The organism is Burkholderia cepacia (genome assembly GCF_001039005.1).
Classification (GTDB): domain Bacteria; phylum Pseudomonadota; class Gammaproteobacteria; order Burkholderiales; family Burkholderiaceae; genus Burkholderia; species Burkholderia theae.
Genome location: NZ_LDWR01000050.1, coordinates 1 through 230686 on the forward strand (window position 1 = coordinate 1; position 230686 = coordinate 230686).

Annotated in this window: 189 protein-coding genes and 8 pseudogenes (1 of these 197 cut by a window edge); 129 read left to right on the forward strand and 68 right to left on the reverse strand. The window is 65.3% G+C overall.

The features are described 5' to 3' along the window. The 8 genes and pseudogenes from VL15_RS43265 to VL15_RS27660 all read left to right on the forward strand — a co-directional run. Positions 1–284, forward strand: a pseudogene (locus VL15_RS43265) (hypothetical protein); the annotation flags it as partial. Continuing rightward, on the forward strand, positions 281–1321 hold the full coding sequence (locus VL15_RS27630; RefSeq protein WP_048249850.1) for an LLM class flavin-dependent oxidoreductase: 1041 nt from the start codon (positions 281–283) through the stop codon (positions 1319–1321). The pseudogene VL15_RS43265 and the gene VL15_RS27630, both read left to right, overlap by 4 nt. A gap of 269 nt (positions 1322–1590) precedes the next feature. Next, positions 1591–2898, forward strand: coding sequence for an NtaA/DmoA family FMN-dependent monooxygenase (locus VL15_RS27635; RefSeq protein WP_048249851.1), 1308 nt, complete (start codon positions 1591–1593; stop codon positions 2896–2898). A 16-nt stretch (positions 2899–2914) separates the two neighbouring features. Beyond that, the gene (locus VL15_RS27640) at positions 2915–4423 is read left to right on the forward strand and encodes a sugar ABC transporter ATP-binding protein (protein WP_048249852.1); all 1509 of its coding nucleotides are present in this window, start codon (positions 2915–2917) and stop codon (positions 4421–4423) included. Positions 4424–4436: 13 nt separating this feature from the next. Further along, positions 4437–5495, forward strand: a complete 1059-nt coding sequence (locus VL15_RS27645) for an ABC transporter permease (RefSeq protein ID WP_048249853.1) — start codon at positions 4437–4439, stop codon at positions 5493–5495. Positions 5496–5729: 234 nt separating this feature from the next. Beyond that, entirely contained in the window at positions 5730–6806 is a 1077-nt protein-coding gene (locus tag VL15_RS27650; RefSeq protein WP_048249854.1) for a substrate-binding domain-containing protein, read from the forward strand. 76 nt (positions 6807–6882) lie between these two features. Further along, the gene (locus tag VL15_RS27655; protein WP_048249855.1) at positions 6883–7413 is read left to right on the forward strand and encodes an OsmC family protein; all 531 of its coding nucleotides are present in this window, start codon (positions 6883–6885) and stop codon (positions 7411–7413) included. Between the two features lie 157 nt (positions 7414–7570). Next, entirely contained in the window at positions 7571–8998 is a 1428-nt protein-coding gene (locus tag VL15_RS27660) for an MFS transporter (protein WP_048249856.1), read from the forward strand. Between the two features lie 117 nt (positions 8999–9115). Here the strand turns inward: VL15_RS27660 and VL15_RS27665 are convergent, their stop codons facing one another. Together VL15_RS27665 and VL15_RS27670 are read right to left on the reverse strand one after the other, a co-directional pair. Further along, a complete protein-coding gene (locus VL15_RS27665) occupies positions 9116–10516 on the reverse strand; it encodes an LLM class flavin-dependent oxidoreductase (protein WP_048249857.1) in 1401 nt (466 codons plus the stop codon). After that, a complete protein-coding gene (locus VL15_RS27670; protein WP_048249858.1) occupies positions 10513–11772 on the reverse strand; it encodes an acyl-CoA dehydrogenase family protein in 1260 nt (419 codons plus the stop codon). The genes VL15_RS27665 and VL15_RS27670 overlap by 4 nt, the downstream gene beginning before the upstream one ends. 292 nt (positions 11773–12064) lie before the next feature. Here VL15_RS27670 and VL15_RS27675 point away from each other — a divergent pair, with 292 nt between their 5' ends. After that, entirely contained in the window at positions 12065–13303 is a 1239-nt protein-coding gene (locus VL15_RS27675; protein ID WP_048249859.1) for an SfnB family sulfur acquisition oxidoreductase, read from the forward strand. Positions 13304–13464: 161 nt separating this feature from the next. Further along, positions 13465–14094, forward strand: coding sequence for a GNAT family N-acetyltransferase (locus tag VL15_RS27680; protein ID WP_230684531.1), 630 nt, complete (start codon positions 13465–13467; stop codon positions 14092–14094). 35 nt (positions 14095–14129) lie between these two features. On the opposite strand, the gene VL15_RS27685 is transcribed toward VL15_RS27680, so the two are convergent. Then, on the reverse strand, positions 14130–15008 hold the full coding sequence (locus VL15_RS27685) for a LysR substrate-binding domain-containing protein (RefSeq protein ID WP_048249863.1): 879 nt from the start codon (positions 15006–15008) through the stop codon (positions 14130–14132). 126 nt (positions 15009–15134) lie between these two features. Between VL15_RS27685 and argH the strand changes: the two genes are divergently transcribed. The 9 genes from argH (at position 15135) to VL15_RS27730 (ending at position 24792) form a co-directional block, all read left to right on the forward strand. Beyond that, entirely contained in the window at positions 15135–16568 is a 1434-nt protein-coding gene (gene argH / locus VL15_RS27690) for an argininosuccinate lyase (RefSeq protein ID WP_048249865.1), read from the forward strand. Next, a complete protein-coding gene (locus tag VL15_RS27695; protein ID WP_048250044.1) occupies positions 16562–17455 on the forward strand; it encodes an amino acid ABC transporter permease in 894 nt (297 codons plus the stop codon). The genes argH and VL15_RS27695 overlap by 7 nt, the downstream gene beginning before the upstream one ends. After that, entirely contained in the window at positions 17452–18255 is an 804-nt protein-coding gene (locus VL15_RS27700; protein WP_048249866.1) for an amino acid ABC transporter ATP-binding protein, read from the forward strand. Before VL15_RS27695 ends, VL15_RS27700 begins: the two co-directional genes overlap by 4 nt. A gap of 96 nt (positions 18256–18351) precedes the next feature. Then, on the forward strand, positions 18352–19185 hold the full coding sequence (locus VL15_RS27705; RefSeq protein ID WP_048249868.1) for an ABC transporter substrate-binding protein: 834 nt from the start codon (positions 18352–18354) through the stop codon (positions 19183–19185). A gap of 7 nt (positions 19186–19192) precedes the next feature. Beyond that, positions 19193–20065 carry a polysaccharide deacetylase family protein gene (locus VL15_RS27710; RefSeq protein WP_048249870.1) on the forward strand — a complete coding sequence of 291 codons (873 nt, stop codon included), beginning with the start codon at positions 19193–19195 and terminating at the stop codon, positions 20063–20065. After that, complete coding sequence (locus VL15_RS27715) at positions 20062–20970, forward strand: polysaccharide deacetylase family protein (protein ID WP_048249871.1); 909 nt, start codon at positions 20062–20064, stop codon at positions 20968–20970. Before VL15_RS27710 ends, VL15_RS27715 begins: the two co-directional genes overlap by 4 nt. Further along, positions 20967–22361 carry an MmgE/PrpD family protein gene (locus VL15_RS27720; protein ID WP_048249872.1) on the forward strand — a complete coding sequence of 465 codons (1395 nt, stop codon included), beginning with the start codon at positions 20967–20969 and terminating at the stop codon, positions 22359–22361. The genes VL15_RS27715 and VL15_RS27720 overlap by 4 nt, the downstream gene beginning before the upstream one ends. Positions 22362–22579: 218 nt before the next feature. Next, the gene (locus tag VL15_RS27725; protein ID WP_048249873.1) at positions 22580–23299 is read left to right on the forward strand and encodes a response regulator transcription factor; all 720 of its coding nucleotides are present in this window, start codon (positions 22580–22582) and stop codon (positions 23297–23299) included. Next, complete coding sequence (locus VL15_RS27730) at positions 23299–24792, forward strand: sensor histidine kinase (RefSeq protein WP_048249875.1); 1494 nt, start codon at positions 23299–23301, stop codon at positions 24790–24792. Before VL15_RS27725 ends, VL15_RS27730 begins: the two co-directional genes overlap by 1 nt. Before the next feature lie 33 nt (positions 24793–24825). Here the strand turns inward: VL15_RS27730 and VL15_RS27735 are convergent, their stop codons facing one another. The 3 genes and pseudogenes from VL15_RS27735 to VL15_RS27745 form a co-directional block, all read right to left on the reverse strand. Further along, positions 24826–25926 (reverse strand): AraC family transcriptional regulator, encoded by a 1101-nt coding sequence (locus VL15_RS27735; RefSeq protein ID WP_048249877.1) that lies wholly within the window; start codon positions 25924–25926, stop codon positions 24826–24828. Between the two features lie 151 nt (positions 25927–26077). After that, on the reverse strand, positions 26078–26533 hold the full coding sequence (locus tag VL15_RS27740; RefSeq protein ID WP_048249879.1) for a carboxymuconolactone decarboxylase family protein: 456 nt from the start codon (positions 26531–26533) through the stop codon (positions 26078–26080). Between the two features lie 329 nt (positions 26534–26862). Then, a pseudogene (locus VL15_RS27745) lies at positions 26863–27057 on the reverse strand (HAD family hydrolase); the annotation flags it as partial. A 199-nt stretch (positions 27058–27256) separates the two neighbouring features. Between VL15_RS27745 and VL15_RS27750 the strand changes: the two are divergent. From VL15_RS27750 to VL15_RS27825, 18 genes are all read left to right on the forward strand, one after another. Beyond that, positions 27257–28891 carry an AMP-binding protein gene (locus tag VL15_RS27750; protein WP_048249882.1) on the forward strand — a complete coding sequence of 545 codons (1635 nt, stop codon included), beginning with the start codon at positions 27257–27259 and terminating at the stop codon, positions 28889–28891. After that, positions 28891–30051, forward strand: coding sequence for an AraC family transcriptional regulator (locus VL15_RS27755; protein ID WP_048249884.1), 1161 nt, complete (start codon positions 28891–28893; stop codon positions 30049–30051). Before VL15_RS27750 ends, VL15_RS27755 begins: the two co-directional genes overlap by 1 nt. A gap of 373 nt (positions 30052–30424) precedes the next feature. Further along, positions 30425–32215 (forward strand): acyl-CoA dehydrogenase, encoded by a 1791-nt coding sequence (locus tag VL15_RS27760; RefSeq protein ID WP_048249885.1) that lies wholly within the window; start codon positions 30425–30427, stop codon positions 32213–32215. A gap of 81 nt (positions 32216–32296) precedes the next feature. Then, entirely contained in the window at positions 32297–33925 is a 1629-nt protein-coding gene (locus VL15_RS27765) for an electron transfer flavoprotein-ubiquinone oxidoreductase (protein WP_419188702.1), read from the forward strand. A gap of 42 nt (positions 33926–33967) precedes the next feature. Continuing rightward, positions 33968–35161 (forward strand): beta-ketothiolase BktB, encoded by a 1194-nt coding sequence (gene bktB, locus VL15_RS27770; protein ID WP_048249888.1) that lies wholly within the window; start codon positions 33968–33970, stop codon positions 35159–35161. A 38-nt stretch (positions 35162–35199) separates the two neighbouring features. Further along, a complete protein-coding gene (locus VL15_RS27775) occupies positions 35200–36051 on the forward strand; it encodes a 3-hydroxybutyryl-CoA dehydrogenase (RefSeq protein WP_048249889.1) in 852 nt (283 codons plus the stop codon). 283 nt (positions 36052–36334) lie between these two features. Next, entirely contained in the window at positions 36335–37249 is a 915-nt protein-coding gene (locus VL15_RS27780) for a LysR substrate-binding domain-containing protein (RefSeq protein WP_048249890.1), read from the forward strand. A gap of 178 nt (positions 37250–37427) precedes the next feature. Further along, entirely contained in the window at positions 37428–38702 is a 1275-nt protein-coding gene (locus tag VL15_RS27785) for a dicarboxylate/amino acid:cation symporter (protein WP_048250045.1), read from the forward strand. Next, positions 38699–40159: an aspartate/glutamate racemase family protein gene (locus tag VL15_RS27790; protein ID WP_048249892.1), complete on the forward strand. Its 1461-nt coding sequence runs from the start codon at positions 38699–38701 to the stop codon at positions 40157–40159. Before VL15_RS27785 ends, VL15_RS27790 begins: the two co-directional genes overlap by 4 nt. A 493-nt stretch (positions 40160–40652) precedes the next feature. After that, positions 40653–49049, forward strand: a complete 8397-nt coding sequence (locus tag VL15_RS27795; protein ID WP_230684532.1) for a filamentous hemagglutinin N-terminal domain-containing protein — start codon at positions 40653–40655, stop codon at positions 49047–49049. A gap of 5 nt (positions 49050–49054) precedes the next feature. Beyond that, positions 49055–49423 (forward strand): hypothetical protein, encoded by a 369-nt coding sequence (locus tag VL15_RS27800; RefSeq protein WP_048249894.1) that lies wholly within the window; start codon positions 49055–49057, stop codon positions 49421–49423. Positions 49424–49617: 194 nt separating this feature from the next. Further along, positions 49618–49989 (forward strand): hypothetical protein, encoded by a 372-nt coding sequence (locus tag VL15_RS43270; RefSeq protein ID WP_230684533.1) that lies wholly within the window; start codon positions 49618–49620, stop codon positions 49987–49989. Continuing rightward, positions 49982–50518 (forward strand): hypothetical protein, encoded by a 537-nt coding sequence (locus VL15_RS42170; RefSeq protein ID WP_155420304.1) that lies wholly within the window; start codon positions 49982–49984, stop codon positions 50516–50518. Before VL15_RS43270 ends, VL15_RS42170 begins: the two co-directional genes overlap by 8 nt. Positions 50519–50683: 165 nt before the next feature. Next, the gene (locus VL15_RS27805; protein WP_048249896.1) at positions 50684–52720 is read left to right on the forward strand and encodes a filamentous hemagglutinin N-terminal domain-containing protein; all 2037 of its coding nucleotides are present in this window, start codon (positions 50684–50686) and stop codon (positions 52718–52720) included. A gap of 3 nt (positions 52721–52723) precedes the next feature. Next, a complete protein-coding gene (locus VL15_RS43625; protein WP_268991228.1) occupies positions 52724–52858 on the forward strand; it encodes a hypothetical protein in 135 nt (44 codons plus the stop codon). A gap of 2 nt (positions 52859–52860) precedes the next feature. Next, the gene (locus VL15_RS27810) at positions 52861–54660 is read left to right on the forward strand and encodes a ShlB/FhaC/HecB family hemolysin secretion/activation protein (RefSeq protein ID WP_080970959.1); all 1800 of its coding nucleotides are present in this window, start codon (positions 52861–52863) and stop codon (positions 54658–54660) included. An 84-nt stretch (positions 54661–54744) separates the two neighbouring features. Then, entirely contained in the window at positions 54745–55587 is an 843-nt protein-coding gene (locus VL15_RS27815) for a peptidylprolyl isomerase (RefSeq protein ID WP_048249898.1), read from the forward strand. 1282 nt (positions 55588–56869) lie between these two features. After that, a complete protein-coding gene (locus tag VL15_RS27825) occupies positions 56870–59968 on the forward strand; it encodes a tetratricopeptide repeat protein (protein WP_230684534.1) in 3099 nt (1032 codons plus the stop codon). 163 nt (positions 59969–60131) lie between these two features. On the opposite strand, the gene VL15_RS27830 is transcribed toward VL15_RS27825, so the two are convergent. The 7 genes from VL15_RS27830 to VL15_RS27860 all read right to left on the reverse strand — a co-directional run bounded on the left by VL15_RS27830 (position 60132) and on the right by VL15_RS27860 (position 66777). Then, positions 60132–60431 (reverse strand): H-NS family nucleoid-associated regulatory protein, encoded by a 300-nt coding sequence (locus tag VL15_RS27830; protein ID WP_048249902.1) that lies wholly within the window; start codon positions 60429–60431, stop codon positions 60132–60134. Between the two features lie 211 nt (positions 60432–60642). Further along, the gene (locus tag VL15_RS27835) at positions 60643–61746 is read right to left on the reverse strand and encodes an ImpA family type VI secretion system protein (RefSeq protein WP_048249904.1); all 1104 of its coding nucleotides are present in this window, start codon (positions 61744–61746) and stop codon (positions 60643–60645) included. 2 nt (positions 61747–61748) lie between these two features. Further along, positions 61749–62816 (reverse strand): type VI secretion system baseplate subunit TssG, encoded by a 1068-nt coding sequence (tssG, locus tag VL15_RS27840; protein ID WP_048249905.1) that lies wholly within the window; start codon positions 62814–62816, stop codon positions 61749–61751. Beyond that, positions 62816–64705, reverse strand: a complete 1890-nt coding sequence (gene tssF, locus VL15_RS27845) for a type VI secretion system baseplate subunit TssF (RefSeq protein ID WP_048249907.1) — start codon at positions 64703–64705, stop codon at positions 62816–62818. The genes tssG and tssF overlap by 1 nt, the downstream gene beginning before the upstream one ends. Before the next feature lie 38 nt (positions 64706–64743). Then, positions 64744–65301 carry a type VI secretion system baseplate subunit TssE gene (gene tssE, locus VL15_RS27850; RefSeq protein WP_048249909.1) on the reverse strand — a complete coding sequence of 186 codons (558 nt, stop codon included), beginning with the start codon at positions 65299–65301 and terminating at the stop codon, positions 64744–64746. Further along, the gene (locus VL15_RS27855) at positions 65294–66142 is read right to left on the reverse strand and encodes a type VI secretion system accessory protein TagJ (protein WP_048249910.1); all 849 of its coding nucleotides are present in this window, start codon (positions 66140–66142) and stop codon (positions 65294–65296) included. Before VL15_RS27855 ends, tssE begins: the two co-directional genes overlap by 8 nt. Beyond that, the gene (locus VL15_RS27860; RefSeq protein ID WP_048249912.1) at positions 66139–66777 is read right to left on the reverse strand and encodes a TagK domain-containing protein; all 639 of its coding nucleotides are present in this window, start codon (positions 66775–66777) and stop codon (positions 66139–66141) included. The genes VL15_RS27855 and VL15_RS27860 overlap by 4 nt, the downstream gene beginning before the upstream one ends. A 545-nt stretch (positions 66778–67322) precedes the next feature. Between VL15_RS27860 and tssH the strand changes: the two genes are divergently transcribed. The 16 genes from tssH (at position 67323) to icmH (ending at position 88858) form a co-directional block, all read left to right on the forward strand. Beyond that, the gene (tssH, locus tag VL15_RS27865; RefSeq protein ID WP_048249914.1) at positions 67323–70004 is read left to right on the forward strand and encodes a type VI secretion system ATPase TssH; all 2682 of its coding nucleotides are present in this window, start codon (positions 67323–67325) and stop codon (positions 70002–70004) included. Between the two features lie 37 nt (positions 70005–70041). Then, entirely contained in the window at positions 70042–70584 is a 543-nt protein-coding gene (tssB, locus tag VL15_RS27870) for a type VI secretion system contractile sheath small subunit (RefSeq protein ID WP_048249916.1), read from the forward strand. Between the two features lie 27 nt (positions 70585–70611). After that, positions 70612–72105: a type VI secretion system contractile sheath large subunit gene (tssC, locus tag VL15_RS27875; RefSeq protein ID WP_048249918.1), complete on the forward strand. Its 1494-nt coding sequence runs from the start codon at positions 70612–70614 to the stop codon at positions 72103–72105. A gap of 88 nt (positions 72106–72193) precedes the next feature. Further along, the gene (locus VL15_RS27880; RefSeq protein ID WP_048249919.1) at positions 72194–72679 is read left to right on the forward strand and encodes an Hcp family type VI secretion system effector; all 486 of its coding nucleotides are present in this window, start codon (positions 72194–72196) and stop codon (positions 72677–72679) included. Between the two features lie 81 nt (positions 72680–72760). Continuing rightward, the gene (gene tssJ / locus VL15_RS27885; protein ID WP_048249920.1) at positions 72761–73264 is read left to right on the forward strand and encodes a type VI secretion system lipoprotein TssJ; all 504 of its coding nucleotides are present in this window, start codon (positions 72761–72763) and stop codon (positions 73262–73264) included. A 31-nt stretch (positions 73265–73295) separates the two neighbouring features. Next, positions 73296–74642, forward strand: coding sequence for a type VI secretion system baseplate subunit TssK (gene tssK, locus VL15_RS27890; RefSeq protein ID WP_048249921.1), 1347 nt, complete (start codon positions 73296–73298; stop codon positions 74640–74642). Between the two features lie 72 nt (positions 74643–74714). Beyond that, positions 74715–74885, forward strand: coding sequence for a hypothetical protein (locus tag VL15_RS43275; RefSeq protein WP_230684535.1), 171 nt, complete (start codon positions 74715–74717; stop codon positions 74883–74885). 30 nt (positions 74886–74915) lie between these two features. Next, a complete protein-coding gene (locus VL15_RS27895; RefSeq protein ID WP_230684536.1) occupies positions 74916–77237 on the forward strand; it encodes a type VI secretion system Vgr family protein in 2322 nt (773 codons plus the stop codon). Positions 77238–77342: 105 nt separating this feature from the next. Beyond that, positions 77343–77957, forward strand: a complete 615-nt coding sequence (locus tag VL15_RS40665; protein WP_080970960.1) for a DUF3304 domain-containing protein — start codon at positions 77343–77345, stop codon at positions 77955–77957. Positions 77958–78051: 94 nt separating this feature from the next. After that, positions 78052–78726: a DUF3304 domain-containing protein gene (locus VL15_RS40670; protein WP_230684537.1), complete on the forward strand. Its 675-nt coding sequence runs from the start codon at positions 78052–78054 to the stop codon at positions 78724–78726. Continuing rightward, the gene (locus tag VL15_RS27900; RefSeq protein WP_048249922.1) at positions 78723–80957 is read left to right on the forward strand and encodes a T6SS phospholipase effector Tle1-like catalytic domain-containing protein; all 2235 of its coding nucleotides are present in this window, start codon (positions 78723–78725) and stop codon (positions 80955–80957) included. Before VL15_RS40670 ends, VL15_RS27900 begins: the two co-directional genes overlap by 4 nt. Before the next feature lie 59 nt (positions 80958–81016). Beyond that, positions 81017–81901 (forward strand): DUF4123 domain-containing protein, encoded by an 885-nt coding sequence (locus VL15_RS27905; protein ID WP_080970962.1) that lies wholly within the window; start codon positions 81017–81019, stop codon positions 81899–81901. A gap of 16 nt (positions 81902–81917) precedes the next feature. Continuing rightward, positions 81918–82199 (forward strand): PAAR domain-containing protein, encoded by a 282-nt coding sequence (locus tag VL15_RS27910; protein ID WP_048249923.1) that lies wholly within the window; start codon positions 81918–81920, stop codon positions 82197–82199. Positions 82200–82202: 3 nt separating this feature from the next. Then, a complete protein-coding gene (gene tssL, locus VL15_RS27915) occupies positions 82203–83522 on the forward strand; it encodes a type VI secretion system protein TssL, long form (RefSeq protein ID WP_080970963.1) in 1320 nt (439 codons plus the stop codon). A 25-nt stretch (positions 83523–83547) separates the two neighbouring features. Continuing rightward, positions 83548–87618 (forward strand): type VI secretion system membrane subunit TssM, encoded by a 4071-nt coding sequence (tssM, locus tag VL15_RS27920; RefSeq protein WP_048249924.1) that lies wholly within the window; start codon positions 83548–83550, stop codon positions 87616–87618. 19 nt (positions 87619–87637) lie between these two features. Next, positions 87638–88858: a type IVB secretion system protein IcmH/DotU gene (icmH, locus tag VL15_RS27925; protein WP_048249925.1), complete on the forward strand. Its 1221-nt coding sequence runs from the start codon at positions 87638–87640 to the stop codon at positions 88856–88858. 138 nt (positions 88859–88996) lie between these two features. Here icmH and VL15_RS39270 read toward each other — a convergent pair whose 3' ends face one another. Next, a complete protein-coding gene (locus VL15_RS39270; protein WP_063778218.1) occupies positions 88997–92971 on the reverse strand; it encodes an FAD-dependent oxidoreductase in 3975 nt (1324 codons plus the stop codon). A gap of 1096 nt (positions 92972–94067) precedes the next feature. Here VL15_RS39270 and VL15_RS43280 point away from each other — a divergent pair. From VL15_RS43280 to VL15_RS27945, 3 genes are all read left to right on the forward strand, one after another. Further along, a complete protein-coding gene (locus VL15_RS43280; RefSeq protein WP_053077714.1) occupies positions 94068–94277 on the forward strand; it encodes a hypothetical protein in 210 nt (69 codons plus the stop codon). Then, a complete protein-coding gene (locus tag VL15_RS43285; RefSeq protein WP_230684538.1) occupies positions 94274–94450 on the forward strand; it encodes a hypothetical protein in 177 nt (58 codons plus the stop codon). Before VL15_RS43280 ends, VL15_RS43285 begins: the two co-directional genes overlap by 4 nt. A gap of 162 nt (positions 94451–94612) precedes the next feature. After that, entirely contained in the window at positions 94613–96541 is a 1929-nt protein-coding gene (locus VL15_RS27945) for a collagenase (protein ID WP_419188701.1), read from the forward strand. Positions 96542–96675: 134 nt separating this feature from the next. Here VL15_RS27945 and VL15_RS27950 read toward each other — a convergent pair whose 3' ends face one another. From VL15_RS27950 to VL15_RS27985, 8 genes are all read right to left on the reverse strand, one after another. Continuing rightward, complete coding sequence (locus VL15_RS27950; protein WP_048249927.1) at positions 96676–98808, reverse strand: hypothetical protein; 2133 nt, start codon at positions 98806–98808, stop codon at positions 96676–96678. Positions 98809–98819: 11 nt separating this feature from the next. Continuing rightward, the gene (locus VL15_RS27955; protein WP_048249928.1) at positions 98820–102635 is read right to left on the reverse strand and encodes an AMP-binding protein; all 3816 of its coding nucleotides are present in this window, start codon (positions 102633–102635) and stop codon (positions 98820–98822) included. A gap of 89 nt (positions 102636–102724) precedes the next feature. Further along, positions 102725–103621: an MBL fold metallo-hydrolase gene (locus VL15_RS27960; RefSeq protein WP_048249929.1), complete on the reverse strand. Its 897-nt coding sequence runs from the start codon at positions 103619–103621 to the stop codon at positions 102725–102727. A 5-nt stretch (positions 103622–103626) separates the two neighbouring features. Further along, positions 103627–104625 carry a ketoacyl-ACP synthase III gene (locus tag VL15_RS27965; RefSeq protein WP_048249930.1) on the reverse strand — a complete coding sequence of 333 codons (999 nt, stop codon included), beginning with the start codon at positions 104623–104625 and terminating at the stop codon, positions 103627–103629. Beyond that, positions 104622–105731 carry a 3-oxoacyl-ACP synthase III family protein gene (locus tag VL15_RS27970; RefSeq protein ID WP_048249931.1) on the reverse strand — a complete coding sequence of 370 codons (1110 nt, stop codon included), beginning with the start codon at positions 105729–105731 and terminating at the stop codon, positions 104622–104624. Before VL15_RS27970 ends, VL15_RS27965 begins: the two co-directional genes overlap by 4 nt. Further along, a complete protein-coding gene (locus tag VL15_RS27975) occupies positions 105731–106618 on the reverse strand; it encodes a hypothetical protein (RefSeq protein ID WP_048249932.1) in 888 nt (295 codons plus the stop codon). The genes VL15_RS27970 and VL15_RS27975 overlap by 1 nt, the downstream gene beginning before the upstream one ends. Continuing rightward, complete coding sequence (locus tag VL15_RS27980) at positions 106615–108270, reverse strand: AMP-binding protein (RefSeq protein WP_048250053.1); 1656 nt, start codon at positions 108268–108270, stop codon at positions 106615–106617. The genes VL15_RS27975 and VL15_RS27980 overlap by 4 nt, the downstream gene beginning before the upstream one ends. A gap of 722 nt (positions 108271–108992) precedes the next feature. Next, positions 108993–109661 (reverse strand): TetR/AcrR family transcriptional regulator, encoded by a 669-nt coding sequence (locus VL15_RS27985; protein WP_048249933.1) that lies wholly within the window; start codon positions 109659–109661, stop codon positions 108993–108995. A 94-nt stretch (positions 109662–109755) separates the two neighbouring features. On the opposite strand from VL15_RS27985, the gene VL15_RS27990 reads away from it, so the two are divergent. After that, entirely contained in the window at positions 109756–110580 is an 825-nt protein-coding gene (locus tag VL15_RS27990) for an NmrA family transcriptional regulator (protein ID WP_048249934.1), read from the forward strand. Positions 110581–110582: 2 nt separating this feature from the next. Then, a complete protein-coding gene (locus VL15_RS27995) occupies positions 110583–111068 on the forward strand; it encodes a DUF1772 domain-containing protein (RefSeq protein ID WP_048249935.1) in 486 nt (161 codons plus the stop codon). Between the two features lie 24 nt (positions 111069–111092). Here the strand turns inward: VL15_RS27995 and VL15_RS28000 are convergent, their stop codons facing one another. Then, the gene (locus VL15_RS28000) at positions 111093–111893 is read right to left on the reverse strand and encodes an AraC family transcriptional regulator (RefSeq protein WP_048249936.1); all 801 of its coding nucleotides are present in this window, start codon (positions 111891–111893) and stop codon (positions 111093–111095) included. Positions 111894–111983: 90 nt separating this feature from the next. On the opposite strand from VL15_RS28000, the gene VL15_RS28005 reads away from it, so the two are divergent. Together VL15_RS28005 and VL15_RS28010 are read left to right on the forward strand one after the other, a co-directional pair. Next, on the forward strand, positions 111984–112892 hold the full coding sequence (locus VL15_RS28005; protein ID WP_048249937.1) for a DMT family transporter: 909 nt from the start codon (positions 111984–111986) through the stop codon (positions 112890–112892). Further along, a complete protein-coding gene (locus VL15_RS28010; RefSeq protein ID WP_053077715.1) occupies positions 112889–113866 on the forward strand; it encodes an ATP-binding protein in 978 nt (325 codons plus the stop codon). The genes VL15_RS28005 and VL15_RS28010 overlap by 4 nt, the downstream gene beginning before the upstream one ends. A 90-nt stretch (positions 113867–113956) precedes the next feature. Here VL15_RS28010 and VL15_RS28015 read toward each other — a convergent pair whose 3' ends face one another. Together VL15_RS28015 and VL15_RS28020 are read right to left on the reverse strand one after the other, a co-directional pair. After that, positions 113957–114265, reverse strand: coding sequence for an ArsR/SmtB family transcription factor (locus VL15_RS28015; protein WP_048249938.1), 309 nt, complete (start codon positions 114263–114265; stop codon positions 113957–113959). 13 nt (positions 114266–114278) lie between these two features. After that, positions 114279–115490, reverse strand: a complete 1212-nt coding sequence (locus tag VL15_RS28020; protein WP_048249939.1) for an MFS transporter — start codon at positions 115488–115490, stop codon at positions 114279–114281. A 141-nt stretch (positions 115491–115631) separates the two neighbouring features. On the opposite strand from VL15_RS28020, the gene VL15_RS28025 reads away from it, so the two are divergent. Continuing rightward, positions 115632–116558, forward strand: a complete 927-nt coding sequence (locus tag VL15_RS28025; RefSeq protein WP_048249940.1) for a LysR family transcriptional regulator — start codon at positions 115632–115634, stop codon at positions 116556–116558. On the opposite strand, the gene VL15_RS28030 is transcribed toward VL15_RS28025, so the two are convergent. Then, the gene (locus VL15_RS28030) at positions 116555–118303 is read right to left on the reverse strand and encodes an ATP-binding protein (RefSeq protein WP_053077716.1); all 1749 of its coding nucleotides are present in this window, start codon (positions 118301–118303) and stop codon (positions 116555–116557) included. The genes VL15_RS28025 and VL15_RS28030 overlap by 4 nt on opposite strands. Positions 118304–118424: 121 nt before the next feature. After that, the gene (locus VL15_RS28035; protein WP_048249941.1) at positions 118425–119066 is read right to left on the reverse strand and encodes a response regulator; all 642 of its coding nucleotides are present in this window, start codon (positions 119064–119066) and stop codon (positions 118425–118427) included. 429 nt (positions 119067–119495) lie between these two features. On the opposite strand from VL15_RS28035, the gene VL15_RS28040 reads away from it, so the two are divergent. From VL15_RS28040 to VL15_RS28050, 3 genes are read left to right on the forward strand one after another with little or no spacing between them, the layout of a single operon-like run. Then, a complete protein-coding gene (locus VL15_RS28040) occupies positions 119496–119819 on the forward strand; it encodes a flagellar transcriptional regulator FlhD (protein WP_048249942.1) in 324 nt (107 codons plus the stop codon). After that, the gene (locus tag VL15_RS28045; protein ID WP_053077717.1) at positions 119816–120487 is read left to right on the forward strand and encodes a FlhC family transcriptional regulator; all 672 of its coding nucleotides are present in this window, start codon (positions 119816–119818) and stop codon (positions 120485–120487) included. Before VL15_RS28040 ends, VL15_RS28045 begins: the two co-directional genes overlap by 4 nt. An 18-nt stretch (positions 120488–120505) precedes the next feature. Continuing rightward, the gene (locus VL15_RS28050) at positions 120506–122491 is read left to right on the forward strand and encodes a sensor histidine kinase (protein WP_048249943.1); all 1986 of its coding nucleotides are present in this window, start codon (positions 120506–120508) and stop codon (positions 122489–122491) included. 75 nt (positions 122492–122566) lie between these two features. Here VL15_RS28050 and deoC read toward each other — a convergent pair whose 3' ends face one another. After that, entirely contained in the window at positions 122567–123247 is a 681-nt protein-coding gene (deoC, locus tag VL15_RS28055; RefSeq protein ID WP_048249944.1) for a deoxyribose-phosphate aldolase, read from the reverse strand. Between the two features lie 146 nt (positions 123248–123393). Between deoC and deoR the strand changes: the two genes are divergently transcribed. Further along, entirely contained in the window at positions 123394–124164 is a 771-nt protein-coding gene (gene deoR / locus VL15_RS28060) for a DNA-binding transcriptional repressor DeoR (RefSeq protein ID WP_048249945.1), read from the forward strand. Positions 124165–124302: 138 nt separating this feature from the next. On the opposite strand, the gene fucP is transcribed toward deoR, so the two are convergent. From fucP to VL15_RS28090, 6 genes are all read right to left on the reverse strand, one after another. After that, a complete protein-coding gene (gene fucP, locus VL15_RS28065) occupies positions 124303–125676 on the reverse strand; it encodes an L-fucose:H+ symporter permease (protein WP_048249946.1) in 1374 nt (457 codons plus the stop codon). Positions 125677–125718: 42 nt separating this feature from the next. After that, the gene (gene rbsK, locus VL15_RS28070) at positions 125719–126645 is read right to left on the reverse strand and encodes a ribokinase (protein ID WP_048249947.1); all 927 of its coding nucleotides are present in this window, start codon (positions 126643–126645) and stop codon (positions 125719–125721) included. Positions 126646–127226: 581 nt separating this feature from the next. Next, positions 127227–128636, reverse strand: coding sequence for a phospholipase D-like domain-containing protein (locus tag VL15_RS28075; RefSeq protein ID WP_048249948.1), 1410 nt, complete (start codon positions 128634–128636; stop codon positions 127227–127229). Positions 128637–128776: 140 nt separating this feature from the next. Then, positions 128777–129454 (reverse strand): hypothetical protein, encoded by a 678-nt coding sequence (locus VL15_RS28080; RefSeq protein ID WP_155420305.1) that lies wholly within the window; start codon positions 129452–129454, stop codon positions 128777–128779. Positions 129455–129517: 63 nt separating this feature from the next. Beyond that, entirely contained in the window at positions 129518–130378 is an 861-nt protein-coding gene (locus VL15_RS28085; RefSeq protein WP_048249950.1) for a PhzF family phenazine biosynthesis protein, read from the reverse strand. 87 nt (positions 130379–130465) lie between these two features. Continuing rightward, a complete protein-coding gene (locus VL15_RS28090; RefSeq protein ID WP_048249951.1) occupies positions 130466–131284 on the reverse strand; it encodes a TrmB family transcriptional regulator in 819 nt (272 codons plus the stop codon). Between the two features lie 133 nt (positions 131285–131417). Between VL15_RS28090 and VL15_RS28095 the strand changes: the two genes are divergently transcribed. From VL15_RS28095 to VL15_RS28105, 3 genes are all read left to right on the forward strand, one after another. Then, the gene (locus VL15_RS28095; RefSeq protein ID WP_048250056.1) at positions 131418–131783 is read left to right on the forward strand and encodes a RidA family protein; all 366 of its coding nucleotides are present in this window, start codon (positions 131418–131420) and stop codon (positions 131781–131783) included. Next, complete coding sequence (locus VL15_RS28100) at positions 131780–132988, forward strand: MFS transporter (protein WP_048249952.1); 1209 nt, start codon at positions 131780–131782, stop codon at positions 132986–132988. The genes VL15_RS28095 and VL15_RS28100 overlap by 4 nt, the downstream gene beginning before the upstream one ends. A 285-nt stretch (positions 132989–133273) precedes the next feature. After that, complete coding sequence (locus VL15_RS28105; RefSeq protein WP_053077718.1) at positions 133274–133942, forward strand: NUDIX hydrolase; 669 nt, start codon at positions 133274–133276, stop codon at positions 133940–133942. A gap of 39 nt (positions 133943–133981) precedes the next feature. Here the strand turns inward: VL15_RS28105 and VL15_RS28110 are convergent, their stop codons facing one another. Beyond that, positions 133982–134953 (reverse strand): AraC family transcriptional regulator, encoded by a 972-nt coding sequence (locus VL15_RS28110; RefSeq protein ID WP_048249953.1) that lies wholly within the window; start codon positions 134951–134953, stop codon positions 133982–133984. Between the two features lie 93 nt (positions 134954–135046). Between VL15_RS28110 and VL15_RS28115 the strand changes: the two genes are divergently transcribed. The 7 genes from VL15_RS28115 (at position 135047) to VL15_RS28140 (ending at position 145812) form a co-directional block, all read left to right on the forward strand. Next, on the forward strand, positions 135047–135880 hold the full coding sequence (locus tag VL15_RS28115; protein WP_048249954.1) for an oxidoreductase: 834 nt from the start codon (positions 135047–135049) through the stop codon (positions 135878–135880). A 291-nt stretch (positions 135881–136171) separates the two neighbouring features. After that, positions 136172–138955 (forward strand): type VI secretion system Vgr family protein, encoded by a 2784-nt coding sequence (locus tag VL15_RS28120; RefSeq protein WP_048249955.1) that lies wholly within the window; start codon positions 136172–136174, stop codon positions 138953–138955. A 19-nt stretch (positions 138956–138974) separates the two neighbouring features. Further along, positions 138975–141341 carry a hypothetical protein gene (locus VL15_RS28125; protein WP_230684539.1) on the forward strand — a complete coding sequence of 789 codons (2367 nt, stop codon included), beginning with the start codon at positions 138975–138977 and terminating at the stop codon, positions 141339–141341. Then, positions 141338–142804 carry a hypothetical protein gene (locus VL15_RS28130; RefSeq protein WP_048249957.1) on the forward strand — a complete coding sequence of 489 codons (1467 nt, stop codon included), beginning with the start codon at positions 141338–141340 and terminating at the stop codon, positions 142802–142804. The genes VL15_RS28125 and VL15_RS28130 overlap by 4 nt, the downstream gene beginning before the upstream one ends. A gap of 9 nt (positions 142805–142813) precedes the next feature. Next, complete coding sequence (locus tag VL15_RS40680; protein ID WP_080970964.1) at positions 142814–143071, forward strand: PAAR domain-containing protein; 258 nt, start codon at positions 142814–142816, stop codon at positions 143069–143071. A 220-nt stretch (positions 143072–143291) separates the two neighbouring features. Then, positions 143292–144629: a hypothetical protein gene (locus tag VL15_RS28135; protein ID WP_048249958.1), complete on the forward strand. Its 1338-nt coding sequence runs from the start codon at positions 143292–143294 to the stop codon at positions 144627–144629. 346 nt (positions 144630–144975) lie between these two features. Next, complete coding sequence (locus VL15_RS28140; RefSeq protein ID WP_048249959.1) at positions 144976–145812, forward strand: alpha/beta fold hydrolase; 837 nt, start codon at positions 144976–144978, stop codon at positions 145810–145812. A 79-nt stretch (positions 145813–145891) separates the two neighbouring features. Here the strand turns inward: VL15_RS28140 and VL15_RS43290 are convergent. The 3 genes and pseudogenes from VL15_RS43290 to VL15_RS28150 all read right to left on the reverse strand — a co-directional run. Further along, positions 145892–146461 (reverse strand): annotated as a pseudogene (locus VL15_RS43290) (IS3 family transposase); the annotation flags it as partial. Positions 146462–146628: 167 nt separating this feature from the next. After that, positions 146629–146901, reverse strand: coding sequence for a hypothetical protein (locus VL15_RS40690; protein ID WP_080970980.1), 273 nt, complete (start codon positions 146899–146901; stop codon positions 146629–146631). Positions 146902–147530: 629 nt separating this feature from the next. Then, positions 147531–148451, reverse strand: a complete 921-nt coding sequence (locus VL15_RS28150) for a LysR substrate-binding domain-containing protein (RefSeq protein ID WP_048249960.1) — start codon at positions 148449–148451, stop codon at positions 147531–147533. A 164-nt stretch (positions 148452–148615) separates the two neighbouring features. On the opposite strand from VL15_RS28150, the gene VL15_RS28155 reads away from it, so the two are divergent. Beyond that, positions 148616–149266, forward strand: a complete 651-nt coding sequence (locus VL15_RS28155; protein WP_048249961.1) for a LysE family translocator — start codon at positions 148616–148618, stop codon at positions 149264–149266. 56 nt (positions 149267–149322) lie between these two features. After that, positions 149323–149697 (forward strand): gamma-glutamylcyclotransferase family protein, encoded by a 375-nt coding sequence (locus tag VL15_RS28160; RefSeq protein ID WP_048249962.1) that lies wholly within the window; start codon positions 149323–149325, stop codon positions 149695–149697. A 43-nt stretch (positions 149698–149740) separates the two neighbouring features. Here VL15_RS28160 and VL15_RS42175 read toward each other — a convergent pair. Continuing rightward, a pseudogene (locus VL15_RS42175) lies at positions 149741–149863 on the reverse strand (DUF3142 domain-containing protein); the annotation flags it as partial. Positions 149864–150049: 186 nt separating this feature from the next. Here VL15_RS42175 and VL15_RS42180 point away from each other — a divergent pair. Then, positions 150050–150172 (forward strand): annotated as a pseudogene (locus VL15_RS42180) (alpha/beta hydrolase); the annotation flags it as partial. An 80-nt stretch (positions 150173–150252) separates the two neighbouring features. Here VL15_RS42180 and VL15_RS40700 read toward each other — a convergent pair. After that, positions 150253–150408, reverse strand: a pseudogene (locus VL15_RS40700) (helix-turn-helix domain-containing protein); the annotation flags it as partial. A gap of 513 nt (positions 150409–150921) precedes the next feature. Here VL15_RS40700 and VL15_RS28165 point away from each other — a divergent pair. After that, positions 150922–152073: a right-handed parallel beta-helix repeat-containing protein gene (locus tag VL15_RS28165; protein WP_230684541.1), complete on the forward strand. Its 1152-nt coding sequence runs from the start codon at positions 150922–150924 to the stop codon at positions 152071–152073. A gap of 273 nt (positions 152074–152346) precedes the next feature. On the opposite strand, the gene VL15_RS28170 is transcribed toward VL15_RS28165, so the two are convergent. After that, a complete protein-coding gene (locus VL15_RS28170) occupies positions 152347–152988 on the reverse strand; it encodes a response regulator (protein ID WP_048249963.1) in 642 nt (213 codons plus the stop codon). A gap of 373 nt (positions 152989–153361) precedes the next feature. Between VL15_RS28170 and VL15_RS43835 the strand changes: the two genes are divergently transcribed. Next, the gene (locus tag VL15_RS43835) at positions 153362–153598 is read left to right on the forward strand and encodes a flagellar transcriptional regulator FlhD (protein WP_080970970.1); all 237 of its coding nucleotides are present in this window, start codon (positions 153362–153364) and stop codon (positions 153596–153598) included. On the opposite strand, the gene VL15_RS28175 is transcribed toward VL15_RS43835, so the two are convergent. From VL15_RS28175 to VL15_RS28195, 6 genes and pseudogenes are all read right to left on the reverse strand, one after another. Next, positions 153530–155338 carry a hybrid sensor histidine kinase/response regulator gene (locus VL15_RS28175; protein WP_048249964.1) on the reverse strand — a complete coding sequence of 603 codons (1809 nt, stop codon included), beginning with the start codon at positions 155336–155338 and terminating at the stop codon, positions 153530–153532. The genes VL15_RS43835 and VL15_RS28175 overlap by 69 nt on opposite strands. Positions 155339–155460: 122 nt before the next feature. Continuing rightward, positions 155461–155592 (reverse strand): annotated as a pseudogene (locus tag VL15_RS43295) (IS481 family transposase); the annotation flags it as partial. A 183-nt stretch (positions 155593–155775) separates the two neighbouring features. After that, positions 155776–156483, reverse strand: a complete 708-nt coding sequence (locus VL15_RS28180) for a DUF3142 domain-containing protein (protein WP_048249965.1) — start codon at positions 156481–156483, stop codon at positions 155776–155778. A 7-nt stretch (positions 156484–156490) separates the two neighbouring features. Continuing rightward, a complete protein-coding gene (locus tag VL15_RS28185; protein ID WP_048249966.1) occupies positions 156491–158662 on the reverse strand; it encodes a hypothetical protein in 2172 nt (723 codons plus the stop codon). Between the two features lie 115 nt (positions 158663–158777). Then, positions 158778–160190: a hypothetical protein gene (locus VL15_RS28190; RefSeq protein ID WP_048249967.1), complete on the reverse strand. Its 1413-nt coding sequence runs from the start codon at positions 160188–160190 to the stop codon at positions 158778–158780. A 140-nt stretch (positions 160191–160330) separates the two neighbouring features. Further along, positions 160331–160885 carry a GNAT family N-acetyltransferase gene (locus VL15_RS28195; RefSeq protein ID WP_048249968.1) on the reverse strand — a complete coding sequence of 185 codons (555 nt, stop codon included), beginning with the start codon at positions 160883–160885 and terminating at the stop codon, positions 160331–160333. A 234-nt stretch (positions 160886–161119) separates the two neighbouring features. Here VL15_RS28195 and VL15_RS28200 point away from each other — a divergent pair, with 234 nt between their 5' ends. Beyond that, positions 161120–162037, forward strand: coding sequence for a DMT family transporter (locus tag VL15_RS28200; protein ID WP_048249969.1), 918 nt, complete (start codon positions 161120–161122; stop codon positions 162035–162037). A gap of 79 nt (positions 162038–162116) precedes the next feature. On the opposite strand, the gene VL15_RS28205 is transcribed toward VL15_RS28200, so the two are convergent. Continuing rightward, positions 162117–162878 (reverse strand): 2-keto-4-pentenoate hydratase, encoded by a 762-nt coding sequence (locus VL15_RS28205; protein ID WP_048249970.1) that lies wholly within the window; start codon positions 162876–162878, stop codon positions 162117–162119. Positions 162879–163206: 328 nt separating this feature from the next. Here VL15_RS28205 and VL15_RS28210 point away from each other — a divergent pair, with 328 nt between their 5' ends. The 7 genes from VL15_RS28210 (at position 163207) to VL15_RS28240 (ending at position 170302) form a co-directional block, all read left to right on the forward strand. Further along, positions 163207–164442 (forward strand): ABC transporter substrate-binding protein, encoded by a 1236-nt coding sequence (locus tag VL15_RS28210; RefSeq protein WP_080970972.1) that lies wholly within the window; start codon positions 163207–163209, stop codon positions 164440–164442. A gap of 70 nt (positions 164443–164512) precedes the next feature. Further along, a complete protein-coding gene (locus VL15_RS28215) occupies positions 164513–165382 on the forward strand; it encodes a carbohydrate ABC transporter permease (protein ID WP_011349624.1) in 870 nt (289 codons plus the stop codon). Beyond that, on the forward strand, positions 165379–166281 hold the full coding sequence (locus VL15_RS28220; RefSeq protein WP_048249971.1) for a carbohydrate ABC transporter permease: 903 nt from the start codon (positions 165379–165381) through the stop codon (positions 166279–166281). The genes VL15_RS28215 and VL15_RS28220 overlap by 4 nt, the downstream gene beginning before the upstream one ends. 4 nt (positions 166282–166285) lie before the next feature. Continuing rightward, positions 166286–167071, forward strand: a complete 786-nt coding sequence (locus tag VL15_RS28225) for an SDR family NAD(P)-dependent oxidoreductase (protein WP_048249972.1) — start codon at positions 166286–166288, stop codon at positions 167069–167071. After that, positions 167068–168213, forward strand: a complete 1146-nt coding sequence (dgoD, locus tag VL15_RS28230) for a galactonate dehydratase (RefSeq protein ID WP_048249973.1) — start codon at positions 167068–167070, stop codon at positions 168211–168213. Before VL15_RS28225 ends, dgoD begins: the two co-directional genes overlap by 4 nt. A 31-nt stretch (positions 168214–168244) precedes the next feature. Then, positions 168245–169324: an ABC transporter ATP-binding protein gene (locus VL15_RS28235; RefSeq protein ID WP_048249974.1), complete on the forward strand. Its 1080-nt coding sequence runs from the start codon at positions 168245–168247 to the stop codon at positions 169322–169324. A gap of 72 nt (positions 169325–169396) precedes the next feature. Continuing rightward, on the forward strand, positions 169397–170302 hold the full coding sequence (locus VL15_RS28240; RefSeq protein WP_048249975.1) for an SMP-30/gluconolactonase/LRE family protein: 906 nt from the start codon (positions 169397–169399) through the stop codon (positions 170300–170302). 15 nt (positions 170303–170317) lie between these two features. On the opposite strand, the gene VL15_RS28245 is transcribed toward VL15_RS28240, so the two are convergent. Continuing rightward, complete coding sequence (locus VL15_RS28245; RefSeq protein WP_230684542.1) at positions 170318–171313, reverse strand: LacI family DNA-binding transcriptional regulator; 996 nt, start codon at positions 171311–171313, stop codon at positions 170318–170320. A 318-nt stretch (positions 171314–171631) separates the two neighbouring features. On the opposite strand from VL15_RS28245, the gene VL15_RS28250 reads away from it, so the two are divergent. The 5 genes from VL15_RS28250 to VL15_RS28270 all read left to right on the forward strand — a co-directional run bounded on the left by VL15_RS28250 (position 171632) and on the right by VL15_RS28270 (position 176553). Further along, a complete protein-coding gene (locus tag VL15_RS28250) occupies positions 171632–172753 on the forward strand; it encodes a porin (protein ID WP_048250062.1) in 1122 nt (373 codons plus the stop codon). A 49-nt stretch (positions 172754–172802) separates the two neighbouring features. Beyond that, positions 172803–173930: a 2-dehydro-3-deoxygalactonokinase gene (locus VL15_RS28255; protein ID WP_080970973.1), complete on the forward strand. Its 1128-nt coding sequence runs from the start codon at positions 172803–172805 to the stop codon at positions 173928–173930. Between the two features lie 2 nt (positions 173931–173932). After that, complete coding sequence (locus VL15_RS28260; protein WP_155420307.1) at positions 173933–175720, forward strand: hypothetical protein; 1788 nt, start codon at positions 173933–173935, stop codon at positions 175718–175720. Between the two features lie 150 nt (positions 175721–175870). Beyond that, a complete protein-coding gene (locus VL15_RS28265) occupies positions 175871–176350 on the forward strand; it encodes a universal stress protein (protein ID WP_048249977.1) in 480 nt (159 codons plus the stop codon). Between the two features lie 11 nt (positions 176351–176361). After that, positions 176362–176553 carry a DUF2964 family protein gene (locus VL15_RS28270; protein WP_048249978.1) on the forward strand — a complete coding sequence of 64 codons (192 nt, stop codon included), beginning with the start codon at positions 176362–176364 and terminating at the stop codon, positions 176551–176553. 135 nt (positions 176554–176688) lie between these two features. Here the strand turns inward: VL15_RS28270 and VL15_RS28275 are convergent, their stop codons facing one another. Continuing rightward, positions 176689–177873, reverse strand: coding sequence for a tetratricopeptide repeat protein (locus tag VL15_RS28275; protein ID WP_048249979.1), 1185 nt, complete (start codon positions 177871–177873; stop codon positions 176689–176691). Between the two features lie 438 nt (positions 177874–178311). On the opposite strand from VL15_RS28275, the gene VL15_RS28280 reads away from it, so the two are divergent. The 9 genes from VL15_RS28280 to VL15_RS28320 all read left to right on the forward strand — a co-directional run bounded on the left by VL15_RS28280 (position 178312) and on the right by VL15_RS28320 (position 190552). Then, positions 178312–182070: a nitrate reductase subunit alpha gene (locus tag VL15_RS28280; protein ID WP_048249980.1), complete on the forward strand. Its 3759-nt coding sequence runs from the start codon at positions 178312–178314 to the stop codon at positions 182068–182070. Between the two features lie 51 nt (positions 182071–182121). Beyond that, a complete protein-coding gene (gene narH, locus VL15_RS28285; protein ID WP_048249981.1) occupies positions 182122–183651 on the forward strand; it encodes a nitrate reductase subunit beta in 1530 nt (509 codons plus the stop codon). Beyond that, a complete protein-coding gene (narJ, locus tag VL15_RS28290) occupies positions 183648–184340 on the forward strand; it encodes a nitrate reductase molybdenum cofactor assembly chaperone (RefSeq protein ID WP_048249982.1) in 693 nt (230 codons plus the stop codon). The genes narH and narJ overlap by 4 nt, the downstream gene beginning before the upstream one ends. Positions 184341–184364: 24 nt before the next feature. Beyond that, a complete protein-coding gene (gene narI / locus VL15_RS28295; protein ID WP_048249983.1) occupies positions 184365–185048 on the forward strand; it encodes a respiratory nitrate reductase subunit gamma in 684 nt (227 codons plus the stop codon). A gap of 9 nt (positions 185049–185057) precedes the next feature. Continuing rightward, a complete protein-coding gene (locus tag VL15_RS28300; RefSeq protein ID WP_048249984.1) occupies positions 185058–185843 on the forward strand; it encodes a peptidylprolyl isomerase in 786 nt (261 codons plus the stop codon). A gap of 15 nt (positions 185844–185858) precedes the next feature. Next, a complete protein-coding gene (locus VL15_RS28305) occupies positions 185859–187124 on the forward strand; it encodes an MFS transporter (protein ID WP_048249985.1) in 1266 nt (421 codons plus the stop codon). A 123-nt stretch (positions 187125–187247) separates the two neighbouring features. Beyond that, on the forward strand, positions 187248–188969 hold the full coding sequence (locus VL15_RS28310; RefSeq protein ID WP_048249986.1) for a site-specific integrase: 1722 nt from the start codon (positions 187248–187250) through the stop codon (positions 188967–188969). A gap of 237 nt (positions 188970–189206) precedes the next feature. Then, the gene (locus VL15_RS28315) at positions 189207–189530 is read left to right on the forward strand and encodes a TfoX/Sxy family protein (protein ID WP_048249987.1); all 324 of its coding nucleotides are present in this window, start codon (positions 189207–189209) and stop codon (positions 189528–189530) included. 101 nt (positions 189531–189631) lie between these two features. Then, positions 189632–190552 carry a hypothetical protein gene (locus VL15_RS28320; protein WP_048249988.1) on the forward strand — a complete coding sequence of 307 codons (921 nt, stop codon included), beginning with the start codon at positions 189632–189634 and terminating at the stop codon, positions 190550–190552. A gap of 25 nt (positions 190553–190577) precedes the next feature. Here the strand turns inward: VL15_RS28320 and VL15_RS28325 are convergent, their stop codons facing one another. Then, positions 190578–191729 carry a branched-chain amino acid ABC transporter substrate-binding protein gene (locus tag VL15_RS28325; RefSeq protein WP_048249989.1) on the reverse strand — a complete coding sequence of 384 codons (1152 nt, stop codon included), beginning with the start codon at positions 191727–191729 and terminating at the stop codon, positions 190578–190580. A gap of 40 nt (positions 191730–191769) precedes the next feature. Beyond that, on the reverse strand, positions 191770–192999 hold the full coding sequence (locus tag VL15_RS28330; protein ID WP_048249990.1) for an NAD(P)/FAD-dependent oxidoreductase: 1230 nt from the start codon (positions 192997–192999) through the stop codon (positions 191770–191772). Between the two features lie 231 nt (positions 193000–193230). On the opposite strand from VL15_RS28330, the gene VL15_RS28335 reads away from it, so the two are divergent. Continuing rightward, entirely contained in the window at positions 193231–194643 is a 1413-nt protein-coding gene (locus VL15_RS28335) for a PLP-dependent aminotransferase family protein (protein ID WP_048249991.1), read from the forward strand. Positions 194644–194652: 9 nt separating this feature from the next. Here VL15_RS28335 and VL15_RS28340 read toward each other — a convergent pair whose 3' ends face one another. Continuing rightward, positions 194653–196827 (reverse strand): DUF4132 domain-containing protein, encoded by a 2175-nt coding sequence (locus VL15_RS28340; RefSeq protein ID WP_048249992.1) that lies wholly within the window; start codon positions 196825–196827, stop codon positions 194653–194655. Then, a complete protein-coding gene (locus VL15_RS43630; protein ID WP_268991229.1) occupies positions 196820–196945 on the reverse strand; it encodes a hypothetical protein in 126 nt (41 codons plus the stop codon). The genes VL15_RS28340 and VL15_RS43630 overlap by 8 nt, the downstream gene beginning before the upstream one ends. A 401-nt stretch (positions 196946–197346) precedes the next feature. Between VL15_RS43630 and VL15_RS28345 the strand changes: the two genes are divergently transcribed. Beyond that, the gene (locus tag VL15_RS28345; protein WP_048249993.1) at positions 197347–198771 is read left to right on the forward strand and encodes a PLP-dependent aminotransferase family protein; all 1425 of its coding nucleotides are present in this window, start codon (positions 197347–197349) and stop codon (positions 198769–198771) included. Positions 198772–199031: 260 nt separating this feature from the next. Here VL15_RS28345 and VL15_RS28350 read toward each other — a convergent pair whose 3' ends face one another. Then, positions 199032–199955, reverse strand: coding sequence for a recombination-associated protein RdgC (locus VL15_RS28350; RefSeq protein WP_048249994.1), 924 nt, complete (start codon positions 199953–199955; stop codon positions 199032–199034). A 276-nt stretch (positions 199956–200231) separates the two neighbouring features. Continuing rightward, positions 200232–200456: pseudogene (locus tag VL15_RS28355) on the reverse strand (MerR family DNA-binding protein); the annotation flags it as partial. A 347-nt stretch (positions 200457–200803) separates the two neighbouring features. Between VL15_RS28355 and VL15_RS42810 the strand changes: the two are divergent. Continuing rightward, entirely contained in the window at positions 200804–201055 is a 252-nt protein-coding gene (locus tag VL15_RS42810) for a YkvA family protein (RefSeq protein WP_048249995.1), read from the forward strand. Positions 201056–201087: 32 nt separating this feature from the next. Next, positions 201088–201897: a hypothetical protein gene (locus tag VL15_RS42185; protein WP_155420308.1), complete on the forward strand. Its 810-nt coding sequence runs from the start codon at positions 201088–201090 to the stop codon at positions 201895–201897. A gap of 152 nt (positions 201898–202049) precedes the next feature. Here the strand turns inward: VL15_RS42185 and VL15_RS40715 are convergent, their stop codons facing one another. Beyond that, positions 202050–202337, reverse strand: coding sequence for a winged helix-turn-helix transcriptional regulator (locus tag VL15_RS40715; RefSeq protein WP_080970974.1), 288 nt, complete (start codon positions 202335–202337; stop codon positions 202050–202052). A 194-nt stretch (positions 202338–202531) separates the two neighbouring features. On the opposite strand from VL15_RS40715, the gene VL15_RS28365 reads away from it, so the two are divergent. The 3 genes from VL15_RS28365 to VL15_RS28375 all read left to right on the forward strand — a co-directional run bounded on the left by VL15_RS28365 (position 202532) and on the right by VL15_RS28375 (position 204152). Next, on the forward strand, positions 202532–203041 hold the full coding sequence (locus VL15_RS28365) for a DUF2867 domain-containing protein (RefSeq protein WP_048249996.1): 510 nt from the start codon (positions 202532–202534) through the stop codon (positions 203039–203041). 30 nt (positions 203042–203071) lie between these two features. Beyond that, the gene (locus VL15_RS28370; RefSeq protein ID WP_048249997.1) at positions 203072–203497 is read left to right on the forward strand and encodes a lipocalin-like domain-containing protein; all 426 of its coding nucleotides are present in this window, start codon (positions 203072–203074) and stop codon (positions 203495–203497) included. Positions 203498–203768: 271 nt separating this feature from the next. Further along, complete coding sequence (locus tag VL15_RS28375; RefSeq protein ID WP_048249998.1) at positions 203769–204152, forward strand: hypothetical protein; 384 nt, start codon at positions 203769–203771, stop codon at positions 204150–204152. Between the two features lie 116 nt (positions 204153–204268). On the opposite strand, the gene VL15_RS28380 is transcribed toward VL15_RS28375, so the two are convergent. Continuing rightward, positions 204269–205162: a LysR family transcriptional regulator gene (locus VL15_RS28380; RefSeq protein WP_048249999.1), complete on the reverse strand. Its 894-nt coding sequence runs from the start codon at positions 205160–205162 to the stop codon at positions 204269–204271. 117 nt (positions 205163–205279) lie between these two features. Between VL15_RS28380 and leuC the strand changes: the two genes are divergently transcribed. The 3 genes from leuC to VL15_RS28395 all read left to right on the forward strand — a co-directional run bounded on the left by leuC (position 205280) and on the right by VL15_RS28395 (position 208749). Then, complete coding sequence (gene leuC / locus VL15_RS28385; RefSeq protein WP_048250000.1) at positions 205280–206692, forward strand: 3-isopropylmalate dehydratase large subunit; 1413 nt, start codon at positions 205280–205282, stop codon at positions 206690–206692. Next, the gene (gene leuD, locus VL15_RS28390) at positions 206685–207323 is read left to right on the forward strand and encodes a 3-isopropylmalate dehydratase small subunit (protein ID WP_048250001.1); all 639 of its coding nucleotides are present in this window, start codon (positions 206685–206687) and stop codon (positions 207321–207323) included. The genes leuC and leuD overlap by 8 nt, the downstream gene beginning before the upstream one ends. A 103-nt stretch (positions 207324–207426) precedes the next feature. After that, positions 207427–208749: a 2-hydroxycarboxylate transporter family protein gene (locus VL15_RS28395; RefSeq protein WP_048250002.1), complete on the forward strand. Its 1323-nt coding sequence runs from the start codon at positions 207427–207429 to the stop codon at positions 208747–208749. A 20-nt stretch (positions 208750–208769) separates the two neighbouring features. Here the strand turns inward: VL15_RS28395 and VL15_RS28400 are convergent, their stop codons facing one another. Beyond that, the gene (locus VL15_RS28400; protein ID WP_048250003.1) at positions 208770–210320 is read right to left on the reverse strand and encodes an FAD-dependent monooxygenase; all 1551 of its coding nucleotides are present in this window, start codon (positions 210318–210320) and stop codon (positions 208770–208772) included. Positions 210321–210386: 66 nt separating this feature from the next. Here VL15_RS28400 and VL15_RS28405 point away from each other — a divergent pair, with 66 nt between their 5' ends. Further along, the gene (locus tag VL15_RS28405; RefSeq protein WP_048250004.1) at positions 210387–210998 is read left to right on the forward strand and encodes a TetR/AcrR family transcriptional regulator C-terminal domain-containing protein; all 612 of its coding nucleotides are present in this window, start codon (positions 210387–210389) and stop codon (positions 210996–210998) included. A gap of 33 nt (positions 210999–211031) precedes the next feature. On the opposite strand, the gene moaD is transcribed toward VL15_RS28405, so the two are convergent. The 5 genes from moaD to fdhD all read right to left on the reverse strand — a co-directional run bounded on the left by moaD (position 211032) and on the right by fdhD (position 215366). Beyond that, positions 211032–211289, reverse strand: coding sequence for a molybdopterin converting factor subunit 1 (moaD, locus tag VL15_RS28410; protein ID WP_048250005.1), 258 nt, complete (start codon positions 211287–211289; stop codon positions 211032–211034). Between the two features lie 58 nt (positions 211290–211347). After that, a complete protein-coding gene (locus VL15_RS28415) occupies positions 211348–211920 on the reverse strand; it encodes a molybdenum cofactor biosynthesis protein MoaE (protein WP_048250006.1) in 573 nt (190 codons plus the stop codon). 47 nt (positions 211921–211967) lie between these two features. After that, complete coding sequence (gene moaA, locus VL15_RS28420) at positions 211968–213092, reverse strand: GTP 3',8-cyclase MoaA (protein WP_048250007.1); 1125 nt, start codon at positions 213090–213092, stop codon at positions 211968–211970. Between the two features lie 199 nt (positions 213093–213291). Further along, the gene (locus VL15_RS28425) at positions 213292–214506 is read right to left on the reverse strand and encodes a molybdopterin molybdotransferase MoeA (protein WP_048250008.1); all 1215 of its coding nucleotides are present in this window, start codon (positions 214504–214506) and stop codon (positions 213292–213294) included. Beyond that, positions 214503–215366: a formate dehydrogenase accessory sulfurtransferase FdhD gene (gene fdhD, locus VL15_RS28430; protein ID WP_048250009.1), complete on the reverse strand. Its 864-nt coding sequence runs from the start codon at positions 215364–215366 to the stop codon at positions 214503–214505. The genes VL15_RS28425 and fdhD overlap by 4 nt, the downstream gene beginning before the upstream one ends. Positions 215367–215729: 363 nt before the next feature. Between fdhD and VL15_RS28435 the strand changes: the two genes are divergently transcribed. The 5 genes from VL15_RS28435 to VL15_RS28455 all read left to right on the forward strand — a co-directional run bounded on the left by VL15_RS28435 (position 215730) and on the right by VL15_RS28455 (position 220358). Continuing rightward, positions 215730–217130, forward strand: coding sequence for a cytochrome ubiquinol oxidase subunit I (locus VL15_RS28435; protein ID WP_048250010.1), 1401 nt, complete (start codon positions 215730–215732; stop codon positions 217128–217130). Positions 217131–217132: 2 nt separating this feature from the next. Further along, the gene (gene cydB, locus VL15_RS28440) at positions 217133–218140 is read left to right on the forward strand and encodes a cytochrome d ubiquinol oxidase subunit II (RefSeq protein WP_048250011.1); all 1008 of its coding nucleotides are present in this window, start codon (positions 217133–217135) and stop codon (positions 218138–218140) included. 150 nt (positions 218141–218290) lie between these two features. Continuing rightward, positions 218291–219211 (forward strand): bestrophin family protein, encoded by a 921-nt coding sequence (locus VL15_RS28445; RefSeq protein ID WP_048250012.1) that lies wholly within the window; start codon positions 218291–218293, stop codon positions 219209–219211. 79 nt (positions 219212–219290) lie between these two features. Then, entirely contained in the window at positions 219291–219884 is a 594-nt protein-coding gene (locus tag VL15_RS28450) for an SMI1/KNR4 family protein (protein WP_048250013.1), read from the forward strand. 87 nt (positions 219885–219971) lie between these two features. Then, complete coding sequence (locus tag VL15_RS28455; RefSeq protein WP_048250014.1) at positions 219972–220358, forward strand: VOC family protein; 387 nt, start codon at positions 219972–219974, stop codon at positions 220356–220358. Between the two features lie 17 nt (positions 220359–220375). Here VL15_RS28455 and VL15_RS28460 read toward each other — a convergent pair whose 3' ends face one another. Beyond that, positions 220376–220816 (reverse strand): nuclear transport factor 2 family protein, encoded by a 441-nt coding sequence (locus VL15_RS28460; protein WP_048250015.1) that lies wholly within the window; start codon positions 220814–220816, stop codon positions 220376–220378. 214 nt (positions 220817–221030) lie between these two features. On the opposite strand from VL15_RS28460, the gene VL15_RS28465 reads away from it, so the two are divergent. Then, the gene (locus tag VL15_RS28465; protein WP_048250016.1) at positions 221031–221450 is read left to right on the forward strand and encodes a VOC family protein; all 420 of its coding nucleotides are present in this window, start codon (positions 221031–221033) and stop codon (positions 221448–221450) included. Here the strand turns inward: VL15_RS28465 and trpS are convergent. Together trpS and VL15_RS42815 are read right to left on the reverse strand one after the other, a co-directional pair. Further along, positions 221434–222447, reverse strand: coding sequence for a tryptophan--tRNA ligase (gene trpS, locus VL15_RS28470; RefSeq protein WP_048250017.1), 1014 nt, complete (start codon positions 222445–222447; stop codon positions 221434–221436). The two genes, VL15_RS28465 and trpS, sit on opposite strands and share 17 nt — an antisense overlap. A gap of 216 nt (positions 222448–222663) precedes the next feature. Beyond that, positions 222664–222819 (reverse strand): hypothetical protein, encoded by a 156-nt coding sequence (locus tag VL15_RS42815; RefSeq protein ID WP_196319630.1) that lies wholly within the window; start codon positions 222817–222819, stop codon positions 222664–222666. 504 nt (positions 222820–223323) lie between these two features. Here VL15_RS42815 and VL15_RS28475 point away from each other — a divergent pair. The 4 genes from VL15_RS28475 (at position 223324) to VL15_RS28490 (ending at position 225469) form a co-directional block, all read left to right on the forward strand. Beyond that, positions 223324–223974, forward strand: coding sequence for a hypothetical protein (locus tag VL15_RS28475; RefSeq protein ID WP_048250018.1), 651 nt, complete (start codon positions 223324–223326; stop codon positions 223972–223974). A gap of 80 nt (positions 223975–224054) precedes the next feature. Further along, a complete protein-coding gene (locus VL15_RS28480) occupies positions 224055–224390 on the forward strand; it encodes a RebB family R body protein (RefSeq protein WP_048250019.1) in 336 nt (111 codons plus the stop codon). A gap of 190 nt (positions 224391–224580) precedes the next feature. Then, positions 224581–224949, forward strand: a complete 369-nt coding sequence (locus VL15_RS28485; protein WP_048250020.1) for a RebB family R body protein — start codon at positions 224581–224583, stop codon at positions 224947–224949. A gap of 196 nt (positions 224950–225145) precedes the next feature. Beyond that, positions 225146–225469 carry a RebB family R body protein gene (locus VL15_RS28490; protein ID WP_048250021.1) on the forward strand — a complete coding sequence of 108 codons (324 nt, stop codon included), beginning with the start codon at positions 225146–225148 and terminating at the stop codon, positions 225467–225469. Positions 225470–225550: 81 nt separating this feature from the next. Here VL15_RS28490 and VL15_RS28495 read toward each other — a convergent pair whose 3' ends face one another. Further along, complete coding sequence (locus VL15_RS28495; RefSeq protein ID WP_230684543.1) at positions 225551–226105, reverse strand: Crp/Fnr family transcriptional regulator; 555 nt, start codon at positions 226103–226105, stop codon at positions 225551–225553. A gap of 464 nt (positions 226106–226569) precedes the next feature. Here VL15_RS28495 and VL15_RS28500 point away from each other — a divergent pair, with 464 nt between their 5' ends. From VL15_RS28500 to VL15_RS28525, 6 genes are all read left to right on the forward strand, one after another. After that, positions 226570–227127, forward strand: a complete 558-nt coding sequence (locus VL15_RS28500) for an RNA polymerase sigma factor (RefSeq protein ID WP_048250023.1) — start codon at positions 226570–226572, stop codon at positions 227125–227127. Positions 227128–227240: 113 nt separating this feature from the next. Then, positions 227241–227534, forward strand: coding sequence for a RebB family R body protein (locus tag VL15_RS28505; protein WP_048250024.1), 294 nt, complete (start codon positions 227241–227243; stop codon positions 227532–227534). A gap of 35 nt (positions 227535–227569) precedes the next feature. Then, positions 227570–228193 carry a hypothetical protein gene (locus VL15_RS28510; protein ID WP_230684544.1) on the forward strand — a complete coding sequence of 208 codons (624 nt, stop codon included), beginning with the start codon at positions 227570–227572 and terminating at the stop codon, positions 228191–228193. A gap of 311 nt (positions 228194–228504) precedes the next feature. Continuing rightward, on the forward strand, positions 228505–228951 hold the full coding sequence (locus VL15_RS28515; protein ID WP_048250026.1) for a hypothetical protein: 447 nt from the start codon (positions 228505–228507) through the stop codon (positions 228949–228951). Positions 228952–229289: 338 nt separating this feature from the next. Beyond that, a complete protein-coding gene (locus tag VL15_RS28520) occupies positions 229290–230612 on the forward strand; it encodes a flavin-containing monooxygenase (protein ID WP_048250027.1) in 1323 nt (440 codons plus the stop codon). A gap of 68 nt (positions 230613–230680) precedes the next feature. Next, a protein-coding gene (locus tag VL15_RS28525) for a RidA family protein (protein WP_048250028.1) crosses the window boundary here: on the forward strand, positions 230681–230686 show its 5' portion. It continues 432 nt past the right edge of the window; only the first 6 of its 438 coding nucleotides appear in the window; the start codon lies at positions 230681–230683; its stop codon lies beyond the right edge, outside the window.

Below are 230686 nucleotides of genomic sequence, written 5' to 3' on the forward strand. Positions count from 1 at the left end.
CCGCAGCGAAGCATCGCAGCAATCGATATTTTGCACGCGGTCCCGGGTGGCTAAGATCGAATCCCCGGGCGGACGCCCGTCTCGTCAACCCGCCCGCCCGCCCCCGAATCATGGACAACCGCACGGATTTCCCTCCGCTCATATGGCTGCCGGAAAGCGAGCATCGCCGGCTCCCGGTGCGCGCGAAGGTGCTTGCGTTTGCCGATCCGGCGGCGTGCGCCGTGCTGCGCGACGCCGGCGCCGGGAAGGCCGCGCCCGTCTCCAGGTCGCCGCAGCAACGATGACACAAGCGGCCGAAGGCGTGTGCATCACGCGGATCAGCTTCCTGACGCCGGGCAACTATGCGGCGGACGATCCGTTGCCGGGCCTCGAGCAGACGCTCGACCTGTTCCGGATCGGCGAGGCGCTCGGCTACGACTGTGCATGGGTACGTCAACGCCATCTCGAGCGGGCCGTGTCGTCGGCGGCGACGTTTCTCGCGGCGGCGAGCCAGCACACGACCCGGATCGGGCTGGGCGCGGCCGTGATCCAGATGGGTTACGAGAATCCGTTCCGGCTGGCCGAGGATCTGGCGACCGTCGACATCCTCTCGCGCGGCCGCCTGAACGTCGGGCTCAGCGCGGGCGCGCCGCCGCATGGCGCACTGCTCGGCGACCGGTTGTTCGATGGCGCGCCGGAGCAGATCGACTTTTCGCACACACGCGTCGCACGGCTGCGCGCGAACCTGACGGGAGAGCTGCTCGGCGACGAACAGTGTTTCGTCGAATCGCCGGCCGGGCGCGAACGGCCGCGCGTGATGCCGTACGCGCCGGGACTGACACAGCGGCTCTGGTATGGCGGCGGCTCGCTGCGCTCGGCCGAATGGGCCGGTCGCAACGGCTTCAACCTGCTGATCGGCAATCTGAACGTCGGCGAGCGCACGGACGACTTCTTCGACACGCAGCGCAGCCACCTCGACGCGTTTCGTGCGAACTGGCGCGGCGCGCATCCACCGCGCATCGCGCTCGGGCGCGTGATCGTGCCGATCGACAGCGCGGATCAGGTCAGCCGCCGGCGTTATCGCGCGTTCGCCACGCAACGCGTCGAGCGCACGCGCGGCCCGCAAGGCCCGCGTCGCACGCTGTATGCGCAAGACCTGGTCGGCAGCGCCGCGGAAATCACCGAGCGCCTGCTCGCGGATCCGGTCGTACGGCAGATCGGCGAGTTACGCCTGGAGTTGCCGTACGATTTCGCGCCCGACGAGTACGAGCAGATCCTCACCGATTTCGTGCTGCATGTCGCGCCGCGTCTCGGCGGACAGACGAACAGGACCGCGGCGTAGCCGGGGCCCGGGAGCACGGAGAAGAATATGGAAAGCCGAAAATATTCGTTCCGGCCGACCAGGGGGACTGCGTTATGGTCACTGGCATGCGCGCCATGCGGCGCGTGCCTGCAGGCCATGCCGGACGACCCGACGCGAGCGCCGTCGGTTGCGCGATGCCGGCATGCGTCCTCCGGTCGAACCGAATCACGAGGAACGCGGATGAACGACAGAAGCGGACGAGGCGCGGCACGCGCCGCAAGCGACGATGGGTTGGCCGGAGTGGCGTCATGAGCCGCGGACGCAGACGCCTGAAAACGCTCGTCGGCGCGGCGAGCGTGCTGTACGCGCCCGGCGATCCGGACTCGGCCCAGGGCATGCGACGCGCGGCGTCGCTCGCACGCAAGGCGGAAGCCGAGAAGATCACCGGCCTCTTCACGGCCGACCTGCTGCAGGCCGATCCGGCCGGCCTCGCCGGCGCCACCGGCAGCCAGGAGCCGATCGTCGCGCTGGCGGCGCTGAGCCAGGCGACGTCGGCTATCGGGCTCGTCGCGACGGTGTCGACGACGTATCACCACCCGTACAACCTCGCGCGGCTGATCGGCACGCTCGATCACGTGAGCGGCGGGCGCGCCGCATGGAACGCGGTCACGTCGTCGGTCGGCGAGGAAAACTTCGGCAACGCCGCGTTGCCCGACCCGGAACAACGCTACGCGCGTGCGAGCGAATTCGTCGAGGTCGTCAACGCGCTGTTCGACGCGAACGATCCGGTCGCGACGCGGCGCACGCCGGCCGGCGGCATCTCGATCGACCCGCTCAAGCTCGGGGCGATCGACTACCGCGGCGCGTACTTCCAGGTGCAGGGGCCGCTGAACGTGCCGCCGTCGCCGCAACGGCGGCCCGTGCTGTTCCAGGCCGGGCAGTCGGCCAGCGGCGTGGCGCTCGGCGCGCGTTACGCGGAAGTCGTCTACACGTCGCAGCCGACGCTCGACGATGCGCGCGCGTTCGTCGCCGACCTGCACCGGCAGGCCACCGCGTTCGGTCGCGGCGACCGCTTGCCGTTCGTGATGAACTCGTTTCACGCGGTGATCGGCGAATCCGACGCCGACGTCGCGCGGCGGCTGCACGAGAAGCACGAACGCATCGATGACGAACAAGGCCGGCTGAAACTCGCCGACATGCTCGGCGGCGGCGTCGACCTGCGCGGCCTGCCGCTCGACCAGCCGCTGCCGGAAGCGCTGCTGCCGACGATCGACAGCGTGCATCGCCGGCGCGGCCGCGTGGCGATTTTCGTCAGCTACGCGCGGCAGCGGTTGACGCTGCGCGAGCTGATCATCCGCGCGCAGGAGACCGGTCACTGGTTCGCCGCCGGCACGCCGGAGCAACTCGCCGATGCGATCGAAACGCGCTATCGGGCGGGGCTCGTCGACGTGCTGTCGCTGCACGGGCTCGGCCAGCCGGACCAGGAAGATCTGCTGCTGAACGGGTTGCTGCCCGAGTTGCGCCGGCGCGATCTGCTCGATACCGATTACGTCGGCGGCGATTTCCGCGCGAATCTCGAACTGCCCGCGTGGCAGCGCGAGTTCGCGCCGGTGTGAACGGGCGGACGCAATCATGAGCGCAGTACGCGTACATCGAGCACATCGAGCGCCGTCGCAGCCCGTCCTGAGCGCCGCCGGCATCGCGAAACGGTTCGACGCAACTGTCGCGCTGGCGTCGCTCGACCTGTCGATCGCCGCCGGTGAAGTCGTCGCGCTGATGGGCGCGAACGGCGCGGGCAAATCGACCTTCGTGAAGATCCTGAGCGGTGTGATCCGGCCCGACGGCGGCACGCTGACGCTGCGCGGCGGACCCTATCGGCCGGCTTCGCCGCACGCGGCGAAGCGGCTCGGCGTCGCCACCGTGCACCAGTCGGTCGCCGACGCGGTCGTGCCGACGCTGTCGATCGCCGACAACCTGTTGCTCGACCGGCTGTGCGATCCGGCCTCGCCGTGGCGCGTGCCGCCGGCCGCGCGGCGCGCCGCGGCGCAACCGCTCGCCGGGCGCGTCGGGCTCGACGCCGACCTGTCGGCGCCGCTTGCGTCGCTGTCGTTGGCCGACCAGCAGCGCGTGACCCTGGCGCGCGCGCTCGCCGGGCAGCCCGGCCTGCTGATTCTCGACGAGCCGACCGCGAGCCTGTCCGCGCCGGAAGCGGAGCGGCTCTTCGCGCTGCTGGACGCGTTGCGCGACGACGGTGTCGCGATCCTGCTGGTGTCGCACCGGCTCGGCGACTTGCGCCGCATCGCCGATCGCGTCGCGATCGTCCGCGATGGCCGGATCGTCGCCGACCTGGCCGCGCCGGTCGATTTCGATGCCGCGGTGGAAACGATGATCGGGCGGCCGTTGCCGAAAGCGCGCGCGGCGGACGCGGGCCGCGCCGCGTCGTCGCCCGAAGCCGGCCTCGGCCTGCGGAACTTCAAGCTCATGCCGACCAGCGTCCCGTTCGACCTCGACGTCCGGCGCGGCGAGATCGTCGCGATCGCAGGCCCGGTCGGCGGCGGCAAGTCGCGCCTGGCCAGCGCGATCTTCGGCGCCGCGCGCCCGGCCGCCGGCGAGATGACGCTCGACGGCCGGCCGTGGCGGCCGCGCTCGCCGGCCGACGCCATTCGCGCCGGCGTGTTCCTGGCCGGCGAGGATCGCTGGCGCGCATCGCTGTTTCCCGACAGCGTGCCGTTCGCGTCGATCGCCGGCACGATCAGCTTTCCGTTCCTGTCGCGCTGGTTTGCGGGCGGCGCGGTGCGGCCGGCCCGTGAACGCGCGGCCGCCGCGGCCGCGATCGCTGCCTTCGGCATCCGCTGCACGGGCCCGGACGATCGGCTCGTGCGCCTGTCCGGCGGCAACCAGCAGAAAGTCGTGCTCGCGCGCTGGCACGCGGAGCGCGCAACGCTGCTGTTGCTCGACGAGCCGTTTCAGGGCATCGATGCCGGCGCGCGCGCCGATATCGTCGATACGCTGCGGCGCCACGCGCACGAGCGCGCGACGCTCGTGTTCGTCAGCGATCTCGAAGAGGCGGCCGACATCGCGGATCGCATCGTGCGGTTCGATCGCGCCACGCTCGACCGTCCGTTTTCGTCTTCCTCCTGAGTGACCGTGCCCCATGAAACCTGTTTCTTCTGCCCTGCCGCACGATGCGTTGCCTGGCCAACCGGCACGCCGCCCGGCGCCCGCCCGCATTCGCGCGGCGCTCGAACGCACGGGCATCCTGCTCGTGCTGGCCGTGCTCGTCGTCGTGTTCGCGCTCAGGGAGCCGGCGTTCCTGAACCTCGACAACCTGTTCAGCATTCTTCAGGCGGTGTCGATCGTCGCGCTGCTCGGCATCGGCGTGACGATCACGCTCGCGGCCGGCGGTTTCGACCTGTCGGTGGGCAGCGTGGCCGCGTCCGCGCAGATGGCCGCGAGCTACGTGCTGGTCGTCTGGCACGGCGGCACGCTTGCGGCGGTGGCCGCCTGCATCGCGCTCGGCGTGGCCGCCGGGCTGTTGAACGGCTTGCTGATTACGCGGCTGCGCGTGCCCGACCAGCTCGCGACGCTCGGCACGCTGTTCCTGCTGGCGGGCCTGCAACTGATCCCGACCGGCGGCCGGTCGCTCGCGACCGGTTCGGTGCTGCCCGACGGCACGGACGCAACGGGCGTGTTCCCCGCCGCGTTTCTCGCGCTCGGGCGCTTGCGCGTGTTCGACGTCGTGCCGTTGCCGGTGCTGCTGCTCGCGGCGGTGACGGTACTGGCCTGCGTCGCGATGGAAGCGACGCGCTGGGGCCGCGTGATTTACGCGATCGGCGGCAACGAAACGGCCGCGCGACTCGCCGGCGCGCCGGCCGCGCGTTACCGGGTCGCCGCGTATGTCGTGTCGGGCACGATCGCGTCGCTGGGCGGCGTGCTGATCGCCGCGCGGGTCGGACGCGGCGACGTGAGCGCCGGGCACTCGCTGCTGCTCGACGCGGTGGCCGCCGCGCTGGTGGGTTACGCGGTGTGGGGCGCCAAGCGGCCGAACGTGTTCGGCACGGTTGTGGGCGCGGTATTCGTGGGCGTGCTGCTCAACGGGCTCACGATGCTGAACGCGCCGTACTACATGCAGGACTTCATCAAGGGCGTGTTGCTGGTGCTCGCGCTGGCGTTCACGTTCGGCATCGGCCGCCGTGCCGACGCGCGTGGGTGAAGGGGCAGGGCGCACGGCGCGGCGTCTGCAGTCAATCCGGGGCGTCGTTCCGGACCATCGATTCCCGCGACGGTTATCACGCGTGCGCCCGATTGCGGGTTCCCGCATCGAAGCGCCGCCGCTGCAATCGGTTGGATATCCGAAGGAATATCCATTTCAGAATCGCTCGGTTTGAGCGTGCCGGTCGCGCTGATAGATTGTGCGGATATCGTCCCCCACGGAGACAGGCAGACCATGCGATCGTCGCTTCGCCGCAAGTCACGCATCGACCGGACGGTCGGCGCGCTCACGCTGTTTTTCGCCGCTGCATCGGCCGCGCTCGCACCCGCGGCGCACGCCGGCCCACTCACCGGCGCGCCCGCGCCGTTCGACAAGGGCGGCGTGAAGATCGCGCTCGTCAACTATCTGTCGACCGGCGACTTCTTCCAGGCCTACGAGGCCGGCGCGCAGAAGCAGGCGAAGGCGCTCGGCGTCGATCTGCGCATCTACGAGGGCCGGCAGGATGCGGCCGAGCAGCGCGAGCAGATCCAGCAGGCGATCAGCGTCGGCGTGTCCGCGATCATCGTCAATCACGGGTTGCCCGAATCGTTGAAGGACGTCGTCCAGCGCGCGCTGGACAAGGGGATCAAGGTCGTCGCATTCGACGTCGATCTCGGCAATCCGAAGGTGCCGCAAATCGAGCAGAGCGATCGTGACCTGGCCAACCTGTTGCTCGGCCAGGCGGTCAAGGACAACGGCGACGCATTCGCGGCCGGTTATGTGTATGTCGCCGGCTTTGCGCCGCTCGACCGGCGCGATGCCGCATGGCGCGACTTCAAGCGCGCGCACCCGAAGGTGCAGGAAAAGGCGCGCTGGGGCACCGTCGACAATCCGATCGCGCAATCGGTCGCGAATCAGGCGGCGGCGGTTTATCGCGCGAATCCCGACATCCGCGTCGTGTTCGCGCCTTACGACGAGTTCGCGCGCGGCGCGAAGCTCGCCGCGGACGAAGCGAAGCTGTCGTCGAGGATCCGCATCTACAGCGCGGATATCTCGACCTCCGACATCGAGGCCATTCGCGCGCCGAACAGCGCGTGGGTCGCGACGGCCGCGACCAATCCCGCGGTGGTCGGCGCCGTGTCGGTGCGGGCCGCCGCGCTGCTCGTCGCCGGCCAGGACCCGGGCGCGCGCATCGTCGTCAAGCCGACGCTGATCACGCGCGACGATCTCGTGAAAAACGATATCCGGACCGTGGCCGAACTCGGCGCGAAATTCCCGGCGTTCCGCGCGAGCGACGCGGCGAGCGCCGCATGGATTCCGAAGGCGGACTGAGCGCCGCCGACAGCGGGCGGCAGACGCCGCCCCGTACGAAGCACAACCGACAGACTGACGACCCGACGACCCGGCCATGACGACCCTGAACGACTATCTCGCCCAAAAACGCGCCGCCTGGCGCGCGAAGCAGGAAGCGGCGCGCAACGATCCCGATTTCAAGGCGACGCCGCTGAGGGCGACCGTGCGTGCGCTCGGCCGCAGCGGTGTGCGCGAGATCCGCATTCGCGACTTCCAGGTGATCAGCGACAGTCCGCCCGATTTCGCGGGCTACAACCTCGGGCCCGCGTCGCCGGAGTTGCAGCTCGGTGTGCTGGGCAGCTGCCTCACGCACATCACGCTGATCCAGGCCGCCGAGCGCGGCCTGAAGATCGATGCGATCGAGGTGGAGGTGACCGGCGATCAGCACCCGCTTGCGCAGCAGCCGGGTTTCGAGCATGTGCCGGTGTTTCCGCACAACCTGCGCTATACGCTCGATATCGTGTCGCCCGAGCCGCCCGACGCGATTCGCGCGCTGCATCAGGCGGTCGAAGCGGTCTGCCCGATCTTCAACCTGCTGAGGTTGCCGCAGACCATCGACGGCGAACTGCGACACACCCGTGTGTGACGTGCCGGGGCACACGCTCCGCAAGATGTGCCGGAACGCGGCGACAGCGCATGCCGGGGGTTGACCATCCGCGCTGCGCGGTGACGATGGCCGATGCGCGTGCCGCGTTCCGGGCTCCCTGGATATCGCCTGGCATTCTGCACAACGAAGGAATCCGATGAGTTCGATCGATCTGAACGCGGTTACGCCGGTATCGGCGCCCATCCGCTCCGCAAGCGACGTGGCGCGCCTGATCAATACGACGGACAGTTCCGTCAGCCATGCGCGGATGATCGTGTTGCTGGCGCTGGGCGGCGTGTTTCTCGATGCGTATGACCTGACGACGTTGTCCTACGGCATCGACGACGTAGCGCGTGAATTCGGCCTGACGCCCGCACTGACCGGGCTGGTCGGTTCGGCGATCATGATCGGCACGATCTTCGGCAGCCTGATCGGCGGATGGCTGACCGACAGGATCGGCCGTTACCAGGTGTTCATGGCCGACATGCTGTTTTTCGTGATCGCGGCGATCGCGGCCGGGCTTGCACCGAACGTGTGGGTGCTGATCGGCGCGCGCTTCGTGATGGGGCTCGGGGTCGGCATCGATCTGCCCGTCGCGATGGCGTTTCTCGCGGAATTCTCCCGGTTCGACGGCCGCGGCAACAAGGCGTCGCGGCTCGCCGCGTGGTGCCCGATGTGGTACGTGGCGTCGTCGGTCTGCTTCCTGCTGATCTTCGGCCTGTATTTCCTGCTGCCGGCCGAGCATGCGGGATGGCTGTGGCGTGCGTCGCTGATCTTCGGTGCCGTGCCCGCGCTCGTCATCATCCTGTTCCGGAATCGCTTCATGAACGAATCGCCGCTGTGGGCGGCGAACCAGGGCGACCTCGCCAATGCCGCGCGCATCCTTCGCGAGTCGTACGGCATTCACGCGCACGAAGCGGAGGATGCGCCGCGTGAACCGGGCCAGCCGCCCGTGCGGATAAGCATGCTGTTCCAGCGTCCGTATCTCGGGCGCACGATCGTCGCCAGCGTGATGAACCTGTGCATCCCGTTCGAATACACGGCGATTGCGTTCTTCCTGCCGTCGATCCTGTCGCAGTTTCTCGGCGCGGGCGTGTTCGAGACGATCGCGGCGTCGCTCGCGCTGAACGTCCTGTTCGCGTTGACCGGCGGCTTGCTGGGCATGCGCCTCGCGTATCGATATCCGTCGCGTCATGTGGCGATCGCGGGTTTCGCGCTGCAGTTCGTCGCGCTCGTCGCGCTTGCGCTGGCGGGGCATCCGCACGGCGCGCTCGCGATCGGCGTCGTGCTGCTGATGCTCGGCACCTGGCTGTTCGCCGAGGGTTTCGGACCGGGCGCGCAGATGATGATCTACCCCGCCTTGTCCTATCCGGCGGCGATCCGCGGCACCGGCGTCGGGTTCGGGCGTTCGCTGTGCGGCATCGGCCAGGCGCTTGCGCTGTTCGTGCTGCCGATCCTGCAGGCCCGTCTCGGCACGGACATGTTCTGGGTCGTCGCGATCAGCGCGGCCACGCCGATCGTGTTCCTGTTGATCGTGCGTTACGAGCCGACGGCGCGCGACGTCGACGACGAGGACGGTGCGTGAACGCGCGCGGGGGCGTCAATGCCCGCTGGAAAACGCAAACGGCTTCGTCGAACCGCACGAAGCCGTTTGTGCTGAAGCCGGTCGACCCGCCAAGGGCAGGCCGGCCTCGACATCTCGCTACGCGCTGACCGCCTCCCGCTCGACATCGCGCTTGACCTGCTCGATATCGCGAAACCGTGCGGCCGGATGTTCGTCCGGCAAGCGCGCCGCGCCGCCGAACAGCTTCTCGCGCAGCGTGCCCGGCGCATACTGCGTCGGATAGACGCCGCGGCGCTGCAGTTCGGGAACGAGGTGGCGCACGACGTCTTCGAACGTTTCGTGGGCCACCGCGTACGCGAGATTGAAACCGTCCACGTCGGTCTCGGCAACCCATTCCTGCAGGATGTCCGCCACGGTCGCCGCCGACCCGACGAACACCGGGCCCAGTCCGCCGATGCCGCCCCATGCCGCCAGCGCCTCGATCGTCCATGCGGTGTCGCCGCCCGACAGGTGCTCGACCGCCGAAACGATCGCGTTCGTTTCGACGCGCCTGACGGGATCGGTCGGCGCGTACTCGCCGAAGTCGATGCCGGTCCAGCCGGACATGAACACCAGCGAGCCGTCGTACGACACATAGCGGCGGTACTCGTCGAACTTGGCCTGCGCCTTCTCGTCGGTTTCGTCGACGATCACCGTGACGAGGTTGTAGATCAGCACCTTGCGCGGATCGCGTCCCGCGGCGGCGGCCTGCGCGCGCACGTCGGCCACGTAGCGCGCGAGCTGCTCGCGGGACGGCGCGGCGACGAACACGCATTCCGCGTGCTGCGCGGCGAACGTCTTGCCGGGGCCGGACGCGCCGGCCTGGAACAGCACCGGCGTGCGCTGCGGCGAGGGTTCGCACAGATGGTAGCCGGGGACGTCGAAGAAGCGGCCCTTGTGACCGATCTCGTGCACCTTCCCGGGATGCGTGAACACGCGGCCGTCACGATCGCGCACCACCGCGCCGTCTTCCCAGCTGCCTTCGAACAGCTTGTACAGTACCTCGACGTATTCGGCCGCGACCGCATAACGATCGTCGTGCGTGCGCAAACCGTGATCGCCGACGTTCTTCGCGCCGCTTTCCAGGTAGGACGTGACGATGTTCCAGGCGAGCCGGCCCTTGGTGTGATGGTCGGCGGTCGACAGCCGGCGCGCGAACGTGTACGGGTGCTCGAACGTCGTCGACGCGGTGATGCCGATGCCGAGATGCTCGGTCGCCATCGCGATCGGCGCGGCGAGCTGCAGCGGATCGTTGACCGGGATCTGCGCGGCCTGGTGCAGCGCGTGGTAGTTGCTGCCCTGGTAGACGTCGTAATAGCCGATCACGTCCGCGATGAAGATCGCGTCGAAGATTCCGCGCTCGAGCACGCGGGCGAGGTCGGTCCAGTAGTCGAGATCCTTGTACTGCCACGAACGGTCGCGCGGGTGCGCCCACAGGCCGGGCGACTGGTGGCCGACGCAGTTCATCTCGAACGCGTTGAAGCGGATGGCCTTGCTCATTGCGCGACTCCCGGTTCCGTGCTCGCGGGTGCGCCGCTGCCGACACGCCAGACGAACGGCGGCGTGCGGCCGTTGATGATCCAGTCGCCGACGATCCGGGCCTTGTAGACCAGCGGATTGTGCGACGACACGGTACGCGCGTTACGCCAATGCCGGTCGAGCGCGGTCGTGCTGCGCGTGGCGGACGCGCCGAGCGCATCGAACAGGCGCGTCGCGGCGCGCAGCACGAGTTCGGACACGACGAGCTGGCTCTGCGCGGATTCGATCTCGGCCGTGACGTTCGCGTCGTGCTCGGCCTGTTCGTCGCCGCCGAAGCGCGCTGCGTAGGCCAGCTGCAGCGGCTGTGCAGCGCGCAGCGCGAGCGCGTCGGCCGCATAGGCCCACGACGCGATCTCGCCGATCACCTGCTGCAGCTGCGCGTCGTCGCCCGCACGCGACGCGTTGCCGTGGCTGTACACGCGGGTGCGCGTGCGCACGAGTTCGCCCGCGTCGCGCACGATCGCGTGGCCGATGCCGGCCAGCGTCGCGACGTGGAACAGTTGGTAGAACGCGGTCTGGTACTTGAAGCGGCGTGAGAAATCGATCACGTTGTCGGCGTCGATCGCCGCATTCTCGAAGCGCGTCGTGCCGCTACCGGTGGTTGTCTGGCCGAAGCCGTCCCAGTCGTCCTTGCGGATCACGCCGGGTTGCGCGGTCGCGACGGCGACGATCACGTCGCTGCCGTCGTACGCGCGCTGCGCGAACACGTCGATCCAGTCGGCGAACAGGCTGCCGGTGCTGTAGAACTTCCGCCCGTTCAGCACAAGGCGGCCGTCTTGCTCCGACACCTTCGTGACGGTCTGGCCGAGCGGCACGTCGCCGGCTTCCGACCATGCGTTGCCGACGAGCTGGCCGCTTGCGAAGCGGTCGAACCAGATCGTGCGTTGCGGGCCGGACGGTGCGTTCAGCCAGTCCTCGACGAACGCGAAGTGCCCGCGCAGCGCCTGCGGCAGATTGGAATCGGCGGCGGCGAGCTCGATCAGCAACCGGAACAGCTGCGGCAGCGATGCGCCGGCGCCGCCGTCCCGTACCGGCAGCCGTACCGCGCCGAAGCCGGCTGCCTTCAGCCAGCTGATCGCTTCGTGCGGCAGTTCGCGGCGGCGTTCGCGTTCGGCGGTGCCTGCGGCGATGCGGTCGAATATCGGCCGGAACCGGCTCGCGAGTGCGTCGTAGTCGGTGCCGGTGGAAAGGTCGGGGTCTGCGTGCGACGAAGTCATGCGGTTTTCCTCGAAGGGCGGGGCCGTTTGCCGGGCAGGCCAGTATAGGAAGCGCGGCGCGGGCGTTCCAATAACCGATTCGCAGATCGTTATCGTCGATCGGCATTACGCGAGCAGGCCGGGGACGCATCGGCGCCCGGGCATCGATTGCGACGCCGAAGCGCGCTGTCGCCAGGCGGGAATCGCGATGTCATTTGTCATCCGAAGGAATATCGTTACGAGAATCGCTCGGTTTGCCGGCCCGCGACGCGCTGCTAGATTGAACGCTTTCGCCATTCGACAGGAGAGTTCGATGTCAGAGACGAGCACCACGATTCAGGCGCGGCCGGCCGATGCGAAACCGCAGGTGGCCCGGGTGATCGCCGACGACGCGCAGGCGATCGCCGCCGCGCATGCGCTTGCGCAGCGGCTCGCGGAGGGCGCGGCCGAGCGGGATCGGGAGCGCCGGTTGCCGCGCGACGAGATCGAATGGTTTTCGCAGTCGGGGCTCTGGGCGATCACGGTGCCGAAGGCATACGGCGGCGCGGGTGTATCGCATGTGACGCTCGTCGAGGTGATCAGGATCGTCGCGGCCGCCGATGCGTCGCTCGGGCAGCTGCCGCAGAATCATTTCGGGCTGGTCGACGTGATCGCGCTGACCGGCACCGACGCGCAGAAGCGCCATTTCTTCGCGGAAGTGCTGAGCGGCAAGCGGTTCGGCAACGGCTTCTCGGAGAAGGGCACGAAGCACGTGCTCGATCTGAAGACGTGCGTGCGCCGCGACGGCGGCGACTATGTCGTCGACGGCACGAAGTTCTACTCGACGGGCGCGCTGTTCGCGCATTACGTACCGGTGCTCGGCCTCGACGACGCGCGGCAGGCGTGGCTTGCCTACGTGCCGCAACCGACGCCGGGGCTGACCGTGATCGACGACTGGTCGGGGTTCGGCCAGCGCACGACCGCGAGCGGCACGGTGGTGCTCGACGGCGTGCGCGTGCCCGCATCGCACGTGTTGCCCGCGCAGCGCGTGTCGGACGAGCCGACGCTCAACGGCCCGCTGTCGCAGATCATCCAGGCGGCAATCGATGCCGGCATTGCCGAGGCGGCCATCGACGATACGCTGGCGTTCGTGCGTACCCGCACGCGGCCGTGGGTCGACAGCGGCGTCGAGCGGGCGGCCGACGATCCGCTGATCCTTCGCGAGATCGGCCGTCTGCACGTCCAGCTTCACGCGGCGCAAGCGCTGCTCGAACGGGCGGCGCGCACGCTCGACGAGATCGGCGCGCGCGGCACGGTGACCGAGGACGATGTTGCGCGCGCATCCGTCGCGGTCGGCGAAGCGAAGGTGCTGACGACCGAGATCGCACTGCTCGCGGGCGAAAAGCTGTTCGAGCTGGCCGGCACGCAATCGACGCTCGCCGAGCACAACCTCGACCGGCACTGGCGCAACGCGCGCACGCATACGCTGCACGATCCGGTGCGCTGGAAATATCACCTGGTCGGTAACTACTACCTGAACGGCGTGCGTCCGGCGCGCCATGCGTGGAATTGAGTCGCTCGCGATCCGGATGCTGACCGACGGGCGTGTCGCACCGTAGACGGTGGTCCTTCATCGAAGCGAGCGCCCGACCGGCGGCGGGTTCGTCGCCGCAAGAAAATCGTTCGGCTGCTCGTGTTTGTACCGGTCGATCCCGCTCGCCGGACGGGCCGGCGTTGGCCCGCGGGTCATTCGACATCGCTGGCCGGATCGCCGACAATCCGGCGTGTGCACCGCGCCCGCGCGTGCAAGGCCCGCCCGAGAGAGTCTCCCCCATGACCGGAATATCCATCAGGTCCGCCAACCTGGACGACGCGCAGGCGATCGCCGATTTTCACGTGAAGGTCTGGCGGCATACCTATCGGGATCTCGCACCCGCGCAAGCGCACGCCGTCCTCGACGAGGACTATCGCGGCAGGACATGGAAGGAAAAGCTGGCGTCGAACGACGGCAACCAGCTGGTGCTCATTGCTGAGTCCGACGGCAGGATCGTCGGAATCGGCGCGGCCGGCGCGCCGTCGGAACCGATCTTCGGCGGCCGGGGCGAGATCAAGTTCCTGTATGTCGATCCTGAATTCAAGCGTCGCGGCATCGGCCGCACGCTGCTTGCACAGCTCGCGACGCATTTGGGAAAGTTGCGGTATCAGGGCGCCGCGTTGAGTGTCGTCAAGGGAAACGCGTCTGCGATCGCCTTCTACGAGGCGCTGAATGGCCGGCTTGCAGGCGAGTACATCGATGCGGGGCCGATCTGGCGATCGCAGAACATCGTCATGGTGTGGGACGACCTGACGAATCTCATCGGCTGACCTCAACCCCGCCTGATCCCGCCCGACGACGTACATCACGCGAGGCAGGCACGCAGCCACGACGTGAACGCGGTCACGAGCGGCGTCTCGGTCAGCTCGTGACGCGTGACGAGATAGTACGCATGGCGTGACGGCACCGTTGCGCTGAACGGCCGCACGAGCGTGCCGTCGATCAGGTCGTCGCGCACCGACAGGCTGTCGCCGAGCGCGACGCCTTGCCCGTGCACCGCGGCTTCGACGCCGATGTGCGCGTTGCCGATTTCGAGGATGCGGATGCCCGGCAGCTTGTCGGCGTTCGCTTCCGCCAGCCAGCGCATCCACGAGCCCGCATGCTCGCAGAACAGCGTGCGTCCCGCGAGATCCTGCACCTTGCGGATCGCATCGGGCCCGTTCATCAACGCCGGGCTCACGACCGGGAACAGCGCCGGATGCTCGAGTAGCTCGACGCGCCGGTTGCGCCAGTTGCCTTCCCCATAGCGGATGCAGACGTCGACGTCCGACGAATAGATCTCGCGATCGTCGTTCGACGGAATCACCTTCAGATGAATGCCCGGATAACGCTCGAGAAAATCGCCGATGTGCCGGGCGAGCCAGCGCGATGTCAGCGACAGCGGCGTCGACACGACGAGATCGCCGACGGCGACCGGCGAATCGAGCCTGACGGTGGCGTTCGCGATCATGTCGAACGCGGCGCCGACCGGCTCCAGCAGCGCCTCGCCTTCGGGCGTGAGCTTCACGCGCGCCTTTGATCGGACGAATAGCGCGACGCCGAGCGTGCTTTCGAGAATGCGGATCTGGTGGCTGACCGCGCTCGCGGTCACGTGGAGTTCGTCGGCCGCCGCCGACACGGTGCCACGCCGGGCGGCGGCTTCGAATGCGCGAAGCGGGTTCAGCGGGGGCAGGCGGTTGCGCATCGGTGGGTGCGTCGGAGGCGACGGTGCTGAGAAAAATTCCATTTAAGCGGAGTCAATTTCTCGCTACAACAAAAAAAATTGAATGCCTACAGTGGGGGCAATCCAACCGAGTCGAGGTCGACCGCAATGAGCCTTACCGAACCGATCGAACGCCTGTGGGGCGGCCGCTTCCAGTCGCAACCGTCCGACGCGCTGCAGAACCTGTCCCGCTCCGATCCGAGTTTCTACCGACTCGTGCCGTACGACCTGGCGGGCTCCCGCGCACACGCACGCGAGTTGAACCGCGCCGGCATCGTGAACGACGACGAACTCGCGCAGTTGCTGGCCGCGATGGACGGCATGGCGCGCGACTATGCGGCCGGTGCGATCGCGCCGTCGCTCGCCGACGAGGACGTGCATACGTTCCTCGAGCGCGTGCTCACGCAGCGGCTGCCGGCGCTCGGCGGCAAGCTGCGTGCCGGACGCTCGCGCAACGACCAGGCGGCGAACGACCTGCGCCTGTACCTGCGCGACAAGGCGCGCCGGCTCGTGCGCGGCGTGCTCGACCTGCAGGAAGCGCTGATCGGCCAGGCGAGCCTGCACGTCGATACGGTGACCGCCGGCTTCACCCATCTGCAGCCCGCGCAGCCGATCGTGTTCGGCCATCAGTTGCTCGCGCATGCGCAGTCGCTGTATCGCGACGCCGACCGTCTGGTCGACTGGGACCGCCGCACCGCGCGTTCGCCGCTCGGCGCAGCCGCGCTGGCGGGCTCGGCGATCTGCGTGCGGCCTGACCTGTCCGCGCAGGAGCTCGGTTACGACGCGCCGTGCGAGAACTCGATCGACGCCGTGGCCGCACGCGATCACGTCGCCGAATTCACGTTCGTCGCGAGCATGCTGGCCGTGAACCTGTCCCGCCTGTCGGAAGAAGTGATCCTGTGGACGTCGCGACAATTCCGCTGGGTGGAACTCGACGACGGTTATGCGACGGGCAGTTCGATCATGCCGCAGAAGAAGAACCCGGATATCGCGGAACTGACGCGCGGCAAGGCGGGGCGCCTGATCGGCAACCTGACGGGCCTGCTCGCGACGCTGAAGTCGCTGCCGCTCGCGTACAACCGCGATCTCGCGGAAGACAAGATCGCCGCGTTCGATTCGATCGACACGCTCGAACTCGTGCTGCCGGCGATGGCGGGGATGATCCGCACGATGCGCGTGAACGTCGACGAGATGCGTCGCCAGGCACCGCTCGGCTTCACGCTCGCGACCGAGGTTGCGGACTGGCTTGCGCTGACGGGCGTGCCGTTCAGCGAAGCGCATGAAATCACCGGCGCGCTCGTGCGTGCATGCGAACGCGACGGCATCGAGCTCGCGGACGCGAGCGCGGAACAGTTGCAGGCCGTCGACCCGCGCCTTGCGCCGGCGGTGCGCGCGCATCTGACGCTCGACGCGGCCGTCGCCGCGCGCGGCGGTGCGGGCGGCACGTCGCCCGCGCGCGTGCGCGAGCAGATCGGCCGCCTGAGTCACGCGATCGAACGCCAGGCCGCATGGGCGGCCGACTACCGGGGGCCGTCATGCTGAGCGCATCCGATTCGCGCCGTCTCGACGGCGCACCAGGGCCGGCCGACGCCGCGGCAGACGACACCGTTGGCCTCGTGCGCGTGCGCCGGCGCTACTGGGGTCGTTATGTCGCGTCGATCGCGATCATTGCCGCGCTCGCCTACGTGGTCGCCGCGTTCGCGCGCGGACAGATCGAGTGGCGCGTCGTCGGCCAGTTCCTGACCGCGCGCTCGATCCTGACGGGGCTCGGCAACACGATCGTGATGACCGTCCTCGCGATGACGCTCGGGGTCGTGCTCGGCGTCGTCACCGCGGTGATGCGGCTGTCGTCGAACCCGGTGCTCGGTGCGATCGCGCAGGGCTACATCTGGCTGTTCCGCGGTACGCCGGTGATCCTGCAACTGCTGCTGTGGTTCAACCTCGCACTGGTGTTTCCGACGCTCGGCATCCCGGGTATCGCCGAGTTCCGGACCGTCGACGTGATGACGCCGTTCCTCGCGGCTGTGCTCGGGCTCGGCATCAACCAGGGTGCGTATACGTCGGAAGTCGTGCGCGCGGGGCTGCTGTCGGTCGACACCGGCCAGTACGAGGCCGCGAAATCGATCGGCATGCCGCGCCTGCAGGCGCTGCGCCGGATCATCCTGCCGCAGGCGATGCGCGTGATCGTGCCGCCGATCGGCAACGAGCTGATCGGCATGGTCAAGCTGACGTCGCTCGCGAGCGTCGTGCAGTACGCGGAGATGCTGCACAACGCGCAGAACATCTACTACGCGAACGCCCGCGTGATCGAGTTGCTGATCGTCGCGGGCATCTGGTATCTCGCTGTCGTCACCGTGCTGTCGCTCGCGCAGGCGCGCGTCGAACGGCGCTTCGCGCGCGGCGCGGGTCGCGCGGCGGGGCGCGCATGAACGGCACGACCCTCAACCATCGGGAGAACGTCATGACGAACGCGGTCGTTCGCGCAGTCGACGTGCGCAAGTCGTACGGCGATTTCCAGGCGCTGCACGGCATCACGCTCGACGTCGCGCAGGGCGAAGTGCTGTGCATCATCGGGCCGTCGGGCTCGGGCAAGAGCACGTTCCTGCGCTGCATCAACCAGCTCGAGACGATCAGCGCGGGCGCGCTGTGGGTCAACGGCGAACTGGCCGGCTACCGGCGCACCGGCAACCGGCTCCACGAGCTGTCGGAGCGCCAGGTCGCGCGCCAGCGGCTGGCGACGAGCATGGTGTTCCAGCGCTTCAACCTGTTCCCGCACAAGACCGCGCTCGAGAACGTGATCGAGGGCCCCGTGCAGGTGCTCAAGCGCCGCCGCGCGCAAGCGGAGGAGGAAGCGCGTGCGCTGCTCGCGCGCGTCGGGCTCGCGCACAAATGCGATGCGTTTCCGGTCGAGCTGTCGGGCGGCCAGCAGCAGCGCGTCGCGATCGCGCGGGCGCTCGCGATGCATCCGCAGTTGATCCTGTTCGACGAGCCGACGTCGGCGCTCGATCCGGAGCTCGTCGGCGAAGTGCTGGCCGTGATGCGCGATCTCGCGAAGAGCGGCATGACGATGATCGTCGTCACGCATGAGCTCGGATTCGCGCGCGAGGTGGCCGATCGCGTCGTGTTCATGGACGGCGGCCGGATCGTCGAGAGCGGGCCGCCCGACCAGGTGCTGTCCGCACCGACGCACGCGCGCACGCGCGATTTCATCTCGGCCGTGATTGCATGAACGGGCCGGGCGCCCCGTACCACCGCGCCCGATCGATCGAGCCGACAACGAGACCGGCGCAGCATCCCATTACATCACCATGACAAGGCGACACCCATGAAAGCATCCGTCCTGACCCGCACGCTGGCCGCCGTCGCATTCGGCGCGTTCGCGCTTCATGCTTCCTTCGCAGTCGCCCAGGCCGCGAGCGCGAAGCGCACGCTGAACGTCGCGATCGTGCCGAACTATCCGCCGTTCGAATACAAGGACCCGGCGACCGACAAGCTCGCGGGCTTCGACGTCGATCTCGGCGAAGCGCTCGCCGCGAAGATGGGCGCGAAAGCGAACTGGGTCGAGACGAGCTTCGACCAGATGATGAGCGCGGTCGCGACGCAACGCGTCGACATGATCCTGTCCGGCATGACCGACCTGCCGACGCGCCGCGACGCGGTGACGTTCGTCGACTACATCGAGACGGGGCCGCAGTTCTACACGCTGAAGACGCGCGCCGGCGAGTTCGCGCAGATGAGCGCGCTGTGCGGCAAGCGCGTCGGGTCGAGCCGGCGCACGTCGTTCCCGGACAACACGACCGCGTGGAGCGCGGAGAATTGCGTGAAGGCCGGCAAGCCGGCAATCGTCGTGGTCGGCACCGACGGTTCGTCAGACGCGCGCATGCAGTTGCGCCAGAACCGCATCGACGCAGCCGTGCAGGGCGGCGAGACGCTGCCCTACCAGAACAGCCTCGAGCAGAACGCATACGCGCCGGTCGGCAAGCCGTTCCTGTCGCAATACACGGGTATCGGCGTCGCGAAGAGCAACACCGCGTTGAGCAGCGCGCTGACCACGGCGCTCAACCAGATGATCGCGGACGGCTCGTACCACAAGCTGCTCGCGAAGTGGGGGCTGCAGGAACACGCGGTGGCGAAGGCGATGATCAACGGCACGCACTGAGCGCGCGATGACGGACCTGGCTCCCCGCTGGCCGGACGCGAAGCGCGCGTGCGTCGCGCTCGCGTTCGATCTCGACGGCCCGACCGGCGACGCGATGCTGAACGGGTCGATCTGGCGCAACCCCGCGTATTTCACGCTCGGCAGCTACGGGCCGTGGCGCGCGCTCGGCCGGTTGCTCGACATGCTCGCGGCGTTCGATCTGCCGGCGACGTTCTTCGTGCCTGCGTGGGTCGCGCGGACGTGGCCCGGGCAATGCGCGGCGATCGTCGAGCGCGGCCACGAGATCGGCTACCACGGCTATCGGCACGAAGCGTTCTGGACGCTCGAGCCCGAGCGGCAGCGCGAGATCATGGCGCAGTCGGCCGAGATCCTCGCACGTACGCTCGGCGTGCGGCCGGTCGGCTTCCGCACGCCGTCCGGCGACTGGAGCGCGGCGACGGTGGCCGTGCTGCGCGAAGCCGGCGTGCGCTATTCGAGCTCGATGCGCGGCGACGACCGGCCGTACCTGCTGCACGGCGAGGACGGCGGGCCGCCGCTCGTCGAGATACCCGGCCGCTGGGAGACCGACGACTACGCGTCGCTTGCGTATCACCGCAACCCCGATTACCCGGCCGGGCTCGACCGGATCGCGGGTTACGACGCGACGCTCGACAACTGGACACGCGAATTCGACGGCGTGGTGCGGGACGGGCTGTGCCTGACGACGCTGCTGCATCCTAAGGTCTGCGGCAAGCCCGGCCGCATCGCGCTGCTCGAGGCGTGGCTCGGCCACATGCGCGCGCAGGACGGCGTATGGTTCGCGCGCTGCCGCGAAGTGGCCGACTGGTGGCTTGCGCAGCACGCACGAGACACGCAACCCACGCAACGGAGCGGCCTGTGACGACACTTCCCTCATGGCCGGGCGGCGCGCGATGCGCGGTCGCGATCACGGTCGACTTCAACGACATTCACGGTATCCAGACCCGCGAGCCGCGCATCGTCGGCCGCGAGAAATCGCTGTCGGTCTGGCGTTACGGCGCGACGCGCGGCGTCGACCGGCTGCTCGCGGCATTCGACGCGTTCGGCGTCCCGGCGAGCTGGTTCGTCCCGGGCATCGTCGCCGAAACGCATGCGGAAGCGGTGCGCGCGATCGCCGCGGCCGGCCACGAGCTCGGCGTGAGCGGCTATCGCTGCGAAGACTTCGACGCGTTGCCGCTCGCCGCGCAGGTCGATGCGTGCCGCGCCGGGCGGGCGGCGCTCGCCGACACGATCGGACGCGACGTGGAAGGCTTCCGCTCGTTCACCGGCAACTGGGCCGACGGTTTCGCGGATTGCCTGGTCGCGGAAGGCTTCACGTGGTCGTCATCGTGGCGCGGCGACGATCTGCCCTATATTCATCCACGCGGCGACGGCGGCGCGGACGGTGCGCGGCTCGTCGAGCTGCCGCTGCACTACGAACTCGAAGACGCGCCGTACTTCGAGTTCAACCTGTCGCCGCCTGTGCCGGCCGGGCAACCGCGCATCGCGGCATACCGCGACGTGCTCGACAACTGGCGGCGCGACGTCGACGGGTTTCGGCGCTTCGGGCTGTGCTGCGTGCTGCGCCTGCATCCCGAGATCATCGGCACGGCAGGGCGGATCGATTTGCTGCACGCATTGCTCGCGCATTTGCGTGACGCCGGCGACGCATGGTTCGCGACGGGGCGCGACATCGCGCGCTGGTGGCGTGCACAGGCACCCGTCAATGCGCCGGGACATCCGGTCGACGTGTTCGCGCGTTGCGTGGCAGAGGAGTCGGCGCGATGACGACGGAGACGGAAACGCGCGCAACGCGGCTTGCGGCATTCGTCGCGCAGACGTCCGCCGATGCATTGCCGGACGACGTCGTCGCGAAGGCCAAGCGTCATGTACTCGATACGTTCGGTGCCGCGCTGGCGGGCGCGTCGGCGGTCGAGACGCGTAGCGCCCGTGCGCTGACCGGCGCCGTCGCGCAGGGCGGCGCATCGCTGTGGGGTACGCGCCGCGCCGCAGGTGCGCGCGATGCGGCGTTCGTCAACGGGATTGCCGCGCACGCGCTCGAACTCGACGATTCCGGCGGCTGCGATCATTCCGGCGCGGTGGTGCTGCCGGCCGTGCTCGCCGCGTTGTCGTGCGCGGGACGCCCGGTGACGGGCCGCGAATGCGTGGCGGCGATCGTGCTCGGTTACGACGTCGGCCGGCGCGTGCTCGAGGCAGCGGGCGGCTATTCGGTGCATAACGGCGCGGGCTGGCACTCGACGCTCAGTTGCGGCGTGTTCGGTGCGGCGGCCGCGAGCGCGCGCGTGCTCGGGCTCGACGCCGCGCGCACGCGCGACGCGCTCGGCCATGCGGCGAGTTTCGCGGGCGGCCTGTGGGGTTTCATCCACGACGGATCGCAGACGAAGCGGCTGCACGCCGGGCGGGCGGCGGAGGGCGGCGTGCTCGCGGCGCTGCTCGCGCGCGAAGGCGTGAGTGGCCCCGCGCACGTGTTCGACGACGTGTGGGGCGGTTTTTTCAACACCTTCGCCGCGCAATCGCATGCGCCTGACGCATTGACCGACGGCCTCGGTGAGCGCTGGAAGCTGATGCGCTGCTCGATCAAGCCGCATGCATCGTGCCGCAGCGCGCATGCGGCCGTCGACGCGGCGCTGCGGCTCGCGGACGGCCGCATGTTCACGGCAGGCGAGATCGAACGGGTGGTCGCGCGCGCGAGCGGGTTCGTTGCCCGCATGTGCGGCGGTCGCGACCTGTCGACGCTGTCGTCCGCGCAGATGAGCCTGCCATACGCGGTGGCGGCGGCGCTTGCATTCGGCGACACGGGGATCGGCGTGTATCGCGCGGACCGGCGCAACGATCCGCGCGTGACCGCGCTGCTCGCGCGCATCGCGGTCGACGTCGATCCGGCGCTCGGCGATCTCGACGAGCCGACGGTGATCCTGCATCGCCCGGATGGCGGACGGGAATCGTGCCATGTGCCGATCGCGCTCGGCGATCCTCGCAATCCGCTGTCGGACGCGGCGCTGCTGGCGAAATATCGCGCGCTGGCGGGGATGGCGCTCGACGGCGCGCGTGCCGATGCGCTGAGCGACGCGTGCCTGTCGCTGGACCGGCTGGCGGACGCGCGCGTGATGAATGACTGGCTGGCGGGTGATGCGGAGGCTGTCGACGCGATTGTTTGAAGCGGAAGGCCGTGTCAGCATTGGCTCGCGGCGCTCGGGTCGTCCAAAGTTAAACTAAATGTGATCACTCCCCGTCGCAAAATTTTGCACAATGGCGGCAGCGCGGCCTTTCGCCGCGATTTGACCCCGGCCACCGGCCGTCCGGACCGGGGGTGGCCCGAACCGATCACCGACCACCGACCATCATTACCAAGCCCAATCTGCCGCCACCCACCACCATGGACCACCCCAAACGCATCCTGATCGTCGAGGACGACGCCGACATCGCCGACGTGCTGAGCCTGCACCTGCGCGACGAGCGCTACGAGGTCGTGCACAGCGCGGACGGCACGGAAGGGCTGCGCCTGCTCGAGCAGGGCGGCTGGGACGCGCTGATTCTCGACCTGATGCTGCCGGGCGTCGACGGCCTGGAAATCTGCCGGCGCGCGCGCGCGATGACGCGCTACACGCCGATCATCATCACGAGCGCGCGATCGAGCGAGGTACACCGGATCCTCGGCCTCGAGCTCGGCGCCGACGACTATCTGGCGAAGCCGTTCTCGGTGCTCGAGCTCGTGGCGCGCGTGAAGGCGCTGCTGCGGCGCGTCGACGCGCTCGCGCGCGATTCGCGGATCGACGCGGGCACGCTCGACCTCGCCGGGCTGTCGATCGACCCGATCGCGCGCGAGGCGAGCGTCGACGGCGCGCGCATCGACCTCACGCCGCGCGAGTTCGACCTGCTGTATTTCTTCGCGCGGCACCCGGGCAAGGTGTTCTCGCGGATGGACCTGCTCAATGCCGTGTGGGGCTATCAGCACGAAGGCTACGAACACACGGTCAACACCCACATCAACCGGCTGCGCGCGAAGATCGAGGCCGATCCGGCCGAACCCGTGCGGATCCTCACCGTGTGGGGACGCGGCTACAAGCTCGCCGCACCGGGCCAGCGGGACGGATGATGAAACTCACGCTCACCCAGCGGCTGTCGCTTGTGTTCTCGATCCTGCTGCTCGCGTGCTCCGGCGCGTCCGCGTGGCTGCAGATCCGCGCGAACGACATGCGCGAGAAGGAAGTCGTGCAGGGGCTGTCGCGCGACCTGGCCGCCAACATCGCCAACAGCGCGCCGCTGATGGACGCGAACGGACTGCGCCCCGACGCCGTGCGCACGCTGTTCAGCCAGCTGATGGGCGTGAACCCGAGCGTCGAGGTGTACCTGCTCGACAACGCGGGGCGGATCAAGGGCGACGATGCGCCGCCCGGCCACGTGAAGCGCGACCGCGTCGATCTCGCGCCGGTGCAGCGCTTCATCGCGGGCCAGGCGCTGCCGATCCTCGGCGACGATCCGCGCAGCCCCGACGCGCGCAAGGTGTTCAGCGCCGCGCCGCTGCAGCGCGCGGGGCAGTCGCCGTCGGGCTATATCTACGTGGTGCTGCTCGGCGAGGCGCATGACCGGCTGGCCGCGCGCGTCGACGCCGGCAACGTGCTGCGCACGACGCTGTGGTCGATGGCGGTCGTCGCGCTGCTCGGCCTGCTCGCGGGTCTCACCGCGTTCAGCTTCATTACGCGCCCGCTGCGTCGGCTGACGGACGCGCTGCGCCGCTTCGACGCGAACGGCGCGCCCGACACGCAGCCGCCGATGCCGCGCTCGCTGCCGGGCCAGCGCGGCGACGACATCGCGGTGCTCGAATCCGCGTTCGCGCAGATGGCCGACCGGATCGGCGACCAGTGGCGCGCGCTGACGCGCCAGGACCAGCAGCGGCGCGAACTGATCACGAACATCTCGCACGACTTGCGTACGCCGCTCACGTCGCTGCACGGCTATCTGGAGACGCTGTCGCTGAAGTCCGACTCGCTCGCCGAGCCCGAACGCCGGCGCTACCTGTCGATCGCGCTCGCGCAGAGCGCGAAGGTCGGCCGGCTCGCGCAGGCGCTGTTCGAGCTCGCGCGGCTCGAATCGGGCGGCGTGCAGGCCGAGCGCGAGCCATTCTCGCTCGTCGATCTCGTGCAGGACGTGTTCCAGAAATTCGAGCTGACCGCGCAGGCGCGCGGCGTCGCGCTGCATGCGCGGATCCCGCCGCGCGTGCCGGTCGTGTGGGCCGATCTCGGGATGATCGAGCGCGTGCTGACCAACCTGCTCGACAATGCGCTGCGGCACACGCCTTCGCACGGCGAGGTCGAGGTCGCGCTGGAGCCGCAGGGCGACTGCGTGCTCGTGACCGTGTCGGATACCGGGGAAGGGATCCCGGCGGCGCGCCGCGAAGGGCTGTTCCAGCGGCCGCAGCGGCCGATGAGCGGCGGCGCGGCGACGAGCGGCGGGCTCGGCCTGCTGATCGTGCACCGGATGCTGGCGCTCAACGGCAGCGGCATCCGGCTCGTCGACCGGGCCGGGCGCGGCGCGGTATTCGAGTTTGCGCTGGCGGTCGCGGCGCCGGCGGCCGGCGACGCGCGCTGAAGCCGATCGGGTTGGCCACTCGCCGCCCTGCGTTTACCCGCCGCGCTTGCGCCGCACGTCGCTCGGCGTCGTGCCGGTCCAGCGTTTGAACGCGTGACGGAATCCGACCGCATCGCTGAAGCCGAGCGTCAGCGCGATGTCCTCGGTGCTGAGCGTGGTCGTGCTGAGGTAATCGATCGCGAGCGCCTTGCGCACGCTCGTCAGCAGTTCGCTGTACGACGTGCCTTCTGCTTCGAGCTTGCGGCGCAGCGTGCGCGACGTGATGCAAAGGATGTCCGCGATCGCGTCGATGTCCGGGAAGTGTCCCGGCGTGCGCGTGAGCTCCTGGTAGACGCGTCGCGTGATGCCCGGCTGGCTGCGCAGTTCGTCGAGCAATTGCGCGCAGTGCGACGACACCTGCGCGGCGGTGATCGGATTCGCGAGCTGCGGCGCGCGCGTGAGCCACGCGGCCGGGTAGCTGAGCACATGGTGCGGCTGGTCGAACGCGATCGGGCATTCGAGCGCGTCGGCCAGCGATCCCGCGTGTGCCGGCTGCGGCTGCGCGAACTGCGCGCGCGCCGGCACGCACCACGCACCCATCACGTCCTTGATGATCGTCACGTGCAGCGCGAACTGCATGTCGATCAGGAAACGGTACAGCGGCACGTCGAGATCGGGCAGTGCGACTTCGTGCCGGTCCGGAAACAGCCATGACGCGGTATCGCCCTGTACGACCCAGCGGATCGGGAGCATGCCGTTCGCGAGCCGGTGATATTTGACGGCCGAATCGAACGCGTGCGCGAGCGATGCCGAGCACAGCATCGCGTAACCGTACATCCCGTAGCTCGACGCGTGCAGCAGGCGGCCGACGCGCACGCCGAGATCGGAACCGTCGTACCGGCCGATCGCATTGCGCGCGGCCGTCAGGAACTGCAGCGGCGACGTGAGCGTAAACGGGTCCGCGACGGCGGCCGGCGTGAGGCCGGTGCCGTCGAGTACCGCGGCCGGGTCGAGGCCGGCTTGCGCCGCCACGTCGACCAGCACGGCCAGCTTGGCCGGCGAGAAACGCTGCTCGCGCAACGTGTGGATGGGCGTGGCGTCCGGCAGGCGGGCTGCGCGGGCGGCCGTCGGGTTCAAGAGCGCACTGCGCGGCATGGCTGGATCCTGCGTCCGAATCGATATCGTTTACGGCACGCAATTCTGATCGGGATCGGTCCCATGCGCCACAGGGTTCACCCTGATACGCGCGCCGGCGCCGCCCGGCGCGGCCGGCCCGACGGCCTGTCTCAACCGGCTTCGACCGGTTTCAACCGGCCTGGAATACGCCGGCCTGCCACGCGAACGGTTTCGCGAGCCGGTTCCACGTGTTGATCTGCGCGACGATCAACGTGAGCGTCGCGAGTTCGTCGCGATCGAAATGCGCACGCGTCGCGTCGACGAGTTCGTCGCCGATCGCGTTTTCGCTGATCAGCGTCAGCGCTTCGGCCCAGCGCAGCGCGGCCTGTTCCTTCGGGCTGTAGAGATCGGGCGTTTCGTGCCACACGGGCAGCAAGTGGTAGCGCAGCGGATCCTCGCCCGCGTGGATGCCTTCCTTGATATGACGGTCGAGACAGTACGCGCAGCCGTTCAGCTGCGAGACGCGTGCGCGTACCAGCTCGACGAGCGTGAAATCGTGGCCGGTGTTGTTCGCGTATTCCTCGACATTGAGCACGACGTCGAGCAGCCGGGCGGGAAGTTGTCCAAACGAGATGCGTTCTGGCATGGCGACTGACCTTTGTGAGAGCGGGATAGGATCGTTGGGTGGATGTGTGGCGCTGTTTGTTCCGGTTCGGCGTGCTGCCGCGATCGGCGGCATATAGGCAGTAATCCTGATTAATGGGTAGCGGGATCAACCGGTGTGTCCAGACAACGTTGCACACATGATCCGTTGTGCGGATGCGTGTGCGTCGGCTTCATCGCGGTGGTGCGCGGCAGGTTCGGCCGCGGCGAACCGGAAGCGAAGCGATCGTATCAGGCGCGACCGTCGGCAGGAATCGCCGGAATCCGTATGTTGTTCATGTTGATGGGCCGATAGTCGATACGCCGGGGCGTTCAGCCGCGATTGTCCGGATCGGTGCGCAGGATCGCGTCGGCGAACTCGACGAATCCACTGCCGCCCGGGCCCTGCGTGATCCATCGCGGCAGAGCAGGCAGTTGCGGCAGATACTCGACCACGGTGCTCACGCCGGCCGTGTGCGTGAAGTAGCTGAACATCGGCGCGTCGTTCGTCGAATCGCCGGAACAGGCGGTGCCGCGCCGCACGAAGTTGCCTAGACAAGCGCATGCGCGCGTGTCCGTTTCGATCATCTTTTCGGCCGCCCGGATCATTTTCAAAGTGCGTCGCGCGGGCGATAGTCGCCAGTCAGGCGACGGCCCGCGCCCTTCGGCGTGCAGGCCGCCGTGCGAACGGCGCGCTGCGCGCGCGCCGTCCCCCGAGGAGTGAGACATGACGAAGAGACACTGGACCGGGTCGTATGGATCGATCCCCGCCGAGATCGACGCCGATCTCTATCCTTCCATCAGCGCGCTGCTGGACGACGCGATGCGCCGCTTCGCCGATCGTCCGGCGTTCCATGCATTCGGCCGCACGCTCAGCTATGCCGACGTCGACCGCCTGTCGACCGCGCTGGCCGCGTATCTGCAGCAGGTCGTCGGCGTCCGCAAGGGCGATCGCGTGGCCGTGATGCTGCCCAACGTGCTCGCGTTTCCGGTCGTGTTCGTCGCCGTCGCGAAGATCGGTGCGATCCAGGTCAACGTGAACCCGCACTACACCGCGCGCGAGCTCGAGCATCAGCTCAACGACGCGGGCGTCGAGGTCGCCGTCGTGTGCGGCGGGTCGATGGGCACGTTCGCCGATGTAGTCGGCGGCACCGGCGTGCGTACCGTGCTGAGCGTGGGGCGCGGCGATCTCGGCGTCGTCGATGCACCGGCCGGCACATGCGACGCGCTGCCGCCCGGTTCGATCGCCCTCGCGGACGCCATTGCAGCAGGCGAATCGCTCGCGTGCGAGCCGGTCGCGCTGGGCGGCGCGGACCTGCTGCTGTTGCAATACACGGGCGGCACGACCGGCTTGTCGAAGGGCGCGGCGCTGTCGCACCGCAACCTCGTCGCGAACATCGAACAGTTCGCGGCGATCGTGCCGGCTGCACGGGAGCCGGGCGAAGAAGTCGTCGTCACGGCGATCCCGCTGTATCACATCTTCGCGCTGACGGTGAACTTCCTGTCCTACTTCGCGATCGGCGCGCAGAACTGGCTCGTCGCGAACCCGCGCGACATGGACGGGTTCATCGACGTGCTGAAGGCCGCGCGGCCGACGGTATTTGTCGGCGTGAACACGCTGTACGCGGGGCTCGCGGGGCATCCGCGCCTGAAGGAAGTCGACTGGTCGCGGCTGAAGCTGTCGGCCGGCGGCGGCGCGGCGGTGATCGACGTGATCTCGTCGCGCTGGAAGGCGGTGACGGGCAATTTCATCCGCGAGGGTTACGGGCTGTCGGAAACGTCGCCGGTCGTGTCGTTCAACCCGCAGTCGATCGATGCCTTCACGGGCACCACGGGTCTGCCGCTGCCGTCGACCGACGTGAAGCTGCTCGACGACCAGGATCGCGAGGCGGCAATTGGCGAGGCGGGCGAGATCTGCGTGAAGGGGCCGCAAGTGATGACCGGCTACTGGCAGAAGCCGGACGCGAACGCGGCCGCGTTCACGGCGGACGGTTATTTCCGCACCGGTGACGTCGGCGTGTTCGATGCAGCCGGCTTCCTGCGGATCGTCGACCGCAAGAAGGACATGATCATCGTGTCGGGCTTCAACGTGTACCCGAACGAGGTGGAAGCCGTCGCGACTGCGCTGCCGGGCGTGGCCGAATGCGCGTGCATCGGCGTGCCGGACGCGCGCACGGGCGAGGCCGTCAAGCTGTTCGTGGTGCTGGCGCAGGATGCCGACGTGACGGAGGAACAGCTCGTCTCGCATTGCCGCGCGAGCCTCGCGGCGTACAAGGTGCCGAAGATCGTTCGTTTCGTGGACCGGCTGCCGAAGTCGACGGTCGGCAAGATCCTGCGCCGGGAACTCAGCCGCACCGACTGATGGCGCCGACGCGCCGCGCGGCCGCGGCTGCGCGGCCCGGCGCGCCGAAGGCCCCGAAGGTTCCGCGAGGGCCGCTCAAGTACAATGCGAGCGGTTCGATCGACGGGGACGCGATGACCGGCTCAGATTCACTTTCCGCCCAGCCCGGGCGTGCGCTGCCGTCGCCGAGCGCGACGGTGCCGATCTCGCTCGTCAACGGTTTCCTCGCGAGCGCGGGCGCGCAGCGCGACGTGGTCGAGCGTTACCTGCGCGGGGCCGGCATCCCGCTCGAGCTGCTCGGCGAGCCGCATGCGCGCGTGACGGAGGAGCAGTTCTCGACGCTGTACCGCACGCTCGCAATCGACCTCGACGACGAGATGCCCGGCATCTTCTCGCGCCCGCTGCGCGGCGGCACGCTGAAGTACCTGTGCCTGAGCCTGCTCGATGCGCGCAACCTCGAAACGACGCTGCATCGTTTCGGGCAATTCTTCCATATCCTGCTCGACGATTTCTTCGTCGAATCGAAGCGCGACGGCCTCGTCGCGCAGGTGCTGCTGCGTCCGAACGATGCCATCGGCCCGATCGGCGCGCTCGGCCAGGAACTGATGCTCAAGCTCGTGCACGGCGTGTGTTCCTGGCTGATCGGGCAGAAAATCCCGCTGCTGCAGATCGAGTTCGCGTGCCCGCGGCCGCGCCATGCGGTCGACCATCTGTATTTCTTCACCGGCTCCGTGCAGTTCGACTGCGAGCGCACGCTGATGCGCTTCAGCGCCGACTACCTCGACGCGCCGATCCGGCAGAGCAAGCGCAACCTGCGCAAGTTTCTGGCGCGCGCGCCCGGCGACTGGATTTTCGAATCGTTCAGCGAACAGCTCGTGTGCCACCGCGTGCGGCAGTACCTGTCGGCGGCGCTGCCCGACCTGCCCGCGATCGACCAGGCGGCCGAACACCTGCACTGCTCGGTGCGCACGCTGAGCCGCCACCTGGCCGCTGAAGGGACGACGTTCCAGGTGCTCAAGGACGAACTGCGGCGCGACATCGCGATCCAGCGGCTGACCGATACGCCCGATACGATCGCGGCGATCGGCGCCGACATCGGCTTCGACGACCCGAGCGCGTTTCATCGTGCGTTCCGGCACTGGACGGGGAGTACGCCGGGGACGTATCGGCGGCGGGCGTAGCGCGTTTTTTTCAAACCGCTCCCATAACCGGCTCCTTTCGTTCGCTCCCATGGCCGGCTCCCATAGGCGATTCCCATAACCGGCTCCCGTAGCCGCCGCCGGCATGCCGCGCCGTTTCGGCCCCACCGGCCGGCACACCGATCGCTCGCTGTTTTCGTCGAAACCGGCTCCGGCCAAACCCTTATCCGGCCGGCCGTTTCCGGCAACACTCGCTCATCGCGTGGCCGATTTTGTCACTATGTGGGCCGGATATGACAACGGGAATCGACCGTCCCGGCATTACGATGGGCCACGTCGTCGCCTGGGTCGGACCGGTTTTGCCGCATCGATCCAGCAGCGCGCCCCATTCACCGCCTGATTTGGAACATCGACCATGAGCTATAACGCCCCCGTCAAGGACATGCTGTTCGTGCTGAAGGAACTCGCGGGCATCGACGCCGTTGCGCAGTTACCGGGCTTCGAGGATGCGGGTTACGACACGGCGCAGGCCGTGCTCGACGAGTCCGCGAAGTTCTGCGGCGAGGTGCTGGCGCCGCTGAACGTCGAAGGCGACCGCAACCCGAGCAGCTGGAAGGACGGTGTCGTGACCGCAACGCCGGGTTTCGCGGAAGCGTTCCGCCAGTTCGTCGAAGGCGGCTGGCAGGGGCTGCAGCACCCGGCCGAATACGACGGCCAGGGGCTGCCGAAGCTGATCGCGACGCCGTGCATCGAGATGCTGAACGCGTCGAACCTGTCGTTCGCGCTGTGTCCGCTGCTGACCGACGGCGCGATCGAAGCGCTGCTGACGGCCGGCACCGACGAGCAGAAGCAGCGCTACGTGCCGAAGCTGATCTCGGGCGAATGGACCGGCACGATGAACCTGACCGAGCCGCAGGCGGGCTCCGACCTGGCGCTGGTGCGCTCGCGCGCCGAGCCGCAGGGCGACGGCACGTACAAGGTATTCGGCACGAAGATCTTCATCACGTGGGGCGAGCACGACATGGCGGACAACATCGTCCACCTGGTGCTGGCCCGCACGCCGAACGCGCCGGAAGGCGTGAAGGGCATCTCGCTGTTCATCGTGCCGAAGTTCATGGTCAACGAGGACGGCTCGCTGGGTGCGCGCAACGACGTGCACTGCGTGTCGATCGAGCACAAGCTCGGAATCAAGGCGAGCCCGACGGCGGTGCTGCAATACGGCGACCACGGCGGCGCGATCGGCTACCTGATCGGCGAGGAGAACCGCGGCCTCGAATACATGTTCATCATGATGAACGCGGCGCGCTTCGGCGTCGGGATGCAGGGGATCGGCGTGGCCGACCGGGCGTACCAGAAGGCGGCGGAATTCGCGAAGGAACGCGTGCAGAGCCGCCCGGTGGACGGGTCGGCCAAGCAGTCGGTGACGATCATCCATCACCCGGACGTGCGCCGCATGCTCGGCACGATGCGCGCGCTGACCGAAGGTGCTCGGGCGCTGGCGTACGTGGCCGCCGCGCACAGCGACGTTGCCCACCGCCATTCGGACGAGGCGACGCGTGGCCGTCATCAGGCAATCTACGAGTATCTGGTGCCGGTCGTGAAGGGCTGGAGCACGGAGATGGTGAACGATGTGGCGAGCCTGGGCGTGCAGGTGCATGGCGGGATGGGCTTCATCGAGGAGACGGGCGCGGCGCAGTACTACCGCGATGCGCGGATCCTGGCGATCTACGAAGGGACGACGGCGATCCAGGCGAACGACCTGGTCGGCCGCAAGACGATGCGCGACGGCGGCGCGGTGGCGAAGGCGCTGATCGCGGAGATCGACGCGACGGTGGCGGCGCTGGGCAAGCTGGACGGCGCGGCGGCGGCCTCGATGAAGGCGCAGCTGGAGAAGGGTGCGCGAGCGCTGTCGTCGGTGGTGGATTACGTGGTGGCGAACGTGAAGCAGGATCCGAACGCGGTGTTCGCGGGCAGCGTGCCGTACCTGAAGCTGGCGGGCGTGGTGCTGTGCGGGTGGCAGATGGCACGCGCGCTGGTGGCGGCGCAGGCGAACCGCGCGAGCGACCCGGCGTTCTTCGATGCGAAGATCGCGATCGCGCAATGCTACGCGGAACACGTTCTGGTGCAGGCAGGCGGGCTCGAGGCGTCGATCGTCGGCGCGAAGGGCAACGAGAGCGTGCTCGCGTTGACGGAAGACCAGTTCTGACCGGTTGACGGTCGGGACGCTGGAGGAGACAGGATTTTGACCACACAGGACTTGCTCGCGCAATACGGCCCGCGCGAATCGATGGAATACGACGTCGTGATCGTCGGCGGCGGCCCCGCCGGGCTGTCGGCGGCGATCCGGCTCAAGCAGCTGGCCGCCGAGAAAGGCACCGAGATCGGCGTGTGCGTGCTCGAGAAGGGTTCCGAGATCGGCGCGCACATCCTGTCGGGCGCGGTGATGGATCCGCGCGCGATCAACGAGCTGTTCCCCGACTGGAAGGAACGGGGCGCGCCTTTGGACGTCGAGGTGACCGAAGACCGCTTCCTGTTCCTGTCCGAGAAAAGCGCGGTCACGACGCCGAACTGGGCACTGCCCGCCAACTTCCAGAACCACGGCAACTACGTGATCTCGCTGGGCAACGTCACGCGCTGGCTCGGCCAGCAGGCGGAAGCCTTGGGCGTCGAGATCTTCCCCGGCTTCCCGGCCGCCGAGATTCTCTATAACGACGACAGCTCCGTGAAGGGCGTCGCGACCGGCAACATGGGCGTGGGCAAGGACGGCGAGCCGACCGAGAACTTCCAGCTCGGCATGGAGCTGCACGCGAAGTACACGCTGTTCGCCGAAGGCTGCCGCGGCCACCTCGGCCGCCAGCTGATCTCGACGTTCAAGCTCGACGCGAACGCCGAGCCGCAGGCGTACGGGATCGGCATCAAGGAACTGTGGGAAATCGATCCCGCGAAGCACAAGCCGGGCCTCGTGATCCACACGGCCGGCTGGCCGCTGAAGTCCGATACCTACGGCGGCTCGTTCCTGTATCACATGGACAACAACCAGGTCGTGGTCGGCTTCGTGGTGGGCCTCGGCTACACGAACCCGTACCTGTCGCCGTTCGAGGAATTCCAGCGCTACAAGACGCACCCGTCGATCCGCGCGTTCCTGGAAGGCGGCAAGCGCGTGTCGTACGGTGCGCGTGCGATCACGGCGGGCGGCCTGCTGTCGCTGCCGAAGACGGTATTCCCGGGCGGCGCGCTGATCGGCGACGACGCGGGTTTCCTGAACGCATCGCGGATCAAGGGCAGCCACGCGGCGATCAAGACCGGCATGCTGGCGGCGGACGCCGCGTTCGACGCGCTGCAGGCCGGCCGTCAGTCGGACGAACTGAACGCATACCCGGACGCCTTCAAGCAGTCGTGGCTGTACACGGAGCTGTACCGCGCGCGCAACTTCAAGCAGTGGATGGCGAAGGGGCTGTACCTGGGCACGCTGATGGTGGGGATCGAGCAGAAGGTGATGGGCGGCAACGTGCCGTGGACGCTGCATCACCAGCATGCGGACCACGAGATGCTGAAGCCGGCGTCGCAGTGCGAGCCGATCGAGTATCCGAAGCCGGACGGCAAGCTGACGTTCGACCGGCTGTCGTCGGTGTTCATCTCGAACACGAACCACGAGGAGAACCAGCCGGCGCACCTGACGCTGAAGGATGCGAGCGTGCCGGTGAACGTGAACCTGCGCACGTACGCGGGGCCGGAGGCGCGGTTCTGCCCGGCGGCGGTGTACGAGTTCATGAAGAACGACGACGGCAGCGATCGGCTGGTGATCAACGCGCAGAACTGCGTGCACTGCAAGACCTGCGACATCAAGGACCCGACGCAGAACATCGTGTGGGTCACGCCGGAAGGCGGCGGCGGGCCGAATTACCCGAACATGTAACGTATCAACGCGCCTGCGTGCGCGAACGAACCGGAGCAGACGATGAGCAATGCAGCGAAAGAAGTCGTGGTGGTGAGCGGTGTCCGTACCGCGATCGGTGATTTCGGCGGCAGCCTGAAGGATTTCTCGCCGACCGACCTCGGCGCGAAGGTCGTGCGCGAAGTGCTGTCGCGCGCGAACGTGCCGGGCGACGCGGTCGGGCATGTCGTGTTCGGCCACGTCGTGAACACCGAACCGAAGGACATGTATCTCGCACGCGTCGCGGCGATCGACGGCGGCGTCGCGCAGCACGCGCCGGCGCTGACCGTGAACCGCCTGTGCGGCTCGGGCCTGCAGGCGATCGTGTCGGCCGCGCAGACGATCATGCTCGGCGATGCCGACGTCGCGATCGGCGGCGGGGCGGAGAGCATGAGCCGCGCGCCGTACACCGTGCCGGCCGCGCGCTTCGGCCAGCGCATGGGCGACGGCAAGCTCGTCGACATGATGCTCGGCGCGCTGCATGACCCGTTCCAGTCGATCCACATGGGCGTGACGGCCGAGAACGTCGCACGCAAGTACGACATCTCGCGCGACGCGCAGGATGCGCTTGCGCTCGAATCGCATCGTCGCGCGGCGCGCGCGATCGCGGAAGGGCGCTTCAAGGATCAGATCCTGCCGATCGCGATCCGCTCGAAGAAGGGCGAAGTGGCGTTCGATACCGACGAGCACGTGCGTCACGACGCGAGCGCGGACGATTTCACGAAGCTGCGCCCGGTGTTCGCGAAGGAGAACGGGTCCGTGACGGCCGGCAACGCGTCGGGCATCAACGATGCGGCCGCGGCCGTGCTGATGATGAGCGCGGACGCCGCGCGCGCGCAGGGCGTCAAGCCGCTCGCGCGTCTCGTTGCCTATGCGCACGCGGGCGTCGATCCGGCCTACATGGGTATCGGCCCGGTGCCGGCCACGCAGAAGGCGCTCGAACGCGCGGGCCTGAAGATTTCCGATCTCGACGTGATCGAGGCGAACGAGGCGTTCGCCGCGCAGGCCTGCGCGGTCACGCAGGAACTCGGCCTCGATCCCGCGAAGGTCAACCCGAACGGGTCGGGCATCTCGCTCGGCCACCCGATCGGCGCGACCGGTGCGTTGATCACGGTCAAGGCGCTGTACGAGCTGAAGCGCATCGGCGGGCGTTACGCGCTCGTGACGATGTGTATCGGTGGCGGCCAGGGGATTGCGGCGATCTTCGAGAACATCTGATAATCGAACGCTCAGCACCCGAACACACAGGAACTTTCATGGCCATCGAAATCGTCGGCGTCGTGGGCGCCGGAACCATGGGCAACGGCATCGCACAGACCGCCGCCGTTGCGGGACTCAACGTCGTGATGATCGACGTCAGCGATGCCGCGCTCGACAAGGGCATCGCGACGCTGAAGGGCAGCCTCGAGCGGCTCGTGTCGAAGGACAAGCTCGATGCGGCCACACGTGACGCGGCGCTGGCGCGCATCACGACGTCGACCGACTACGCGAAGCTTGCGTCGGCCGACATCGTGATCGAAGCCGCGACCGAGAACGTCGATCTGAAGGGCCGCATCCTGAAGCAGATCGAGGCCGTCGCGCGGCCGGACGCGATCATCGCGACCAACACGTCGTCGATCTCGATCACCGCGCTTGCGGCGCCGCTCGCCGATCCGTCGCGCTTCGTCGGCATGCACTTCTTCAACCCGGTGCCGCTGATGCCGCTCGTCGAGATCATCCGCGGGCTGCAGACGAGCGACGCGGCCGCGTCGGCCGTGCGTGCGCTCACCGAGCGTTTCGACAAGTCGCCGATCGGCGTGCGCAATTCGCCGGGTTTCGTCGTGAACCGGATCCTCGTGCCGATGATCAACGAGGCGTTCTTCGTGCTGGCCGAGGGCATCGCGTCGGCCGAGGAGATCGACGCGGGGATGAAGCTCGGCGCGAACCACCCGATCGGGCCGCTCGCGCTGGCCGACCTCGTCGGCCTCGACGTGTGCCTCGCGGTGATGGACGTGTTCGTGAAGGACTTCGGCGATCCGAAGTATCGTGCGTGCCCGCTGCTGCGCGAGATGGTGTCGGCAGGGCGGTTGGGGCGGAAGACGGGGCGTGGGGTGTATGACTACGCTTGACGCGTAGCGAGGTCGTCGAATCGGATGGCGAGTCGGGCCGGATGGCATGGTGCATCCGGCCCGACTCGCGTTTGCATTTTTCCGACCGTATCGTCCGTTGCGCGGGCGATCGCTGTGCGCGGGGCATCGGGTCGAAGCTCGCGTTGCCGTCAAGGGGCCTTCAAGCCGGGCAACACCATGACACATTGCGCTCGATGTGGTGCCCGCTGCGCCTCTACCGATTTGTCCGCCCCTTTGCTAATGTGTCTTCGATTCAGCCCACACCCGGATGTCCAAGGCAAATATGGAAATCAAGTGGATCGAGGATTTCATCGCGCTCGCCCAATACCAAAGCTTTTCCCGAGCAGCGGAGTTTCGTAACGTAACGCAGTCGGGTTTTAGTCGCCGAATCCAGTCGCTCGAGCAGTGGATCGGCGCCGAACTGATCGATCGCAGCAGCTTCCCGCCTGTGCTGACACCGGCCGGACAACTATTTCGCGAGACGGCTGAAGACGTGCTCAGCCGACTGTTCGACACACGTGCAATCATCCGCACCGAGCAACGAATCGCCGGCAAGAGCCTGCAGATTGCCGCCGGCCACACGATCGCGCTCAGTTTCCTGCCGGGCTGGCTCAAAGCGCTGGCGCCCCATTTCGGCGAGGTGCGGGCGCGCGTTATTCCAACGAACGTCCACGACTCGATCCTGATGCTCGTCAACGGAAACTGCGAGCTTATGTTTGCCTATCATCATCCCGAGCTGCCGTTGCATCTCGACCCGGGCAGATACGAGCACGTGACCGTCGGTATCGACACGCTGATGCCGGCATGCAAGCCCAACCGGCGGTCGGCACCCGCTTTTCGCCTGCCGGGGACGAAGCAGAATCCGCTGCCGCTTATTTCGTATACGGAAACCAGCTACTTCGGACGTTGTCTTGCGCTGCTGCTCGCTCGGGCACCCGATACGCCAGCGTTGCAGCTGCACTACGAATCCGATATGGCCGAAGTGTTGAAGAAGCTCGTGCTGGAGGGCGAGGGCGTAGCGTGGTTGCCCAAGAGCTCGATCGCCGCCGAGCTGGAGACCGGCGACCTCGTGCCTGCCGGCCCGGCAGCGTGGTATCTCGAAGTCGAGCTGCGTGTCTATCGCGACGCCTCCAACCGCAGCGAATTTCTGGATACGCTTTGGCAACACCTCCGTGCCGCATCGCCCCGACTCGCCTAGGGTTTTCCCCTGTTATGCGGATCTCGCATACCATCATGATGCACTAGCATCGCGGTTTTATTGACGCTCCCTACCATTCGTTCCAACGGCAAATGTGACGCCCGGTCAGCGTCATTTGGGCCCATTCCCAGCGTTCGGCAGCCTTCGGCAGCCCGGCGCCACCCAAGGACGAATGGACATGAAAAATCGCCTCACTCTCAGCATCGCTGTCGGCATGATCCTCGGTGTCATTGCTGGCTACGCGTGTCACCAGAGCATCGCCGACCCGGGCACGCTCAAAACGGTCGCCGGCTATTTCTCGATCGTGACGGACATCTTTCTGCGGCTGATCAAGATGATCATTGCGCCGCTGGTCTTCGCCACACTCGTCTCCGGCCTGGCCGGGATGGACAGCGGTGAAGACGTCGGCCGTATCGGTCTTCGCTCGGTCGGCTGGTTCATCTGCGCATCGCTGATTTCGTTGGGCCTCGGGCTCATCATGGCCAACGCGCTGGAACCGGGAGTTGGTCTTCATCTCACGGACACCGCCGGTGAGGTAAGCACGGGGCTGAATACGGCTGCGTTAAACGCGCGGGACGTGATCACGCACGCATTCCCGACCAGCCTGCTCGATGCGATGGCACGCAACGACATTCTGCAGATTCTCGTATTTTCGGTGTTCCTGGGCATCGCGCTGAGTGCGCTGAAGAAAGATCCACGGGTCGGCATCGTTATCCAGGCAATCGACGGTCTGGTGCCGGTGATGTTGCGTCTGACGAACTACGTGATGCGTGCGGCGCCGCTCGGCGTGTTCGGCGCAATTGCTGCCGCAGTCACGCTTCGCGGCCTGGATGTGATTTATACCTATGGCAAGCTGATCGGCTCGTTCTATCTCGGGTTGCTCATCCTTTGGGTGATCCTGGTGGGTATCGGTTATGCGTTTCTTGGGCGACGTGTCGGCAGTCTGCTGAAAGCGGTGCGTGAACCCGCATTGATCGCCTTCTCCACCGCGAGCAGCGAGGCCGCCTATCCACGCCTGACCGAACAACTGGAGAAGTTCGGCGTCGACAAGAAGGTGGTCGGGTTTACGCTTCCGTTGGGTTACGCGTTCAACCTCGATGGTTCGATGATGTATCAGGCGTTCGCGGCGATCTTCATTGCACAAGCCTTCGGCGTGCACATGCCGTTATCGCAACAGATCTTCATGTTGTTGATTCTCATGTTGAGCAGCAAGGGCATGGCAAGCGTGCCGCGCGGATCCGTCGTCGTCGTCGCTGCCGTGGCCCCGATGTTTCACCTGCCGGTTGCGGGCGTCGCAATGGTCCTCGCGATCGATCAGATTCTCGATATGGGACGCACGATGACAAACGTCATCGGCAACAGCGTCGCGACGGCAGTGATTGCGAAGTGGGAAGGCAAGCGGTCGGCAAAGTCGAGTAACGCCGCATTCGACCAACCGGAGCTGAACGCATGAAACGTCCCGAATCCATGAGCGCTCGACGGAAATTCGGCGTCGTCGGTGGTCTTGGGCCGCTTGGAAGCGCTGACGTCTTCTTCAAGATGGTGAAGGCGACCCCTGCGTCGTCCGACGACGAGCATGTCGATCTGATCTTCGAGCAACGGCCATTCAGCGGCTCGGGATCAAGCAGCGCGGCGACAACGGAGCGCAAGCTTTACGTTTTCGACATGATCCGTGAATTCGAGAAACGCGGTGTGACGACCGTCGTGCTCCCATGTTTTCTCAGCCACACGTTTATCGATGAATTGAAGGCGAACACGCGGTTGCCGATCGTCAATATCGTCGAGGCGCTTCGCTGTTACGTGCAGCGAAAGTTCCCAGGCGCTACCCGCATTGGCGTGATGGTGTCGGACTATGTGCGCGGCAAGAAACTGTTCGAGACGTACTTCCCTTCACCGCAGTTCGAAATCATCTATCCGCGGGCGCATGGCGATAACGATCTCGTGACCGACGCGATTTATGGGCCACTCGGGATCAAGCGCGGCAACCTCCGCGGGCGGCCGGTCGAACTACTGCGTGCTGCGAGTGAGGATCTGGCGGATCAGGGCGCGCAGGTTATTGTCCCGGCCCTGACGGAAATCGCACTTGTAGCCGACGCGCTCGGCCCGCAGCGGGTGCCGCTGATCGATTCCAATCTGGCCTATGCGCAGTACGCCGTCTCGGCGCCAGGCGGTTCGCGCGCGCCGACGTTCAAGGTCGGTGTCGTCGGTGGTGTTGGGCCGGCGGCGACAGTCGACTTTTTGAACAAGGTCGTTCGAAACACACCGGCGTCGCGCGATCAGGACCACATCAAGCTGCTTGTCGAACAGAATCCGCAAATTCCGGACCGGACGGAAAACCTCGTCGGCACCGGTACGGATCCGACGATTTCGTTGTATGCGACATGCAGGAAGCTCGAGGACGGAGACGCGGACATCATTGCGATTCCATGCAACACCGCCCATGCGTTTGTCGAGCGGATTCAACCTTATCTCGGCATCCCGATCGTCAACATGCTGACGGTCACCGTCGCTTACCTGCGCGAGACCTTCCCTGCGCTACGACAGGTCGGTGTGCTGGCAACGTCCGGCACGATCGAAAGCGGCGTCTATAAGAAGGCGCTTGAGGCGCACGGACTCACACAGGTAGCGCCGGAGCCAGCGCTGCAGGCGCGCGTGATGGAAGCGATCTACGGCGAGAACGGCGTCAAGGCAGGTTTCTCGACGGGGCGATGCGAAGAAGACATCAACGCCGCTGTCGACGGATTGATGGCCGACGGTGTCGAAGTGATTGTCCTCGGATGTACCGAGCTTCCGATTCTGCTGCCGAGCGGGGAGTACGTCGCACGAAACGGCGCACGGGTCACACTGGTCGATCCGACGGAAGTACTGGCGTGCAGATGCATAGCCTATGCGACCAACGCCGGCGATTGAACCGTAGACGCCCCCCAACCATTCGGACATCCGGCGCGCATGCAGTCGCATATGGCGCTGGACTCTCGCGTCGACTTATAAGTTCGCGTTCCGATTTTAACGGATGAGGAACGTCGGGATTGGTTCTTGATGGTGAGATATCAGGCAAGTGCGAATCCGCAGGTTGACAATCGTATTTAAAGATTCCCGCCAATCCAAGGCTTGGGTGATCGGATTGCCGTTCTTGGTCGTGAGAGCGTGGAAGCCTTGCCGGATAACGCGCATACGGTCTGCTGCGGTGTCGAATCGCTTTGCAAGACTCGACTCGAGATGGCCTGTCTTTTGAAAGCAGGCCATGAGGCGAACGCGGTACTAAATATAAGAATCAAAATAATATATTTGAAAGAAGTCCGTAATGTTCGCATGTGTGGTCATTTTAAGGAATGACAATTGTTGACTGTCTTGCGTATTTGTCTGTGCAACCATCTGCAGAAAATACCAAGCGAGACCAACCATGCGCCGCGTCATGCGCGATATCGAAAAACGACACGTTCAACGGGGAGCGGCCAGGCAGGCGATTATCTTCAACCATGCTTCGCTGAAAAGCGAAGCGCCGGCGCTTTGGGTCAAGGCGACCGCATGGTTGATGACGGTCGTGATGTATTTCGGTCCGGCTGTCTTGCTCGCCGATCAAACCGCGCACGCGGCGCCGATCGTCGATCCGCGTGCGCCGATTCCGTTCCAGCCGTCCGTCACGCAAACCAGCACGGGCGTGCCCGCGATCAATATTCCCGGCGCCAATGGCAACGGCATCAGCGTCGGGCAATACCAGTCTTTCGACATCGATTCCCGCGGGCTGGTGCTCAATAACAGCACGGTGGCAGGCACGCCGCTGCTCGGCGGTACGCTTGGCGCCAACCCGAACCTGAACGGCCGGCCGGCAACCACCATCATCAACCAGGTCACGTCCAACAACATCGCGACGTTGAACGGGCCGCTCGAGGTGTTCGGTTCGCCGGCAGCCGTCATCGTGGCGGCGCCGGGCGGCATTGCCGTGAACGGGATGGCGCTGACGAACGTTCCCGGATTGACGTTGACGACCGGCACGCCGCAGTTTCTGTCCGGCGTCGGCGGCACGGCGACCGATTTTGCGCATGCGGGCGCGGTGGCTTACGACGTCCGCTCGGGTGCCATCACGATCGACGGACCCGCGGGCACGAACGGCCCGGGCGCCGGCATCGAAGGGACGGTCGGCAATATCGACCTGATCGGTCAGAGCGTCAGTATTAATGCGCCGCTGCGCGCCGATCAGCGCGTGAACGTGGTGACAGGCAACCAGACTGTCACGCCGACCGCCAGCAACGCGAGCGGCATCACGTACGGCACGTCGGCGAATGGTGCGACGAACACCGCTGCCGCGATCGGCAAGGCGATCGCCGTGGACGCCAATCAGTACGGCTCGGTGACGAGCGGTACTGTCTATATCGTGTCGACCGCAGCCGGGATGGGCGTAAACACGCAAGGCCCGTTGTCGGCAACGGCGGGCAATGTCGTCGTCAATGCGAACGGCGACGTGTCGGTCGGTCAAACGTTTGCCAATCAGAACGTCGCACTGACGAGCGCGGGCAACACGACGATCAATGGGACGGGGCTCGCGAACCAGAACTACACGGTGAACGCGAACGGCGATATCAGCGCGCCGGGCTCGGTGTCGGCCGGGCAGAATGTTTCGATGACCGCGGGCGGCAATCTGAACGCCGCGTCTGTTGCCGCAAACGGCGCAGCCAATCTGACGGCCGGACAGTCGATGACGATTGGTGCGCTGACGGCGCACGATATTGCGCTGCAGACCACGAACGGCGATCTGATAGTGGGCGGGCTGAGTGCACCCGGCACGGTGTCGGCCAAGGCAGGACGGGATCTGACCGTAAACGGCGCGGTGCAGGGCGGCAGCACGGTTGCATTGACGGGCGCGCGCAACGCGACCGTCAATGGCCAGGTATCGGGTGTTGGTGATACGACGATCGTGGCGCAAACGGGCTCGGCAACCGTGAACGGCAATGCGCAATCGAATGGCGCGCTGTTGGTGACGGCCGGCCAGAACGCGACGATCGGCGGTACGGTGCAGGCGCAAGGACCGGTGTCGGTCACTGCGCAAGCCGGCTCGATTAGCGGTCAAGGAAACGTTACGTCCTCCCAAGGACCGGTGAGTCTGAATGCCGGACAGGCCATTGCCCTGGACGGCGCCGTGCAGAGTGGCAGTACGGTCAGCGCGACGGCTGGCACGAACGCAAGTTTCGGCGGCACCGTGTCCGCGCCCGGCACGGTGACGATTCAGGCGGGGCAGGACACGACCGTCGGTGGGAACATCACCAGCGGCGGCACCCTGAGCGTGACGTCGGGTGGCAACACCAGCGTGAAGGGAACCGCCGCGTCGATCGGCAACATGACACTGGCGGCCAACAGTGGCTCGCTGACGACAACCGGTGACGTGGTTTCGCTCGGGACGTTGAACGCAACGGCCCAGCAGGGTGTCAACCTGGGCGGCACGGTCTACAGCGGCGGCAACGCACGAATCGGTTCGACGGCAGGCAACGTCGCGGTGGCCGGTGCGGTCTCGAGCCCCGGCACGATCAGCATCAACGCCGGTCAGGATGCAACGGTTGCCGGGACGCTTCACAGCGGGCAAACCGCGACGATCGCGGCGACGCGCGATGTGAATCTGAACGGCGGCGTCGAAGTCGACAACGCGGGCAACGCGAACGTTACGGCCGGACGCGACATCACCGGTTCGGGCGCGTTGAACGTCGCGAACGACACGACGCTCAACGCCGGCAATAACATCGCCGTGTCCGGTGCAATCCAGGCCGGCAACAACCTGATCGCAACGGCTGGGCAGAACCTCGCCGTTGGTGGGGCCACGGCCGTGGGCAACAGCACGCTGACGGCGACGAGCGGTAGCGCGACGTTGACTGGCAATGCACTCTCAGGTGGCACGAGCACGATAACGGCTGGCACCGATGTAAGCGCACAAGGAAGCGTCAAGAGCCTCGGCGACCTTGCCGTGACCGCAAAAGGCGGCAGTTTGACCGCGGGGGGACCGGTATCGACGGGCGGCAACGCGACGTTGAGCGCAGGCCAAAGCATGGCGCTGAACGGTCAGACCACAGTGTCGAAAGACGCCTCGCTTACCGCGACGAACATCGCGACGCAAGGTGTCGCGGTCGGCGGCAATCTGACGGCGAACGCGGGCAACAACCTCGATACGTCCTCCGGGCAGCTCAACGCACCGTTCGACGCGAACGCGCCGGCGCTGTCGGTCGGCGGTAATGCGTCGCTTTCTGGCGCGCAGGTCACCACGGCAAACGCCGTTGTCGGCGGCACGACAACGATCACCGGCACGCAGAGTGTCACGACGGGCGGCACGGCCGCGTTCAAGGGTGGCGCCACGCTGGCCGGCGGGACGGTCACGAACGTCGGGACGCAGCTCTCGGGCGGTAACCTGGCCGTCTCGGGCTCCAACGTCAGCAACAGCGGTACGTTGTCGTCGCTCGGCACGAGCAACGTGAATGCGGCGAACCTGACGAACAGCGGTTCGATCTACGGCGCTACCACCGGCCTGACCGTGTCGGGCACGACGACGAATTCCGGATCGTTGCTCGCGACGAACGCGCTCAATCTGACGACGACCGCGTTGAGTAACCGCAACGGGCTGATTTTCGCAGGCGACGTCAACAACAAGACCGCTCCGACCGGCGACGTGACCGTCACGGTGAACGGTGGCAATGGGACCTATGACAATACATCAGGTCAAATTCTCGCCCAGCACGACCTGACGCTGAACCTGCCCAATCAGGCGTACGACCCGTCTGCCGCGTCCGCCGGGACGATCAATCTCGGCAATGCGCTGACGATCAACGCACAGCAGATCAACAATTCGGGTACGTGGGCGATGCCGGGCAACAGCGTCGCGCTGAATACCTCGCAAGGCTTGACGAACACCGGCACGATCAGTAAGGCCGGCGACATTACGCTGTCGACGAACGGTACGTTGACCAACAGCGGGACGATCTCGTCTGGCAACAACGTGAATTTGTCGGGTACGGTCGTCAACCAGTCCGGCGGCACGATCACGGCGAACCAGGACGTGAACCTTGCCGGTGTCGTGACGAACGCGGGAACGGTTAGTGCCGTGCGTGACGTCAACTTGTCGGGTGCCAGCTACGACAACACGGGTGCGTTGACCAAAGCCGGTCGAAATCTGAATGCGTCACTGTCCGGCGATCTCGTGAATGTCGGCGGAACGATCTCCGCGCAGAACAACGTGACCATCAACGCGGCCAACGTCAACAACAGCCGCGCGGGTGGCAACTCGACCAGCACCACGACGACCACGACCGATATCAACACGGCGGGCTTGGGCCGTGAACTGCTCGCGTCGCCGATGGGCACCGAAACGCTCAGCACGACGTACGAGAACATCGTCAGCGGTTTGGTTTCGACCGACTCGGCGACGATCACCGCGCGCGTCGGCGACCTTCAGCCGGCAAGCGCGACGTCGATGAGCGCGCCGGACATCAGCGGCGGCACGTTATATGGTGTCGCATTGCCGACCGTCACGCGTACGACAACTACGACGCAGGCGAGCGGCGCGGCCGGCGTGATTGCCGCCGGGCAGGATCTTTCGATCACCACGGGGACGCTTAATAACCACGGCAGCACGATCTCCGCCGGCCACGATGCAACGCTGAACGTTGCAGCACTCGACAACGGCGGTGACGCGAAGGTGACGACGATCACCGACAGCATCGACGCGGCGTCCTATACGGCATTCCTCACGCAGCTGAAGGCCGCATATACGGCGGGCAATCTGGTCGTGCTGCCGAGCGCGCAGTTCACCACGACAGCGAATATCACGCCTGGTCAGGTCAGCGCGCCGGCGTTGCAGACGTCGACGATTACGTCCTATACGAGTCAGGACGCGGGCCAGATTGTCGCCGGCAATAACCTGAATCTGAACGGCACGGGCGCCAGCCTGACGAACGCCGGCAATCTGTACGCCGGCCAGGATCTGACGATCCATGCGAACGCGTTTACGAATCAGGGCTATCACACCAGTAACATCACGTCGACGGTCGGCTGTGCCGCGGGTGTGTCCGACGCTCAATGCGGTTACCACTACGAGACGCAAGCGTTCCCGTCGGGCTTCATGTACGACCGGCCGGGCCAAGCTTTCAGCGATGCCCAGCAGTTCATGCAACTGACGTATCACAGCCAGTCGACGATCGCGTTCTCCTACGGGCCCAACAACGATTCGATCGGTATCTTCGGCGATCAGATTTCGACGCAGGCCTACAGCTACACCCAAACCAACAATACGGTCTTTGCTGGTCGCGATCTGACGATTGCCGCGCCGACAGTTTCGAACAACTACGGCAATCTGCTCGCGGGCCGCGACGTCGTGATCGGCGGCGCCGGCACGAGTCGCGACAACACGGATCCGACCAATCCGCAGACCACCCTCACGCAGGGTGCAAGCGTGACGAATTCCTCGGGGAACATTCAGGCCGGCCGCGATATCGCGATGAGTACGGCGTCGCTGACGAACACGCTGGCGGCTCCGCAGCAGGTGTATCAGAACTACGGCACGACCGCGCGCTACGGATGTAGCGGGGCATTCCAGCACTATTGCGATGCCTTTGTCGACATGCAGTCGGGCGATGCGTCAACGATATCGGCCAACCGCAATCTTTCGATCAGCACTGGCAGTGTCACCAACACGGGTAGCCTGATCACGGCCGGCAACCAGGCGAGCATTACGGCTACATCCAGCGTCACGAACCAGGATCAGACGCTGAACGCATACTGGCATGACGGATTCTGGGGCGGCATCGTCGGCGGTTCCCCGCCGCCGGACAATTTCGGATGCGGGAACTCCGGCACCTGCTCGACGCTGTTCGGCAGCGCATACCAGAGCAATGCGGGGATCCAGCCGCCGACGCCGTACAAGAGCCTGCCCGGAACGATTCAGGCGCCGTCGTTGACGGTCACGGCGGGTGGTGCCGTTCAGAATTCCGGCAATGTCATGGGGCAGCAGGTGTCCGTGACCGGGGCGACGCTCGTCAACGGTCTCACGTCGCCGAACGTCTATACGCCGCAGCCGACCGCGTCGCAGCAAGTGATTCCGCTTGGTCCGGTGGGCGTGCCGGCAAGCGCGAGCACGGCTCAGAATGGCGCAAACGCGGTCGCGAATTCACTGATTCAGTCGTCGGTCGTGGCGGGTGCGGTATCGAGTGGCCCGTCCACGGCGATTACATCCCAAACCGTCGGTACGCCGCACAATCCGGCGGTGCCCTCGGCAACTACGCCGCAGGGCAGTACCGTCCAGACCATCGCCACTGCGAGCGGGACCCCAACCTATCTGATCAACAACCCGGCGTCGCAAGTGATCGGCGGCGTTGGCCCGTCTGACCTGATTGCGAACCTGCCGGCCAATTTGCGGCCGGGCTCGACGCTGTTCTACTACGACCCGTTCAGCGAGAACCAACTGCTTCAGCAAGCCGCACTCGCGCAGACAGGGACGGCGAGCTTCATCGACGGGTTGAAGTACGACAACCAGAATCAAAAGTCGGTCACGGATCAGGAAAAGTCCGTGCTGTACGGCAATGCGATCGCGTATGCGAAAGCGAACAACATCGCGCTCGGGACGGCGCTCTCGTCGCAACAGATCGCATCGCTTGATGCACCGATGCTCTGGTACGTCGAGGAGACCGTTCCGGAGCCGGGCTGCACCGCAACGGGCGTGGCAAGCTGCCCGACCGTGACCGCACTGATGCCGCAGATCTATCTGCCGCAGAACTATGCGGTGGTCCAGCATGACGGCACGATTACCGGCCAGGACGTGTCGCTGGTCGCGACGAACAAGGGTTCGATTACCAACACCGGGACCATCACCGCAACGGGCATGTTGTCGATCGACGCCGGGACGGTGACCAATCAGCAGCGTTCCACCGACGTCGGCACGATCTATACGTATATGCCGGACGTCATGGGTCTGCTGACGACGACCGGAACGGTGACGCAGCAGGGCGGCTTCATGTCGGCCGCCAACTACAACCTGAACGTCGACCGCCTGGATCAGGTGGGTGGAGCACTTCAGAAACTGGATCCGAACGGGCAGGTCAATGCGAGTGCGACGGCGGATCAACTCGCGGCGCTGAAGAGCCAGCTCGGCGGGAATTTCACGCAGAGCACGGTCAGCGACAATCTACACACGAGCTTCCAGTCGCTGGCGGATAGTCCCGGCCTGTTCGAGCAGATCGGGATGGCGGCGACCGCCGTGGTGGCGTCGTTCATCACGGCAGGTGCGGCAAGCGCGTTCATGGCGGCCGGCGGTGTCGCTGCGGCCGGAACGGTCGGCAGTTCGATGATCTCCGCGGGTGTCGGCGGCTTCAGCGCAAGCGCAATCTCGCAGGCGAGTACGGGCCAGTTCAGCTTGACGGCGGCCCTTGAGGGCGGGGCGACCGGCGCGATCACCGCAGGTCTGACGAACGGCATCACCTATTCGCCGGACGCTGGCGTGGGCTGGGCGGGTCTCGGTGCGCCGATCGGCGACAACAGCCTCTCCGCGCTCGCGGGCGTGAAGAATGTGGGCGGCGTCATTGTTCCGCAGGCTGGCGCGTCGACGGCTACTTCGCTCGGACAAACCGCGCTCGCGCTGGGCGCCGAGGCGACGATTCAGGCTGGGGTGCAGACGGCGATCCAGGGCGGCAGCTTCCTGACGAATCTGCGTAACAGTGCCGTAGCCGACGTCGCGGCTGCAGCGGCTTACTCGATTGGCAATGCAGCGAGTATTCCGGGGTCTCCAATTGAAGTCGGAACGCCGGGATATTGGTTGGCGCATGCGGCACTCGGTTGTGCTGCCGGAGCGGCGACCGGACAAGGATGCGGGGGCGGTGCGATTGGCGGGGCGATCTCGGCCGGACTGAACCCGATCATCGATGCGAATGGCAATATCCCGCCCGCCGCATTGACGGCGATCGAAACGCTGGTGAGCGGCAGCGTTGCCGGGGCGCTCGGATTCAATGTGCAGGGTGCGATGACGGCGGCTCAAAACGAGACGCTGAACAACTACTTGAACCATGTGCAGACAGCGAATCTCGTCGCGTCGCTGAAGAGCTGTGCGCCGGGCGATACGACCTGTATCAATCAGGTGACGGCGAGCTACCAGAGCATCTCGCAGCAGCAACAACAGCAGGCGAAAAACTGCAGCAATGTCACGGACTGCGCGACGGTCAAGAACGACACGTTGAGCGGTTACGGGATCAGTGCGTCCGATGCGCAGTCGTATTGCCAGGGCAGCGCGAATTGTGTGTCGTTCCTGACCGGGTTGGGCAATCAGGACTTGGCTGCCAAGTCGATCGCGACGACGAACTGGAACGACATCTCGACGGCGGTCGAAGCGAATAACATAAAGCAGGCGTTGATCAGTTCGGGATTCTCGCCCGCGACCGCGGCGGTGTTGTCTGCGGCCACGCCGCAGGATGCAGCGGGAGCGATAGAGGCGATCACCGGTTTGTCAGCATCCAATGGACCCAAAGTACCTCAAAATCTCCAGCCATTCACAAATCCTGCCCAAGCGCCAGTCATCCCTTCAGATTGGGTGAGTCGTCCCGGTCGAACGCCCGGAAGTATCATTTACTATCCGGCTGGCACCGATCCCAGTGCGGCGGGAAGTACCTACATTCGAGTGATGCCTCCCGGCTCTACGCCTGTGCCCGGCTTAGAGAATGGTTATTGGACGTCCGTGGTGAATGGACAGCCGATCAATCCGGCCAATGGATCGCCGAACGCGACCAAGGGGGATACTCACATCCCTCTCCCCCCTAACTCTATGCCACCGGCGAGGTAATACCCATGATTGAAAAGCGCGATCTTGAGGAGATTGTTGGAAGAGAGGTGACCGGGGTGACGGTGAATCCTGGCTCGGTTTCGTTGTCTTTCAACGGAAGTGGTGGCAACGGTGGCTGGATTCTGGTGCAGTGCCGGTTCGTGTTACAAGCGGCTGGGGGCCAGACTATTGGAAATGCCACTCTTCCTGAGTCTGCCGCTCTTTTGTTGAGCTGTTTGAACAGAAAAATCGTCGACGCCCGCTTTGACGAAAGCAAAGTGCTGACATTGCACTTTGAGGCTGAGCAATTTTTGCAGTTGATTCCGGAGAAAGACGGACTCGAGTCTTATGTCCTGCACACGGCACAAGGGGTCGTTCCAGTGATCGACTTCTGAGTCGAAGCCGGCCTCGTGCCGAGCTAGTAAGCGCGTTCGCGCGCGCGAGAATGCATCGCGCAGTGCTCTTTAAGTGACGTCGAGGTGTGGGCTGTAAATCCGCGTTAGGGGCAGAAGCTGGATCGAATGATTGTATCTAGGCGGCGGCCACTGGCGAAGCCGCGCCGCGTCTAGAGTTGCAGGCTATTGCGAACGTGGGTCGTGTCGGAGATGACGGCGAACAGTATCGCGATGGCCGTAACTGGTGGACAAGGCATTACCGACAGGAGCAGCTTGCGGCGATCGTAACGGCGACCTCGCTGCTGGGTGGAGCTGCAGCAGGCCTGTTGGGTCGGAACGTGCAAGGCGCGATGACGGCCGCGCAGAACGAGACGCTGAACAATGCGTGTGTGGAGGGCCATGACTGCGGCAAGGTGCTGACGGCGATAGGCGCGGCAATAGGCGGTGCGATTGGTGCTCCTTTAACTCGGACAATAGTGGTGATACTCACGGCTCCGTGTCTGGAAATGACGCTGCAACGCAGCCCCCAACGATTGGACCGTTCAAGGGCGGAAAATTATGAATAATAAACCTATATCCTGTTTACTCTTCTTCGTATCAACGATGATCTTCGCAGGCTGTTCATTGCCGGCATATCATGAACCAGACTCAGGTGAGCGGGCGCGCTTGCGCGTGTCAGTTCGCAACGGCGGGACCAATCTCGTCGGTGTTGACGTTCTTCCCGACGGAACCTGTGCAAGCACGCAGGTAGCGGACTTTAGACACATCGCGACACTCAATGGATCTGTGCCAAACGGAGGGTGGCAGGGGGTTCGTATCGGAATCCCTGATGGTGGTGGTTTTACCGATGTTCAATTGGCAGAAGTGGCAGTCGCCGCCGACAAATCTATTTCACTGGAGTTCTCATCTTCCAGCCTGAATTGGTTTTGTCGTGTGCCATTTGCATTTACACCAAAAAGCGGAAGTGATTATGAGGCGGTTTATTCAGTTGGAAACTCACGGTGTCGGGTTGATCTCACTAGAATCAGGCGTGATGACGACGGGGCTTACGCGCGGGTGCCGATAGAGACGCAAAAACTCACGGCTTGCCGATAATGGTTCTGAAAAATATGAAACTGATCGGAATTCATTTGGCTGTTTATCACACGTTGTCATGCAGTATAACGACTACGTCCAAATGAGAATGGTCGACGAGATGTCGAGGCAATGGTGGCAATCCGTCGACAAGCTTGTTGAATGATGTTCACCAACGAAGGTTGTATGCGAGCAGAAAGAACTTCTCATTGCGTGGCTTTGGCTTGGATTGGCCTCGTGGGAACCGCTTATGCGGCCGCCATCGTTCCGGACGGCGGTACAGCGACCGCTGTAACTGCGGGCGTGGGTGGCAGGCAGATCATCAACATCGCCCCTGCGATTGGCGGTGTCTCGAACAACTCCTACTCGTCGTTCAACGTTTCGAAGGCTGGCGCCGACCTGAACAACGTCGGCATCAACGCCCGCACGATCGTCAACCAGGTCACGAGCACGAATCCGTCGCTGATCCAGGGCAACGTCAACGTCCTCGGCCCGCGGGCGAACGTGATCCTGGCGAATCCGAACGGCGTCACGGTCGACGGCGGAAGCTTCACGAACACGGGCCACGTCGTGCTGTCGACCGGGCAGGTGAGTTTCAACGATCTCACGCTTGCTCCTGGCGTCACACAACGCAACGTCGTACTGACGACCAACCGTGGCGGTATAGCGATCGGTCCCGGCGGCCTGTCCGGCACACTCGTCAACCTCGACCTGATTGCCAAGCAACTGAGTATCAACGGCCCGGTCACCAACGACTTCACCAGTTCGACGAGCGGCATCCGCGCGATCGTCGGCGACAGCACAGCAACCTACGACACCAGTTTTTCGCCGTCCGACAACGGCCACGACTGGCTGATCGGCACGTCGTCGCCGGGGACAAAAAGCAATGTCGTTGCCGTCGACATTACGGCGGCTGGCGGCCTGACGGCCGGTCGCGTCCAGTTGATCGTTACCGACCAGGGTGCAGGCGTCCACAGCCTCGGCAAGATCTATGCGAACGCCGGCGACGTCGTCATCACGGCAAACGGGGACATTGCACTCGCGGACGGGTCCTTGAAAGCAGAGCGCGACATCGCGCTCACAACGCCCGGCGCCGTGTCGTTGCAGGGCGCACAGGTGACCGCTGCGAACAACGCGATCGTTCAGGCCGGCAATATCGCACTGTCCGACGACACCACCGGCCCAACGACGCTGAGCGCAGGCAACACCGTCAACCTGACGAGTAGCGGTGCGATCACCAACACCGGCAGCCTGATTCAGGCAGGCACCACCACGAGCGACGGCACCACGACTGGCGGCGACGTGATCCTCACCGCCGCAGGCGACATCACGAACCGCTCGAGCGCGAACAACCTCGCGATCATGTTTGCCGCCAACGGCCAGACGAAGCTGACGGCCGGCGGCAACGTCATCAACGACAACGCTCGCATCCTGTCGAACGGGGCAGTGAGTCTCGCTGCGGCCGGCGACGTGCAGAACATCATTGACCATACCGGCGGCACGAACGATGGCCAACCGACTGCTTATTCGGATCGCGGCGGCAGCTTCCTGTTCTTCACCCACACGACGAGCGGTTTCAACGTCGACTACGGCACGGTCAGCAATCCCGATCAGCTCGCCTACATCGCCGCCGTACACGGCCCGGTGACAATTTCAAGCCGCAACTTCACGAATACCGGCGGGATCGTTCAATCGAACGACGGCGACGTGAACATCACCGCGCAGAACGTGTTCACCAACGCCGCGGTCTTCACCGGCCAGGCGAGTTATGCACGCAGCTGCTGGATCTTCTGCCACGCCGACGCGTCGAGCAACGTCACGCCGTACGGCGGTACGATCCAGGCGGGCGGCAACATCGGCATCAAGGCGGGCACGGTCGCGCGCAACGTCGGCGGCAACGTCTTCGCGACCGGCGATATCAAGGTCGACGCACCCATCACCTACGCACAGGGTGTGACCGGTTACTCGGCGATCAACCAGCACCGGGGTTTCAAGGCGTTCTTTGGCAGCACGTGGGCAGAAATCATCGCGATGGACGTCGGTGGCGGTTTTACCGCGAACGGCAGCGTGACGCTGACGGGTGAAGGCGTGATCGACGGCGGCTCGTTCAGCGGTGGAAAGGGTGTCACGGCGGCCGGCGGCATCACGACCGTGCGCGCGCCGTCGCGCACGCCGGTCCAGATCGACCAGCATCTTGGCCTGACGACGTGGTGGTGGCGCTAACGCATGAACTATCGAACAAAAAATCGACTCGGGCTGGCCGTCGTCGTCTTCCTCGCGCTCGTGATCGTCGTGGCCGCAGCGCAGAACGACGCTATCGGAACGGCCACGTCGACGCTCGGGCACCTGCACGCACAATAACGATGAAACCACGCGCATTCCCCCGACTGAAGCTGCCGCTGCTGGTCGCAAGCCTTGCTGCACTCCATCTGCCGGCGCACGCGCAGACTCCGCCCCCGGCCGGCCGGCCCGTGCAGGATCCGGCGCAGCTGATCATCGAACAACAGCGCGAGCAGGCGCGCCAGCGACAACTCGTACAACCACCGGCTTCAATCACGGTCGCGCCGACGTCGGAGACGACGCTCGACATTCCGCCGGACACACCGGTCAATGCGATCGCCGAATCCGGTCCGATCTTCGCCGTCAAGCAGATCACGCTACAGGCACCCGACGGCAGTGCCTTTCAGCCGCCGAGCAGCGTGTCCGGCAAAGGGCTCGAGGCAGTGGTCGCGCCGTTCGTCGGTCAGGACCTCGGTTCGCATCGCATCAACGTTCTGTTGAAGAGGATTACCGACGTTTTCGTCGAACGCGGTTTCGTTACGACGCGCGCGCTGCTCGGCCCGCAGAATCTCGCCACCGGCACGCTGAAGATCACGATTCAGGTCGGGGTGATCGAATCGTTCACGATCAATGGCAAGGCGATTCACCGGCTCAAACCGGGCGAGTCAGCGGCGGGCGGCGGCTGGTTCACGGATGCTGGCTACGAGAACGCGTTTCCGACTACGTCCGGCGATCCGCTGCGCTTGTCCGATATCGATCAGGGCGTGGCACAGATCAACCGCCTGCGCCGCAACCAGGCGACGGTGCAGATCCTGCCTGGCCAGAATCCCGGCGAGTCGATTGTAGACATCGGCAACAAATCGGGTGATCGCCTCTACTACACGTTGGGCGTCGACAACTACGGCAGCTCGGCGACAGGCGTGACGCGTTATCGCGCAGGCGTCGAAGCCGACAACCTGCTCGGCCTGCAGGAATCGCTGAGCGTGAATTTCCTCGACAGCCTCGACAGCAACGCGATAGTCGGCTCGTTCGCGGTACCGTTCGGCCGCCATACGTTCAGCTACACGATTTCCGACTCGGAATACCAGCAACTGATCGGCACGACCGCGCTCGAATACGGCCGCACGCTGTCGCATATCTTCGGCTGGAATTATCTGGTCGGACGCAGCGTGAGCGATATCACCAGCGTAGACACCACGTTGTCGTGGCGTCGCACCGACCGCGAGGTCAACGGCATCGATCTCGATCCGCAACGCGTGGCGGTGTTGCGCGTCGGCGGCAACTGGCTGCACAAGTTCGTGATGAACGACGCGCAAGGTAATTTCACGGCCAACGGGGGCGTATCGCAAGGTCTGCCGTGGTTCGGTGCGAACCACGATTTGCATGGCATTGCGCGTGACGAAGCGCACAGCCAGTTCACGAAAGTCGACGCGACGGCTGCGTTTACGCTGCCGTTACCGAAGGTCGGACGCGCGCTGCTCGCGTATCGGGGCGTATTGAGCGGGCAGTATACGAACGTCGCGCTGTTCGGTTCTGAGCAGCTTTACCTTGGGGGCATGGATACCGTCCGGGGTTTCCGTTCGGGCGAAATCGCCGGTGATCGTGGTTTCTATTCGCGCAACGAGCTTGCGTGGGTGAACGCGCCGGCGTGGAAGGACGGCCGGATCGAGCCATACGTGTTCTTCGATGCGGGCAAGGCAAGCCTCGTCGCCACATCGGGTTTCCCGACATTGGCCGGCGCCGGCGCGGGAGTGCGCGCGCAATGGCAGTGGCACAAGCAATTCCTGTCCGGCGAGGTGCTGGTCGGGCGCGCGTTGACGCAACCGGCGGCGCTCGGCTCGAAGGCTACGCTCGTGTTGGCCACATTGAACTGGAATTATTGATCGACGCGCACCGTTCTCTCGCGGAGCGGTCGCATGCGGGCGAAGACAAGTCTTCGCGCCTTTCCATCCGAAGACGGAACGAAGATGAAAACGAAACTGATGCCTGCGCTGATTGCAATGGCACTCGCCGGTGCACTGACCGGTACCGCATCCGCGCAGACGGCGGCTGCATCGCAGCCGGCGAACACCGTTGCGACGGTGAACGGGACGGCGATCACGCAGGCGGAAGTCGATGCCGTGTTGCGGGCCTCGAGGCAACCCGACACGCCGCAGGTGCGTCAGGCGATCAAGAATCAACTGATTACGCGCGTGTTGATCCAGCAGGCCGCCGAGAAGGCAAATTACGGCAGCAAGCCGGAAGTCCAGACGGCGATGCAGGTGGCGAAGGCGAATGCGGAGACCCAGCTCTATCTGAAAGACAACGTGAAACCCGACCCGGTAACGGATGCGCAGGTGAAGTCGCGCTACGACGAGATCGTCGCGTCGCTCGGGAAGGACGAGTACAAGCCGCGGCTGATCGTCGTTCAGGATGCAGCGACGGCCGCGACCGTGCTGAGCGAGTTGAAGGCAGGCAAATCGTTTGAAGGTCTTGCACGCCAGTACAGCATCGCGCCGAGCCGCGGGGCCGGCGGTGAGTTGCCGTGGACGAGCTTCAAGACGCCGGCGACGGAAGGCAAGACGTCCGGTTTGCCGGTCGCGATCGCGCAGGCGCTCGAAACGCTGCCGGTGGGCGCGGTCACGCCCTCGTCGATCCCGATCGATGGGGCGCGAGCGATCGTGAAACTCGATGCGAAGCGGCCGACACAGGTGCCGCCGTTCCCGCAGGCACAAGCAACGATTCGCCAGCAACTGGAGGCGCTCGCACTGGAAAAGGCGAGTGCGCAGCTCGTTGGCGGATTGTTGAAGAACGCGACGATCCAGCAGTAGACGAAACCGTCGATGTAGCGCAAGCGGCGGTCAGGGATGCGGCGCGGCCGAGGTTATCGGCGGCCTGCCCCCGAACTGTAAAATATGAGATCACGCGTTCGAATTTCGACTTTATGAAAATAAAAACAGGCCTTTTCGGGGTGTTGCTGTCCATCGCGACCGCAACAGCATATGGATTGGGCGCGCAGAGCGCGCCTGCGGAGCCGGCCGCATCCGCGCCGGCGGCGAATCCGGCGGTCAACCTGACGCCGGCCCAGATCGCGGAACGGGCGCGTGCATTCGTTGCGCAATCCGGCGTGGATCCCGATTCCGAAAACGGGCAGATCATGGTCACCTGGTTCGTCGGGGTCGTGCAGAATCCGGGCTATCTTGAGAGACTGCGCAACCTGCGCGGCAAATCGGTCATGGGCGGGGAAACGATACTGCCACCGGCCGACCGGCTGCGGTTTCTACGATTGATGAACGACATCGCGGGCGAATCGCGCAACGGTTGCGAGATGTCGAAGCTGACCGGCGGCAATCTGGCGTCGGTGGCGAAGACGTCTTCGCCGAAGATGCTGCGGAGCATATTCGAATTGATGGACCTCGTCGGCGCGCGCAACGGCTTGCCGACCGGCGACGCCGAGCACTACACCGTAGCCGAACTGCTCGAAGTCGATGCGCGTATCGATGCGATCGACGTGCCGCCATGGCTTGCAAAGCAAGACAAGCCGAGCACGTGTGCGCTGATCCAGTTCGCAGTCGACGCGCTCGACAAGCTGCCGGAGCCGGAACAGCGACGTGCAACCTATGAACTCTTCAAGTTTATCGCCGACGGCAAGACGGCGGCCGAGACGGTGCTTGCCGATCCCGCCGCGTATCAGGACGAGGTGTTCGACGAACGACGCCTGCCGGATGCGATTCGCAGCCAGTTGCCGCCGGACGGGAGCCGGCCGCTTCCGTATTCGCGCCTGGTCGTGGACGGCGAATGGGTGAACAAGACGACGCCGAAGGCCGCAGGGCCGTATGTCGACACCTATGTCAATCGACGAAACAACGGCGTGGTCATCGAGCTGATGACCACGAAAGATGCGTCGGGGAACTCGCGCTGGGCGGATTTCGACATGGGGTATGGACTCGCGGACCTGATGACCCAGATCGTGCGCGGGCCTCGCTCCGCAACAATGCTCGGCGTACAAACGAACACTTCGGCGATCGCGCTGGCGAACGAACCGATGACGGAAGGCAAGCGCTTCGAGATTGCATTGCCGCAACCGTCGCGGCATGGCCAACGGGTCCGACGATGCGAAATCGGCAAGACGGAACCCGCGTCGACGGTCTTCGGTACGTTGACGGGCGATGCCGTCAATCTCGATTGCAGCGAGGTCCACAAGGACGGCAAGACGGTTCGCGTTCGCTCCGCATGGCTGGCCGACTACGGGATCGAATTGAGCAAGACGATCGACGACGAGGCCGGCAGAACCGACGTCATCATCAAGAACGTCACGATCGTGAAGCCATGAGGCCGGTGGGCAAACCTCGGCCGCGCGTTCCGGCGGTGCGGCGTATCGACTGCGTCGGGCCCGCGCTGAAATGGTCTATCGGAGCCGCAGGGTTGATGGCGGGGCTGACCATCGGGTTCGGCAGCGCCGCTGCGCCTCGGCCCGGGCCGCTGCCTGCCGCGATGCCGACAATGCAACGCGCCGTGTCCGTTTCCGTCCACGACGACACGACGCCATGCGTACTGGCGCTGAACGCGCGGTTCGACAGCCTCCTGCTGAAGGACAAACCCGCGCAGATTCGCAGCCTTTGCCGGCAGGAAGCCGAGGCCGGTAACCTGACGGCACGCGCGCTCTACGGGCAGATGGTGCTTCATGGCTACGCGGCCCGCCCCGACCTGAAACGCGGGATGACGATCCTCGAATCGGCGGCGAGCGACGGTTCGACGCTGGCCAAGCGCGCACTCGGCTATCTCTACTACGACGGTGTCGCGCTGCCGCGGAACTATGCGACGGCATACGCATGGTTCGCGTCGGCGGCGCGCGACGGCGACACAGCATCGGCCAACCAGCTCGGCGGGATGAATGCCGACGGCGACGGGCAACCGGCCGACAATGCGGCCGCCTACCGGTACTTCGTGAAGGCCGCCGAGGGCGGGTCGGCAGCGGGCGCGGCGAACGCGGGGAAATTCGCGCTGGCCGGGCGCGGGGTGGCGCGCGACCCGGTGGTCGCGGCGGCGTGGCTGTCGCGCGCCGCAGCGGGCGGCCAGGCGGACGGGCAATTCGCGCTCGGCCTGATGCTGATCCGGGGCGACGGCGTGCCGCGCGATGTCGAACAGGGGACGGCGTGGCTGCGCGCCGCGGCGGACCAGAACCACACCGAAGCGCAGGCGGTGCTGGGAAATCTCTATCTCGCGGGTATCGGCGTGCCGCGCGACGCGCAGCGCGGCTTCAGCCTGATTTCGGCCGCGGCGCGTGCCGGCTCGACCTACGCGCAGCGCAGGCTCGGCGAACTGTATGGAAGCGGGACGGGTGTGCCGCGCGACGACGCGAAGGCGCGCGACTGGTACCGCAAAGCGGCGCTCGCCGGCGATACGCGGGCGCGTTACGCACTGGCGAACCTCTATCTGTTCGGCCGTGGCGGTCCGGTCGACAAGGAGGCCGCGTTGGGATGGATGCAGGGCGCGGCCGACGATGGGCTGGCGCTCGCGCAGAACGATCTCGGCGCAATGCTGCACAACGGTCTGGGGACGCAGCCGGATCCCGTCGCCGCCAAACCGTGGTTTGAAAAAGCCGATGCGCAGGGCAACGGCGCCGCGGCGGCCAATCTCGCGCGTTACGCGGCACGCGGCGACGGTGAGCCGGCGGATATGCGCAAGGCCTTTCGGCTGGCCACGCGCGGCGCGGATCGCGGTGACGAAGCGTCCGCACTGATGGCCGCCAACATGGCATGGCGCGGAGAAGGCACGAGCGTCGACCGGACGCAGGCGATGCAGTGGTTCCGGTTTGCCGCGGACCACGGCAACATCGAGGCGGCGCGGTGGGTCGGCTATCAGTACCTGACGGGTACCGTCGGCGTGCCGCGCGACGAGCAGACGGGATTGCGCTACCTGAAGCAGGCCGCCGACGCCGGTGATCCGGCCGCTGGCGTATCGGCCGGGTTCTACCTGAGTGAGCACCACACGTCGTTCGCGGGCAGGACGGGGCTTCAATGGCTGGAGGACCTCGCGAGCCGCAAGGTGCCTGGCGCGTATTCGGCGCTGGGCTCGGTGTACTGGCGCGGGCAGCCGGCGATCGCATTCGACTGGTTCTCGCGCGGGGCGAAGCTGGGCGACGCTGCATCGCAGGCGATGCTATGCACGATGTATCTGGATGGGAATGGCACGCCGCGCCTTCCGGCCGAGGCTGCGCGCTGGTGCCGCACGGCCGCCGGCAGCAATGTCGGTGCGATGCGTGTCCTTGCGTCGGCCGATAGCGGCCTCGTTGCCGCGGACGAGCGGGCGTACTGGCAATGGAAACTCGCGGATCGCGGCGAGCCGGCGTATCAGTCGTCGCTCGGCGATGCGTACGATCTGGGCGACGGCGTCCCGGTGGACTTCGATGCGGCGACGTACTGGTTTCGCCGGGCGGCCGAGCAGGGGAACGTGTCGGCGCAAGGGTCGCTCGCGTGGCATTTGTCCACCGGGCTCGGCGGTCGCACCGACGACTACGAAGCGTTCGCGTGGGCACTGCGTGCCGCGCCGACGAGCACCGAGGCGAAGCGGATGGTGGGAGTCGCCTATCTGCACGGCCGCGGCGTCGCGCGTGATCCGAAGGAAGCGTCCACGTGGCTCACCAGTGCGGCTTCTGCCGGATCGCAGTGGGCGGAAAGCGATCTTGCACTGATGTACGAAACGGGCGACGGTGTGCCCCGGGACGAAACGGTCGCAATGGACTGGCATCGCCGCGCGGCGCGACGTGGCTCGGCGGTATCCGAGATCGCGCTTGCGCTGCGCAGCCTCGCGCCGGCAATGGACACGGGGCTGTCGGCCGGAGAGAAGCGCTGGCTGGTGCCGGCCGATCCGGCTGCCACGCTATGGAGCGATTCGCCCGTCAGCGCGGCCGCGGCTGCCAATCGCCAGTGGGATGGGCTGTCGAGCCTGAACGAGGCGTTGCTCGGGGATCCGTTCATGCAGTATGCGGTCGGCATGCGGTTCCTGACCGGCAACGGTCTGCCAAGAGACAGGGCCCTTGGCGCAGCGTGGATCGCGCGTTCGCGCGCGAGTTTTGATGCCATATCTGGTCTGGGGCAGTATGGCGCTGCTGCGGCACTCGTCGAGGCGCGAATCGCTCAGCGACTTGATGACGGGGAAAAACAGCGTGCCGCCGATATTGCCGGGAATCTGATCTCGACGTTACCGTGACCATGGCTGGCGACAGAGAACCGGATGATGTGTCCGGGAGAACGAGGGGATGATCAGGATAATGAAATAACCCTTCAAGATGATGGACGTGCTCGTGAAAGACTTCGGCGATCCGAAGTATCGTGCGCGCCCGTTCCTGCGCGAGATGGGGGCGGCGTGCGATTCAAGCCTGGGTAGCCGTTGCCGCGATCTGAAATCGAGCACGGTCCTTGCCCTCGATCCACGCCGGCGGCCGCCCTCGACCACTCCACGTGGCACCGGATTCGGGATCACGGTACTTCGCAGGCGGTCGTTGCCGCGTCTGCACGCGCGTGACGCCGTAGATCTCCTGTGACGTGATATCGAATTCGCCGACCATGCGTTTGATCTCGACGAGTGCGGTAGTTCGAGCGTTCGCTTTGGCCGCGTCAATTTGAGCATCGAGAGCTTCGCGCTGCGCGAGGAGTGCTTGATACGTCGACATCGGTCTCTCCTGTGAGAAATTCGAAACAGGCATCGCTTGCGTGGCCGCTCTTGCATGAACCCGAATATCAAGTACTCGGATATCAAGTCGCAATCCAGACAGGCTTACACGGCCGGCCGTGTGCTTCAGGTCGCGAATACGTATCGTGTGTCGATCCGACTTCGACGTACGCGCCCAACCGTCACCGCGGCCATGTTGTTTTTCAGTGCGGTCACGAACCGTCTTCCTCTTCCCACTGCACCAGAAGCTCGGCCGGAATCGCCTTGACGACCTCGGCGTAGCGTTTGCCGACGAACTGCTCGGCGCGTTTGAGTAGCACCGGAATTGGGCTGCTCGGTTCGTGATTTTCGAACCATGTCCGCGCGGCGCGAATCGTCGCAAGCGCGGAGTCGCGATCGGACGGCACGGAGTTCATTAGGGGCGGGGCACAGTCAGGATCGCTCGCCGATACGGGATGCGCCGGTGCGGTCGGCGTTATCGTGTCGTCTTGCGACGATGTGTCGGCCATCGCGGTCGGGGCGGGAATCGTATCGGGCGGTTCGACCGAATCGGCGTGCGTGGGCAAGCCCAACCTGTCGAGTAGTCGCGCCAGCGTCGAAAGGTCTGGCTGGAACGATTCGAGATGATCGTTGCACCACGCGTTGATCGTGGCGAGATCTGCGATCGTATCGTCGATGCCTTCGATCGTTGCCGGTTGCAGCATACGCAGATCCTGCAACTGCTGGACGACGGAATCGGGCGAGAGCGCATCGGCCGGACGCGGATGCGCGAACGCGCGCTCGACGTCGCGCACCTGCAGGCGGGTAACTGTCGACTTCATCAGCACGATTTCTCGCACATCGGCCAGCAACCCGTCGGGATCCGACAGCGCTTGCAACGCGTTCATCCGCATTTCCAGCGCCGCGTCGCGATCGCTGTCGGCGCTCGTCTGTGGATGGATATCATCCGGAAACGCTTGCACCCAGGCGGCCAGTAGCGCGATGCCGTCGGTCAGGCCCGTCACACCGCCGAGACGTGTGCGGCAACGCGTATACAGCACGGCGACACGCAAATCCTTCGTGCGCATCATGAGCCGCCGGCAATCCCGTTCGATTTCGCTCCAGTTGAGCGGATCGGGCACGCCCACGAACGCGCCGTACTGTACGTCCTGTTTGAGGGTGACACGGGAAAACAGCACGACGAAATCGTGGTCGTATTCGAGATCCGGGCCGCAGGGCGCATCGTCGCTCACGGGCGCGAGCCAGTCGAAATGCGGCACATTCGTGACGGCGATCTGGCCCTGTCTGCGGGGCGCCGAGGATTGCCTTTTGCTCATGGTCAGTTCCTGGTATCGGTGACACGGCGATCGACGTGCCGCACATAACGTTCGGGCTCGAATCGCATGCCGATAACGGGCTTGCGCGGGTCCGGGCGCCCCAGCCATCCGGACCATCCGATGCGCTGCCGGCCGCCCATGACCGCCGGCGGCGCACTCTTCGGCTTGATCCGCAGCTCAAGCTCCCATTCCAGCTCGTAACCGACGAACGCTCGCACCCACTCGATGAGCCGAGGCAGATCCTCGCCCTGCGGCGTGAAGCGCAGATAGGCATCTAGATCGACCGGGCCGATCACGATGCGAAAGCGGTGCTGGCGATCGGGTGCGACGCGGCCGAGCATCGCGCCTTGCCCCATCGTTGCCGCCTTCCCCGGACGGCCCATGCGGCCGAGGTCGGCGGGGTCGATCTCGATCCAGTGAAATACATTCTCCTGGATCGCAACGGGCACGCCGAAGTAGCGTTCGAGCGTGGCACGCAGACCGTCCGGATTGCGTGCTTCGCGCACGAGGTGCGCGGAGGCCGCGAGACGGGCGTGCGAGGGCAGCGGGCGCCGGCTGATTTCGCCGATGTCGTGCCCGACGAGGCTCGCGACGTAGAACGAAAACCGCTCGTTGTCCTTCCGGTCGAGCCCGGCGGTGGACTGGGACGACGCCCACGCGCGATAGAGGAGCGTGAAGAAGCGGTGATGGAAGAGATCAAAAAAATCGATCGTCGTCGTATCTCGCCGGCTGTCCTCGCGATCCTTCGCGATCTCGGTCACGTGGATCGGCAGCGGGCCATTGGGGCCAAGCATCCCGAGGCCGAACAGCCGCACCTTCAGTCGCCCGTCGGCTTCGTGCGCGTTGGCAACTTCGCGCGGCGCGAACGCCAGGCTCGGCTGCTGGCCGAGCCGGAACGGTTCCGAACGAGGCCGACGTGCGGTGCCGATCGGATCGATCGCCGGATTCGCGCCGATGCGTCGCAATAGCGACAGGAAACCGAAACGCCAGGGCTCGCACTGCAAGTGTTCGAGCAGCTCTGGCGACAGCGCGCTGTCTCGCAGCAGCGCCGGCAGCGTCGCGCGTTTCATCACAGGACTCCGCGTGCGCCCGTGCGTACCGGCCAGCGGGCAATGCGCCCGCGCTGCATCGAATGCAGTTCGGTCTGCGTAAAGCTGTTGACCGATACGTGCCGTGCGAGCCAGTGCTCGAGGATCGTGCCGAACAGATAGGGGCTCACGCCGGAGAAGCCGGTCTCGTCGACCGTCAGCACGCACTCGACGCCGCGCCCGAACGTCATCGGGCCGGTCCCCGGCAGCTTGCGCGTCACCGGGCGCGTCTTGACGCCGACCAGGCTTTCGACTTGCCGGTTTTGCGCGGAGTCGTCTTCCGCGAGGTACAGACGCAGCAGATCGCGCAGCCCCTGACCGCCTTCGCGGTGATCGAGATCGTCCAGCGGCAGGTAGTTGAAGTTGAGTTGGCGGATCAGGCGCCACGCCATGTCCCGCTCGGCATACGGCGGTAGCGGCGCGCTCGGTGGCCGGATGAGGCCGATGCTTTCCACCGGCGCGGACTCGGCGGTCTCCAGATCGCGCACGCCGTCGCGCGGCACGAGCGTGGCCAGATCCCGGTTGGTCAGGAGCGCGTCGACGGACAGGAAGCGAAGGCTTTCCGCGTAAGGGGCCTCGTTCTGGTCGACGAGCGAGAGAAACACTTCGGTGCCGACGTAAGGCGTACGTGTGCCATAACGACGCGAGGAATGGGACACGAGGCGCTGTTCACGCCGCATCGAGAAATAACGCCCGTGATTGCCTTCGTCGTTGTTCAGTGTCTGGTAGAGCGGACGGAATTCAAGCTCGTCGGATGTCAGGGCCACCTGCCCGTACACGGTCTCCACCGAAAACACCTCGTAGTCGAGCGGCGCCAGTCGAGCCGGCACGAGGTGAAACTCGGTTTCGCGCGGTGAGATCTCGATCCGGTCGGTATGCTTGCTGAAGAGATTGATGACCGGCGTGCAGAACAGCGCGAAGCGTGACGCATCGACGAGGTTTGCGAGCTCGGCCGGCGAGCGGTCGAGCAGCACGACGATCTCGATCTCGCGGCTGTCAGTGCGTGCAAAGCCTTCGGCAAGGCCGGTCAACGCAAAGAACCAGAACCGCGCGGGACACGCGAAGTACTCGTGCAACAGGTTGTGCCCGTGGAACTTCGCCCAAGTGAGCGGCAACAGGTGTTGATCGGTGCGCAAACCTTCGTGCTCCACTGCGCCTTGCGTGACGGCGGCGAGCGAGCGGCCCGGCTGGCCGAACGCTCCGGGTGCGCCGATCACGGACGCGATTGCGCCGGCGTGCAGCAGTTCGAACAAGTGAGAGGCCACTTGCTCATCGCCGGCCAGATAAACGGGGAGCCGATCGAGTCCCTTCAGATCGGCGATCCGCACGTCGCCGGTCGTCGCCAACCGCAACCGCAAGGCGCCGCGCACTTGTGTATCGGGCGGGACGTATCTCGCGAGTCCCGGGATGTCCGGCGGCACACCCGTCAGGCGCGCTTCGGTGATCGTGAGCGGCCACAGGGTGACGTCCTGCCCGCTCGTGAACCGGCACGCCGTTCTCTCTCCGTCGGGAACCCGGGCGGTGAACGACGTGCCGCGCGCGATACGATGCCCTTTGGCGAGGTTGCCTTCCGACCGGCCGGGATACAGGCGAGCGACGGCAATCGACGGTGTGGGCGCAACGTAGTTCGGGTAGATGACCTCGAGCAGCCGCTCGGTAAAGCGCGGAAATTCCGCGTCGAGCTTGATCTGCATGCGTGCGGCCATGAAGCTGAATGACTCGATCAGGCGTTCGACGTAGGGGTCGGCCACTTCGCCTGCTTGCATGCCGAGCCGACGTGCGATCTTCGGGTGTGCATGCGCGAATTCGGCTGCCAGCTCGCGCATGTAGATGAGTTCCTGGTTGTAGTAGTCGAGCAGTCGCGGGTCCATCGGATAGGTCTCGTTGTTGTCGTTGTGCCGCGTTGCGCCTAGCTGGTGCGCATGCCGGTGATGCGGATCTCGCTCGTTTCGAGATCCAGCGAACTCTGCACCATGAATTCGAGCGGGTACGGGTCCATATGAATCAGTCCGCGAACCTCGAACGCGAGGACATGGTGATGCTCGCCGCCGTCGTCGGCATGACGAGGCGATACCACCAGCGAATCGGGAATCAGACGCGGTTCGAAATCGGTAATGGCCTGCCGGATCATGCGTTCGACGCTGTTCCATTGACGTGACGCGATAAAGGCTCCCGCGAGCGGCGGCACGCCGAAGTTGACGGTCGAAGCAGCCGCGTGCGGATGGCGCGCGCGATCGATCTGATCCTCGATGCTGGTCGTGTTCAGCAGATAGGCGAGGTCGCGCTGCACGATGTCACGCATCTGTTTGCGCGTTACCGTATATTCCTCCGGGGCTTCGACGCGGCGCTGCGGGGCGTCGTCGCGCAACCGGTCGAGCAGGGTTGGCATCAGGTGCGCGTTGGCTCGGCGGGGTGTGCGGACCGCCAGCGTATCCGGGGTGGACGACGGTCTTTTGCGATCAGTCATCGACTCGCTCCTTTCCGGCGGCGCCGTCGATGCCATGCGTGCCGAATTCCGCATTCGGCAATTCGAACAGACTGAAGTCGCCTTGGTTGGTGACCCAGGTCTTTCGGCCGAAACCTGTGACGCCGGTTCGTCCGTGCGCCTGCCAAACGGTCTTGTGCCCGAGGCGCACAGCGTCGTCACCGGTCTCCGAACCCGGATATCGTGCAGGCATGAAGCCGTGGACGACGCTTTGGTCGATGAGCGTGAGCGTGCACGGCGCCCAAACCAGATCGACCAGCTTTGTTGGCCGCGACACGCGCCACGCTACGAGATCAGCGATCGGAACCCAGCGGTAGTGCCCGGCCGTGACGACCTCGCAGACCGGGCCGAAACGTGAATCGCTGTCGACGATCCACTCTGCCGTTCCTTGCATGCGTACCGCAACGGTCGGCGCGGCGTCGAGCGCGGCCTCACGCGCATCGTCGGCCTGCTCGCTTTGCTCGCGGGCTGCCAGGCGCAGCGCATTCAGCAGACCCTCGACCCACGCGGTCGGCTCGAGCACGAAGCCCGGGCGTACGTGTCCGTCGACGACCTGCTTGCGCCAGTTTTCGGCACGGATCAGGTCGCGATAGACCTGTGCGGTTTCCGCCTGGCCGGGTTCGAGCTTCGCCCACGTCTGCAACTGCTGGATCGCTCGCGGCCATTCACCTGTTACGCACATCAACTGAAACAGCGCCCACCGATGGGATGCCGTGGTTGGCTGCGCGCGCAGGTGCGCCGAGATGCGCTCGATCTGTTTGCTGAGCGGAGCGTCACTCAAGCATTTGGCTTGGGGTGAGCCGGAGGTCTCGCGTCGGATCATCCTTTGTCCCTGCATTCGGGGGCGGACAGCGGACTGTCTACCGACAGCGCGTGGTGTTCGCGCCGAGTGAGCGGGGGCGGCAGCGCCGACCCTTGCCGCGCGGCCGCCGCGTGAAATTCCGGAGGGGCAAAAAGTCGCAGGATCTCCGGCACGGGTTCATCGTCCAGGATGTGCCCGGCATGCCGATCGAGTTGCTCAAACACATCTTCGAGCTTGGGGTTGCCACGCAGTAGCGCTTCGATCGAATCGCATTCGTCGCGTACGCCAGGATCGACCTGCGGATCCGGCACGGGCGCGTGCGATGTCGGTTGATCTCCCGGTGGCGTCAGATCCGCTGCAACCGACGCATGGGGATCGGTCAGCGCGCGCCAGTACTGCGCGTGCAACGTCTCGACCAGCGAGTCGGTACCGTCGGTGTTGGCCGAGGTGCGCACATCTGCATCGGTGCCGTCCACGCTTCCGATACCGAGTTCGCGCAGTACATCATCGTCGCTGCGCTGATGGTCGATCACTTCGTTATCCGGAAGATCGAGGCCAGCTTCGTCGGGCGTCTGCCTTTCCCGGTTTCCGTCAAACACGGGCTCGGCGTGCGAGATATCCGGTTGTCGACGCCACGATTGACGAAAGGAACGCATCTGGGTGTCCGATGACAAGAATTTCGCATTTTAACCACGAGTCAGGGCGGTTCGTCTATTGCCATGTAGATAATCGATTTGCCGATGATGGTCGGAAATGTTTTTGAGATGAAATGTAAAACGTTAAATGCTGTAACGATTGTGTTGAAAAGTGTTTGAAAATCATATCGATGCGTATTTGTGAAAAATTGCAAACAACTGGAATCTGAAAAATATCTCAAAATAACAAGGACTTGGATTTTATTGATCCAGGTCTATCGGCGTGAATTTTCTGACGGAAACATGCGTGCTTAGGGTGCGGTCAACGTGGAGGTGTACCGGGGAGGCTGCAATTTGATGTGGATGGTTTTTGATAGTCGAATGGATTGACGGAAATTGAATTTCATGCCGATAATGCATTCCGATTCGATTTGGCCGATTGAATCGGATCGAAGAGAGAGCGATGTATCGAATATTTCCAGCGGCGTCAGGAGAAGTATCTGTGTAGCAGTCCTGATGGTGCAGAAATGATGCTCGTAGCATCACGACCAACAACAAAGAACATCATGACCATTTCGCGCCAAGCACTGTTCGGTAAGCTCGGGGTCCAGCTTTACCGAGGTATCGAGTCGGCGACGAATTTCTGCAAGTTGCGCGGGAATCCGTTCGTCGAACTCATCCACTGGCTGCATCAGCTGCTGCAGCAGCCGGACGGCGACCTTCAGCGGATCGTTCGCCACGCCGGGATCGATCGCAACACGCTCGAGCGTGACTTCGCGCGGGCACTGTCTGCGTTGCCGGCTGGTGCAAGTTCGATCAGCGATTTTTCGTCGCACGTCGAATCGGCAATCGAGCGCGCATGGGTCCTTGCGACGCTCGAACACGGTGACCGCCGCGTGCGCGGTGCGTGGTTGATCGCGGCACTCGTGTCCACGCCTGACTTGCGGCGCGTGCTGCTTGCCATCTCACCCGCGTTCGGCAAGATCCCGGTCGTTGGCCTTGCTGACCTGCTTCCGGCCTGGATCGCGGGTTCGCCGGAAGCGGCCGATGATCCGTACGACCGCAGCGAATGGTTGCCTGCCACGCCGGGCGACGCATCCGGCGCGATGCCGGGCTCGCCGAAGGGCGGCTCGCTCGAGCGGTACTGCACGGACCTGACGGCGCGGGCCCGCGCTGGCGAAATCGATCCGGTCATCGGCCGCGAGCTCGAGATCCGTACGATGATCGACGTGTTGCTGCGGCGGCGGCAGAACAACCCGCTGGTGACCGGCGAAGCCGGCGTCGGCAAGACGGCGGTGGTCGAAGGTCTCGCACGCGCGATCGTATCGGGCAACGTGCCGCCGAAGCTGGCCGACGTGCGGCTGCTTGGTCTCGATGTCGGGGCGCTGCTGGCCGGTGCCAGCATGAAGGGGGAGTTCGAAGCCCGCTTGAAGGGTCTACTCGACGCGGCCGCGAAATCGGCTGCCCCTGTGATCCTGTTCATCGACGAGATCCATACGCTGATCGGTGCGGGCGGCCAGGCGGGCACGGGCGACGCTGCCAACCTCCTGAAGCCGGCGCTCGCGCGCGGCACGATCCGGACGATCGGCGCGACGACCTGGGCCGAATACAAGCGGCATATCGAAAAGGATCCCGCGTTGACCCGGCGTTTCCAGGTGCTGCAGGTCGCGGAGCCATCCGAAGCCGCTGCCATCGACATGGTGCGGGGTCTCGCGGAAACGTTTGCGACGCATCACGGTGTCGTGGTGCGTGATGAGGCGATCCGGGGTGCAGTGACGTTGTCGCACCGCTACATTCCGGCACGCCAGTTGCCGGACAAGGCGATCAGCCTGCTCGATACCGCTTGTGCGCGGGTCGCGCTGTCGCAACATGCCACGCCGCGCGAGCTCGACGACGCGCGTCAACGGCTCGCGGCCGCGTGTGCCGAGGAGGCGCTGCTGGTGCAGGAAGCCAGGATCGGGCTCGAGGCGGACAAAGGGCTGGCGGCCGTGCGTGCACGTATCGACATGCTGAGGTCGGATGCGGACGCGGTCGAGACGCGTTGGTGTGAACAGATGGCGGCCGCGCAAGCGTTGCGCGTCGCTCGCGAAGGGTTCGCCGGGGAGCCGGAAAATTTGCCGATGCAAATGGAGCGGCTGCGCGAGCTCGAGCACGCGCTGGCCGACCTTCAGGGCGAGGCACCACTCGTGTTTCCGGAAGTCGACGAGGCGATCGTCGCGGAGATCGTGTCGGATTGGACCGGTATCCCGGTAGGTCGCATGGTCAAGGACGAGGTTGTCGCGGTGCGCCGACTGCCCGAAACGCTAGAGGCGCGCGTGATCGGCCAGACCGATGCGCTGCGCCTGATCGGCGAGCGCGTGCAGACCGCGCGGGCCGGCCTGACCGACCCGAAGAAGCCGCTCGGCGTGTTCCTGCTTGCGGGGCCGTCGGGCGTGGGCAAGACGGAATCGGCGCTGGCGCTGGCCGAGGCGCTGTACGGCGGCGAACAGAACCTGATCACGATCAACATGAGCGAGTATCAGGAAGCGCACACCGTGTCAGGTCTGAAGGGGGCACCGCCCGGCTACGTCGGTTATGGCGAGGGTGGGGTGCTGACCGAAGCGGTGCGCCGTCGTCCGTATGCGGTCGTGCTGCTCGACGAGGTTGAAAAGGCTCATCGCGACGTGCACGAAATGTTCTTCCAGGTGTTCGACAAGGGCTACATGGAGGACGGCGACGGCCGCCACATCGATTTCCGCAATACGACCATCCTGCTGACCAGCAATGTCGGCGCCGATCTGACCGCGAGCCTGTGCGCCGATCCGGTGTTGTCGCCCGATATGGACGGGTTGCGGGACGCGCTTACCCCCGAATTGCTGAAAGCCTTCCCGGCGGCATTTCTCGGACGGATGACGGTCGTACCGTACCGGCCGCTGGCCGATGCCGCGCTCGCCCGCATCGTCCGCCTGCACCTGGGGCGCGTAGTGAAGCGCATGGCCGACAACCATCAAATCGCGCTCACCTACGACGAGGCAGTGGTCGACTACATCGTCGGCCGCTGTCTCGTACAGGAGACCGGTGCACGCATCCTCATCGGCTTCATCGAACAGCACGTACTGCCGCGCCTGTCGGCCCTCTGGCTCGACGCGTTTACGTCGAAGGCCGCGCTTGAAGGTATCGCAATCGGCGTCGCCGATCCAGCCGCAGCACCTGTGCAAGCGTTGACGTTCGATGCATTGCCATCCCGTTCGGACGAATCGCTTTGCTGAGCGCCGTCCACTTACCACCGTTCAGGAGAACCTGTTCATGTCCGTTTCCAGCAGTTCGCAGAAATTCATCGCGCGCAATCGTGCGCCGCGTGTGCAAATCGAGTACGACGTCGAGGTCTACGGCTCGGAGAAAAAGGTCGAGCTGCCGTTCGTGATGGGCGTGCTGGCTGACCTGTCCGGCAAGCACCCGGTCGAGCCGCTTCCGGCGGTATCGGATCGGCGGTTCCTCGACATCGATATCGACAATTTCGATGAGCGCATGAAGGCGATTCGTCCGCGCGTCGCGTTTGCCGTGCCGAACACGCTGACGGGTGACGGTCAGATGATGGTCGACATGACCTTCGAGAGCATCGAGGACTTCTCGCCGGCCGCTGTCGCCCGAGAGGTCGAGCCGTTGCGCCGGCTGCTCGAAGCACGTACGCAGCTCGCGAACCTGCAGACCTACATGGACGGCAAGTCGGGCGCCGAGGCGCTCGTTACCCAGTTGCTGCAGGACCCGGCGTTGCTCAAGTCGCTGGCCGCCGCGCCGAAGCCCGTGCGCCACGAAGGCGAGGCGGATGACCGGAACGAAGCGAACTGACCGACGAAACGATCGAGGATGACCACCATGGCGAAACAGCACGCACCGGCCGATCAAGCTCAGACGGCCACCCAGTCCGACTTTACGCAGCTGCTCGAACGGGAGTTCCGCCCGAAGACAGAGCAGGCACGCGAAGCGGTCGAATTTGCGGTCCAGACGCTCGCCGAGCAGGCGCTGACGCAATCGACCACGATCAGCGACGACGCGTACAAGAGCATTGCCGCGATCATCGCGCAGATCGACCACAAGCTCTCCGAGCAGATCAATCTGATTCTCCACCACGACGACTATCAGGCGCTGGAGTCGGCGTGGCGCGGTTTGCATCACCTTGTGTCGAACACGGAGACGGACGAGCACCTCAAGATTCGCGCGCTTGATGTTTCGAAGAACGAACTGCACCGCACGATGCGCCGGTACAAGGGCATCGCGTGGGACCAGAGCCCGCTCTTCAAGCAGATCTACGAGCAGGAATACGGCCAGCTCGGCGGCGAGCCGTACGGCTGCCTGGTCGCCGACTACTATTTTGACCATACGCCGCCCGACGTCGACCTGTTGGGTTCGATCGCGAAGGTCTCCGCGGCCGCGCATACGCCGTTCGTCACGGGCGCCGCGCCGTCGGTGTTGCAGATGGAATCGTGGCAGGAGCTCGCGAACCCGCGCGACCTGACGAAGATCTTCACGCAGAACCTCGAATACGCGGCATGGAATTCGCTACGGAACACCGAGGATGCGCGTTACGTCGGGCTCGCAATGCCGCGCTTCCTCGCGCGCCTGCCGTATGGTGCGAAGACCAATCCGGTCGACGAGTTCGATTTCGAGGAAGACACGAACGGCTCGGATCACAGCCGCTACGGCTGGGCGAACGCCGCGTATGCGATGGGTGTCAACATCAACCGCTCGTTCAAGCAGTATGGCTGGTGTTCGCTGATTCGCGGCGTCGAGTCGGGTGGCACGGTCGAGAACCTGCCGTGCCACACGTTCCCGACCGACGACGGCGGGGTCGACATGAAGTGTCCGACCGAGATCGCGATCTCGGACCGCCGCGAGGCCGAACTGTCGAAGAACGGTTTCATTCCGCTCGTGCATCGCAAGAACACCGATCACGCGACCTTCATCGGTGCGCAGTCGCTGCAAAAGCCGGCCGAATATCACGACGCGGACGCGACCGCCAACGCGAACCTGTCGGCACGCTTGCCGTATCTGTTCGCGTGCTCGCGCTTCGCGCATTACCTGAAGTGCATCGTGCGCGACAAGATCGGTGCGTTCAAGGAGCGTGAGGACATGCAGCGCTGGCTCAACGAATGGGTCATGCACTACGTCGACGCGGATCCGGCCAACTCGTCGCAAGACACCAAGGCGCGTCGTCCGCTCGCGGCAGCCGAAGTCCTCGTCGAAGACGTCGAGGGCAATCCCGGCTACTACCAGGCGAAGTTCTTCCTGCGTCCGCACTTCCAGCTCGAGGGGTTGACGGTTTCGCTGCGGCTCGTCACCAAGCTGCCGTCGATCAAGGAAGCGGCTTGATTTCGAGGTTTCGCCCTCTCGGGTCGGGCATCGGACCAATTTCTGTCGTGGTGGCCGACCTGTTTTCACTCACTCAAGGAGCATTGGCATGGCACAAGACATTTTCCTGAAGATCGACGGCATCAACGGCGAATCGCTCGACGACAAGCACAAGGACGAAATCGAAGTCCTGAACTGGGACTGGGAAATCCTGCAGGAATCGACGATGCACGCGGGCAGCGGCGGCGGTGCCGGCAAGGCGACGGTCAAGGATCTGACGTTCGAACACAACATCGATCGCGCGAGTCCGAACCTGATGAAGTATGCGCTGACCGGCAAGCATATCGACCAGGCGACGCTCGTGATGCGCAAGGCCGGTGGCAACCCGCTCGAGTACCTGAAGCTCACGATGAGCGACGTGATCGTTACGCGCGTGAAGCCGTCGGGCAGCAAGATGGACGCCGAGAAGAGCCGCGAAACGGTGTCGCTGTCGTTCGCGAAGGTGAAGCAGGAGTACGTCGTGCAGAACGCGCAGGGCGGCAGCGGCGGTGCGGTGACGGCCGGCTTCGACATCAAGGGCAACAAGGAAGCGTAAGCAGGGGAGACACCGCGCGGCGGTAGAAGGCCACCTTCTCCGAGCGCGGTGCATCCCGCTGTCCATCAAGGTGAAATCTGCATGCGTTCGATCCTGACTGCCGCGACCCTCGCCAGTGTCGTATTGCTTTCCGCTTGTGCGAGCGGTGAGCCGAAGCCCAAGCAGCCGATCCGGCTGGAAATGACGGTCGAAGCGAAGATCGACGTCAATCCGGACGACCGCGGGCGGGCGGCGCCGATTGTCGTGCGCCTCTATGAACTGAAGAACGACATCGCCTTCGAGGCGACGGACTTCTTCACGCTGCAGACGCAGGACAAGACGGTATTGGGCGACGACGTCGTGAAGCGCGACGAAGTGCAACTGCGGCCCGGCGAACATCGGGCCATTGTCCGGCGTCCGGATCCGGAAACGACTGCCATCGGTGTGATCGCGGCTTATCGCGACTTGCCGAACGCCGTGTGGCGAGCGGTCTACACGATGCCGATCGCACCCGACAAGGCGTGGTACCGCTTCTCCACGCCGAAGCTGAAACTGAAGATCGATCTCGACGCAAAGGCCGTCAGGATCGAGGAAGCCAAGAAATGAATCACGCTGCGCAACGAAACGGACGGTACATATGAGCTGGTATGCCAAGGTCGCCTGGCAGGAAGGGTTGTTTTTCCGTCCGCAACTGTTTCAGCAGCAGGATCGTTATCTGGAGAAGTACGCGCACATGCGCGCGGCGCCGCTGTCGCCGTTCTTTTTCGGTTTTGCGCACTACGCACTCGATCTGGAATCGCTCGCGCTCGGCAAGGTGATCGTCAAATCCGCCGCCGGCGTGTTCGCCGATGGCTCGCCGTTCGACGCGCCGGGCAACACACCGCTGCCACCGCCGTTGACGATCCGGCCGGAACATCTCGATCAGGTGATCTATCTGGCGGTACCGGTCCGACTGCCGAACTGCGAAGAGACGACGTTCGAGAACACCCCGGATTCGCTGGCGCGGTACCTCGTGTTCGATACCGAGTTGCGCGACACGAATTCGATCGGCCTCGCACCCGAGTCCGTGCAGCTTTCGAATCTGCGATTGCGCCTGCTGCCCGAGAAGGAGCTCGGTGATGCGTGGATCGGCCTCGCGCTCACCAGCGTGAAGACGATACGCGCGGATGGCAGCATTGAGCTCGACAACACGCTTGTGCCGCCTGTTTCGGGTTTTGGGGCGAGCGACTTGCTGACGAGCTGGGTCACGAAGATTCACGATCTCGCACGGTTGCGTGCGAATGCGCTGGCGCAACGGCTGGCGGGCACCGACGACACCACCGCGAGTGCGGCAACGGTCACAGATTACTTGCTGCTGCAGATCCTGAACCGGTACGAGCCGCTGCTGCAGCACATGCTGCGCGTGCCGACCACGTCGCCCGCGGATGTCTATGCGCTGCTGATCGGTATGGCGGGCGAACTGTCGACCCATCTGCGCACGGATACGCGCCGGCCGCTCGATACGCATCTGCCGTATCAGCACACGACGCCGCACCTGTGCCTGAAGCCGATCGTCGACGACACGCATCGGCTGCTCAACGCCGTGTTGGTGCGGAGTGCACAAAACATTGCGCTTGAGGATCGGGGGCACGGCATGCGAAATGCGGTGATCGATCCGGTCGACATGCGGGGGTTTACTGCGCTGGTACTGGCCGTCCATGCGGCGATGCCGCCCGACTTGTTGAAGCAGCAGTTTCTCGCACAGGCGAAGGCGGGGCCTTCGGAGAAGCTGCCGAGCCTCGTGCGCAGTCACTTGCCGGGTATCAGCCTGCAGGCACTTCCGGTGCCGCCGCGGCAGATTCCGTTCAATGCGGGATACATCTACTACGAGTTGACCCAGGGTGGAGCGATGTGGGAGGAAGTCGTGCGCCACGGTGGCGTTGCGCTGCACGTGGCGGGGGATTTTCCGTCGTTGAAGCTGGAGCTTTGGGGTGTGCGCGCGTAAGAGCGACGGGTTTGGGACGATGGGACCGCTGTGAGCGGTCGGTGGTTCGATTGAATCAACGGAGGTGTCGAGATGGCTCTATTTGACGTACCACGAACACTCTCGGTTTCGGGCGCGGCCCTGCCGATGTATGGCGATCACCCGATCCTTACGCCGGTGAAGCTCACCGGCAGGGAAACGATCGGTGAGCTGTTCGAGTACGTACTCGAGTTGAAAACGCCGGATGCGCTCGCGTTCTCGTAGAGCATTGCGGCCAACATCCAGCTTGACAAGATGATCGGCACCGAAATAACGGTTTTAATCCAAATCGACGGCAAGGGGCACTTCATTCGCGGCCTTGTTGGCGATGCAGGGCTGGCCAACATCGGAGCAGGAGCGCGCGAAATCACCGGAATCGTGAGTCGCGCTGAAATTTTGCGCGAGGACGGTCGTTCGATCGTTTACGCGATTACGCTGCGGCCGTGGCTCTGGCACGCAACCAAGAACTGCGATTGCCGCATCTTTCAGGATATGTCGGTGATCGAGATTACGGATGCGGTGCTATCGGCTTATCCGTTTCCCGTCGACAAGCGGCTTACCACGCCACGCCCGAACAAGGCGTGGCCAAAGCGCGATATTCAGCGGCAGCACCGCGAAAGCGATTGGACGTTCCTGCAGCGGATCTGGGAAGAATGGGGCATCTTCTATTTCTTCGAGCATAGCGAAGGCAAGCATCGACTTGTGCTGGTCGATTCGCTGGGCGCGCTTCAACCTCTCGGCGACGCGTATGCGACGATTCGCTACCAGGCACCGAGCGCGCGGCGCATCGACGAAGAGCACATTCACGATCTGTCGGTGTCGCATGCGCTGACGACAGGCGCCGTGACCAGCGTCGACTATGACTACACGTGGCCGCGGGCGGATCTGCGGATCGCTCGCGAGGACCCTCGCGACACGGGGCTCGCTCATCAGGAACATTACACGTGGGGCGACCATGCGCAGCCTCAGGCGGGTGCGGCGGGTCTGTCCGGCGACCACAACGATCCGCGCACCGAGGCGGAATACCTGACGATCGTGCAGATGCAGGCTTACCGATGCCAAGGGCTCAGGGCATCGGGCAAAGGCAATTTGCGCGGTGTCGTGACCGGGCAAACATTCGTGCTGTCGCACTACCCGCAGACCGCGGCCAATCGCGAGTATGCGGTCATTGCCAGTACGCTGACGATCGAGGAGATCGGGGAGGCGTCGGGTTCCGGTCAGCGCTACCGTTGCGAAGCGCACTTTACGTTGCAGCCGTCCAATGAACCTTTCCGGTTGCTTCGCACGATCGAGAAGCCGCGCGTTGCCGGTGTCGAATATGCGGTGGTGACGTGTCCGGAGAATCAGGAAATCTGGACCGACGCATACGGTCGCGTAAAACTTCAGTTCCTGTGGGACCGCCTTGGAAAGAACGACGAGCGTTCGAGCTGCTGGGTACGTGTTGCCGGGGCGTGGCATGGCGATCAGTTCGGCGGGATATTCCTGCCGCGTCGCGGGCATGAGGTCGAAGTCGCGTTCGTCAACGGCGATCCGGACTTGCCGATCATCGTCGGAAGTGCGACGAACGCATTCAACATGCCGCCGTTCGCGCTACCGGACAACCACGCGCTGGCCGGTTTCCGCAGCCGCGAAGTCGAGGGTCGGCGGGCGAACACTCTGGCTTTCGACGATACCAACGGAAAGATCCAGGCGCATCTGTCGAGTGACGAAGGCGCGTCGCAGCTCAATCTTGGGTACATCACGCGTATCGCCGGCAATGCCGGTAGGCAGGACGAGCGTGGTCGGGGCTTTGAACTTGCAACTGGATTATGGGGCGTGGTCCGTTCGGCATTGGGGATGCTGATTACGACGCAATCGCGATCCGGTTCGCAGGGACATGCCAAGAGCATGCCGGAGACACTGGAGCAGCTCGACGGCGCGCAACGTCTGCATGATGCATTGAGCCGTGTGGCGCAGGAGGCGGAGGCGCAGGACGCCGACGGGCATCAGTCCGATCTTGCGGGAGCGATCGCGGCACAGAACGAGCAGATCAGAGGTCGGGCGGACGAGAGCAACGCATTTCCGGAATTGGCGGAACCGCATCTCGTGATTGCGGGTGAAGCAGGCGTCGAACTGGTCACGCCGAGAACCGCGCATATCGCGGCCCGACAGGTCGCGGTGACGAGCGAAGGGCATGTCGGGATCGCGAGCGGTAGCAGTCTCTTTGCGAGCGTGCGCGACACGATTCGTATGGTCGCGCAGCGGGGGATGATGAAGCTTGTTTCAGCCGCAGGAGACATCGTGCTGCATGCGTTGACGAAATCCATCGTCGCTCGCGCGCAGAAACAGATTCTGCTCGAAGCCGACGAAATAGTGCTGCGCGGCAAGCGGCAGATTCGCTTCGAGGTCAACGGCAGTTTCACACAGATGGATTCCTCCGGGATCGTGCACGGTACCACGGGCAAGTTTCTGGCGCACGCGTCGCTGCATCAGTTGCCTGGTCCGCTAGACCAAGCGGTCGATCTTTTGCCGAAGAAGATTTGTATCGAGTGTCTTATGAAGGCTGCGAGAGGTGGTGCGGCTCTTGTGCTTCGCTAATGTGGTAGGAGTGGAAATTTCATTAACGGCAAGATTTACTCGCATGACACTCATATTCATTGCTTGGAGATTTATTGAGTCTCGTCAAAGCCGGGGGATTGTGAAATGCGTATTGACCGATTTTTAATCCTGATGGGTGTATTGACGGTACTTCTTGGCGGATGCGGTGGCCTGCGTGCGAATACTCCAACAACCGTCGAGATACCCAAGCGAGTGGAGTTGACCAGCGGTGGCACCAAGACCCTGAATTACACACCTTGGTATATCCACACGTTTTCAATTTCAGGACCGAAGGGTTCTGGTATCGGAGGAGGCGGTCCGAATGTCATGCCGGTGCGTGAGGATGGGCGCCCTTCTGGCGGAGGGGCGGAAACTTGCTGCTCGAGCTACCCGAGCGAATGGCAGCCGGACTTGAAGGTCACGATGCGGTGGCTGGTATTTAAAGATGTCAAGCGCCTTGGTGCGAAGGCTCCTGGAGCTTGGTACAAGGCCGATGATGTTCGGATTCCACAGTATGACGGCAATCGTACCTTCGGCGTCTGGGCGATCTTCCTGCCGGGAGATCGAGTCAAGATCATGGTGGCTGATGGCAATGCAAATGGTCACAACTCCGTGGGTACACGTCCATCCGACGATGATCTATACGTAGCGCAAGGCGCGCCCGACGAGGAATGGAATTACGAGTATCCGAATGGTGTAAAGCGAGGGCTCGAAAAATGAACGTGAAATGGCCGGAAAGTGGTCGTCTGTCATCGAAAGAAGCGGAAGCTGCGTGGTCGACAGGCTATTGCAATGTGGTTGACCCGAGGGTGTCGTGTCAGCAGGCCTTGAATATCTCGCTGTTCTTCGATGGAACGAACAACAACGACGAAAAAACTGGATGGATTCGAAAATGAGCATTGGTCGATTGGTAATCCTTATGGGTGTATTGACGGTACTTCTTGGCGGGTGCGGTGGTCTGCGTGCGAATACTCCAACAACCGTCGAGATACCCAAGCGAGTGGAGTTGAACAGCGGGGGCACCAAGACCCTGAATTACACGCCTTGGTATATCCACACGTTTTCAGTTTCAGGACCGAAGGGTTCTGGCATAGGAGGAGGAGGCCCGAATGTCATGCCGGCGAGTGAGGATGGACGCCCTTCTGGCGGAGGGAAGGAATCGTGTTGCACGAGCTACCCGAGCGAATGGCAGCCTGACCTGAGGGTCACGGTGAGATGGCTGGTCGATAAGAAGAACAGCAAGACTTCGGGTTGGTACAAGGCCGAGAACGTTCGTATAGAACCGTATACGACGCGAACCGCTGGAGTATGGGCGATCTTCCTGCCGGGAGATCGAGTGAAGATTGTGGTTGGGAACCCCAATGCGCGTGATCTTGCTCGTGACGCTGGGCCTCCTGCCTCTGACGATCCATACGTAGCACAAGGCGGACCGGACGACGAATGGAATTACGAGTATCCGAAGGGTGTAAAGCGAGGGCTCGAAAAATGAACGTTCAATGGCCGGAACGGATGCCGGATGGCGGCCGTCTGTCATCGAAAGAAGTGGATGCTGCATGGTCGACAGGCTATTGCCGTATGGTTGACCCGAGGGTGTCGTGTCAGCAGACCGTGCATATCTCGCTGTTCTTCGATGGAACGAACAACAACGACGACAAAGACAATCCGAAGTGGCGCGATTCGAATACGCAACACCATACGAACGTCGCGAGATTGTACAAAGCAGCATTGGATAAAGGCGATCGTGGGATCTATGCATTTTACATTCCTGGCGTTGGTACACCCTTCGAAAAGATTGGCGAGAAGACGTATTCACAGGACGGAAAGGCGCTAGCGACGGGATTCAATCAGCGGTGCGTCTGGGCGTACACGCGGGTTCTCAATGCGGTGTACGACGCTATCCTGAAAGATTCCAGATGGCAATTGATCGTCGACGTCGACGCAAAAAGACTCAGCAATGATGGAGCCTTTTGTGACAAGCAAACTTTCAAGCAATGTTTCGCGCCTTACTTGAAGCGGTTGCAGGTCGCACATGGCCAAGCCTCGACCGAAAACACGATCAAAAAGATCTGGATCAACGTGATCGGATTTTCACGAGGAGCGGCTTCGGCACGTGCGTTCGTGCACAAGCTCGTGAACGAATGGGCGCCGGACGGCAGGCTGAGTGAAGAGGTAGGCCCGCGCGCGTTGCGGTATCAGGTCAATTTCATGGGGTTGTTCGACACGGTGGCGTCTGTCGGTTTGCCGGACTCGTTTCGTACCGCGCTGAACCTGGACGTCCTCGACGGTCATGCGCATTTTGCGAGCAACGGCGGACTCGCGATTCCCGACTCCGTTCGAAACTGTGTGCATGCGTTCTCGATCCATGAGCAACGCATGAGCTTTCCGCTTGACTCGATTCGTCAGGGCGATAGCTACGCTGGTGGAGAGGTGCGGCGCGAGGTTGCCTATCCGGGCGTGCATTCGGACGTGGGCGGCGGTTACGGGCCAGGCGAGCAGGGCAAGGGCTGCGACAAGAATGGTAAAGGCATGGATGCACGCAAGCTCAGCCAGATTGCCTTGCACGATATGTACATCGCTGCACTTCGGTACGGCGTACCGTTGATGAAAGCAGATGCCATTTTGGAGAATGAATATCTGAGACCGGATTTTGAATTACACCCCGACACCATTGCCGCCTTCAACGCTTGGCTCCAGACGACCAGCCCTGTCACCCACCTGGAAGATGCCATACGCTTCGGTATGGCGCAGATGTTGAGTTGGCGCGCATTGCGCGCGCAGGTTTCGGGCGGCAGCTATGTCACGAACCAGGATTTTTTCAAATGGGCGAAGGAGGATCGGCTGACGCCTCGCAAGGTCACGCAGGCGCTCGAGAAGGCGAAGCTGGACGATCTCCGCCTGCGGGAACTGAATGCCCGGAGGAACGCAGCGATCGGCGCCTTGTCGCTGGCGAAGGCGAGCAGGTCGTACCCGGAAAACGTTCCGGCGGTCGATGCAGCACAGAAGGAAGTCGATGCCGCCGACGAAGCGATCCGGGTCCGAACCGAAGCGTTATGCGCGGAAGTCGCCTACCCTGACGTCACGCCGCCGCAACGGCCCGAGTCTGCCCGCCCGGGGGAAGGGGCGGGCGACATCACGACCAACGACCAGACCGATTTGCGTCAGGGTGCGGAGGAAATGCGTCTATTGCTGGCGCACCTTCACCCCGATCAGCGCGAGAAACTGGATGTCGAGGAGAACGACGCGGTGGTACGGCCGCCGGAGTATCTCGCCACCGTCAATCACGCAAAGGCACTCTCGGTGCCGCATGCGAAACCGGGCTCCCAATCAGGCTCTCAATCGGACTCCGATTCGTCTCGCATGTCGCTGGTGGACGTCGGCGTGATCAAATTTCACGCAGCGCGCACGTCGCTTGCAAAGGCGTACAACGAAGCCGACGACGTGTTGCCGAAGCCGGTCGCGGAAGTCGCTTCGTTTCTTCGGCAGCACACGTCCGAGCACGCATTCACGACGCTGCCCACAGCGGTGTCGAACCTGTACGACAACTACGTGCACGACAGCCGCTGCTGGTTTCGCGTGCCGTACTTCCACGAGTATGCACCCGGCGGATATGGCTGGCCGCGCGTGATTTTCGTCGGCAAGAAGCGCGTACCGTGGCTTGGGAAAGATCCGCTTGCCGTTGCTTTCCATATGTTCGATTCGGTCGAGACCGCGGTGGCGTGACGCACGCATCGTCGCCGTACCGAACACGGTTATCCAATGCAACGATCTTGACAAGAGACATGGAAGCAAATTTCAACCAGGGGCCCGCCCGCCTGTTCGCGCTGATCGATGGCGCGGCGGCTCCCGAGGCGCTGCAAGCGCTGCGAGAGCAAGCCGGCGTTGAATTCAGGAACGTCTATGAAGGGCTGCCCGAGGCGGAGTCGGGATTGGCGTCGCTGTTCCTTGCGCCCGTGCCGGACCCGGATGCCGCCTGGGTGACGGAACTGGATCGCATCGATCGTCACACGCCTTGCCTGTCGCTTGTCTGGGGACGCGTCGCGAGCGATCAACTGGCCGCGCATCTTCGTGCTTTTCTGTTCGCAGACATTGGCGACGGTGTATTGGCAATGGTTCGATTCTTCGATCCTCGCATTACCGGCGCGGTTTTCCGTGTATGGGGCGATCGGATTCTCGACATCTTCATGGGCCCGATCGATCGATGGATGTATCGCGGCCGTCATTCAAATTGGCAACGCGTGCAGAACGACGCATTGCGCGGCGCGAAGGTATGCCGTTCGATCCTGATCGAGCTTGAACAGAAGGACGTCGACGCCTTGACCGCGCACACCGAACCGGACGAATTGCTGGCCGTGCTGGTCGAGGCCGGGTTGGTCGACGGTACGCGCCCGTATCTGGACCGGCTGGCCGATTTCATGCCGCGTTACGAGCGCGCATTGCATTGGGGGCTGACCGAGCCGGCGGATCGATTGAGTTTCTGCCAGCAGACCTGTCTGCATGGTACGGCTTTCGACCGCCACCCCGCGATTGCGGAGGCACTGGAAGCGCGCAGGAGATCGGACATGGGCCTGGGCCAGATGTTTGACGCCGTGCCGTCCTACGTCTGGACCGAGATTTCCCGCAAGCGCAGTGCGCGGTCCGAATCTCCCAATGGCGCCAACTTCTGAGAGAAAAAAAAGCGATATGGCATTGCAAATCATTGTCGTCGGCGACGGTACGTCGCACGGAGGCCGAGTCGTCACCGGCTCCGAAACCCACATGATCGGAGGCAAGGGGATCGCGCGCTTGTTCGATCTGGTCGATTGTCCACAAAAGTATCCCGACGGACGCCCGCATGGCATCAACAAGATCGTTGAAGCCCACGCGACTTTCACGATCGGTGGCGAGCGTGTCGCGTTGCATGGGCACCGCACCGAATGCGGCTGCACGCTGATCGGCAGCGGCACCGCAAGCATTGGAGATTGACGCATGGCAAGAGCGAGCGAGTACCTGGAGTCCGACGCGCCGGACAAAGCATCCGACGACGTGGCGGGATCCGCGTCGTCAGACACGATCAAAGGGGCAACCGAGATTTCGGCAGGCGGCTCGGAGTTGCGGTGGGAGGCGCCGCCGTCGGAGCCGTTCGAGCAACGGCTGGCCGCCGTGCGTTCGGCTCCGAACCCGCTGCTGGAAGCGTCTCGTGTGTTGCTTCGCGCGCAGGCCGATATGCCGGACCAATTGGCGTCGAACCGAACCATCGCGAGATTGAGGTCGCTACTCGAGCAGGAATTGCGCGTGTTCCAGAAGCTGTGCGAGCAAGCCAATATTCGCCGCGATCACACGATCGGCGCGCGGTATTGCTTGTGTACAGCACTCGATGAGGCTGCGATGCAGACCGAGTGGGGTAAAGGTGGGTCTTCAGGCATGGAGTGGATCCGGACGGGCATGGCCACGGTCTTCCATGAAGATCGACACGGCGGAGTCAAGGTCTACCTTCTGATTGGCCGTCTGCTGGAGGACGCTCATGAGCATCTGAACCTGCTGGAAGTGATCTACCGGATTCTCAGTCTAGGCTTCGAAGGACGCTATCGGGACACGGCAGATGGCAAGCGCAAGCACGATGCGATTCGCCAACGACTCTACAACGAGATCGCGTCGCAACGCGAACCCGTGCCGGTGACGCTGTCCCCCCACTGGCAATCGGACGCAAAAGGCAAACGTCCGTCGTTCTACGATTTTCCGGTGTGGATCACCGTCACCGTCCTGTCCGTGGTTCTTCTCGGGATCTTCGGCTGGTTCAAATACGACCTGATGAGCCGCAGTGCGGTTGTGCAGACGCAGATCGCTGAAATTGGCCGTATGACGCCACCGCCCGCACCGCCGCAATTGCATTTGAAGCAACTGCTCAAGGATGAGATCGCGGCAGGCACGGTCAGCGTCGACGAAGATGCTCGCCACAGTGCGGTGACGTTCCGGGGCGATGCGATGTTCTTGCCCGGCGGCGTCACGATCAAAAGTGCGATGGCGCCGCTGATCGCGAAGATCGCGGGAGAAATCGTGAAAGTGCCAGGCAAGGTCACCGTGCTGGGTTACACGGACAACCTGCCAATCCGTAGTCGTCAGTTCCCGTCGAACGAGGCGCTGTCGGAGGAGCGGGCGACCCAGGTCATGCAGATGCTGCAAGCCGCTGGTGTGCCGGCCAACCGCCTCGAGGTGGTCGGCAAGGGCGATGCCGATCCGATTGGCGACAACCGTACCGCCCAGGGGCGTGCGCAGAACCGGCGCGTCGAGATTGTCGTCGCGCAATAGGCCAGATCCGTATCTGGAATAGAACATGAAGAAGTTTTTGTCGTTTCTCGCATCGCGCCAGTTTCTTGCGTTTCTCGCGCTGATCGTCGTTGTGCTGGTGATCTGGTTCGTCGGACCGTACTTCGCGTTCGGCGGCCTCAAACCGCTGGCCGGGGCCGGCATGCGCGTGCTGCTGATCGCTATCCTGCTCGCGGGCGTGTTGCTCTGGCTTGCAGGCAAGCCGACGAGCATCGTGTTTGTTGCGCTGCTGTGTTTGTTGATCTGGTATGCGGCGCCGCTGCTGTCGTTCGGTCATGCGTCACCGTTCGAGCCGGCGTCGATGCGGCTTGTCGCGATCGCGCTGGTATTGGCCGTCTTCGTCGTTTTCTGGGCGGTCCGAATCTGGCGGAAGATGCAAGAGGATGAGGCATTCCTGAAGAAGGTGCTTCATTTCGGCGGCAAGAAGAACGAGTCGCCTGCCGCACCGCGGTTGAAAAAGGTCGAGGCGATCGTCAGCAGCGCACTGGCGCGGCTGAAGTCAATGCGCACGGGGGCACGCGGGCCGGGCAAGCTGTTCCAGGGCAAGCGCTACCTGTATGAACTTCCCTGGTACATCACACTTGGTTCGCGTGGGGCGGGCAAGACGAGCGCGCTGCTCAACGGTGGTCTGGCATTTCCAATTGCGGAGCAAATGCAGCGTGCCGCCGGAACCCGGGCGGGTGACGTCGCTGCAGTGAACTGGTGGCTCACCAACGACGCGGTGTTGATCGACACTGCGGGCTATTACACGCGCCACGGCACCTCGCCGGAAGCGGTAGACGAGGTCCTTGCCCCTCCATTGGCCCGATCGGCATCGGCTCCGTCAACTGACGAAAAAGCAGACGGAGCGGGCGACGAAGGAAAATCCGACGCCTCTGCCGATACCCAGGCGGCGGCCGCCACAAAGTCGAGCATCAATATCGCCCCGATCCGTGCCGACTCGAGCGTGCGGCGCGAAGACCTCGATTGCGCGGAATGGTTGGGTTTTCTCGGCATGCTGCGGCGACACAGGCCGCGTGCGCCCATCAATGGTGCGCTGCTTGCCGTCGATCTTGACCTGCTAGCGGGCGCAGACGAGCAGCAACGCATTGCCGAGGCGTCGGCGCTGCGCGCGCGACTCGCCGAATTGCGCAAGGAGCTTGGCATCCGTTTCCCGGTCTACGTGCTCGTCACGAAAATGGACCGTCTGACAGGGTTTGCCGAGTATTTCGGCGGACTGACTGCGGAGAGCCGCGCGCAAGCGTGGGGTTTCACGTTGCCTTACAGCAAGGAAATCGTCGCCAAGGAAGGCCTGCGCGCGCGCTGCCGTGAGGAACTGATGCAGCTCGCGGGGCGGCTGTCCGGCATGGTTTACACACGGCTGCAGGATGAGGACGAAACCATCAAGCGCCGACAGCTCGTTGCGTTGCCGGAAGCGTTCTCCGCACTGATCGTTCCGCTCGTCGACCTGATTGACCGTGTGTTCCTCGATTCCCGATACGACGATACCCAGCTTCATTCGACTCTGCGTGGCGTTTATTTCACGAGCGCGCAGCAAGACGGGAACCTCGTTATCGCGGAACGCGATACGGTCGTGCAACGTCTTGCGCCGCAGCACGGGCAGGGCGGCGCCGCCGACACGCATGAAGGCAACCGGAGCTTTTTCCTGCACGACGTCCTGACCCGCGTCGTGTTTCCGGAAGCGCATCTCGTCAGTCCGAACCTGCGCTGGGAGTACCGGTACCGGCTGCTGCGCGTGATCGGTCATGCGCTAGCCTTGCTGCTGTTCGTCTGGCTCGCGTTCGGTTTGCGTGTGAGCTTTGGCAGCAACAGCGAGTATCTCGACGCCGTCGGCCGCAAGGTCCAGGTGTTGGCGGCTCGCGTGACGCAGCTTTACAAGGCGCCCAAGCCGGAGGCCGTACCCGATACGCTGACCGAAGCACTCTATTTGCCGACGTATCCGAATCTGGACCTATCCGATCCCGGCAGCACGTGGCGCTACGGTCTCTATACCCCACCGGACATCGTGACGGAGAGCGGTCGCACCTACGACGCGCTGGAGGACAACCTGCTGGTGCCGCAGATCGTGCGCCGGATGGAAGACGTGATGTCCCGGGCAATTGCCAACAAGGATCCGAAGGCCGCCTACGATGCGCTGCGCGTCTACTTGATGCTTTACGACAACGCGAAATTCAATGCTGGCGACGTCAAGGCGTGGGTACTCGACGATTGGGCGAAGAATGACAGCGCGGCAATTTTCGGTGGCCGTGCTTCGATGATCGATCACGTGCAGCAGCTGTTTTCCGGCGACCGCGTCGTGAAGTCACCGTTGATCCGCAACGATGCGCTGATCCAGCAGGCTCGCTCGTTCCTCGACGGCAGCAACGCGACCGACCGCCTGTATCAGCGCGCAAAGGCGGCGATGCGGCAGGAGGCACCGGACGAGTTCACGCTGTTGCGTGCCGTCGGGCCGCAAGCCGGCACCGTGTTCACGCGGGCGAGCGACCAGCCACTGTCGCGCGGTGTGCCGGGTCTCTTCACGTTCGACGGGTACCGCAACCTGTTCGACAAGCGGCTTCCGGAATTCGTCCAGATCGCGCGCGACGACGATGCGTGGGTGATGGGTCGCTCGTATCTCGGCGAGGCTCAAAAAAAAACGGCTGAGATCGTGAACAACGCGGCAGGGGTGGACGATGCGCTGACGGATGCTGTCCGTCGCGAGTACCTGGTGGAATACGCGCGGCAGTGGGACGCGTTTCTCGGCGACATCCGGACGGTGAGCGGCACGAGCCTCGCGTTTAACCTTCAGGTGTTGCGCAGCTTCGCCGCCCCCGACTCGCCGCTCGCGAGACTTGCCCGCGCGGCCGTGCATGAAACGACCCTCACGGCTGCGGCGACCGGATCGGACGGTTCATTTCTTCAGAAGGCGGCCGACCAGCTCAACCAGAAGGCCGACAAGGTGCTCGGCATCCGCGCATCGGAACGTGTCGAACGCGAGCTCGTCGACAGCCAGTTCGCTGCGCTGCGCGAGGTCGTGACGGGCAATGCCGACTCGCAGGCCGACTCCAGGGCGACGGCCGCGCAAGCCGGCACGACGGGACTCGACGGCGTGACCAACCTGTTGAACGATTACTACACGGCGCTCACGGTTTCCGACAATGCATTGTCGAACAACAGCATGCCGCCGGCGACCGATACCGGTGCCAAGCTCAAGATGACGGCCAACACGATGCCTGCACCTTTCCGGGCAGTGCTGCTGCAACTCGCTGCGGACGGCTCCCGCGAAGTCAATCAGGGGATCGGCCAACTGCTGTCCCGGCAGATGCAGGCGGTCGTCGGCGACGCGTGTCGGCTCTCCATCGAGGGCAGCTATCCGTTTTCGCCCGACAGCAAGCGTGACGTCAGCATCGACGACTTCACCCGTGTATTCGCGCAAGGGGGCGTGATCGACGATTTCTTCGCGAAGACGCTTGCGCCGTTCGTCGATACGTCCGCGAAACCGTGGCGTTACCGGACGCTGCCCGGCGCGACCGAGCCTGTCCAGGGGCCCGACCTGGAGCCGTTCGAGCATGCGAAGGCGATTCGCGACGTGTTCTTCAATGACCCGGGCCACAAGCAGCTTACGTGGAAGGCCGACATCCGCATTCCTGAACTGGATCCCACGATCACGAGCCTGTCGCTCGACATAGACGGCCAGAGTTCGCTCTATCGACATGGCCCGGTGGCACCTTTCACGGTGTCGTGGCCGGGGCCGCGCGGTGGTGTTCACACGGAAATCACGGCCAGTCCGCGCATTCGTCCGGATACGTCGACGATCGTGGCCGACGGACCGTGGGCGCTGATGCGGTTGTTCCGGAGGGGGCAGGTTGTCGAGACAGCCACGCCCGGACGTACCCGCGTTGCGTTTGACTTCGATGGTCGCAAGGCGGTGCTCGACATTGCGAGCACGGGAAGTGTCGCGAATCCGTTGACGAGCGATGTGTTGAAGACATTCCGCTGCCCGACCTCGATGCCGGTATTCAATTTGTCCGATAGCGGACCGCCTCCGGGGTTGCCGCGCGGCGCGATGCCGACCAGCCCGGCAGGCGTCTTCCAATGAGCCGCGAGGAGCCTGCGAAGTGACGATTTCGACTGCCGATTCGAGGAACCAGACCGGGTTGCCGGTGTCTCCATCGCTTGCCGCGCGACTGAGGGCTGCCGAACTAGCGGTAAATCCGTTGCTTGAATCCGCACACGTGTTGTTGCGCGCGCTGGCCAGCACACCCGCCTCACTGGATCCTGAAGCTGTCGTGTATCGGCGGCAATGGCTGGAACACGAGCTCAGGCTGTTCACGCGTGTCTGCAACGAGCTGAAGCTTCGTTCCGGGCACGTGGTCCGCGCGAGTTATTGCCTGTGCACCGCGCTCGATGAAGCGGCGATGAAGACGCGTTGGGGAAAGGGCGAGGCAGCAGGGGTGGACTGGCAGTCAAACAGCCTGGCGCTTGCGTTGGGCCACGATCGGCAGGGCGGTGATCGGGTGTTTCGATTGATCGATGAGGCGATGGAGAGCCCGCGCGAGCACCTTGACCTGATCGAGTTGTTTCAGAACATCCTCGATCTCGGATTCCAGGGGCGCTACCGCTTCGCGAGCGAAGGTGCGATGCGCTTGGTGAACATCCGCGAGCGGGTGCATGGCGTCGTGATGACGGGCGGACTCGGGTTCGTTCGCGACATTGAACCGATTCGGCTGCCCCGACAAACGGCGGTTGATCCGTGGGTGCGCCCTGTGACGGCGCGGCGACCGCGCGGGCAGATTCTCGCCGGCCTGGTCGTTGCGTTGTTGCTGGCGGCGATCGGATATGCCGCTGTCGGCCATTGGGCGGGCGGCTCGCAACCTGCTTCGGCGACGTCCGTCCTCGATGCACTGACGGCGCAGCTCGGATCAAGCTTGCGCGATGAAATTGCTGCCGGGAATGTCGATTTGAGCCGCGATGTCGCGAAGAACGAGCTGACGCTCAGATTCAACGGCATGTATGGGTCCGGCGACGTGATGGTGGCACCGTGGTGGGCTTCCATGATGGCTTCGATCGGTCGGACCATTGCCGCGTCGGCACCTTCACCGCACGTCCGCGTCGTCGGCTACACCGATGCGATGCCGGCGGATATGACGCGTCAGGGTGGCAATCAAGTGCTGTCCGAAGCCCGTGCCCGGCAGGTCGCGCAGATTCTCGCGGCGTCCGGTGTGCCACAGGAACGCATCAGCGTAGCAGGACAGAGCGCTGCCGACCCTCTGGCCGACAACGGCTCGAAGGAAGGGCGCGCGAGAAACCGGCGCGTCGAAGTGACCGTATCGAATTGATGCAGGAAACCGAACATGTTTGGCGCGAGGCTCGATAAACTGCAACACCATGGGTGACTGCCATTCGTCGTAAGGCTTCAATGGGTGCGGCACCGGGCGCCATCGAGGCGCCCGGTGCCGATCCGACGCACGCGCCGATCAGGTCTGGATCGTGTTCATCACGTTGGCCGGCGTGATGAGATCGAACACCACGGTTTCGGGAATCGCGGTGGCGCCCGGATGTGCGTTCAGGTAGTTCGCCGTATCCCTCGCCTGCCGCGCGCCGATCGCCTCGCCGATCTTCACGACATCCCGGTAGTACTCGAACACGGCGTCCCGCAGCTGCGGGTCGACGAAACCGTAGCTGTCCTGCAGGAAGTCGATCGAGGGCTCCAGCACGCCGCGCCCCGTTACCGTTTCGGGGTAGGGGCCCTGGCCGGTCACCGACGCGTTGATCTGCACGTCCATGAAGTTCATGCCGCCGAGGGTCGGATAGGTGGCCGTTTGCGACGGCAGGCAGGCCAGCACGTCGGCCGGCGTCCACCGCGAGGACAGCTTGCCCGCCGGCAACGGGTACATCAGCGTCGATGCGTTGGGCACGAACGCCGCATGGTTGTACGCGCCGTCGTTGATCACCGTGTGCTGCACCGAGAACTGCCAGATGAACATCGTGAGCACGTCGCGCAGCGTCGCGACGGTCTTGACCTCGGCCGGGAAGCGATGGGCGAACGTCGCATTGTCGACGAAGTTGAATGCGGGAATCAGTTTGTCGAAAAAGCGCTGAAGCTGGATGTCCGCCGCGATCGCCGGATCGCCGTCCGGATACCGAATCGCGATGAACTTGCCGACGAACCGGAAGATCGCGTCGTACCAAAGGCCGGCGTCATGAACGTACGCGTAGGAGAACGGCGTCTGCTCGACGCCGCGCCGCTTCGTATCGGCCGGAAGGGCCTGCTCCAGGAAGCGAAAGCGATCGTTGTCGTAGTACATCTTGTCCTGCAGCTGATAGTTGCCGATCCGCCCGCACGAGAAGATCAGGTCGTAGACGAAGCCGATGTTGTACACCCCGGGGGCGCCGTTGGCCTCGCGGGTCGCCGGGAAAGACTCCGCATACGGGTCGTAGGCACGGTTGTAGATGGTCTGCTGGAATTCCACGGTCTTCACCACGTGTGGCCGCAGCAGCTTGAACACGGGGTGCTGCTGGAACGGCTCCGCGGAATGGGGCAGCGTGTCCGGGTTGAAGACCTCCTCCGAGAACAGCGCGATCGACACCATCGCGCAGATCTGGTGCGTCAGCAACTGATGAAAGCCCACGTCGTGCAGCGTCTGGCCCGCGCAGTTGGTCTGCATCTTGGCCAGCAGCCACGCATTCTCCGCATTGACCATGTCCGGCGTGAACAGCTCGCCACCCGGTTCGAGCTGGATGCCGACCGGCATCAGCTCGTGATGGTGGTCCACGGTGAAGAAGACGAGCGGCTTGGCGAGGTAGTAGCCCACCGGCGTCACCGTGCAGGCGTCCAGGTAGTGCCGGTAGTTGGCCACGTATTGCACCGCGCCCGGCCGGCCGAGACGCGCCGCGTCGACAATGCCGGCTTCCGAAACCAGCCGGTCGAAGTCCGCCGTCGACACCTTCTCGAGCAACGTCGGCATGAAGCCCGCGAGCTGCTGCCGGGCAAACTCGTCGTCGCTCTTCAGCCAGAACTTCGGCGCGGGGATCGTCTGGAAATTGTTGCCGTAGTAGATGTCCTCCAGCATCTTCACCGCGTTTTCCATATCCACGGGCCTCGGCGGCAGCTTCGCGCGCCAGGCGACGTTGTCGTCCCAGGCCGAGTTCAGCATCGCGAGCACCTGCTTGTCGCGGTTGATGGCCTTCATGGATTGCGGCACCGTGTCGTAGTCCGCCACGAACGCGGGCACCTGGCCATCGAACACGTATTGCGCGTTGCCGTAGATGCTGTCGCTGCCGCCCGGCGGCTTCGATGCCGCATCGCGGTCTGCCAGGTTGTACGTGTAGGCATACGACATCTGGTTTGCCGTGGCCGGGTCGCCTTCGATATCCGGCGCCAGGAACTTGCCCCAGGTCTGCTGCATGGCCTCGATCTTTTCAGCCTCGCCCGCATGCAGAAGGATGTTCAGCACGGCGTTGTAGGCCGAATCCAGCGCCCCGACGATCCAGCCGTGATGCACCGAGCAGCACTCGCCGGCGAAGTTCAGGCAGCCGTCGAACTCGGGCGTCAGCAGCGTCGGGTAGAGTTGCTTGAACTGCCCCGGCTTGAACAGCGCGAACGCGCCGCCGCCTGCGTGCTCGTCCCAGAACCAGGTCTTGGTCGTCACGCCCTCCTCGTAGCCCGCGAAGGTCTCGTAGACATCGACTTCGGGGTACAGGTATTGAATGCCCTTGAGGCATTCTGCGATGCGCTCCCGGTCGTCGAGCGCCCCCAGCTTGCGCGCATCGAGCGCCCAGCAATACACCTGCAGCACGCCCTGGTCCGCCGCATAGCCGTACGACGGATAGATGATCTGCCGGTTCGGGCGGTCGGTTGCCGCCGCGCCGTAGCCGCCCGTCTGCTCCTGGCGCTCGCCCGCGTCGGCCCAGAACTGGCGCTTGAAGGTCAGGAAGGCCTTGAACGACGCCATGTAGTTGCATTCGCGGATGGCCTGCGCCTTGTCGAAGGAGATCCCTTCCAGCAGGTTCACGTGCTTCTGGCCGTTCAGGTAGGCGCCGGTGGGCAGCGTGGTGACGACATAGGGATAGGTTTGCTCGTGCTCGCGGCCGTCGTGCGTGCGGCGCACCTTGACCCGCATGCCGCCCTGGCCGTCGTTCAGGCTCGGGTCGTGGCGCAGGCTCGTCACCTCGTGCTGAAGGTGCACGCGCTGCTTGTAAGCGGCCCGCGACGGCTCGCCGCGCGACGCGCCTTCAGGATAGCGGGCGGTGGATGCCGGCGGCCTGGCATCCGGCGTGAGATTGGGCGGATCGTAACGGTAGGGGCCGCCCGGTTGCGGCAACATGCCGACCTGAATTTGCGCGGTGACGCCATCCTGCACCGTGACGGCGTCCTGCAGATCGAGCACCATCCGGCACGCGTCCGGGAAGCGCTGCATTCCCTGGTCCACGGTGAGCATGTAGATCGCGTCGTCGTCCGGCCGATAGGGGTCCTTGCTGCCGCCCCAGTCATAGACGGCGATCACCATCTCCACGAACGACACCGAGTACATCCCGCTGCCGACGTTGGTGGTCTCGAGGAAATTGGCCACGGACCACGGCAACAGGTCGTTCTTCGCGCCCATCGCCGGATCGTAGTACTCGCCGAGATCCCCGAGGCGGAACTGCGTCGTCAGGTAATCCCACATCGAATACTGGTCGTACTGCATCAGCAGGTCGAAGCCCTCGGCAAACGACCGGTTGATGGCCTTCAGGAACGGCGCGTTCACCTGATCCAGCACCTTGTTGATCGGCAGGTATTGGTCGTTGCCGACGCCCTTCGGTGTCACCCAGACCAACGGCACGTCGCCACCGTTCGCCACGCCGAAGTTGAAGCCGTCCAGCGTCGACTCGGCGGCCGTCGTGGGGTCTGCCATGTTGTTGTAGCGCAGCCGCTGTTGCGGCGAGTCGTAATAGAACTTCCGCCAGTACACGCTCTGGTCGTCCAGGCCGTTGCGGGCCAGCACCGCATTCACCGCCAGCGCAAGCTGCTGCACCGGCAGCATGTCCGCCGAAAACTGCGGCAGGCGCATCCCGCCGACTTCGCCATACAGGCCGGCGCGCTGCACGTCGTTCGGATCGTAGTCGCTCGAGTACCACGTGTGAATGCGTCCGCCCACGCGGTCCGACGATTCGAACAGCTCGAACTCGATGCCGAGCGACTGCAGGATCAGCCCCGCGAACATCCCCGCGAAACCGCCGCCGACGATCCCGACCTGGGGCGCGTCCGCTTTCGCCGACAGCTTGTACGCGGCAGCGCCGCGCGTCGCGCGGATTTCGGCGGCCTTCGCGCGCTGCGTTTCGATCCTGGCGCGGTAGGTGGCCCCATGGTTGGCCAGTATCCAGTTCGAGAACGCGGCGCCGAGCGGGCGCCGCTGCCGGGCGTGGCGCACCGGCGAGACGGTCGTGGCGTTGAAATGAAGGAAGCTCATGATGACCTCTGTGCGTGTGGTGTGACAGCGGGGACGACTAAGTCATTGGGCGATGCCGATCAGTCTCCGAATCGACATCGGACACGCGACGCGCGCGGTGCGCGACGCAAATGCGTACTCGATCGACAGGGCGGCTGACTTACTTCGGGAGGGGGCGTCCGGTGGACGCGTATCGAAACGGGGAACCGCGCCAGGCGCTATTGCGACCAAAGCTGTCCATTTTGAAATGGTCTCCGTGACAGAGCTGTTCAACCCGATGGCGTGGATCGGGATTTTTTAAATAAATATTGAATTTAAACTCAACAAGGCGCGACAGCAGGCGATGCAGTCGTCGGCCAAATCCGCACAACCCGGCTTTTGAAATATTGTCCTTTTGCCGCTTGGAAGCCCGGCGCCATTGAGGCTGTAATCAATTCGTCACATTTGCCGATTCGAGGATGTCTGATGCGTGTTTCGGCGGGGGCATTCTGATATTAGTGGTCGGGTATCTAATATTCCACCTGTCATTATCGACAGTGCTTTTCAATATTGAAATTATCGACGGTATTTTTTCAATATTTGAGAGCGATCGGGCGGCGCCATACGATATTTCCTGATCGAAACGATACGGATGCCTATGCTTGTCGATTACCGTGCTGCATATTCGAATTCGATCGACATCGAGGCGCAATAACGGACATTCTCCTTTACGGTGATTTCGCGCGGTACTACGACCTCGTGCATGCCGCCCACGGCGAGCGACGAGGCTTATTCCGGAAGGTGGACGCGGGGCGCCCGGGCGGCATCGATCACCCGGACGGCGACCGCTATCGCTGGGGCTACTACCGGCACAACATCCATTTCGCGCTGGCGTCGGCGATCATGACCGACCATGTCGAGGACATGAGCTGGGCCGCCGATCGGCTGCGGCGTTCGGAAGGCGACGGCGTGACGCGCAGGTGCTTGCCTACGTCCGCAAACGCGATGTCCAACGCACGCGGCGCGTATCTGAAACTTGAGGAGGACGTGATCGCATTCAGGAACGAGCGGCGCGACGAAGTGATGGGGCACCAGGCCGCGCAGATCGTGCAAGCGGTCGCGCGCGTGGATCGACCAGATGAACGGCGACGCGCGAGGCGGCGTGCGCGTGCTCGAATGCTCGGTCAGGCAACAGGACGCGATGAACTACGACGAGCCGCCTTACTGGATGGTGCCGGTCAGGCAGACCCTCGCCGCACTGCTGATCGACCTCGGCCGATACGACAACGCGATCGACACGCTCCACGCGTCGCTCGGCGGCGACGACCCGAATCGCAACCTGTCATGAATTTCAAAGGCAACGGCTGGGCATATGTCGGCCTGACGCAGGCGTATGAACGCAAGGGGATCGAGAACCTGACGCCTGACCAACGGAGGGACGACGACAGCGCACGGAAGCGGCTCGCCGAATACTGTCCGCCGGGCAGTGACGCATGCGCGTTGTCGCTCGACCGGATGTAGGCGGGCCGTGCCGGTCGGTTGAATTGTTTCGAAAATCGATTTAAATATTAAAATAATTAACGCTGCATTATTTCATATTGATTAAATTGACTTTACAATATGTAATGTTATATCTTGGTTGCCCAAAAACAATCGAGAGAAAACAAAGTGGCAATAAACGACGTGCTTCAAAAAAGCCGCCGCTGGTCGGCCATCGTCGCGTGGTCGGTATTCGCCGGACTGGCCGGCACCGCGTCGGCCAATACCGAGCCGGCGCAGCCGACGCAACCCAAGCAGGCGCGCATGCCTCGCGTGCCGCAGAATCTGCCCGTGTCGCCCGAGCAGGCGCAGTACAACCTGCCACTCAGCGAGCAGGATCGCGCGGCGCTGACCAAGCCTTCGCAGCTCAAGCAACCGGCCACGCGCAGCAAGCGCAGCACGTCGGGCGTCGATTGCCGCGACATGTCGGTGATGGCCCAGTATCGCGGCGCGGCACTCGCCGATTACATCGCGAATCTTCCCGATTACGAATGCCATTACGGCCTGTTCTCGGTCGATAAAGCGCAGGCCACACAGATCTTCAATGCCGAAAATGTGCACGCTGTCGCGAGTCGTTTCGTGCAGGAAATCTATCAATACGATGCGAGCAATTTGATCCTGGTCAATTTGCTGATTTATCTGCGTGCCGCTTATTACCAATATGATGTATCGGGCATGGCGAACCCGATTCCGAATCTCGCGGTGTCGCTGCGTCCGTATATCAAGCAAAGCCTGGAGGGCGATGCGCTCTATCGCGACAATTCACGTGCGCCGAGCACCGCGAACGAGCTGATGAAGCTCATCACGAACATGCGGGACGAAGCGTACTACCTGCCGACGCTGAAGAACCGCATCGCGTCCTACACCGTGAGCGCGGCGAATCCGCAGGCGGCGGCGCCGCTGCTGCAGCGCAGTGCGGCAGGCGGCTTCACCGGTTTGCTCACGGTGTTCTTCTACGCGCACCAGCGCAGCGGCGCGCAGCCGATGCTCGACAGCGACGCGACGCTCCCGGAGACGCTCAACCGCTTCGTCACCGCGAACCGCGCGAGCCTGTCGAACACGAGCGCCGCCTATCAGCTGGCCGACGCGGCGCGCGAAACGTTTCGCTTCCTCCGCTATCCGACGCAGAAGCCGCGCGTGAAGAAAATGATCCAGGACCTGCTCGCGTCGACGAGCATGACGGGCGCGGACAGCGATCTCTGGCTCGCGGCGGCGGAAGCGGTCGATTACGGCGATCCGGGCAACTGCGCGGACTACGGCACCTGCGACTACAAGAAGCGGCTGGCCGACGCGGTGCTCTCGAATCGCTACGCATGCAATGCGGGCGTGCGCATTCTCGCGCAGGACATGACGATGCCGCAGCTGCAGTCGGTCTGCGCGGCGGTCGCGCGGCAGGACGACTACTTCCACCGGATGATGAAGACCGGGCGCAAGCCGGTCGCGGGCGATCGCAACGACACGATCGAACTCGTCATTTTCGACGACTACGCGAACTATCGAAAATACGCGTCGGTGATCTACGGCATCAGCACCGACAACGGCGGCATGTATCTCGAGGGCGATCCGTCCGCGCCCGGCAACCAGGCGCGCTTCATCGCGCACGAGGCATCGTGGCTGCGGCCCGAGTTCAAGGTGTGGAACCTCGAGCACGAGTTCACGCACTATCTCGACGGCCGCTACGACATGGCGGGCGACTTCTCGGTGAGCACCGCGAAGCCGACCGTGTGGTGGATCGAGGGCGTCGCCGAGTATCTGTCGAGAAAGAACGACAACCAGGAGTCGATCGACGCGGTGCGCACGGGCGCGTACCGGTTCTCGGACGTGCTCGGCACGCGTTACTCGTCGAGTGACTACGTCACGCGCGCGTACCGGTGGGGCTACATGGCGACGCGCTTCATGTTCGAGCGCCATCGCGCGGACGTCGACACGATCGTGTCGCGCTTCCGGGTGGGCGATTACGACGGCTACGCAAACTATATCGCGTACATCGGCAATCGCTACGACACCGAGTTCGCCGACTGGGCGCGCAGCGCGACGCCGGCGGGCGAGCCGCCGGTGCCGGCGAAGCGCTGACCGGCACGGGCCGGCGCCGCGTGGTCGGACGCCGGCCACCGTGGCGCCCGACGCACCAGGGCACGGCGCAGGAAGCGGCCCTCGAACGGAAGTTCGAGGGCCGCGTCGCGTCGACATGACGCGACGCCACCGCGCTAGCGATCCGTGCCGATGTCGGCAACGTAGTTTGCGATACTGAAGAATCGATAGTCGCTCAGCAAATCAGGCGCCGGGAACCCCTCCGGATGAATCCGCCCGTAAATCGGGCTGTCGGGGCGCAGGCCGGCCAGCGTCAACGCGAGCGTGAATTCGTTGAACGGCGCCATGAACTGACGCGACACGAAATGCATGCCCCAGTTGAACACCGACGGAAGCTGCTCGGTGCGCAACCACGTGTCCGGCCCGCCCGGCGTACGCGCGCAAAGATTCTCCGCCCACGGGCTATGTCCTTCCACGATCAGAAAGCCATGCTTCGCGTGGCGCTTCCAGCGGGTCAGGAAATCGATGAGATCCGCAGCCGCCACGTAACCGGGAACAAGGCCTTCCGCGTCGCTATACGCCACCTTGAACGCTCGCTTGATCTGGTCGAGCGTAATCGGCAACTCGGCCTGATCCGATACCGTCAGGGCGCCCGCATAGTACTGGTCGATCACCGCGCGCAGGCGTGCTCGGTCGACGGTGCGGAGATGGCGCTCGAGGATCGCTTCGGCGTCGTCCTTGCGCCGGATGCTCAACCGGCGGTTGTGGACCAGGAACATGAAGGTATGCAACAGGTCGCTCAGCCGCGCCGGGCGCATGCAGCCGTCCGGCTGCCCGACGGTCAGGCCGCTTTCGGCCACGGCTTCGTCATAGCGGTCGGGCTGGGAAATGTCGGCGGCGATCACGCGCACCTGCACGCCTGGGATGTCCTTCAGCGCAGACAGCGTGGCGGCGGCGCGGCCGCGCGCGGATTCGTTGTAGTCAGCGCCGATCACGAGCAGCGGATGGGTCGCGAGGTGCCGGCCGCGCCGCGTCGACGTAACGACGTATTCCGCCAGGCGCTTCAGCGCGCTGCCGTCGCCGCAGCCCATGTCGGCGATGCCGGCCGGCTGGCGATCCAGCAGCGTGTCGTCGAACAGCGTGCGCAGGATTTTCGTCGTGATTTCGTGCGACGCGGGCCCGGACCCGGCGCCGCTCGACGCATACACGTTCATCACGCGATCGATGTGGCCGTCGCTATCGATATCGAGCGGATCGGGGTTGCGGAACAGGAGTTCGTCGAGCAGCGCATACGAACGCAGATAGGACGCGGGCAACCCCGCGTAAGGGGCGGCAATCGGTCGATGAATCCGGCCCGACTCGGTGAGGCGCACCTTTTCGCGATCGATTTCCGCCATGCCGAACTTGCACATCAGCGCCCATGCCGCGTGCAGCACGACAGGATCAGCCTGTGTCCACGCGCCGACCGCGACCCCGTCGGGCTGCGCGTCGAGCTTGCCGAGGATGCCGGGCGCCGACTGCGAGTACTGGCCGTCCGGCTGCCTGTCGAACACCGGCATATCGAGCGCGACCCAGGTCGGGCCGAGCAGCAGGCCGTCCATCGCCGTGCGCAGCTGTCCATTCACCTGGCGCTCCAGATCGGTGGCCGGGAGCGGAAGCTCCGGCCAGCCCGCCACGCAGATCCGCGCGAGCTGCGCATACAGCACGCTGTCGTTGGCCGCCACGCGCGTTCGATGACACAGTGCGTGCAGATGCTGGAGCACCGACGTGGCATTCGCCAGTTGCTCGAACAGCGGCCGGGTGCGCTCGACGCACGCGACGACATATTCACCGGCCGGGGTGAGCGCATATTCGGCGTCTTCGTCGCCGCGATCGAGGGTCAGCCAGCCGGCCAGGCTCAACAGGTTGAGGGCGCCCCACAGCACCCCCAGGTTACGGGTCGGGTCGGGCTGGCGGGATTCCGCGAACGCGCGCATCGCGCGGGGCGCGCCGGCCCGCAGGCCGCGGAACGCGCCGGCAAACACCAGGCGCGCCAGTGTCGGCACCAGCACGATGCCGTTCGCCCAGTTGCAACTGCGCGTATAGGCCATCACGCGCTGAGCGTCGTGTCGGCCGATGCGCAGCGTGGCTGCATGTGTGTGTTGCTCGAGCTTGACCGGCAGTTCCATGTCGAGCACCTCGACGCCGATCGCGGTACCGGCCGACAGGCCGAGCAAGGTGCGCGTTTCGTCGGGATAGGCGTGGAGATAGTGTTCGAGTTGTCGGGCCAGCGCGGCGGTGGAATCACCAAGGTCGAATCGGGCGTGCATGTTGGACGGTCTCACAGGGTCGAAGGTTGGGCTGCAATGAGTGAAGGTGCATCCGGATCGGCGTGCGCGACGGCAACCGCCGGCGCGGCGCCGTGCGTCCGGGGCGCGAGATGGGCGGCCAGCGCGCGAATGGACGGGTAGTCCCAGACCGCGGACGGATCGACTGTCACGCTGAACGCGTCGCTGAATACGATCGTCATTTCGACGGCGAGGATCGAATCGAAGCCGATCTCGGCGAACGTCGACTCGCGCGTCAATCGAAGCTTGCGGTGCTTGAGGCGCTCGCCCAGCCACGCGATGAGCCATTGTTCGACGGCATGAACCTGCTGGCGATCGATCAGGCTCGCCGGCTCGCTCACGATCGGGGCCGCCGAACCGGCATCTTCGCCGGCTGGCGCGTCGGGCGCGGAGGAGACCGGACGCGCGTCGGCATGGGCGTCCAGCAACGGATCGACGAGCTGGCTTGCGCCCGGGATCGTTTGCTCGATCGCGCCGATCTCGAACCCGGTGCGCGCTGCCCAGTCGTTCAACTCCACCGACGTGGACAGCGCCGAGCGCAGGCCGACCTGCCGTTGCGCGGCCTCGATCGCGCGTTCGTACTGGCTCTGCGCCCAGCGCAGCGCGCCGTCGCCGATGCGCTGCTGTGCGGCCGCGCGTTCGATCACCGCCAGCAGCAAGCCCCATTGCGCGACCGTGCCGAGCCAGTAATTGACCCAGACGGCGGCATGCGCGGCGCCGCCGAGTTTCGACGCATTGGCGAGCCCGTCTTGCGCCAGCTGTGCGCCCAGCTCGCGCAGCTCCGTGGCCAGCACGCCGGCGCCCAGCGCATGCTCCAGATAGCGCAGCAAATCGTCGCTCCCGTTGAGCAGACGGCTGCCCAGGTGAACCAGCAGCGTTTCGGTCGGCCCCTCGAAGATGCGGGTCAGGCGCGCGTCGCGGAAGATCTGCGGCGCCAGGTTGGTCTCGATATAACCGCGGCCGCCCAGGAACTGCATCATCTCGTCGGCGGATTGCGACAGCAGCTCGGAGCCGAGAATCTTCGAGATCAGCAGGCAGTCTTCAGGCAGCGCGACGCCGAGGTCCAGCTCGGTGGCCAGGTGCTCGACCAGCGCGTTGAGCCCGTCGATGCGGTCCCGCAGTTCGCCCAGGCGCAGGCGGCTCAGCGGGTTGTCCAGCAGGAGGCCGGTGCCGACCTGGCGCCGCGCCCCGTAGCGATGCATCAGCTGCGCACAGCGTTTCATTCCGCCCACGCAGACGGCAGCGATGCCGAGGCGCGCAATGTTCATCGCGTGCTGCGCCACGAACATCCCTTGGCCGATGTCGCCGAGCCGGTATGCGTCGCTGATGCGTGCCCGATCCAGATGCAGCGAATTCTGGATCATGCCGCGCACGCCCATCGTCAGCTCCTCGGCGCCGATCCGCACGCCTGGCGTGCCGGGGCGCACCGCCAATCCGACCATCCCCGTGCCGTCGGCCTGCTTCGCGAACACGTTGATGATCCCCGCCCACGCGGACGAGCCGCTCCAGCTCTTGTTGCCCGTGACCAGCCAGTCGCCGGACTCGATGCGCTGCGCGCGGGACGCGATCGCGCGCACATGCGAACCCGCGGCCGGCTCCGTGATCGCGAAGGCGGCGAGCATCCGGCCGCTCGCGAGGCTCGGCAGCAATTCCTCGCGCAACGGCGGCTGCGCATGCTGCATGATCGGCAGGATCCCGAGCGTGTTGTTCAACGCGACAAAGAAAGCCAGCGTCGAATCGATCGCGGCCAGTTGCGCCAACACGCGCGACATGTCGCGCTGGCCGAGGCCGAGGCCGCCATGCGAACGGTCGATCGGCATGCCGAGCAGGCCCCGGTTCCCGAAATCGAGCACGATGTGCGGCGGAATGGTGCGGCGCTCGTCGATGGTGCGCGAATCGATCCGCGTGCGGGCGTAGTGCCTGAGCCAGTCGTTCAGTTCGTCGACGGTGGCGCTGGCATCGCGCCGGCGATCGTTGGCCGCCGGTTTGTCGGCAACTGCTGCCGGGCGCGCGGGCTGCCGGCGATCGGGCGCGGGCGTCTCGACGCCGCCCTCGACGTCCCACTGCGCGAGGATCGTCAGCGCGCCGTCGTGCAACTGCGTGCGGCACGTGCTGCGGCGCACCTTGCCGCTCGACGTTTTCGGCACGCTGCCGGGCGACACCAGCACGATCGCGCTCGGGCCGATGTCGAGGCGGTTCCAGATCGCCTGGCGAATCGCGTCGATGAAGCTGTCGAGATTGCCCTTGCGCTGCGTGCGCTCGACTTCCGCCACGACGATCAGGCGTTCCGCGTCGAACTGGTCGTCCATGAAGGCCGCGCAACCGTTCGGCACGAGTTCCGGCATGCCGACGATCAGCGCGTACTCGATGTCTTCCGAGTAGTAGTTGCGGCCGGCCAGGATCACCATGTCCTTGAGCCGGCCGGTGACGTACAGTTCGTTATCCAGAATGAAGCCGAGATCGCCGGTGCGCATGAATGCCTGATCCCGGTCGTCGGCCAGCGTGTGCCGGAAGGTCGAATGCGTCTGCTCGTCCAGACGCCAGTAGCCGGCGGCGATGCTCGGGCCGGCCACGCAGATTTCGCCGATGGTCCGATCGTCGCAACGCGCATTGGTCTCCAGGTCGCGCACGATCACCTGTTGTTCGCCGTCGGTGCGGCCCACGCCGACCAGCACTCGCTCGCCCGGGCGGTCCAGCGGCTGCGGCGATACGCCCTGGAACTCGCTGCGCAACACGACGGATTGCCGCTGGAGCGCGGTCTGATCGACGCACAGCGTGCGGATCGGATGCCGCTCCGTGCGGCCGGCGACGTACAGCGTGCCCTCCGCCAGCCCGTAGCACGGCAGGAAGCCGTCGGCGGCGAAGCCCGCGGCGGCGAAGCGCTGCGCAAAATCCGTCAGCGTGCTGGCGCGCACCGACTCGGCGCCGTTGTAGGCGACCCGCAGGCACGACAGGTCGAGCGTCGCCAGCTGTTCGTCGGAGATCCGCCGGTAGCACATCCGGTACGCGAAATCCGGCGCGCCCGTCAGGTCCGCACGGTACTGGCTGATTGCGCGCAGCCACAGGTACGGATGCTGGATGAAGCGTTCCGGGGCCATCAGCACGCTCCGGAAGCCGCCGTAGAGCGACGTCAGGATCACGCTGATCAGGCCCATGTCGTGGTAGGGCGGCAGCCAGCTGACGATCGTGCTTGCCTCGTCATAGGCGAGCCATTCGCGCATCAGCCCCAGGTTGTGCATCAGGTTGCCGTGCGACACCATCACGCCCTTGGGGCTGCCGGTGGTTCCCGACGTGTATTGCAGAAAGGCGATGTGGGAGGGCTGCACGTCGGCGGGCGCATCGACGGGTTCCAGCACCTGCGCGCCGCCGACGTCGAGCAGCGTGCTGCCGGATGCATCGGTATCGGCGAGCCAGGTCGTGCAGCGCGCGTGGTCATCGGCCGAGCACAGGATCGTGTTGGCGCCCGCGTTCTCGACGATGCCGGCGATCCGCACCATGTGCTGCCTGTTGCGCGGCGGGTAGGCAGGCACCGCGATCGCGCCCGCATACAGGCACCCCATGAAGGCGCTGACGTAATCGAGCCCCGGCCGGCACAGCAGCAGCACGCGGTCGCCGATCTCGACCGCGTTCTGCCGCAGCAGCGCGGCGATCTGCCGGGCGCGTGCGTCGAGCGCCGCGAAGGTCATCGATTCGGCCTGTTCCTGATCGGGCGGCCCGCTCAGGAACACGTAGGCGGTTTTGTCGCCGAGGGTGGCGGCCCGGTTCTGAAGCAATTCGCTGAGCGTGGTCGGCAAGGTCGCAGTGGTCATGATGTCGTCGGAAGAGGATTGAAAACAGCGAGCAGCGGCCCGACGCCGGGCGGCGCCCATGCGTTGCTGCGGCGGGAATCCGAAGGAGGCTATTCGGCGCGATGGAACAGATCGATCATGTGCATCATGCTTTTGAGATGCAGGAAATGCGGCACCACCTTTTCGCTTCTTGCTGCGTAACGGGCAGTCCAGTGGTGGGCCAGTTCCTGCGTGGCGGCGGTGTTGCCGCGAACCGCGCGCGCGTCGGCCTCGCGCGCATCGAGGCATGCGCGTGCGTGCCGCGCGGCCGATCGGGCGAGTGCACCGGCGAGGATGCCGTGGTGCCCCAGTGCGAGCCGCGGCGCGTGCAGCTGCTCGATGACGCCCAGCGAGTGCCGATACGCAAACAGATCCTGAAAGACCAGCGGCAGCCAGTGGGTGGCACCGTGAAACTCGCCGAGCGCATCCGACACGAAACCGATATCCAGCTGCGGGCAGTAGTAGCCGAACTGGCAACGGCTGTGGCCCGGCAGTGCGATCGTGCGAATCTGCATCCCGCCGCCGATGTCGAGCTGCGTGCCCGGATTGACCGGGTAGAACGGCAGGTCGGACAGCTCGGTGAAGTCGATACCGACGGCGGGCGCCCACGACCGTGACGCGTGCGCGTCGAGCTGACGGATGGTGCGGCAGGCCGACGGGCTCTGGAACGCATCGAACGCGTCGGGAGAACCGGATACATGGAGCCACGGCATGCGCGACTTGAGCGTCATCAGCAGGCTGCAATGGTCATAGTGCGAGTGGGTGATCAGCCAGTAGCGCAGATGCCGGATGCCGCCGAAGTCCCGCAGCAGATCGTGAAGTTGCTGCCACACGAGTTCCGTCATGCCGCTCAGGCCGCCCTCGATCAGCGTCGCGGCCTCGTCGTTGACGATCACGTACAGCGGCACGTCAGCCGTGCCGACGAGGGCCAGCCGCGGCTCGATCCACCCCGGGGAAGCGTTCAGCATGTCGTTCAGCTCCGATAGAGCGCACAGGCCCAGGTCGCGCCCGCGCCGTAGGTCACGAAGAGGTTGAGCTGCCCGGCCGGCATGCGGCCTTGCTCGCGCGCGATGGCGAGCGCGACCGGAAACGCCGCGCTTGCCATGTTGCCCAGCTGATCCACGGAAATCATGCAGCGCTCGCGGGGCAGACCGAGCCGCTCGATGACCGCGTCGAGGATGCGCAGGTTCGGCTGATGCGGCACGACCAGGCCGATATCTCCGATCGTCAGCCGGTGCTTGTCGAGCATCTGCCGGCACGCGTCGACGATGCGTCGCGTGGCGTCTTCGAACATGGGCCCGCCTTTCATCCGGAAGTAATGCCGGCCGGCCGCGATGTCGTCTTCGTCGATGAAGCGCGGGCGTCGCGCGCCGGGCGCTTCGGTGCTGAGCAGATCGAACTGGGTGCCGTCGGCGCCGAGCGTCAGGTCGATCAGCCCGTGCGCCGGGTGGTCCGTCGCTTGCAGCAGCAGCGCGGCGGCGCCGTCGCTCAGCAGGATCGACAGATTCCGGCCGGCATTGCTGGTGTCGATCCGCCGCGACAGCGCCTCGGCGCAGATCAGCAGCACGTTGCGATACAGGCCGCTCGCGAGGAAATGGCGCGCGATCTCGACCCCGTAGAGCCCGCCGCTGCATTGCGCGCGGATATCGAAGCACGGAATCTCCCGCAAGCCGAGCCGGGGCTGGATGTAGCACGCCTGCGACGGATCGTGATGATCCGGCGACAGCGTATTGACGATCAGCAGATCGACGTCCTGCGCGCTGACGCCCGCGTCGGCCATCGCCCGTTCCGCGGCCGGGCACGCGAGATCCGCCAGATGCTGATCGGGGGCGAGATAGCGTCGCGCGACGACGCCGGTTCGTTCGCGAATGAACGCGTCGCTGGTGTCGATCATGCCGGCGACTTCGTCGTTGCTGACGATCCGGTCCGGCAGCGCGTGGCCCATCCCGGCGATAACGAGTCTGGCGGTCATGCCCGCACCTCCTGCTCCGTGACGGCGGCGATGGTTTCGCCCGCATCGGTCACGACGGTTTCGCCCCAGCGCCACAATTGCGCGCCGAAGCCCCAGCCGGCGCCTGCGCCGGCAATCACGACCAACGATCCCGGCCGGATCACGCCTTCCCGGATCGACTCGAACAATGCAAACGGCACGGCGGCCGACACGAGGCACGCACAATCGGCCACGCGAATCACGTATTGGTCGGGCTTGAGCCCGAGCCGCTGGGCCCATGCGCGCACGAGCAGCGCCGACGGCTGATGGAACACCATCGCATCGACGTCGGCGATGTTCGTTCCGCTCCGCTGCAACAGCCGCTCGACGATATCGGGAATGGCCACCGGCATGAAGCGCGAGATCGCCTCCTGCGCTTCGGGCTTGAGCGTGAAATACACGCCGAACGGATTGTCGGCGTCGGTTGCCGCGTCATCGTCAGCCGCCGCCCGGGCGTTGCGCCACTGCATCGTCACGAGGTCGTAGTGCGTTGCATCGCTGCGATACGCGGCATCCAGCCAGTCGGCACCGCCGGGATCGGCCGGCTCGGCGACGAGCACGGCCGCGGCCGCGCCATCGCCGAAGTTCGTCGACGATTTGCTGGTGTAGTCGACCACCGCCGACATGCGCTCCGACGAGCACACCAGCGCGCGCTTCACGCGTCCCTGCTTGATGAGGTTGGTCGCGATCTGCAGTTGCAGCACGAAGCTCGCGCATTCCATCTCGACATCGGCGTCGAGCGCGCGCATGGCGCCGAGCCGGTCGCGCAGCGCGCGCGACAGCCGCGGCGCGAAACGGCGCCGGCCGTCGGTGAGCGAGACGAACGGCGACGTCATGTTGAACAGCACCAGATCGAGTTCGGCGGCCTCCACGCCGGCACGGGCGAGTGCGTCGCGCGCCGTGCGCTCGGCCAGCGCGAGCTCGGATTCGCCGGCATCGGGATCGATCATGTAGCGCGATTCGATGCCCCAGAATTGCCACCATTCCGACGGAATGGGCTCGACGCCCGCGAACACGGGATCGTCGTTGGGGACCTGGCGCGCCGGCAGGCGGCACGCGAGACTTGCGATTCGAACGTTGTGCACCATCAGACCTCCATCGTGCTGCAGGCGATGCGCGGCCTGAACGGATCCAGCGTCATGGTGACCACCGACCGTTCATCCTCACGCAACGACATCGAATGTGCGACGCGGGACGCGAGCCACGCGGGCAGCTGGAACGGGTTAGGGATGTCCGTCGAACCGGCGACGACATCGATGTGGAAATCGCGACCCACGCCGGTGGCGATCGATGGCCATCCGCTCAACCACGATTCGCAAAACAGCGTGGCGGCGCGCCGGTCGATGCGGCTCTGCACCGCGTCGACCATCGCGCGCACCGCGGTGGCCGCATTGGCCGGTTCGGCGTCGAAGCGACCGGTTGCGTGATCGAACCGGCTCTCGAAGCGGGCCAGTGACAGGATGCCGTTCACGCGCCGGGCAGGCAGCGCGTCGAGCGTCGCGAACGGAGGCGAATCGAGGTCCGCGTAGCGGCTGGCATCGACGCGGTCCTGGCCGGCAGGCGTCAGGACGATCGCCCCCGCGCCGTCGGCGAAGCCGCTCGCGGCCACCTGTTCGACGTCCGCGAGTGCCTCCGCGCGAACGACGATCGCGCGCCGATAGCCGAGCTGTTTGCAATGGCTTTGCGCGAGATCGAGTGCGAGCGTCCAGTCCGCGTCGAGCAGATCGAACACGACCGCATGCCGCGCACGCAGGTCGCGCTGCACCGAGTGCGCCAGCCGCGGCCCGGCGATCGTCGGCGCGTCCGCCATCCGGCTGGGAGAAATCGACAGGCTGACGATCAGATCCAGTTCCGACGGCAGGCAACCGGCTTGCTGCAGCGCCTGCCTGGCTGCCTTGATCGCGTAATCGTTGGCGCAGGATTGCGCGGTGATCGCGGGGTCCGGAATGGCCACCGCGGCGCCGAGAATTTTCATAAGGCGTGCTCGTTGAGGACTGCTTGATTCAGGGGATGCGTCGCGCCATGACCTGCCTGCCGGAGCACGGCGCGCCGCAATTTTCCCGATTCGTTGCGTGGCAAACCGCCGGCGTGATAGGTCACGCGATGCGGACATTTGTACGGCGCAATCACGTTCTTGACGTGCTGCTGCAGCTGCGTCGTCAACGCGTCCGAGCCGCCGACGCCCGGTCGCAGCACCACATGCGCGCAGATGAGCGTGCCGCCCCATTCGTCGATCTGTCCGACGACGCCGCATTCGGCGATATCGGGATGGCGCAGCAACGCCTGCTCCACTTCGCCGGGAGATACCGTGTAGCCGGAGCTGATGATCATGTCGTCGGCGCGCGCCTGATAGAACAGATAACCGTCCTCGTCCAGGTAGGCGCTGTCGCCCGTCAGGTTCCAGCCGTGCTTGACGTAGTCGCGTTGCCGCGCGTCATTCAGGTAGCGGCACCCGGTCGGCCCCTGTACGGCCAGATAGCCGATTTCGTAGGGCGGCAGGCATTGGCCGTGCTCGTCCACGACGGCAAGGCGGTAACCGGGCACGGCCTTGCCGATTGCGCCGTCCTTCGCGCCGGTGTCGCCGGTCGACGCGAAGATATGCAGCATCTCGGTCGACCCGATTCCATCGATCAGGTGCAGGCCGGTGCGCTCCCGCCATGCGTCGCGCGTCCAGGACGGGAGCGCTTCACCCGCCGACACGCATTTGCGCAGGGACGACAGGTCATGCGTGTCGAGATGGTCGAGCATGGCCCGATAGGCCGCCGGCGCCGTAAACAGGATGCTGACCCGATGCCGGTCGATGGCGGCCAGCAGCCGCTCCGGGCTCGCTTTCGTCAACAGCACGACGCTTGCGCCGACACTGATCGGAAACAGCAGCAGCGCGCCGAGGCCGAACGTGAACGCGAGCGGTGGCGACCCGCAGAAGACGTCATCGGCCGTGGGCCTGAGCACGTGCTGCGGAAAGCAGTGACAGGCCGCCATCACGTCACGATGAAAATGGACGGTAGCCTTCGGTTCCCCGGTCGTCCCCGACGTGAACGCGATGAGGCAAGGATCGTCCGCGCGCGTGTCGGCCGCCGCGAATGCCGCTGAATAGCCGCCGAGCCAGTGCGCGTGCGGATGCGTGTCGTCCGTTTCGTAGTACCGAACGTCGCCGCGCCACTGAATGCGCGCGATCGCCGTGTCAAGCTCGGTCGACAGCCCGGCTTCGCAGATGACGTGCGTGACCCGGGCTCGCCCGATGACGGTCGACAGTTCTCCCGCGCGCAGCTTCGGCATCGTCGCGACGGCCACGCCGCCGGCCTTGACCACGCCGAACCACGCGGCGGCCAGCATCGGATGATTGGCGCCGTGCAGCAGCACCCGATTGCCGGCCACCAGGCCCGCATCGCGGACCAGCATGTTGGCGATCCGGTTGCCGGCATCGCGCAACTCGCGATATGACCACGTGATGCCCGACTCGGTCCTGATCGCAACGCGATCGCCCCAGCCCCGTTCCTCGACTGCGGTATCCAGCAGCGCGGCGGCGCAATTGAGAAACGGCGGAAACTGCAGCCCCGGCAACTCGAAGACAAACGTCGGCCAATCTTCGGCAGGGGGCAGGTTCGCGCGGCAAAAGTCGTCCATCATCAGCGCTCGCAAGAGTGTGAGTTCGAAGTCCGCGATAGCGGTGCGGCGCCGGCCGGGCCGTTTGATCGGGCCCGTCCCGCGCAACCTGAATCGCGATGCCAAAGAGGCGTGGTCGGGGCGGCAGGCACATGTCGCCGCGCGACGCACGGAGAGCCCGGTCAATCACATGATGGCTTGCCGGTTTTTATGGATTTATTCCGTCTCATTTGATTTTCAAAATAAACAATAATCGACCGATTTAATGCAGATTGCTTGGGGTCGGAAATTAATCGATCGATTTTGTGGGTTTAAAAAGCGTGCCGTAAGCTTAGCGGAATTAAAATTGGAAAGTAAATGGTAATGTGGGTTGGTGGTTGGAATTATTGATTGAAATCGATTCCATTAAGCATCGGCATTTGATCGAGTTAATCGATTTCGGTTAACCATCTCGCGATTTGTTGACTCCGATGGAATCTGGCTGCCGGAGCGCTGAATAAAGCAACGCGACGTTCACCGGGGCGAAACGAGCGTCGCGTCACGAAGCGGATTGCCCCGCGCGAAAGACGAATAACCCGCGCTCCCGGGAGCAGCGGGTTATTGAGTCGGTTTGGATGGGGAATCAGGGGGGGCGGGCGCCGGGGTCTCGGGTTGCGCCCATATGGATTTGCGTAATTGTATTAACGAATATTTTGTTTCAAGTGCGAAATCGGAATGTCTCGGTTAGAGGATTCGAGCGCATCCTAGCTGTCAAGCACCGATAAATCTTGCGGCAATGTCCGCTTGAACATCGCGAGAATCCTGCGCGCCGCCTTCGGCGGCAGCTCGATCGCATGCCGCACCGCCGCAGCGATCAACACCATCGTCAATTCCGAGAATGCCGCCAATTGCGCGTCGGGTACCGTCGGCGCGAGATCCCGTAGCGCACCCGTCAATAGCCCGGCCAGAAACACGCCGTCCGCCTGGTCGAGTTCCTGCAGCGCGCGGTCGGCTTGCGTCGCCCGCCAGATGTCCCGCATCAGCGGCTCGTCGACGAACATCTGGTAGTAGCTGTCGGTGATGCGGCACAGCGTGCCGTGCAGATCCTCGATCCGCTTCATCTTCGCCAGATCGCGCCGCACGCAGTCGTGCCCGACTGCGTTGTAGCGCTCCGCGAGCGTGCCGATCACGGCGGCCTTGTCCGGAAAGTACTGATAGAGCGAACCGAACGAGATGCCCGTGCGCTCGACGATGTCGCTCATCCGGAACGCATCGCAGCCTTTCTCGATCATGACTTCCGACGCGCACGCGAGGATGCGTTCGAACCGCTCGCGGCTGCGCTGCTGCGTCGGAACGAGCCGCGCGCGCGCCGGCGCGTCCGCTGCCGCCGCCGCTTCAGGCTCGTCGTTCTGCCCCGATTTTTGTCGACCCATGCCGCCTCCGGAAAAACTTGACGTTGCTAATGCGAGAGTCTATCGTGTTTTTGAAACGCGAGACATTCTCGTATTTTAACCCAAGGAGACGCACATGTCGGCACTTCCCATCCTCATCGTCGGCGGTTCGGGCAAGACGGGCGCCCGCGTCGATGCGCGGCTACGCGCACGCGGCATCGCCACCCGGCCCGTGTCGCGCACGTCGGCCGTTCGCTTCGACTGGACGGCGCCCGCGACCTGGCCCGCCGCGCTCGACGGCGTGTCGGCCGCGTACGTGACCTACCAGCCCGACCTGGCCGTCGACGGCGCGGTGGAAGCGATCGCCGCATTCGCGCGGCTCGCGCGTGACAGCGGCGTCGAGCGTGTGGTGCTGTTGTCGGGGCGCGGCGAGCCACGCGCGCAGGCGGCCGAGGCCGCGCTGCAGGCGTCAGGTGTGGGCTGGGGTGTGGTGCGCGCGAGCTGGTTCAACCAGAACGTCTCCGAGGGCTACCTGATCGACGGCGTGCTGGCCGGCGAGGTCGCGCTGCCGGCCGGTGCGGTGCGCGAGCCGTTCGTCGATGCGGACGACATCGCGGACGTGGCCGTGGCCGCGCTCACCGATGCACGGTTCGCGAACCGCGTGATCGAGGTGACGGGGCCGCGCGCGCTGACGTTCGCCGAAGCGGTCGGCGAGATCGCGCGAGCGGCCGGCCGGCCGATCGCTTATCGCGAGATTCCGCCGGACGCGTTCGTCGCGGCGCTGCGCGAGGTTGGCGTGCCGGAGCCGGTCGTCGCGCTGCTCGACGAACTGTTCGGCGTGGTGCTCGACGGGCGCAACAGCGCGGTGATGCACGGCATCGAGGAGACGCTCGGGCGGCCCGCGCGCGATTTCTCCGACTATGCGCGTGCGACGGCCGCGACCGGCGTGTGGAGTGCATGACCATGATCGCGCTCGTGACTTCCGCGTTGCTGTGGGGTTCGGCCATCGGCTGCGGGCTGATGGCCGGCGTGTACTTCGCGTTCTCGACGTTCGTGATGACGTCGCTCGCACGGATCGCGCCGCATGCCGGCGTGGCCGCGATGAATGCGATCAACGTCGACATCGTGCGTTCGCCGTTCATGCCGCTGTTCCTCGGCACGACGCTGATGGCGCTCTCGCTGGTCGTGATCGCGCTGTTCGATCGCGACCAGCCGGGCGCGATGGCGGCGGTCGCGGGCGGCGTGCTCTACGTGTTCGGCATGTTCGCGGTGACGATGGCCGTCAACGTGCCGCTCAACGATGCGCTTGCCGTGGCCGATCCGCTCACGACGCACGGCGCGGCGCTGTGGACGCGCTACGTGCACGACTGGACGATGTGGAATCACGTGCGCACGGTGGCGTCGGCGGCCGCGTGCGTGTTTTTCATCGCGGGGATTGCGGCGCGGTAGCGCCGCCGTCGCGCCGAACCCGCGCTACGCATAAAACGCCGACGGCGACACGCCGAAATGCCGCTTGAACATCGCGGAGAACGCGCTCTGGCTGCTGTAGCCGTGATCCATCGCGACGGTCAGCACTTTCTCGCCGTGCGCCAGACGCTTGAGCGCGAGCAGCAGCCGTGCCTGCTCGCGCCAGCGGCGGAAGCTGAGCCCCGTCTCGCGGCGGAACGCGCGATGCAGCGTACGCACCGACAGGCCGAGCACGTCGGCCCACTCGGCGATCGTGCGCAGGTCGTCGGGCGCGGCGACGAGCGTGTCGCAGATCGTCCGCAGGCGCGCGTCGTGCGGCCAGGGCAGGTACAGCGGCAGCAGCGGCGCGACCGTCACCTCGGCGAGCAGCAGGTGCATCAGGTGATCGTGGCGCGAGCCAGGCGCGTAGTCGAGCGGCACGTCAACTGCGGCGAGGATCAGCTCGCGCAGCAGCGGATGCACTTCCACGACGCAGCTCCGCGCGGGCAGGTGCTCGACCGCGCCGGGCTCGACGAACACGGTGCGCATCTGCACGTCGCCGCTCATCTGCACCGTATGGTCGAGGCCCGCTTCGAGCCACACGCCGCGCGTCGGCGGCACGACCCACGACGCACCTTCGGACTGCACGTGCATCACGCCCTCGATCGCATAGAGCAATTGCGCGCGGCGATGGCGGTGCGGCTCGATGAACGTGCCGTGCGCGTATGTCGCCGCCATCGCCGACACGGGCATCGGTGTCGATTCGTAGCGCAGGTGCGCGAAGGGCGGGGTGGACTCGATTGTCCGATTGGCGATAAGTCCTGACATTTTGGCGTGAGACAGGCAGTTGGGCGGGCGGGCACGATGGCGTTCCGATGCACGCCAGACCCCTGTCACGATATTAATCCGTCAAACGCGATGAACAAGTCTCCTTTTCTGTTTCCCTTCTGCGCGATCGCGCTGTGGGCCGGCAACGTCGTCGTGTCGAAGCTGTCGGCATCGACGATCGACCCGTCGGCGATCACGTTCTACCGGCTGCTGCTCGCCGTCGCGCTGATGAGCTTGTTCACGTTGCGTCCCGCGTGGCGCAACCGCGCGGCGCTCGTCGCGCACCTGCCGAAGCTCGCGGTGCTCGGCTTTCTCGCGATGGCGCTGTTCCAGAGCCTGTCCTACGAGGCCGCGAAAACGACGAGCGCGACCAACATGGCGATCATCACCGCGCTCGTGCCGCTGATGACGATGGCGCTCAGCTCGCTGCTGCTCGGCGATCCGCCGGGCGCGGGCATGGTGGCCGGCGGGATGCTGTCGCTCGCGGGCGTCGTGTACCTGATCGCCGAAGGGCACCCGACCGCGATCGCCGCGCGCGGCGTGCATGCGGGCGACCTGCTGATGCTGGCCGCGTCGGCCGCGTATGCGCTCTACGGCGTGCTGCTCAAGCGCTGGCGCATCGGTGCGCTGCCGGCGTGGCAGTCGACCTACGTGCAGGCGCTCGCCGCGCTCGTGTTCATGGTGCCGATGTTGCTGCGGCTGCCCGCGCAAGCCGCGTGGCCGACACGCGCGAGCGTGCCGCTGATCCTGTACGCCGGCGTGCTGGCGTCGGTGGTGTTGCCCTATCTGTGGATGCAGGGCGTGCGGCTGCTCGGCCCGAGCCGCTGCGCGATGTTCATGAACCTGCTGCCCGTGATGACGGCCGGCGGCGCGATCGTGCTGCTCGGCGAATCGCTGCGGCTTTATCACCTGATCGGCGGGGGTGTCGCGCTGCTCGGCGTGGCGCTCGCGCAGCGGTTCCCGTTTCAGGCGGGCGCGTCGCAGGGCGCTCGGCAATGAGCGGCGCTCGCGACCTGCAGGACCCGATCGCCGCGCTGCCGGACGGGCGCGCACCCGTTGCCGTGTCGTCGCTCGCGCGTCAGCTCGAACGGATCGCGGTGGCGCTCGAAGCGATGGCGCACACCGGGCGGCCGGCGGCCGTCGATTTCGAGGCGGCCGTCGCATTCCGCTGGCGCGGCTTCGGCGGCGGTCATCACGCGGCACCGCTCGAGCCGATCCCGTCGCCCGCGCTCGTCGCGTTCGACGCGCTGCGCAACGTCGGCCGTCAGGCCGCGATCGTCGAACGGAACACGCGGCAGTTCGTGCGCGGGTTCGCGGCCAATCACGTGCTGCTGACCGGCGCGCGCGGCACCGGCAAGTCGTCGCTCGTGAAGGCGTGCCTGCACGCGTTCGCGGCGCACGGGTTGCGGCTGATCGAGGTCAGCAAGGAAGGGCTGAACGACCTGCCGGCGATCGTCGAGCTGGTGCGCGCGCGGCCCGAGCGCTACATCGTGTTTTGCGACGACCTGTCGTTCGAGGCGGGCGAGACCGGTTACAAGGGGCTGAAGACCGTGCTCGACGGATCGGTCGCGAGCGACCTGTCGAACGTGCTGGTGTACGCGACGTCCAATCGTCGCCACCTGATGCCCGAGCACGCGAGCGACAACGCGAACGTGTCCCGCGCGGAGAATGGCGAACTGCGTCCCGGCGATGCGGTCGAGGAGCGGATCTCGCTGTCGGAGCGCTTCGGGATCTGGGTCACGTTCTACGGCTTCACGCAGGACGAATACCTGGCCGTCGTCGACAGCCGTCTCGGCGCGGCAGGTTTCGACGCCGAGCAGATCCGTGCGGCGCGCGAGCCCGCGCTGCAGTGGGCGCTCGAACGCGGCGCGCGCTCGGGCCGCATCGCCGTGCAGTTCGCGCGCGATTACGCGGGGCGGTTTGTCGAAGAAGACGGCTCGGAAGAACGCGAACCCGTGCGGCGAACGGGCTGAGCGCCGCGCTACTGCCGCCGCTCGGACAACCCACGGAACGCGACGTCAGGCACGACGCAACACATCGGCCTGATGCTGTCCCGGGCCGGGTCAGAGATCGCTGACGACCCGGGCGACGAACGCGGCGATGGCCGTGTCGTTGCGGGCGACGAAGATCCACCGGCCGACCGGTGTCGCGACAATCAGGCCCGCGTCGCGCAGCAGCGCGATGTGGGCCGAGACGGTCGATTGCGATAACCCGCTGCGCGTCACGATCGACGCGAGCGGTACGCCGTGGCACGAATGGAGGCGCGCCGCGCGCGGGAACGTGTCCGGTGAGTCCGGCGATTTCAGCCAGCGCAGCACGTCCCGTCGAAACGGATGCGCGAGCGCCTTATGAATGACGTTGAGGTCGGTCATCGCACACGCCGGATCAGCGCCGCCCCATGCAGCGATGCACGAGCGCGGCGGCGAGCCCGGCCGCGATGCCGAACGCGACCACGCCATGCCAGCCGAAGCGGGCCATCAGCGCGCCGCTGACGGTTGCGCCGAGCGCGCCGCCGACGAAGGTCGCGGTCATGTAGAGGCTGTTGATGCGGCCCTGCGCCTTCGGATCGGCGGCAAATGCGCGCGTCTGGTTCGCGACCAGTCCGGCCTGCACGCCGATGTCGAGCACCACCACGCCGATCACGAGCAGCGCGAGCGAGTTGCCGGCGCCGGCCAGGATCAGGTAGGAGACCGTCACGATCGCGATGCCCAGGCCGATCACGCGCCGCGTGCCGATCCGGTCCGACGCCCGGCCGCCGATCATGGCGGCCAGCGCGCCCGCCGCGCCGATCAGGCCGAAACCGCCGGCCCACGCGCTGCCGAGGTGCCAGGGCCCGTCGGCGAGCAGCGCCGCGAGATTGACCCAGAACGCATTGAAGGCGGCCCACAGCAGCGCCTGCACGATCATCGATTCGCGGATCGGGCGATGCGTGCGCGCCAGCGTCCACAGCGACGCGAGCAGCCGGCCATAGGACAGCGTGGTGCTCGGCACGCCACGCGGCAGCAGCCACGCGGCGGCGATGCCCACCGGCACCATCGCGGCGGCCTCGACGCCATATACCGCGCGCCAGCCGTAGTGCGCGGCGATCAGGCCGCTGACCGCGCGGCCGAGCAGGATGCCGACCATGATGCCGGTGACCACCGTGCCGACATTGCGACCGCGTTCGGTGGGCGCCGACATCACGGCCGCGAACGGCACCAGTTGCTGGGGCACGCAACTGACCACCCCGAGCCCGAACGCGGCACCGACCAGCGCCCACACGCCCGGCGCGAACGACGACGCCACCGCGAACGCGAAGGCCAGTGCGATCTGGCCCAGTACCAGCTTGCGCCGATCGTAGCGGTCGCCGAGCGGCAGCAGCAGCGCCAGCCCGGTCGCGAAGCCGAGCAGCGCCGCGCCGGCCACCAGGTCGACCGTCGCCGGGTCGGCCTGCAGGTCCTGCGCGATCAGCGGCAGGATCGGTTGCGTGCAGTAGATGTTGGTCACCACCGCGCCGGCGATGGCGGCCATCGCGACGATCTTGCCGCGCGAGGCGGTGGCGGGCGGCGCGGCAGCCGCGACGGGCGGCATGCCGGATGCAAGGGGCAATTCGTTCATGGCGGGTTCCTTTCGTGGCGGTCCGTTTTCGCCGGCAGCGGATGCGGTCGGCGGGATGATCTGGACGCAGCCTACCGCCTTGCACTGGTAAAGATAATCCAGCAGAATTTGGAATCATCTTTCCGAAATTCGAGAGGCAACATGAACCGCCTCGAGTCGATGTCCCTGCTGGTGGCGGTGATCGATGCCGGCAGCATGTCGGCCGCCGCGCGCCAGCTCGGCATTCCGCTGGCGACCGTGAGCCGCAAGATCTCGGATCTCGAGACCTACCTGAATACGCGGCTGCTGCATCGCACGACCCGGCAACTGTCGCTGACCGAGGCCGGCGAGTCGTATGTCGCCGGTTGCCGGCGCATCCTCGACGACATCGCGGAAACCGAGCGCGCCGCCACCGGCGAATACGCGGCGCCGCGCGGCGAGTTGATCGTCACCGCGCCGATCGTGTTCGGGCGCCTGCATATCGTGCCGGTGGTGGCCGCGTTCCTCGCCCACTATCCCGAGATCGACGTGCGCCTGGTGCTGACGGACCGCGTCACCCATCTGATGGAAGAACAGATCGATGTCGCGCTGCGGATCGGCGAGTTGCCCGACAGCACCTTCATGGCGACCCGTGTCGGCAGCGTGCGCCGTGTGATCTGCGCGAGTCCCGCCTACCTCGCGGCACATGGCGCGCCCGAAGCGCCCGGCGATCTGGCGCAGCATCAATGCATTACCTTCGAGGTGCTGGCGTCGCGGCGCGCGTGGGTGTTCGACGGCGAGAAGGGCGAACTGACGGTGCCCGTCCACTCACGCTTCGCCGTGAATACGGCCGAAGCGGCCATCGATGCCGCCGTGCTCGGCGTGGGGCTGATCCGCGTGCTGTCGTATCAGGTCGCGCAGGCACTGCGCGATCGCATGCTGGACGTGGTACTCGATGCGTTCGAATCGCAGCCGCTGCCGGTCAGCCTCGTGCACAAGGGGCAGGCGCCGATGCCGCTGAAACTGCGCGCGTTTCTCGATTTCGTCGCGCCACGGCTGCGTGAGCGTATTGCGGAGTTGACGCCTGATTCGGGACCGCGCACCGGCTAGGATCTGTTGACACGATCGGTGTGCCCGCCAGCCTGTCTCCCCGTCTGCGCGCGCAGGACACGCTCCATTGCCGAGCGCAGCTTGTCGCTTGGCACCGGCTTGTGCAGCAGCATGAAGCCGTCGTGTTTCGACCGGCCGGGCCGGCGCGCCGTCGTGTCGCCGGTGATCAGCATCGCCGGAATGGCCGTGTTGTACTCGTCGCGCAGCCGCGAGATCGCACCGATTCCGTTCTCGTCACCGTGCAGGTGCAGATCGCAGATCAGCAAGGTCGGGCGTACGTCGTCCGACGCCAGGTGTGCGATGGCCTCGCTTGCCGACGCGGCCGCGACGACCCGGTAGCCCCATTGCGCGAGCAGGATCGACATCCCGGTGCGGATGGCCGATTCGTCGTCGATCACGACCACGAGGTGGGCGGCGGCCGCGGCCGCGTCGACGGCGATCTCGTCCGCAACGGCACCGGGTGGCCGGGCGGTCGCGGGCATCCGCGCCACCTGCAGTTCGAAGCACGAGCCCCGCCCGGGCGCGGAGCGCAGCGTCAGCGGACAATCCAGCAGCTCGGCCAGGCGCCGCACGATTGCCAGCCCGAGACCCATGCCCTGTTCGTGCCCGCGGCCATGATGGGTCAACTGATAGTAGTCGTCGAACACGCGGTCCTGCTGATCGGCCGGGATGCCGCGCCCGGTGTCGATGACTTGCACGCGCACGTGCGTGCGGGTGCGCCGGCAGCCGACGACGATGCGTCCGGCGTCGGTATAGCGCACCGCGTTCGACAGCAGATTGCGCACGATGCGCTCGAGCAGTACCGGATCGGAGTCGATGACGACGGTGCTGCGCACGTACGTCAGTTGCAACCCCTTCGCATGCGCATCGACGGCCACGTCGCTACACACGCGCTCCAGCATCGTGTCGATCGCGAACGGTCGGCGATGCACGGGCACGACGCCCGCGTCGAGCCGCGAGATGTCCAGGATCGCGGTGAACAGTTCGTCCATTGCATTGACGGACTGGTTGATGCGTTCGACGAGCAGCGCACCGTCGGTGGGCATCTGAACGTGCCGCAACGCGCCGACGAACAGGCTGAGCGCATGGACGGGCTGGCGGAGGTCGTGGCTCGCGGCCGCGAGAAAGCGCGATTTGACGTGCGAGGCCTCGGTGGCGAGATCCTTCTGCTGACGGAAGTTTTCGGCGAGCTGTGCGGCGCGCTGGCGCTCATGTTCGGCGATCCGCTGCGCGTCGATCAACTGGAGCTGCATTTCGATCTGGTCGCGGAATTCCTCGACGAGCCGGATGTACCGTTCCGAATATGCATTTTCCTTGCAGTCGAGCACGCAAATCGTGCCGAACGTCGTGCGGTCGGGCCAGTGGATCGGCAGGCCGAGATACGAGACCATGTTGACGCGCAGGTCCGGGTTGTCGTGCCATTGCGCCGATTGCCGCGCATCGGGCACCACCAGCGAGCGGTCGCTCTCGATCACGGCTTCGCAATAGAGCCCCGAGCCGGACAGTTCGGCCGATTCGCCCTGATAGAACGGATTGGTTTCGTTGCGGCTGGCCACCACCACCTGGATGTCCTTGCCGACATGGCGCATGATCAGCCCGGCCGGCACGCCGACGATATCCGCCATCAGGTCGACGAGGCGTTGCCATCGCTCGATCACCTCCGCGGCGAGATCGAACGGGCCGTCAGGGTCGGTCGGCGCATCGGGCGATGTGTGACCGTCCGTGGGTCGAGGCGTGGAAGCCATCTGCGATCCCGCTGGCGATGAGGATGACGAAAATCTAGGCGATTCGCGTCGGGTTGGCAATTCGCGCGGTGCACCTCCCGCGCCAACGGGCCGGTTTGACCGGCGCGCCGCAGGCGGGCGGTCAGATCAGTCCGGCCTTCCTGCCGGCAGCGGCCGCCTGGGTCCGGTTGATCACGTTCAGTGCCTTGAAGATCGCGGTGATATGCGCCTTGACGGTCTTTTCGGACAAGCCGAGCTTGTCCGCGATGATCTTGTTCGGCACGCCCTCCGCAAGATAGCGGAGTACTTCGACCTGGCGTTGCGTCAATGTCGAGTCGCGTAACGCGGGTGGCGGGCTCGTGGCGCCGTCCGGGTGCGGCGCGGCATGCTCGTCGAGCAGGAGCGGCGGCACGTAACGTTCACCGTTGAGTGCGATCCGGATGGCGGACAGCAGCGTGCGCGGGCCGGCGGACTTCGGGACGTAGCCCATTGCGCCCTGCGCGAACGCGTTGCGCACCGCGCTCAGATCCTCCGACGAAGACAGCACGATGACGGGCAGCCCCGGGCGCATCCGCGCGAACACGGCGAGCGCTTCGAGCCCGTTCATGCCGTGCAGTTTCAGGTCGAGCACGATGGCGTCGAGGTCGGTGTGCTGGTCGAGCATCCGCACCGCGTCATCCGCATTGCCCGCCTGAACGACGACCGTGTCGCTGTTCTCCTGACGGAGCAGCATTTCCACGCCGTCCCGCAGGATCGCGTGATCGTCGACGATCAGAATTTTCATTGGGATGATGAAAGGTGGGACGGCCGGTGCTGATTCGGTCTGAGCGAACCGGATTGTACAAGACGAAAGTCTTAATACTAAAGTCTCATTTGTCCTCTATTTATCCTGCATTTGTCTTGCGCCTAACGTCGCGTTTACATTCGACGGGATATCGCCGAGACTCAATCGTGACGGTTTGCAATGCAGGCCGTTTCGGGGGTGCCGTGCGAGGTGCCACGTGCATCGCCGCGACGCGGTCTGCGACGCCTGAGGCCGCGCCGGAACTGAATCGCAGCCCCATGCATGCGCGCGATGCGAATCGTGCGGGAATGTCCGGTTTCGATATTTCGTACTGCCAGAAGAACATAACGATCCGTAATAAAATTTTTATCGGCACGCATTTTTGACGACGACTCATTGACCCTGGCAGCGCATTAATCGAGGTGAACGATGAAGCTTGTCAACGACAGTGACGCAATGTGGGAATTGAACATGTCGTATCTGTGCCTCGCGCAGCGGCTGTTGCAGTCGGATCGCGCGATCGGCATGTTCCGTCTGGGCGTGAGCGCCGACGTCGCCGTTGCGCTGGCGGCGTTGTCGGTGAAGCACATGAACGATCTCGCGTCGGCGGGACAGCTCATCTGCGCGTTGCGGCCGAGCCGGCACGGCGTGATATCGGCGCTGACCCGCGCGACGCCGCCGGTCGACATCGTGCGTCTCCATACCGCGCTGGCGCTGGCGGGTCTCGCGCTGCCCGACGAGGCCGCATCATGAACGATCCTGTCAGGCGGCACGACCTCGTGGACGATGCGCAACGCACGATGCAGGCGGTGGCGCTGATCCGGCTCGGCGCGCGGCTCCAGATGCTGGAAATCGAGTGCGCGCTGCCGTACGACCGTCTCGCGCGTCTTTACCGGGAGGTGCGCGGTGTCGCGGCGCCGAAAGGGATGCTGCCGTCCTCGACGGACTGGTACATGACGTGGCTCGCGAATCTTCACGCATCGCTGTTCCATGGCATCTACCGTTTCCTGCGAAACGACGCGGGCTGCTCCCGGCTCGACGCACTCGTCAAGGGCTACACGCTATACGCCGAGCACGGCGGTGCGGCCGGCATTGCGCTGCCGCTCGATCTGACGCGGGCCTGGATGCTCGTGCGCTTCATCGACGGCGGCGTGCTCGACCTCGCGCCATGCGCGCGTTGCGGCGCGTCGTTCGTCACGTATCGCTACGCGTTGCGGCGCCATACGGTCTGTGTTGCGTGCCGGCTGCCGGCACGCGCCGGCAAGCGTGCGGTCCACGCGCCGCCGCGTGTCGACCCCGTCGCGCCCTGCGCGACGCGGCAAGACGCGCGCGCGACGATCATGTCCCGCTGCAAGGGCGGCACGGTCGCGACGCGCGGGTGCGGGGCGGGCGGGTGGCGGGGAGAACGCGATGCCGGCTAGCGGAGCGGACGAGGCCGCGTGCGTCGCACGTCCGTTGCGAACCGGGCCCGCATCGTGAACCCCGGCGGCTTGTCGATCCGGCAGCGGATGCGTGCCGGCTTCGTGCTTGTGGTGGCGCTGACGGCGGTGGCGTGCGGGACGAACGTCTGGGAAAGCTACCGGCAGTACCGGCAGGGGAGCCTCGATCTGCGCGACTTCGAACAGGTCGAGCGCACGATGATCGCGTTGAACCTGATCTCGGCCGAACGCTGGCCGGCCAATGCGCTGCTCGCGCATCGGCGGCGCGACGCGGCGGCCGACGCGACGGCCGTGAGCGCCGCACGGGTGCGCGCCGACCAGGCGCTCGACGCGCTTCGAACGCATCTCGCGCAGGCGAGCGTGCTCGACGCGCCCGAACGCGGGATCGCGCTGCATGCGATCGAAGCGATCCGCGCCGAGCTGGCCGGTGCGCGGCATGAGGTCGACACGCTCGCCGCGCAGCCGCCGGACGCGCGCATGGTGTGGCAAGTACAGTCCGCGCAGGACCGGATGTTCGCGGCCGCCGACGATCTCGCGACCCTGGCGCACGACGTGATGGCGGGCACCGCGATGCGCCACCCCGATACGGCGAACGCGCTGATGCTTGCGTACCTGCTCGGCGACCTGCGCGAATACACCGGGCGTCTCGGCTCGCTGTTCGTCGCACCGCTGATGCGGAACGCGCCGCTCGACGACGAGCGGCTCGCGCGCATTCTCCAGATGCGCGGACGCATCGTGCAGCTACGCGCGCTGATTGCCGGCGCGATCTCGCCGCAGCTCGCCGACCCAACGCTCGCGAACGACTTCGCGCGGCTGAACGATACGATGGAGGGTAGCTTCCTGCCGCTTGTCTCGGCGACGATCCGCGCGGGCCGGACGGGCAACTATGCGATGAATGCCGAGGACTTCGCGCGGCGGATCATGCGCGACCTCCGACCGGCGGAACAACTCCGTGATCGCGTGATCGACGTCACGCGGGCGCGCGCGGTCGAGCTGCGCGATGCGGCTCGTTTCAGAATGGCCTTGTCCGCCGCCGAAGCGGCGTGCTGCATCGCGATACTGTTCCTGCTCGTACGCGGCACGCAGCGGACGCTGTCGAAACCGCTCGACGCGTTGAGCCGGGGCATCGTCGCGCTGAGCCAGGGCGACGTATCGCCGATCGTCGCGGTGCCGGGCACGGGTCCGGAGATCGCGCGGTTGAACGACGCGCTGGATCGGCTGCGCGGCGCGTACGTCCGCCGCGAGGTGCTCGAGCGGCAGCGCAACGACATGCTGACGTTGTTCTCGCACGACATGCGTGCGCCGCTCACGTCGGTCGTCGTGCTCGTGGGCGCGCCGGCGGCGTGCCCGGTCGACTGCACGTTGCGCGAACGCCTTCACGAGATCGGCAGGCTGACGCGTCATACGCTGGCGATGGCGGACGGCTTCGCGCAAGTGTCGCGGGCCGAGGCGGGCGAGTACGCACCGGAGCTCGTCAATGTCGCGGAGCTGATGAACCAGGCGCGGGACGAAGTCTGGTCGCACGCGAGCGAAAAAGAGATCGACGTCGACGACGTGCCGCATTGCGACGACGCGCTCGTGCACGGCGATCCGGTGCTGCTGTCGCGCGCGCTGGTCAAGTTGCTGGGGAACGCCGTCGAATACAGCGCGTCGCATACCCGCATCGAGTGCAGCGTCGAGCTGGCCGAGGATCGTGCGTCGGTGCGCTGCGTGATCCGCGATCACGGTTACGGGATCGCGGCCGAGGATCAGGCGAGACTGTTCGAGCGCTACCGGCGCTTTCGCCTGAAAGGGCAACCCGACGCAAAGGGCGTCGGGCTCGGGATGGCGTTTGCCAAGGCGGTCGTGGAGCGCCATCGCGGCGAGATCCGCGTGCACAGCGCCGCGTGGCAGGGTACGACGGTGACGGTGACATTGCCGGCGGCGGGCGTGTGCGGTCCGGCGGAGGCCATGCATGCGATGGAGGCCGAGGCCGCGCGCGAGTGACGCGCGGCTTCCCTGCTGGCCGGGAAGCGCCGGATGTCGGCAGGATCGCGCAGCCGGGCTTCCGGCACCGCGTCGTCAGTACCCCGCGTCGCTGCTGCTTTGATCGGTGACGATCGCCACCCCCGAACTCGTGCCGAGCCGCGTCGCGCCGGCTTCGAGCATCGCAAGCGCGGCCGCGCGGTCGCGCACGCCGCCGGACGCCTTCACGCCGAGATCCGGGCCGACCGTGCGGCGCATCAGTGCGACATCCGCGAGCGTCGCGCCGCCGTGGCCGAACCCCGTCGACGTCTTCACGAACGCGACACCGAGATCGCGGCACATCTCGCACACGCGGACCTTCTCGTCGTCGCTCAGCAGGCCCGTCTCGAGGATCACCTTGAGCGGCACCGCGCCGCACGCTTGGTGCACGGCTTCGATGTCGGCCTTCACGTCGTCGGCGCGGCCGCTCTTCAGCGCGCCGAGGTTGATCACCATGTCGATCTCGCCGGCGCCCGCCGCGATCGCGGCCGACGCCTCGAATGCCTTCGCGGCCGACAGCCCCGCGCCGAGCGGAAAGCCGACCACCGCACACACGAGCACGCCGGTGCTGGCCAGCTCGCGCGCGGCGAGCGGCACGTTCGCCGAATTCACGCAGACCGAGTAGAAGCGATGCCCGGCCGCCTGGCGGCAGAGTTCGCGGATCTGCGCGTCGCTCGCGTCGGGCGCGAGCAGCGTGTGATCGATGGTTTGGGCGAGCTGGGCGTTGGAAAGCGGCATGTTTCAGGACTCCACGGATCGTATGCCGGCAAGGCACACGGAAAGTTGATGTTTTCACATCGGTTTGTTACAAATACGACATTCCGGCCGGCTCCGCACGCCCGGCACGACAAGCGGCAGGTGCGACGGGTACGCAGGATACAGGCATGGAAACGAAGAAGGGCGAACGAATCAAGACGCTGATGAACGTGCTGCAAGGGCAGAACGCGATTCATCTGAGGGAAGTGGCCGAGCTGTTCGGCGTGTCCGAGATGACGATCCGCCGCGATCTCGCGGACAACCCGCACGGCCTCAGCCTGATCGGCGGTTACGTGACACGCCATTTCGCCGCGCAGCGCAGCGACATCGGCGAATACCTGATCAGCGCCGAGAACAACCGGCAGACCGAGGAAAAGCGCCGCATCGGCAAGCTTGCCGCGCAGTTCGTGACCACCGGCGACACGATCTTCGTCGACTGCGGCTCGACCACGCCGTTCATCGTCGACTTCATTCCGGACGACCTCGAATTCACGGCCGTCTGCAACGCGCTGAACGTGTTCGCGAAGCTGCAGCAGAAACCGCATTGCAACGTGATCCTGTGCGGCGGCGCGTATCACCGCCAGAACATGGTGTTCGAATCGGTCGCCGAAACGGGCATCCTCGACTCGGTGCGCGTGTCGAAGGCGTTCATCTCGGCGGCCGGCGTGAGCGACCGCTGCGGCGTCACGTGCTTCAACTTCCACGAAGTCGACGCGAAGAAGAAGGTGATGGCGCGTGCGCAGAACCGCTTCCTGCTGGTCGACCACACGAAGTTCGACGAAGTGCGCGCGGCCTATTTCGCCGAACTGACCGACTTCAACTACGTGATCTCCGACGGACAACTGAGCCGCCGCTACGAAACGACGATCCGCGAACACGGAATCGCGCTCGTGACCTGACGCAACGCGGCCGCGCATCGCGTTATGCATCGCGTGCTTCCGCCGCGCTCAGGTAGCCGGTGATGACTTCGGTGCGGTACAGCGTGCGCGGTGCTTCGCGGAAGTCGTCGCGCCGCAGTTCGATCTCGCCTCGCATGCTTACGCCCCCGACGTGTTGCGCGTCGCGGCGTAGCGCGCGCGGGCGTTGCCGTCGGCCGTTGCGTCGGGTATCGCGGCCGCCTGGTGGCGCAGGCAGTAGAAGCCGTAGTAGACGATCACGACGAAGCACGCGAGCGGCACGACGAAAGCGAGCTGCATGTTGCCGCCCGTACGGTCGGAAATCAGCCCCTGGATCAGCGGCACGACCGCGCCGCCGACGATGCTCATCACGAGGATCGAGCCGCCGTATTCGGTGTCCTTGCCGAGGCCGTCGATCGTGAGGCCATAGATCGTCGGCCAGCACGGGCCGAGGAACACGCTCACGCACACGGCCGCATAGACGGCGGTGATGTTGTGCACGCTGATCGTGTACGCGAGCAGCGCGATGCACAGGATGCCGTACACGATCAGCACCTTGGCCGGCCCGACGCGCTTCATCACGAGCGTCGCGATCAGCTTGCCGACGAAGAACGCGAAGAAGGTCGCGAGCAGGTAGTGCGATGCGCCGCGCTCGGTGAGGCCGCCGATCTGCATCGCGAGCCGGATCGTGAAGCTCCACACGCCGACCTGCGCGCCGACATACAGGAATTGCGCGACGACGCCCGCGACGAAGCGCCGGTTGCCGAACAGGCGCGCGAGCGTGCCGCGCGCGTCGATCCGGTGCGTGGCCGCGCCCGGCCCGTTGCCCTTGCAGGCCGGATACGGCGTGAGCGCGAACACGATGAACACCGCGACGAGCACGACGATCAGCCACTTGTACGGCTCGAGCGTGGCCTGGATCATCGCGAGCTGATGCACGTGCGCGTCGGCCGCCGACATCGCCGCGAGCTGCGCATGCGACGCATCGCCTTCCTTGAAGATCAGGAAACTGCCCATGACTACGCCGGCCATCGCGCCGAACGGATAGAACGTCTGCGAGATGTTCAGCCGCCGCGTGCTGGTGTCGCGCGGGCCCATCAGCGTCGAATACGAGTTCGATGCCGTTTCGAGAAACGACAGGCCTGCCGCAATCACGAACAGCGCGACGAGGAACATCCCGTACTTCGCCATCGACGCGGCCGGAAAGAACAGCAGGCAGCCCGTCGTGTAGAGCAGCAGGCCGACCAGGATCGTCGTCTTGTAGCTGAACTTCTTCACGACGGTCGCGGCCGGAATCGCGAGGAAGAAGTAGCCGAGATAGAACGCGGACTGCACGAACGCCGATTCGAAGTCGGACAGGAAGAACGATTTCTTGAACTGCGCGATCAGCACGTCATTCAGGTTCGCGGCGGTGCCCCACAGCGCGAACAGGCAGCACAGCAGCGTGAAGGCGAAAAGCGGCGTGCGATTCAGGTAATAGCCGTCGGATGTGTGTTCGATTCTGGTTCGGCTCACGGGTGTCTCCTTCCCGGGTTGTCTCGTCGATCAAGGCGCCGTTCAGAGGCCGGCGTCGCGGAGGAAGCGTTCGAACGTCGCGGTGTCGGCGTACGACTTCTGCGTGCCGAGGCCCGTGACCGAATGCGCGGCATACGCGGATGCGTAGCGCATTGCGTCGACGGCGTCGCGCGATGCGGCATAGCAGCGCGCGAAGCAGCCGATATACGCATCGCCGGCGCCTGTCGTGTCGCGTGCGTCGACCGGCACGCCCGGCACGTGCCGCACGCCGTCGCGCGACGCGAGCAGCGAGCCCTTGTCGCCGAGCGTGACGAGCACGTGTTTCAGCCCGCGTGCGACCAGCGCTTCGGCGGCGCGTGCCGCGGTGTCGCGCGAATCGACCGGCATGCCCGACACGATCGCCAGCTCGGTTTCGTTCGGCACGAAGAATTCGACGGAGCGGATGCGCTCGAAATCGAGGTCGGCCACCGCGGGTGCGGGGTTCAGCAGCACGGGGATGCCATGCCGCGCGCCGAACGCGATCGCGTGATAGACGGTGTCGAGTTCGATCTCGAGCTGCAGCACGATCAGCGCGCATTCGGCGAGCGTCGGCGCGGCCGCGTCGATGTCGGCCGGCGTCAGGTGGCGGTTCGCGCCCTTGACGATCAGGATGCTGTTGCTCGAATCGGGTTCGACGAAGATCGGCGCGACGCCGCTCGGCATGCCGGCGACCTTGCGCACGTGCGTGGTGTCGATGCCTTCGCGCTCGAAGTTGCGGATCGTGTTGTCGGCGAACACGTCGTCGCCGACCTTCGTGACCATCACGACGCGCGCGCCGAGGCGCGCTGCCGCGACCGCCTGGTTCGCGCCCTTGCCGCCGCAGCCGAGCTCGAAGTTCGGCGCTTCGAGGGTTTCGCCCCGGGCGGGCATGCGCTCGACATAGGTCACGAGGTCGACCATGTTGCTGCCGATGACGGCGATTGTCTCCATCTGCGTCTCTTCCTTGGTATGGGGTGCGGCCGCATCAGTGGTGGGCGGTGGCCTGCAACGAATGATAATAAAATCACATTGAATGTGATAATGCAATCTTCATATGTGAGATCAACCACTTTTTGTGGATGAGCGCATTGGGCGGTTTCGGTCGACCTTGTTGTCGCCGGATGCCGGACAAAAGGGGCGGAACACGTTCCGCACGTCGGGAGAATTTTGCTGACGGCTGCCGCCCAGAGGGTTGCCGCATGCGTACGCGGGTGCGTCGGGCGTCACGTCAACGCACGTTCGATCGTTGCGACGTCACCCCATCGACATGGGGTTCGCACCAGGCGTCGGAGGCGCGCGCCGCATCAAGCCGGTCTGGGTCGAGTCGCCGAAGCGGGTTGTCCCGGGAGGGTGTGCGCTGGGCGGCGGCCGCCAACGCCATCACGTGATCGGCGCGTTTCGCGACGACCTGGATGTGCCGACGGCGCTACTTGATACGCTGATTCGCGACGAGCGCAGGACGCTCGCCTGCAGGATGGCGGCTTGTCGAGAAGACCGGGACCGCGCCGAGCCATGCCGGTACGTGCCAGCGCTCAGAGGAAATCCCTGATCAGCATCGTGACCCAGCGCCAGGCGCCACCGCAGCCGGCGGCCCGGCAGCGGGCAACGGTATCCGCCACCAGGCGGTGATTGGCGTCGCTCACCGGGCTTGAGTTGTGCAGGTAGTACGCCACGCTGTCCCGCAGGGGATCGATCCCGTCGTCGGGGATATCCATCCACAGGCCGTTTTCGGTATTGGAGCGGGCCGACAGCGGATCGAAATTGAAGCTGCCGAGATAATATCGATGGCCGTCGATGAGAATCAGCTTCGCGTGCATCATGCGGTTTTTCCGGTCGTCATACTCGCGCACCTCGATCCCGGCGTTCACCAGGCCGGCCAGGTCGTCGGCATAGGCGCGGCCGACAGCGGGGAATTCCTGCGCGGTGCTCGCCAGCGACGCGCTCACGACGGTCACGCGGATGCCTTCGCGCCGCTTGCGTTCAAGTGCCGCGCGCAGCTCCGGCACCAGGATCAAGTAGGGGGTGACGATCAGGATCTCGTGCTGCGCCGTATCGAACGCATGGAGCATGTCCTGCAGCGTGCCAGGCGAACGCTTGTCGGGCCAGTCGTGGACATACCGCAAGCGATCGCAGGCGATCGGCGTCCAGCCCGGGTCGAAATCCGCGCCCGAAGCGGGCGGAGCGCCGGGACTGTCAGCCGTATCGGCAGCAGCCGGGTCCGCCGTCGGGGCTGCATCGTCGAGCGGAGCCAGCAGCTGTTCGCGCCAATAGCGGATGCGCGCCGGGTCCAGCGTCGCGTAACCCTGCGAGACGCGATAGGGGCTTGCGAGGTCGAGGAATTTTTCCGGCTCGGGGCGAACCGCTGCCGAGCTGTTCCAGAACAGGTCGAAATGCTGGCGCATGGCGTGCAGCGCAGAGGCGTCCTGGCCGGCGTCGCCCGCCACCATCAGGTCGCGTTCACTGAGCCAGTTGCGGAAGCTCGGATCCCAGATCGAGGTACTGCCGATCACGGCTGTGTCGCCAACCAGGAACAGCTTGTCGTGCATGCGATGCGCAATCTCGACGAGATGCGATCGCGGATGGAAGATCCGCAGTTCGATGCCGGGCGCCACCTCGTGCAGGGCGACGATGAGCTCGTCCTCGAAGGGGAAGTGCGGCTCGGGGCCGATGCCGTCGATCAGCAGCTTGACGGGCACGCTGCGGCGCGCGGCGGCGACCAGATGATGCAGCATCTGGCCGCCGGTCTGATCGATTTCGAAGATGTACGCGAGGACGCGGATCGGCTCGGCGGGCGTGGCATGGTCGACCAGCGCGATCCGCGACTGCATCAGTTGGCCGTCGTCGAGATTGGCGATCAGGTCGACGCATTGCGCGTGGCCGTGCAGGGAAAAGGCAAGCAAACATGCCGGGATGAGCGTCAGACTTCTTCTTGTAGCGGTCATGATGCGGTGAACGGGTTCGATGTGTTTCGCGGATTGAAATGGTCGCAGTGTCTCGTCATTCCGCTACCGTTCACTCGTGCTGAGGGTTGTGCGGTCAGGTGGACGGTTTCGCGCCGGCTGTTGCACGGGTTCGCATGCGCTTATGCGTACGCGTCGATCAGCATGTCGAGATTGCGTTGCGCGAGCGGCGTGAGCGGCGCGAACTCCGCCGATCGAAACAGCGGGGTTTGCCCGCGCAGATGTTCGAGCGCCTGCTGGCGGCCCGCGCGGAACGCCGCCGACGGCGCATCGGGGTCCTGCGCCCACTCCCGGGCGATCGCACGGTCGTACTCGCGCAGCCGGTCGGGCGCGGCGGCAAGGATCGCGAGATCCGCGTCGAGAAAAAGCCACCCGGCACGCTGCCAGTCCGGATCGGACACGAACGTATCGGGCAGCCGGTGCGACTTCGTCGCGAGCACGAGATCGTGTGCGACGGACACATGCGATGCGTGCGCATGCAACCAGGTTTCGCTGCAGCGCTCGTTCGTGACCTGCACGAGCCATTGCGCGCTGCGCGCTTCGTTGTCCGCGTAGTCCGGCAGCGTCGTCGCGTAGACGAAATCGTGCGCCCATACGGCGAGCTCGATGGCCGGCCATTGCGGATCGGCGCGGTACGGCGCGAGATGCGCGAACAGTTCGGCCAGGTGCGCGAGCGTGTGGTAGAAGCGCTGCGGGTCGCCATACGCGCGCTCGACGAGCGGCCAGACAGCGGCCGTGCCGAAGCAGGCGTCGCAGGATGCGCGCAGCGTGCGGGCGAGGTCGGGGGCGGGGTCGTTCATGTCGGCGATCGGCTCGGGCAGGCGATGCGCGCAGCATAACAAACGCGGCGGCGTGCGCCGCTTCTACACGTTGACGACGCCGCGTCCGAGTTCGATCACACGCCCCCCGACACCGATTTCGCCGTTGGTGCTGACCGACAGCCGCAGCAGACAAGGCCGGCCAACGGCTTCGCCCTGTGCGACCTGAAAGGCGGCAGGCAGCGCGTGGTTGCCCGCAAGCAGCCAGCCGCCGAGATTCGCGCAGGCCGACCCGGTGCCCGGGTCCTCCGAAATACCAGCGCCTTGCTTCACGAAGAAGTAGCGGGACACCACCGTCCCCGGGCGTTCGGCGTCGAACGCGAACACATATGCCGTTTTACGGCCGAGACTGCTTTGCGGCCAGATGTCGAGGTGTGCGCTGTCGGGGCGTGCGCGCCGCACGGCCGCGGGGTCCTTGAGCGCGACCAGCAGTTGATCGGCGCCGGTATCGACCCAGATCGGCGGCGCGAGCAGATCGTCTTTCGCCAGCCCCAGCAGTGCCGCCGTTTGGGCATCGGACAACTCGCATGGTGCCGTTTTCGGCATGCCTGCATGCGGTGCGATGAACGTCCACACGTCGTCGCGTGCATTGACGTCGACCACGCCGGCCTTGAATTCGAGTGCGAGCGCGTCGCCGGCATTCAGCAGGTCGCGCACGACATGCGCGGTGCCGAGCGTCGGATGGCCTGCAAAGGCCATTTCATACCCCGGCGTGAAGATGCGGACCCGCGCATGCGCACGCTCCGACGGCAACACGAAGGTCGTCTCGGACAGGTTGAACTGTACGGCGAGTGCCTGCATGGTCGCGTCGTCCATGCCGCGCGCGTCTTCGAACACGCAAAGCGGGTTGCCACCAAACGTCGATTCGGCGAATACATTCAGCAGGCGGTAGGCATACGGGGTCATTGGAATCTCGCGTGGGTGTGACGATTGCAGGACAGGGTGGCATGGTGGCGGGCTGCGTGCACCGGCAGCCATGCGGAGTCGCGCGGGTCAGCCCTTCCCGTCGGGCGGCGCGAGCATTGCCTGCATGTCGGGATGCTTCAGGACTTTCTTGTATTCCGCCGGACTCAGTGCGTCGATCAACACGCGCCCGCTGACGTCCGCCTTGATGTATTCGACCGCGAGCAGCGCAATGACCGGATTGGTCGTCAGGGTTGCCTGATCGGGCGAATGGTCGCCGAATTCCGCCACCACTGCCTCCGTGTCATCCGCCACCGCAACGGCGAGCCGGCGTCCGGAAAGCCGGAGCCTCGCGCTGGCGCCGCATTTGGCCATATCGTAGTGACGCGGCCCGTTGAGCATGCGGTTGCCGTAGATCGCCACGTGCGTGTCGACGCCCCTTGCCGCGGCGGCTTCGAGCAGCGGCCCTAGTTCGTCGATCTCTTCGTCCCAGACGCCCGCGAAAATCTGCGTTTTCGCATTGACGATGACGCGCGCGAATGCGCTGGCGATCGCCGCCCGCCCGCTCAACGACCAGACCAGCCCGGGCTCCTGCTGTACCGGCAGCCGATCGAGCGCGCTGGCGGCCAGCTCCAGATCCGCATTGAAGCGCGTACGCAGTTCTTCCAGCAACGACCGGTGAGGCACGGCGGCATAGCGAACAGGCTCCGACCGGTTGATGAGCACCGCGCCGCGTGCTTCCAGACGCGTCAAGGTTTCGTAGATTTTCGATGGCGGCATGCCGGCGCGCCGGCCGACTTCCGCGCCTGTCAGCGCGGCTTGTCCAACGAGGGCCGCGTATGCCTGCGCCTCGTACTGGGTAAATCCAAGCCGGATCAACGACGTGATCAGCTCCGCGTTTTCGTTCATGTGTATGGGCTCCGGCTCCCACGGCGACCTGCATGGGATTCCTTGATTAACTACCGCAGTAGTATACAATCGCCCGCACTTACTACCCAAGTAGTAGGTTGTGTCCATGAACCTTATCGGAGGGATCTTCAAGATGCGTCAAAGGATCAGCACCGGCTCCCCGTGGGAGCCCAAGGTTGGCTACTCGCGTGCAGTCGTCGTCGACAACACCATCTACATTTCGGGGACGGCCGGCAAAGGAGACGACGTGTACGTGCAGACACGCGATGCGCTGGCGACGATCGAGAAAGTTCTGGCGGACAGCGGATTCTCGTTGTCCGACGTGGTCCAGAGCCGCCTCGTGGTCGCGGACTTCGATAATTGGGAGGCCGCGGCCCGTGCGCATGGAGAGATCTACGGCGATATCCGGCCGGCGTTTTCGTTGGTGCATGCGCTTCCCTTCGTCGATCCGGAGATCCTGGTCGAGGTCGAGGCGATCGCGGTCAGGACCGGAGCATGACGGTCGCCGGCCAGAGCCCGCATCTGTCCCGCGCCGCGATCGCGGCGCTTGCGCTGGCGGCGGGCGTGTCGATCGCCAACGGTTATGCGCTGCAGCCGTCGCTGTCGGTCATCGCGAGCGACTTCGGCGTGCCCGCATCGCGGATGACGACCCTCGCCTCCGTGACGATGCTCGGTTATCTGGCCGGCCTTGCACTGCTGGTCCCGCTGGCTGACCGGTTCAGTCCGCGCACGCTTATTTCGGCGCAAATGGGCATGCTCGCGTTATTGCTTGCATGCGCGTCGTGGTCGTCCGGGCCGCTCACGCTCGGCATCGCCTTGTTCCTGGTCGGTGCGGCGACGACGGTCGCGGCGCAGTGCAGCACCGTCGTCGGAAAACACGCGGAGCCGCACCGACGTGGCGCGGCGATGGGCGTCGTATCCGCGGGCATTTCCGCCGGCATCCTGCTGAGTCGCTTCGTCGGTGGCGTGTTGTCGCAATGGTGCGGGTGGCGCGGCGCGTTGCTTGCGCTGGCCGGATGCGTTGCACTGGCTGCCGTTGGCGGTGCATCGCTTATGCCGGGCGACCGACCGCTGGGGCGGCCGCCCGGCTATGCGACTACGATCGTTGCCATTCCGCGTCTGCTGCGCGACAGCGTTCAACTGAGGCGCCGTACCTGCGCCGGCATGCTGTGGTTCTTCGCGTTCAATCTGGTATGGGTGGGGCTTGCGATCCGTCTGGCCGAGCCGCCCTATGGCATGAGTGCGGCGGCGATTGGCGCGTACAGTCTCGCCGGCGTGCTTGGCCTTGGCGTCACGCGTGTCGCCGGAAAATTCACCGACCGATTCGGCGATCGTGCCGTCATCCGTTGCGGGCTCGTCGTGGCGGCGCTTTCGGCGTTGCTGCTTGGCGTTGCGCTCGGAAGTCCCGGGTGGATGGGTGTCGGGTTGGCGACATTCGACGCAGGTTGTTTTGCTGCTCAGGTTGCGAACCAGTCACGTGTCGTCGCGATTCAACCGGCGCGGGCCGGTGCGTTGAGTGCCGCCTATCTGACGCTCTATTACGCGGCCGGCGCCATCGGCGCCGTGGCTGCGGGGATCCTCAACGAGCGGATCGGGTGGGGTGCGATGATGATCGTCACGGCTGTTGCGATCACGGCGGCCGGGTTAGTCGGACCCGCACCCGCGCGCGTGGATGCGTCGGGTGAGCCGACGTCCGCCGGTTGAATGCGCATGAGATGCGCTCTCGTATTCGATCGGAATTTCATTTCTCATGCGTTATCAGGTGTCTCCGATTTGTCGATGGCGATCCGGCACGCGAATTAAAATTTCCGCGACGCTGACGGATTTTTTTGCGTTGGAGCAGACTGTCGTTTTCGCGCTCTCGTCATTTTCGATCGCATGCGAACACGGCTACACCCGAATTCGCAACAACGACGCCGTGCCCCGGCAACCCGTATCGGGTTCGGTGTCGTCCGGAGCGCTCGACGGTGCAGGTGTCAGGAGGAAGACATGGAATCCGGCAGAAGCGTCCCGAATACCGGTGGCTTGCTTGCGAGTGGACAGTCGGATGCCGGGTCGCCGCAGGCCGTCCTGGATACGATCGTACGCGGCGTGGAAGGCTTCCGGATCCCTGCCGAAACGGATTGGCCCACGGCGAAGCAATATCTTGTGGACGACGACCGACAGTGGAAGTTCTCGGCTGTCCTGGTGGCGATCGTCGCGCGGTGCGAGCCGACGATCCTGCTGACCAAGCGTTCGTCGGGGCTCAGCGAATATTCGTCGCATGTGAGTTTCCCCGGCGGGCGTCCGGCGGAATCCGACGGCAGCATTGGCGCGACTGCACTGCGCGAAGCGTTCGAGGAAATCCGCCTCGAGCCCGGCGCGATCCGGGTGGTCGGGTGCCTGCCGATTCATAAAACCAGAAAGCGCAATCACGCCATTTTTCCGGTGATCGGCATCGTGCCGGAATCGGCCGAATGGGAAGCGTCGCCGGCCGAAGTCGAGGCGATCTTCGAGTTTCCGTTCGCCACGCTGCTGAATCCCGCTCTGCCGCGGCAATACAGTGAAGGCGAACGCACCGGCGCCTGGTACTGGGCCGATCAGACGCAGGACATCTGGGGCGTGACCGCGGTGATCCTGAAGTCGCTGGCAGGTCTGGTTCTCGATGCCGCGCGATGACAGCGTGCGGCACAGGTCGCGGCCAGGTTCGCGCGCTTCTCAATGCGACGACACAAAAACCGCATCCTCGAAGGCCTCCGGAATCGCGAAGCTCTCGTGCATGCGCTGCGTTTCCTTCGCCGGCGTCAAGCCGAACAGACGCTTGAATTCCCGGCTGAACTGCGACGGGCTCGTATAACCGACCGCGTAGCCGGCCGCTTCCGCCGTCAGGTCCTGGCGCACCATCAGCAGCCGCGCCTGATGCAGGCGCGTCGACTTCAGGTACTGCATCGGCGACACCTGCGTGATCGCCTTGAAGTGGCTGTGAAAGCTCGGCACGCTCATGCCGGCTTCGTCGGCCAGTTGCGGCACGTCGAGCGGCTGCGCGTAATCGGCATGGATCACGCGCAGTGACCGGCCGATCCGGCCGAACTGCCCGCGCATCGCCAGCGCGCTGCGCATCGCGCTGCCCTGCGCGCCGGTCAGCACACGGAAATACAGTTCGCGAAGCAATGCCGGGCCGAGCACCGCGGCTTCGAGCGACTGTTGCATCGCCTCGACGAAACGCAGCACCGATGCGTGCATCGCTTCATCCATCGGCGTCGACATCATGCTCCTCGGCGCCTGCACGTGTTCCGCCACGCCTTCGCGGTCGATCTGCGCCGCGAGCTCGGCGGCCATTGTGAAATCGAGGTGCAGGTACAGCGCGAGAAGCGGGCGCTCGGGCGTTGCGTCGGTTTCCATGCTGAACGGCACGGGCACGGATACAGCCAGGTAGTGATGCTCGTCGTACAGATAGCGCTCGCCGCCGAAGTAGCCGCGCTTGCACCCCTGGCAGACGATCACGATGCCGGGGTCGTACAGGACCGGCGTGCGCGACAGCGCGCGGTTCGAGCGCAGGATGCGGACGCTCGGCAGCGCCGTCAGGTTGTAGCCTTCGTCGGGCGCCAGTGCGCGCAGCAGCGTGACCAGGCGCTTCCGGTTGCGCGGCGACAGCGACGGAGGCCGGGTGGAGGTAGGTGCGGCGCTCATAGTTTTGTGCAAGAAAATCAGCGGAATCGGGCTTATTCGACGTTGGTCGTCAGACTAGCATGCATGCTTCAATCGACATTCGGGAGAAGCGAAATGGCATCCGGCAACATCATGCTCATCACCGGCGTCAGCAGCGGTTTCGGCCGCGCGCTCGCCCAGGAGGCATTGGCGGCTGGTCACACGGTGGTCGGTACCGTGAGAAGCGCGCAGGCGGCGCAGGATTTCGAATCGCTGTCCGCGCAGGCGGCTGTCGCGCGCGTGCTCGACGTGACCGATTTCGAGCGCATCGACGGCGTGGTCGCGGAAATCGAGGCGAACGTCGGGCCTGTCGACGTGCTGGTGAACAACGCCGGTTACGGTCACGAAGGCATCATGGAAGAAGCGCCGCTCGCGGAGATGCGCCGCCAGTTCGACGTGAACGTATTCGGCGCGGTGGCGATGATGAAGGCCGTCGTGCCGCTCATGCGCGTGCGCCGGCGCGGCCGCATTCTGAACATCACGTCGATGGGCGGCCACATCACGATGCCGGGAATCGCTTATTACTGCGGCAGCAAATTCGCGCTGGAAGGCATTTCCGACACCCTCCGCCAGGAGCTCGAGCCGTTCGGCATTGCGGTGACCGCCGTGGCGCCCGGTTCGTTCCGCACCGACTGGGCCGGTCGCTCGATGGCGCGCACGCCGCGCACGATCGCGGACTACGACGCGCTCTTCGATCCGGTCCGCAAGGCACGCGAGGAGAAGAGCGGCAAGCAGCTGGGCGATCCCGTGAAGGCCGCGCGCGCGATGCTCGCGGCGATCGCGGCGGAACATCCGCCCGCGCACCTGTTGCTCGGCAGCGATGCGCTGCGGCTCGTGCGGAACAAATTGACGGCGCTGGAAGAGGAAATCCGGGCGTGGGAGGCCGTGACGGTGTCGACGGATGGTTGATTATCGACAGGGCGCGCCGTCGAGGCTGCCGAAATATTGACGCCAACTGTCGATCGTTCGCTGATCCCGTGCCGTGACGCGACCTCGGCGACCGGCACCTTGTCCGCGTCACGCGGGACTCCGTCAATTTTCGTCAGATTGTGTCGGAAAACGGCATGGATGCTCGTCGGGCGCCGAATTACCCCCGCAAATTTGATATGCTCGCTGTCACAAATCGGTAGTGTGACCGTGCTGTGACGCGAGTCGCAAAGCCGAAATCAATACATTGACAACAATATTGAGAGAACGGCTGTGTCGATAAGCGAAACAATAAGCAGCTTCGCGTCGGGGGTGGTCGACTGGAACCGTCGGCCGGTGGCCTTGAATTTCGGCAAGGCGCAAGGCGCATTGGGGCACTTGCTTGCGCTGCAGCATGCGCACGTGAACGAAGGGCTGATGACCGGCATTCACGGGCATCTGACCTGTGTGTCGCCCCGCCACAATCTGTCGCCGAGGCTGTTCCTCGGTATCCCCGTCTCAATCCGGCTCGTTACCGACCGGGGCCAGTTGCACTTCGTCAACGCCATCATCCAGGACGTGCAGATCGGCCAGAGCGACGGCGAGCTGTGCGTGTACCAGCTTACGGTGTGCGACGCGTTGTCGTTGATGGACAAGCGCACGAATTCCCGCGTATTCCGCCAGAGCAGCGTCGTCGACATCCTCGCGACGCTGTTCAACGAATGGCGTCAGCGCAGCCCCGCGCTGGCCGCCGCTTTCGAATTCGACCTGTCCGGCTTGAGCCGTGACCGGTATCCGGCACGCGAGCTGACTCGGCAGGTCAACGAATCGGATGCGAAATTCGTGCGCCGCCTGCTGCGACGCGAGGGCATCACGGTGTTCGCCAAAGCCGGCCGGGGCAAGGGCACGCGCAACAGCGACGATGACACGCCCGTGCATACGCTCGTGTGCTGTGACGATCCGATGTCGCTGCCCGAAGCGCCGGCCGGCACGGTACGGCTGCATCCGCGCGATGCAGCTACCGAGGAGCGCGACACCGTCACGCTGTTCGCACTGCATCAGCGGTTGACGCCGGGGCAGGTCGGCCGTCCGTCGTGGGACTACAAGAAGGCGCGTATCGACGAGTCGATGGTCGCGACGAGCGTCAATCAGGGCGAGGCCGGCAACGATCTGGCGCAGCTGCTGACCGACGTCGCGATCGACATTCCGCACGCGGGCGACTCGTGGAGCGATCACGAGCGTCTCACGCGTGCCCGGATGCTCGCGCATCAGTTCGAAGCCGAGCGTTACGACGGCGTGAGCAGCGTGCGCGACCTGGCCGTCGGCGCATGGATCACGCTGACTGGCGACCCGGAATGGGATATGCAGCCCGCCGATCAGCGGCAGTTCGTGATTGCGTCGATCGACCATGACATCTGGAACAATCTGCCGAAGGGGTTGACCGAGCGCGTACAGGCGCTGTTTGCCGCGAGCCGGCACCTCGCCTATCCGTCGCCGTCCCAGCAGCCGGCGGCGGCGACAACCGAATCCGATACACGCTACGAGAATCACTTCACCTGCGTGCGGCGCGGCGTACCGCTTGCGCCGGCGTACGACCCAAAGGTCGATCTGCCGCCCGTGCACCTGTTGACCGGCACGATCGTCGGTCAGCAGGGTGAGGAAGTGTTCTGCGATGCCGACGGCCGCGTGCGCGTGCGGATCCACGGTCTCGATCCGGCGGACCATGCGCATGCGCAGGGCGCGGGCACGAACGACAACGCCGGCGACAGCGCGCCAATCCGTGTCGGGGCGAGTCTCGCGGGCGGCAGCTTTGGTGCGCTCTTTCTGCCGCGTGTCGGTATGGAAGTCCTGATCGGCAGCCTCGGCGGCGATCCGGACAGGCTGGTCATCATCAACGTGCTGAGCAACGGCGTGAACCCGCCGGCGGCCTTCACGCACGTCGGCAATCTTCCCGGCAACCGCTACGTGTCGGGGATCAAGACCAAGGAAATCAAGGGGCGCCGGTATAACCAACTGCGTCTCGACGATACGCCGGGTCAGATTTCCAGTCAGTTGGCGAGTGAGCATGCGCATTCTCAACTGAATCTGGGGTACCTGACGCAGCCTCGTCAGGACGGCCGAGGTCAGGACCGTGGAGAGGGCGCGGAATTGCGTACCGACGCGGCCGCCGCGCTGCGGGCTGCGCAGGGCATTCTCCTTACGACCTACGCACGCTCGCAGGCGAGCGGCGGTCAGCTCGATCGTGACGAGTTGCTGCGACTGCTCGGCGAGTGCACCGAGTTGTTCAAGTCGCTGGGCGACTACGCAGGTCAGCATGGCGGTCAGGCAACCGATACGGCGGGCCAGCAGGCGGTCGCCGCTGCGTTCAAGGGCTGGACGCCCGGCAGCGGCGCATCGGATTCCGGAACCGGCACGGCGGCCGGGTCGCAAGCGCTGATGGCGTTCGGCGCGCAAGCCGGCTCGGTCGCGATCACCCCGAAGACCCACGTGACGTACGCCGGCGAGAACATCGACCAGGTCGCGCAGCAACATGTCCAGCTGACCAGCGGTCAGCGCATCACGCTGCACGGCGGCCGCGGCGTCGCGATGTTCGCGCACAGCGATGGCGTCTCGGCGATCGCGAACCAGGGCAAGGTGACGCTGCAGAGCCAGAACGACGACACGCAGATCGATTCCGCGAAGAACATTCAGTTCACGGCGGCCGGCGGCAAGCTCGCTGGCATGGCGAGCGACGAGGTGGTCTTCACGACGTCCGGCGGTGCCTACCTGAAACTGCACGGCAGCGATATCGAACTGGGGTGCCCCGGCACCTTCACGGTGAAGTCGGCCGGGCACTCGTGGCAGGGGCCGGCGAGCATGAGCACGGACATGCCGAAGTTCGATCATGCGCCGCTCGGGCGCGTGCCGAAGCTCGTGCGGGCGACCGATGGGCAGGCCGTCGAGGGCATGCAGGCGGAGATCACGAAAGCATCGGGCGAAGTGGTGAAGGGGCAATCCGACGCCGCGGGCAAGCTTGCTCCCATCCAGAGCAACCAGTTCGAACCCTTCGTCGTGAATTTCTTCAAGAACAAGATCTGACCCGGGGATAAAAATAATCATGGCAGACACAGCCGATACCGCGCCGGCTAGTCCGGTTGCATCTGAAAACAATCCGTCGGCGCAGGCCGCGACGAACGACGGTGGCGGTCTCGATCCGCGCACGCCTTCAGGCGGTGGGGCGTCGGGGGGCGCGGACGATTCGCAGAATCGCTATCTGGTCGCCAACGGCAACGGCGTGATGACGCTCAGTCAATCCGACTACATGTGCGTGATGCAAATGCCGTTGCCGGGCATCGTGATTTTCGTGCATGGGGTCAACTCGGAGGGCGAGTGGTTCGAGCCGGGCGAAGAGGGACTGTGCGCCGGTTTGAACCAGCGGCTCGGACGCCTGGACGATCAGTTGACGCATTGCGGACCGAAGGGCGGTCAGATGGGGAAGATGCGTTATATGAAGAGCCTGACGGATGATGGGTTCATCAACCCGAAGCTTTGGGCCGGAACCTATCTTCAACCGGACGAAAATACCTACTCGCCCGTCATTCATTTCCGTTGGGGCTACAGAGCAAACGCAGAAGAACTGAAACGCTACGGCGAATCGATCTTCCTGAACGAACAGAACTACTGGGGTGGTGGCCCATTCGCGAACGGTTGCGGCAGCCTGCCGGACTTGTGGAACGCTGGTGTCGATCCGCGGATCTTCGGCTTCATTAATGTGCAGGGGCTCAATCCGACCCAGCGTCCGCTCTTCGAGACGCCACCGCGCATGTACAACGTGATGGGGGCGTTGCGTCTCGCAAAACTCATCGGTTCTATCCGCAAGGTACAGAAGGACGTGCCAATCACGGTGGTGTGCCATAGCCAGGGCAACATGGTCGGCATTGCAGCCGCGTTCCTCGGGGACCGGCTGTCGGAGACTGCGGGCGTGAGATGCGTGGCCGACACTTATGTACTGGCCAACCCGCCTTACAGCGTCCTCGGCTCCATCGAGGGCGACAACTCGCCTTTCATGGAAGACTGGACCGACCGCAACGACAAGGACTCGCAAGGCAACCGTGGGCGGGTGGAATCGAAGGCGCGGGTCAAGGCCCTGAAAGCGTTCTTCGAACTGATCGCGCAGAGCAAGGATGCCGAGGACCAGCGCGACGCGCTCGACTACCGGATGTCGATGGTAAACATGAAGTCGGGAGAAGACGGCAAGCCCGCCTACGATCCCGACAACGACCGGAAGCAGTATGGGGTTCAGAACCATACTTACGGCCGCGTGACGCTGTATTCATGCCCGCACGACCAGGTGATTTCCGCTGCCCCTGTTCAGGGTATGGGCTGGCGCGGACTGCATCCGGACGAAGTCGCGCTTGTCAAGGGTTCGAGCCTTTTCACGCAACGCGTGTTTGCAACCAATTTCCAGGTCGGTCAGGCGGAGCCGGTGACCTACGACACGTGGAAGCACGATTGGCGTTATGGCAAGGGCTCGACGAAACTGTTCTTTTACCCGACGTCGCCCCCGGCAAAATACAGCCTGGTCAAAGCACTGCGGGGCAACCCGAACTGGTACGGTAAGGTCGGTACCATCGCGGTGGCCCCCGTGCTGTACATCGTAACGATGGCGACATCGGCGCTGGGCGTGATGCGCGTCAATGCCGAGCCGCCGCAGAAATGCGGCAGCACGCAGGAAAGCTGGCACGTGATCTGCGATGCGCCTGGCCTGCCGGAACCGTTCTTCCCGCAGGCGATTCGCTATGGGGCGGTCGTGCAGGTGAAGGACGGCGATGCGCAAAGCGATTTCAACGAGGACAACGATCCGGTGGCGGCCGCGCGTAACAAGAAGAAGACAACCATCAACACGGCCGATCCGTACGACACTTACAAACCCCACCACGACGAACATGCCGCCGAGATGGCTCCCCATGGCGATGCAGATAGTGAGGCGTCACAGCGTTATGAGGATCATGCAATCGCGCGCATGGAGGCGCGGTACAAGAACAAATCCGATTGGGTCAAGGACGGTGTGGTCATTGGTGAAGCTAGTCCCAATGCACAAATGCCCGACGGGTATCAGAAGTGGCGGAACAAGCAGATCGTGCACATCCTCGATGCAGCAGTGAATAACCCGACGAACCATTCGACGATCATGACCAACCCGATGCATGCCAAGTTGGCGCTGGCCTATGATGTTGCGATTGGTATTTGTCGAATCTCGTCCGAACAGCTGAACAAGTTTCGAATCGAAGCAGACTGGCGTTTCGGCAAACAGTTGGATGACGATAATCCGAATCATGTTTATTCTGAATATTTCGGGTATGGCACGATGAACAAGGAATCGCTTGTTCGTTGGGTAGCTAAAGATGCGGAAGCAAAGCTCCCTGACTCGATAGATGACACACGGCAGGGTGGTACATTGCTCGGTATTGGGGGGGCCGTATGAGATCGCTGTTCGCCTCCCGGTCACGACGGTTTGCACTGATATTCATTGCAGTACTTCTTGCGGTGGGTATCGTGGCAATCGAGACGATCAGTCACGGTCCGCAGACGCGAAGCATAGGAGAGGAAATGACACGATGGGTAGGATTGCCGGCCTTAGCTGGAATTGCTGTTTTTGCGTTCGCTACGGCATGGTCATCTGCGAACGCGGAGGCCGCACAGCCTGTTTCGGCGCCGGCTCCGTCAGCGTCTGTTCAGGAGAAGCCATTCGTCGCGCAAGTCGTGGGGCTGGAATGGCTCAATCCTCTGCAGCGTCGTGACTATCCGACGGAATGGCAGCTGCTATGGACCATGGGGTTTGTCAAACCGAACAAGAACGACGATATGGTCAGAACGGATCCTAAGTCGTTTAGTACAGTTCGCCCAGTCGCTGGAATCGCTTATGGTAGCGGCGGTGCTGAATCTTTAAAGGGGTTTTATAGAAAGTACATCAGCACTCTACTTATTCTGCTTCACGATAGGTACGCGATGAATGGCCATTATTTTTATACGGTGCAGCCATCCGACAAGCGACACTGGCGGGAGTTGGCAGGCATCCGAGTTGAACTCGCGATTCCCTCGCGACTGTCGCCACAGGATGCCCGTTCGCGTCTTAGCAACGAAATGATGACGGCCTTTTCTATCGGGAGTGAAGAATTCACCGATCTATGGAGTAGGGATACGCCCCCGGATATTCAGATCCACGTCGGCGGTGCCAATGCCGGCTTCACGTCCCTGAACGCCGCACTCGACTATCTGCAGGCGCACCCGCAGGAAAGCGTGTGGGTGATGAACTGGGACGCGCCGAACTTCCCGCCCAAAGACGAGCAGATGAACGAGAACCTCACCGTGCTGTTTCTGGCGGGCCCCGATCTGAAGACCGAGCGTGAGCCGCTCGCATGGATCGGCAAGGCTGCGACGGGCAAGGTGAGCGACTACGAGGCGAAGGCCGGTACTACGCGCGCCGTCCAGGCATGGAAGGGGACGATCGCACAGGCTGCCCACAACGCGAACGTCGATCCTGCAAGCATCCAGTTCGTCGTGCACGATGCGGGCAAGGGCAGCGACGCGGCATCGGCGCGTCTGGCCTCGCTGTCGCAGACGCTCACGGAAACGCTGCCGGAATTCGACTATACGAAGCAGGTCTTCAACACGTCGGCGCTGCTCGGCGACATGGGTGCCGGTACGGCGCTGACGAACGTCGCACTCGCAATCGGCCGGGTCAATCATTTCGGCGGCATTGCCCTGGTTGCGGGCACAACGGATGCGACTCATCCGACTGCCGTTGTCGTGCTGCCGCCGTCGAAGCTCACGCAGATCAACCCGAACGGCGACTGGTTCCGCGCACGCGGCGAAGACAACGCTTATCTCCCGTGGTGGGGGCGTCGTCACGACACGAACTACGGCGTCCAGGGGTACTCGTACTAAGGAGAAACCATGCGCGGCATCATTCGTGTAGGAGACGTGCATAGCCATGGCGGTCGTGTGGAGACGGGTGCCGCGAACAGTGAAGTCATGGGACGCGCGGTCGCCCGCCAGGGCGATCGCTGCACGTGCCCGCTGCACGGCGAAGTTGTGATCATCGACGGTGAAGCTGGTTTCGATGTGGAGGGTGCACCCGCGTCGTTCGACGGTCACAAAACGTCGTGCGGTGCGGTGCTCATTTCGTCCGTGCCAACGTCTGGACTTTCCTAAGCCGGGTGTACGGATGGATCCCGATTTCCCGGGGTATCGCAACCGCTTCGTTCGATCCGCGCTTTTCCGCTAAGGGGCGTAGGCATTGGGGATGATCCGCACGACACGACTGCGCAACCAAGCCGTTCCCGGGCTCGTTGCCAAGCAGGCCAGTGTTCTGCGAATAAAAATCTCGGATGCAAACGACTGCCTGATACGAGGCAGATGCCGGTACAAATAAATGACACGACGGATAGGAATGTCAGCTCTGGTAGGGATCGCTGTTTTCGCCTTTGCCACGGCATGTTCAGCTGTGACCGCGGAGGCAGGGCAGCGTGGTTCTGCACCGGCACCGTTGGCGTCTGATCAGGAGAGACCATTTCTCGCGCAAGTCGTTGGGCTGGAGTGGCTCAATCCACTACAGCGCCGTGACTATCCGACGGAATGGCAACTGCTGTGGACGATGGGGCTCGTCAAACCGAACAAGAATGACGACATGGTCAGAACAGACCCTCAAAGCTTTTTATCAGTTAAGCCGGTCGCGATCGTTGCGGACGGAAACGACGGAAGAGAGAGCTTCGATGGATACTACGAGAAGTATATCGACGCGTTTCTGATTTTGCTTTATAGCAAGTATGCGATGAATGGTCACTATTTTTATACGGTCCAACCATCCAACAAGCGACACTGGCGGGAGTTGGCCGGCATCCGAATTGAATTCGCCATTCCAGTGCGGCTTTCTCCGAACGAAGCCCGTTCTCACCTTAGCAACGAAATGATGACGGCCTTTTCTATCGGGAGTGAAGAATTCACCGATCTATGGAGTAGGGATACGCCCCCGGATATTCAGATCCACGTCGGCGGTGCCAATGCCGGCTTCACGTCCCTGAACGCCGCACTCGACTATCTGCAGGCGCACCCGCAGGAAAGCGTGTGGGTGATGAACTGGGACGCGCCAAGCTTCCCGCCCAAAGACGAGCAGATGAACGAGAACCTCACCGTGCTGTTTCTGGCGGGCCCCGATCTGAAGACCGAGCGTGAGCCGCTCGCATGGATCGGCAAGACTGCGACGGGCAAGGTGAGCGACTACGAGGCGAAGGCCGGTACCACGCGTGCTGTCCAGGCATGGAAGGCGACGATCGCACAGGCTGCCCATAACGCGAACGTCGACCCTGCAAGCATCCAGTTCGTCGTGCACGATGCGGGCAAGGGCAGCGACGCGGCATCGGCGCGTCTGGCCTCGTTGTCGCAGACGCTCACGGAAACGCTGCCGGAATTCGACTATACGAAGCAGGTCTTCAACACGCCGGCGCTGCTCGGCGACATGGGGGCCGGTACGGCGCTGACGAACGTCGCACTCACAATCGGCCTGGTCAATCATTTCGGCGGTAATGCGCTGGTTGCCGGCACAACGGACGCTGCTCATCCGACTGCCGTTGTCGTGCTGCCGCCGTCGAAGCTCACGCCGATCAACCCGACCGGCGACTGGTTCCGCGCACGCGGCGAAGACAACGCCTATCTCCCGTGGTGGGGACGTCGTCGCGACACGAACTACGGCATCCAGGGTTACTCGTACTGAGGGGCATCCGTGCGCGGCATCATCCGGGCGCCCCTGCGCCGGACGTGACCGTGCATCCCGATTTCCCGGAACACCGCAGCACGGCTTCGTTCGATCCGCACCTATTTGAACGAACAAAGTGCAGAGATATCGGAGCAGCACTCGACCAAGTGCAAAAAAAATGTGCTCCATGTACCAGCACTCGACCGCCGGAGCGCCTTGATGGACCAGCGCTCAAGTGCAGGAAGATGGTACCCGCCGGGGGCAAAAACTTGCGTCCCATCTCTGCATCGTGGCTTCACAATAATGTCCGATAATGGCTCCCGGCCATACGCCGTGTTCGTCCACCTCACAGGAGTCAATCGCGATGCCATACGTCACTACGCAGGATAACGTCGAGATCTTCTACAAGGACTGGGGCCCGAAGGACGCACAGCCCATCGTCTTCCATCATGGCTGGCCGTTGTCTTCCGACGACTGGGACGCGCAGATGCTCTTCTTCGTACAGAAGGGCTATCGCGTGATCGCGCACGACCGGCGCGGCCACGGCCGGTCGGCGCAGGTCTCGGACGGTCATGACATGGATCATTACGCAGCGGATGCATTCGCGGTCGTCGAAGCACTCGACCTGCGCAATGCGGTGCATATCGGTCATTCGACCGGCGGCGGCGAAGTGGCCCGCTACGTCGCGAAGCACGGTCAGCCGGCCGGGCGCGTCGCGAAGGCGGTGCTGGTCAGCGCGGTCCCGCCGCTGATGCTGAAAACCGAATCGAACCCCGAAGGCTTGCCGATCGAGGTGTTCGACGGCTTCCGGAAAGCGCTCGCCGACAATCGCGCGCAATTCTTCCTCGACGTGCCGAGCGGCCCCTTCTACGGTTTCAACCGGGCCGGCGCGACGGTGCATCAGGGTGTCATCCGGAACTGGTGGCGGCAGGGGATGGAGGGCAGCGCCAAAGCGCATTACGAAGGCATCAAGGCCTTTTCGGAAACGGACCAGACCGACGATCTGACGTCGATCACCGTCCCGACGCTCGTGCTGCATGGCGAAGACGATCAGATCGTGCCGATCGCGGACGCCGCGCTGAAGTCGATCAAGCTGCTGAAGAACGGCACGCTCAAGACGTACCCGGGTTATTCGCACGGCATGCTGACGGTCAACGCTGACGTCCTCAACGCCGACCTGCTGGCTTTCGTGCAGGCGTAACGGTGTCGGCAGGCGATCCGGCAGCGCCGTTGGAAGCGGCTGCCGGATCACCTGCCACATCTACCCGTACTCATCGCGTCGATTGCTTCGGACCGCCGGGCACGATGACAGCCGGACCGATTGCGGCATCTCGCAGCCCGCGCATGACGTTGGCCGCGGCAAATTCGGCACCGTCGTCAGACCGAACGAACGCTGGTTTGCCGTCCAGCCGCATCAGTCGCGATAGCGTCAGGATGACATCCTGCAGCCACAGGATGGCGCTCACCTCGATCGCCAGGCGCTCGCGGGTCTATTCATCAATCGCGCAAGGTATCTTCAACGCTCGCCCATTCACCCGCTGGTTGTGCGCAAGATCGTCGTTCCATATCGAATTCGGTTGTGTCGCACCAGGCAGACGAATGTCGTTGCTACAACGATGGCGGCGGGGACACTGCCGCGGAATGTTGAGCTGCAGGGCTCGCCACATTCGCCGGTAGCCTAAGCGCAGCACGCCTTGACGAGTGGTAGCAATCAGTCGCTCGCGCAGGCCCCGATCCTTCCCCGGCTGCTTGAACGTATCGGTTGCCGCCCGGCGACTCGGCCCGAGACAGCAAAATGCCTTGTGTTGCGATAGCCCCCGCCGAATCAGGACTTCCAGCACTTCGTGTCGATCACATTCATGCCGCCGACTTTATCAATCGAAAGAAATGCTGCGCTGCGGGCGTGAGTGCTTCATGGCACTCCGCGTTGGAGCTGCTTCAAACAAATGGGCTGGATTGAAAAATGGAAATCCAGCCCCTATCGTCAAATGCCGATAGTTTCCCGGTGATTTTATGATTATCGAATGGCGAAGCGAGTGGCCGGTGAGCCATTCGCGCAATTATTGCCGTAGATAAACAGATTTCTATTTTCGGAATATGCGGAGTAAATCAGAGGGTACACTTCCTTGGCGCTGAATGAATAGGCGCCATCGCCAATGGTTACCAGCAGGTTGCCGGTGGTGTCGGTTTCGATCTTGTCGATCTTGCCGGCCTTGCAAAGTGCCTGCGCAGAAGCGTACGAGGAGGCGAACATCAGAGTTGAAAAAAGCATAGTCGCAATCTTTTTCATGTTTTTCATAGGGTAATGAGTGGAGTAATGCGGTTTGTGTCGCATGGTCATGCCCGGGACTACATGTCTGCTTTTCCAGATCGCTAATTCTCAATTGTCGAGAAATTCGCGATGGCCTGGTCATGCCATAACTCATGGCAATTAATGTTTGCAACAAGATTTTATGTGCCCCGTTATCCTGTCTATTTTGAGTCGCGATGCTGCGGAGCACAACGCATACTATTGATCGGATTCGTCGGATTCCAATCAAAATAATTTATCGTCACTTCAATGCGATAATTTATATATTGATTTTGTTTTGTAATTTTTCGCCATGCTGTTTTTATTTATTGATTGCTGACGAAGTTTGAATAATCGGCAATGAATATTGATTCGATAGTTGATCGGGTTATGAACTGGCAGGCCAGGTGCACGGGATTGACGCCAGAAATGTTGACGGTCAAGTGCAGCAGTACCGGCCGGATTCCATGTCTTGCCGTGCATCCGAAGTCCGGGTGCGCGAGGTCAGCCCGCCGTGCCGGACCAACGAGCCTTTCGAAGTGGCGATCGCGCTCGCCGGGCTCGGCGGCGCGCACCGCCCGGCGGCATCGATCGAACGACTGCCGGATTCACAGCTACCGCCGCACGTTTCAGCCCAACCCGTTGAAGCGGATGCCTGGATACGTCAGGCGCGGCATCCGGCTTTCGAGGAACGCGTGCAGTTCGCGCACCTGCGCGGCCTTGCCGGAGTCTTCCGGCCAGACGAGGTAGTACGCGTCGCCGGTGCTGACGGCCGTCTTGAACGGCAACACCAGTTGCTTTTCATCGATGGCCTTGGCGCACAGCGCCAGGTCGCCGATCGAAATGCCGTGGCCCGCAATGGCCGCCGCGATGCCCTGTTCGAGCATGTCGAACACCTGCCCGCGCGTGATGTCCACCTCCAGGTCGTGGCCGCTGGCCTTGAGCCAGCGACGCCAGTCGCGGCGATCGGGCGACGGGTGGATCAGCTCGCACGCGGCCGGGTTCGCGCGTGCGGCTGCCGCGGTCGCACGCGAGCACACCGGAATCAGCCATTCGTCGAACAGCTTCACGCTGTGCGTGTCCTCGCCGAACCTGCCTGCACCAAGCAGGATCGCGCAATCGTAGGATTCGCTGAAGAAATCGACGGTATCGACATCCATCCACACGCTCGCGATCTGCACCTCGAACGCGGGCCGCGTCTCGCGAAAGGCGGCGAGCGCGTCGAGCAGCCAGCGCATGGTGAGCGTGGAGGGCGCCTTGAGCCGCAGCACGTCGCGTTGCGACCGGAACAGCATGCACGCTTCCTCGATCTGCCGGAAACCGCGCCTGAGTCCCGACGCGAAGATGTGCGCTTCCGCCGTCACGGTCATTCTGGGACCGCGCCGGACGAACAGCTTCCGGCCGAAGTAGGCCTCGAGCGTCCTGACGTGCTTGCTGACCGCGCTTTGCGTCAGGCTCAGTTCGTCGGCGGCAAGCGTAAACGAGCCGGTGCGCGCGGCGCTTTCGAACGCGCGCAACGCATAGACGGGAGGGAGCGGTTTGGCCTTCATGGGTTTTGAGTGTGAATAAAACTCATGTCATGCGACAGGATTTTCCGTTTTTCAGCGGCGAATGGGCGCGCAATACTACGAAAAACCGCGAGATTCACCGCACTGGACGTCCATGATGCCATCGCGACGAGCCGGTGCGTCAAACCATCAAACAACTTTTTGTCATGTCACTCCATTACCCGCTGCTGTTCGCCTATCTTGCCGCGATCGTGTTGCTGATCGCGACGCCCGGCCCGGTCGTCATGCTCGTGGTCGGCACGGTTGCGCGGCGTGGCTTCCGCCAGGGCGTGCTGACCGCGGTGGGCGCGAATGCCGCGAGCCTCGTGTTGATCGCGGGAGCGATGCTGATGGTGTTCGGCGTCGTGCTCGTCAGCGATCGCCTGCTCAAGGGGTTGCATGTGCTCGGCTGCGTGTTCATCGCGGTGCTGGCGATCCGGACGCTGCTTGGCGAATGGCGCGCCGGCCGCACAGGCGCCGGCGATGGCGATGCGCATCGCGAACCGGTATCGCGGGTGCGGCGTTTGCCCGGCGTCGTGCGCGGTTTTCTGGTCGGCATCGCGAACCCGAAGGACCTGCTGTTCTTCGTCGCGTTCTTTCCGCAGTTCGTCGGCATCACGCCGGATTCGCGCGTGAGCCTGGCCATCCTCGCCGCGTTGTGGATCGCGGTCGATTTCACGATCCTGACCGGCTACATGGCCGCGATCAACCATCCGCTGATTCATCGGAAGCAGCGATGGATCACCGCGTCGTCGGCGGGCGCGCTGCTCGTGATCGCGCTTGCCGGGCTCGGCGGCGCGATTGCGGGTGGGGTGTAGCGAGCCGGCGATCTGCGTTACGCTTCGTTTGCCCTGATCTTCCTATCGAGCTCATCATGTCCAGCACCGACCAGACTTTCTCCGAACACCTTTTTTCCTATGGCACGCTGCAACTCGAACAGGTGCAGCTCGCAACGTTCGGCCGCAAGCTCGACGGTCATGAGGACGCGATGCCCGGTTATGCGATGACGATGCTGAAGATCGACGACCCCGAGGTGGTCGCGACGAGCGGGAAGACGCATCATCCCGTGGTGGCCTATACCGGCCGATCCGGCGACCGCGTAACGGGCAGCGTGTTCGCGATCACGCGTGAAGAGCTCCAGCACGCGGACGACTACGAAGTCGACGCGTATCGTCGCGATCGCGTCGTGCTCGAGTCGGGCGTCGCGGCATGGGTGTACGTGGACGCCAGTTCGCCGCGCCCGGACTGAATCCGGTTCGCGGGCGGGATCGACGTTGCCGGGTTTCCGTCCGTCAGCCGTTGCGCACGAACACGACGTAGCCGCGGAACCACGGATGCGTCGCGAGGTAGGGCGGCGCATCCGACTCGCCGCCCTGGATCACGCCCATGCGGAACGGAAGTTGGAGCCGCGCAACGCACACGATACGCGTCATGCCGCGCTTACCGGTAGCAGCGGGGCTTCTGCGCACGGGCTGCCCAGGTAGGTGGCCTTCAGCGTATCGAACCAGCGCTTGCGGGTGTTCTTCGGCACGTCCTTGCCGCCGCATTCGTTGCTGCCCGTCGGCGCATAGCACTTGACGGAAACGGACCAGACCGACGATCTGAAGTCGATCAAGCTACTGAGGAACGGCACGCTCAAAACGTATCCGGGTCATTCGCACGACATGCTGACGGTCAACGCCGACGTCCTCATCGCCGACCTGCTGGCTTTCGTGCAGGCGTAACGGTGTCCGCGCATGCACGCTTCCTCGATCTGCCGGAAACCGCGCCTGAGGCCCGACGCGCAGATGTGCGCTTCCGCCGTCACGGTCATTCTGGGTCCGCTCCGGACGAACAGCTTCCGGCCGAAGTAGGCCTTGAGCGTCCGGACGTGCTTGCTGACCGCGCTTTGCGTCAGGCTCAGTTCGTCGGCGGCAAGCGTAAACGAGCCGGTGCGCGCGGTCTTACGACGTCGCGCGATCTATGTCGCATTTACGAATGATGTGCACGAAATAGACTGTTTGATGAGCACCGGGAAAGATTCGGCAAGTTCGGTTGAAAGCCGACGCCCCGACCACGCTCAGGATTGCAGTTCGGGTTGATTGGTTCGAGTCCGATCACGCAGTGCCGGCGCCGTCGGATTGAGCTTTTCATACAGGGGATATGCATGTGCGCCGACGCGGGAACAGGCGGCCGGGTATCAAGCGCGGCTACGTGCCGATGCTCGGTTGCCGTTGCACCATCATATCGATGGAGCAATTTAATTTCGTAGTGCAGATCATCTGACGGGTATGCCACTCTTCGGACGATCTCGTTGCACGAACGCTCCGCGGCCGTCATCGGGCCGTTACTGGCGAACGCGCATGCGAGGGGAACCATGAATAAGTCATTCAACGTATTCGTTTCGAACGTAGTTGTCTTCGTGATTTGCTCCGCATCTCTCGTCTCATCGCCGTCCGTTGCCTTCACGTCGGGAGGCGCGTGGCAAGCACACATGTCGCGCAAATCGCAGATGCTTCCGGTCGTGACCGTCGCGCCAACGGCGAACGGCGGCGATCAGACCGACGCGTTGCAGGCGGCGTTCGATGCGTTGCAGCCGGGTCAGCGCCTGGTGCTGGCGCCGGGAAGTTATTCCGTAAGCCGGTCGTTGACGGTTGCGAAGGCGGACGTCGTGATATCGGGCTATGGTGCAACGCTGGTCGCCACGAACCCGGGCGACCAGACCATCGTGATGAGCGGCAGCGGTTCGACACTCGTTGGCGTCACGTTGATCGGCACGGGCACGACGCGGCTCGTGACGCGCGAGTCGACCAAGGTCGAGGTGACCGGCACGGGCGTTCAAGTGCTCGATGTGAAAATTCAAGGCGGTGCCAGCGCCGGGATCTTCGTGTACGGCGGCATCAATGTCGCGATCGTGAACAACACCGTGCGGTCGACGCTGGCCGACGGCATCCATACGACCTACGGTTCGACCAACGTGCTCGTGGAGGGGAATACGGTGACTGGCACCGGCGACGACCTGATCGCCGTCGTCAGCTACCAGGCCGACGGCCGCATCAGCAGCAACGTGCTGATCGACCATAACTCGGTGTCGGGCAACTACTGGGGGCGCGGTATCGCGGTGGTCGGCGGGCAGGCTGTGACGATCTCGGACAATACCGTCGACGGCGTGCAGAAAGCGTCGGGCATCCTGGTTGCGCAGGAGGCCAGCTGGAACACGTATAACGCGACGAACGTCGTAGTCAGCAACAACACCGTTTCGAACATCCAGAACTCGAACGTAAACAATGGACTGCAGCCGACGCAACTGGCCGCGATTCGACTGAGCGCGTGGCCGGGAACCGTGTCGTCGGTTGCCGTGAAAGACAACCGAGTGTCGAACTCAGGTTATTCGGGATTCCAGGCGGAGGGGAATATCTGCCAGTTCAGCGTCACCGGCAATGTGTTCTCATCGATCGCCGGTGCGGTAGTGTCGTTGCTGCAGAGCGGATGCACCCCGAGCCAGGTCGTCGCAACGGGTAACACGCTAGGCGGAGTCGCGCTGGTGTCGCCGGTCGGCGCTTCCACGTCCGGGACGATCTGGGCGGGTGGAGCGTTGACTACAACGCTGCCGACGGTGCGCTGGAGTCTGATGCAGACGAAGTGACCCAGAACCAGGAAATGGTCCGGTTCAAAAGTAGAGAGTTTATCGCTCGTGTTCATGACTGGCAGCCAGGTTTCCTGTTCCACGTCTGCGGGCGTCCGGGCGGTTGGGAACGTCTGCCAGTTTCTTGTTTTCGTCGATGGGTTCGCGTCGATAACAGGCGCGCCGGTCTCAGTGCTGTCGCAAGGTTGCACGCCGAGCTCGGCCGATTTCCGGGTGCAGGCAGGCCATGGGCGTGAGCCCGAGACTGTGCGCGGCGCCATGCCGGCGATCAGGTCAAATGAGGCCGGCCTTCCGCCCCGCGACCGCGGCCTGCGTGCGATTGAGCACGTTCAGTGCTTTGAAGATCGATGTGATATGCGCCTTGACGGTTTTTTCCGAGAGGCCCAACTTGTCCGCGATGACCTTGTTGGGTACGCCAGCCGCCACGTAGCGAAGTACTTCGATCTGGCGCTGCGTCAGCAGCATGTCCATGGGCGCCGATGACTGCGCCCGAACGATGTCGGCGTGTCGCGAAACAAGTTCGTCCAGAACGATCGGCGGAACATAGCGTTCTCCTTCCAGCACCATTTTCATGGCCGTCATCAACGTGTGCAGGCTCGACGTTTTTGTCACATAACCCAGTGCGCCATGCGCGAACGCGTCCCGCACGTCCTGCGGGTTTTCAGACGCGGAAAAAATGACTATTGGCAACTCGGGGCGGATCTTCGCGAACTCGGTGATCGCCGCCTGACCGTCCATCCCTTTCAGTGTCAGGTCCAGCAACACGGCATCCAGATCGATCTGCTGATCGAGCATCCGCATGGCTTCATCGGCGCTGCTTGCTTGTACGACGACCGTGTCGTCGCCGCCCAGCTGAAGCAGCTTGGCTACACCGTCCCGCAAGACAGGATGGTCGTCGACGATCAATATTTTCACGAGGTTGGATCGAGCGTTAAGAGACGACGATGGGGATCGTCGTCAGGCATCCAGATTGCGTTGCGATGCCATGTCCTAAGACTTTAGTCCAATTTCCATGTCGTGGGTCCTGAGGCTTTGATTCAGTTTCGCTTGGATCGATCGTACGCCGAACGTCGGATTTACAGTTGCGTCGAAATTGGCAAGACTAGATCGCGCTGGTATGTAATGCGATGGAGGTGTCGATTTGACCACGACCGCAGTCCGGCGAACGCATGACATGGATGCATGTCGAGAACGGCCGCTCGGTGTTTCTGTTGATCTACAGAACGTTGCCGGGCGACGAACCTGGCCGACCGGAACATTAATCCTTTTAATGCATCAATCGTGGTGAATGGCGATTGTTATCGAGTGGCGTGATGCAATTCAAGAACCGGACATGTCGTACTTGTGGCTCGCCCCAAGGCTGTTGCAGGAACATCGCGCGACGGGCATGTTTCGCTTGGGTATTGTGAGTGACGTCGTGAGCGTATCGGAACATGAGGTAGAAGAGCGGCACGATCTAGTCATCCGCGCTGCCCGATCCTGTTGCGATGAGGTTGCCGATTGCCGCTCTCAGCTTGCCGTGTGAAATCGGTTTGTGAAGTAAAACAATTCCGCTTGCGTGCGCACCGGTCAATCGGTCGGCGGCCGTATCACCACTAATCAGCATGGCTGGAATGTTTTGGTTGTATTCCATACGGACTCTTTCGATTACGGTGATGCCGTTCTCGCCGCCACGCAGGCGGAAATCGCAGACCAGCAGGTCAGGCCGCCTGGCGCAAGTCGAGAGGCTCGCGATGGTCTCGTCTCCCGAGCCGGCCGCAACGACTTCGTATCCCCACATCTTCAGTAGTTTCGACATCGCGTCACGTATGGGTTGTTCATCATCGACGACCACCACGAGCCCAGCCGTGGATGACGTGTCGTGATCTTCACCGACGGGGATCTCGAGCGGCATTGGCAGACGGTCCGAGCGTTCGATCGCAATCTCGAAGCATGACCCTCGGCCAGGCTCCGAGCGCACGGCCGGCTTGCATCCAAGGAGGTCGGCCAGGCGTCGAACGATTGCCAGACCGAGCCCGAGTCCTTGTTCGCGATCTCGCTCGGAATTGCCGATCTGGTAATACTCCTGGAACACGAGGTCGAGCAAGTCGTGCGGGATGCCGCGCCCCGTGTCCCATACCTGAACGGCGACATGTGTGCCGCGGAGCCGGCACCCCACGACGATTTTGCCGGCGTCGGTATAGCGCACCGCATTGGACACCAGGTTGCGCACGATACGCTCGACCAGTATCGGATCCGAATACACGACTGCGTGAGTGGGAACACGGGAAAGCGCGAGCCCTTTGGCCGAGGCATCGCTCGAGTAGTCGCGACAGATTCGAGCCAGAACCGCGTCGATCGCGAATGACTGGTATTGCACCTCCACGACACCCGCATCGAGCTTGGAAATGTCGAGCAGGGCGGCGAAGAGCTTGTCGAGGGCCGCGGTGGAAAATTCGATCTGCTCGACGAGGAGTTTTCCGTCCGGGTTCATTGGGATGCCACGAAGTGCGCCGACCAACAGTCCGAGGGCGTGCGACGGCTGGCGCAGATCGTGACTGGCTGCTGCGAGAAAGCGGGACTTCGCGAGATTGGCTTCTTCCGCGATCTGTTTCTGGTTTCTCAGGTCATCCGCCAGTTTGACAACGACATCGTTTTGAGCCTGAAGATCGACAGCCAGCTTTTCCGCCGCATATCTCAATCTGATGTTCTGCGTTGCCGTCCGGTTGGCGAGGATGCCGAGGTAGCCGATCACGCAGACAAACAGCGACATCATGGGCGCGGTGGCTTGTTGCACATGGTTCTGCGAGAGGGCGGCGGCGGCGACATAAGGCAGGGTCGCAGGCAAAAGAAACGCCAGGAACGCAGGGAAATATGCGCTGAAGACCGGGACGGAACCTGCTACGACGCCAAGCGTGGCGGTAACAGCGAGATACTGGATTTCGAAGCCGCCGGCGGTTACCAGTCGAATCGATGACCATCCCCATCCCATTCCCGCGGCGAGACTGAAAGCGGTGAACCACGCGGCCCAATATGACCACCTGCTGACGGATGATGCCGATCTCTTGTACAGGCGGGAAAGTATGATGTGACCACCCGAACATACCCCGATGTATAGAACCCACGCGGGACCGATTACAAGATCGAGTTGCCCGAGGCGGTGAAGCGAAACGGCGAGCACCACCGCAAGCAGCGTGCCTCCGGTGACACTGAGCTCAACGATGCCGTACACGATCTTGAGCTGTTCGGATGCAATTGTGTCGTTGAATTGTGTCGTCGTATTCATTAATCGTTCTCGCCAATCCGGATTCGATACGAATATGCGGCTTCGGAAGATCATCAACGCACGCGGCCACTTTTAGCCGGGACTCGATCTGACAGGGAGTCGGGCCGACAAAGAACGAGTCATCAATGGGGGATGAGTTTCTCCGTGGCGAGTTCGAGCGAATCGAGGATAGTACGCATCGGCGTCGTGTCATAACACCAGCGCCCCTGATGCTCTCGTTCATTGTTGTACTGGTCGAGCCACGCATCAAGGTCTCTCTCGGATTTGTATTCCAGTCCTTTCCGATCGCGAGCGTGATCGTTTGCTCGTTCAATGATGCGAAGCCGGCAAGCGTGTGGTCCCATGCGTCGCGGCATCGGTGTACGTGGACGCCAGTTCGCCGCGCCCGGGCTGATGCCGGTTCGCGGGCGGGATCGCCGTTGCCGGGTTTCCGCCCGTCAGTCGTTGCGCAGGAATACGACGTAGCCGCGGAACCACGGATTCGTCGCGAGGTAAGGCGGTGCGTCCCACTCGCCGCCCTGGATCACGCCGATGCGAAACGGCAGTTGGAGCCGCGCGACGCGCGGCAGATAGGCCGCGTAGTCGGGGATCGTGCTGCGCCCCTGGTAGGTCTGCACGATGACCTCGTCGACGATGCCCCTGAGCTGGTTGACCTGGTCGGTATCGATGCGGCTGCTCCAGTCGAGCAGCCCGGTGATGCTCAGCCGGCAATCGGCGGGCAAGGTCGCGCGCAGCGTCCGCAGGAATTCGAGGTAATCCTGCAGATGGCGCGTACGCGCATCGAAGTCGATCTGGATGCCGGTGATCGTGCGGCCCGACGCGCGCCAGCGCTGGAGCTGCGCGAGCATGATCGCCGTGACGCGCGGCGTCCAGCGCAGCGTATGCGCACGATAGACGAGCCAGACGCGCGCGTTCGGCGCGGGCGGCAGTGCGACGCCCTGCGCGATGACGCGCACCTGCGATTCGTCGCGCGGCGACGCCTCGATCTGCCCTTGCAGCACGTAGACGGTGCGTGCGGTGTGCACGACCGCCTGCGGCTTCACGCCCGCCCACAGCCAGAACGCGTCGTACCGTGAGGCATCGACCGTGCCGGCCAGCGCGACGCGTCCGGCCAGCAGCAGCGCGACGCACACGATACGCGTCATGCCGCGCTTACCAGTAGTAGCGGAGCTTCTGCGCCCACGGGCTGCCCGGATAGGTGGCCTTCAGCGTGTCGTACCAGCGCTTGCGGGTGTTCTTCGGCACGTCCTTGCCGCCGCATTCGTTGCTGCCCGTCGGCGCATAGCACTTGATCGCGCGGTAGAACGCATATGCGCGGTCGTTCGGGTTGGCCTGCGCATCGGCCATCACCGTTACGTAGCTCGACATCCGCTCGTACGGTTTGCCCGCGAACTGCGACGGCGAAGCGCCGAGCGTCGGCGGGATGCGCGTGGTGCTCGCCGACGACGCGTTGCGGACCCATGGCGGCACCGGATCGTTTTCGAGGCCGAACGCGGGCGGATGCAGGCGCACGAAATCGGCGAGACAGTTCAAGCCTTTCGCATCGCCGGGATTCTGCTGGAGCGCGGTCGCGATGTCGTGCGCGGACAAACACGCGTAGCCGTCCTCGTTTTTGGCACCGGGCGCGGTGAACGGCTTCAGCGGATCGGCAGGCGTGCCGGACACCAGCGCGGCATCGGCGATGAACTCGGCGTAGTGCGAGCGCGTGAGCTCCTTGTACAGCAGCGTGTACAGCGCGGTGTCGCGCAGCGCGCCGCCGGTCGCCTGGTTTTGCGCCTGCGCGCGCAGCAGGTCCGCATTGGCCGTGTGCTGCAGCAGCACTGCACGGATCGCGGCGTTCTGCACGAGCGAATCGTCGGCGAACACGTCGTTGACGAGGCCGGCCTGTTCCAGGTTGATCGCGAGCGCGAGTTCCAGCGCCTCGCGCTGGAAGCGGAATTTCGCGAGCGGGATCAGGTCGCGCCACAGCTGGCGGGCCTTGTCGGTCTGGCCGCTATCCTCCAGCGCGAACGCGCGCAGCGCCTGCTGGCTCAGGCCGAAGTAGTCGAGCGGCGCGGCGGGTGTTTGCGGCAGCAATTCGAGCGCCGCGTCGGGTTTGTGCCCGATCTGGACATACCAGGTCGCGAGCAGATAGTCGTAGAGCGCGGGCGTGTTCGCGAAGCGCGGCTTCTGCGCCTGCAACTCGTCGAGCGTCAGCGGCTTGTCGCGGCTCGTGTTGCCGCTGTTCGACGTGCGCATCCGCAGCAGGTCGACGGTCGCGAGCACGGTCGGAGACTGGATCTGGCGCGCGTCGAGTTCCGACCCGAACAGCAGCTTGCTGTCGAGTTCGTTTGCCAGTTGCATCAGCGGCACGTTCGAGGTTTTCGGCGACCAGCGGGCGAGCGCATTGCCGTACAGGTCGGCCTGCTGCGTGACGTTCCCGCCGAGCCACGCGACGCGCCGCAACAGCCCCGTCGCGGACACCGCATAACGCCCTTGCGGATACACCTTCAGGTAGGTGCGAAACACCGTGTTCGCCGCGTCGAGCGAGACCTTCGCCACGCGCGGGCGCGACGGCGTCGGGTTGTCGTTGTCGAACACATTGGCCTGCGCGGCGTTCAACTGCGCGCGCCCGGCCATATAGAGGCCGGTTTCCTTCAACCACGGGTTCGCGCTGTGCGATGCGTTCGCGAATGCCTTGGTCGCGGTGGCGAAGTCGGCGCGGTAGAACGCGTTCGTGCCGTCGAGGTAGGCGGCGAACTGCTGACCGAGCGGCGATTTGACCGCGGGCCGCGTCCATGCGGCGCTCGCGCCGCCCGTCGCGCAAGTCTTTTGCGCGATGTCGGTGCGCGCCGTGCGCAGGCGCGTGGTTTCGTCGGCGGGGATGCCACCGGCGGCGTCCAGCGCGTCGTTGAACGCGTCGGCGCCGGCGGTCATGCTGCGGCAGATGCTGCCTTCGCCGTCGGCGTACCGATTCGACGGCGCATCGGCATCCGACGCGCCGTCGGCCTTGTCGGGCTGCTTCTGGCCGATGTCGATCCACCCGGAAAAGTCCATCGGGAACGGCACGATGATCTGGTTGATCCGGTCTTTCGCCGGGATGGTCTTCGGGTCCGGGAACACTTGCGCGACCTTGCCGCTATTGACCATCAGCAGCATCGCGTTGACGCGCGTGTCGTTGGCGGGGCTCAGCATCGGCACGTTGCCGCACGAGTAGGTGTTTTGCCGGAGCGTGGGCGGCACGTTGCAGCTGTCGTCCGAGCTGGCGTGTGCGCCGGGGATCCAGAGCAGGCTGGCCGCCAGCGCGGCGAACAGGTTTCGGTGCAGCAATGGGTTTCTAGGCATTTTTCTTATGCTGGTTGGGGCCGCGATGGCCGGTCTCTCAGGGGGCGCCGTGCCCCGGCGCGTATCGTACCTCACGGGCGGCGCGTTGCCGTCGTGCGGCGGCCCGGCTTGCGCATCACGCGCACACGCTGCTTGCGACGCCGCCTTCATCCGCATCGCCGATCGCCGCGCGCAAGTCGTCGATCGCCACCATCAGTTCGCGGACCTGCCGCAACGACGGATATTGATGCAGCACCGCATGCCATTGCGGCAGCGTCAGCAGCGCGTGCCAGATGACGCCGAGGCCGCCCGGATCCGCTTCCGGCTGCTGCGCGAGCGCGCTCGCGTATTCGAGGCTCGCGGACGCCGACAGCAGCTGCATCCGGCTCGCGGCACCCAGCAAGCGCGGCGTCGCGTCGGCGGACGCGTCGCAGCAATAGAGCACTTCCCGTTGCAGCGCCGCGTCGTCGGTCGTCAATGCGCGGAGCGACGCGCCGTGCACGCGCACCGTGCCCTGGTGCGTCTCGAACGAATAGACCGTGTCCGGGTCGGCCTGCGCGAGCAGGTGCAGGCCGCGCAGCAGGCGCGGCAAATCGGTCGTCGCGGCATCCGCGGACGCTTTCGCTTCGACGAGGAAACGAACGTTCCAGACGGGCGCCGCTTCGTCGCCGCGCGGGCGTTCGAGCAGAATCGCGTCCCATTCGGTTTTTGCGCGGTCGTGCCGGCCCGGTATCGACGACGGCACGCGCATCGACGTGACCACGCGGTACGTGCGCCGCTCGTCCACCGCGTCGAGCTTGCGGGCCAGTGCCTCGAGCACCTGCGCAGCCAGCGCTTCGACGGCCGCGCCGCGCTGCTGCGAAGCCGCGCCCTGCGCGACGGCGATCGTGCTGCCTTCGAGCGGACCCTGGCGAACCCACAGCGCTCGGTATCGGCGGACGTGTTCGTCCGATGCCAGCGCGTCGACGCGCAGCATGCGTTCGAGCGCGGGGCTGTCTTTCAGCTTGACGATGTCCTGCTCGAAAGCGGCGTCGGTCGCCATGTCAGGCAGCGCGAGCAACGCCTGCAGCGTTGCATGAAGATCGGCCCACGATGCGGAAGTGGCGGCCGCATGCAGCCGCGCGAGCCCGTCGCGTTGCCACGCCTGCGCGCTGCGCTCGAGCTTGGCCGGGTGCGCGATCGCGTTGACGGCCGAGTGCAGCGCGCGCCGGTCCTGATCGGCGTGCGCGGATAGCGACGCGTATTCGCGCACGCTCGGCGCATCGTGACGCAGCACCGCGGCCTGAAAGGCGGGATCGCCGGATCGCGTATCCACGGCGTCGCGGATCATTCGCGCGAGCGCATCGACGAAGCGCTGTTGCAACGCCGCGCCGGGAGGCTGGCCGTCGTCGCGCAGGCGGCGCGCTTCCTCGATCGTAGTCGCCAGGACGGTGGCCGGGTTCGTGGCATCGGTCAGCGACGACGCGCTGTCGAGCGGCGGCAGGCGGTAGCGGCGCGCGACGGTGCGCAGCGTTTCGTCGAGCAAGGCGGGAAGCGGTGTCAGCGACATGGCGGTTATCGGGGTGAGCGCGGTTCGCATGCCCGCGGTTCGGGCCGGGTCGCGCGATGATGTGCAACGTTATCACGACGGATCGGGTGGAACCGATGGCGATGGGGTTGCGGCGGCGCGGGACGCAATCGCATGCAACATCAGTCGCGAGCAATGTCCTTGGTCAACGTCTCGATCGTCAGGTTTTCGTCTCGTGGCATGCCGACGCCTGCGTCGAACGGGTAGCGCATCAACTCGCCGGTTCGCGTGTAACCGCGGCGCAAATAGAAGTCGATCAGTTCGTGACGCACCGACAGGACGACCATGACAGCCTTCCCGATGTTCCAGCGCCGGATCGCGAATTGCTCGGCCTCGTTCAGCAGTGCTTTCCCGAGTCCGAGGTCCTGCATGGACGGCGATACGGCCAATGTGCCGATGTAGGCCGCGTCTCCGGTTGCCTTGACTTCGATACAGCCGGCAATGCGTCCTTCCACCTCCGCGACCAGCAATACCGAGTTCGGCGCCTGCAACGTATCGACAAGCTGGGAAGATGTAATCCGCGGGCCTTCGATGATCGCCGCTTCGTGTGTCCATCCGGCCGCAGTTGCAGTCGGGCGGTACGCTGCATTGACCAGTTGAACGAGCGCGTCGACGTCGTGTTCGTTTGCTGCTCGGTAGCGGGCGGTGCCCTTGATCGCGCCGGTCGCTTCACCCATTGCATCACTCCGTTTTCGTTGCCGCGGTTTGTCCCGAACGTCACGTCAGCCAAGGAGATATGAACCGCCGAACGAAGCCGGCATCCGTCAGGCGCGGCCGACCACACGGCAATCCATATTTCGCATCGCGCTGAAGCGTTCACGCCCGGCCGTCGACATAATCCACTCATGCGACCCGATGCGAACCGGGTCGATCCCAACCTCGCCACGGACCGAAAACGCGAGCAACCCGACATGCAGCCAGCCGTGCCCCGCAGCCATCCCGCCGTCGCCGATCTGCTCCTGCTCCTGACGCTCTCGACGTTATGGGGGGCGTCCTACACGTTCATCCGGATCGGCGTCGCAACGATTCCGCCATTGACGCTGATCGCCGCGAGGACCTTGATCGCGGGCTCGGTGCTGCTGCTGTGGATGCGCATCCGGCGCATTCCGATGCCGCGCGACCTCGCGGTCTGGCGTCGCTTCCTCGTGCAGGCGCTGCTGAACAGCGTCGTTCCGTTCACGCTGATCGCGTGGGCCGAACGTTCGGTTGAAGCCGGTCTCGCGACGATCCTCAATTCCGCGTCGCCTGTGCTTGCGTTCGTCGGCACCTGGCTGATCACCCGCCACGAACCACTGACGTCGCGGAAGCTGTTCGGCGTCGTCGCGGGGCTGGTCGGCATCTCGCTGGTGGTCGGCGTCAGCGCGTTCGACGGACTCGGCCGGCAACTCGTCCCGCAACTGGCGATCGTCGCGGCGACCGTCTGCTATGCGGGCGCGGCCATCTACGGGCGGTCGTTCAAGGGGTTGTCGCCGGCGGCGCCGGCTGCCGGCTCGCTCATGGTCGGCGCGATCGTGCTGGTGCCCGCCAGCATCGTCGTCGACCGACCGTGGACGCTTCATCCGTCGTGGCAATCGCTGCTGGCGCTGGCGGCGCTCGCGGTCTTCTCGACGGCGCTGGCGTTCGTCATCTACTTCCGGCTGGTCCAGACGCTCGGCTCGGTCGGCACGACGGCGCAAGCCTATCTGCGGGTTCCGATCGGCGTCGGTATCAGCATCGTGCTGCTCGGAGAGTCGCTGTCGGTGTCGGCGTGGCTGGGGCTCGGATGTGTGGTCGCGGGCGTGGCCGCGATGACGCTGCCGACGCGCAAGGCCGGGCAGCCACGCACCTGACGACGACAACGAAGCGGGCCGCGCATCCATCGCACCGCGGCAAGCGGCAGGCCGGGCCTGTCCGCGTGCCGCGCGCGCATCACGCCGTCAACGTCACCGACAGACTGCCGAGCTCGCCGAAGCGGACCGTCAGCGCATCGCCGAGCGGCACGTCGATCGCGCCCGCGTACGAGCCCGTCGTGACGATCTGACCGGCGCGCACGGCATCGCCGCGCGACGCGAGGAAATTGACGAGCCACACCAGCGGCTTCAGCGGATCGCCGTCCGGATGGCGGCCGTCGATCGCACGGTTCAGCGCGCCTTCGAACGACAGCGCCAGCGTCGCGAGCGGCACGTTCAACCCGTCGTGTACGACCGGGCCGACGCACAGCCCCTGGTTGAACTGCCCGTCGGCCAGCAGCTCGAATTTCGACGCGCGTGCCGGTTCCGCATAGCGGCAGCCGAGCACCTCGAGCACGATGCGCACTTCGCGGATCGCGTCGCGCACGTCCTGCTCGTCGTACGGCTGCGCGCGCGCGGGCAGGTCGCGATCGAGCACGAAGGCGATTTCCGGTTCGATTCGCACGATCGGCCCGCCGACGACGCGGTACGGCGCATCGGCTTCGCGGATCGTCGACGCGAAGATCGGTGCGAGGATCACGCGGTCGGGCGGCGGCAGCGCGCATTTCCATCCGCCGACGGGTTCGCCGAGCAGGTCGGCAACGCGCTGCTGGATCGCGAGCGCGGTGTCGACGTCCTCGGGACGCAGTGCATCGGGCAACAGCGGGCCGGGCGAGCCGGCATGGCGGGCGGCGACGAGATGCTGGGCGGCGCCGTCCACGCGTTCGGTAGTCGTTGTCATGTCGGTTGAGCGAGTTGAAGGTGAGCCGGCAAAAAAGGGCCGGACGAAAGTCGCACATTCGATGATAGCGCCTTCGGCGCGATGATCGCTCGATCCGGTCGCGCATGGACGGCCCGCGGCCGCCACGGCACGCCCTCGGGATATCCCCTAGACGATCGATTCACCCCGGCGCTTGCAAGCCGGGCACGTTGTGCGACACAATAGGGAAAGCGCTTTCCCAAATGAATCGAACGACGGGAAACGCGGGCTTCCAGCGCGACGGAACACGGCCGCACGCCGCACGCCACAGGCCGTGCGCAACGATTCAACAACAACGTGGAGACAGCAGATGTTCAACAGGCTTCGGGCGGTAACTTTCGCAGTCCTTTCAGTGCTGGCGGCGCAGGTGTGCGCCGCGCCGGTCACGCTCGACGTGACGGGCTGGAAGGGCGGCGGCGCCGAGCCCGCCAACATGGCGGCGCTGATCGCAAGGTTCGAGAAGGAAAACCCCGACATCAAGGTCAAGTTCGAATACATGTCGCGCAACGACACGACGACGGTCGTGTCGTCGCGGCTGCAGGGCGGCAACGGGCCCGACGTGCTGATGGTCGACCGCGAGCTGATGCGGCAATGGCAGGGCGCGCATCAGTTGCTGGACCTGAGCGGCGAGAAGTGGGTGCCGACGATCTGGCGCGGCGTGCGCGGCCACACGCAGATCGGCGGGAAGACCTACATGTTGCCGATGGAGCTGGTCGGCATCGGCCTGTTCGCGAACCTCGACCTGTTCAAGCGCGCGGGCGTTGCGACGGTACCGACCGACGTCGACCAGTTGAAGGCCGCATGCGGGAAGCTGGCGGCGGCCGGCATCACGCCGATGCTGCTGCCCGCGAAGGAAGGCTGGGCACCGGCGGCGCTCGTGATCGCGTCCGGGCTGGCGGCCGGCGGCGGCGACGCGGACGCGCGCGCAGAATCGTTCGTCGGTGCGGGCAGCGCACGCTTCGCGGCCGATCCTGCGTTCAAGCAGTCGATGGCCGCGCTGAAGGTGCTCGCGGATGCGAAGTGCTTCGTGCCGCGCCTGAACAATGGCGTGAGCGCGTGGAGCACGGGGCTCACCGAGTTCCAGGCCGGCCGCGTCGCGATGATGCCGCAGGGCGCGTGGAATATCGCGAAGTTCAGCGCGACGAAGGGGCTCGCGTTCCAGTTCGCGCCGTTGCCCGCGCTTGTGCCCGGCAACGGGCCGGTCGCGCTCGACATGCTCGGCACCGCGTGGGCGGTCAACGCGGCGTCGCACCAGGCCGACGCCGCGAAGAAGTGGCTCGCGTTCTGGGCGCGCCCCGACAACGATCGGCAGTTCCTCGACGCGGAAGCCGCGTTCAGCCCGTTCGAGGGCGGCACCGACGCGATGCCGCCGCAGGCGCAGCCGTACGCGGCCGCGCAGAAGAACGGGCACGTCGTGCTGTATCCGAAGGGCGTGTGGGCCGGCTCGCTGTTCACGGCGATCTGGAATTCGATGTCCGCGTATTTCCTCGACATCGGGCAGGACCCGGCGAAGCTGCTCGCCCGCTGGGATGCGGCCGCGCGATGAACCGCCGCTTCGCTGACATGTGCCGTGCCGCGCGAGGTCGCGCGGCGCGATTCGACGAAGGAGGTGCGCGATGAAGCGCAACCGGACCTTGCTTTGGTGCGCCGTTCCGGCGCTCGCGCTGTACGCGCTGCTGAGCTTGTACCCGCTGTTCAAGGCCGCGCGGATGAGCCTGACGGATTTTTCCGGCGTGGGCGACGCGCACTGGATCGGGCTCGCGAACTACGCGGCGGCGTTTCGCGATCCCGCGAGCCTGCATACGCTCGTCGTCACGTTCGCGTACGCGGCGATCGTCGTGATCGTGCAGAACGGGCTCGGGCTGCTGTTCGCGGCGCTGCTGTTCTCGCTGCCGCGGCTGCGCGGCGCGCTGCGCGTCGGGCTGCTGGTGCCGAGCATGTTCTCGGCGGTGATCGCCGGGTTCGTATGGGAGTACCTGTACTCGCCGCTCGGCGGCGGCATCAACGAGCTGCTGCATCTCGTGCATCTCGACGCGCTGCAGCAGGTGTGGCTCGGCGATCCGTCGGTCACGCTGCCGGCCGTCACGGCCGTGCACGTGTGGATGTACGTCGGTTATTCGACGGCGATCTTCCTCGCGGGCTACCTGAACATTCCGTCGGAGCTGCACGACGCGGCGAAGCTCGACGGCGCGAACGCATGGGTGCGCTTCACGCGCATCGACCTGCCGCTGCTCGCGCCGGCCTTCACCGTGAACATCACGCTGAGCACGATCGGCACGCTGAAGACCTTCGAGCTGCCGCTCGTGCTGACCAACGGCGGGCCGGACGGCGCGACGACCACGCTCGGGCTGCAGATCTTCCACAGCCTGTTCAACGACTACAAGTTCGGCTTCGCGAGTGCGTTGTCGATGATCATGCTCGCGATCGTCGTGGTGGTCGCCACCACCCAGAACACGATCCTGCGCCGCCGGGAGGACAACCTGTGAACGTCATCCGTCACCGCTTTCATGCGGACCGTTCGACCGCCGGCACGTCGGGCGGCGGGCTGCGCGCGGGCACGCTGCTGCGCCGCATGCCGGGGTTCGCGCGGCTGGTGGCCGCGATCGCGATCGTCGCGATCGTGCTGCTGCCGACGATCTACATGGTGCTGATGTCGCTGCGCACCGGCGACGACATCATCGCGCGCCCGCTCGGGCTGCCCGACCACGTGTTCTTCGGCAACTACGCGGCCGTGTTCACGCAGATGAACTACTGGCGCAGCGTCGCGAACACGATCGGCATCACGCTCGCGGTCACGCTGCTCGTCGCGCTGCTGTCGTCGCTCGCGGCCTATCCGCTGGCGCGCGTGAAGGGCCGGCTGTCGACCGCGGTCTACATCGTGCTGACGCTCGGCCTGACGATCCCGATGTTCGTCAGCCTGACGCCGCTCTACGTGCTGTTCCGCGACCTGCACCTGCTCAATACGTATCTCGGCGTCGTCCTTGCGTACACCGTGCAGAGCCTGCCGCTCGGCGTGTTCTTCTACACGAGCTTCCTGAAGCGGATTCCGCTCGAGCTGGAAGAAGCCGCGGTGATGGACGGCTGCAGCCCGCTGCAGGTGTACTGGTACATCGTGCTGCCGCTGCTGCGGCCGATCACGGGCACGCTCGCGATGTTCGTCACGCTGTCGGTGTGGAACGACCTCGTCTATCCGCTGCTGTTCCTGACCGACTCGTCGAAGTTCACGATCACGGTCGCGGTGTTCCGCTTCATCGGCACCAACGACATCGATCCGACCAAGCTGTTCCCGGCGGCCGTGATGGGCACGCTGCCGCTGCTCGTGCTGTTCTTCCTGCTTCAGCGCAGGATCGTCGCGGGCATCACGGCCGGCGCGGTCAAGGGGTGAAACCATGAATCCATTCGAATCGCTCGACGGCCGCGTGGTCGTCGTCACGGGCGGCGGCGACGGCATCGGCCTCGGCATCGTCGAGGTGCTCGCGTCATGCGGCGCGCAGGTCGTCGTCGCGGAAAAGAACGCCGCGCGCGCCGACGTCGTGCGCGAACGGCTCGGCGGCCGCGACGCGCTGTTCGTCGAGACCGACGTCGCGGACCCGGCGAGCGTCGCCGCGCTGTTCGAGCGCGTCGACGCGCATCACGGCCGGCTCGACGGGCTCGTGAACAACGCGGGCATCACGCTGCACGGCCCGTTCGACGCGTTCTCGCTCGACGACTGCGATCGCCTGTACCGCACCAACCTGCGTTCGATGTTCCAGTGCGCGCAGCTCGCGGCGCCGCGCATCGCGCGTGCGGGCGGCGGCGCGATCGTCAACATCGCGTCGAATCATGCGGGCGCGAGCGTGCCGGGCTTCGAGATGTACGCGGCGACCAAGGGTGGCATCGTCGCGATGTCGCGCGCGATGGCGACGAGCCTCGCGCCGCAGCGCATCCGTGTCAATACGCTGAGCCCCGGCTTCACGCTGAACGCGCCGATCGGCGCGGCGCTCGAGCGCGATCCCGCGCTGCTCGACGCCTATCGCGCGCTGCATCCCGCGCAGCGCATCAACGAGCCGGCCGATATCGGCCGGATCGCCGCGTTCCTGCTGTCGGACGCGGCGACCGGCATCGCCGGCGCGGATCTCGTCGCCGACAACGGCATGTCGGCGCTGCTGTTCAACCGCACCCGTTCCTCCACATGAAGATCACCGAAATCGAAACATTCGCGGTCGCGCCGCGCTGGCAGTTCGTGAAGGTCAGCACCGACGAAGGCCTGGCCGGCTGGGGCGAGCCGATCGTCGAAGGGCGCGCGGCCACGACCGCGGCCGCCGTGCACGAACTCGCCGACTACCTGATCGGCCGCGATCCGCGCCACATCGAGGACCTGTTCCAGGTCATGTACCGCGGCGGCTTCTATCGCGGCGGCCCGATCCTGACGAGCGCGATCTCGGGCATCGAGCAGGCGCTGTGGGACATCAAGGCGCGCGCGCTCGGCGTGCCGGTGTACGACCTGCTCGGCGGCCCCGTGCGCGACAAGGCGCGTGTCTATGCGCACGTGAAGGGCGACACGCCCGACGAGATGGCCGCGAACGCGCGGCAACTCGTCGAAGCCGGCTACACGGCGCTGAAGATGGGCGTCGTCAACGCGACCGACTGGATCGAATCGCCGGCGGCGATCGATCGCGCGGTCGCGCGCTTCGGCACGGTGCGCGACGCGATCGGCAAGGAAGTCGGGCTCGGCATCGACTTCCACGGCCGTGTGCGCCGCCCGGTCGCGAAGGCGCTGGCGAAGGCGCTCGCACCGTTCGACCCGATGTTCTACGAGGAACTGCTGCTGCCCGAGCACAACGACGCGTTGCGCGAAGTCGCGCGCGATTGCGCGGTGCCGCTCGCGACGGGCGAACGGCTGTTCACGCGCTGGCAGTTCAAGGAACTGCTGCAGGAAGGCGTCGTCGACATCGTGCAGCCCGACGTGAGCCATACGGGCGGCATCTGGGAGCTGCGCAAGATCGCGGCGATGGCCGAGGCGTACGACGTCGCGGTCGCGCCGCATTGCCCGCTCGGGCCCCTGACGCTCGCGGCGTCGCTGCAGATCGATTTCTGCACGCCGAACGCGTTCATCCAGGAGCAGTCGACCAATGTGGCCTATCACGACGACAACGCGATGTACGCATACACGCGCGGCATTCCGTTCGCGTTCGACGCCGGCTACGTGGCACGCCCGGATGCGCCGGGGCTCGGCGTCGAGATCGACGAGGAGAAGGTGAGGGCAGCCGCCGCGACGGGGCACCGCTGGCGCAACCCGGTGTGGCGCCGCGAGGATGGTTCGGTCGCCGAATGGTGAGCGACGGAAACGGACGAGGAGAAACCCAATCATGGCAAGTGTGTCGCTCAAACAGATCCGCAAGCGCTACGACGACGGCGCGGACGTGATCAAGGACGTCAGCCTCGATATCGAGGATGGCGAATTCATGGTGTTCGTCGGGCCGTCGGGCTGCGGCAAGTCGACGATGTTGCGGATGCTGGCGGGGCTCGAGGAGATCACGTCGGGCGACCTGCTGATCGACGGCCGTCGTGTCAACGACGTGCCGGCCGCGAAGCGCGGGCTCGCGATGGTGTTCCAGAACTACGCGCTGTATCCGCACATGACGGTGTTCGAGAACATGGCGTTCGGGCTCAAGCTCGCGGGCGTCGACGCTGCCGAGACGCGCACGCGCGTCGGGCAGGCGGCCGAGGCGCTGCGGTTGTCCGCGCTGCTCGAGCGCAAGCCGAAGGCGCTGTCGGGCGGCCAGCGGCAGCGCGTCGCGATCGGCCGCGCGATCGTGCGCAAGCCGGGCGTGTTCCTGTTCGACGAGCCGTTGTCGAACCTCGACGCGGCGCTGCGCGGCGGGATGCGGCTCGAACTCGCGCGGCTGCATCGCGAGTTGGGCAGCACGATGATTTATGTGACGCACGACCAGGTCGAGGCGATGACGCTCGGCGACCGCATCGCGGTGTTCAACGGCGGGCGCATCGAGCAGGTCGGCTCGCCGCTGTCGCTGTACGAGCAGCCGGCGAACCACTTTGTCGCGTCGTTCCTCGGTTCGCCGTCGATGAACTTCCTGCCGTGCCGCGCGCACGGCGGCGCGGATGCGCCGCGCTACGACGTGCCGGGCGGCTCGCTCGCCGCGACGCCCGACGCGTCGCGCGCATGGCCGTCGGGTTCGCTGCAACTCGGCATCCGGCCCGAGAACATCGCGGTCGGCGCGCCGGGCACGGGCCTCGACGGCCGTGTCACGCACGCCGAGCATCTGGGCGACGCGACGATCGTCTATGTCGAGCTCGCTGGCCACGACCGGCCGCTGTCGGTGCGGCAGAACCGCGATGGGTACGCGGTCGTTTCGGGGCAGCCGGTCGGCGTGCGCATCGACATGCGGCACGCGCACTTCTTCGACGACGTGGGCCGCGCGCTCTGAGTCCGGCCCGGCCGGCTGGTTCCGCCCGCCGCATCGGCGGGCGGCCGAACGCATGCATAGAACAGAATTTCGATGACGACAATAAAACTGGTACAGGGCGCGAACGCGATCCTGGGAGAGGGCCCGCTCTGGTGCGAACGCTCGGCGTCGCTCTACTGGATCGACATCAAGCGCACCGCGCTCTACCGCTATACGCCCGGTCAGGGGCAGACGGGTTTCTGGCTGCTGCCGGAGCCGGCCGGCTGCGTCGCGGGCGTCGACGACGGGCGCTTGCTCGTCGCGCTGAAGAGCGGCCTGCACCTGTTCGATCCCGCGCGAGGCGCGCTCGAACGGCTGGCCGACGCCGCGCATGCGCGGCCGTCGCTGCGCTACAACGACGGCGCGGTCGATGCGCGCGGCCGCTTCTGGGTCGGCACGATGGCCGACGACGGCGACGGCCCGGGCGATCTCCATTGCTTCGAGCACGCACGCGCATCGCGCGTCGCGGTGGCCGGGTTCGCATGCGCGAACGGGATGGGCTGGAGCCCGGACGGCACGACGATGTACGTGACGGATTCCGGGCGCCGCACGATCTTCGCGTACGACTTCGACGTTGCTGCCGGACGGCTGTCGAACGCGCGGCCGTTCGCGACGTTCGGCGACGCGCGTGGCGTGCCGGACGGGCTCGCGGTCGATGCGGAGGGCGGTGTGTGGTCGGCGATCTGGGACGGCTGGCGGCTGCATCGTTATGCGCCGGACGGCGCGCTCGACGCGGTCGTCGAGATGCCGGTGCAGCGGCCGACCAGCGTCGCGTTCGGCGGCGCCGATCGCGCGACGCTGTTCGTCACGTCGGCATCGGTCAACGTGAGCGCGGACGGGCTGCTGCGCGGGCCGCTCGCGGGCAGCCTGTTCGAGACGCGCCCGGGCGTGGCCGGGCTCGAACAGCATTGCGTCGCGCGCGCGTGGCTGGGCGAAGCGGTCGCGGCCGCGCCGCGTTGATCAGGGCGCGGGTTGTCAGCGGCGGCGCGCGTCGCGCGGCCGCACCGTCGATTCGCGGACCACGAGCCGCGCCTCGAGCATCGTATGCGGGTCGGGCGACTTGCCCGCGAGCGCATCGAGCAGCGTCGTCATCGCGACTTCGCCCGCGCGTTCGGTTTCGGTGTCGATCGACGTCAATGTGGGCGACGTGAGCTTGCCGAGTTCGAGGTTGTCGAAGCCGCACACGGCGACGTCGTGCGGGATCGAGATGCCGAGCCGTTCGGCTTCCTTGATGAAGCCGGCCGCAATCATGTCGTTGTAGCAGATCACCGCATCGGGTGGCTCGGCGGACAGCATCACCGACGCGCACACGCGCTCGCCGTCGGCGACGGTGGCGCGCGGCACGCTGAACGTGCGCAGCGGCAGCCCGGCGCGCGCGAGCACCTGCTCGGCGCCGGCGCGGCGTTCGTCGTCGCCGCGCGCGTTCGGCAGGCTGATGTACGCGAAGCGCTGGTACTTCTCCATCAGCAGGTGCTGCCCGAGCATCTCGCCCGCGCGGACCGGATCGGAGTGCAGCGTGAGCAGGCCGTCGCGCGGCGCGGAGCCGACCGCGACCACCGGCTTGCCGAGGCTCGCGGTCCAGCGCAGGTCGTCGTCGGGCATGCTGGTGTTCAGGATCAGCCCGTCGACGCGCCGGCTCAGCTTCGTCAGCGCCGGCCGTTCGCCCTTGCGGTTCTCGTCGGCATCGACGATCAGGACGACGAAATCGTTGCGCTGGGCGATCCGGTTCACGCCCTTGACCATCGCGGTGAAGTACGGGTTCAGGATGTCCTGGATCACGACGCCGACCGCGCCCGTCTGGCCGGTGGCCATCGAGCGCGCGAGCGGGTTCGACTCGTAGCCGAGCTGCTCGATCGCCTCGGCGATGCGGCGCTCGACGTCCGGCGAGAAGCGCTTCGTCTTGTTGATGAACTTCGAGACGGTTCCGATGGAGACGCCTGCGGCGGCAGCGACTTCGTTGATCTTGGCCACGATGAAAGTGAGTGTCAGTGCATTTTGCCGGCGAGCATAGCATGCGCGCCGGCGGCGGCGACCGCGTGACGACATGGCAGGCGTGCCGCGCGATCGGACTCGGTAGTATCCCTTGGGGAACCAGAATTTTCTTGAAAAAGCGCAATCGCGCATCGACAATGAAAGCGCTTTCCCTTTTCGCGAGCATAGCACGCGCGCATTCCGTTCGAGACGCATCGGAAAACGACGCACGACAACCGCCGCGAAATTTTTTTGCTTGAGTGGGAAAGCGTTTTCCCAATTAGGCGAGACGTGAACGAAAAGAAGGAGGAGATCTTGATGCGACAGTATGGGTGGATCGCGGCGCTCGCCCTGGCGGTGCCGGCGGTGGCGCAGGCCGAATCGAGCGTCACGGTGTGGGGGCGCGTCGGCGGCGACGTGCAGTACCTGAGCGGCGTGCAGAACGGCCCGCATTCGACGGGCTCGCGTTTTTCGGAAGGCAACGACTGGGGGACGAGCATCCTCGGCTTCACGGGCAAGGAGGATCTCGGCGGCGGCAACCAGGCCGTGTTCTGGCTCGAATCGGCGATCAACGCGGCGAACGGCAACTACGGTGGCGGCGTGCTGTTCCAGCGCGGTGCGTGGGTCGGGTTCAAGAACGAGCGTTATGGCTTCCTGCGGCTCGGGCAGGGCTCGTTCATCAACAGCTATATCTGGTCGTACGATCCGCTGCTCGAGGAGAACTATTCGGTCGAGTCGCTGACGTCGTACCGGAACGGCCCGAAGCTGTCGAACGGGATCCGCTATGAATCGCCGAAGTTCGGCGGCTTCTCGTTCGCGCTGCAGGCGAACCTCGGCAACAGCTCGAACGGCTGGTTGCGCGGCTCGCCGAACAACGTCAATGCGACGGGCCTGTCCGACGGCGCGACGGTGGCCTACACGCACGGCGACTTCGAGGTGCGCGCCATCTGGAACGAGATCCGCAACCAGTACGGCCGCGAGGACAACCTGTTCACCGCTTCGCAGGAAGCGTTCATCGGCGTGCGCGAGCGCTTCGGCCCCGCGCTGGTGCAGCTCGGTTATACGCGCTACAGCGCGCCCGATACGCCGGCCGGCCTGTCGCGCACCGCGAACTACTACTGGGGCGGCGTGACGTACGACGCGACGCCGTTCCTGCACCTGCAGGGCGCCGTCTATTCGATGAAGATCGACGCGGGCCAGTGGACCGCCGATCACAGCGGCGAAGGGCGTTCGACGATCATCGGCCTCGGCACGATGTACGACCTGTCGAAACGCACGTTCCTGTATGCGACGGCCGCGCACGTGTTCAACAGCGCGAATGCGAACCTGGGCGTGAACCCGCAGTCGCCGGGGCTCGGCAACGGTAACGGGCTCGGTGCGTCGCCGATGCCGGGGCACGGGCAGACTGGCGTCTACGCAGGGATCGAGACGCTCTTCTGATACAGGCCGAACGACGCGGCGAGCCGCAACCCTCAAACAGAGGAATCCTATGCAAGATGCTGAACCACGGCACGACGCGCCACGCCCGTTGCCGCGCCTGATCGCGCTCGACTGGGGCACCACGTCGCTGCGCGCCTACCTGATGGCGGACGCGCTGACCGTGCTCGATGAGCGGGCCGAGCCGAAGGGCGTGATGCAGATAGGCGGTGCGGGCGTCGCGATCGCGGACGCCTGCGATGCGGCCTTCGAGGACGTGTGTGGCGCGTGGCTCGATGTGTGGCCCGCGTTGCCGGTGGTCGCGGCCGGCATGGTCGGCAGCGCGCAGGGCTGGCGCGAGGCGCCATACGCCGACGTGCCGATCGACGCGGAACGGCTCGGTGCGTCGCTGCAGGCGGTGCGCGCGCGGCGCGGCGCGACCGTGCACATCGTGCCGGGGCTGATCCAGCGCGGCGAACTGGCGAACGTGATGCGCGGCGAGGAGACGCAGATCGTCGGCGCGCTGCATGCGAGCGGCACCGTGCACGCATCGGCGTCGCCGCGCTGGATCGGGCTGCCGGGCACGCATTCGAAATGGGTGGCCGTGCGCGGCTCGCGCATCGAACGCTTCCGCACGTTCATGACGGGCGAACTGTACGCGCTGCTGTGCGCGCACAGCCTGCTCGGCCGCACGATGCGGCCGTCGGCCGGGTTTGCGCAGGCGGCGTTCGAGCGCGGCGTGCGCGCCGCGCAGGCGGGCCATGCGACGGGGCTGCTCGCGACGATCTTTGGCAGCCGCGCGCGGTTGCTGGCCGGCGAACTGGCGCCCGACGAGCAGGCCGACTACCTGTCCGGCGTGCTGATCGGTCATGAACTCGCGGGGCTGGCGGCCGAAGACGGCGGGCCGGCCGGCGCGGCAAGCGCCGCCGCGCCGCGACCGATGCTGATCGGCGATGCCGCGTTGTGCGCGCGTTACCGGCACGCGGCATCGCTGTTCGGCTGGCCGCCCGTCGACACGATCGACGGTGCGGCGGCAGCCGGCCTGTGGGTGCTGGCCGAGCGGGCGGGGCTGTTGCCCGCGGCAAGCGAAGGGGCACCGGTTCGTCTCGACGAACCGGCTGCCGGAATGGGCGGCCGGCGTGCGGATCGACCTGCGGTCGATCCGATGCCGGATCACGAATGCAATATTTCGGGAGACTGACTTTGAAACACTGGAAGATTGTCGCAGCGCCGTTGATCGGCGCGCTTGCAGCGTGCGGTGGTGGAGAGTCGCCGGACGGCGTGGCCGGGCAGCAGCTTGCCGCGGCGCCGGCGGGTGGACAAGCAGCAGGACAGGTGGCTGGCGCAATGCCCGGCACACTGCACGTCGACTGTTCGCTCGGTGCAACCGGAACGGGATCGGCCGAGCCGGTCGGCACCGCAGCGCATCCGATCAACGATCTCGCGACGCTGAACCGGATCGTGCTCACACCCGGCACGCACGTGCGCTTCAAGCGCGGTACCACCTGTAACGGCAGTTTTTCGCCCGCACCGGGCAGTTCCGGCACGGCCGGCGCGCCGATCGTCGTCGACGCGTACGGCGACCCGAAGGCACCGCGGCCCGTCATCGCGGCCGGCTGCACGGATGCAACGGCGGACCCCGACCAGTCGATCACCGAGCAGCACAAGACGCCGAGCGGGTTCAGCGGTTATTACTCGCTGTGCAAGTCGGACAACCCGGTCGTGAACCGGGCGGCCATCTATCTTTACAACACCCAGTATTGGGAGATCCGTTCGCTGGAGCTGACCAACGATGCGTCGACGCCCGGCGGGCGCCTCGGGTTGTACGTGCGGCTCGAGGATTACGGCACCGGCAGCCACTATCACGTCGACGACGTATACGTGCATCACGTTCGCGGCTATCTGCACGACGTCGCCGGCAATACGGTCGGGTCGTACAAGACGACCGGCGGGATGCTGTTCGAGGTGACCCGCGACAACGAAGCAGTCGGCACGAAGGAGAAGCCGACCAATTTCGACGACGTCGCGGTCGAGAACAGCGAAATCTACAACGTCGACGCGGTTGCGCTGTCGACCCGGTCCGCCTGGATGTGCCGGGAGGGCGGCGCGCCGTGCGGTGACTATCCGCCGTACAAGGGCAATCCGGCCTACCTCACGAATCCGGCCACGCATGCGGCGTCCGACTATTTCCCGATGACGCGAGTCGTGTTCCGCAACAACCTGCTCCATAACGTCGGCGGCGACGGCATCATCGTCCGCACGGCCAGTGCGCCGAAGGTCGAGGCAAATCACCTGTTCGACATCTGGATGCGTGCGCCGGGCAATAGCGCCGGTGCGTGGGCGATCAACACGGACGATGCGCTGTTCCGGTACAACGAAGTCAATGGCGTGCGGCTCCAGAACAATATCGAAGCCGGCGACGGGATGGCGTTCGACGCGGATCTCGGCACGCGGAACACGCGTGTCGCCGCGAACTTCAGCCACGACAACGACGGCGGCCTGATGCTGTTCTGTGGATGCGGTTCCGACGGACTGGGCCACGTCGCGCAGGAGACGGGCGCGGTCGTCGAAAACAACCTGAGCCTGAACGACAAGCGGCGGATCATCTCCGCAGCGGGTTCGGACCAGTCCGTCGTGCGCGACAACGTCGTGATTTCGCGCACGCCGGGCCTCGTGACGCCGATCGTCGAGAACCTCAGCTACGCGAACGCGTTCCAGGTGACGGGCAACCGCTTCTATAACGCATCGGATAGCGGTGCCATTTTCCGCACGAAGAATCCGCAAGGCAGTTACGCGAACATCGTGTGGAGCGGCAACACGTACTTCGGTTACGCGGCGGATCCCGAGTTCACCGGGCCGAACTATCGGCACGGCGCCGAGCCCGATACGGTTTTGCCGTTCGGCGGGCAGGACGTGGATGCGGTCGCCGGCGAATGGTCGCGGGCCAGCGGGTTCGACAAGCACAAGTACCGCGCGCCGCACGCGCGATGACGGCATGGGCGCCGCGCGTGCGGCGCCCGGTCGCGGGCCGAACGCGTGCGCGGCTTGACCACCGTCAACATTCGAACCCGCCATCCGCCGATGATGGTGACATGGCCGCGCGCGACAGGGCGCGCGGCAGTTCACCCCAGCGAGGTTCGCATGTACGAGAAGATCATGGTGGCCGTCGACGGCAGCGCTTCGTCGAAACTGGCGCTTGCCGAGGCAGTGAAGATGGCACTGGTGGGCGACACGCACGTCAGCGTCGTGTATGTGGTCGACAAGTCGGTGCTGTTCACTTACGCGGGTCGCATCGACCCGCATGCGCTCGTCGAGGAAATCCGCGACGACGGGCGCAAGGTGCTGCGCGAAGCCGAACAGATCGTCGCGCTGGCCGGCGCGAAGGGCGAGGCCGAACTCGTCGAGACCGAGAGCATTGGCGAGGACATCGCGGAGCGCCTGCAGCGCTACGTGAAGGAGCGCGGGATCGATCTCGCGGTGGTCGGCACGCACGGGCGGCGCGGCATCCGCCGCGTGTTGCTCGGCAGCGTCGCCGAGCGCTTCGTGCGCGGCTCGAAGTGTCCGGTGCTGCTGATTCGCGGCGACGATGCCGACGTGTCGGCCGCCGCTGCTGCTGCGTAACGCGGCGCGCGATGATACGCCGCCAGTACCGGATCGTCGTCGCGGCGATTGCGGTGTTCGTGTCGCTCGCGGGAATGATGGCCGTCGTGACCGGGCTGCTGTTCGATGCAACGGTGGCGCTGCGCGGCGGCGCCATCGCGTTGGTCGTCGGCGTGGCCGGCTTCGTCGTGATGCTCAATCCGGGCGCGAAAGGCGAGGAATGACGCGCGCGTGCAGGGCCGGTTTCTTTCGGCCGACGGTGCCGGAAGCAACCGGCAACCGCTTTCCGAAAGACCGCCGATAGCCGCCGCCACGCCGGCCTCATTGCTTCGCGCAGCCATGCCGCGCCGTTGCTCCGTTTACTCGCTTGCCGTACCCGGCGCTTTCGCGCCGTCCTGCCCGACCTGTATCTCCAGCCGCTTCAGCGTTTCCGCCAGCTCCGCGTTCTTCGGCTGAATCTTCGCCGCCTGCGCGAACGCATTGCGCGCCTCATCCTGGCGGCCCAGTTTCCACAGCACCTCACCCTTGTGCGTCAGGCCGGTTGCATAGGCTTTACGCGTGTCACTGTCGTCGTCGCTGTCCTTCGCGAAGATCGCGATCGAGCGGTCGAACCACGTGAGCGCTTCGTCGTTGCGACCGAGGCGATACAGCGCCCAACCCTTGCTGTCCAGCGCATACGCATCGTCCGGCGATTGCGCGAGATGCGCGTCGATCATCGCGAGCCCGCGATCGACGGCGATGCCCGAGTCGGCGAGGCGATAACCGATGTCGTTCCGGCGCTCGTCGGGGATGTCGCCGAGGTCGAGCACGGCGGCGACGCGGGCCGTATCGCGGTCGGCGATCGCGAGCGCCAGCAGCTTGGTGACGATCTGCTGCCGCAATTCGGTACTGATCCGGTCGCCGTTGGCGACCAGGCTGCCGAGGTATTGCGTGTACAGGTCCGGCGCACCCGGATCGCTCCCGCTGTTCGCGATGGCCGCGCCCGGGCCTGCGCACCAGTCGGCGTCGGCTGAACCGGCGAGTATCCCCGTGTAGAGATTGATGTTCCGCGGCGTGCGCGATTGCGCGTAGTAGCTGTAGCCATTGGCATCCGAGTAGCCGCACGCGAGATATTCGCGGTCGACGTCCAGCACATACGGAAAGCCACGGAGCGGCTCCTTGCCGGATGAATCTTCCAGCCGGAACGATTCGCCCATGTCGCCTTCGCCGATGATCGGGTTGAACACCCATTGTTTCTCCGGATGCGATTTCGGCAGCCGGATCTTGACGGTGCGCCCGGCGGCGTCGGTCGTGCCGAAGATCACGCTGTCGTGCTGGTCCGGCTTGACGGGCAGGCCCGCGATGACCTGACCGGGCAGGAACAGCCGGTACCGCGCATTCGGCAGCGGCTGGTGCGTGACGGGGTCGCGCAGCACGAACTGGTGAACGTAGGCGCCTTTCCCGAACTGCGCGGTCGGCGCGACGTAGGTGCGGGCGTGGGCGGCGGGCAGCGCGGCGCAGCCGAGCGCGGCGGCAACCAGCGTGGCGAGAAGACGTGATGTCATGGATTTTCGGTTCTTATATGGGAAGGCGTGATGGACCGACGGCCGGAACTGCACTGAATGTCCGACGCCGCGTTCGATACACGATGCGCCGAGGCCCGTGAACCCTGCTGCGAAACGCGGGGTCGTCCAGTGCACTGCAATGCGGATTCCGCTCGCGGCACCGCGATGCGCGGAGGGGAACGAAACGGATGACGCGGGAATGCAGTGCGCAGCATAGCAGGCCGTGCCGCGCAGTCGCGCCCCATTTGGGTTTTGTTGTTGCGTTCGAATGAACGATACCGTGATTTGTATCAAATCGTGATATGTCGATCCGCACGACAATCGGTTTGACCCGGGTGAAAAGGGCGGAACGATCGAAATCCGATCGACCTTTACAACCGGTATTTCACCTCCTTAAATAATCAGGGTCTGCCAAAAGACCGGAAAAACGAGATCCCCATGAGCCATTTCCTGGATAGATTGCGTTATTTCTCCACCACGCGGCCACGCTTTTCCGACGGTCACGGCGCCGTCACGGATGAAGACCGTCGATGGGAAGACGGCTACCGGATGCGCTGGCAGCACGACAAGATCGTCCGCTCGACGCACGGCGTGAACTGCACGGGCTCGTGTTCGTGGAAGGTCTATGTGAAAGGCGGGATCGTCACCTGGGAAACCCAGCAGACCGACTATCCGCGCACGCGCCCCGACATGCCGAACCACGAGCCGCGCGGCTGCTCGCGCGGTGCTTCGTACTCCTGGTACCTGTATAGCGCGAACCGGCTCAAGCATCCGCTCGTGCGCAGCGCGCTCGTGAAGCTGTGGCGCGAGCGCCGCCGCACGCTCGGCCCGGTCGAAGCGTGGCGCTCGATCGTCGACGACGACGCGGCGCGGCGTTCGTACCAGAGCCGGCGCGGGCTCGGCGGCTTCGTGCGCGCGAGCTGGGACGAGGTCAACGAAATCGTCGCGGCGGCCAACGTGCACACGGTCGAGCGGCACGGCCCCGATCGCGTGGTCGGCTTCTCGCCGATTCCGGCGATGTCGATGGTGTCGTACGCGGCCGGCTCGCGCTACCTGTCGCTGATCGGCGGCGTGTGCCTGAGCTTCTACGACTGGTATTGCGACCTGCCGCCCGCATCGCCGCAAACGTGGGGCGAGCAGACCGACGTGCCGGAATCGGCCGACTGGTACAACTCGACGTTCATCATGATGTGGGGCTCCAATGTCCCGCAGACGCGCACGCCGGACGCGCACTTCCTCGTCGAGGCGCGCTATCGCGGCACCAAGGTCGTGTCGGTGTTCCCCGACTACTCGGAAGGCGCGAAGTTCGGCGACTTGTGGCTGCATCCGAAGCAGGGCACCGATGCGGCGCTCGCGCTTGCGATGGGGCACGTGATCCTGAAGGAATTCCATCTGGCGGGGAAGAGCGATTACTTCGCCGACTACTGCAAGCGCTATACCGACATGCCGTGCCTCGTGCGCCTCGTGCCGCACGGCGACGGCTACGTGCCCGAGCGCCTCGTGCGCGCATCCGACTTCGACGACGCGCTCGACGAGGCCGCGCATCCGGACTGGAAGACCGTGATGATCGACGACGCGAACGGCGAGTTCGTCGTGCCGGTCGGTTCGGTGGGCTTTCGCTGGGGGCAGCAGAACGACGCCGACAAGGGCAAGTGGAACCTGCGCGGCGAGACGTCAAAGGGCGCGGCGCTGTCGCCGCGGCTGTCGTGCACGACGGCGCACGACGACGTGGTCGACGTGCTGTTCCCGTACTTCGGCAACCAGCCGCACGCGCATTTCAACTCGACGCAGCATGCTTCCGAGCTGTCGCGCCGGATCGGCGTGCGGCGGGTCGCGACGCGCAACGGCGACATGCTGGTCGCGACCGTCTACGACCTGTTCGTCGCGAACTACGGGCTTGACCAGGGCCTCGGCGGCCGCGACGTGGCCGCGAGCTACGACGACGACCTGCCCTACACGCCGGCATGGCAGGAGACGATCACCGGCGTGAAGCGCGCGGACGTGATCTCGGTCGCGCGGCAGTTCGCGGAGAACGCGCACAAGACGCAGGGCAAGTCGATGGTGATCATCGGCGCGGGGATCAACCACTGGTTCCATATGGACATGTCGTACCGCGCGATCATCAACATGCTGATCATGTGCGGTTGCATCGGCAAGCCGGGAGGAGGCTGGTCGCACTACGTGGGCCAGGAGAAGCTGCGGCCGCAGACCGGCTGGACGGCGCTCGCGTTCGCGCTCGACTGGACCCGCCCGCCGCGGCAGATGAACGCGACGTCGTTCTTCTATGCGCACACCGACCAGTGGCGGTACGACTCGATGGATCCCACTGCACTGCTGTCGCCGCTCGCGGACAAGTCGCAGTTCCACGGCGCGCCGATCGACTACAACGTGCGCGCGGAACGGATGGGCTGGCTGCCGTCCGCGCCGCAGCTCGCGGTGAATCCACTGAAGGTCGGCGCGGCGCTCGCCGATCCCGCGCACGCCGGCGCCGACATCGCGCAGCAGTTGAAGTCGGGCGCGCTGAAGATGGCGAGCGAGGATCCCGATGCACCCGGCAATTTCCCGCGCAACCTGTTCGTGTGGCGCTCGAACCTGCTCGGTTCGTCCGGCAAGGGCCACGAATATTTCCTGAAGCACCTGCTCGGCACGACCAACGGCGTGCAGGGTGAGGATCTCGGTGCGACGGGCGGCTTGCGCCCCGAGGAAGTGACGTGGCACGACGAGGCGCCGCGCGGCAAGCTCGACTTGCTCGTGACGCTCGACTTCCGGATGTCGACCACCTGCATGTATTCGGACGTCGTGCTGCCGACCGCAACGTGGTACGAGAAGGACGACATGAACACGTCCGACATGCACCCGTTCATCCATCCGCTGTCGGCGGCGGTCGATCCCGCGTGGGAATCGAAGAGCGACTGGGAGATCTTCAAGGGGATCGCGAAGCGCTTCTCCGAGCTGTGCGACGGGCATCTGGGCGTCGAGCGCGACGTCGTGCTCGCGCCGATCGCGCACGACACGCCGGGCGAACTCGCGCAGCCGTTCGACGTGCAGGACTGGAGGCGCGGCGAATGCGAGCCGGTGCCGGGCCGCACGATGCCGACGGTGACCGTCGTCGAGCGCGACTATCCGAACACGTATGCGCGCTTCACGTCGCTCGGGCCGCTGATGGACAAGCTCGGCAACGGCGGCAAGGGGATCGGCTGGGACACGAAGGACGAGGTGAAGCTGCTCGGCGAGCTCAACTACAAGGTGGCCGACGGCGCCGCGCAAGGGCGGCCGCGCATCGACACGGCGCTCGACGCGGCCGAGGTGATCCTGGCGCTCGCGCCCGAGACCAACGGCGAAGTGGCGGTGAAGGCGTGGCGTGCGCTGTCCGGCATCACCGGCATCGACCATACGCACCTGGCCGCCGCGCGCGCGGACGAGAAGATCCGCTTCCGCGACATCCAGGCGCAGCCGCGCAAGATCATCTCGTCGCCGACGTGGAGCGGGATCGAGTCCGAGCACGTGTCGTACAACGCCGGTTACGTGAACGTGCACGAACTGGTGCCGTGGCGCACGATGACCGGCCGCCAGCAGCTCTACCAGGATCACGCATGGATGCGCGCGTTCGGCGAATCGCTGTGCGCGTACAAGCCGCCGGTCGATACGGGCAGCTACGCGCACATGGTCGGCACGCGCTCGAACGGCAACCCCGAACGCGTGCTGAACTTCCTGACGCCGCACCAGAAGTGGGGGATCCACAGCACGTACACGGACAACCTGCTGATGCTGACGCTGTCGCGCGGCGGCCCGATCGTGTGGATGTCGGAAGACGATGCGAAGGCGATCGGCGCGGTCGATAACGACTGGATCGAGTGCTACAACTCGAACGGCGCGTTGTGCGCGCGGGCCGTCGTCAGCCAGCGGATTCCGTCCGGGATGGTGATGATGTATCACGCGCAGGAGAAGATCGTGAACACGCCGGGCTCCGAGATCACCGGCACGCGCGGCGGCATCCACAACTCGGTCACGCGTATCGCGCTGAAGCCGACCCACATGATCGGCGGTTACGCGCAGCTCGCGTACGGTTTCAACTACTACGGCACGGTCGGTTCGAATCGCGACGAGTTCCTGATCGTGCGCAGGATGAACAGGATCGACTGGCTCGATGGTGAAGAAGCCGGAGCCGCTACTGAAAACGTTCGCGGCTTTGCATGAGATGGGAGTAAGCGCTAAAGCGCCAACTCCCATCGACACAGGAGAAACGTCATGAAGGTACGCGCACAGATCGCGATGGTGCTGAACCTCGACAAGTGCATCGGGTGCCATACCTGCTCGGTGACCTGCAAGAACGTGTGGACGAGCCGCGAAGGGATGGAATACGCGTGGTTCAACAACGTCGAGACGAAACCGGGCATCGGTTATCCGAAGGACTGGGAGAACCAGGACCGCTGGCGCGGCGGCTGGCAACGGCGCGCGGACGGCAAGATCGAGCCGCGCCTCGGCGGCAAGTGGCGACTGCTCGCGCAGATCTTCGCGAACCCGCACCTGCCCGAGATCGACGATTACTACGAGCCGTTCACGTTCGACTACGCGCATCTGCAGGAAGCCGGCAATACGCGCGCGATGCCGGTTGCGCGGCCGCGCTCGCTCATCAGCGGCCAGCGGCTCGAGAAGATCGAGTGGGGGCCGAACTGGGAGGAAATCCTCGGCGGCGAGTTCGAGAAGCGCGCGAAGGACTATAACTTCGAATCGATACAGAAGGACATCTACGGGCAGTTCGAGAACACCTTCATGATGTACCTGCCGCGCCTGTGCGAGCACTGCCTGAACCCGGCGTGCGTTGCGGCGTGCCCGTCTGGCTCGATCTACAAGCGCGAGGAAGACGGCATCGTGCTGATCGACCAGGACAAGTGCCGCGGCTGGCGCATGTGCGTGTCGGGGTGCCCGTACAAGAAGATCTACTACAACTGGCAGAGCGGCAAGGCCGAGAAGTGCATCTTCTGCTATCCGCGCATCGAGGCCGGCCAGCCGACCGTGTGCTCGGAAACCTGCGTGGGCCGCATTCGTTATCTCGGCGTGCTGCTGTACGACGCCGACCGGATCAGCGAGGCGGCCAGCGTCGAGAACGAAAAGGACCTGTACGAAGCGCAGCTGTCGCTGTTCCTCGATCCGGAGGATCCGGCCGTGATCGCGCAGGCCGAGCGCGACGGCGTGCCGGCCGCGTGGATCGACGCCGCGCGGCGTTCGCCGACCTACAAGATGGCGATCGACTGGAAGATCGCGTTCCCGCTGCATCCGGAATACCGGACGCTGCCGATGGTGTGGTACGTGCCGCCGCTGTCGCCGATCAACTCGGCCGCGAACAGCGGCGCGCTCGGGATGAACGGCTATCTGCCGGACGTCGAATCGCTGCGCATTCCGCTGCGCTATCTCGCGAACCTGCTGACGGCCGGTGACGAGGCACCCGTGAAGCTCGCGCTCGAACGGCTGCTCGCGATGCGCGCGTTCATGCGCGCGCGGCACGTGGACGGCATCGATGCGCGCGGCGTGCTCGACCAGGTCGGGTTGTCGCTCGCGCAGGTCGAGGAGATGTACCGCTATCTCGCGATCGCGAACTACGAGGATCGTTTCGTGATCCCGACGACGCACCGCGAGTACGCGGAGAACGCGTACGACCTGCGCGCATCGTGCGGCTTCTCGTTCGGCAACGGCTGCTCGGACGGCCGTTCCGAAGCGAGCCTGTTCAGCACGAAGAAGGGCGCGAAGACGATTCCGATCCACGAGGCTTCGCGATGAGCACCGCACCCGATCCGACCTATGCGGCGCTCGCGGCGCTGCTCGACTATCCCGACGATTCGCTCGTTGCCGCGCTCGACTCGATCGAAGCCCACCTGTGCGACCGTACGCGCGTGCCCAAAACGGTGCGCGCGGGTCTCGACCGGTTCTTTGCCTACGTGCGCGAGCGCGATCTGCTCACGCTGCAGGAGAACTATGTCGGCCTGTTCGACCGCGGCCGCGCGACGTCGCTGTACCTGTTCGAGCACGTGCACGGCGAATCGCGCGACCGCGGGCAGGCGATGGTCGACCTGCTGCAGATGTACGAGCGGCACGGGCTGTTCCTGAACCCGGGCGAGTTGCCCGACTACCTGCCCGTGTTTCTCGAATACCTGTCGCGGCTGCCGACGCCCGACGCGCGCAAGCTGCTCGCCGAAACCGGCGAGATCCTGCGCGCGCTGGCCGGGCAGCTCGCGCAGCGCGGCAGCCATTACAGCTTCGTCGTCGGCGCGCTGCTGCCGCTGGCCGGACTCGCGCTGGCCGACGCACCGGACGCCGTCGACGACGACGTGGCCGCCGAGCGGCCCGACTACCGCGCGCTCGATGCGTCGTATGCGGACGAGGCCGTGCGCTTTGTCGGCGCGACCACGCCGGCATCGGCGGAGCAGACGGTGCGGTTCCACGACAAGCGACCGGCCCGCGGCGCGTAAGCGCGGGCCCAACTGGGGACACTCATGAACGGTTATCTACATCAGTTCCTGTTCGGGATCTACCCGTACATCTGCCTCGCCGTGCTGCTGGTGGGCAGCCTGATCCGCTTCGACCGCGAGCAGTACACGTGGAAGAGCGATTCGTCGCAGCTGCTGCGCCACGGCATGCTGCGGCTCGGCAGCAACCTGTTCCACTGGGGCGTGTTGGTCGTCGTGCTCGGGCACTTCGGCGGTTTTCTCGCGCCGCACTGGCTCGTGTCGCCGTTCCTGTCGGCGTCCGGGCACCAGCTCGTCGCGATGGTGGGGGGCGGTGCGGCCGGCATCGCGGCGATCATCGGGCTGACGATCCTGATCTGGCGGCGCCTCGGCGACCCGCGCATCCGCCGCAACAGCCGCAAGTCGGACATCCTGATCGTGCTGATGCTGTGGGTGCAGCTCGCGCTCGGGCTCGGCACCGTCGTGCTGTCGACGCGCCACATGGACGGCGCGATGTTCGAACAGCTCACCGACTACGTGAAGGGCGTCGTCACGTTCCGGCCGGACATCGCGAGCCTGCTCGTCGGCGTGCCGCTGACCTACCGGCTGCATATCCTGCTCGGCTTCACGATCTTCCTCGTGTCGCCGTTCACGCGGATGGTGCACATCTGGAGCGGCATCGCATCGGTCGCGTACCTGATCCGTCCGTACCAGCTCGTGCGCAAGCGCTGAGGAGGCCGCATGAACGACGTTCTTTCCGATGCACCGGCCGCGTTGCGCATCAGCGGCGTCGCGATCGGCGACGACGCGATCGCGGCCGAGGCCGCGCATCACGGCGACACGCCCGATCCGCTCGATGCGGCGCGGCGCTCGCTCGCGGTGCGCGAGCTGCTGCGGCAGCGTGCGGTGGCGCTCGCGCTGCTTGACGAAGGCGCGCCGCTCGACGACGCAGCCGTCGATGCGTTGCTCGAGCGCGAGCTGACCCACGTGCCCGAACCCGACCGCGCGGATTGCGAGCGCTACTACGCGCAGTATCCGGCGCGTTTTCGCCGCAACGACATCGTCTATGCGAGCCATGTGCTGTTCGCGGTGACGGACCGCGTGCCGCTCGCGCCGCTGCGGCAGCGCGCGGAAAGCGCGCTGGCCGACGTGGTCGCCGCGCCCGACACGTTCGAAGCGGTCGCGCGCGCGTCGTCGAACTGCCCGTCGGCTGAAGTCGGCGGCAGCCTCGGGCAGCTGCTGCGCGGCGACACGGTGCCGGAATTCGAAGCCGCGCTGTTCGAGACGGAGGGGCTCGGCGTGCTGCCGAAACTCGTCAACACGCGCTTCGGCTTCCACATCGTGCGCATCGAGCGGCGCGTGCCGGGCGATGCGGTGCCGTTCGACGAAGCCGCCGCGCAGATCGCCGCGTACCTGTCGGAACGTGTGCGGCAGCGGGCGATGCGGCAGTACGTGGCGATTCTCGCGGGCAGTGCGCGCGTCGAAGGCGTGACCTTCGACGGCGCGAACGGGCCGCTCGTCCAATGAAACGAGGTTTTGCGTATGGCAACTCAACAAGGTAATGCGGGGCCGGTCGCGAACGTGCCGGCCATCCCGCTGCGCGCGTGGTCGGTACTCGCCGCGAGCACGCTCGCGTTCATGGTGTGTTTCGTCGTGTGGATGATGTTCGGCGTGCTCGGCGTGCAGCTGCGCACCGATCTCGGGCTGAACAGCACGGAGTTCGGGCTGCTCACGTCGACGCCCGTGCTGACCGGAGCGTTGATGCGCTTGCCGCTCGGCACGTGGACCGACCGCTTCGGCGGACGCATCGTGATGACGGTGCTGCTCGTCGTGTGCGCGGTGCCCGTCTATATCGTCAGCTACGCGACGCAGCTCTGGCAGTTCCTGCTGATCGGGCTGTTCCTCGGTTGCGTCGGCGCGTCGTTCGCGGTCGGCACGCCGTATGTCGCGCGCTTTTTTCCGCCGCAGCGGCGCGGGCTCGCAATGGGCGTGTTCGGCGCGGGCACGGTCGGCGCAGCCGTCAACCTGTTCGTCACGCCGCTGCTGCTCAATGCGTACGGCTGGCGCTTCGTGCCGCGCGCGTATGCGGTCGCGCTGCTCGTCACGGCCCTGATCTTCTGGTTCGCGTCGGCGCCCGATCCGGGCGCGGGCAAGCGCGGCGGTTCGCTGCTCGATTCGTTCAAGGTATTGCGCGACCCGCGCGTGTGGCGGCTCTGCCAGTACTACTCGATCACGTTCGGCGGCTTCACCGCGCTGTCGCTGTGGATTCCGCAGTACCTGAAGAGCGAATACGGGATGTCGCTCGTGATGGCGTCGGCGTTCGCGGCCGGCTTCTCGCTGCCGGGCTCGGTGCTGCGTGCGCTCGGCGGCGCGCTGTCCGATCGCTTCGGCGCGCATGCGGTCACGTGGTGGGGGCTGTGGGTCGCGTGGATTGCGCTGTTCCTGCTGTCGTATCCGGCGACCGACTTCGTGATCCACACGATCGACGGCACCGCGACGCTGAACGTGTCGATGCCGGTGGCCGGCTTCGTCGCGCTGACCTTCGTGCTCGGTGCGGTGTTCGCGCTCGGGATGGCATCGACCTTCAAGTACGTCGCCGACGATTTCGCGGACAACATGGGCGTCGTCACGGGGATCGTCGGGCTCGCGGGCGGGCTCGGCGGCTTCCTGCTGCCGATCCTGTTCGGCGTGCTGCTCGACCTGCTGCGCGTGCGCACGACCTGCTTCATGTTCCTGTACGGGATCGTGTGGGTGTCGCTGATCCTCATCTATCTGTCGGAAGTGCGGCGCACGCCGGTCACGGGCTGACGATGGCGGTTCGATACACTTGCGCGATGTCGGGAAAGCTCGGCGTCGCGTAAGCGCATCGTGGTGCGGGGAAGCCCTCGCACGACGTATCCGGCCGCACGCGCTTCTGTCAAACTGGCGCCCATGAAACCGCGCCTCGCTTCACCGCCTTCTCCCGATTCCGCGCCTGCGCCCGCAGGCTTTCCCGACGCCGACGAACTGGCCGCGCTGCGCGCGTGGTACGCGGGCATGACCGTGCGCCAGGCCGTCGAGCGTTACCTGCCCGATCGTCTCGGCGCCGGGCGGTCGGCGCGCGGCGTGATCGGCGGCATTCGCCGCCGCCTCGTGCGCGTCGCACGGCAGGCCGGTCGGCCCGATCTTGCCGAGCGGCTCGGTCATCCCGACGGTGAGCGTTTACGGGAGGCGAAAGCGGCTAACGAAGCGATCGGCATGTTGCGTCACGCGCGCGCGCCGGCGCCGCAGATCAGCGATGACGTCGGCCTGTGGTTGCCCGCACGCGCGGTTGCCGCACTGCGTGCGCACGGGATCGCGACGCTCGCCGATCTCACGGTGCGGATTCCGCGCCGGCGCCAGTGGTGGAGCGCGATCGCGGGCCTCGGCGTGGCCAGCGCGCGCCACATCGAGGCGTTCTTCGCCGCGCATCCGGACCTGACCGAACGGGCGCGCGCGCTGATCGCCGCGACGCCGCGCGGCAGCATCGTGCCGTGGGAGCAGTTGAAGCTGCCGCACGAGGTCGATGGCTCGGCCGGCACGTTCCGCGCGCCGCGCGCGACCAGCACGCTCGACGCGGACAACGATTACGCGGCCGTGCACGCATGGCTGTCGCTGCACGAATCGGCCGCGACGCGGCGCGCTTACCGCAAGGAAGCCGAGCGGCTGATCCTGTGGGCGATCGTCGAGCGCGGCCGCGCGCTGTCGTCGCTGACGACCGAGGATGCGGTTGCGTATCGCGCATTCCTGCGGCGCCCGACGCCGCACGAGCGCTGGGTCGGGCCCGTGCGGCCGCGCAGCGCGCCCGACTGGCGGCCGTTCTCGGGTGCGCTGTCCGCGCGTTCGGCGGCGTACACGTTGTCGGTGCTCGGCGCGCTGTTCCGCTGGCTGATCGAGCAGCGCTATCTGCTCGCGAATCCGTTCGCGGGCGTCAAGGTGCGCGACACGCGCGGCGCGAACGCACTCGACACGTCGCATGTGTTCACCGAAGGCGAGTGGCTGCTCGTCCGCACGATCGCCGACGGGCTCGAGTTCCGCAAGGAGGCGTCGTCCGGCTGGACGCCGGCCGCCGCGCAACGGCTGCGCTTCATCCTCGATCTCGGTTATGCGACGGGGCTGCGCGCGAGCGAGCTGGTCGGCGCGATGCTCGGCGACATCGAGACGGACGCGCACGGCGATGCGTGGCTGAAGGTGATCGGCAAGGGACGCAAGGCCGCGCGCGTCGCGCTGCCGCCGCTGGCACGTACTGCGCTCGATCGTCACCTGGTCGCGCGCCGGTTGCCGGTCACGCCGGCGCGCTGGCGGCCCGATACGCCGCTGATTCCGAGTCTTGCGGAAGACGATGGGGCGGCGATCACGAGCGTGCGGTTGTGGAAGGTGATGCAGCGCTTCTTCGCGCAGACCGCCGACGCCGTCGATGCCGACAACCCCGCGCTCGCGCAGAAGCTGCGGCAGGCGAGCCCGCACTGGATGCGTCATACGCATGCGACGCATGCATTGGCGCGCGGCGCGGAGTTGACGACCGTGCGCGACAACCTGAGACATGCGTCGATCTCGACGACGTCGATTTATCTGCATGGCGACGATGTGAAGCGCGCGCGGCAGATGTCGAGCGCGTTTGCGGCAGACAAGTAAGTAAGCGGAAGGTGCGGACGCGTCACGTCCGCGCCATTTTTTGTGAAGCGCCATCGGGCGATTCATCGGGCTGCGATGCAACTGTCAGGTGTGTCAGGAGATTGTTGGCCGGAAAGGACGCCCCTGCCTGAATGCGTTTTCGGTCGACGAATCGCCGACGTGCCGCAACGTACCCGCCGATAAAACGGAACGGTCCGGCACACACGGCGGTCATACTTTTTTCACCAGGAGCAACAGATGGCATCGAGCCAGAGTACGGTCGATTTCATCGTCGAGCAGATGGCGGCGGCCGGTACGGTATCGGCCCGCAAGATGTTCGGCGAATTCGGCATCTATTGCGACGGCAAGATGGTTGCGCTCGTCTGCGACGACTGGCTGTTCGTCAAGCCGACGCCCGAAGGCCGCGCGTTTCTCGGCACCTGCGACGAAGGCCCGCCGTATCCGGGCGCGAAGCCGCACCTCGTGATCGCCGGCGATCGCTGGGACGACCGCGAATGGCTGTCGGCGCTGATCCGGATCACGGCCGCGCAATTGCCCGTGCCGGTGAAGCGGAGCCGCTAGCGGCCATGAACCCCGCGTAACCACGCGTAACGTCGTGCCGGGCGCAGGCGTATTCTGTGAATCATGCGCGCGACCATCGCGCCCCCGGCGGGAGCACAAGAATGAAGACATCCGGACATCCGCGCGGCACGTGGCGTGCCCGTCGCGTCTGGCACGCGCTCGTCGCGGCCGTGTGTGTCGGCTGGAGCGTGCTGTCGTTCGGCGCGGAGGGCGGCAACGGCGCGGCGGCGCTGCTCGACCGATACCACAGCCTCGGCGCGCAACTGAAGGACAACGCGTTTCGCCGGCCGCTCTACCTCGAATCGTCGGAGTCGTCGTCGTCGCTGAAGGGCGACATCTACGCGGTGGTCGACTATCCGTTCGCGGTCGTGAACGGCCAGCTCAACGATTCCGCGCAAGGCCCCGCGAACTGGTGCGCGGTGCTGATCCTGCACCTGAACACGAAGTACTGTCATGCATCGAGCGGCAGCAACGGCCCGGTGCTCGACGTGAACGTCGGCCGCAAGATCCAGCAGAAGCTGTCGGATACCTATCGCCTGGAGTTCCGCTATCGCGTGGCGGCCGCAACGGCCGACTACTTCCAGGTCGACCTGACCGCCGACAGCGGTCCGATGGGCACGAAGGATTACCGGATCGCGCTGGAGGCCGTGCCGGTCGGCGCATCGCGCACGTTCCTGCATCTCACGTATTCGTACGGCTTCGGCACGGTCGGCCGGATGGCGATGAAGACCTACCTCGCAACAGTCGGCAGCGAGAAGGTCGGCTTCACGCCCGCCAGCGATGCATCGGCCACGCAGCCGCAATACATCGGCGGCGTGCGCGGGCTGCTGGAGCGCAACACGATGCGCTACTACCTCGCGATCGACACGTATCTCGCGACGCTCGACAAGCCGCTCGACCAGCGCCTCGCGCGCTGGTTCGACGCGACCGAGCAGTATCCGCAGCAACTGCACGAAGTGGAGCGGAGCGCATATCTGCAGATGAAAGCGCAGGAGGTTCAGCGGCAGCAGGCGGCGCGGTAGGCGGCGCCTGCTGCCGGTCTGCCGCTCAGTTCGACGCGCCGCCGACCGTGCGGATGCTGTGCCACTGCCCCTGTTCGACGCGGAACAGCGTGTAGGGCGGCTTGATCAGGTCGCCGCGCTCGTCGAACGAGATCTTCCCGGTCACGCCCGTGACTGACACGCCGGGCAGGCTCGCGACGATCTTGCCGCGATCGACCGAATCGGCCTTGCGGACCGCCGCGATCATCGCGAGCGCCGCGTCATACGCGAACGGCGCATACAGCTCGACGTCCTGGTTGAAGCGTGCCTTGTAGCGCTGCGCGAACGCGATGGCCGACGGCAGCTTGTCGAGCGCCGGGCCCGGTTCGAGATCCTGCGTGCCTTCGCCCGAGTTGCCGGCGATCTTCAGGAATGCGTTGCTTTTCAGCGCGCCGGCGCCGAACAGCTGCGCGCGGATGCCGAGCGAGCGCATTTGCTTGACGAGCATCGCACCCTGTTCGTCGAGCCCGCCGAAGAACAGCAGGTCGACGTTGCTGCTCTTCATCGTCGTCAGGATGGCGCGGAAATCGACGGCCTTGTCGTTCGTGTATTCGCGGTCGACGACGCTGCCGTGCGCGTCCTTCACGCCTTTCTCGAACGCGTCGGCAAGGCCCTGGCCGAACGCGGTGCGGTCGTCGATGATGCCGATCCGCTTCGCCTTCAGCTGCTCGACCGCGAAGCGGCCGGCCACCACGCCGCCGACGCCGTCGTGCCCCATCGTGCGGAACACGTTCTTGAAGCCTTGCATGGTCAGTTGCGGATTGGTCGAGCCGGGCGTGATCATCGCGACGTTCGCCTGCCGGTAGACGGCCGACGCGGGGATGCTGCAGCCCGAGTTGTAGTGGCCGATCACGCCGACCACGCCGTCGTCGACGAGTTTCTGCGCGACCTGGATCGCGATGCGCGGATCGGCCTGGTCGTCCTGCACGTCGAGCACGAAGCGCACGGGCTTGCCGCCGACGGTCGGATGCTTCGCGTTCTCCTCGTCGAGCGCGAGCTGCGCACCGTATTGCAGATCCTTGCCGACTCGCGCGACGGGCCCCGTCAGCGGACCGGCGAAGCCGATCTTGACGGTTTCCGGGTCCGCGGCCTGCGCGGATGCGGCGACCGTGCCGATCGAGCAGACGGCCAGCCATACCAGCCAGTTACGACGATTCATGATGCATGCCTCCTTGCAGTGGTTGAAATCGCGGCGCGCGTCAGAATCGCGCGGCCCGGTAAGGCGTGAGGTCCAGCGGCGGCGCGCGCTGGGCGACGAGGTCGGCGACGATCCGCCCGGTGATGCCGGCGAGCGTCACGCCGAGATGCTGATGCCCGAACGCGTGGATCACGCGTGCGCTGTCGCGGGCGCGGCCGATGACGGGCACGCCGTCCGGCAGTGTCGGGCGGAAGCCGAGCCAGCTGCGCGTCGGCGCGCCGAGCGACGGCAGCGCCTCGCGTGCTGAGCGCGTGAGTAGCGCGACGAGCGACGGGTTCATCGGCGCGTCGAAGCCGCCGAGTTCCACGGTGCCGGCCGCGCGCAGCCCTTCGTCGAGCGGCGTCATGTAGAAGCCGCGTTCGGCCCAGCCGACCGGCCGCGTGACGATCCCTTCGTGCGCGGCGAACTGCACGTGATAACCGCGTTCGGTATCGAGCGGCACCGCATCGCCGCAGGCGGCCGCGAATGCGCGCGAGCGCGCGCCCGCGGCAATGACGACATGGTCGAACGCACGCACCGCACCGCCCGCATGGACGTTCACGCCATCGCCGGCGGGCTCGATCCGCTCGACGCGCTCGCGTTCGAGCGTCGCGCCGCCGGTTGCCAGATGCGCGAACAGTTCGCCAAGAAAGCCGTGCGGATCGGAGAAATGCCAACTGCCGACGAACAGCACGCCGCGCGCGAAGATCGGCGCGAGCGTGGGCTCGAGCCGGCGGATCGCGTTCGCGTCGAGCAGCTCGAACGGCACGCCGAGCCGGCGCCGCAGCGCGAGCGACGGCTGCGCGGCATCGAACGACGCCTGCCGCGCATACAGGTACAGGCACTCGCGCGGCCGCACGAACGCCGCGAGCCGCGTGGTCGAGAGCAGCGGCGCATAACCGTCGGCGGCGCGCGACAGCAGCGCGGCCAGCGCGCTCGCGCTGCGCTGGTGGCGCTCGGGTGTCGATGCGAGCAGGAACCGCGCGAGCCACGGTGCGCCACGCAACAGGTATGGCCAGCGGATACGCAGCGGGCTGTCGGCGGCAAACAGGAAGTGCGGGAGGTCGCGGAACACGGACGGGCCGTTCACGGGAACGCAGCCGTACGGCGCGAACGTCGCGGCGTTGCCGAACGACGCGCCGTGGCCGACGCCGGCCGGATCGAACAGCGTCACGCGATGCCCGTCGCGCTGCAGCCAAGCCGCCGCGCCGAGCCCGATGAAGCCTGCACCCACGATGGCGACGTTCGCCATGACGCATCCCCTCCGGCACACATGGTTCACACAAAGTTGAGATCAAGAATCACACAGTAATTTTTTGTGTGCAATCAAAATGAGATTGTGTGGCGCTAGTGTTTACCCGATTCCAAACGGCTGATTCAACAGACTTTTCCGTTGACGTTTGACGGGCAGGGGATGTCATATACAATCGCTGGGCAGGTCAAAATGGCAGACAAACGCTTTTTGTGTGGTCACAGGCGACAAATGGCATCAGACAAACTTTCCGGCGAGCGCGATGGCGGTGCGCCGGCGCAGGCGAAGCGGCCGACTTATGTCGAGGTATCGAGCTCGATCGAGGCGGAAATCCGCAACGGCATGTATCCGCCGGGCAGCCGCCTGCCGCCGCAGCGCCAGCTCGCGACCGAGCTCGGCATCAACGTGTCGACCGTGTCCCGTGCGTACAAGGAACTGCAGCTGCGCGGCCTCGTGATCGGCAGCAAGCGCCGCGGTTCGCTCGTCACCGGCGGCGCGATGCCGAGCATCGAGCCGGCCCGTGCGTCGCTCGCGGCGGGCAACGGCGTGATCGACCTGACCGTGAACCGCCCGGCGACCGGCGAGTTTCTGGCGAGCCTCGCGCAGACCTTCGGCACGCTGCCGAACGACCCGCGTTTCGCCGCCTTGCAGGAATACCAGCCGCCGCAGGGGCCCGAGTGGGCACGCGCGGCCGGCGCGCAATGGCTCGCCGCGCCCGGCTTCGCGCCGTCGCGCGACCAGGTGGTCGTCACGAGCGGCGCGCAGCATGGGCTGTACGCGGTGCTGAACAGCCTGATCGGCACCGACGGCGTGATCGTTGCCGACCGCCTCACTTACTACGGGCTCAAGGCGCTTGCGCCGGTATTCCAGTTCGAGATCGTCAGCGCGCCGGCCGACGACGACGGCCTGCTGCCCGACGAGATCGAGCGAATCTGCCAGCGCATGCCGGTCAAGGCGATCTTCGTCGTGCCGAACCTGCAGAACCCGACCGTGACGACGATGAGCCTCGCGCGCCGGATGGCGCTCGTCGACGTCGCGCGGCGCCATCACGTGACGATCATCGAGGACGATGTGTACGGGCCGCTCGTGCGCGACCGGTTGCCGGCGATCGCGGGGCTGTGTCCCGAGCTGACGTTCCATATCGGCGCGACGTCGAAGATTCTGGCGCCCGGGCTGCGCCTCGGCTACCTGAGCTGCCCGCGCGACAGCGTCGCGCTGTGCGCGGAAGCGGTGCGCACGACCGCATGGATGCCGGCGCCCACGTCGATGCTGATCGCGACGGTATGGATCGAGGACGGCACCGCCGAGCGGATCATGGCCGCGCAACTCGCGGAGATCCGCGCACGCGTCGATCTCGCGCGGGAACTGCTGCCGGCCGGGCAGCTGAAGTCCGACCCCGCGTGCATGTTCGTGTGGTTGCGGCTGCCGCCGCCGTGGCGGGCCGACGACTTCGCGGCGAACGCGAAGGCGCGCGGCGTGATCGTGATGCCGTCGTCGACGTTCGCGGTCGATCGCGCGGAAATCGAGCACGGCGTGCGCATCAACCTCGCGTGCCCGGCCACGCGCGACGAGCTCGTCAACGGGCTGCGGATTCTGTCCGGCACGCTGAAGGACCGGCCGCGCGCACTGTTCGGCTCGATCTGACGCCGTCGCTCAGTCGAGCAAACCCGCGACGACGTCGACGATCCGCTGCAGCAGCGCTTCGTCGTAAGGCAGCCACGGCACCGCGCGCAGCGGCGACGGCGGCGGCTCGATCGCGGCATCGACGGGTTCGCCGTCATGCGTCACACGGCCGGTCGCGCAATGCACCGACCACGCGCCGACGCGCACATGACGTTCGTCGATCGTCATCCTTCCTTGCGCAATCGGCTCGGCGAACACGAGCGACAGCACGTGCTTGCGATGCCGCGCCATCACGCCCAGCGGCAAATCGGACAACCGGTTCAGCCGCTGCCAGCGTTCCGCTTCGATCTCGCGCAGGCGAACCGGGTCGACCGTTTGTGCGGAGGCTGCCGCGCGCGTCGCGTCATCGTCGAGCGCGAACGCGGCCACGCTGACGAGCAGGTCGACCGCGCGCGCCACTTCCGAGAACACGACACGATCAATCTCGCCGATCGGCAGCGGCACCCAGCGCCGTCCGTGCCGGCCTTCGACATGCAGCCGGCGCGACGTGCCGTGGCTTTCCGAGCCGGGATAGAGCCGCGCATCGACGAGGAAGGTCGCGCGCATGTCGCCGAACTCGCGGACGAGCCCGTCGTCGTACGCGCGGATCGACCAGCCTTCGCGGCGCGCGACGCCGAGTAGCGGCCGGCTCGACAGCACATGACCTTCGAACATCGCGGAATCGCTGGCCGAGGCTTCGCTTTCCGCCGGCACGTAGTACTCGCGGAATGCCTGCCTGACCGGCTGCCGAAGTGCGCGGCCGACGATCGCGCGCTGCCACGCGAGCCGTTCGTCCGCGTCGGCCAGCAACGGGTGCCACAGGCGGATGTCGCTGTCGTTGGCGATATCGCATGCACGCCCGGCCGCGTCGCGCAGCACGACCTTGCCTTTCGCGATGTCAGGCATGAACGATTGCGTTGATCCATCGCCGGCGCGCGCGTGCCAGATCATGCGCGCGGAGAACGTGGCGCCGGCCGGCGCATCGACGAGCCGCTCGCGCCATTCGGCATGGCCGAGCGTCATCGGCTGCCAGAAACCCGCTTCCATGCACGCGGCGAGCATCGCGAGCTGCTTCTTGTCGGGTTTCGCGTCGAGCGTCATGCGCAGCGCGGTATGCGGCCGCTCGCCGAGCGCGCGTTCGGCCGGCTTCAGGTTGCGCGCGAGCTTCTTCTGCACGCCGGCATGACGCACGGCGGCTAGCGCGTCGCGCAACGCGCGCACGCTCTCGGGGGTGGGAATCGTCTCGACCGCGTGGCCGAGCGCGATCGCGAGCGACTGCGACGGCGCGGTCTTCGCGGCTGTGGGCGCGACGCATACGCCCATCAGCAGCGGCCCGATCAGCGGGCGCAACCACGCTTCGTCGCGGTATGCGGCCACGCGCGCGGCGCGTGCGACGACCTGCGCGTCGTCGGTCGTGAACGCGCGATCGGTCTGATACGGAACGGTGCCCGCATGCAGTGCCGCGACCTGCCGCGCGGCTTCGGTCAGCGCGTCGCGCGCGAATTCGACGTATGCGGCATCTTCCGCGAGCGTGACGGCCGGATCGCTGAAGTCGATCCACAGCCGCTTCGGTGCGAAATAACCGTCGTGCGTCGCGGCCAGCGCGAGCAGCGCGGCCGGCCCGAGCTCGGGCAACACGTCGAGTTCGCGCACCCGAAACGGCGAATCGGCCAGCGCTTGCGCATACGCATCGCGCCGCGCCGAGAAATCGCGGCGGCCGGCGAACCAGTCGAGCGCATAGGCGCCGTATGCGGATGCGGCGCGCAGGCCGCCTTCCTCCGGTTCGCCCGCGATGCGGGCGAGTTCGGCCTGCAGCGCGGGCGACGGCGGCGCGTCGAGACAGGGCAGCTCCTCCAGCGCACGCTGCCACGCGCCGGGCGGGATGTCGCGGAACAGTTCGAGCGCGGCATCGGCGTCGACGAGCGGCACGAGACCGAGCGCATCTATCTGCCCGCGCAGCCAGCGCGCGAATTCGGCGCGCGGATCGTTGTATGCGCAATCAGGCGGCACGATCTCGCGCTCGGTGCGGCGCAGCGTCGGCCAGACCGCGCCGAGCGTGTGCGCGTCGAGTGCCGACAGGTCGATCGGTGCGCCGGTGAAGCGCGGATGGTCGGCGGTGCCGGTCAGCCGCGCGACGAGCAGGGCGACGAGCGCGCGGTCAGTCATGCGGGGTCTCCTGGTTCGAGCCGCGCCCGGCCGGTTCGTTCTGAGTCCATTTCTGTACTTTTCGGGCGGCGTGGATTGCGCCGCCGAGGGCGAATGCCTGTTCGATCGTGTGCTGCATGGTCTGACTCCGGCAATGAAAACCGTGCGATCGCACAGTATTGCACCCCGATCAGAACAGTCTGGAGAAAGGCTGTCGGCCGCCCGGCCATTTCATAAGACGTACAGTTCTCCCGCCATGCGCGATCCGTGCCGAACTGTACTCTTGTTCGCATGATCGATGTGTGTACTCCTCGCCAACTGTTCTGCTTTTAAGATTCATCCATCAAGTGCACAGTGCCGCCGATCCCGTTGTTCCGGACCCCTGGCGGCGCATCTTCAAGAGAGAGCCAGTGCGATGGAAAAGGCAAAACCGGAGGGAAACATCAGGAATCACGACGGCCCGATCGGCGGGCGGAACACGTGCGACTCGGACGCACACGGCGTGGCGGCGCGGCTGCGCATGCCGGCGGGAGGCGCACGATGAAACTCTATGAAAAACTCGCGGACGACATCGAGCGCCTGATCCGCCAGGGCGTGTACCGGCACGGCGACCGGATTCCGTCGGTGCGGCAGGCGAGCCAGCAACACCGGATCAGCATTACGACCGTGCTGCACGCGTATCTGCTGCTCGAAAGCCGCGGGCTGCTGGAAAGCCGGCCGCAGTCGGGCTATTTCGTGAACCTGCGCCGTGACGACAGCCACGCGCCGGTGCGCGAGTTGCGACCGTCGAAGCCGATCGCGATCTCGTCGTCCGTGGACGTGAGCCGGCTCGTGCTGTCGACGCTGCGCTCGATCGGCACCGACGACGCGGTGCCGCTCGGCTCGCCGTATCCGGACCCGAGCCTGTTCCCGTTCGAGAAGCTGAACCGCTACGCGTACGCGGCCGGCCGCGACAAGGCGCTGTGGGGCGTGACGGACGGGCTGCCGCCCGGCCATCCGCGGCTGATCCGGCAGATCGCGCGCCGCTACCTGGAAAACGGGATGTCGGTGGATCCGAACGAGATCATCGTGACGGTCGGCGCGACGGAGGCGATCAACCTGTGTTTGCAGGCGGTCGCGAAGCCGGGCGACACGATCGCGGTGGAGTCGCCGACGTTCTACGCGATGCTGCACGCGATCGAGCGGATGGGGATGAAGGCGATCGAGGTCGCGACGCATCCGGAATACGGGATCGACATTGCCGCGCTGGCTGCGATCGCGAAGTCGCAGCCGATCGCCGCGTGCATGGTGATGCCGAACTTCCAGAACCCGCTCGGCTTCCAGATGCCCGACGAGCGCAAGCGCGAACTGGTGGAGTTCGCAACGAAGGCCGGCATGCCGCTGATCGAGAACGGTGTGTATAACGAACTGTATTTCGGCGATACGCATCCGAGTTCGCTGAAGTCGTACGACCGCAGCGGGATCGTGCTGCATTGCGCGTCGTTCTCGAAGAGCCTGACGGCTGCGTACCGGATCGGCTGGGCGTTGCCGGGCCGGTATCGCGATCAGGTCGAGAAGCTGAAATTCCTGAACACGCTCGCGACGCCGTCGTTGCCGCAGCTCGCGATCGCGGAGTTTCTCGAACGCGACGGTTACGAGCATCACCTGCGGCGCTTGCGCAAGGCGTATGCACAGCAGGCGAACCTGATGCGTGCGATGGTGTCGCGGTTCTTTCCGGAGGGCACACGTATTTCGAGCCCGGCGGGAGGGTACGTGCTGTGGGTCGAGCTGCCGGCGCAGGTCGATGCGATGCGGTTGTATCAGCTTGCGCTGGAGCAGGGGATCACGATCGGCCCCGGCTACATGTTCTCGATCACGGACAGCTATCGGAACTTCATCCGGTTGAACTACAGCAGCCCGTGGTCGCCGGAGATCGAGCAGGCGGTGATCGCGGTCGGGAAGCTGGCCGCGGCGTGCATGAAGTGACGGGTGAGGGCTGTTGCTTGCGGGGGAATGACGAAGCCGGCTTTGGGCCGGCTTTGTTTTTGGGTTGTTGCGGGGGATGGGGGGTGAGGCAATTTGTCAGCATTCGGCTGCGGATTCAACCCGTCGCTGCAACGGCTCGACCGGCAGCAACGGGTCGCGAACGCCCAGTCGCGACCCGCCGCCAGGGCGGCGACGGTCAATGTCGCGTCAACACGAAACCCCGCCGTCGCGGGGCGACGATCCTCGACAGCCGACGGCGTTCAGGCTGCTGCCGCCTTCTGAATCGAGTCGTGCTGATCGCCACCCAGGATATCGACAAGACTGGTCAACATCCGCGCCAATTCACCCGTCATCAGCGTGACATCCGAATCGAAGCGTTCATCGTCGTTCTGCGCGGTGGGATCCGTCGCTTCCTTGATCACGTCGAGCGGCGTGACACGCTTGATCGTCAGCGACGGTGTCAGCACGAAGGAGATTCGGTCATCCCAGGTCATCGCGAGGCGCATGCATTGTTTGCCGGCTTCGATGTGCCGCCGCATGTCGTTCGTTTCCAGCGCGTGGCCGACGTATCGCACCGTGGCGCCGCCTTCGCCGCTCGAGCGCAACTCGGCGTCCTGGTCCACGGTGAAGCCGCCCGGCGCCTCGCCGGACAGCAGCCAATCCGTCATCGCGGCGACCGGCGAAAGCGCCACGTGAACGCCGGCGAGCGGCAACTGATCGATCGATTTGACGAGCAGGCCGCGAACGTCGTCGGCAAGCGCCTGTGCAGCCGCATCGATGACGAGCCAGCCATTCACCGTATCGATCCACACGCGGGTATCGCGGCGAATGGTGAACGCGCGCGGCAGCAGTTCGTCGGTCACCTGCTCCTTGAGTTCGCGCAGCTGTTTTCGCCCGACCTTGAAGCCCTGCTGCTCCTCGACTTCAAGCGCCCGGGCCTTGGTCACCTGATTGACGACCGACGCCGGGAGCAGCTTCTTTTCGGCACGAAACACCAGCAGCATCTGCCGGTTGATCGAATACACCAGCGCGCCGTCGTCACGCGGCGACGCCCATCCGTGGCGCTGCATCTCGACGCTGCTGCCCGGCTGAAACGCGTAGGGCGCCAGCCATTTTTCCATCTGATCGGGGGTAACGGCCCAAGGGGCCGGAAGACGATGAAGCTGAAGATTCTTGAACCACATAGGGATACGGGCAAAGCGCACCATTCTATATGACGGTGATGCTTCGTGGCCATGAACCGCCGTGCGTCTCGTCGCAGCTGGCGACACCCGAACGTCTGCAACTTACTCGTGACAAGCCGTTCCATCGGCACTTTTTGCCGTCATTCCGGCACCCGACCCGGTACGGAGGAATACAACAGCCGACGCGTAGACCTTTGCTGGAAGAAGTCGGCGCCGAATGCGACGGTTTGACGATCGATTCGTGTGCCGCGGGTTCGGCCATTCGAACGCCGCCCCTTACTCGACCGGCGGAATCGTGCCTTCCGACAAGGTTTTGATGAGCCGCATGCGACGTCGTTCGAGATCCGCGATCTGACGATCGATGGCTTCGAGGCGTCGCCGCTGGACATCGGTGATCTGGTCGCACGAACGAGCGCCTTCGATCAGCAGCATGCAGTCCGGGAAGCCGAGAATATCGTCGATCGTGAAACCGGTCGCGATCATGCGCTGGATCTGCCTGACGAACCGTTGTCGAATTGCACTTGACTGGCGCCCGCGAACGATTGCTTTATCGCTCGGAAGCGATGAAGCGACGGTCGGTTATCGAACGGCCGAGAAGGGTGGCGGATTGAACCCGTCGCGGGTCGTCGGGGCGGCAACCAGCCGGGTTCGGCCACTTTGAGACGTCCGGCATCGCTGTCTGGATCGCGAACAATCACTGAGCAAGGAATGTAAGCCGGCTTCTGACATTTATTGACCGTCGGTCCGCTCTATCCGGGAGTAGGATTTGAGTCGCGGAAACGAGCGCCGCGCGTTTGTACGGATGGAATTCGTGAGGTCATTTTGATCGGTTAGAGGGAACCACCGGCATGAGAAGAATCGCATTGCTTTGGAAAGTTGTCAGGGGCGATCTGCGTGTTCTCGGATACGCACTGCGTCATCCCGACCGCCCGGGATGGTTGATTCCCGCAGTCGCTTTGGTCGCGTTGTACGCGATTGATCCTATCAACTTCGCGGTCCCATTCGTCGGGATTGTGGACGACGGCGTGCTGGTTCCGATGGCGTTGCATTTGATGATCCGCTGTCTCCCGACCCAGCTGCAACATCTACGCCGCAGATGAGCTCCCGTCCGTCAGTCAATCGCATCGCGCGATTGCAAGGTTCCACCAAAGCGCGGATGTGGAGTCGGCTGCTGCTTGCGACCGTCTTCGCGGTTGGCAGTCACGCAATATGCGCGGGCGAGCTGGTTTCCGTGAAGAGCCGCAATGAAACCCAGAACATCTACATCAATTCCCCATCGACCCCACCAGCATGGGTCATCGTGCTCTTCGCGGGAAGCGATGGTGTCGTTGCTCTTTCAGAAAATGGACCGACCAACGAACAGGGAAATTTCCTGGTGCGAACCGCACCTTACTGGGCGACCGTAGGTGATGCCGCGGTCGTTTTCGACGCGCCATCGGACCAGGCGAAAGGGATGGATGACGAATTCCGGCTGAGCGGGGCGGCAAGTCAGGACGTTGTCGCCGTCGTTACGGAACTGAAAAAACGTTACCCGGCCGCCAAAGTTGCACTGGTTGGTACGAGCCGTGGAACGATTACGGTGGGTAACGTGCTGTTACGCAATCCCGACCTCGCGGATGCTTTCGTGCTCACTTCGCCGGTGTCGATAGCAGTTCACGGCAAGCCGGGATTGTCTGATGTCGCCTGGCCGCGAAACAAGGCGCGTGTATTGGTGCTATCGAATGAGCATGATGTTTGTGTCGCCTCGCCGTTCTGGGCAGCCAAGCGTATGGCAGCCGACAACAATTTTGATTTCGTTGCTGTATCAAGCACCATGGGCGGAGGTAACAAGCACGCCGAATGTGGTGGGCAGGCTCCGCACGGGTACCTGGGAATCGAATCGACGGCGCTTGCCGCCATCAACGAATGGCTTAACGGGCGCAGAGCCGAATCGCGGCCGTAGCGGCAGCGTAGTCCGGCATTCGTACACGATAGACGAGCGCTTGGGAAACCGGTGGGAGTCTACCGGTGTACGGCACGCGGGTGGCGTTGCTCCTCCTTACCCACGCACCGCATGGCAGCCCGCTCGGGCGCGTCCAACTGCAGTTTCCAGGTTCATGGCAACTGATCGCGCGCCAATGAAGTCGCCCAGCGTTTCGACCACCGATCCAACGGAAGGAGTACTTCAAACAAGCTCCTTCCCATGGGCGTCGGCTCGTAGCCCTCGGCACCAAGCTCGACGAGTTGCGACTCGCGGAGTTCCTTGAGACGCGAGTTGAGGACACCGGGAGAAACGGACTCACACTGACCTTGCAACTCTCGAAACGTGCATGGTCCGTGATGGCACAACTCCCACAATATTCTCATGGTCCAGTTGCGCCCAAGTAGATCGAACAGCGCCATAACGGGCTGGCCTGTGCGGGAGCCACGCACCGGATTGCCCGGGAGAGGTGTGTCGGCCACGTCTTTTGCTCCAAAGATGCTATTAAATCAGTAGCGCATGTCAGGAAAATTCGCTACATTCTCCTTGCTACGAAAAGAGTAGCACATGTCGAGGTCGTTGCTACTCCCCTCCCCAGCATTCGGTACCTGAACTCATGACCAAAGCGCGCGCCGTGCCCATGCCTAGCGACAGTGTGCTTGTGCCGCTCTACGCGGGTGCGGACCTGCTGGATGCCTTTGCAATTCGATTGCCGGCCGAAGCTAGCGACAATCTCGAGGTGCTGGCACGTACCGCGTTCGAGCACCAGGCGGGATGGATTCGTGCGCTCACGTATGTCCGCGATGTGGTGATGGCGACAGTCGGCGTCAAATCGTCTCGGGCCGTTGGTCTTGCTGGCGCGGCGCGTGGACCGGTTATCGGCTACTTGCCGGTGCTGTCAAGGAGCGCGACGGAGTTGATCGTTGGCGCGGATGACCGGCATCTGGACTTTCGCGTCACCATCCAACTTCTCGCCGATGCGGAAAATGGGCGCGAGCTGCTTGCGGGCACAGTGGTGCACTGCCATAACAGACTGGGACGTATCTATCTTGCGAGCATTGCGCCGTTTCATCGCGTTATTGTGCGGGCGAATCTGGAACGAGCAGTAAGGGAAATGAGGACTTGAGTATACGTTGGCGGCAGGACGGGCGGAAACATGACTGAGCACGATGCAGAACTCCACGGTTGCTGGCGGCTGATCTCTTTTAATGCCGAGCTTCAGGATTCAAACGAGCGCACTCAACCTTGGGGCCCAGACCCGAACGGGTACCTTATCTTCAGCTCTGATGGGCGAATGATGGTATTGGTTACCGCAAGGACGCGGGAGCCAGGAAACACGGATGAGAAGATGGCGGCACTCTTCCGTACCGTGATGGCCTATACAGGACGGTATCGGATAGATGAGGGCAGGTTCATTACAACGATTAACTCGTCCTGGAATGAAGCCTGGAACGGCAGTGAGCAGGAGCGCTTCTACAAGCTTGATGGAGAAACGCTTGAGGTCAGCACGGCCTGGATGCCGAATCCGTTAGTGTCCGGAAATCCAATCGGACGGGCTATTCTCAGCTTTAGGCGTGAGTAATTTTCGCGACGCCGAGTTCGCAATTTTTGAGCCAGTAACGGACTACCCTGGAGGTATCCGGCGGAGTTCGACCATTGCGAGCAATTCACGACCAGCGCTCGTATTGGCGCTCAAGTGCCAGCGTGACGCTCGTGGTGATCCGCCCGAAACTTGTTCTGCGATCCGCCGCGCCCGATTGTTTTCATCGCTGTGCTTGCAGTACAGCAAAATGAGTGTCCTGTCGCCCGTGCGGCCCGTGCGATGATGCGCCATGACTAACATGAGAAATGGAATGACGACTACATTCGACGAGGCGACAACGGCGGCGATCGCCGCGTTTGCCCAATTGGATTTCTACACGGCTGTGCAAGCGATGCGCGCCGAGGCCGATTACGACCACGAACGAGACCAATGGATCTCGCGCTATATCGACGAGCACGGCGGCGGCGCGGACGATGCAGCATACGATGCCTTGCACGCGCAGGCGCAGGCAACCCCGGAATACGCGCAGTTCATCGATGCGGTTCGCCGGGAAATCCTGGAATACTTCGGCGTGACCGACGATCAACTGGACGGGATGGTCGTGCTGCGCAATGACGACAGCGATGAGCTTTGGGCGGAAGTCAACCGGCAGCGGAGCGCGCTGGGAACCGGTGAAGTGCGCGGAGATCTCTGATCATTGCTTGCCATTGGGGTCTCAAGTCGTGCTGGGTGCAACGGCTCGAGCGGCAGCAACGGGGCGTTAGCAACATCCTCGAAGATCTCCCAAGAGCCTCGTTTTTTCCGCGCACATCAACCGCGCCGCTCCAGATACTCGCAAAGAAAATCGATAAACACGCGCACCTTCGCCGACAGGTTCAGCCGCTCCGGATAGACCGCATAGATATCCGACGGCGGTAACGACCAGTCCGCGAGCACTCTCGTCAGCGCACCCGAATCGATGAACGGTTGTGCGTCCCACTCGGACCGCACCAGCACGCCGTGCCCGTCGATCGCCCAGCGCAGCGTCGCTTCGCCGTCGTTGCTGCTCATCACGCCATGCACCTTGACGAGTTCATGGCGTTTGCCCTTCGTGAAGTGCCACGTGCCATACGCAGTGTCGTTCTCGCGCAGCACGATGCAGCGGTGGCCGCGCAGGTCGCCGGGCACCTTGGGGACGCCGTGCGCCTTCAGGTAGCCCGGCGCCGCGCAGACGAAGCGCCGGTTCGCCGCGAGCTTGCGTCCCACCACGCGCTGGTCGGGCAGTTCGCCGAACCGGATACCCACGTCGTACGCGAGTTCGGCGAGGCTCATCGGGCGGTCGGTGAGTTCCAGCTGAATCTCGACCTCCGGATGGCGCTCGCGAAACGCGGACAGCGCGGGCACGATGTGGCGGCGCCCGAAGCCGAAGGTCGCGTTGACCTTCAGCAAGCCCTGCGGCTGGTTGCGGCTGCTCGACACCGTGCGCTCGAGTTCGTGCACCTGCTCCAGCAGCTTCGAGCCCGTCGCGAGATAGACCTCGCCCTCGTTGGTCATCGCCAGCCGCCGCGTCGTGCGGTTCAGCAGCTTGACGCCGAGGCGCCGTTCGATCTGGTTGAGCCGCGCACTGACGGCGGGCGGCGTCACGCCGAGATCGCGCGCCAGCGCCGACAGGCTGCCGTGCGTGACGAGCCGCGCGAAGAACTCCAGGTCTGCGATCGGATCCATTTTAAAGTTTCATTTAATAATGGGTTAAGCTGCGACGCATTTTAAGGCGTCACCCTCCAAATTACACTTGCCGAAACGTCCGGACCAGGGCGTTTTCGCAAGAAAACCGGAGGAACGATGGGACAGACGCTTTACCGGAAGATCGTGGCGAGCCACACGGTGTTCCCGGTCGACGAGCAGCATGTCGTGCTCTACGCCGACCTGCACGTCATGAACGAGTACACGAGCCCGCAGGCGTTCGCGGGGCTCGCGGAAAAGAACCTGCCGGTGCGCTGCCCGGAAAAGCAGATGGGCATCGTCGATCATGTGATCCCGACGCATCCGGTGCCGGTCGACAAGCGCACGATTGTCATCGATGCGGCGGCCAGCCAGGCGGCCAATTTCACGCGCAACTGCCGCAAGCACGGCATTCACCTGTTCGACGTGCAGGACGCCGAGCAGGGCATCGAGCATGTGGTCGCGCCCGAGATCGGCCTGATCCGGCCCGGCATGGTCGTGCTGTGCGGCGACAGCCACACGACGACCTACGGTGCGCTGGGCGCGCTCGGCTTCGGCATCGGCACGTCGGAAGTCGAGCATGTGCTCGCCACGCAAACGCTGGTGTACCGCGTCGCGCGCGACATGCGCATCCGTGTCGATGGCGCGCTGCCTGCCGGCACCACGTCGAAGGATCTCGTTCTCTACATCATCTCGAAGATCGGCGCGCAGGGTGCGCGCGGTTTCGTCGTCGAGTACGACGGGCCGGCGATCGCCGCGCTGAGCGCCGAAGCGCGCATGACCCTGTGCAACATGACGGTGGAAGCCGGTGCGCGCGGTGCGCTCATCGCGCCCGACGAGACGACGGTCGCGTATGTGCGCGACCGGATCCGCGATCTGCCCGCCGATCAAATTGCAGAGGCGGCCGCGCAGTGGACGCAACTGAAATCCGACGCCGACGCGCAGTTCGACGTCACGCATCGCTTCGAGGCGGCGGACGTCGCGCCGTTCGTGACCTGGGGCACGAGCCCCGACCAGGCGATCGCGATTACCGCGCGTATTCCGACGCTGTCGGCCGAACCGCTCGAACGCGACAACGCACGCAAGGCGCTCGACTACATGGGGCTCGATGCCGGGCAGGCGATCGATGGCCTGGCGATCGATCACGTGTTCATCGGGTCGTGCACGAATGCGCGCATCGAGGATTTGCGCGCCGTCGCGGACGTCGTGCGTGGCCGCACGGTCGTGCCGTCGGTGCGCGCGATGGTCGTGCCCGGGTCGATCGCGGTACGCGAGCAGGCCGAACGCGAGGGCATCGCGGGCACGTTGATCGACGCGGGCTTCGAATGGCGCCAGCCCGGCTGCTCGATGTGCCTCGCGATGAACGACGACATCCTGCAACCCGGCCAACGCTGCGCATCGACGACGAATCGCAATTTCGAAGGGCGCCAGGGGCGCGGCGCCCGCACCCACCTGATGAGTCCGGCGATGGCTGCCGCCGCCGCGCTGGCCGGACGCATCGTCGACGTACGCAAGGAGTTCGACCATGCCTGAGCACGCATTCGTCACCGGCATCGCCGCGCCGCTGCCGCTGAACAATCTCGATACCGACCAGATCATGCCGAAGCAGTTTCTGTTCGGCATCGACAAGTCGGGGCTCGCGCGCGGCGTGCTGTATGACCTCCGCCACGACGGCGCGGGTGTGCCGCGCCCGGATTTCGTGCTGAATCACCCCGAGTATCAAGGTGCGCGCATTCTCGTCGCGGGCGCCAATTTCGGTTGCGGCTCCAGCCGCGAACACGCGGTGTGGGGCTTGCAGCAGGCGGGCTTCGACGCGGTGATCGCGCCGAGCTTCGGCGAGATCTTCTACTTCAACGCGCTGAACAACCGGCTGTTGCTGGTAATGCTCGATCCCGCCGTCGTGTCGACGCTCGTCGAACAGGCCGGTAATCCGGCGACGAGCACGCTGACGATCGACGTGCTGCGCCAGGTCGTCACGACGGTGGACGGAAACGAATACCCGTTCGATCTGCCCGAGCGGCAGAAGCGCATGTTCGTCGAGGGGCTGGACATGATCGGCATGACGCTCGCCGACGGCAACGCGATCGATGCGTTCGAGGCGCGCCATTACGCGGCGCATCGGTGGATGAAGATCGATCTGCCGAAGCAGCAGCGCGCAGTGTGACAGAGGCGCCTGAGAGCGTCCGCAGCACGGGGCCGGACGCGTGCCACGCGGTTCCGGCCGGCCCTGCCGAAGTGCGATCGGAATAAAAAACTGGAGACATGAAATGGAAGCTTCCCCCGTACAGACGAGCATGCCGCCGCATACGCGACTATCGTCGCGGTTCAACCTGAAGATCGGCGGGATGCCGCTGCCGATGTTTGTCGCGCTCGCGCTCGTCACGATCCTGGCGGCGATCACCAAACGGCTGCCGAACGACATGATCGGCGGCTGCGCGGTGCTGATGCTGTCCGGGCTGCTGCTCGGCGAGATCGGCCGCCGGATTCCGGTGTTCCGCCATATCGGCGGCCCCGCGATTCTGTGCCTGTTCGTGCCGTCGGCGCTGCTCGGTTACCGGCTGATGGACGATGCGACGCTCAAGGCGGTCACGGTGACGATGAAGACGGCCAATCTTCAGTATCTCTACATTGCGTGCCTGGTCGCCGGGAGCATGCTCGGGATGAACCGGAAGATCCTGATCCAGGGCTTTCTCAAGATGTTCGTGCCGCTGCTCGTCGGCACCGTGGCCGCGATCGCGGCGGGGATCGCCGTCGGCCTCGCGTTCGGCTACGACCCGCAGCACACGTTCTTCTATATCGTGATGCCGATCCTCGGCGGCGGCATCGGCGAAGGCATCCTGCCGTTGTCGATCGGTTATTCGGAGATCACCGGCGCGGCGCAAGGGCATCTGATCGCGATGATGGTGCCGGCCGCGTTGATCGGCAACGTCGTCGCGATCCTCGCGAGCGGCCTGCTGAAGCGCTTCGGCGAAAAGCATCGCGCATACAGCGGTGACGGCCTGCTGGTGAAGACCGGCGAGGACCGCGAATTGCTCGCCGCGCAAAAGGCCGAGGCCGAGCTGGACCTGCGGCTGATGGGGTTCGGCCTGCTGCTCGCATGCACGCTGTTCATCCTCGGCGGGCTGCTGGCGCCGCTCACCGGCATCCCGGGCCCGGTGCTGATGATCGTCGCGGCGGCGCTGCTGAAAGTGTGCCGCGCGATTCCCGAATCGATGGAGATCGGCGCATACCAGATGTACAAGTTCATGTCGACGAACCTGACGTTCGCGATCCTCGTCGGGCTCGGCACGCTGTTCGTGTCGTGGGACAAGCTCGTCGGCGCATTCTCGCCCGGATACTTTGTGATCTGCGCGTCGATCGTGATCGCGATGGTCGTATCGGGCTTTTTCGTCGGCGCCGCGCTGAAGATGTATCCGGTGGAATCCGCGATCATCACCGCGTGCCATAGCGGGCTGGGTGGCACCGGCGACGTGGCGATCCTGTCGTCGTCGAACCGGATGGGGCTGATGCCGTTCGCGCAGATCTCGACGCGCATCGGCGGTGCCGCGATGGTTGTGTTCGCGACGATCGTGATGAAGTGGCTGCATTGATGCCCGCAGCCGCTTGATCGTCAATCGCGCGATGGTTCGTCCGAGCGGCTCAGCACGAACCCGTCGGGGCGGACCAGCACGTGGCCGTCGTCGGGCAGCGCGGTCAACGCATGCCAGCCTGCCTCCGCTTCGACGAAGTCGAAATCCCTGGCGGCGACGAGGACGGCCGGCGTGACGCGGTTCAGACTCGCGCGGCTCGACGATGCGACCGACGCGTTCGGGCCGGCGAGCAGCACGTAGCTGCTGCCGAACAGGTCGAGCGTCGACACCTGCTGGCCGTCACGCCGGATCCAAGCATGCGGGAAGCGCGTGCCGGTTTGCGCGCGCAGTTGCGCCACGGAAGCGGGCGGCGTGTCGAGCGCCGGTGCGCCGGCATCGGGATAACGATGCCGCAGCAGCACGTCGCCGGTGTCGACCAGCTTGGCGAAGACATCCCGGTTGGCGTCGGTCTCGATGCCGAAGCGCGCGTCGAAGTCGGTGCGTAATAGCGCCTGGTGCCCGTTGCGTACGGCCAGCGGCCGTCGCTCGATCTCGTAGCTGTCGAGCAGCGACGCATCCGCGTCGCCGCGCAGCGTCGCGGCGAGCTTCCATGCGAGGTTGTGCGCGTCCGCGATGCCGGTGGTCGCGTTGAATCCGCCCCACGGCGGCATCATGTGCGCGGCGTCGCCGCACAGGAACGCACGGCTCGACCGGTAGCGGGTTGCCACGCGCACGCCCGTGTTCCACGTGCCGCGGCTCTGAATGTCGATCTCGACGTGGTCCAGCCCGAGTGCGGCGCGCACGAGGCCGGGCAGCGCGTGGTCGGCCGGCGGGCCTTGTGCCGGGTCGTACTCGAGATGGAAGGACCACTTGTCCGCGTTGTCCATCGCGAGAAACAGGCCGCGCACGGTCGGGTTCGCGATCTCGCACTGGCTGAACGTGCGGCCCTGCACGATCTCGCCAAGATCCGCATGAAAGAAGATATTGACGAAGTGCTGCGGCGCCGGCGTATCGGCCGTGTCGATGCCGAGTTGCCTGCGCACGAAGCTGCCGCCGCCGTCGGCGCCGACGAGCCACGCGGCTTCGATCGCCGTTTCCTGCCCGCCCGGGCCGCGCACGGTCGCGAGGAGGGCGTCGCCCGTCGCGGCGAACGACACGAGTTCATGGCCGAAGCGCACGTCCGCGCCGCGCGCTTCGACGTGCCGGCGCAGCACGGGCTCGATCAGCGTCTGCGGGCATGCGGTGAAGCTCGATGGCGACGGCGCGATCGCGGCCATCTTCGATCGCATCGCGGCGATGTCGACGACCGGCTGCGCGTCGACCAGCGTGCGCCCACGGCGCGCGCCGCCGAACGCGCCCTGGCGCCACGCACCGGCCGCCGTTTCCTTGACCGCGTCCTCCACGCCGGCCTGGCGGAACAGTTCCATCGTCCGCAGGTGGATGCCGCGTGCGCGCGGCAGCGGCGACACGCCCGCGCTTTTCTCGACGAGGATGAACGGGACGTCGAGGCGCTGCAGGAACAGCGCGGCGGACAGGCCGACCAGCCCGCCGCCGGCGATCAGGACCGGCGTCGTGGTGACAGGGGTAGGCATCGGGCACACCTTCGCGTAAAATTTATCACTGATAAGTTTATCTATCATCGATAGAGAAAATCAAGCATGGCGAAGATACGACGTGACGAAATCGTGGACGCGGCGCTCGAACTGCTCGACGAACAGGGGCTCGATGCGCTGACGACGCGGCGTCTCGCGCAGCGGCTCGGTGTCGAGTCGGCGGCGCTTTACTGGCATTACCGCGACAAGTCGGTGCTGCTGGCGGAAATGGCGGCCGTCGCCTTGGCGCGGCATCACACGCTCGACGTGCCGGCCGATATCGCGCAGTGGGATACCTGGTTTGCGGACAACGCGCGCAGCTTCCGCCGCGCATTGCTGGCGCATCGGGACGGCGCGCGGCTGCATGCGGGCTCGACGCCCGACCCGGATGCGGTCGGGCGGATCATGCCGAAAATCGCGTATCTGGTGCGTGCCGGCCTGACCGAGCAGGAGGCCGGGATGGCGCTGCTGGCCGCCGGCCAGTTCACGATCGGCTGCGTGCTGGAGCAGCAGGCCGCGCACGGAGGCGGGGCCGACGAATCGGCGCGGTCGGATGAAGCCGACGGCCGGCAGCGGACGAGCGGGATGGCGATGGCGCCGATCGATCCCGGCCTGGCGTTCGAATTCGGGCTCGGGCTGATCGTCGACGGCTTGCGGCAGCGGGTGGGGCGCGCGTAGCCGGGCACCCGTGCGACCTGCGCGCCTCGCGTGTTATCCGCCCGTCACCGGCGGGAAAAACGCCACCTCGCAGTCCTCCCGCACGACGAACCCGCCCGTCACCATCTCGAGATTGACGGCCGCGCGCACGGGCCGGTCCGTCCGCAGCGCTTCGGCACTGCGCGCGTCGCGTGCGGCCAGCGTGCTGCGCAGCGCGTCGACGGTGAGTTCCCGCGCTTCGATCTCGACGACTTCCTCGTCGAGATCGAGTTGCTCGCGAATGCTTGCAAAGTATTTGATCGTCAGTTTCATCGCGGTGTCTTGAGCAGGATCGGCGGAATCGGAATCGTAAAACGCGCAACGGGCGCGGTCAGCCCCAGCGCCGCATGGCCTGGTCGTCGTGCGTCTTCGCCTCGACCCAGCCGGATTCGCCGTCGTGCCGGATCTCCTTCTTCCAGAACGGCGCGTGGGTCTTCAGGAAGTCCATCAGGAATTCGCACGCATCGAACGCGGACGCGCGATGCGCGGCGGCCACCACCACCAGCACGACCGCCTGGCCGAGCGGAATGCGCCCGACGCGGTGCACGATCTTGACCGCTTCGAGCCGCCAGCGCGCGCTGGCTTCCTCGACGATGCTCCACAGGGCCTGTTCGGTCATCGTCGGGTAGTGCTCGACCTCGAGCGCGACGACGTCGTCGACGTCGCCTTCCTTGCGGACGACGCCGAGGAAATTCACGACCGCGCCGACATTCGGATTGCGAACGATCGGTGCGAGCTCGGCGCCCGCATCGATCGGCGCGTACTGCACGCGCACTTCGAAGCCGGCGGCAATCGCCGGCGGCGGCTCGGTGTGCGGGGCGGCCGCGTCGGCCGGATGCGGGTGGCTGCCGGCGCGCGACGGATCGTCCGGCAGCCCGGCGCGGGATTCGGTGAAGGTCGTCATGACAGGTTCTCCTGTAGGCGGTGCGTCGTGCGGCGCGCGGCGGCCCGTCAGCCGCCGACGAGCGACATGCGCACGGTCGGATAGGTCTTGCCCGGCGCGCGGGCCGGCCGTGCGGCCCGGCGCTCGGAATAACGGTCGTCGCGCTGCGTCCAGCGCTCGCGCACGGCGGCGGCGAGCGTGTCGACCGATGCCGCGTCGTCGAGCCACGGCCGCAGGTCGGTGCCTTGCGTCGCGAACAGGCACGTATAGAGTTGGCCGTCGGCCGACACGCGTGCGCGCGAGCAGGTGCCGCAGAACGGATGCGACACGCTTGCGATGAAGCCGACTTCGCCCGCACCGTCGAGGTGCCGGCAACGGATGGCGGTCGCGTCGTGCCCCGGTTCGCCGACGAGCACGAGCGGATAGTGTTCGTCGATCAGCGCGCGTATCCGCGCGGCCGGCACGACCTTGTCGCCGGACCAGAAGCTCGCGCCGCCGACGTCCATGTATTCGATGAAGCGCACGGCCACGCCCGTATGCCGGAAGTGCCGCACGAGCGGCAGGATCTGGTCGTCGTTCGCACCGCGCTCGATCACCGCGTTGACCTTGACCGGCGCGAGCCCGGCCGCCTGCGCGGCCTCGATGCCGGCCAGCACGCGCGACACCGGCACGTCGGCGTCGCTCATCCGGCGGAATACCGCGTCGTCGAGCGCATCGAGGCTCACGGTCACGCGCGACAGACCCGCGTCGCGCAGCGTGCGCGCCTTCGCGGCGAGCAGCGAGCCGTTGGTCGTCAGCGCGATTTCGATGGGTTTGCCGTCGACGGTCGTCAACGCGGCAAGCCGTTCGATCAGCGCTTCGAGGTTGCGGCGCAGCAGCGGCTCGCCGCCCGTGATGCGGATTTTTTCGACACCGAGCGAAGTGAACGCGCGTGCGATCTTTTCCAGTTGGGCGAACGACAGCCGCTCCGACGACGGCATGAACGCATAACCTGCACCGAAACTTTCGCGCGGCATGCAGTAGCCGCAGCGGAAGTTGCATTGATCGATCACGGACAGGCGCAGGTCGCGCAGCGGGCGGCCGAGCGTGTCGGACGTGCGGGGGAAGGCGCCGGGCGATGCGTCGCAGGATGAGGCGGCGGCGTCCGGCGCGGCGGAAACGATGGCATTCACGATCGGTTCGTCGGCCTGCATGAAGTAAGCGGAGGGGCGTCGCCGATCGGCCGTGCGGGTGCCGACGTATCGGCGCACAGTTCGTGACGAGCCTCATCGTGAGGATAGTCCGCGGGACTTTTCCGGCAGGGACACAATCGCGCCCGAATTGCAGGAATACAGTTCGCCGTGCGGCATGCGCGGCGAATGCGTCGCAGCGGGCGGGTGTCCGGCGTCGCGCTCATGCGAGCCAGTGCGCGAATTCGTAATACGGAACCGCGTCGCCGCGCGCGATGCGCCGCCCGGCCGGCAGCCGGGCGAGCCCGCTCGCCAGCACGAGCGACTGCAGCGTGCCGGCACCTTGCTGCCGCAACGTATCGAGCACGGGCGCGCCGCCGGGGCCGACCGCGCAGCGTACGCGCACGAAGCGCTCGCGCTGCGCATCCGGTTCGAAGTCGATGTCGATCGGCAGCGACGGCACGATCGGCACGCGCGCTTCACGCCCTTGCAGGCAACGGATCAGCGGTGCGACGAACAGAGCGAACGCCGTCATCGCGGCGCCCGGATTGCCGGGCAGCAGCGCCACCGGCCGCGCGTCGAGCCGCGCGAGCGCGACCGGCTTGCCGGGTTTCATGCGCACGCCGGCGACGACGAACGACGCACCGAGCGCGGCCAGCGCGGGGCGCAGCAGATCCTTGTCGCCGACCGATGCGCCGCCGACGCAGATCACCAGGTCGCAGCACGCGTGCAGATCGCGCAGCGCACGATCGACGGCGCTTGCCGTGTCGGCCGCATGCAAGCGCATCGCGACGCTGGCGCCGGTGCCCGATACCAGCGCGGCGAGCATCGGCGCATTGCTGTTGTAGATCTGCTGCGGCGCACGCGGCTGGCCGCAGGCGACGAGTTCGTCGCCGGTCGTCAGGATGCCGACGCGCAGCGCCGGGCGCACGTCGATGCGCGCGAACCCTTGCGCGGCGGCCACACCGACGTGCATCGCACCCATACGCACGCCGGCCGGCACGAGCAGGTCGCCGGCGCGCACTTCCTCGCCCCGGCGGCGGATGTGCGAGCCGCTGCGCTGCGGTGCGTCGAACGCGACCCAGCCGTCCTGTTCGCGTGCGTGCTCCTGCATCACGACGGTGTCCGCGCCGGGCGGAATCACGCTGCCGGTGAAGAGGCGCGCGGCCGTGCGTGCGGCCAGCGGCGCCGGTATGTCGCCCGCATAGCAGCGCTGCGCGACGCGTAGCGGCTCGCCGTGCGCGAGGTCCGCGTGACGCACGGCGTAGCCGTCCATCGCGCTCTGGTCGGCCGGCGGCTGGTCGAGCACGGCGGACAGCGGCGCGGCCAGCACGTGGCCAGCTGCTTCAGCGACCGGCACGGAGACGACCGCGTCGAGCGGCGCGAACGCGCCGGCGAAATGCTGCTGCGCGGTATCGAAATCGATCAGTTGTTTCATGAAGTGAGGGCCGGATGCGTTTGCGCGAGCGCCGGTTGGTCGGGATGAGCGGCGTCGGGCGATACGTATTCGACGAAGCCGTCGTTGCGGCAGAAGCCGAGCAGCCGCACGCCGGCTTCGCGGGCGACGCCGATCGCGAGCGACGTCGGCGCCGAGATCGTCGCGATCATCGGGATGCCGACCCGCGCGGCCTTGCGCACCAGTTCGTAGCTTGCGCGGCTTGACAGGAACACGAAGCCCGTGAGCAGGTCGGCGCGGCGCCGTGCAAGCGCGCCGATCAGCTTGTCGAGCGCGTTGTGGCGGCCGACGTCCTCGAACACGTCGAGCACGGCGCCGTCGCGGTCGCACCATGCGGCCGCGTGAATGCCGCCCGTCTCGCGCATCAGCGTCTGGCGGGCCGGCAACGCGCGTGCGGCGCGTGCGATCGCGTCGGCGCCGATGCCGGCGGCCGCGCCGGCTGCAGCGATGCGCGGCGGGTGCAGGTCGAGCTGCGCGATGCTTTCGATTCCGCATACGCCGCAGCCGCTGCGCCCGGCCAGTGCGCGCCGGTGCGCCTTCAGCGCCATGAATGCCTGCTGCGACACGGTGAGCCGCACTTCGGCACTGTCGGGCCGGCATTCGCTTTCGATGTCGAATACGTCCGACGCGCGATCGACGATGCCTTCGCTCAGCGCGAAGCCGAGGCCGAACACGTCGAGGTCGATCGGCGTCGCCATCATCACCGTGTGCGAGATGCCGTTGAACACGAGTGCAACCGGCGTTTCGTCGACGACGCGATCGACGGTGTCGCGCGCTTCGCCGGCACGATGACGCGTGACATCGCACGCGGTGCTGCCGGTCGGATCGTCTCGGTGGGTCATGCGGTTTTCTCCAGGGGGCGGCCGGCGCGCCGGGCGGGCGCCGTCGCCGCGATCAGGCGTTGCATAACATGTTAAGCGTGGTGAACCGCGCGCCGGATGCACAGCGGCGCAACGCGGAAAGCAGTACAGCTTGCGGCGCTCGGCACCGGTTGTGCCGTTTCCGTACACACATCTTTGCCGGGACGGAAAGCACAGTTTCAGGACGCGTTCGCGCGATTGCGAGTATCGTGGCAATCGCGATATTGTCATTCACGCTTCGATGCCATGCGAGTGACCGTTTGTGTTCGCATGTGTTGTCGCCAAGCCGTCGCGCGATTTCCTGCTTCGGGCGGACGTTCTCACAACCACGAGCAAATTACGGTCATGGAAATCTTCGATGCGTTCCATCTCGCACGATTGCAATTCGCGTTCACGGTGTCGTTCCACATCGTGTTTCCCGCGATCAGCATCGGCATGGCGAGCTTCCTGGCGGTGCTGGAATGGCGCTATCTCGTCACCGGCGACGCCGCCTACAAATCCATGTTCCAGTTCTGGTCGAAGATCTTCGCGATCGGCTTCGGGATGGGCGTGGTGTCCGGCGTCGTGATGGCGTACGAGTTCGGCACGAACTGGGCCGGCTTCTCGCGCGTCGCGGGCAACATCACGGGCCCGCTGCTCACGTATGAAGTGTTGACCGCATTCTTCCTCGAAGCCGGTTTCCTCGGCGTGATGCTGTTCGGCTGGCAACGCGTCAGCCCGCGCGCGCACTTCTTCGCAACGCTGATGGTCGCCGTCGGCACGCTGATCTCGACGTTCTGGATCCTCGCGTCGAACAGTTTCATGCAGACGCCGCAGGGCTACAGGATCGAGAACGGTCTCGTCGTGCCGGTCGACTGGTTCAAGATCATCTTCAACCCGTCGTTCCCGTTCCGTCTCGCGCACATGACGATCGCGGCGTTCATCGTCGCGGGTTTCATCGTCGCCGCATGCGGCGCGTGGCACTTGCTGAAGGGGCGCCGCGACGAGCCGGTGAAGCGCAGCTTCTCGATGGCGCTGTGGATGCTGCTGCTGCTCGCGCCCGTCCAGATCTTCGTCGGCGATGCGCACGGGTTGAATACGCGCGAATATCAGCCCGCGAAGATCGCGGCGATCGAGGGGCTGTGGGAAACCGAGAAGGGCGGCACCGCGCTGAACCTCGTCGGGCTGCCCGACATGCAGGCCGAAACCACGCGTTATGCGATCCAGGTGCCGCACCTCGGCAGTCTGATCCTCACGCACAGCTGGGATGGCGAGATTCGCGGGCTGAAGGAGTTCGCACCGCAGGACCGCCCGTATTCGCCGATCATCTTCTGGACCTTCCGGATCATGGCGGGCCTCGGGATGCTGATGCTGCTCACCGCGCTGCTCGGGCTGCTGCTGAGAAAGGGCGGACGCCTGTATGAGGCGCGCTGGTTCCAGTGGTTTGTGGTGGGCATGGGGCCGTCGGGCATCGTCGCGCTGCTGGCCGGCTGGATCACGACCGAGGTCGGGCGGCAGCCGTGGACCGTGTACGGCGTGCTGCGCACCATCGATTCGGTCGCGCCGCTCAGCGCGCAGCAGGTCGGCGTGTCGCTGCTGATCTTCGTGGTCGTGTATTTCCTGGTATTCGGATCGGGCATCTACTACATGATGAAACTGATGAGGCGCGGGCCGGCTGCACAGGCCGGGTACATCGAGCTCCACCGGCATCCGGGCCTGCGCAACCGCGCGTTGTCCACGTCGCTGGATACCACGGAGGCGGAGTAATCATGCAAATCGATCTTCCTGTCGTGTGGGCCGCGATCATCGGCCTCGGCGTGTTCATCTACGTGATGCTGGACGGCTTCGATCTCGGCATCGGCCTGCTGTTTCCGTTCTTCGACGCGAAGGCCGAGCGCCAGGTGATGCTCGACACCGTCGCGCCGGTGTGGGACGGCAACGAGACGTTCCTGGTGCTCGGCGGCGCGGGTCTCTATGGCGCGTTCCCGGTCGTGTATTCGACGCTGCTGCCCGCGAATTACTTGCCGCTGGTGCTGATGCTGGTCGGGCTGATCTTTCGCGGCGCGGCGTTCGAACTGCGCGCGAAGGCGACCCGCACGCAACACATGTGGGATCTCGCGTTCATCGGCGGCTCCGCGCTCGCGGCGTTCTGCCAGGGCATCGTGCTCGGTTCGCTGCTGCAGGGCATCCGCATCGAGAACAACCAGTTCGCGGGCGGGCCGTTCGACTGGCTGTCGCCGTTCAGCCTGCTGTGCGGGATCGGCGTGCTTGTCACGTATGCGACGCTCGGTTGCGGCTGGCTGATCCTGAAGGTCGACGGCGAACTGCAGCGCAAGATGCGGCTGCTGATGAAGCCGCTCACGGGCGTGCTGCTCGCGGTGATGGCCGTCGTGAGCCTGTGGACCGTGATCGGGCTGCCGGCCGTCGCGCACCGCTGGTTCGGCAGCGGCAACCTCGGCTGGTTCCTGCCGGTGCCGATCCTCGTCGTCGCGTGCGTGTGGGGCATCTTCAGCACGGTGAAGCGCGAGCACGAGGCCACGCCGTTCCTGCTGACGCTCGCGCTCGTGTTCCTCGGCTACACGGGGCTCGTGATCAGCATCTGGCCGAACATCGTGCCGCCGTCGCTGACGATTTGGGATGCGTCGTCGAGCCATTCGAGCCAGCTGTTCGCGCTGGTCGGCACCGTGATCGTGCTGCCGATCATCCTCGTGTACAACGCGATGCAGTACCGCGTGTTTCGCGGCAAGGTGCGCGAGGGTGATATCGGCTATCACTGAACGGCGCGACGTAACGGGCGCGGCGTGAGCGGGCGTATCATCACGCGCAGCGCCCGGCACGGTACCCATCCGAAAGCGGCCCGCCACGCGCGGGCCGTTGCGCATCGGGCGGGTCGCGCAGGGTCATTTCTTGGCCGTCGAGAAAACACCATGATCGTCCGACCACGACAAAACTGGCTCAGGATGCTGTTCGTCTGGAACGGCTCCGTGCTGCAATCGATCATTCCGCAACTCGTGTTCATGGCGATCGTCAGCACGCTGGCGGTCTTCACGAACGGGCGCATCTTTGGCGAGAAGATTCCGCTCAATACCGCGCCGTTCACGCTGTTCGGGCTCGCGCTCGCGATCTTCCTCGCGTTTCGCAACAACGCGAGCTTCGAGCGCTTCAAGGAGGCGCGGCATCTGTGGGGCAACCTGCTGATCGCGGCGCGCACCGTGACGTCGCAACTGAATCGCTACCTGCCCGACAGCGTCGATGATGCCGAGCGCAACCGGCTCGCCGACCTGCTGATCGCGTTCACCTATGCGCTGAAGCATCAGTTGCGTCATACCGATCCCGCGGAAGACTTGAAGCGAATTCTCGGCGCGGAGCGCGCCGGTGCGCTCGCGCGCAAATGCTTCAAGCCCGTCGCGATCCTGGACGAGCTGCGCGGCGGCATCGTCCGCGCGCTGGGCCGCGCGCCCGGCAGCGACGCCACCTGCTGGATGTTCGACAAGCAACTCGACGAGCTGGGCAAGGCGGTGGGTGGTTGCGAGCGCATCCTGTCGACGCCGATCCCGTTCTCGTACAGCGTGCTGCTGCATCGCACCGTGTATGCGTACTGCGTGCTGCTGCCGTTCGGTCTGGTCGATTCGACGGAATTCTTCACGCCGCTGATCAGCGTGTTCATCTCGTACACGCTGATTGCGCTCGAAGCGATCGCGAACGAGGTCGCCGAGCCGTTCGGCCTTGCGCCGAATGCACTCGCGCTCGATGCGATGGCGCGCACGATCGAGCGGTCGGTGCTCGAACTGGGCGACCGCCCGATGCCGGAGGAATTCGTGCCGGCGTCGACGTACCAGATCACGTAAGCGGGTGTGCGAAACGAGCCAGCAAGCGGGCCGCGTCGGGCGCTAGAATGGCGCTTGCCTGTTCTCCGGACCTGACGCGATGACCCTCGTCGACACCTATCTCGCCGGCCTGCGCGCCGCGCTGCCCGACGCCGACAATGCGTCGCTCGCCGTCGCCACGGGTGCGACGCCGGCGCAGCTCGATGCGCTGCGCGCGGCTTATCCGCAGTGCCCGGCCAGCCTGCTCGAACTGCTCGGCAAGCTCGACGGCACCTACTGGCGCGACTACGGCGGCACGACGATCAACGTGCTCGTGCTGGGCTCCGATGTCTACGAATACCCTTACTACCTGCTGTCCGCCGCGCAGATGCTCGAAGAAGGCGCGAAGTACCGCGACAGCATCGCGGACATCTACGGCGACGACGCGAACGACGACGGCGAACTCGTCGATTCGCGCATCGACATCGCGCTGCCGATGAGCCGGCGCCTGTGCTTCTCGCATTGCATGAACAACGGCGGCACGTCGCAGCTCTACATCGATTTCGAGCCGGCACCCGGCGGCAAGGTCGGGCAGGTCGTGCGCTTCCTGCACGATCCCGACAGCTACGCGGTGATCGCCGACGACTTCGACGGCTACCTGCGCGAGCTGATCGACGGCGGTTATGCGTTTGTCATCGATTTCGACGAAGAATAGCGAAGGGTTGGGCGGTTGCCCGATTTCGACCATTCAGCGCGACCGGGCGGACGACGTTCGCCGGTTGCCGATTCAGGAGCGTGCACGATGCGAATCTACGTGACGAACGTTTTCGTCGACGACCAGGACAAGGCGTTGGCGTTCTATACCGACAAGCTCGGGTTCCAGCTCAAGTACAACGTGCCGGTCGGTGAATTTCGCTGGCTGACGGTGGTGTCGAAGGATCAGCCCGACGGCACGCAGTTGCTGCTCGAACCGAGCAATCATCGCGCGGTGGGGCCGTACAAGCAGGCGCTGTACGAGGACGGGATACCCGCCGCGTCGTTCCAGGTCGACGACCTCGACGCCGAGTTCGCGCGGCTGAAGGCGCTCGGCGTTCACTTCACGCTGGAACCGACGGACGCGGGGCCCGTGCGCGTCGCCGTGATCGACGACACGTGCGGGAACCTGATTCAGCTGATGCAGATGAAGTAACGCGTCGCGCGGGCCGCTCAGAGCACCGCTACCGGCGGTGCGTTGTGCATCCAGCTGCGCTCCTGCATGCGGCTCTGGATGCGCCATCCGCATTCGGTCCGCACCAGCAGGTCGCGATACCACAGCCCGACGAAGCACACGCGATCGTCGCCCGTTTCATCGGCCGAGACCATCATCACCTGGCCGGCCGTTCGCGCGGTCGCGGCGTCGCCGTCGACGATCAGCAGCGACGTCGAGATCGTGTGCTGCGTGCCGCGCATCGCCGACGTGACCTGTTTCAGATAGGCCGCGATCTCCGCGCGGTTGCCGACCGGGCCGCCGAACGCCGCGTAATCGAGCGTCGCGTTGCTCGCGAAGAGCCGCTCGAATTCGCGCCAGTCCTGGCGGTCGATCGCGTGGCAGTAGCGTGTCAGCAGATCCTGGATCTCGATCCGGTCGATCGTTTCCTGTGGCGTCATGATGTTGCGGGTAGGGGTGGATGACGGGGAAACGATAGCGGGCGTGCGCGGGGGTGGCATCGGCGGAGTGGACTAAGGGCCTGTCCGCAATCGGCAGGAACGGATCGCGGCGGACTGTGCCGGAGCAATCGCCGGTTGTCCGTCAGCGGCCGGGGGCTTCGGTGCGATATGCGACGTTTGTGTAGACTCGTGCTCGTTCAACGGAGCAAACACCATGCAACTTCTCGATCACGTGTCCATCGGCGTTCCGGATATCGAACGGGCACGCCCCTTCTACGATGCCGTCATGACCGCATTGGGCGCCACCAAGGTCTATGACCGAGGCACCGCACTCGGCTACGGCGAACGTTGCAATGCCGACGACACCGCATCGACCTGTCTGGCGGTTTATCTGGATCCCGCCGAAGTCGGGATGAGCAAGCGGCACTGGTGCTTCAAGGCCGTTTCCCGTGAGCACGTGCATGCATTCTTCGAGGCCGGCCTGTCCACCGGCGGCCAGTCCGACGGCGATCCCGGATTGAGGCCGCACTACCACGGCGACTACTACGCGGCCTTCCTCGTCGACCCTGCGGGCAACCGGATCGAGGCGGTGTGTCATGCCGCACCGCCCGCGCCGCTCACTCGAAATACGTGAGCCCCAGCGCGCCCTTCACCTCCGCGAGCGTCGCTCCCGCCACATCCCGCGCGTGCATCGTGCCGCGCTTCAGGATCGCCATCACCTCGCCCTTGTCGGCCTCGAACTCGCGTCGCCGCGCGCGGATCGGCTCGATCAGCGTCTGCAGCCGCTCGTTCAGCACGCGCTTGACCACGCTGTCGCCGAGCCCGCCGCGCCGATAGTGCGCCTTCAGTTCGTCGATCTTCTGCACGTCGGGCTCGAACGCATCGAGGAACGTAAACACGACGTTGCCCTCGACCTGGCCGGGGTCGCTCACGCGCAAGTGATTCGGGTCCGTGTACATGTCCTTCACGGCCTGCGTGATCTCGTCCGGCGTCGAGCCGAGCGTGATCGCGTTGCCGAGCGACTTGCTCATCTTTGCCTTGCCGTCGATGCCCGGCAGCCGCGTGACCGATGACAGCACGGCCTCGCATTCGACCAGCACGGGCTGCTCGACGGTCGCGTTGAAGCGGCGCACGAGTTCGTTGGTCTGCTCGATCATCGGCAACTGATCGTCGCCGACGGGCACATGCGTGGCCTTGAACGCGGTGATGTCGGCCGCCTGGCTCACCGGGTAGGTCAGGAAGCCGGCCGGGATGTCGCGCTCGAACCCGCGCAGGCGGATTTCTTCCTTGATGGTCGGATTGCGTTCGAGGCGCGCGACCGTGACGAGGTTGAGCAGGTATTGCGACAGCTCGGCGAGCTCGGGCACCTGCGACTGCACGACGATGGTCGAGATCGCCGGATCGATGCCGACGGCGAGATAGTCGAGCGCGACCTCGATCACGTTCTCGGTCACGCGCTGGCGGCGGCCCATGTTGTCGGTCAGCGCCTGCGTATCGGCGAGCAGCAGGAATTGCCGCGCCTCGTGCTGCATCTGCACGCGTGCGCGCAGCGAGCCGATGTAGTGGCCGAGATGCAGCGGGCCGGTCGTGCGGTCGCCGGTGAGGATGGTCGGTCGGTTCGGATGGGTCATGGTGGTCGTGGGTTCCGGGTTGTCGAAGCCGCCAGCCATGATGTCAGCGCAGAAACGCAAATGCCGCCATGGCTGGCGGCATCACGTTTGGGACATGCAAAAGGAAACGGGCCGCCTGGTTCAGGCGCGCCACCAGCAATGCAGATTCGGCAGGGCGGGTTTCGTTTTCATCGCGGCAGTATAGCGTATGGCGCGGCGTCGGGCCGGCCGTGCGCGTCAGCGGATCACCGATTCCATCGCGAGGTATGCGGTTTCGGCGGACGGCCACAGCAGGTACAGCAGGCCGGCCATCAGCAGCAGTGCGCTCGCGCGCACCAGCGGCGTGCGGTCTTTGTCGAGCGGGGTGCGGACGGGTTGCTTGAATCTTTTCATGCGTGCAGGCGCGTCATGCGCCACTCCAACGGTTACTGCAACGGGTCGAGTGAAACGACGCCGGGGTGTTGCGGGGTTCAACGGGGGCTGGGGCAGGGTTGGCCGGTTGCGGGGCATTAAAAAGGGGACGGTTGAACGTCCCGTGGCTGCCGTCCATGCCGAGGCGACGGGCATCCTACCAGTTCGGCGGCCCGGACACAGTCAAGAATTGTCGGAATGGGTGCGGCCGCAGGCGTGCTGCCCATCCGCTCGAAACGCGCGTAGGCCGGCGCGTCGCCGCGCAGCTCCAACGTCGGCACCAACTGACTTCACAGACCCGTCGCACGGTTCGTCCCTGCAGCGGTCCTGCCGAAATTTCCGGCAAGGCCGTCGCGCATCCATTTCCCGGAGAACACCATGCGATATCCATTGCGGCACGCCGACCACGGCGCCTCGGCGCTGCGCCCATCCGAACCCGAACCGCACGCACCGGCAACGCGGGCGGACATCGACGAGGGGTGAGCCATGAGCAACGAAGCCCTCGACCCCCTGCTGCGGCAGTTCGCGGAGAAGCGATTGGGACGGCCTCTCGAGCCGGGCGAAGAACAGGCGCTGCTGGAGCGGCTGCCGGGCAGGCACGGGAGCCCGCCGGCACCGGTCGCCGGCACGGCCGCGCAGGCGAGCGCCGCGAACCCGCCATTGCCGCGGTTGAAAACCCGGCAGGAGGCGCGCGAGCAGGTCAAGCATTTTCTGCAGCTCAACCAGCAGAAGGCATACGAGAAGATGCGCGGCATCCTGCAGACGATCGACGCGCAGAACGAGACGACCCTCGGCATGCTGGCGTCGGAACAGCAGAAAGTGTCCGGCGTACTCGACGCGCACGCGCCGCCGGGCGATGCGCAGGCATCCGGCGCGGCCGACATCCAGGACAGCACCCGCGAGGCGCTGGCGTTGATCGGCGAACAGCTGACGGGCCTCATCCGGCAGGAAATCGACGCATGCTTCCGGCAATACGTCGATTCGTTCGCCGAACGGCTCGCCGTACGTCTCGACGCGATAGACGACCGGTTGCAAGGCATCGGCGCCGGTCCGGCCGAACCGTCCGAACCGACCGCGCCGGGTGCTGTCGCCACCGCTGCCGTTCACGATATCTCCGGCTCAGCGTCCATGGAGTAGCACGCGGGTCATGCGGCTGAACGCGAAACCGGCCGGCCCCGATGTGCGACCTCTCAACTACGTGAACCAAGGAGCAACAAATGGCTGATACGTGTCAAGTGTGCCAGGTCAATCCCGCGATTACCGATGCGGTCACACAGGTCAACGTCAAGGTGGTCGCCGAGGCGCCGGCAATGGCGATGGGCTCGCTGTACCAGGCCCAGAGCCATTCGCTCAGCATCCTGTTCGAGAACGCGGTGCAGCAGCAGTCGCAGGCCGCGATCCAGTCGCAGACGTCGACGAACGTGGGGACGATGCAGCTCTATACGATCGGGCCGGAAAGCGCGGGTGCGGCCGCCACGGAAATCGGCTCGAACGGGATCATCTCCCTGCTGGCCGACGTGATCGCGATCGGGAAGGCGATGGCCGCCCACTAAGGCGCTGTCGCAACGCCGTGGTCGAGCGGCGGCGCAAGCGGCACGAGCCGCCGATGCCGCCGCCGGGCCGCGGATCCGCAGCACGGCCGCCGGCACCTGAACAGCGGTGCCGCACGGTGTTCCGGAGCAACCGACAGGACGGGCAGAGCCGATTCGATGCGGCGCCCGTTCGCAAACCAGGAGAAATACGATGGCAGATGACGCAAACGCCAACGCGAAGGACCCGAAAGACCCCTGCAACTGCAAGACGTGCGCGGTCAATGCCGCGATCACCGACGCGGTCACGCAGACCAACGTCAAGGTGGTGGGTGAAGCGCCCGCGATGGCGACGGGATCGCTGTACCAGGCCCAGAGCCATTCGCTCAGCGTGCTGTTCGAGAACGCCGTGCAGCAGCAGTCGCAGTCCGCTGTGCAGCTGCCGACCTCGACGAACGTGGGCACGATGCAGCTCTACACGCTCGGGCCGGCGAGCGCTGGCGCCGCCGCGACGGAAATCGGCTCGAGCGGCGTGCTTTCCGTGCTGGCTGACGTGCTTGCGCTCGGCAAGGCGCTTGCCTGACGCGTAATCCGGCGTTGACGCCGGGCGGTGGCCTCGATCCCGGTGGCTACCGCCCGGCGCCCGACGTCGTGTCGACGCCCGCGATGACGAGCGCCCGCGGCGCATCGACGGCGCCGTGCGGCGCGTATCGCCGACCGACCCACTCATGCTTTCGCCGTCACTGCGCCGCAGCGGCGAGCACACCAGGAGCAACGACATGCCGGAACAGGTTTCCGCCGCGATTACCGATGCAGTCACGCAAGCCAACGTCAAGGTAGTGGGCGAAGCGCCCGCCGTGGCGTTGGGCACGCTCATGCAGTCGAACAGCCATGCGTCCGCGATCTTGCTTCACAACGCGGTGCAGATGCAGGCGAACCAGGCGGCGTCCAACCTCGCCGCCACGACCGTCGGCATCATGCAGCTCTATGCCGGCTCGCCGGTGGCGGCGGCCGGTGCGGCGCGGTCGGCGAACGACAACTTTGCGTCGCAACTGGCCGCCGTCGCGCAGTTGATGAACGCCATCAGCCACTGGCGCGGCTGACCTGCACCGCGCGCCGCGCAACCCGGCGCGCGCAATTTCCCTGCGCCACCGCGCGGCACGACGCACGTGCTTGCCGGGGCGTCAATTGGCGTCGACGATGTAGCGGAGCTGCTCCAGTTTCTCGATCGTCACACCGTGATCGTGAAGCCGGATCAGGCCGTCGCGCTGCAGCTTCTGCAGGCTGCTGTTCAGTCGCGGCCGGCTGACGTTGAGCATCGCGGCGAGGATGCTCTGGCTCTCCGGCAGCGCCACCTCGAGATCGTTCCCTTGCATGCGGTTCAGCAGATGGCGCGCGAGCCTTGCTTCGAGCCGGTACAGGCACGCCGACTCGACGAAGTCGCTCAACTGGTGGATGTGCCGGCACAGCTGCTCGTGGATGCGCTCCATGAAATCCGCGTTGGCCAGCAGCGGCGCGAAGTACTGGCGATGCAGCAGCGAAATGCGGCAGTCGGAGCTCAACTGGGCGGTGAAGCTGCGCCGGTGTGCGCGAAACAGCGTGCTTTCGCCGATGAGCTCGCCCGGCATCGAGTGGCCGAGAATGATTTCGCGTCCGCCGGGTTCGTGCAGCGTGTTGTAGACGCGGCCGCGGTGCACGAAAGCGACGAAATCTCCCGGATCGCCCTTGAAGAACAACAATCGATTGCCGTGTTCGGGCCAGGGTGTGACATGCCTCTCGATGTGAGCCAGCAGGCTTTCCGGGAGATCGGTAAGTATCGGTATATTGCGCAGCGTTTGAACGTTAGCAAGGGCAGGCATGTTTTCCGTGCGAGGTTGTTTGACGATGCGGCCACCTAGCGAAAAACGCTGCCTTTGGTACTGCGTGAAAAATGAATAATCCAAATAACCAGATAATGGGAAAACGGTCCGGATAGGGCGGCAGTTCGGCGGCAGTCGTTCTTGTTCCTCGCAATACCTTTATTCACGCCCGGCGGCGTGCCTGAAACGACGGATGGGGCTATGCCGGGCGATTGGAATTTTTGTTCATAATAATCAAGAAAATTTACGAAACCGATTATCGTAGTAACGGTGTTACGCGGGTAACAGCGTCATTCGAGGCATCGAATCGATTCTGTGTTTTCCATAAAAAAGGAAGGCACGGGATGACAACCTCGAACCAGCACGCTGCCCCGACGCCCGAGTCACCGGCGCAGCAGCTCGATCGCACGTGGCGGGAAATGCAGGGGAAATTGCGGCGCCGCGCGCGCCTGTTGTGCAAGGGCGATATTTACCGTGCCGACGAACTGCTTTCGGATACCGCACTCAAGGTCCACATTTACCTGCAGCGCTCGCCCGAGCGCGTTCAGAACCTGTCCGGCTTTCTCTTTCTGGCGCTGAACCACGCGTTCCTCGATGGCGCGCGCCGCCGTCTCCGCGAAAGCGGCAGGCTCGAATTCGACCCGGACTGGGACGACGATCACACCGTCGAGCTGGCTGGCCACGCGCCGTCGATGGAGCAGCAACTGCTGCTCCGGCAGTTGCTGCTGCGTCTCGAGCAGGCGCTGTGCACGCTCCCGCCTCAGCAGCAGATGCTGTTCACGCTGAAGTTCGAGGAGGACCGCCCCTATCTGCACATCGCGGCGACGCTCGGGATCAACGAGCCGCTTGCCAGAAAGCGCGTCGAGCTGCTGCGCAAGAAATTGCGCGAGGAACTCGCGTGAGCGCGTTCACGAACGCGCTCACGCAGCGTTCCTAACGGCATGCGCGGCGTCGATGGCCTGCCGGCCCGCCGTTCCTTCCATCGCATGCCGGTGCCGAGATCCGAGGAGGCCTCGTGGCAGACAAAGTCAATGAGCAGGTTACCGACGCGCTGACGCAGACCAATGTCAACGTCGTCGCGGGATCCCCGGCCCAGGCGCTGGGCATGCTTTACCAGATGTTCAGCCAGGCCGTCGGCATCTCGGCGCAGAACATGACGCAGCAGCAGGCGGCGCTGAACCAGATTTCGAACGCGGTCGTGTCGAAGGCGGTGGCCATGATCCTGTCCGTCGAAGCGTCGCCGAAGCCGGCCTCGGGCGGCGCGGCGCATGCCCCGACGGCCGGGCCGCAGACGGGCTCCACGCATTAGCGCGCGATGACTCTCGGGATACCTGAACCATGAACATGAAAGGCCTTTTGGGCGGACGCGGCGACGACGCGCCGCAGACGCCGGGCGATGCCGACGACGACGCAGACACCGCAGCTGGAGCAGCCGAAGCAGCAACGCCGGCCGAGGTCGCGCCGCACGCCGCGGCGTCGAAGGCCGGCGCGCGCACGTGGCCGGTCAACCGGCTGCGCAGGCTTACCGATGCGCTGAAGGCACCGAACCAGATCGCGGATGCGGCCGGGTCCGGCGGCTCGACACTGAAGACCGTGCAGGCGATCAACGCGGAGGCTGCGTCCTACGCGACGACGCAGATCGCCGTCGGCCCGAACATGATGATCACGCAGGCGGGCGGCCTGGTCGCGCAGGCGGCGGCCAACTACTTCGAGGCGTCGACGTCGCTGGCGATCGCGGGCAAGAGCGTGCTGATGAAGGATCTGGCGCAGAAGACCATCGACGAGAACGAGCGCGGGATGGCGATGGATGCGGTGGGCCTGCTGTTGACGGACCTGTTCGTCGCGACCGCGGCGCTCGTCGCGGGTGCCGCGGAGGCGATCGAAGGGGAGGCCGCGAGCATCGCGCTCGACAAGATCGACGACAGCCTGCAGAAGTATCAGGCGCTGCTGGACAAGAAGGGCACGTAGCGCGCGCCGCGGCGCATCGCCGCTTCACCTCCGGTGGTGGTGGACGTTCTTGTGGAAGCAGGGCGGACGACATCGATGACGGTTCGGAGCGAAATGACCCGCATTGAATCGATGCGCGCGCAATCGTTCGTGCGGCGGCGGTGAGCGTTTGACTTCCGCGCGCGCAGCGACAAAGAATCAATCGACACGACCCGCCGGGCTATCGGGCCCGACGCGGGATGTGAGCGGCGGGACCGACGCACGTCCGTTGTCTCGAACGCGTCGCGGCCCTGCCAGGCACCAGCAGTCCCATCGAGTCATGCGAGGAACCCATGCCCTACATCATTCAGCAAGTACAAGGTCCCGCGCCGCTGGCGGTTGGCGAGCGCCTCTGGGGAGATGCGACGGAAATCGATTTCGGCGCGATGACGAGCTGCATCGCGCTCGTCGAGGAGACGCCGGGCCAGCCGGCGTCGGTTCGAGCCATCCACCTGTCGATCGTCAGCGCCGACGGCACGCCGGTCTACGATCCGGCGTCGGATGTGACTGGGCAGGTCGACACGATCATGCAACAGAACGGCAACCTGCGCGCGTGCCTCGGGCGTATCGACCTCTGGCAGGCCAGCGAGTCGCCAGAGTTGCAGGCGTTCTTCGTCAACCTGATGCAGGGCCTTGAAATCATGACCTGGGTGCAGTTGCCGGACGGCAACCTGCGGGTGCGGTTCACCGGCGGCACGATCCAGTATCAGCAGGGCACCGGCGCGTGGATCGACGTGTAGCCGGCACGACCCGTTGAAGCCGGCGCCCGCCACACGAGTGGGCGCCGGTGCAATACCGGTTGATGGTTTCGAATCTCCGCGCAATCGCATCGAAAAATTCATTCTTCGAAACTGAAGCGCATGGGTCGAACCGCTTTCGGCCATCGCGCCGTCGAGGCGATTCGAAGCAGCGCGCCGTCTTGCGCCGCTCGCCACCCACGCCACGCCCAGCTTTTTGCTCGTCAACACCAACAAAAAACATCATTTCGCGCAAGCGTGCGTGTCAGCAGAATGTCTCCATTCCAACTCACGCGACAGCATGAGCGTCGCGGCGAGCCGCACTTCAGAAGGAGACAGCCGTGGCAGTCGAAACAACCTCAATCGATACGCTCGTCGTCGGCGCCGGGCAGGCCGGCGTGGCCATGAGCGAGCACCTGGGCAAGCTGGGCGTGCCCCATCTCGTGCTGGAGCGCAACCGCATCGCCGAACGCTGGCGCACCGGGCGCTGGGATTCGCTGGTCGCGAACGGCCCCGCGTGGCACGACCGCTTCCCGGGGCTCGAATTCGACGGCCTCGATCCCGATGCGTTTGCGTCGAAAGACCAGGTCGCGGACTACTTCGAAGCGTATGCACGCAAATTCAATGCGCCGATCCGCACGGGCGTCGACGTGAAGCGCGTCGTGCGCAACACGGGCAAGCCGGGCTTCGTCGTCGAAACGTCGGACGGCACGATTGAGGCGAACCGCGTGGTCGTCGCGACCGGGCCGTTCCAGCGCCCGGTCATTCCGCCGATCGCGCCGGACGACGCGCGTCTCGTGCAGATCCACTCCGCCGACTATCGCAACCCGGGCCAGCTTCCGGAAGGCGCGGTGCTGGTGGTCGGCGCGGGTTCGTCGGGCGTGCAGATCGCCGACGAGCTGCAGCGCGCGGGCCGGTCGGTGTACCTGTCGGTCGGGCCGCACGATCGCCCGCCGCGCGCGTATCGTGGCCGCGACTTCTGCTGGTGGCTCGGCGTGCTGGGCGAATGGGACAAGGAAGTCGCGACGCCCGGCCGCGAACACGTGACGATCGCGGTGAGCGGTGCGCGCGGCGGCCATACGGTCGATTTTCGTGCGCTCGCGAAGCAGGGCGTGACGCTCGTCGGGCTGACGAAGTCGTTCGACGACGGCGTGGCCGTGTTCGAACGCGATCTCGCGATCAATCTGGCGCGCGGCGACGAGAACTACCTGTCGCTGCTCGACGCGGCCGACGCCTATGCGGCACGCAACGGCCTCGACCTGCCGGAAGAACCCGAAGCCCGCCGCATCCTGCCGAACCCCGACTGCGTCGCGCATCCGATCCTCGCGCTCGATCTCGCCGGCGCCGGCATCACGTCGATCGTCTGGGCGACCGGCTATGCGGTCGACTACGGCTGGCTGAACGTCGATGCGTTCGCGGCGAACGGCAAGCCGCAGCACCAGCGCGGCGTGTCGAAGGAGCCGGGCATCTATTTCCTCGGGCTGCCGTGGCTGTCGCGGCGCGGCTCCAGCTTCATCTGGGGCGTGTGGCACGACGCGAAGCACATCGCCGATCACATCGTGACGCAGCGCAAGTACCTCGCTTATCACGACGCGTCGCAGCACCGCGCGGCCGCGCCGTCGGCACCGGCCGACGCACGCCCGCTCGCCGAAGCGGCGAACTGACCCGAACCCGCCGCGCCGCGTCTGCTTCCGGCCCGGCGGGTGTTTCCACCGACGATCGAAGGACCTCGATGAGC

Bases quoted from the DNA above. Each gene is read 5' to 3' on its own strand.
- VL15_RS27700 (WP_048249866.1), top strand. From the start codon at position 17,452: ATGAACGGCACGACCCTCAACCATCGGGAGAACGTCATGACGAACGCG.
- VL15_RS28035 (WP_048249941.1), bottom strand. From the start codon at position 119,066: ATGAAAATTCTGATCGTCGACGATCACGCGATCCTGCGGGACGGCGTG.
- tssF (WP_048249907.1), bottom strand. From the start codon at position 64,705: ATGGACCCGCGACTGCTCGACTACTACAACCAGGAACTCATCTACATG.
- VL15_RS27795 (WP_230684532.1), top strand. From the start codon at position 40,653: ATGCGCCGCGTCATGCGCGATATCGAAAAACGACACGTTCAACGGGGA.
- tssM (WP_048249924.1), top strand. From the start codon at position 83,548: ATGAAGAAGTTTTTGTCGTTTCTCGCATCGCGCCAGTTTCTTGCGTTT.
- VL15_RS27665 (WP_048249857.1), bottom strand. From the start codon at position 10,516: ATGAGCAAGGCCATCCGCTTCAACGCGTTCGAGATGAACTGCGTCGGC.
- VL15_RS28305 (WP_048249985.1), top strand. From the start codon at position 185,859: ATGGCAACTCAACAAGGTAATGCGGGGCCGGTCGCGAACGTGCCGGCC.
- VL15_RS28000 (WP_048249936.1), bottom strand. From the start codon at position 111,893: ATGTCAGGACTTATCGCCAATCGGACAATCGAGTCCACCCCGCCCTTC.
- VL15_RS43275 (WP_230684535.1), top strand. From the start codon at position 74,715: ATGGCTCTATTTGACGTACCACGAACACTCTCGGTTTCGGGCGCGGCC.
- VL15_RS43280 (WP_053077714.1), top strand. From the start codon at position 94,068: ATGAACGGCGACGCGCGAGGCGGCGTGCGCGTGCTCGAATGCTCGGTC.
- VL15_RS27780 (WP_048249890.1), top strand. From the start codon at position 36,335: ATGGAAATCAAGTGGATCGAGGATTTCATCGCGCTCGCCCAATACCAA.
- VL15_RS27810 (WP_080970959.1), top strand. From the start codon at position 52,861: ATGAAACCACGCGCATTCCCCCGACTGAAGCTGCCGCTGCTGGTCGCA.
- VL15_RS28140 (WP_048249959.1), top strand. From the start codon at position 144,976: ATGCCATACGTCACTACGCAGGATAACGTCGAGATCTTCTACAAGGAC.
- VL15_RS27630 (WP_048249850.1), top strand. From the start codon at position 281: ATGACACAAGCGGCCGAAGGCGTGTGCATCACGCGGATCAGCTTCCTG.
- VL15_RS28200 (WP_048249969.1), top strand. From the start codon at position 161,120: ATGCAGCCAGCCGTGCCCCGCAGCCATCCCGCCGTCGCCGATCTGCTC.
- VL15_RS28240 (WP_048249975.1), top strand. From the start codon at position 169,397: ATGACGACAATAAAACTGGTACAGGGCGCGAACGCGATCCTGGGAGAG.
- VL15_RS28045 (WP_053077717.1), top strand. From the start codon at position 119,816: ATGAACGATCCTGTCAGGCGGCACGACCTCGTGGACGATGCGCAACGC.
- VL15_RS28255 (WP_080970973.1), top strand. From the start codon at position 172,803: ATGCAAGATGCTGAACCACGGCACGACGCGCCACGCCCGTTGCCGCGC.
- VL15_RS28315 (WP_048249987.1), top strand. From the start codon at position 189,207: ATGGCATCGAGCCAGAGTACGGTCGATTTCATCGTCGAGCAGATGGCG.
- VL15_RS27735 (WP_048249877.1), bottom strand. From the start codon at position 25,926: ATGCCGCGCAGTGCGCTCTTGAACCCGACGGCCGCCCGCGCAGCCCGC.
- VL15_RS27985 (WP_048249933.1), bottom strand. From the start codon at position 109,661: ATGGGTCGACAAAAATCGGGGCAGAACGACGAGCCTGAAGCGGCGGCG.
- VL15_RS28185 (WP_048249966.1), bottom strand. From the start codon at position 158,662: ATGCCTAGAAACCCATTGCTGCACCGAAACCTGTTCGCCGCGCTGGCG.
- VL15_RS27730 (WP_048249875.1), top strand. From the start codon at position 23,299: ATGAAACTCACGCTCACCCAGCGGCTGTCGCTTGTGTTCTCGATCCTG.
- VL15_RS43835 (WP_080970970.1), top strand. From the start codon at position 153,362: ATGGCGATTGTTATCGAGTGGCGTGATGCAATTCAAGAACCGGACATG.
- VL15_RS42815 (WP_196319630.1), bottom strand. From the start codon at position 222,819: ATGAAAAGATTCAAGCAACCCGTCCGCACCCCGCTCGACAAAGACCGC.
- VL15_RS28460 (WP_048250015.1), bottom strand. From the start codon at position 220,816: ATGACGCCACAGGAAACGATCGACCGGATCGAGATCCAGGATCTGCTG.
- VL15_RS27910 (WP_048249923.1), top strand. From the start codon at position 81,918: ATGGCATTGCAAATCATTGTCGTCGGCGACGGTACGTCGCACGGAGGC.
- VL15_RS28310 (WP_048249986.1), top strand. From the start codon at position 187,248: ATGAAACCGCGCCTCGCTTCACCGCCTTCTCCCGATTCCGCGCCTGCG.
- VL15_RS28025 (WP_048249940.1), top strand. From the start codon at position 115,632: ATGAACCGCCTCGAGTCGATGTCCCTGCTGGTGGCGGTGATCGATGCC.
- VL15_RS27645 (WP_048249853.1), top strand. From the start codon at position 4,437: ATGAAACCTGTTTCTTCTGCCCTGCCGCACGATGCGTTGCCTGGCCAA.
- VL15_RS28395 (WP_048250002.1), top strand. From the start codon at position 207,427: ATGGAAGCTTCCCCCGTACAGACGAGCATGCCGCCGCATACGCGACTA.
- VL15_RS28475 (WP_048250018.1), top strand. From the start codon at position 223,324: ATGAGCAACGAAGCCCTCGACCCCCTGCTGCGGCAGTTCGCGGAGAAG.
- VL15_RS28265 (WP_048249977.1), top strand. From the start codon at position 175,871: ATGTACGAGAAGATCATGGTGGCCGTCGACGGCAGCGCTTCGTCGAAA.
- VL15_RS27785 (WP_048250045.1), top strand. From the start codon at position 37,428: ATGAAAAATCGCCTCACTCTCAGCATCGCTGTCGGCATGATCCTCGGT.
- tssH (WP_048249914.1), top strand. From the start codon at position 67,323: ATGACCATTTCGCGCCAAGCACTGTTCGGTAAGCTCGGGGTCCAGCTT.
- VL15_RS28110 (WP_048249953.1), bottom strand. From the start codon at position 134,953: ATGAGCGCCGCACCTACCTCCACCCGGCCTCCGTCGCTGTCGCCGCGC.
- VL15_RS27990 (WP_048249934.1), top strand. From the start codon at position 109,756: ATGTCGGCACTTCCCATCCTCATCGTCGGCGGTTCGGGCAAGACGGGC.
- bktB (WP_048249888.1), top strand. From the start codon at position 33,968: ATGAGCAATGCAGCGAAAGAAGTCGTGGTGGTGAGCGGTGTCCGTACC.
- VL15_RS27755 (WP_048249884.1), top strand. From the start codon at position 28,891: ATGGCGCCGACGCGCCGCGCGGCCGCGGCTGCGCGGCCCGGCGCGCCG.
- VL15_RS28130 (WP_048249957.1), top strand. From the start codon at position 141,338: ATGAGATCGCTGTTCGCCTCCCGGTCACGACGGTTTGCACTGATATTC.
- VL15_RS42810 (WP_048249995.1), top strand. From the start codon at position 200,804: ATGAGAAGAATCGCATTGCTTTGGAAAGTTGTCAGGGGCGATCTGCGT.
- tssG (WP_048249905.1), bottom strand. From the start codon at position 62,816: ATGAAACGCGCGACGCTGCCGGCGCTGCTGCGAGACAGCGCGCTGTCG.
- VL15_RS28380 (WP_048249999.1), bottom strand. From the start codon at position 205,162: ATGGATCCGATCGCAGACCTGGAGTTCTTCGCGCGGCTCGTCACGCAC.
- tssC (WP_048249918.1), top strand. From the start codon at position 70,612: ATGGCGAAACAGCACGCACCGGCCGATCAAGCTCAGACGGCCACCCAG.
- VL15_RS28320 (WP_048249988.1), top strand. From the start codon at position 189,632: ATGAAGACATCCGGACATCCGCGCGGCACGTGGCGTGCCCGTCGCGTC.
- VL15_RS27740 (WP_048249879.1), bottom strand. From the start codon at position 26,533: ATGCCAGAACGCATCTCGTTTGGACAACTTCCCGCCCGGCTGCTCGAC.
- fdhD (WP_048250009.1), bottom strand. From the start codon at position 215,366: ATGACCCACCGAGACGATCCGACCGGCAGCACCGCGTGCGATGTCACG.
- VL15_RS40715 (WP_080970974.1), bottom strand. From the start codon at position 202,337: ATGGCGCTGTTCGATCTACTTGGGCGCAACTGGACCATGAGAATATTG.
- VL15_RS28080 (WP_155420305.1), bottom strand. From the start codon at position 129,454: ATGAACGACCCCGCCCCCGACCTCGCCCGCACGCTGCGCGCATCCTGC.
- VL15_RS28500 (WP_048250023.1), top strand. From the start codon at position 226,570: ATGACAACCTCGAACCAGCACGCTGCCCCGACGCCCGAGTCACCGGCG.
- VL15_RS27685 (WP_048249863.1), bottom strand. From the start codon at position 15,008: ATGCGCAACCGCCTGCCCCCGCTGAACCCGCTTCGCGCATTCGAAGCC.
- VL15_RS27705 (WP_048249868.1), top strand. From the start codon at position 18,352: ATGAAAGCATCCGTCCTGACCCGCACGCTGGCCGCCGTCGCATTCGGC.
- VL15_RS28215 (WP_011349624.1), top strand. From the start codon at position 164,513: ATGAAGCGCAACCGGACCTTGCTTTGGTGCGCCGTTCCGGCGCTCGCG.
- VL15_RS27675 (WP_048249859.1), top strand. From the start codon at position 12,065: ATGTCAGAGACGAGCACCACGATTCAGGCGCGGCCGGCCGATGCGAAA.
- VL15_RS28135 (WP_048249958.1), top strand. From the start codon at position 143,292: ATGACACGACGGATAGGAATGTCAGCTCTGGTAGGGATCGCTGTTTTC.
- VL15_RS28090 (WP_048249951.1), bottom strand. From the start codon at position 131,284: ATGAACGAAAACGCGGAGCTGATCACGTCGTTGATCCGGCTTGGATTT.
- VL15_RS28330 (WP_048249990.1), bottom strand. From the start codon at position 192,999: ATGGCGAACGTCGCCATCGTGGGTGCAGGCTTCATCGGGCTCGGCGCG.
- tssB (WP_048249916.1), top strand. From the start codon at position 70,042: ATGTCCGTTTCCAGCAGTTCGCAGAAATTCATCGCGCGCAATCGTGCG.
- VL15_RS43285 (WP_230684538.1), top strand. From the start codon at position 94,274: ATGAATTTCAAAGGCAACGGCTGGGCATATGTCGGCCTGACGCAGGCG.
- VL15_RS27880 (WP_048249919.1), top strand. From the start codon at position 72,194: ATGGCACAAGACATTTTCCTGAAGATCGACGGCATCAACGGCGAATCG.
- VL15_RS28270 (WP_048249978.1), top strand. From the start codon at position 176,362: ATGATACGCCGCCAGTACCGGATCGTCGTCGCGGCGATTGCGGTGTTC.
- VL15_RS28175 (WP_048249964.1), bottom strand. From the start codon at position 155,338: ATGAATACGACGACACAATTCAACGACACAATTGCATCCGAACAGCTC.
- VL15_RS28415 (WP_048250006.1), bottom strand. From the start codon at position 211,920: ATGACGACCTTCACCGAATCCCGCGCCGGGCTGCCGGACGATCCGTCG.
- VL15_RS28095 (WP_048250056.1), top strand. From the start codon at position 131,418: ATGCGTCAAAGGATCAGCACCGGCTCCCCGTGGGAGCCCAAGGTTGGC.
- leuC (WP_048250000.1), top strand. From the start codon at position 205,280: ATGGGACAGACGCTTTACCGGAAGATCGTGGCGAGCCACACGGTGTTC.
- argH (WP_048249865.1), top strand. From the start codon at position 15,135: ATGAGCCTTACCGAACCGATCGAACGCCTGTGGGGCGGCCGCTTCCAG.
- VL15_RS28325 (WP_048249989.1), bottom strand. From the start codon at position 191,729: ATGAATCGTCGTAACTGGCTGGTATGGCTGGCCGTCTGCTCGATCGGC.
- VL15_RS27970 (WP_048249931.1), bottom strand. From the start codon at position 105,731: ATGGTGCACAACGTTCGAATCGCAAGTCTCGCGTGCCGCCTGCCGGCG.
- trpS (WP_048250017.1), bottom strand. From the start codon at position 222,447: ATGACCCATCCGAACCGACCGACCATCCTCACCGGCGACCGCACGACC.
- VL15_RS28250 (WP_048250062.1), top strand. From the start codon at position 171,632: ATGCGACAGTATGGGTGGATCGCGGCGCTCGCCCTGGCGGTGCCGGCG.
- VL15_RS28205 (WP_048249970.1), bottom strand. From the start codon at position 162,878: ATGACAACGACTACCGAACGCGTGGACGGCGCCGCCCAGCATCTCGTC.
- VL15_RS27640 (WP_048249852.1), top strand. From the start codon at position 2,915: ATGAGCGCAGTACGCGTACATCGAGCACATCGAGCGCCGTCGCAGCCC.
- VL15_RS28375 (WP_048249998.1), top strand. From the start codon at position 203,769: ATGACGACTACATTCGACGAGGCGACAACGGCGGCGATCGCCGCGTTT.
- VL15_RS28510 (WP_230684544.1), top strand. From the start codon at position 227,570: ATGAAAGGCCTTTTGGGCGGACGCGGCGACGACGCGCCGCAGACGCCG.
- VL15_RS27965 (WP_048249930.1), bottom strand. From the start codon at position 104,625: ATGACCGCCAGACTCGTTATCGCCGGGATGGGCCACGCGCTGCCGGAC.
- VL15_RS28180 (WP_048249965.1), bottom strand. From the start codon at position 156,483: ATGACGCGTATCGTGTGCGTCGCGCTGCTGCTGGCCGGACGCGTCGCG.
- VL15_RS27765 (WP_419188702.1), top strand. From the start codon at position 32,297: ATGGAATACGACGTCGTGATCGTCGGCGGCGGCCCCGCCGGGCTGTCG.
- VL15_RS28275 (WP_048249979.1), bottom strand. From the start codon at position 177,873: ATGACATCACGTCTTCTCGCCACGCTGGTTGCCGCCGCGCTCGGCTGC.
- VL15_RS27960 (WP_048249929.1), bottom strand. From the start codon at position 103,621: ATGCTGAACGCTTCCCCGGGGTGGATCGAGCCGCGGCTGGCCCTCGTC.
- VL15_RS27975 (WP_048249932.1), bottom strand. From the start codon at position 106,618: ATGAAAATTCTCGGCGCCGCGGTGGCCATTCCGGACCCCGCGATCACC.
- deoR (WP_048249945.1), top strand. From the start codon at position 123,394: ATGGAAACGAAGAAGGGCGAACGAATCAAGACGCTGATGAACGTGCTG.
- rbsK (WP_048249947.1), bottom strand. From the start codon at position 126,645: ATGGAGACAATCGCCGTCATCGGCAGCAACATGGTCGACCTCGTGACC.
- VL15_RS39270 (WP_063778218.1), bottom strand. From the start codon at position 92,971: ATGAGCTTCCTTCATTTCAACGCCACGACCGTCTCGCCGGTGCGCCAC.
- moaD (WP_048250005.1), bottom strand. From the start codon at position 211,289: ATGAAACTGACGATCAAATACTTTGCAAGCATTCGCGAGCAACTCGAT.
- VL15_RS28085 (WP_048249950.1), bottom strand. From the start codon at position 130,378: ATGACCCCGTATGCCTACCGCCTGCTGAATGTATTCGCCGAATCGACG.
- narJ (WP_048249982.1), top strand. From the start codon at position 183,648: ATGAGCACCGCACCCGATCCGACCTATGCGGCGCTCGCGGCGCTGCTC.
- VL15_RS28010 (WP_053077715.1), top strand. From the start codon at position 112,889: ATGAGCGGCGCTCGCGACCTGCAGGACCCGATCGCCGCGCTGCCGGAC.
- VL15_RS28485 (WP_048250020.1), top strand. From the start codon at position 224,581: ATGGCAGATGACGCAAACGCCAACGCGAAGGACCCGAAAGACCCCTGC.
- VL15_RS28515 (WP_048250026.1), top strand. From the start codon at position 228,505: ATGCCCTACATCATTCAGCAAGTACAAGGTCCCGCGCCGCTGGCGGTT.
- leuD (WP_048250001.1), top strand. From the start codon at position 206,685: ATGCCTGAGCACGCATTCGTCACCGGCATCGCCGCGCCGCTGCCGCTG.
- VL15_RS43630 (WP_268991229.1), bottom strand. From the start codon at position 196,945: ATGCAGCACACGATCGAACAGGCATTCGCCCTCGGCGGCGCAATCCAC.
- VL15_RS28005 (WP_048249937.1), top strand. From the start codon at position 111,984: ATGAACAAGTCTCCTTTTCTGTTTCCCTTCTGCGCGATCGCGCTGTGG.
- VL15_RS27635 (WP_048249851.1), top strand. From the start codon at position 1,591: ATGAGCCGCGGACGCAGACGCCTGAAAACGCTCGTCGGCGCGGCGAGC.
- tssE (WP_048249909.1), bottom strand. From the start codon at position 65,301: ATGACTGATCGCAAAAGACCGTCGTCCACCCCGGATACGCTGGCGGTC.
- VL15_RS28030 (WP_053077716.1), bottom strand. From the start codon at position 118,303: ATGGCTTCCACGCCTCGACCCACGGACGGTCACACATCGCCCGATGCG.
- VL15_RS40690 (WP_080970980.1), bottom strand. From the start codon at position 146,901: ATGAAAAAGATTGCGACTATGCTTTTTTCAACTCTGATGTTCGCCTCC.
- cydB (WP_048250011.1), top strand. From the start codon at position 217,133: ATGCAAATCGATCTTCCTGTCGTGTGGGCCGCGATCATCGGCCTCGGC.
- VL15_RS27895 (WP_230684536.1), top strand. From the start codon at position 74,916: ATGATCGGCACCGAAATAACGGTTTTAATCCAAATCGACGGCAAGGGG.
- VL15_RS27835 (WP_048249904.1), bottom strand. From the start codon at position 61,746: ATGAGCAAAAGGCAATCCTCGGCGCCCCGCAGACAGGGCCAGATCGCC.
- VL15_RS28210 (WP_080970972.1), top strand. From the start codon at position 163,207: ATGTTCAACAGGCTTCGGGCGGTAACTTTCGCAGTCCTTTCAGTGCTG.
- VL15_RS27775 (WP_048249889.1), top strand. From the start codon at position 35,200: ATGGCCATCGAAATCGTCGGCGTCGTGGGCGCCGGAACCATGGGCAAC.
- VL15_RS28450 (WP_048250013.1), top strand. From the start codon at position 219,291: ATGACCCTCGTCGACACCTATCTCGCCGGCCTGCGCGCCGCGCTGCCC.
- VL15_RS28400 (WP_048250003.1), bottom strand. From the start codon at position 210,320: ATGCCTACCCCTGTCACCACGACGCCGGTCCTGATCGCCGGCGGCGGG.
- VL15_RS28350 (WP_048249994.1), bottom strand. From the start codon at position 199,955: ATGTGGTTCAAGAATCTTCAGCTTCATCGTCTTCCGGCCCCTTGGGCC.
- VL15_RS28105 (WP_053077718.1), top strand. From the start codon at position 133,274: ATGGAATCCGGCAGAAGCGTCCCGAATACCGGTGGCTTGCTTGCGAGT.
- VL15_RS28425 (WP_048250008.1), bottom strand. From the start codon at position 214,506: ATGAAACAACTGATCGATTTCGATACCGCGCAGCAGCATTTCGCCGGC.
- VL15_RS27905 (WP_080970962.1), top strand. From the start codon at position 81,017: ATGGAAGCAAATTTCAACCAGGGGCCCGCCCGCCTGTTCGCGCTGATC.
- VL15_RS28075 (WP_048249948.1), bottom strand. From the start codon at position 128,636: ATGACCGCTACAAGAAGAAGTCTGACGCTCATCCCGGCATGTTTGCTT.
- VL15_RS28125 (WP_230684539.1), top strand. From the start codon at position 138,975: ATGGCAGACACAGCCGATACCGCGCCGGCTAGTCCGGTTGCATCTGAA.
- VL15_RS28115 (WP_048249954.1), top strand. From the start codon at position 135,047: ATGGCATCCGGCAACATCATGCTCATCACCGGCGTCAGCAGCGGTTTC.
- VL15_RS28490 (WP_048250021.1), top strand. From the start codon at position 225,146: ATGCCGGAACAGGTTTCCGCCGCGATTACCGATGCAGTCACGCAAGCC.
- narH (WP_048249981.1), top strand. From the start codon at position 182,122: ATGAAGGTACGCGCACAGATCGCGATGGTGCTGAACCTCGACAAGTGC.
- VL15_RS28345 (WP_048249993.1), top strand. From the start codon at position 197,347: ATGAAACTCTATGAAAAACTCGCGGACGACATCGAGCGCCTGATCCGC.
- VL15_RS28370 (WP_048249997.1), top strand. From the start codon at position 203,072: ATGACTGAGCACGATGCAGAACTCCACGGTTGCTGGCGGCTGATCTCT.
- VL15_RS28225 (WP_048249972.1), top strand. From the start codon at position 166,286: ATGAATCCATTCGAATCGCTCGACGGCCGCGTGGTCGTCGTCACGGGC.
- VL15_RS28300 (WP_048249984.1), top strand. From the start codon at position 185,058: ATGAACGACGTTCTTTCCGATGCACCGGCCGCGTTGCGCATCAGCGGC.
- VL15_RS28465 (WP_048250016.1), top strand. From the start codon at position 221,031: ATGCAACTTCTCGATCACGTGTCCATCGGCGTTCCGGATATCGAACGG.
- tssL (WP_080970963.1), top strand. From the start codon at position 82,203: ATGGCAAGAGCGAGCGAGTACCTGGAGTCCGACGCGCCGGACAAAGCA.
- VL15_RS27955 (WP_048249928.1), bottom strand. From the start codon at position 102,635: ATGACCACTGCGACCTTGCCGACCACGCTCAGCGAATTGCTTCAGAAC.
- VL15_RS27720 (WP_048249872.1), top strand. From the start codon at position 20,967: ATGACGACGGAGACGGAAACGCGCGCAACGCGGCTTGCGGCATTCGTC.
- VL15_RS28445 (WP_048250012.1), top strand. From the start codon at position 218,291: ATGATCGTCCGACCACGACAAAACTGGCTCAGGATGCTGTTCGTCTGG.
- VL15_RS28480 (WP_048250019.1), top strand. From the start codon at position 224,055: ATGGCTGATACGTGTCAAGTGTGCCAGGTCAATCCCGCGATTACCGAT.
- deoC (WP_048249944.1), bottom strand. From the start codon at position 123,247: ATGCCGCTTTCCAACGCCCAGCTCGCCCAAACCATCGATCACACGCTG.
- VL15_RS27660 (WP_048249856.1), top strand. From the start codon at position 7,571: ATGAGTTCGATCGATCTGAACGCGGTTACGCCGGTATCGGCGCCCATC.
- VL15_RS27800 (WP_048249894.1), top strand. From the start codon at position 49,055: ATGATTGAAAAGCGCGATCTTGAGGAGATTGTTGGAAGAGAGGTGACC.
- VL15_RS42170 (WP_155420304.1), top strand. From the start codon at position 49,982: ATGAATAATAAACCTATATCCTGTTTACTCTTCTTCGTATCAACGATG.
- VL15_RS27855 (WP_048249910.1), bottom strand. From the start codon at position 66,142: ATGATCCGACGCGAGACCTCCGGCTCACCCCAAGCCAAATGCTTGAGT.
- VL15_RS27670 (WP_048249858.1), bottom strand. From the start codon at position 11,772: ATGACTTCGTCGCACGCAGACCCCGACCTTTCCACCGGCACCGACTAC.
- VL15_RS40680 (WP_080970964.1), top strand. From the start codon at position 142,814: ATGCGCGGCATCATTCGTGTAGGAGACGTGCATAGCCATGGCGGTCGT.
- VL15_RS27815 (WP_048249898.1), top strand. From the start codon at position 54,745: ATGAAAACGAAACTGATGCCTGCGCTGATTGCAATGGCACTCGCCGGT.
- VL15_RS43625 (WP_268991228.1), top strand. From the start codon at position 52,724: ATGAACTATCGAACAAAAAATCGACTCGGGCTGGCCGTCGTCGTCTTC.
- VL15_RS28435 (WP_048250010.1), top strand. From the start codon at position 215,730: ATGGAAATCTTCGATGCGTTCCATCTCGCACGATTGCAATTCGCGTTC.
- VL15_RS28155 (WP_048249961.1), top strand. From the start codon at position 148,616: ATGTCACTCCATTACCCGCTGCTGTTCGCCTATCTTGCCGCGATCGTG.
- VL15_RS28160 (WP_048249962.1), top strand. From the start codon at position 149,323: ATGTCCAGCACCGACCAGACTTTCTCCGAACACCTTTTTTCCTATGGC.
- tssK (WP_048249921.1), top strand. From the start codon at position 73,296: ATGAGCTGGTATGCCAAGGTCGCCTGGCAGGAAGGGTTGTTTTTCCGT.
- VL15_RS28365 (WP_048249996.1), top strand. From the start codon at position 202,532: ATGACCAAAGCGCGCGCCGTGCCCATGCCTAGCGACAGTGTGCTTGTG.
- VL15_RS28280 (WP_048249980.1), top strand. From the start codon at position 178,312: ATGAGCCATTTCCTGGATAGATTGCGTTATTTCTCCACCACGCGGCCA.
- VL15_RS28340 (WP_048249992.1), bottom strand. From the start codon at position 196,827: ATGACTGACCGCGCGCTCGTCGCCCTGCTCGTCGCGCGGCTGACCGGC.
- VL15_RS28165 (WP_230684541.1), top strand. From the start codon at position 150,922: ATGTCGCGCAAATCGCAGATGCTTCCGGTCGTGACCGTCGCGCCAACG.
- moaA (WP_048250007.1), bottom strand. From the start codon at position 213,092: ATGCAGGCCGACGAACCGATCGTGAATGCCATCGTTTCCGCCGCGCCG.
- narI (WP_048249983.1), top strand. From the start codon at position 184,365: ATGAACGGTTATCTACATCAGTTCCTGTTCGGGATCTACCCGTACATC.
- dgoD (WP_048249973.1), top strand. From the start codon at position 167,068: ATGAAGATCACCGAAATCGAAACATTCGCGGTCGCGCCGCGCTGGCAG.
- VL15_RS28335 (WP_048249991.1), top strand. From the start codon at position 193,231: ATGGCATCAGACAAACTTTCCGGCGAGCGCGATGGCGGTGCGCCGGCG.
- VL15_RS28405 (WP_048250004.1), top strand. From the start codon at position 210,387: ATGGCGAAGATACGACGTGACGAAATCGTGGACGCGGCGCTCGAACTG.
- VL15_RS27790 (WP_048249892.1), top strand. From the start codon at position 38,699: ATGAAACGTCCCGAATCCATGAGCGCTCGACGGAAATTCGGCGTCGTC.
- VL15_RS27650 (WP_048249854.1), top strand. From the start codon at position 5,730: ATGCGATCGTCGCTTCGCCGCAAGTCACGCATCGACCGGACGGTCGGC.
- VL15_RS28235 (WP_048249974.1), top strand. From the start codon at position 168,245: ATGGCAAGTGTGTCGCTCAAACAGATCCGCAAGCGCTACGACGACGGC.
- VL15_RS28015 (WP_048249938.1), bottom strand. From the start codon at position 114,265: ATGACCGACCTCAACGTCATTCATAAGGCGCTCGCGCATCCGTTTCGA.
- VL15_RS28190 (WP_048249967.1), bottom strand. From the start codon at position 160,190: ATGTCGCTGACACCGCTTCCCGCCTTGCTCGACGAAACGCTGCGCACC.
- VL15_RS27805 (WP_048249896.1), top strand. From the start codon at position 50,684: ATGCGAGCAGAAAGAACTTCTCATTGCGTGGCTTTGGCTTGGATTGGC.
- VL15_RS27825 (WP_230684534.1), top strand. From the start codon at position 56,870: ATGCGAAATCGGCAAGACGGAACCCGCGTCGACGGTCTTCGGTACGTT.
- VL15_RS27830 (WP_048249902.1), bottom strand. From the start codon at position 60,431: ATGTCGACGTATCAAGCACTCCTCGCGCAGCGCGAAGCTCTCGATGCT.
- VL15_RS28040 (WP_048249942.1), top strand. From the start codon at position 119,496: ATGAAGCTTGTCAACGACAGTGACGCAATGTGGGAATTGAACATGTCG.
- VL15_RS27655 (WP_048249855.1), top strand. From the start codon at position 6,883: ATGACGACCCTGAACGACTATCTCGCCCAAAAACGCGCCGCCTGGCGC.
- VL15_RS27860 (WP_048249912.1), bottom strand. From the start codon at position 66,777: ATGCGTTCCTTTCGTCAATCGTGGCGTCGACAACCGGATATCTCGCAC.
- VL15_RS27695 (WP_048250044.1), top strand. From the start codon at position 16,562: ATGCTGAGCGCATCCGATTCGCGCCGTCTCGACGGCGCACCAGGGCCG.
- VL15_RS40665 (WP_080970960.1), top strand. From the start codon at position 77,343: ATGCGTATTGACCGATTTTTAATCCTGATGGGTGTATTGACGGTACTT.
- VL15_RS28020 (WP_048249939.1), bottom strand. From the start codon at position 115,490: ATGAACGAATTGCCCCTTGCATCCGGCATGCCGCCCGTCGCGGCTGCC.
- VL15_RS27995 (WP_048249935.1), top strand. From the start codon at position 110,583: ATGATCGCGCTCGTGACTTCCGCGTTGCTGTGGGGTTCGGCCATCGGC.
- VL15_RS28150 (WP_048249960.1), bottom strand. From the start codon at position 148,451: ATGAAGGCCAAACCGCTCCCTCCCGTCTATGCGTTGCGCGCGTTCGAA.
- VL15_RS28195 (WP_048249968.1), bottom strand. From the start codon at position 160,885: ATGGGTGAAGCGACCGGCGCGATCAAGGGCACCGCCCGCTACCGAGCA.
- VL15_RS27950 (WP_048249927.1), bottom strand. From the start codon at position 98,808: ATGCACGCCCGATTCGACCTTGGTGATTCCACCGCCGCGCTGGCCCGA.
- VL15_RS27900 (WP_048249922.1), top strand. From the start codon at position 78,723: ATGAACGTTCAATGGCCGGAACGGATGCCGGATGGCGGCCGTCTGTCA.
- VL15_RS28455 (WP_048250014.1), top strand. From the start codon at position 219,972: ATGCGAATCTACGTGACGAACGTTTTCGTCGACGACCAGGACAAGGCG.
- VL15_RS27725 (WP_048249873.1), top strand. From the start codon at position 22,580: ATGGACCACCCCAAACGCATCCTGATCGTCGAGGACGACGCCGACATC.
- VL15_RS27710 (WP_048249870.1), top strand. From the start codon at position 19,193: ATGACGGACCTGGCTCCCCGCTGGCCGGACGCGAAGCGCGCGTGCGTC.
- tssJ (WP_048249920.1), top strand. From the start codon at position 72,761: ATGCGTTCGATCCTGACTGCCGCGACCCTCGCCAGTGTCGTATTGCTT.
- VL15_RS28100 (WP_048249952.1), top strand. From the start codon at position 131,780: ATGACGGTCGCCGGCCAGAGCCCGCATCTGTCCCGCGCCGCGATCGCG.
- VL15_RS27750 (WP_048249882.1), top strand. From the start codon at position 27,257: ATGACGAAGAGACACTGGACCGGGTCGTATGGATCGATCCCCGCCGAG.
- VL15_RS27980 (WP_048250053.1), bottom strand. From the start codon at position 108,270: ATGGACGACTTTTGCCGCGCGAACCTGCCCCCTGCCGAAGATTGGCCG.
- VL15_RS27760 (WP_048249885.1), top strand. From the start codon at position 30,425: ATGAGCTATAACGCCCCCGTCAAGGACATGCTGTTCGTGCTGAAGGAA.